Below are 223,678 nucleotides of genomic sequence, written 5' to 3'. Positions count from 1 at the left end.
GCCACTCCGTTCCGCCTCGCGAGTCACCCTTGCGCGCCATCCGCCGGCTCGACACCGTGACGCCCCCTGCCCGGCCCCGACACGGTGAATGCCGACGCCGCGATGCCGCCGGGCCCGTGACGCCACCGGCCCCGCGCCGGGGCAGCTCCGGCATGGCCGACCGGCCGTAGCGTTCGGGGCACCCCGTAACCAGCAGCGACACCGGCGCGGTCGTGGTCACGTCCGCTCGGCGGCGCTGCCACCGTCCTCTTCGTACGACCAGTTTCCCCTGTCCAGGTCCCGTTCAGCCACCCCTGACGGCGCACCGAACCGCAACGCCCCACCGGCGAGCCGGGGACGGGACGACCGCCTGGCGTCCTGCCATTGCCGGATCGGGCCCGTAGGCTGGATCGGTGCCCGCCGAGAGCTGGATCAGGCCGCCTTCCGCACCGGCCACCACCGGCGCACGCGAGCCGGCGCGGACGGGTCCCGGCGCGCCGGCACCGGGTCGGAGTGGGCGATGAGCGGCGCGGGGCGCGGCACCCGGGCCGCCCACGAGGGACTGCCGCCGGCGATGCGGGAGTCGGTGGACGACTTCGCCGACCATCTGGCTCGGGTGCGCAACCGCTCCGCGCACACCGTGCGGGCGTACGTCACCGATCTGGTCTCGCTGCTCGACCATGCCGTCCGGATGGGCTGCGTCGACCTGGCCGAGCTCGACCTGACGGTGCTGCGCAGCTGGTTGGCGAAGCAGCGGACGATGGGGGCCGCCCGTACGTCGCTGGCCCGGCGCGCCGCGTCGGCACGTACCTTCAGCGCCTGGGCCCACCGGTCGGGACTGCTGCCCGCCGACGTGGCCGCCCCGCTGGCCAGCCCGAAGGCCCACCGCGAGCTGCCCACCGTGCTCCGCGCCGACCAGGCCGCCGCCCTGATGGCCGCCCCCTCCCGGGCCACCCCGCCACCGTGGGCCACCGACCGGGCCGCCGCACCGCCCGAAGCCACGGACCGGACCGCCGCACCACCCGAAGCCACGGACCGGACCGCCGCACCAGCCGAAGACGTCGACGGGGCCGCCGCGCCGCACAGGGGCGCCGACCGGGCAGGCGGCCAGTCCGTGGCCGGCGAGGACGAGCCGGTGCTGCTGCGGGACCGGGTGCTGCTGGAACTGCTCTACGGCACCGGGATCCGGATCAGCGAGGCATGCGGCCTGGACGTCGCCGACGTCGACCAGGGCCGCCGGGTGGTGCGGGTGCTGGGCAAGGGCGGCCGGGAACGCGCCGTGCCGTACGGGGTGCCGGCGCAGCGCGCGCTGGACGCGTGGCTGGGCCGGGGCAGACCCGCGCTGGCCGGCCCGGGCTCCGGAGGCGCTCTGCTGCTGGGGGCGCGGGGCGGGCGGCTGAACCCGACCACCGCGCGCCGGATCGTCGCCGGGTACGCCGAGCGGGCCGGCCTGCCCCGGACCAGCCCGCACGGGCTGCGGCACTCGGCGGCCACCCACCTGCTCGAGGGCGGCGCGGACCTGCGCGCGGTGCAGGAGCTGCTCGGCCACTCCTCGCTGGCCAGCACCCAGATCTACACGCACGTCTCGGTGGAACGGCTGCGGGCGGCGTACCGGCAGGCGCATCCGCGCGCCTGACCGACCCGGCGGACCGCGCCGTCGGTGGGCCGTCACCCGTGGGAGGGCGGCGATGGGCGAGCTGATGATCGACGGCGGGCTACGATCGGCGGATGACGGTCCCGCAGCCGCCCGAGCCGATCGCCGGGGCTCGACTGCTCTTCTCGCTCGACCCGTCGGTCAGCCACCTCAACCACGGCTCGTTCGGCGCCGTCCCGATCGGGGTGCAGCGGACCCAGCAGCGGCTGCGCGACGAGATGGAGGCGAACCCGCTGCGCTTCTTCACCCAGGGCCTGGTCGACCGGATCGCCCACACCCGCCGGCACCTGGCCGGCTTCCTGGGGGCCGACCCGGAGGGCACCGCGCTGGTGGGCAACGCGACCACCGGGGTGGCGGTGGTGCTCCAGTCGCTCGGCCTGCGCCCCGGCGACGAGGTGCTGACCACGGACCACGGGTACGGCGCGGTCGGCTTCTCCGTGCAGCGGGAGTGCCGGCGCACCGGGGCGACGCAGCGGACCTTGCACGTGCCGCTGACCGCCGGCGACGAGGAGGTCGTCGAGATCGTCCGGTCCGGGTTGCGCCCTGGACGGACCAAGCTGCTGGTGGTCGACCAACTCACCTCCGCCACCGCCCGGCTCTTCCCGGCCGCCGCCGTGGTCGGGGTGGCCCGTGAGCACGGCGTGCCCGTCCTGGTCGACGCGGCGCACGCCCCGGGCATGCTGCCGATCTCCGTGGCCTCCGTCGGCGCCGACTTCTGGGTCGGCAACCTGCACAAGTGGGCGTACGCGCCGCGCGGGACCGCCGCGCTGGTGGTCGCGGAGCCGTGGCGGGAGCGGATCGAGCCGCTGGTCGTCTCCTGGGAGCAGGAGGCCGGCTTCCCCGCCCGGGTCGAGTGGCAGGCGACGCTGGACTACACCCCCTGGCTGGCCGCCCCGGTGGGGCTGTTCGCCCTGCGCAGCCTGGGCCTGGACCGGGTACGCGCGCACAACGCCGCACTGGCCGCGTACGGGCAGCGGGTCGTCGGGGACGCCCTCGGGGTGGCGCCGACCGACCTGCCGGAGCCCGGCGGACCGACGGTGTCCATGCGGCTCATCCCGCTGCCGCGTGGCGTCGCCACCACGATGGACGCGGCGAAGGCGCTGCAGACCCGGATCGCGGAACGGCTCGCCGCCGAGGTGGCGGTGATGACCTGGAACGGCCGGGGCTGGCTGCGGCTGTGCGGCCAGGTCTACAACACCCGCGACGAGTACGACCGGCTGGCGGTCCGGCTCCCCACGCTGCTCGCCCAGCGCTGAGCCGTCGAGGGGCAGCAGCCGGACGGGTCCCCGGCCGAGCAGGGCCAGCGGGTCGAGGTATTCGTCGCCCCGGCGCAGCCCCCAGTGCAGGCACGCCGTGGCCGGGCAGCCGGCGTGGCCGGCGAGCAGGGCGCCGATCCGGGTACCGGCGGTCACCCGGGCGCCGGCGGCCAGGCCGGGGCGTACCGGCTCGTAGGTGGTCCGCAGCCCGTCGCCGTGCCCGACGGTGACCACCGGGCGCCCGGCCACCGTGCCGGCGAAGAGCACCACGCCCGCGCCGGCCGACCGGACCTCGGCGCCCGGGTCGGCGGCCAGGTCGACGCCCCGGTGACCGGAGAGCCAGGGCCGGGGCGGCGGATCGAACCGGCGCACCGGCCGGGGCGTGCCGTCGAGCGGCCACCGGAACCGCGCCCCGGGCCGGGGCGCCCCTTCCCCCGTCGCCAAGCCGGCCAGGGACGCACCCGCCCGGGACACATCCGGCGGGGAGACGACCAGCGGGGACCCGCTCGCCGGGGCGACGGCCACCGGGGCGGCGTGCGACGGGGCGACCACCGGGGCGGGCGGTGCCGGGAGGATCGGCGGGAGCATGAGGAGGGCCGCCGTGACGGGCCCGGACGCTGTTCGCACGGCCGGCAGCCTGCCCCCGACGGCGGTCCCCGCGCCACCGGCGGGCACCGCCGACTGTGGACGGCGACCCGGCTGTGGAGAACGCCCGGCGGCGGAGTCGATCTGCTATGCGAGCGCACCGGCCGGCAACCCGCACCGCCTATGCTGAGCCGGTGACGCGGGACTGGTACGCCTGGCACGACGACTACGACCAGCCGGGCTCGGCGCTGTTCCGACGCCTGACCGAGCTGCGGCTGCGCATCCGCGAGGCGCTGGACCAGGCCCCGCCCGGCCCGCTCCGGGTGGTCAGCCTCTGCGCCGGTCAGGGGCGGGACCTCATCCCGGTGCTCGCGACGCATCCCCGGCGGGACGACGTGACCGCCCGCCTGGTCGAACTGGACCCCCGCAACGCCGAGGTGGCCCGGGCGGCCGCGGCGCAGGCCGGCCTGTCGGCGGTGGAGGTGGTGGTCGGCGACGCGGCGCTGACCGACCACTACGCCGACCTCGCCCCGGCGGAGCTCGTGCTGGTCTGCGGGATCTTCGGCAACATCGTCGACGCCGACATCCGGGCCACGGCGGCGCACTGCGCCGCCCTCTGCGCCACCGGCGGCACGGTCTTCTGGACCCGGCACCGCCGCGCACCGGACCTGGTGCCCGCCATCTGCGACTGGTTCGCCGAGGAGGGCTTCACCCCGGTGGCGGTGAGCAGCCCGGCCGACGGGGTGGGGGTGGGCGTGCACCGCTTCACCGGCCGACCCCGGCCCCTGCCGGCCGGCGTCCGGATGTTCGAGTTCGTCGGCCACGACCGCCTCACCCACCCGTGACCGGGCGTCCGCCCGCCGACCGCCGGGAGCAGAGATGACCACTGTGGACGACGTCAGCCGGCCGTCCCGGATCGCCGGTCCGGACGAGGCGATCAGCGGGGAGGAGCTGCAGCTGGCCGCGCGCAACCACGGCATCCCCCTCGAGGCGCTGCGCTACGACGTCACCCCGGCCGGGCTGCACTACCTGCTCATCCACTACGACATCCCGGACGTCGACCCGGTGGCGCACACGCTGACCGTCGACGGCGCGGTGGACCGGCGGCTGAGCCTCGACCTGGCCGCGCTGCGGGACCGGCCCCGGGTCACCCACCGGGTGACCCTGGAGTGCGCCGGCAACGGTCGGGCGCTGCTGCAGCCGCGGCCGGTCAGCCAGCCGTGGCTGGTGGAGGCGGTCGGCAACGCCGAGTGGACCGGCACGCCGCTGGCGCCGCTGCTGCGCGAGGCCGGGCTCTCCCCGGACGCCGTTGACGTGGTCTTCACCGGCGCCGACCACGGCGTCGAGCGGGGCGTCGAGCAGGACTACCAGCGGGCGCTGCCGGTCGCGGACGCGCTGCGCGAGGAGGTGCTGCTGGCGTACGAGATGAACGGCGCTCCCCTGCTGCCGCAGCACGGCGCGCCGCTGCGGCTGATCGTGCCCGGCTGGTACGGCATGGCGCACGTGAAGTGGCTGCGCGACGTCCGGGTGCTGACCGAGCCGTTCGACGGCTACCAGAACGCGGTGGCGTACCGGCTGCGGAGCGACGCCGACGACCCGGGCGTGCCGGTGACCCGGATCGAGCCCCGCGCCCTGGTCCGCCCGCCGGGCTTCCCGGACTTCATGTCGCGTACCCGGGTGCTGCGCCCCGGTCCGTGCACGGTGGACGGTCGGGCCTGGTCGGGTCACGCGCCGGTCAGCGCGGTGGAGGTGACCACCGACGGTGGCGCGAGCTGGGCCCCGGCCCGGCTGGACGAGCCGAGCGGCGGGGAGTGGGCGTGGCGGCGGTGGCGGTTCGACTGGACCCCGGAGCCGGGGCGGTACGTGCTGGGCGCCCGGGCCACGGACGCCTCCGGACGCCGTCAGCCGGTCGAGCAGCCGTGGAACCGGGGCGGCTTCGCCAACAACCTGGTGCAGCGGGTCGAGGTGGTGGTGCTGGCGGGGTGAGCGGCGCGGTGGGCCGGGCCGTCAGCCGGGCGGATCAGCCGCGGCGAGCGGAGACCGTCAGCCGCCGAATCCGGAGTCTGCGGGAAGGGAGATGTCCGGCTTTTCGAGCTCTTCCACATTGACGTCCTTGAACGTCATTACCCGGACGTTCTTGACGAAACGGGCAGGGCGGTACATGTCCCACACCCAGGCGTCGTGCATCTCGACCTCGAAGTAGACCTCGCCGTCCGAGTTGCGTACGTGCAGGTCGACCTGGTTGGCCAGGTAGAAACGGCGCTCGGTCTCCACCACGTAGGAGAACTGGCGGACAATGTCGCGGTACTCCCGGTAGAGCTGCAGCTCCATCTCGGTCTCGTACTTCTCGAGATCTTCCGCGCTCATCGCACTCCGCCTTCCATGACCACATCTTCCCCCACCGGCGCCGGAGGTCGAGGCTGCTCGCCCAACGCCACGCCGACGGTACCCCCTGACGCGCCGGAGCGCTCCATCGGCTCGTCCGGGCCGTCCACGGCCGGACGCCGGAACCGCGGTGGGCGCCCGTCCCGGCCGGAGATCGTGGCCACGTTGACGTACGAGAACCGGTGCTCCCGGCACGGCCCGTGCTCCCGCAGGGCCGCCGTGTGCTCGGCCGTGATGTAGCCCTTGTGCTCGGCGAAGCCGTACCCCGGGTACCGGTCGTCCAGCTCCACCATGATCCGGTCCCGGGTGACCTTGGCCAGCACGCTCGCCGCCGCCACGCAGGCCGCCACCCGGTCGCCCTTCCAGACCGCCAGCCCCGGCACGTCCAGCCCGTCGACGCCGAAGCCGTCGGTCAGCACGTACTCCGGTCGGGTGATCAGCGACGCGAGGGCGCGCCGCATCGCGGCCACGTTGCACACGTGCAGCCCGCGCGCGTCGACCTCCTCGGCGGGGATCACCACCACCGCGTACGCGAGGGCGCGGGCGACCACCTCGTCGTAGATCCGCTCCCGGCTGGCCGGGGTGAGCAGCTTGGAGTCGGCCAGCCCGTCGATCTCGCCGCGCCGCCCCTCGGGCAGCACCGCCGCGGCGGCGACGAGGGGCCCGGCACAGGCGCCCCGGCCCGCCTCGTCCGCGCCGGCCACGTGGCGGAAGCCCCGCCGTTGCAGGGCGCGCTCCAGCGCGTACAGGCCACCGTCGCGGCGCACCACGGTGCGCGGGGGCGTCAGCACGGCGTACCCCGGTGGGCGGCCGGTCGGGCGGCGAGCGCCCGGGTCAGCACCGTCGGCAGGTCCTCCGGGTAGTAGCGCTCGTCGGTGCCGGCCAGCTCGCCCAGGGACCACCAGCGGTGGCCGGTGACGCTGGCCCGCTCGATCTCGTCGAAGCCCGCCGTGTCCACCTCCCAGGCCGGCACGCGGACCAGGAAGAACTCCTGCTCCTGCCGGTACCAGACCCCGTCGAACGGGAACTCGACCGTCTCGGCCCACACCGGCGGGCCCAGCTCGCTCGGGGTGAGCCGCAGCCCGGTCTCCTCGGCAAGCTCGCGGGCCGCGCCGTCGGCCGGACTCTCCCCGGGGTCGAGGCCGCCGCCGGGGGTGAACCAGTAGCTGTGGCCGGGCCGGGCCGGATCGGTGCCGGCGAAGAGCAGCACCCGGTCGGCCGCGTCGACGAGCAGCACCCGGGCCGCGCGTCGCGGGGTGTAGACGGTCACCGCCCAAGCCTGCCAGACGGCTCCGACGAACGCCCACGCCCTCCGGGGTCAGGGACTGGGGATCCCGTCGAACTGCTTCGGGACGGTGAGCCAGGTCGCCCGGTCGACCGGCCAGAAGACGGTGAACGCCCGCCCGACCACCTGGTCCTCGGGGATGGTGGCCTCGGTGATGTCCTGCCCGGACTGCTGCCAGTGCTCCAGCGAGTCGCCCGAGGCTTCCCGGTGGTCACCCATGACCCAGAGCCGCCCCTGCGGCACCGTGATGTCGAAATCCTGGTCGGCCGGCTTGTTCCCGGGATAGATGTACGGCTCGTCCAGCGACCGGCCGTTGATGACCAACCGGTCCTGGGCGTCGCAGCAGACCACGTGATCGCCGCCGACCCCGATCACCCGCTTGATGAAGTCCTCCCCCTCCGGGTTGCCGCTCCACTCGGTGGGCGCCTCGAAGACGATCACCTCGCCCCGGTGCGGCGACCGGAAGTCGTAGACCAGCTTGTTGACCAGCACCCGATCGTCGATCTTGAGAGTGTTCTCCATGGACGGGGAGGGGATGAAGAAGGTCTGCAGCACGAAGGCACGCACCAGCACTGCGACCAGGATCGCCACACCCAGGAGGATGGGCAGCTCCTTCCAGAAGGAACTGCGAGGCTTTTCGGTCTGCTCGTCAATCACGGGAGGAGCCTACGACGCCGGGCATGTGGGGGCCGCCCGGAACGCGCGAGAACGGAGAGGGCCGCCGTGACCGGCAGGATCAGCACCACACCGCCCACCGGGTCGGGGTCGACGGGGGCCGGCCCGGCCGGCGCGCCGTCCGCCCGGGGCAGGCTGGCGAAGCTGTCCGGCACCGGCAGCGAGGTCCACCGCTCGGAGGGCCAGACGATCATGAAGGCCCGGCCCACCACGTTGTCGATCGGCACCGGGCCCTGGCAGCGCGCGTCCTGGGAGACCAGCCGGTGGTCGCCCATCACGAAGATCTGCCCGGCCGGCACGACCACCTCGGTGAACTGCCGGGACCGGCACTCCTTCGGGTTCGGCGGCAGCTCGGGCGGCGAGTCCTCGGAGACGTACGCCCGCTCGTCCAGCGGTACGCCGTTGACGACGACCCGGCCCTTGTCGCAGCACCAGACCTTGTCGCCGGGGACCCCGATCACCCGCTTGATGAAGTCCTTCTCGCCGGGGCGGCTGACCCCGACCAGGTCGCCGAGCGTGCGGCCGACCTTCCCGGCGAAGCCGGCCGGCGGCGCCGGGGTCTCCTGGGCGACCCACTTGTCGGTGCCCCGGAAGACCACCACCTCGCCGCGCACCGGATCGCGGACGTCGTAGACGACCTTGTTGACCAGCACCCGGTCGCCGATGAGGAGGGTGTTCTCCATCGACCCGGAGGGGATGAAGAACGCCTGGAGCAGGAAGGTGCGGATCAGCACCGCGAGGCAGAACGCGACGACCAGGAGCAGCGGCAGCTCCTGCCAGAGGGGCATCTGTCGCCTGGAGCGCCGGGCCCGCCGGCGCCAGGGGTCGACGGTGCCGTCCTCGTCCAGCATCTGCACCATGCCACTCTCCGGTCCGCAGAAACGACACTACCGCCCGGGAGCCTCGTCGTGAGGCCCCACGGGCGGTAGTGGAACGCTGCGCCGCGCCGGACACGCCGCGGCGTCGCTGCCCTCCTACGCCCGTACGACCAGGGTAATGCGATCCGGTCGATACGACATCCGCGCAGCTCAGGCGGCGTGGCGAGCGAAAATTCAGCTCGTCGGCTGCTTCTCGCGCAGCTCCTTGATCTTGGCCTTCTTGCCGCGCAGCTCGCGCAGGTAGTAGAGCTTGGCCCGACGCACGTCACCGCGGGTCACGACCTCGATCCGGTCGATCACCGGGCTGTTGATCGGATACGTCCGCTCCACACCGACACCGAAGCTGACCTTGCGGACCGAGAAGGTCTCGCGCAGACCGTCACCCTGGCGGCGGATGACGACGCCCTGGAAGATCTGGACACGGGACCGGTTTCCCTCGACGACCCGCGCGTGCACCTTCACGGTGTCACCGGCACGGAAGTCGGGGAGGTCGACCCGCTTCGACTGGGCGTCAAGGGAGTCCAGGATGTTCATCGCTGTGTCCTCGTGAGGCTCACGGCGCACCGTCACTCGGTGCGCGGATGGGTGATTCTGATCCCCGGGTGGTGGACGGCGGGCCGACCCCGGTCGAGGATCCTCGCAGCCGTCCACGGGCGCGGACGGATGCGGCAACCCCTCTACTTTGCCACATCCCCCGGCGACGGCTGAAATCCACCCCGGTCCAGCGCGGCCCGGTCCCGCTTGTCCAGGCTCTCCGGGGGCAGCGCGGCAATCATGTCGGGGCGGCGCGCGGCCGTCCGGGTCAGCGCCTCGTCCCGCCGCCAGCGGGCGATCCGCCCGTGGTCACCGGAGCGGAGCACCTCCGGCACCTCGTGCCCGCGCCAGGTTGCCGGCTTGGTGTACATCGGGGCCTCGAGCAGCCCGTGGGCGTGCGACTCCTCGTCCAGCGACCCGGCGTTGCCGAGCACCCCGGGCAGCAGCCGGGTGACCGCCTCCAGGATCACCAGCACGGCGACCTCGCCGCCGAAGAGCACGTAGTCGCCGAGGGAGACCTCGGTCACCCGCATCCGGGTCGCCGCGTGGTCGAGCACCCGCTGGTCGATGCCCTCGTACCGGCCGCAGGCGAAGAGCAGGTGCGACTCGGCGGCCAGCTCGTGCGCCATGGCCTGGGTGAACCGGACGCCGGCCGGCGAGGGCACCAGCAGCCGGGGCAGCGTGTGGCCGTCCGGGCTGAGCTCGTCGGGGGCGAGGGCGTCCAGCGCCTCGCCCCACGGCTCCGGCCGCATCACCATGCCGGGGCCGCCGCCGTAGGGGGTGTCGTCGACCGTGCGGTGCACGTCGTGGGTCCAGGTCCGCAGATCGTGTACGGCCAGCCGGAGCGTGCCGGTCGCCCGGGCCCTGCCGATCAGCGACAGGTCCAGCGGGGCGAAGTACTCCGGGAAGATCGACACGATGTCGACGCGCATGGGGGGTGCTCCGGCGGTCTAGAGGTCGAGCAGACCGGCCGGCGGGTCGACGACGACGCGACCGCCGGCGAGGTCGACCTCGGGCACGATCGCCTTGACGAACGGGATCAGCGCGGTACGGCCCTCGGGACGGCGCAGCACCAGCAGGTCCGAGGAGGGCGCGTGGTCGATCCCGGCCACCTCGCCCAGCCGCTCGCCGGCCGGGTTGACCACGGCGAGGCCGACCAGCTGGTGGTCGTGGAACTCCTCCGGGTCCTCCGGCGGCGCGACGTCGCCGCTGTCCACCGTGAGCAGGGTGCCGCGCAGCGCCTCGGCGACGTCCCGCTCCAGCACGCCCTCGAAGGCCACCAGCAGCCGGCCCTGGTGCCAGCGCGCCGACTCGATGGTCAGCTCGGCGGGCACCCGGAACGGCACACCGGGACCGGGCGCCGGGCTGGCCGGGGGTGCCGCCCCCGGTTCGGTGCGCAGCACATCGCGGCTGCGCGACGAAACAGCCGGGGGCCTCGCCCCCGGCTCGGTGCGCAGCACCGAGCCGGGGGAGAACCGTGCTTCGGGCTCATCGGTCCGCACCTCCACGGTGACCTCACCGCGGAGCCCGTGCGGCTTGCCGATCCTGCCGACGACGAGAAGCATCAGTACGAGTCGACGATGTCGACGCGTACCCCACGCCCACCGATGGAGCCGATCACCTGGCGCAGCGCCTTGGCGGTCCGGCCGGACCGCCCGATCACCGTGCCGAGGTCCTCGGGGTGCACGCGGACCTCGAGCCGATTGCCCCGACGGGAATCGACCATCCGCACCCGGACGTCGTCCGGGTGGTCGACGATCCCCTTGACCAGGTGCTCCAGGGCGGGACGCAGTGCCATGTCAGGCCTGCTCGCCGGACTCGGCACCGGTCTGCTCCTCGGCCTTCGGCGCCTCGGCCTCGGCCGGGGCAGCCTCCGCCTTCGGAGCCTCCGCCTTCGGAGCCTCCGCCTTCGGAGCCTCCGCCTTGGCGGCCTTCTTGGCCGGCTTGGCCGGGGTCTCCGGAGCCAGGCCGGCAGCGGCCTTCGCCTCGGCCTCGTACGCCGCCTTGCGGTCGGCCCGCTCCGCGGCGACCTTCAGCGGCGGCGGGGCCGGCAGGCCCTTGAACTTCTGCCAGTCGCCGGTCAGCTCCAGCAGGCGCTGCACCGCCTCACTCGGCTGCGCGCCGACGGAGAGCCAGTACTGGACCCGCTCCGACTTGACCTCGATCACCGAAGGGTCCTCCTTCGGCTGGTACACGCCCACGAACTCGATCGCGCGACCGTCACGCTTGGTGCGCGAGTCGGCGACGACGATGCGGTACTGCGGGTTGCGGATCTTGCCCATCCGCAGGAGCCGGATCTTTACGGCCACAGTTGTTTCGCTCCTGTTGCGATTTCACCGGCCCGGTACGGGCGGTGCACGGGTGAGCGCCGACCGGCACAGTGGGGTTTGGGCCGGAGACTACTCGGTGGACTGGCGACGCGCCCGGGTTAGAGGGCGCCGGACGCGCGCCGGATACCAGCGACCCATTCTGCCAGATCCGGCGCCGATCTCTCACACCGGACCCGGACAGGTCACCCGAGCCGGCAGCCGGGTGACGCACGACACCGTCAGCGGACCGGCGGACGGTCCCAGCCGGGTGGCAGTTCGTCCGGTACGTCCCATTCGGCGGGCGGCGTGAAGTCGCACCAGGTGCCGTCGAACGGGAACGCGCCGGCCTCGGCGAGGGCGATGACCCGCTCCCCCTCGGCCCGGACCGCCTTCTCGTCGGCCACCCAGTAGTCGTCGGGGAAGGCGAGGCGCTCGAGGAACTCCTCCTCGTCCTTCCACTCCCAGCTCAGGTCCGGCCGGACCACCACGTCCAGGTCCTGGTCGACCATGTCCACGCCGGCCACCGAGCCGTCGTCCCAGCGGACGCCCGGTTCCTCCAGGTTGACGTACCAGTTGTTGAACCGGCCCCGGGCGTCCCGGAACCACCACACCGAGTGGGCCGCGCCGGTGGGCAGGAACTTCAGCACCGGCGGCCCGTTCCACCGACCCCGCGCCAGCCGGTAGGACGACGTGATCCACTCGGCGAACGGCATCGCCCGCATGCCCAGTCCCGCCGCGGTGACCTCGTGCGCCACCGGTGAGTCCCGGGCGACCCAGAGCAGCAGGCCCCGGTCGTCGTCGAGGACCACCCGGGCCGACCGGACCCAACCGATCCGGCCGTGCCGCACGTTCCGATGCATGATCAGCCGGCCCGGCGCGAACCGGGCGACGGGACCGCCGGGACGCACCTCAGTACGCGCGGGCGAGGATGGCGACCAGGTCCGACTCGTCCTCCGCGTCCGGCACCGAGCCGTCGGCGCGGAGCAGGCACCGGACCGTCACGCCCTGGCCGTTCGCCTCGGCCTCGCCCTGGACGCCGACCGCCGACCACGGCACCTTGGCCCAGCCGGTGGCCGCGGCCTCGATCGCCTCGGCCAGCGTCGACACCTCGACGGTGCGGGACTCGCGGTGGGCCAGGGCCTGGTCGTGCAGCGTCCGCTGGTCGGCCTCCAGCGCCGCCAGGACCGCGCCGACCACGTCGGCCACCGGCGTCGGGGACTTCGAGCCGTCCGTACGCCGGACCACGACCGCGTTGCCGGCGGCCAGGTCGCGGGGGCCGACCTCGACGCGTACCGGGTAGCCGCGCAGCTCGGCGTCGACGGCCCGGCGGCCGAACGGGGTGTCCGTGCGGTCGTCGAGCGCGACCCGGACCCCGGCGTCGCGCAGCGCGTCGCGGAGCTTGGCCGCCGCCTCGCCGACGCCCTCGCCGTCCTTGACCACCATCACGTACGCCTGGACCGGCGCCAGCTTCGGCGGCACCCGCAGGCCGTTGTCGTCGCCGTGACACATGATCAGGCCGCCGAGCATCCGGGTGGAGGTGCCCCAGGAGGTGGTCCAGGCGTGCTCCCGGCCGCCCTCGGCCGAGGAGTAGCTGATGTCGAACGCCTTGGCGAAGTTCTGCCCGAGCTCGTGGCTGGTGCCGAGCTGGAGGGCCTTGCCGTCGCCCATCATGCCTTCGCAGGTGTAGGTGGCGGTCGCGCCGGCGAACCGCTCGCGGGCGGTCTTCAGGCCGACCACCACCGGGATGCCGAGCACGTTGACCATCAGGTCCTCGTACGCCTCGTGCAGGATCCGCCGGGCGTAGGCGCGGGCGTCCTCGCGGGTGGCGTGCGCGGTGTGCCCCTCCTGCCAGAGGAACTCACTGGTCCGCAGGAAGATCCGCGGGCGCAGCTCCCAGCGGACCACGTTCGCCCACTGGTTGAGCAGCAGCGGCAGGTCCCGGTACGAGTCGATCCACTTGGCCATGAACTCGCCGATCACCGTCTCGCTGGTGGGGCGGACGACCACCGGCTCGGCGAGCTGCTTGCCACCACCGTGGGTGACCACCGCCAGCTCCGGCGAGAAGCCCTCGACGTGCTGGGCCTCGCGCTTGAGGTAGCTCTCGGGGATGAAGAGCGGGAAGTACGCGTTCTCCGCGCCGGCCGCCTTGATCCGGGCGTCCATCTCGGCCTGCATCCGCTCCCAGATGGCGTAGCCGGCCGGTCGGATCACCATGGTCCCCCGGACCGGGCCGTTGTCGGCCAGCTTCGCCTTGGCGATCAGGTCCTGGTACCAGCGGGGAAAGTCCTCCGCACGGGGAGTGAGCACGCGTGCCATGACCGCACATCCTATGCGCCGCCCGCCGGGCCGCCGCGGTCGGGCGCGCCCGGCGCGCGGGACGAGCGCCGGGGCGGGCCCGCACGGGGCAGCGGGAGACGCCCCACGCTGGCTACCATCTGCGGCCATGTCGCCGCTGCGCTCCCTGTTCGGCCGCGCCTCCGGGCCGGCCCCGCTGCCGTATCCGCCCACCTCGCCGGAGGGGCTGGCCGCCCGCTGGGTGCGCTGGGTGGCGGCGCACGGGCCGGCGAAGAACCCGGTCCGCGACACCACCGGCGAGAACGCCGAGCACCACCAGGCCGACGACGTCTGGTTCCTGGCCGGCACCTACGGCGGGTCGGTGACCCGGCACTGCGCGGTGCCCGCCGGCCGGCCGCTGTTCTTCCCGGCGTTCAACATGTGGCGGTTCCCGGCGGAGGTGGGCGAGGTGCCGGTGGTGTCCCGGGCGACCGGGCACGCCCAGCTCGACGGGGCGCCGCTGCCGCTGGCCGCGGTCGGCACGCCGACCCCGTTCGAGGTGCGCGGCGCGCTCGGCAACGGGGTGACCTCGACGCCCCGCCCGACGCCGGTGACCTGCTGGGGGCTCTGGGCCAGCCTCCCGCCGCCGGCCCCCGGCGCCCACGAGCTGACCTTCGGCGGCACCGACGGCGGCGGGTTCTGGGTGGAGGCGCAGTACCGCCTCGTCGTGAACTGAGCCGTCCCGCCGCCCGTAGACTTCCGGGCACCATGGACGAACCCCGGGACTCGGCCCGCCAACGCCTGCGGGACAGCATCGTCGACGCCGCCCGCGCGCAGACCGTCGCGACCGGCTGGGACGGCGTGCGGATGGGTGGGGTGGCGAGCGCCGCCGGGGTGAGCCGGCAGACCGTCTACAACGAGTTCGGCACCAAGGCCGGGCTGGCCGAGGCGCTGGCCCGGCGGGAGGTCGACCGGTTCGTCTCGGCGGTCCGCGCGGCCCTGCGGGAGCACGGCGCCGACGTCCGGGCCGGCGCGTACGCGGCCATCGCGCACACCCTCACCGAGGCGGCCGGCAACCCGCTGATCAAGGCGATCCTGACCAGCGCCCGGGGCGGCTCGGACGAGCTGCTGCCCTACCTGACCACCCGCTCGGAGCTGGTGCTGGCCGAGGCCTCCGGGGCGCTGCTGGAGTGGGCGAGCATCCACCTGCCGGCGGCGGACCCGGCCCGGCTGGCGTTCGCCGCCGACACGATCGTCCGCCTGGTGGTGAGCCACATCGTGCTCCCGCAGGCCCCGCCCGAGCAGACCGCCCGCGCCCTGGCCGACCTGGCCCTGCACCTCTTCCTCACCTCGTCCACCCCGACCGACCCGGGGCGTTGATCAAGAGGTTTGCGTCAGAATCGGGCTGCTTCCCGACGCAAACCTCTTGATCAACGAGCCCAGCGGGCGAGGGTCAGCGGATCACGCGGCCGCGGAGGACGATGCGGGACGGGGTGCGGACGACGCGGAGGTCGCGCCGCGGGTCCTCCGGGTAGACGACCAGGTCGGCGAGGCCGCCCTCGACCAGGCCGGGGAAGCCGAGCCAGGCGCGGGCGCCCCAGGAGGCGGCGGCGAGCACGTCCAGCGTGGACATGCCGGCCTGCTCGTGCAGCAGGAGCATCTCCTCGGCGGCCAGTCCGTGGTCGATCCCGCCGCCCGCGTCGGTGCCGACGTAGATCGGCACGCCCGCCTCGTGCGCGGCCCGGACCACCTCGGGGAAGCGGTCCCGCAGGGCGAGCATGTGGTCGGCGTACCCGGGGAACCTGGCGCGGGCCTGCTCGGCGATACCGCCGAAGGTCCGGATGTTGATCATCGTGGGGACCAGGGCGGTGCCCTGCCGGGCCATCAGGTCGATCAGGTCGAGGCTGAGCCCGGTGCCGTGCTCCACCGAGTCCACCCCGGCCCGCACCATGATCTCCACGGCCGACTCGGAGAAGGTGTGCACCGCGGCGCGTACCCCGGCGGCGTGCGCGGCCCGGACGGCCGCGGTCATGGTGTCGGCGTCCCAGGCCGGCGCCAGGTCGCCCACGCCGCGGTCGATCCAGTCCCCGACCAGCTTGACCCAGCCGTTGCCGGCGGCGGCCTGCGCGGCCACCGTCGCGGCCACCTCGGCCGCGCCGACCTCCACGCCGATGTCGCGCAGGTAGCGCTTCGGCGGGGCGACGTGCTGGCCCGCGCGGGCCAGTCGCGGCAGGTCCGGCTCGACGTCGAGCTCCGGGTACGGGTACGGGGAGCCGGCGTCCCGGATGGCCAGCACCCCGGCGTCCCGGTCGGTGCGGGCCAGCTCGCGGGCCTGCTCGAGGGAGGTGATCGGGGCGCCGCCCCGGGCGATGCCGATGTGGCAGTGCGCATCGGTCAGCCCCGGCAGCACGAAGCCGCCGTCGGCGATCGTCTCCGCCCCGGGCACCGGGTCGAAGGTGACCCGGTCGCCGTCCAACCAGATGTCCCGGACCTCGTCGTCCGGCAGGAGCACACCGCGCACATGCAGAGCCATGTGCACAGTCCTACCGGATCACTCCCCGCCGCGCGCGAGCAGCCCGGCCCGCCGCGCGGCCCTTGCCAGGTCCCCCGACGACGCCGGCCCCGCCACCGAGCGCGGTGGCGGGGCCGGCGACGTGCGGTCAGGTCAGCGGGGGCGGTTGTCGCCCTTGCCGAGCTTGTTGAAGTCGATCTTCGGGAGCTTGAAGCCCGGGGGCAGGCCCTGGCCGCCCGCCAGGTCGCCCGGGTCCAGCCCCGGCGGGAGCTGCGGCATGCCGCCCGGGAAGCCGCCCGGCAGCCCGGCGCCCGCCCCGGTACGCGGCCGCCCGCCGCCCTTGGTGCCCTTGCGCTTGTTCTTCGGCGACTTGGTCGCCTTGCGCCGGCCACCGCCGGGCAGGCCCATCATGCCGCCCATCTGCTTCATCATCTTCTGCGCATCGGTGAAGCGGTTGAGCAGCTGGTTGACGTCCATCACGGCGACCCCGGAGCCGCTGGCGATGCGGGCCCGGCGGGAGCCGTTGATGATCTTCGGGTTGGTCCGTTCGGCCGGGGTCATCGACCGGATGATCGCGGTGACCCGATCGAAGTGCTTGTCGTCCAGCTCGGCGAGCTGGTCCTTCATCTGCCCCATGCCGGGCATCATGGCCAGCACGTTGGCGATCGGGCCCATCCGGCGGACCGCGATGAGCTGGTCGAGGAAGTCCTCCAGGGTGAACTGCTCGCCGCCCATCAGCTTGGCGGTCATCTTCTCCTTCTGATCGGCGTCGAAGGCCTGCTCGGCCTGCTCGATCAGAGTGAGGACGTCGCCCATGCCGAGGATCCGGCTGGCCATCCGGTCGGGGTGGAAGACGTCGAAGTCCTCCAGCTTCTCGCCGGTGGAGGCGAAGAGGATCGGCTGCCCGGTGACCTCCCGGACCGACAGCGCGGCGCCACCGCGCGCGTCGCCGTCGAGCTTGGAGAGGACGACACCGGTGATGCCGACGCCGTCGCGGAAGGCCTCGGCGGTACGCACCGCGTCCTGACCGACCATCGCGTCGATGACGAAGATGACCTCGTCGGGCTGGACCACGTCGCGGATGTCGGCGGCCTGCTGCATCATCTCGGCGTCGATACCGAGGCGGCCGGCGGTGTCCACGATGACGATGTCCCGGGCGGCCCGCTTGGCGTGCTCGATCGAGGCGCGGGCCACCTCCACCGGGTTACCGACGCCGTTGCCGGGCTCCGGGGCGTACACCTCGACGCCGGCGCGGCCACCGAGCACCTGGAGCTGCCCGACGGCGTTGGGGCGCTGGAGGTCGGCGGCGACCAGCAGCGGCTGGTGGCCCTGGGCCTTGAGCCAGCGGGCCAGCTTGCCGGCGAGGGTGGTCTTACCGGAACCCTGGAGGCCGGCCAGCATGATCACCGTCGGCGGGTGCTTGGCGAACTGGAGCCGCCGCCCCTCGCCGCCGAGGATGTTGATCAGCTCCTCGTTGACGATCTTGATGATCATCTGCGCCGGGTTGAGCGCCTGGGAGACCTCGGCCCCCCGCGCCCGCTCCTTGACGTTCGCGATGAAGCCCTTGACCACCGGCAGGGCGACGTCGGCCTCCAGCAGCGCCATGCGGATCTCGCGCGCGGTGGCGTCGATGTCGGCGTCGGTGAGCCGACCCTTGCCGCGGAGCTTGGTGAAGATCCCGGACAGGCGGTCACTCAAGGTGTCAAACACACGAACATCCCGTTTGTCAGTGTTCCGGCGGGTACAGACTCGGCCGGCACGCACAAGGCCGGCCACCCGCAAGGGTAACCGCCCCACCTCGCCACTGCTTCCCGCCGGCCCGGCCCGGCCCGGCATCATCAAGATCGCCCTACGGAGACGGCCGCGTGCCGTTCCGCCAGAAGCTCACGAAACGACCAGCCCCGACTGGTACGCGAAGACCACCAGCTGGGCCCGGTCCCGGGCGCCCAGCTTCACCATCGCCCGGCTGACGTGGGTACGCGCGGTGGCCGGGCTCACCACCAGCCGCTCGGCGATCTCCGCGTTGCTCAGCCCCTCCCCGACCAGCGCCACCACCTCCCGCTCCCGGTCGGTGAGCGTGTCGAGCCGGGGGTGCGGTCGGGGCACCCGGGCCGGCCGGGTGGCGAACTCGCGGACCACCCGCCGGGTCACCGACGGCGACAGCAGCGCCTCCCCCTCGGCGACCAGCCGGATCGCCCGCAGCAGCTCCGCCGGCCGGGTGTCCTTGGTGAGGAAGCCGCTCGCCCCGTACCGGAGCGCGTCGAAGACGTACTCGTCCAGCTCGAAGGTGGTCAGCACGACCACCCGGGTGCCGGCCAGCCCGGGGTCGGCGACGATCCGCCGGGTCGCCTCGATGCCGTCCACGCCGGGCATCCGGACGTCCATCAGCACCACGTCGGGGCGTTCCCGCCGGGTCGTCTCGACCGCGGCCAGCCCGTCGGCGGCCTCCCCCACCACGGCGAGGTCGTCCTCGCTCTCCACGAGGGCGCGCAGCCCGATCCGGACCAGGTCCTGGTCGTCGGCGAGCACCACGGTGATCACTGAGCCTCCTCCACGGGCAGGGTCGCGGACACCCGGAACCCGCCGCACGGTGCGGGGCCGGCGGTGAACGTGCCGCCCAGCGCGGTCACCCGTTCCCGCATGCCGGCCAGTCCGTAGCCGACCCCCGGGCCGGGGGCCGGGCCCCGGCCGGTGTCGGTCACCTCGATCTCCACCCCGGTCGGGGTGTGGCGGAGCCGGACGGTGGCGGTGGCCGGACCGGCGTGCCGCAGCACGTTGGTCAACGACTCCTGCACGACCCGGTACGCGGCCAGGTCGACGGCGACCGGCAGGGCCCGGAGCTCCCCGGTGACCTCCACGGTGACCGGCACCCCCGCGCCGGCCAGCCGGTCGCGCAGCTGCGGCAGCTGGGCCAGCCCAGGGGCCGGGGCCCGGTCGTCGGCCGCCTCGTCCCGCCGGACCACGGTGAGCGTGACCCGCAGCTCGTCCAGGGCCTCCTTGCTGGTGCGGCTGATCGCGGTCAGCGCCACCTCGGCCTGCTCGGGCTTGCGGGCCAGCAGGTGCAGGGCGATCTCCGCCTGCATGTGGATCGCGGCCAGGCCGTGCCCGACCACGTCGTGCACCTCCCGGGCGACCCGCAGCCGCTCGGCGTCGGCCAGCCGGCGCGCCTCGTCGACCCGGCCCCGCGCGGCGTTCTCCCGGACCAGCCGGACCGTGGTGCCGATCGCGAACGGGACCACCACCCAGGCGGCGGCCGGCATGGCGCCGAGCAGCCCGGGCGGGCGCACCCCGACCACCACGTGCAGCAGCAGGGCCGCCAGCGCCACCCCGCCGGCCACCGCGGCGGTGCGCAGCGGCAGGTACGCGGCGACCGTGTAGACCGCGACGAGGAACGAGAACAGGATCGGCCCGTACGGATAGCCGAGCACCAGGTACGCCGTGGTGGCCGCGGTGACCACCGCCAGCGTCGCCAGCGGCCAGCGCCGGCGCACCGCCAGCGCCAGCGCGGCCACCGCCACCAGCGGGTAGGTCGCCCGGCCGGTGTCGATCCCCTCGTTGGCGCCGGCCGGTGCGGTGCCGACCAGCCCGATCCCGAGCAGCACCAGGGCGACGACGGCGTCGTAGATCTGGTCGCTCCACCCGATCCCGCGGTCCCGGTCCACCGCCCCTCCCCCGCCCGGCCTAGCCGATGTCCCGGCGCTGCAGCAGCAGCCCGCCCAGGGCCGCGAAGGCGACCAGGTAGGCCGCGACGACCAGCGCCGCCTGCCCACCACCGACGGCGGACGAGACGCCGGGGGTGTCCCCGGGCGCGCCGAGCGCCGCCGCCAGCGAACCCGCGTTCGGGCCGGGCAGTCCCTTCTGCACCTGGGCCACCCAGTCGAGCAGCGGCGCGGCGATCGCGGCGAGCAGGTTCTGCACCGCGAGCATCCACACCAGACCCAGCCCGACGGGCAGGGCGACCGAGCGCAGCGCGACGGCGAGCACGGCACCGAGCATGGCCCACATCGTCGCGATGAGCCACCCCGCCCCGATCCCGGTGAGCAGGTCGCCGGCCGCGGGCCAGTGCACCGGCTGCGACTCGGCGACGGCGATCGACCCGCCGGCCACCGCGCCGACGACGAAGACGGAGAGCACCACGACCAGCGCGGCGATCGCCAGGGCGAGCAGCTTGCCGGCGTACACCTCCAGCCGGGAGGGGCCCTGGGACAGGACGGTCTTCCAGGTGCCCCAGCCGTACTCGCCGCCGACGGTGAGGACGCCGAGGATCAGCACGATCGCGCCGAGGAAGACCGGCAGCCCGCCGAGCGAGTTCCCGACCAGGTGGTCCGGGAGCAGCATCGGCAGGGTCCGGTCGCTGTTCGGGCCGCCGGTCCCGCCGGCGATGCTCGCGTACGGGAAGACGTAGGTGAAGACCAGGGAGAGCACCAGCGTGATGGCCAGCAGCAGCCAGGACGCCGGCCGGCGGACGAGTTTGGCCAGTTCGGCCCGGACGCTACGCGACATCGGCCGTTCCCTTCTCGATGAGGTCGAAGAACACCTGCTCCAGGTCCCGCTCGCGGGGCCGCAGCTCGCGGACCGCCACCCCGGCGCCGACCAGCTCGGCGTTGAGCCAGGCCGCCCGCTCCGGGTCGACCGCCAGCTGCAACCCGCCGTCGACCACCCGTACCCGCTCCGGTCCGACCAGCTCCCCGGCCAGGGTGGCGGCCTTGTCCAGCGGGTCGGCGAGCACCCGCAGGCCGGCCGCGCCGCGCAGCTCCGCAACGCTGCCCTCGGCGATCAGCCGCCCCCGGGAGATCACCCCGACCCGGTCGCAGACCTGCTCGACCTCGCCGAGCAGGTGGCTGGAGACCAGCACCGTGCAGCCGGCGGCGCCCAGGCGCCGGATCAGCGTGCGCATGTCCGCCATGCCGGCCGGGTCGAGGCCGTTGGTCGGCTCGTCCAGAATCAGCAGGCGTGGGTCCTTGAGCAGGGCGGCGGCCACGCCGAGCCGCTGCTTCATGCCCAACGAGTAGCCGGCGTACCGGTCGCCGGCCCGGTCGGTGAGGTCGACCAGGTCCAGCACCAGGGCCACCCGGTCGGCCCCGACACCGGCGTAGCGGGCCAGCACCCGCAGGTTGTCCCGGCCGGAGAGGTAGGGGTAGAAGGCCGGCCCCTCGATCAGCGCGCCGACACCGCCGAGCCGGCCGGCGCCGGGCGCCCGGCCGAGCAGCCGTACGGTGCCGGCGGTCGGGCGGACCAGCCCGAGCAGCATCCGCAGCGTGGTGGTCTTGCCGGCGCCGTTCGGGCCGAGGACGCCGTACACCTCGCCGGCCCGGACGGTCAGGTCGAGGTCCCGCACGGCGGTCAGCCCGCCGTACCGCTTGGTGAGCCCCTGGGTCTGCACTGGCAGGTTCATGCCCCGAGAGTGCCGGCTCGCGGGCCGGCGCGCGTCACCCCGCGGGCGGCATCCCGACTACGCAGCCGGACGTAGGCCGGCGTTCAGACGGCGGCCAGCACGGCGGCCTCCAGCCGGGCCCGCTCGGCGTCATCGGGCCAGCCCCCGACCAGGTAGAACGCGTCCACCACGTCGGCGCCCAGGGTGGAGATGCGGGCCGCCCGGACCTGCGCGCCGGCCTCGTCGAGGGCGCAGGTGACCCGGTAGAGCAGTCCGGCCGCGTCGGCGGCGCGCAGTTCGAGCAGCACGGCGTCGGTGGCCGCCTCCCGGTGCCAGACCACCCGGGGGGCGGCGCCCTCGCCGCGCGCGGCGAGGGCCCGGCCGCGCAGCCGCTGGGTGACCGAGACGTCGCCGGTGACCGCCCGGCGCAGGTCGGCGCTGAGCGCGATCGGGTCGGGCGCGAGCCCGTAGCGGGGTTGCACCCGGCATTCGACCAGGGCCCGGCCGTCGACCGCGGAGGCGTCCGCGGAGAGCACCTCCAGCCGGTGCAGGGCCAGGCAGCCGGCGACCGTCGCGAGCAGGCCCCGCCGGTCCGCCGCGGCCACCGCCACCCGGTCCTCGGTGAGGTGTACGACCGGCAGCGGCCCCGCCACCAGCGCCGGGTCGGGGGCCGGGGGCGCGGGCAGGACGCCGGTGTCCAGCGCGGTACGGACCCGGGCGACCAGTTCGGCGACGAGTCGCCCCTTCCAGTCCGACCACGCGGCCGGCCCGGTGGCGGCGGCGTCGGCGCGGACCAGGCCGTGCAGCAGGTCCAGCGTGGTGGTGTCGCCGACCCGCTCGGCGACCCCGGCGATAGTCTTCGGGTCGGCGAGGTCGCGGCGGGTGGCCACGTCGGGCAGGAGCAGGTGCAGCCGGACCAACGCGCCGATCAGCGCCACCTCGTTCTCGGGCAGCCCGATCCGGGCGGCCACCGCCTCGGCCACCGGCGCGCCGACGGTGCTGTGGTCGCCGGGGAGTCCCTTGCCGATGTCGTGCAGGAACGCGCCGAGCAGCAGCAGGTCGGGGCGGTCCACCTCGCGGGTGTGCCGGCTCGCCTCGTACGCGGTCTGCACCAGGTGCCGGTCGAGGGTGAACCGGTGCACCGGGTTGTGCTGGGGCAGGCTGCGCAGCCGGGTCCACTCGGGCAGCCAGCCGTCGATCAGGCCGTACCGGTCGCAGGTCTCCCAGGCGGGCACCAGGCCGGGACCGGCGCCGAGCAGGGTGATCAGCGCGGCCCGGGCGGCCGGCGGCCACGGCGCGGGCAGCGGCGGGCAGTACGCGGCCAGCCACTCGCAGGTGGCCCGGGCGATCGGCAGCCGGGTGGTGGCCGCGGCGGCGGCGACCCGCAGCGACAGGCTGGGGTCGGGGCGGGCCCCGATGGCGGTGCGGGCGAGCACCAGCTCCCCGTCGTGTTCGACGACGTCCCGGGCCACCGGGCGGCGGATCGGGCGGCCGTCGGCGCCCCGGCGGCGGCCGGAGCGGAGCCGGTCGGCGGCGCGCCAGGCGTCGTCGAGGGCGTGGCTGACGGTGCGGGCGTCCCCGGCGACCCGCCGCAGCAGGGCGTCGCCGTCGTCAAGGCCGAGCAGCTTGGCTACGCCGTCGCGCTCCTGCGCGACGAGCCGGTCGACCCGGCGGCCGACCTGCTGGTGCAGGGCGTCGCGGGTGTCCAGCAGCCGCAGGTGGGCGGCGCGGACGGCCGGGCGGAGCGCGTCGGTGATCCCGGCGGTGGCGATGGCCCGCAGGATGCCGACGTCGCGCAGCCCGCCGGCGGCCTCCTTCAGGTCGCCCTCGAGCAGGAAGGCGAGTTCGCCGTGGGTGGCCCAGCGGGCGGTGGTGAGCTCCCGGAGGCCGGGGAGCTGGCGGACGGCGGTGCGCCGCCAGTGGTCGGTGGCGGTGCGGACGAGCTGGTCGGCGAGCGCCCGGTCGCCGGCGACGAAGCGGGCGTCGAGCAGCCCGAGGGCGACCTTGACGTCGTCCTGGGCCACCGAGAGCGCCTCGGCGACGGTCCGCACGGAGTGGTCGAGCCGCAGCCCGGCGTCCCAGATCGGGTACCAGAGTGAGGCGGCCAGTTCGTCCGTCCCGGGCACCCCGGCGTGCAGCAGCACCAGGTCGAGGTCCCCGTACGGCGCGCACTGCCGCCGCCCCAACCCGCCGACGGCGATCAACGCGATCCCGTCCCGCCGGGGCAGCAGCGACCCCAACCACGGGTCGAAGGCGTCCGCCCGCGCCTCCCGCGCCCCCTCCCCGATCCCGCCGGGAACGCCGACGACCTCGTTGATCAAGAGGTTTGCGTCGCCGTCGCCGGGGTGTCCTGACGCATTCTTCTTGATCAACGAGGTCATCGGTGCGGGTCTCCTACAGGGCGTCCAGGCCGCGTTCGCCGGTGCGGACGCGGACGACCTCCTCGACGCCGGTCACCCAGACCTTGCCGTCGCCGATCTTGCCCGTACGGGCGGCCGCCACGATGGCGTCGACGATCTTCTCGACGTCCATCTCGTCGGTGAGCACCTCGACCCGGATCTTGGGCAGGAACTCGACCGTGTACTCGGCACCCCGGTAGACCTCGGTGTGCCCCTTCTGCCGGCCGTATCCCTGGACCTCGCTGACGGTCAGCCCGGCCACGCCGAGGGCGTGCAGGGCCTCCTTCACCGCGTCCAGCTGGTACGGCTTGATGACCGCGGTCACCAGCTTCATGTCCAACCCCTCCATCCCAGGAACGTTAACCGGCGACCTTTTCGCTGACCGGCTCGGCCGGCTCGTCCGCCGGCCCGGCGGACTCCGGGGCCGGCTTGGTGGCGCCGATCCCGGCCATGGCGAACGCGCCGCCCGCGCTGCTGCCCGTGGTGGGCGAGAGGTCGTACGCGCTCTCCGCGTGCTCGGCGACGTCGATGCCGGCGACCTCGTCCTCGGCGTCGGACCGCAGACCGATCGTCTTCTTGATGACGAGGGCGATCAGCGCGGCCACCCCGAAGGAGTAGACCGAGACGATGCCGCTGGCCAGCGCCTGCCGACCGAGCTGGGTGACCCCGCCACCGTAGAACAGGCCCTCGCTGGCGCCCAGGCCCTCGATGGCCGAGTTGACCTGGAGGGTCGCGAAGAGGCCGATGGAGAGGGAGCCGATCCAGCCGGCGACGAAGTGCACGCCGACCACGTCGAGCGAGTCGTCGAAGCCGAGCCGGTACTTCAGGCCGACCGCGACCGCGCAGACCGCGCCGGCGACGAGGCCGAGCAGCACCGCCGGGAGCGGAGCGATGAAGCCGCAGGCGGGGGTGATGGCGACCAGGCCGGCGACGGCGCCGGAGGAGGCGCCGACCAGGGTCGGCTTGCCGTTGCGCAGCCACTCCACGATCGCCCAGCCGAGCAGGCCGGCGGCGGTGGCGACCTGGGTGTTGACGAAGGCCACCGCGGTGGTGCCGTCGACGGTCAGCTCGGAGCCGGCGTTGAAGCCGAACCAGCCGAACCAGAGCAGGCCGGCGCCGAGGGCGACCAGCGGCACGTTGTGCGGCTTGAAGCTCTCCTTCGGCCAGCCGATGCGCTTGCCGAGGATGAGCACCAGGCCGAGACCGGCGGCGCCGGCGTTGATGTGGACCGCGGTGCCACCGGCGAAGTCCAGCGCCTTGATCTTGGAGCCGATGAAGCCGCCGCCCCAGACCCAGTGCGCGACCGGCACGTAGACCAGCGTGAACCAGGCGAAGGCGAAGAGCAACCAGCCGGAGAACTTCAGCCGGTCGGAGACCGCGCCGGAGATCAGGGCCACGGTGATGACGGCGAACATCATCTGGAAGACCATGAAGACGTACGTGGGGATGCCGGTCCCCGCGCCGAGGAAGAGCCACTCCTCGCCGATGAAGTTCGTCTGCGTGCCGAAGTACTGGGTGAAGCTGCCGATCACGTTGTTGGCCCCGGCGCTGTCGTTGGTACCGAACGCCAAGGTGAAGCCGTAGATGACCCAAAGTACGGAGATGAGCCCGATCGCGGAGAAGCTCATCATCATCATGTTGAGTACGCCCTTGGACCGGTTGAGGCCGCCGTAGAACAGGGCCAGACCGGGCGTCATGAGCAGCACGAGCGCAGACGACAAGAGCAACCAGGCGGTGTTGCCGGTGTTGATCTCCACGCTGCCTCCTCTCGGTGTGGAAGTCCTCCCCCGGCTGAGACCTGGCAGCATCGCCCGTCAGCCGGTTGCGCGGAAGCTTTGTCGTCGGCTGTTTCACTCAACGACCCCGGCCGATTTCCGGTCCGTGACGGCTTGTTTCGTACGTGTGAAGAAACCCGCACAGCCGCCGGGATGGACGGCGGTGGATCGGCCGTACGGCGGGCGTCGATGGCCGGGCGACCGGCGCCGCCCGCGGGCCGGCCGATCAGCGCAGCGCGTACTCCAGGGCGTGCCGCTCGTAGTCGAGCAGCCGCAGGTCCCGCATCGGGCGGCGGAGGTGCCCCTTGTGCACGATCCGGACGAACGCCGGCTCCCCGGCCGCGGCCATCCGGCGGATCCCCTCGACGTGGTCCACGATCCGCTTGCGGATGGTCCGGATCAGCCGGTGCCGGTCCCGCGGGATCAGCCCGTACGCGTCGGCGAAGAGGCGCAGCCGGCGCGGCCGGTCCGGGCGCTTCCAGCCGAGGGTGATCGAGTCCCGGTCGGAGAAGATCGGCACCCAGGTCCACGCCGCGTACGCCACGTCGTAGATCCGCGCGCCGGGCGAGGCCAGGTCGAAGTCGATCAGGCCCAGGGTGCCGTCGGGCCGCCAGATCACGTTGTGCGGGGCGGCGTCGTGGTGGCAGATCACCTCGGTGTCCGGCGGGGGCGGGCCGAACGAGCGCCAGACCGCTCCCGGCGGCGGGGTGAAGCCGTACTGGGCGTCGTGGAACATCCGCAGCATGGTGGCCACGGTCACCAGCGCCTCGTCGGTGACCCAGTGCGGGGCGAGCGGGTACTCCCCGCACTCCCCCTCCAGGTACGACAGGACCTCCCGGTTGCGCTCGTCCATTCCGAAGGCGCGGGGCGCGCCGGTGAACCCGACGTACTCCAGGTGGCGTAGCAGCGCGTGCACGGAGGGTGTCCAGGGCCCGGCGTTGCGCCGGACCGTGTCGCCCACCCGGACCACGGTGCTCACGTTCCCGCCGTGCAGCGGGATCTCCTGCGAAGTCACGTACGGTCTCCCGAGGCGCGGCGACAGATTGCTGGGGTCGCGCCACCCCGCGTAGGCGCGATCGTCAGTCGTCACCCGAGGTTACGCGTCCCGGGCGAGCGGCTCGGTGCCGAGCAGCGCGTCGACGAACTGCGCCGGATCGAACGGGGCCAGGTCGTCCGGGCCCTCGCCGAGGCCGACGAGCTTGACCGGGATGCCGAGCTTGCGCTGCACGGCGATCACGATGCCGCCCTTGGCCGTCCCGTCGAGCTTGGTCAGCACCACCCCGGTCACGTTGACCACCTCGGTGAAGACTCGGGCCTGCTCCAGGCCGTTCTGGCCGGTGGTGGCGTCGAGGATCAGCAGGGTCTCGTCGATCGGGCCGTGCTTCTCCACCACCCGCTTGACCTTGCCCAGCTCGTCCATCAGGCCGATCTTGTTCTGCAGGCGGCCGGCGGTGTCGACCAGCACGGTGTCCACCCCGATGTCGATGCCGCGCTTGACCGCGTCGAAGGCGACGCTGGCCGGGTCGGCGGCCTCGGGCCCGCGGACGGTCTCCGCGCCGACCCGGCCGCCCCAGGTCTCCAGCTGGTCGGCGGCGGCGGCCCGGAAGGTGTCGGCGGCGCCGAGCAGCACGGTCCGTCCGTCGGCGATCAGCACCCGGGCGATCTTGCCGCAGGTGGTGGTCTTGCCGGCGCCGTTGACACCGACGACCAGCACCACGGCGGGCATGCCCTGCTTGGGGGCGGTCTTCAGCGACCGGTCGAGCGTCGGGTCGAGGGCGTTGACCAGCTCGGCGGCGAGCAGGGCGTGCAGCTCACCGGCGGACCGGGTGCCGAGCACCCGGGTCCGCTCCCGGAGCCGGTCGACGATCTCCCGGGTGGCGTCGATGCCGACGTCGGCGGTGATCAGGCTGTCCTCGATCTCCTCCCAGGCGTCCTCGTCCAGGTGCTCCCGGCTGAGCAGGCCGAGCAGGCCCTTGCCGAAGACGTTCTGCGAGCGGGACAGCCGGGAGCGCAGCCGGACCAGCCGGCCGGCGGTGGGCTCGGGGATCTCGATGGCGGGCGCGGGCGCCTCGATCACCGGTGGCGGTTCGACCAGGATGCCGGTGGAGAGGTCGGACTCCGCCGCTTCGACCGGCGGACCGGCCAGGTCCTCCTCGGCCCGGGTGTCGACCTCCGTCTCCGGCAGCGGCGGCTCGGGGCGCCGGCGCAGCCGGGGCACCACGAGGCTGAGGCCGCCGAGGATCAGCACGCCGAGCAGGGCGAGTGCGACGAGGAGGTATTCCTTCATGCCGAAATCCTGTCAGATGCCGACGACGGCGTCTCATCGACCGCACCCCGTTGCCGGTGCCGGCCGGCGGTAGGCTCGACGCCAGCCAGCTGTGGTGCGACCGCCGGCCGGGTAGTAAACATGAAGTCCGCTCACCTCGGAGGTCGACCATGCCCAGCGCGCGCCTGCTCATCGGTCCGTTGCTGCGGCGGGTCGTCGGCACGCGGGCGACCGTCTGGGTCGAGACCAGCGCGCCCGCCGCGGTCACCGTCCGTACGGCCGACGGCGCCTCCGGGACCGCGCCGACCTTCTCCGCGTACGACCACCACTACGCGATCGTCGTGGTGGCGGGGCTCACTCCGGAGAGCGCGACGACCTACGAGGTGCTGATCGACGACGAGGTCGCCTGGCCGGTGCCGGAGAGCGGCTTCCCGGCCAGCGTCATCCGGACCCGGGCCGCCGACGACCGGGACCAGCCGGTGCGCCTGCTCTTCGGCTCGTGCCGGGAGACCACCCAGCACGCCACGGCCCGCAAGCTGCCCCCGGACGCGCTCGACGCGTACGCCCGGCGGCTGATCGCCGACCCGGACCCGGCCGCCCTGCCGGACCTGCTGGTGCTCCTCGGCGACCAGGTCTACGCCGACGTCACCTCGCCTACCGTGCGGCGGCTGCTCAAGCGGCGCCGGCGGCGGCCGAAGGCCGCCCCGGCGACGCAGGTGGTCAGCTTCGACGAGTACACGAAGCTCTACCTGGAGTCCTGGCGCGATCCGGAGATCCGCTGGCTGCTCTCCACCGTGCCGAGCGTGATGATCTTCGACGACCACGAGGTCATCGACGACTGGAACACCTCGGCCGCCTGGCGGGCGGACATGCGCCAGCAGCCGTGGTGGGCCGAGCGGATCCGCAGCGGGCTCGCCTCGTACTGGGTCTACCAGCACCTGGGCAACCTCGCCCCGGAGGAGATCGCCGCCGATCCGCTCTTCGCCAAGGTGGCCGCCGCCGAGGACGCCACGGGTGTGCTGGACGAGTTCGGCGCGCGGGTCGACACCGAGGCCGACGTCGCCCACGACACCGAACGCTGGCGGGCCGTGCAGTACCAGTGGAGCTACGCGCTGGACCTGGGCCGCACCCGCCTGGTGATGCTGGACAACCGGTCCAGCCGGGTGCTCGACTCGGGCAACCGGGCGATGCTGCCGCCGGGCGAGTGGTCGTGGTTCGTCGACCGGGCGCACGGCGTCTACGACCACCTGGTGGTCGGTGCCTCGCTGCCCTGGCTGCTGCCGCCGAGCATCCACCACATCGAGGCCTGGAACGAGCGGCTGGCCGACTCCCGCCGCCCCTGGGTGGCCCGGATCTCCGAGCAGCTCCGCCGGGCCCTCGACCTGGAGCACTGGGCCTCGTTCCGGCGCTCCTTCGAGGCGCTCGGCGAGCTCTTCGCCCGGCTCGGCAGCGGCACCCCGGGACACCCGGGCGACCGGGTCGGCGCCGGCCCGGCGTACGCGCCACCAGCCTCGATCAGCGTGCTCTCCGGTGACGTGCACCACTCGTACGTGGCCCGGGTCAAGTTCCCCGACCCGGCCGTCCGCACCCCGGTGCACCAGCTCACCTGCTCCCCGATCCACAACCAGGTGCCGGGCGCGGTGCGCCCGCTGATGACGCTGGGCTGGTCGCCCGGCCCGGCGACGGCCACCCGCGCCCTGGCCCGCTCGGCCGGGGTCCGCCGCCCGAACGTGCGGTGGAAGAAGCTGGCCGGGCCGTACTTCGGCAACGCGGTGGCCACGCTGACCCACCGGGGTCGCTCGGCCGAGGTGGTGATCGAGGGCACCACCGCCGACGGTCAGCTCCGTACCGTGGCGCAACGCCGGCTCACCGACGCCGCCTGAGTACGCTCTTCGCCGTGAACGAGCACCTGCCGGAGACCGTGCGCGCGGTGGAGCACGAGTTGACCGCGTTGCTGCGCCGCGGGCGGGCGCTGTCCTGGGAGATCGCCCGGGAGGTGCATCCCAACCTGGAGCCGAACGCGTACGGGCTGCTGCTCTGGCTACGTCGCTGCGGCTCGATCCGGCTGACCGACCTGGCCATCCGGCTCGGCATCGGCAAGGGCACGCTCAGCCGGCAGATCCATGGCCTGGAGGGGCTCGGCCTGGTGCGTCGCGACCCGGATCCCGACGACCGGCGGGCCGCCCAGCTCAGCCTCACCGAGGAGGGCACCCGCCGGTTCGACGCGGCCCGGGCGGCCCGGCTCGGGCAGATCCGGCGCACGATGGAGAGCTGGCCGAGGCGGGACGTCGAGGAGTTCGCCCGGCTGCTGCACCGGTTCAACGACACCTTCTGAGCAGTTCCGGCGGGAATAAGACCTGCGCCACGTCAAGTTGTTGCTTGAGGCAACCAACCCTTACGGTTGCCTGAGGCAACTCTTTCCCCCCGAACCGCTGCGGAGGCACCCCACGATGACCCAGGCGACAGCGCCCAGCCGGGCGACCGCCGTCGAGATGACCCACCGGCAGATCCTGGAGGCCCTCTCCGGCCTGCTGCTGGGCATGTTCGTCGCGATCCTCTCCTCCACGGTCGTCTCGAACGCGCTGCCGCGGATCATCACCGAGCTGCACGGCGGTCAGTCCGCGTACACCTGGGTGGTCACCTCGACGCTGCTGGCGACCACCGCGACCACCCCGATCTGGGGCAAGCTCGCCGACCTGACCAGCAAGAAGATCCTGGTCCAGCTCGCCCTGACGGTCTTCGTGCTGGGCTCGGTGCTGGCCGGCCTCTCCCAGTCCACCGGGCAGCTCATCGCCTGCCGGGTGCTCCAGGGCGTCGGCGCCGGCGGTCTCACCGCGCTCGCCCAGGTGATCATGGCGACGATGATCGCGCCGCGGGAGCGGGGCCGCTACAGCGGCTACCTCGGCGCCGTGATGGCCGTCGGCACCATCGGCGGCCCGCTGATCGGCGGCGTCATCGTCGACACCGACTGGCTCGGCTGGCGCTGGTGCTTCTACGTCGGCGTGCCGTTCGCCGCCCTCGCCCTGATCGTCCTCCAGAAGACCCTGCACCTCCCGGTGGTCAGGCGCGAGGCGAAGATCGACTGGTGGGGCGCCACGCTGATCACCGCGGCCGTCTCGCTGCTGCTCATCTGGGTCACCCTCGCCGGCGACAAGTACGACTGGCTCTCCTGGCAGACCGCCGTCATGGTGGCCGGGGCGCTGCTGCTCGGCGTGCTCGCCGTCCGGGTGGAGAACCGGGCCAGCGAGCCGATGATCCCGCCGCGGCTGTTCCGCAACCGCACCATCACCCTCGCCGTGGTCGCCAGCATCGCCGTCGGCGTCGGCATGTTCGGCGCGTCGGTCTTCCTCGGCCAGTACTTCCAGATCAGCCGCGGCGAGAGCCCGACCATGTCCGGCCTGATGACCCTGCCGATGATCGGCGGCCTGCTGGTCTCCTCCACGGTCGTCGGCCGGATCATCACCAACACCGGACGCTGGAAGCGGTACCTGGTCGCCGGCTCGGCGCTGCTGACCGCCGGCTTCGCGCTGATGGGCACCCTCCGCTACGACACCCCGTACTGGCAGCTCAGCGTCTACATGGCGCTGATCGGCATCGGGCTCGGCATGACCATGCAGAACCTCGTCCTCGCCGTGCAGAACACCGTCGGCCCGCACGAGCTCGGCGCGGCCAGCTCGGTGGTCGCCTTCTTCCGCAGCCTCGGCGGCGCGATCGGCGTCAGCGCGCTCGGCGCGATCCTCGGCCACAAGGTCAAGGACTACATCGCCGACGGGCTGGCCGGCCTCGGCATCCCGGCCAGCGGCTCGGGCAGCGGCGGCACCCTGCCGAACGTGCACACCCTGCCCGCCCCGATCCGCGCGGTGGTCGAGTCCGCGTACGGGCACGGCGCCGGGGACATCTTCCTGGCCGCCGCCCCGTTCGGGCTGATCGCCCTGATCGCGGTCTGCTTCATCCGGGAGGTGCCGCTGCGCCGGCACAACGACGACCCGCTCACCGCCGAGGTCGAGCGCGAGTCCACCGTCGCCGCCGGCGGCGGGGCCGCCGTGGTACGGACCGGCATCCGGGGCTGACCCGATGAGCACCCCGGTCGATCGCGAGGAGTACGGCCCGGAGGCCCGTCCGCTGCCGTTCGAACGCGGCACGGACGGACCCCGGGTGGTCCTGGTCGGCGTCGACGGCACCCGGACCTCGCTGCGTGCCGCCGCGTACGCGGCGGGGCTGGCCCGCCGGCAGGGCGCCGGCCTGGTGGTGGTCTTCGTCAGCTCCCCCGCCGCCTACACCGGACTGATCTCCGGGGTGGTCGCGGGGGCGGTGCAGCAGACCCACGACGAGCTCGCCGCCGAGCTGCGGGAGCAGTTCCGGCGCGGGGCCGACGAGCTGGGCCTGCCGGTCACCTTTCTCTGCCGGCGCGGGGACGCGTACGCCGAACTCGGCAAGGCGGCCGACGAGTACCGCGCGGACCTGGTCGTGGTGGGGTCGTCCGAGCAGGCCGGGCACCGCCTGGTCGGCTCGGTCGCCACCCGGCTGGTCCGCACCGGCCGCTGGCCGGTGGTCGTGGTGCCCTGATATCGCGTCGCGGCTGTCGGACCCGCCCGCCAGGATGGCCGACATGACCTGGAGAGCACCGGAGATCACCCGGACCAACGAACCGTACGTCGCCGACGAGCGGGCCATGCTGGAAGGCTGGCTCGACTACCACCGGCAGACCCTGCTGATGAAGTGCGCCGGCCTGACCGCCGAACAGTTGAAGACCCCCAGCGTGGAGCCGTCGGGGCTGACCCTGCTCGGCCTGGTCCGGCACATGTCCGAGGTGGAACGCTGGTGGTTCCGCATCCGGGCCGGCGGCCAGCAGCTCGGCGACCTCTACAACACCGAGGCCAGCCCGGACGGTGACCTGGACGACATCGCCGACGCCGACGCGGAGGCCGACTTCGCCACCTTCGCCGCAGAGGTCGAGGCCGCCCGGGCCGCCGCCGCCGACCTGTCGCTGGACCGGACCTTCCTGCGCCGACACCGCGACGGTGGCGCCGACGAGATGAACGTCCGCTGGGTCTACGTGCACATGATCGAGGAGTACGCCCGGCACAACGGCCACGCCGACCTGATCCGCGAACGCATCGACGGCGTCACCGGCGACTGACGGCCTGATCCGCTCCGGATACGGCAGGTCGCGGTCTCCCGGGAAGGGGCACCGCGACCCGCCGCCTTCAGGCCTCAGTACGCCAGCGCCGCCCGCAGGTAGCGCAGGTCGGCGGGGCCGCTCCAGCGGTGCGCGGAGAGGCCGGCGACCCGGGCGCCCCGGACCGCCCAGTCCTCGTCGTCGACGAAGAGCACCCGCGACGGCGCGGTCTCCAGCGCCGCCCAGGCGGCCTGGAAGTACTCCTTGGCCGGCTTGTTCACGCCGATGACCGAGGAGTTGACCACCACGTCGAAGTCGTCGGTCAGACCGAGGGCGGCCAGGTCGGCGTCGAGCAGGTCGGTCGCGTTGGTGCCCAGCCCCACCCGGACGCCCGCCGCCCGGACCTCGCGGACGAAGGCCAGCACCTCCGGGTCCACCTCGCCCCGATAGCGCTGCCACTCCTCGACAGCGGCACGGGCCCGCTCCGGGCTCCCCACCGACGGGGTGAGCGCGTCGGCCACGCTGGACACCCACTCGGCGTGGCTAACCCGGCCCGTCAGCACCGGCTGGAGCCGCCCCCACTGCATGGCGATCTCGCCGAGGACACCCTCGGACAGGCCGTACTCCCGCTCGACGCCGGCGGCCACCGCCGGATCCCACCGGCGCAGCACGCCGTCGAAGTCCACCAGGAGCGCCGTCGCGCGTTCCCGAGCCACTAGTCGTTCTCCTCGCCGCGGCCAGGCCGCTCGTCGTCCTCGGCCCGGTTGAGCCGTTGGCTGATCACCTGGGTGACGCCGCTGCGCATGGTCACGCCGTAGAGCGCGTCGGCGATCTCCATCGTCCGCTTCTGGTGGGTGATCACGATCAGCTGGCTCTTCTCCCGCAACTGGGCCAGCAGCGTGATCAGGCGGCCCAGGTTCACGTCGTCGAGGGCCGCCTCCACCTCGTCCATGATGTAGAACGGGCTGGGCCGGGCGCGGAAGATCGCCACCAGCATCGCCACCGCGGTCAGCGAGCGCTCGCCGCCGGAGAGCAGCGACAGGCGCTTGATCTTCTTGCCCGGCGGCCGGGCCTCCACCTCCACCCCGGTGGTGAGCAGGTCCTCCGGGTCGGTGAGGATCAGCCGCCCCTCGCCGCCGGGGAAGAGCACGGTGAAGACCTGCTCGAACTCCCGGGCGGTGTCGGCGAACGCGCTGGCGAAGACCTCCAGGATCCGCTCGTCGACGTCCTTGACCACGGTGAGCAGGTCTCGCCGGGTGGCCTTGAGGTCCTCAAGCTGCTCGGAGAGGAACTTGTAGCGCTCCTCCAGCGCGGCGAACTCCTCCAGCGCGAGGGGGTTGACCTTGCCGAGCAGGGCCAGCTCCCGCTCCGCCTTGGCGGCCCGCTTCTCCTGCACCGGGCGCTCGTACCGGACCGGCTCGGGCACCGGCAGGCCGTCCCGTTCGGCCGCCGCGACGTCCACCTGGGTGGGCGGGACGAGCTGGGCGGGGCCGTACTCGGCGACCAGGGTCTCCACGTCGAGGCCGAAGTCCTCGGCGGCCTTCGCCTCCAACTGCTCAATGCGCAGCCGCTGCTCGGCGCGGGCCACCTCGTCCCGGTGCACCTGGCTGGTGAGCCGCTCCAGCTCCGCGCCGAGGCGCTTGGCCGCGCCGCGTACCTCCTGGAGCTCGGCCTCGCGGGCGGCGCGCTCCCGGGCGACCGCGTCGCGGTGCTCCTCGGCCCGGGCGATGGACTCGGTGAGCCGGGTCAGCGCCTCGCGGGCGCCGCCGACCACGGCCCGGGCGATCGCCGCGCCGCGGGTCCGGGCCGCCCGGCGGGCCGCCGCGCGTTCCCGCGCGGCCCGCTCGGCGGTCGCCTGCCGGGCCAGCGAGTCAGCCCGGCCGGCGATCGACGAGACCCGCTCCTCGGCGGTACGCACCGCGAGCCGGACCTCCATCTCGTTCTGCCGGGCCTGGGGCACCATCGCGGCGAGCTGGTCGCGCTCCTCGGTGGACGGTTCGGCGTCGAGCGGGGTGTCCTCGGCCAGCCGCAGCCGCTCCTCCAACTCGGCCAGGGCCAGCAGGTCCCGCTCCCGGGCCGCCTCGGCGCGGGCCCGGGACTCGCCCAGCCGGTCCGTCTCCGCCGTCGCGGAGCGCGCCGCGGCACCCAGCTCGGCGAGCCGGCGGGCGGCCGCGTTGCGGTGGCTCTCCGCCTCCCGCTTGGCGGCGGCGGCGTGCTGCACGGCCTCCTTCGCGGCGGCCACCTCGGCGCGCGCGTCGACGAGCTGCTCACGCAGCTCGGCGCTGGTCCGCTCGGCGGTGAGCCGGTTGACCCGGGCCTCCTCGACGGCGGCCTGCACCTCGATGTAGCTGGGCGCCTTGGCCGACCCGCCGGCCGCCGCGTACGCCCCGACCACGTCCCCGTCCGGGGTGACCGCGCGCAGCTCCGGGTTGCCGGCGACCAGCTCGGCCGCGGCGGCGAGGTCGTCGACCAGCACCACGTCGCGCAGCGCCCGGTGCACGGCCGGGCGGATCTCGGCGGCGCACTCCACCAGGTCGGGCGCCCAGCGGGCGCCCTCGGGCAGCCGGGGGCGCAGCGCGTCGGCCGGCCCGGCCATGCCGGGCCCGGCGGGGCTGCCGACCAGCAGGCCGGCCCGCCCGGCGTCGGAGATCTTCAGCAGCCGCATCGCCTCGACGGCCTCGTCCACCCCGCTGACCGCCACCGCGTCGGCGAGCCCGCCGAGCGCGGCGGCCAGCGCCGCCTCGTGGCCCGGGGTGACGGTGAGCAGCCCGGCCAGGCTGCCGAGCAGGCCGGGTACCTGGTCGGCGCGGGCCAGCAACGCGCCCGCGCCGTCCTTGCGGCGCAGGCCGAGGGCGAGGGCCTCCTCGCGGGCCTTCCAGGTGGCGGCGTCCTTCTCGGCGGCGCGTTCGGCGTCGGCGAGGGTCCGCACGGTCGCCTGGGCCCGCTCCTGGGCGGCCACCGCCTCGGCGTGCCGCGCGTCCAGGTCGGCGTTGTCCCGGTCCGCCTCGGTGGACACCTCCTCGACGGCGTCCAGCTCGGCCTGGGCCTTCTCGGCGCGGGCCAGGGCGTCGGCGTGGGCGGCGGCGAGCCGTTGGATCTCCTCGCCGGCGCTGGTGGTCCGCGCCCGGGCGGAGTTGACCTGACCGGTCAGCCGGGCCAGCCCCTCCCGCCGATCGGCGATCGCCTTGGCGGCGGCGACCAGCTCGCGTTCGGCGGCGGCGAGCTGCCGTTCCAGCTCCTGCCGGTGCTCGACCGCCTCGGCCAGCCGGATCTGGTCGTCGGTCAGCGCCGCCCGCAGCTCCTCCTCCTGCTCGCGGACCCGCTGCGACTCAGCCTCCAGCTGGTCCGGGTCGCGGCCGGGGCGCTCGTCGTCGCCGGAGGCGCTGAGGTGGCGCAGCCGCTCCCGGGCGAGCTGCTCGATGGAGCGGAACCGTTCCTGCAGGGCGGAGAGCTTGTACCAGGTGTCCTGGGCGGCGGCGAGCAGCGGCGCGTCCTCGGCGAGGGCGCCCTCCAGCTCGCCGAGCCGGGCCTGCACCTCGGTGTGTTCCGCCTCGATCTGCTCGCGCCGCTCGCGCAGCGCCGTCTCGTCGGCGATCTCCCGGTCCAGTGTGGTGCGCAGCGTGGCGAGGTCGTCGGCGAGCAGCCGCAGCCGGGCGTCGCGCAGGTTGGCCTGGATGGCGGCGGCGCGGCGGGCCACTTCGGCCTGCCGGCCCAGCGGCTTGAGCTGGCGGCGCAGCTCGGCGGTGAGGTCGGTGAGCCGGTTGAGGTTGGTCTGCATCGCGTCGAGCTTCCGCAGCGCCTTCTCCTTGCGCTTGCGGTGCTTGAGGACGCCGGCCGCCTCCTCGATGAACGCCCGCCGGTCCTCCGGCTTGGCGTGCAGCATGCCGTCGAGCCGCCCCTGGCCGACGATGATGTGCATCTCGCGGCCGATGCCGGAGTCCGACAGCAGCTCCTGGATGTCGAGCAGGCGGCAGGAGTCGCCGTTGATCTCGTACTCGCTCTCGCCGGAACGGAACATCCGGCGGGTGATGGAGACCTCGGTGTACTCGATCGGCAGCGCGCCGTCGGTGTTGTCGATGGTGAGGGTGACCTCGGCCCGGCCCAGCGGCGCCCGCCCGGCGGTGCCGGCGAAGATGACGTCCTCCATCTTGCCGCCGCGCAGCGCCTTGGCGCCCTGCTCGCCGAGCACCCAGGCGATGGCGTCGACGACGTTGGACTTGCCGGAGCCGTTCGGACCCACCACGCAGGTGATCCCGGGCTCCAGCTTCAGCGTCGTCGCGGAGGCGAAGGATTTGAAGCCCTTCACCGTCAGGCTCTTGAGATGCACCTTCTCGATCCTCGTCCGGTGGCCGCCGTACCGTCGCCGGCTGCGCGGACCTGGTGAACCCGCAGACTAACCCGGGGGCCGGGGCACCGCGGTACTCGACCCACCCCACGCCGGTCGCGCCCCGATCCGCCGGGAGTGTTCAGCAGTGGCGAGAATTACAAGATCCCTATTTCGCGTTCCGCGCCCCGTCGCGCATTCCCGGGCGATTCACAAGATCGAGAAAGCGGCTCGGAAATGGGTGCGGACAGAACTGCGCGCCGGCACTTGAGTGTCGGCGCGCGTTTTTGTGTGGTGCGATTCAGTTTTCCGACAACCGGAGATCAGGTCAGTGCGGGCTCGGCCAGTCGGAGGAGGTCGTCAGCCTCCGCCGCAGCCGCCGCAAGCCGATCGTTCTCGGCGCGCAGACGCGTGATCTCGAACTCCAGTGCCTGAACCCTGGCACGCAGTCGGGTGACCTCGTCGAGCAGACGCCGGTCGGGCGCTGCACCTACGTGGCCGTAGAGGGCCTTCGCCATGCTGACTCCTTGATATGCGCTGCCGGAAAGGCCGGCCAACGCGCGCCCATGGTGTTCGCGGCTGTCATCCCAGCGATATGCGGGCATGACCGGGCGCGACTGGCGACACCTACATATTGAGCCGAAAACCCCTCCTTCGTCAAGTTCTCGCAGGCCGTAGATCATCTCCACGTCGACCTGTCCACTTGTCGGGGGCTGCCACAAGGCGCGGACACGCTCTGTCCGGACGACTTAACTGTACGCCCGGGATTGTGTGAACGCCTCCGCCCGGCTGTCCGCTTCGCCTTAACTCTTTCTTAGCCACGTTGCCGCAGCTCGTGGCCCACCCGTACGGTCAGCCCGGCCCGCAACCGACCCCGTGGAGGCGACAGGCGTGTACCGCTGGACCGACCCGACCGACCCGGACGACGCTCACCGGCGTCCCGAGCCGCCGACCGACCACCCCCCGGCGTGGCTCACCGAGCGGCCGGAGCCGCGGTCGTCGTACCTCTTCGGGGACGAGCCGGAGGAACCCGTCGACGCCTGGCGGGAACACCCCACCGAGCGGTGGCAGGCCGACCGGACCGGTGAACTCCCCTTCCCGGTCACGCCGTTCGAGCGGCCGGAGCCCCTCCCCGCCGACCGCACGGGCGAGCTGCCGCGGGTCGCCCCGTTCGAGCCGGCCGGCCACCACCCGGGTGGCCACCCCTGGCTCGACGGGACGGCCCCGGCCGACCTGACCGCGTTCCGGGCCGCCCCCGGGGCGAGCCGCGGCGGTTCCGGCGAGGGGCGGCACCGGCAGGCCCCGCGCTTCCCCCGGCCGCTCCTGATCGGTGGGGCCGCCGCCGCGGCGACCCTGGTGGTGAGCCTGGGCGTGGGTGCCCTGATGCTGCCGGGCAGCGACCAGCGGACCGACCCGACGTCGGTCGACGACACCGTGGCCGCCGCCCCCGCCGTGCCGAGCACCGACGGCGCACCCGGTGACGCGCTCGCCCCGGCCTCCCCCACGGCCAAGCCGAGCACCGCCCGGCCGAGCCCCTCGGCCAGCCCCTCGGCCAGCCGGACGGCCACGCCGAAGCCCAGCCGCACCACCGCCCCGTCCCGGCAGCTCGACCGCTCCGCCGCACCGAGCCGCAGCACCGCCACCACCACCTCGACCGGCCGGATCAGCGCCGAGCTCCAGGAGGTGGTCGACCTGGTCAACCGCGAGCGGGCCAAGGCCGGCTGCAAGGCGCTCAGCATCGACGACAAGCTGATGCTGGCGGCCCAGCGGCACAGCCAGGACCAGGCCGACCACAAGACCATGTCGCACGACGGCAGCGACGGCAGCGACGTCGGGGAGCGGCTCGACCGGGTCGGCTACGCCTGGCGGGCGTACGGCGAGAACGTCGCCTGGAACCAGCAGACGCCGGCCGCCGTGATGGACGCCTGGATGAACAGCCCGGGGCACCGGGCCAACATCCTGAACTGCTCCTTCACCGAGATCGGCGTCGGGGTGGCACGGAGCAACGGGCCGTACTGGACGCAGGACTTCGGCACCCCGCGCTGAATGCGAGTCGTGACCGGGTCCGTGCTCGTTTGACCGGGTGAGGTACGCCGGGGCCAGCCCGGCGTACCGGCAGGGGCGGCGGGATGCCGCCCGCGACCCGGGAGCTGCCGATGCGGATCCGGCCGGCCCGGCCCGCACCGTGGGTCCGGCCAGCGCGCGCCCTCCGGCGCGGACTGCGCCGGACCCTGCCGGCGCTGGTGCCGCTGCTGCTGCTCGCCCCGGTGACCGGCTGCCGGGCCGAGCTGGTCCCGCCCGGGGCGCCCACTCCCTGGCCGGCCGAGTCGGCCCGCCGGTGGCAGTGGCAGTGGCAGCTCAGCGGCCCGGTCGACGTCACCGTCGACGCGGACGTCTTCCTGCTCGACGCGGTGCGGACCACCTCGACCGAGACCGCCGCGCTGCGCGCGCGGGACCGGCGGCTGATCTGCCAGGTCCGGGTCGGCACGTACGCGGACACGGACCCGGACGCCAGCCGCTTCCCGACGGCCGTCCGCGGCGCCGCCGTGGCGGGCCGCCCGGGCAGCCGGTGGCTGGACGTACGGCAGTGGGACACGCTGAGGCCGGTGCTGGCCGACCGGTTCCGACTCTGCCGGGGCAAGGGCTTCGGCGGGGTCGCGCTCGCCGACGCCGACGGCTACCTGCACCGGCCCGGCTTCCCGCTCGACTTCGACGACCAGTTGCTGTTCAACCGGCGGCTGGCCACCCTCGCCCGCTCCCTCGACCTCTCCCCCGGCCTGGTCAACGACGTGCCGCAGGTCGCCGCACTGGCGCCCGACTTCGACTTCGCGGTCAACGAGGAGTGCGTCCGGCGGCGGGAGTGCGCGAAGCTGCTGCCCTTCGCCGACGAGGACAAGCCGGTCTTCCACGTCGAGTACGCCGGCAGCCCGGCCGAGTACTGCGTGACCACCGTCGGGTACGGGTTCGCCTCCATCCGCAAGGACCGCGACCTGGACGCCTGGCGGGAGAGCTGCCCGCTCCCCTGACTGGCCGGGCGGTCGCGGCGTCGGTGACGGCTGGTGGTCAGCCGGCGGCGGCCCCGCGCGGGACCGGGACGTGACGAGGGGCCCCGGTGACCGGGGCCCCTCCGCGCGTCGCCCTCAGCGGGCGCCGACCAGCTCCGGCGCCGGGGTGGGCGGGTCGGCCGGCGGGGTCGCCGCCCGACCCCGCAGGAAGCGGGGCGCCCACCAGTTCGCGTCGCCGAGCAGGGTCATCAGGGACGGCAGCACCACCGCCCGGATGATCGTGGCGTCCAGCAGGATCGCCGCGGCCAGACCGATGCCGAGCTGCTTCATGTCGATCGTGCTGAGCGAGGCGAAGATCGCGAAGACGCCGACCATCACGACCGCCGCGCTGGTCACCACGCCCGCCGACGAGCTGATCCCGTACGCCACCGCGTCCCGGTTCGACATGCCGTTGCGGATCCCCTCCCGGATCCGACTGACCACGAAGACGTGGTAGTCCATCGAGAGGCCGAAGAGCACCACGAAGAGGAAGAGCGGCAGCCAGGAGACGATCGCCCCCATCGAGGTGAAACCGAGCAGCCCCTCCGCCCAGTCACCCTGGAAGACCAGGACCAGCAGCCCGTACGCGGCCCCGGCCGAGAGCAGGTTGAGGATGATGGCGGTGAGCGCGATCACCACCGACCGGAACGTCCAGGCCATCACCAGGAAGGTCAGCGCCAGCACGAAGCCCATCACCACGGGCAGCTTGTCCTTGACGTGCGCGGCGTAGTCCTCGCTGTCGGCGACGCCGCCGCCGATCGCGTACTCGACGCCCGGGACGCCGCGCAGCGCGGCGGGCGCCAGGTCGTCGCGGAGCTCGTGCAGCGAGCGGGCCGCCTCGTCGGTGCGGCTGGCGTACGGGGTGGCCACCTCCAGCACCGACACCCGCCGGTCCGCCGACACCTTGATCTCCGGGCCGTCCCCCTCGGCCGGCGCGAAGAGCGGGTCGGCGGCGGCCCGCCCGGCCAGGTCCGTCAGCGCCGCCCGGACCCGGTCGGCCTGCTCGGCCGGCGCCCGCACCGCCACGGTGTGGCTGGTGCCGGTGCTCGGGAAGGCGGCGGTGAGCCGGTCGTACGCTTGCATGGCCGGCGTGGTCCGGGGCAGGTCCTCCATGCCGGGGAACTTCAGCTTCATGCCCAGTGCCGGCGCGGCCAGGGCGAGCAGCAGCCCCACCGAGACGACCAGGGTGGCCAGCGGCGCCCGCAGCGCCGGCTTGAGCACCGCCGACCAGAACCGCGGCGTCGCCCGCTCCCCGTGCCGCCCGGTACGCGGCGCGGTGAGCCGCCAGAGCAGCGGCACCCGGGGCCGGTCGACCCAGCGGCCCAGCTTGGCCAGGAACGCCGGGAGCACGGTCAGCGAGCCGGTCACCGCGACCGCGACCACCAGGATCGAGCCGACGGCGAGCGAGGAGAAGACCGCGTCGTTGGCGAGCAGCAGCCCGGCCATCGAGATGATCACGGCGAAGCCGGAGACCACCACGGCGTGCCCGGAGGTCTCCGCCGCGATCTCCACCGCGTCCAGCCCGGAGCGGCCCCGGGCCCGCTCCTCGCGCTCCCGTCGGACGTAGAAGAGCGAGTAGTCGACGCCGACGGCCATGCCGATCAGCAGAATCACGCTGGCCGTGGTGTCGGTCGCCGGCACCAGGTGCGAGGCGAGGGTGGAGAGCCCCATCGCCGCCGCCACCGAGGAGAGCGCGAGCAGCACCGGCACGCTGGCGGCGATCAGCGCCCCGAACGCGATGATCAGGATGGCCAGGGTGACCGGCAGGCTGAGCAGTTCGGCCCGCTTGAAGTCCTTGCCCAGGGTGTCGTCCAGCGCCTTGTTGATCGACGGCCCGCCGACCTGCTCGATCCGTAGCTGGGGGTGCGCCTCCTGGACCTTCGCGGTCGCGTCCCGCAGCGGTTGCACCCGGTCCGACGCGGTCTCCGGGTCGCCGGACATGGTGATCGGCACCAGCAGCGCGCCGCCGTCGTGGGACGGCATCGGCGCGCCCACCGAGGCGACGCCGGTGACCTGGCGCAGCCGCGCCGCCGTGTCGTCGGCCGCGGCCTTCGCCGCGGTCTGGTCGAGCGCCCCGGCGCGGGGCGTGATCAGCACGTTCTCCACGGCGGGTTCGTCGAAGTTCCCGCCGTCGACGATCAGCTGGGCGCGTCCCGCCTCGCCGATCGCCATGTCCTCGTCGGTCGCCTCGGTCAGGCCGGCGGCGTTCCCGCCGACGAAGCACACCGCCACGAAGACCACCCAGAGCGCGATGGCCCGCCACGGATGCTCCGCACTCCACCGCGCCAACCGCACCGTCACCGGTCGCCTGCCCATCTCCGGTTCCCCCTCCACGCGCCGGTCCAGTACCGACCGTGCTGACGCTAGGCAGCGGAGGAGCCCCGGACATCGGGGAAGGGCCCCGGCTCGTCCCCGATCCGGCGAGCACCGGCCGGCCGGCCCGGAACGGGTCGGCCAACCGGACAGAAGGGGCTTTTCAGGGTACGACCCGGGGACGCGCCGGGAGCGGCCCGACGAGGCACACCGGCGCAACCCCGAACCGCCTCGGGGTCATCCCCGGAGGGCGCCCCGGGGCCGCGGCTGACAGCGCGGGCAGCTGTACGACGAGCGGTTCATGAACGCCTCGCGCCGGATCGGCGCCCCGCACCGCCGGCAGGGCTCGCCCTCCCGGCCGTACGCGTTCAGCGACCGGTCGAAGTAGCCGCTCTCGCCGTTGACGTTGACGTACAGCTCATCGAAGCTGGTGCCGCCCTGCTTGATCGCCTCACCGAGCACGTCCCGGACGTGTCCGAGCAGCCGCTGCACGGCCGGGCCGGTCAGCGCGTCGGTGGGGCGGGCGCCGTGCAGCTTCGCCCGCCAGAGCGCCTCGTCGGCGTAGATGTTGCCGACCCCGGAGATCAGGGTCTGGTCGAGCAGCGCCCGCTTCACCTCGGTACGCCGCCGGCGCAGCGCCGCCACGAACTCGGCGTCGGAGAACTCCGGGTCCATCGGGTCCCGGGCGATGTGCGCGATCTCGGCGGGCAGCTCCGCGCCGCTCTCCGACACGGACAGCCCGCCGAACGTGCGCTGGTCGACGAAGCGCAGCTCCGGGCCGTCGTCGGCGAACCGGAACCGGACCCGCAGGTGCAGCTCGTCGGCCGCGCCGACCGGCTGGAGCAGCAGCTGGCCGGACATGCCGAGATGGCCGATGAGCGCGTCGCCGCTGTCCAGCGGCAGCCAGAGGTACTTGCCCCGGCGCCGGACGTCGGTCACCGTCCGGCCGGCCAGCACGTCGGCGAAGTGCCCGCCGCCCGGGGTGTGCCGGCGCACCGCGCGGGGGTGGCGCACCTCCACCGAGGTGATCCGGCGGCCGATGACCCACTGGGCCAGTCCCTGCCGGACCGTCTCGACCTCGGGCAGCTCAGGCACGGCCGGCGCCCGCCTCGGCGGTCTCACTCCCGGCGTCGCCCGGCGCGCCGTCGCCGGCCGCCGCCGCGTCCGCCTCGGCCTGCTCGGTCAGCATCCGCCAGGCCGACTCGGCGGCCCGCTGCTCGGCCTCCTTCTTGCTCCGGCCCTCGGCGCCGCCGTACCGGTTGCCGGCCACCACCACCCAGGCCGTGAAGGTCTTCAGGTGGTCCGGGCCGGTGCCCTCGATCCGGTACTCCGGAACGCCCAGCCCCAGCGCGGCGGTCAGCTCCTGGAGGCTGGTCTTCCAGTCCAGGGCCGCGCCCCGGCCGGCCGACTCGGCCATCAGCGGGTCGAAGAGCCGGTGGATCACGATCGCCGCCGTGTCCAGGCCGTACTGGAGGTAGATCGCGCCGAGCAGCGCCTCCAGGGTGTCCGCGAGGATGCTCGCCTTGTCCCGGCCGCCGGTGCTCTCCTCGCCCTTGCCCAGCAGCAGGTACGCGCCGAGCCCGTCCGGCCCGAGGCCGCGGGCCACGTCGGCGAGGGCGCGCATGTTCACCACGCTGGCCCGCAGCTTGGCGAGCTGCCCCTCCGGCAGGTCCGGGTGGTTCTGGAAGAGCGCCGTGGTGATCACCACGCCGAGCACCGAGTCGCCCAGGAACTCCAACCGCTCGTTGGTGGGCAGCCCGCCGTTCTCGTACGCGTACGAACGGTGGGTCAGCGCGCGCTCCAGAAGTTCCGGGTCGAGCGAGACCCCGAAGGCCGCCTCCAGGTGACCGATGGGAGCACGCCGCCGCTTGTCGTTGGTCATTGCACTACCTCGTTGCTGTGTGCGGGATCCTGCGGAATGCCGTCGAGCAGGCCGGAGATCAGGTCGGTGGCCCCCCGCCGCCACAGGTGGGCGGCGAGGGCGATGCCGGAGGCGACGTCGTCGGGCCGGGCCGCGCCGTGGCACACGACCACCGTGCCGGCCACGCCGAGCAGGGCGGCCGCCCGGGGGGCGCCGCCGCCGGCGGGGGGACCGCCGGCCATCGCGTACGCGCCCTCGATCGCCTTGAGCAGCACGTTGCCGGTGAAGCCGTCGGTGACCACCACGTCGGCGCGGACGCCGAGGGAGACGTCGTACCCCTCGACCAGGCCGACGTAGCGGGCGCCGCAGGGCAGCGTCGTCGCGGCCAGCGCGGGGTCGGCGGCCCGGCGCAGCCGGTCGCCCTTGCCCGCCTCGGTGCCGACCGAGAGCAGGCCGACCCGGGGCTCGGCGACGCCGTGCGCCACGGCGGCGTAGGCCGCGCCGAGGACGGCGTGCCGGGCGAGGGTGGCCGGGCGGGGCTCCAGGGCGCCGCCCACGTCGAGGAGGACCACCGGGCCGGCGACCGCGGGCAGGGTGGCCACCAGGGCCGGCCGGCGGACGTCGGACCAGCGGCCGAAGCCGAGCGCGGCGGCGGTGACGGTGGCGCCGGTCGAACCGGCGGAGACGACCGCGTCCGCGAGCCCCTCGCGAACCGCGTGGACGGCGGCGCGGACGGTGCTGTGCTCGCGGGCGGCGGTGGGATGGTCGGCCATGCCGACCGCGGTCCGGACCGGCCGGACCGCGATCCGGGCGCGCTGCGCCGGATCGAGGGCGTCGATCAGCCCGCCGGCGACCTCGGTCGGACCGACGAGCAGCAGATGCAGGTCAGGATCGGCGCGCACGGCCCGCAGAGCGCCGTCAACCACGACGGCGGGGGCGTCGTCCCCGCCGAGGAGGTCAACGGCGATCCGCGCGGTGCCCGGCTCCACCGGAACGCCGGCCGCTGCACGGCCGGCGGCTGAGGGAGCCGGGGCACCGGGCGATTGCCAGAGTGCGCGCGCCGCCCGACCCGCGGTCGGGGGCGTCACTCGGCGTCCAGGTCAGACCTCGAGAACCTGGCGGCCGTTGTAGGTGCCGCAGACGGAGCAGGCGGCGTGCGGCAGCTTCGCCGACTTGCACTGCGGGCAGGCCACGGTCGCGACCACGGCCGCCTTCCAGTTCGCCCGGCGGGACCGGGTGTTGCTGCGCGACATCTTGCGCTTCGGGACGGCCACGGTTCTTACTCCTCTGTACGGGTCAGTTGCGACAGGCCCGCCCAACGCGGGTCGATCTGCTGGTGGCTGTGGTCGGCCGGCAGATCGTCCCAGTGCACCCCGCATTCGGGGCACAGCCCTGGGCAGTCCTCCCGGCAGAGCGGGTTCGTCGGCAGTGTGAGCACCACCGCGTCCCGCAGCGCCGGCTCCAGGTCGATCAGATCGTCCTGCATCCGGCCCACCTCGTCCTCGTCGGTCGTGGTGTCCGTGGTGCTGTTCTCGTACGCGTACAGCTCCTGGACGTTCACGACCACCGAGTCGTTGATCTCGCGCAGGCAACGGCCGCACTCGCCCTTGACGGGACCACTGATGGTCCCGGAGACGAGCACGCCCTCGGACACCGACTCCAACCTCAGGTCGAGGTCGAGATCCGCGCCCTCCGGCACGCCGATCAACTCCACGCCGAGGTCCACCGGTGCCGGCACGACCCGCTTGACCGTACGCAACGCACCAGGCCGACGCGGCAGGTCCCTCGTGTCGAGGACCAGCGGCGACCTGGGGTTGAGTGATGAAGGCGAGTGTTTGGGCATAGTCAGACTCCGGCCGGTGAGAGGCCGACAAAAAAGGTTACCTGGACGAGCACCCGACCGTCGAACCGGGGGCGGGGCGCACCCCGCCTGTCGGCTGCCGGGGTGCCGCTCAGAAGGGTAGCGGGCGCTCCGCCTCGTCGCCTGCGAAGGTGCCGATCTCCCGCAGCGCGTGCATCTTGTCCCGGCCGCGCTCTATCGAGGCGAGCGCCCGGGTGAGGAACTGCTCGAAGTTCGCGAGGGCGGTATCGACGTAGTCGTCCACCTCCTCGCGGAGGCGCTGGGCCTCGGCGCGGGCCTCGGCGATGATCCGGGCGCCCTCGTGCTCCGCGGAGACCGTGATTTCGTTCACGGAGACCAGGCGGGCGTGTTCCGCCTCACCCTCGCTGATGATCCGGTCGGCCTCCCGCTTGCCGGCCTCCATGATCTTGTCGCGCTCCTCCAGCAGCGCGGCGGCCCGGCGCAGGTCGGCGGGGAGTTCGGCGCGCAGCTCGTCGAGGGCGCCGATCATCTCGCCCCGGTCGACCATGCAGTTGTTGCGCGACATGGGGACGGAGCGGGCCTGCTCCACCATGGCGATCAGTTCGTCGATGCGATCGAGCGGGTCCACCGGTACCTCACTCCTGTCGTTCTTCGGCCGACCTACATGATGCGGGCTGCGGCCGGGTTCCCGCTCCACCAATGATGTCGTGCGCGGGCGACAGGTGGCCCATCCGCGCCGGCCCGGCGCGTCGCGCCGGGCCGCCCGGGCGGTCGGGTCAGCCGGGCTGCCCCGGGGTCAACCGGGCGCGCAGCTGCTCGCGGACCACGTCCGGCACGTGCGACGAGATGTCCCCGCCCCACTTGGCCACGTCCTTGACCAGGCTGGAGGAGAGGAACGAGTAGAGCGGGTTGGTCGGCATGAAGAGCGTCTCCACCCCGGCCAGGCCGATGTTCATCTGGGCCATCTGCAGCTCGTAGTCGAAGTCGCTGACCGCCCGCAGGCCCTTGATCAGCACGCTGGCCCGCTGGGCGCGACAGAAGTCGACCAGCAGCCCCCGGAACGACTCGACCCGCACGTTGTCGTACGAGGAGGTCACCTCGCGGAGCATCTCGATCCGCTCCTCGACGGTGAACAGGCCCTGCTTCGACTGGTTCACCAGCACGCCGACGATCACCTCGTCGAAGAGCCGGCTGGCCCGGCCGATGATGTCGAGGTGTCCGTTGGTGACCGGATCGAAGGAGCCGGGACAGACCGCACGTCTCATGATCGGCGACCGTACCAAAGGGTGGTCTCGCCGTAACGGCGGCTGCGCTCGGCCGTGACGCCTTCCACCCAGGTGACCGGTCCGGTGCGGCTGGACCGCTCCACGACCACCAGGCCGTCCGCGGCCAGCCACCCGCCGTCGGCCAGCGCGGCCAGCATCGCGGTGATCTCCTCGTCGGGTACGGCGTAGGGCGGGTCGGCGAAGACCACGTCGTACGGGTCGCCGTCGGGGCCGGCCGCGAGCACGGTGGCCACCTTGCCGGTGACCAGGCGGGCGGCCGGGGCGGCCCGCAGCGCGGCGACGTTCTCCCGGATCACCCGGGCGGCCCGGGGGTCGGACTCGACCAGCAGCACGTGCTCGGCGCCCCGGGACAGCGCCTCCAGCCCGACCGCGCCGGAGCCCGCGTAGAGGTCGGCGAAGCGGGCCCCGACCAGGTCCTTTTCCGCCTGCACCGCGCTGAACAGGGCCTCCCGGACCCGGTCGGAGGTGGGCCGGGTGCCGGCGCCGGGCGGCGCGGCGATGCGTCGGCCGCCGAGCGTCCCGGCCACGATCCGGGTCACCGTCTGCTCCTGCACATGGTGCTGACGCTACGCGACGGTCGAGCGGGGCGAACCACCGAACGATGACCGGCGGGGCGGAGCGGATGTCGTGATCTGCCCGACACGGAGAGTCCATCAATGATCTCAAATGGACAACATCATCGTTAAGTGGCCTCGCGGCCGTCCCGGGTTCACAACTCATCGATAAAGTCGCCCGGCGTGCCGCGCTCCGCAACCGGCACGCAGCGCCGGGAGGGCGCCGGAACAGGTCTTGCCGGACGGCAGGTGGTGATCGTTCCGCCTCCCGGGGCCATCCCCGAAATCCCTCGTCAGGAGAAGGCGTGAACCGTCTCAAATCCCCGTACCGCCATGTCATGGCGGTGACCGCAAGCGCGCTGATCGGCATCGCCGGCGCCCTGACTCTGGCCAGCCCGGCCAGCGCGCACCACAGCGAGGTCAAGGTCACCGCGCAGTGCGACACCGCCGCCGGCGAGTGGGTCACGACCTGGACCGTCAACAGCTACGCCCCCGAAGGCGTGAACAACTACCAGTTCACCAAGGCCGAGGCCACCAGCGTGGTGAACGGGACCGCCACCCCGTTCACCATCGACGGCATCGCGGTGAGCGAGGGCGACACCTACCCGCACAGCGTGTCGGAGCCCGTGGTCGGCAAGGCCCGCCTCTCGGGCGACGCCACCGAGGCCTCGCTGACCGTGAAGGCGCGGTGGGACAACGAGTACAACGAGAAGGACGACAGCAGCGCGTCCATCAAGTTCAGCGAGAGCTGCGACAAGGTGGTGACCGCCCCGCCGGCTGCCGCCAACCCGAAAGCCACCGTGACCGCGGACTGCGACGGCGACGTGGCGGTGCAGCTGGAGAACGGCGCCGAGGCCACCAAGGACGCCGCGTTCACCGTCACCGGCACCGACGGCTTCACGAAGACCGCGACCGTCGCGGCCGGCAAGGACACCACGATCACGGTGCCGGCCCGCAACGCCGCCAAGATCACCGTGACCGAGGCCGGGCAGAAGGCGCCCATCTTCGACGACAGGCCCGCCGAGGCCAAGGACTGCGTCGAGCCGGGTGAGCCGATCGGCAGCTACCAGTCCACCTGCGACGCGCTGATCTTCCAGATCGAGAACCCGAAGGACGGCAAGACCGTCACCGTCACGCTCACTCCGAACAAGGGCGACGCGCAGACGTTGGTCGTGAAGCCGGGCGAGACCAAGACCGCGACGTTCAAGGCCTTCGAGGGCCTGACCGTCGCCCCCAGGGCCGACGGTCTGGACGACGCCTCGCCGGTCGCCTGGAAGAAGCCGACGAAGTGCACCAGTTCCAGCCCCAGCGCGCCGCCCGCGGGCGGTGGCGCCGGTGGGCCGACGCTGCCGAAGACCGGTGCGCCGGCCGGCCTGATCGCCGGTGGCGCGGCGGCGCTGCTGGCGGCCGGTGCGGTGCTCTTCGTCGTGGCGCGACGTCGTCGGGTCCGCTTCACCGCCTGATCCACCGCAACTGACGAGGGCGCGTCGACCAGTCGGTCGGCGCGCCCTCGTGCTGTCCCCGTCCGTGCCGTCGCCCGCCACGGCCGCACCGCCGGGCGGGCCACCGCACTCGCCGAGCCGGCCGGTCAGCTCGTCGACCACGGCGGCGTTCCCGCACGCGGGTACGGTCCACGCTCGCTACGAACCTGATGTTGTAAATGAATCACCTGGACGGCGCGCGCCCTGAGTCGTTGACGTCATCAGCTCCACAGGAGCGCACCACCCACACCGGTCCGCTACCCACGCCGCGCAGCCCCCGCCGCCCCGCTCGGCCCCCTGCCTGGCCGCCCGCAGCCGTCACCCGCACCGCCGACGTACGAGTGTCCGGGATGGTGCTCCACTCCGGATCGCGGAGCTGGCGGTTTCCTCGCCGCCGCGACACCGCCACGTCGCGGAGGTGGGGTGAAGCTCGCGCCGAGTCCGCCCGTGACGGAAGGGGTGGGGCGGGCCGACGGGGGCGCTCAGCCCTTTTCCAGGTACTCCGCGCGTTCCTCGTCGACCAGGGCGGCGACCGAGGCGGCCAGCGCCGGATGCCGGGTCAGCTCCGGGTCCTCCTCGACCAGGGCGATCGCCTCGGCCCGGGCGTCCCGGATCAGGTCGGCGTCCCGCAGCAGCGACAGCAACCGCAGGTGGGAGCGGCGTCCGGACTGGGTCGCGCCCAGCACGTCGCCCTCCCGGCGCTGCTCCAGGTCCAGCTCGGCGAGCTTGAAGCCGTCCGTGGTGGAGGCGACGGCGTCCAGCCGCTCCCGGGCCGAGGAACCCTCCACCGCCTCGCTCACCAGCAGGCAGAGCCCGGCGGCGGAACCCCGGCCCACCCGGCCGCGCAGCTGGTGCAGCTGGGAGACGCCGAACCGGTCCGCGTCGAGCACGATCATCACGGTCGCGTTGGGCACGTCGACGCCGACCTCGACCACGGTGGTGGCCACCAGCACGTCGAGGTCACCGGCGGCGAACGAGCGCATCACCGCGTCCTTCTCGTCGGCGGGCAGCCGGCCGTGCAGCACCCCGATCCGCAGCCCGTGCAGCGGGCCCTCGGCGAGCAGCGGGGCGACCTCGGTCACGGCGAGGGGCGGTCGCCGCCCGCTGTCGTCCTCGCGCGGCGGCTCCTCCTCGGACGCGGGGCCCTCACCGATCCGCGGGCAGACCACGTACGCCTGGTGGCCGGCGGCGGCCTCCTCGCGCAGCCGGCGCCAGGCCCGGTCGAGGAAGGCGGGCTTCTCCGCGGCCGGCACCACGTGCGAGGCGATCGGCGAACGGCCCTGCGGAAGCTGGGAGAGGGTGGAGATCTCCAGGTCGCCGTAGACGGTCATGGCGACCGTGCGCGGGATCGGCGTGGCCGTCATCACCAGCACGTGCGGCGGCTGGTCGGCCTTGGCGCGCAGCGCGTCCCGCTGTTCCACGCCGAAGCGGTGCTGCTCGTCGACGACCACCAGGCCCAGGTCGGCGAAGTCGACCCCCTCGTAGAGCAGCGCGTGGGTGCCCAGCACGATGCCGGCCCGACCCTCGGCGACCTCGGCCAGCGCCCGCCGCCGGGCCGCCGCGCCGAGCGAACCGGTGACCAGCTCCACCCTGGTGGCGCCGTCGGCGGCGCCCAGCTCGCCGGCCCGGGCGAGCGGGCCGAGCAGGTCGAGCATGCCCCGGTGATGCTGGGCGGCGAGCACCTCGGTCGGGGCGAGCAGGGCCGCCTGACCACCGGCGTCGACCACCTGGAGCATGGCCCGCAGCGCGACCACCGTCTTGCCCGAGCCGACCTCGCCCTGCAGCAGCCGGTGCATCGGATGCGCGGTGGCCAGGTCGGCGGCGATCTCCCCGCCGACGGTCCGCTGGCCGGGCGTCAGCTCGTACGGCAGCCGGGCGTCGAACGCGTCGAGCAGCCCGCCGGCCCGCGCCGGCCGGGACTTCGCCGGCCAGTCGGCCGCCCGGTGCTTGCGTTGCACCAGGGTGAGCTGCACCGCGAACGCCTCGTCCCACTTCAACCGCCGGCGGGCCCGGTACAGCGCCTCCTTGCTGGAGGGCCGGTGGATCTCGCGCAGCGCGACGTCGATGCCGACCAGGCTGCGGGCGGCCCGGACGGTCGCCGGCAGCGGGTCCTCCGGCGGGGTGAAGGTGTCCAGCACCACCCGCACGCAGCGGGCGATCACCCAGGTGGGCACCGCGGCGGCGGCCGGGTAGACCGGGATGAGCGCGCCGGCGAACTCCTCGACCTCCTCGTTGGCCGCCGCCTCGCCGTCACCGCCCTCCCCGAGCAGGACGTACTCCGGGCCGTTGAGCTGCCGCTTGCCCCGGAACTCGGTGACCTTGCCGGCGAACAGCCCCCACCGGCCGGGGCGCAGCTCGCGCTCCCGCCAGGCCTGGTTGCCGAAGAAGGTGAGGGTGAGCACCCCGCCGGAGCCGTCGCCGACGGTCACCTCCAGCAGGTTGCCGCGCCGCTGCCGCATCGGCCGGACCGCGGTGCGCTGCACCTCGGCCAGCACGGTCACCTGCTCGCCCACGTCCAGCGAACGGATGTCGGTGTGCTCGCCGCGCTCGTCGTACCGGCGGGGGAAGTGGTAGATCAGGTCGCCGGCGGTGTGCAGGTCCAGATGGCTCGCCAGGGCCTTCGCGGTCTTCTCCCCGACCAGCTTCTTCAGCGGCGTGTCCACCGTGGACGGCTCGCTCGTCATTCCACCCCCACCAGCAGCGGATAGTGCGGCTGCCCGCCCTCGTACGCCTGCACCTCGACGAACGGCCAGGCCCGTTCCACGTGCTCGCGTACCCGGTCGGCCAGCCCGGCCGGGGCGTCCGCCCCGCAGAGCAGGGTGACCAGCTCGCCGCCGCCGCCGAGCATCCGGTCCACCACGGCGGTGCAGGTGTCGACCAGGTCCGCGCCGATCAGGTGCACCTCCCCCTCGACCAGCGCCAGCACGTCGCCCGGGCGGCACGGCCCGGCGACGGTGAGCGCCTCCCGGCTGGCGCGGCAGACCTCGGCGTACCGGCAGGCGCCGGCCGCCTCGGCCATGGCGATCACGTCGTCCTCGAACCGCCGGCCCGGATCCCGGACGGCGAGGGCGGCCAGCGCCTGCACCGGGGACCGGGTCGGCACCACGCTGACCTTGACGCCGAGCCGGTGGGCCTCCCTGGCGGCGGCGCTCGCCACCGACTGGGTGTTGGGGTCGTTGGGCAGCACCACCACCCGGGCGGCGCCGGTGGCCCGGATCGCGCCCAGCAGCTCGCCGGTGGACGGGTTGCCCGGCACCACGGTGGCGCCCTCGGCGCCGAACAGCTCGGCGATGCCGGCGCCGGCCGCCACCACCACAGCCGCCCGGCCGTCGGGCAGCAGCGCCGGCCGGGGCGGGGCCGGGGCCACCTGGTCGGCGAAGCGGGTCACCGAGATCCGGTGCGGCCGGCCGGCCACCACCCCCGCCTCGACCGCGGCGCCCACGTCGTTGACGTGCACGTGCACGTTCCAGGTGCCGCCGCCGGGACCGCCGTCGCCGACGATCACCAGCGAGTCGCCCAGCGCGTCCAGCTCGGCGCGCAGCCGTGCCACCGCCTCCGCCCCGGCGTCGAGCAGGAACTGCACCTCGTACGCGTATTCCGAGGAGCCGGTCTCCCGGACGGCCGTGGCCGGCGGACGGACCGCGGCCGGCGCGGGCGCCGGCTGCTGCGGGCTCTCCCCGGTGATCACCTCGACCAGCGCGTCCAGCAGCACGCAGAGCCCGCGCCCGCCGGCGTCCACCACGCCGGCCCGGGCCAACGCCGGCAGCTGCTCCGGCGTGCGGGCCAGCGCCCGCGCCGCCCCGCCGGCCGCCGCCCGGGCCACCACCCGCAGGTCGTCACTGTCCGCCTGCTCGGCGGCGCGCGCGGCGGCGGCGACCACGCTGAGCAGGGTGCCCTCGACCGGCCGGGCGACCGCCCCGTAGGCGGCGGTGGCCGCGTCCGCGAGCGCGGCGGCGAGCTGGCGGCCACGGACCGCCGGCGCGGCGGCCAGCGCGTCGGCGAAGCCGCGCAGGATCTGCGACAGGATCACCCCGGAGTTGCCGCGGGCCCCGAGCAGCGCGCCCCGGGCCATCAGCCGCAGCGCGTGCCCGTGCGGGGTGTGGCCGTCGTCGGGGAGGGTGCCCAGATCCATCGCCAGGGCCTGCTGGGCGGAGGTGAGGGTGAGCACCAGGTTGGTGCCGGTGTCGCCGTCCGGGACCGGGTAGACGTTGAGATCGTCGATCTCACCCTGGTGCCGGCGCAGGGCGGCCAGCCCGCTCGCGCACCAGCGGCGCACCGCGGCGGCGTCGAGGGTGTCCAGCACGGCGAGAAGCCTACTGGCGCGCACCGACACGCCGGGGTCGGCCGGCCCCCACCGGCGTGTCCACCGGCCCGGCCCGCCGGCCGGCCCACCCCGGGCACCGGTACGCTGGGCTGGCCCGAGCCGCCGCCGACCGGGCCGGTTGGGCGTACCGGCGGGTCATCGGGTAACCTGACCAGGTTGCCCGGGCAGCGCCTGGCGGCGACCTCATGAACGTTTCAATCCCAGGAGTATCCCGTGGCTAGCGTGTGCGACGTCTGTGGCAAGGGACCGGGCTTCGGCCACAACGTGTCCCACTCGCACCGGCGGACCAACCGCCGCTGGAACCCGAACATCCAGTCGGTGCGTACCCCGGCCGGTGGCGGCACCACCAAGAAGTTGCAGGTCTGCACCTCGTGCATCAAGGCCGGCAAGGTCACCCGCGCCTGACGCGGTGAGCCTCCAGCTTCCAGAACCACCCAGCACCGGCGGGCCCTGACGGCCCGCCGGTGCTGTCGTGTCCGGGCACGGTGACGCCGGCCGGGTGCGCGCCGACCGAGGCGCGACGCACCCGCCGGACCAGGGTCAGAGGGTGCGGCCGAAGGAGAGGCAGCCGGGGGCGTCCTGGTAGAAGCCGAAGTTCGGGATCCGCTCGTACCCGGCCGAGGTGTACATGGCGATCGCCTCGGGCTGCTTGTCGCCGCACTCCAGGATGATCCGCTTCCGGCCCTGCTCCCGGGCCGAGCGCTCGACCGCGGCCAGCACCGCCCGGGCCACGCCCCGCCCCCGGGCCGCCGGCGCGGTGTACATCCGCTTCAGCTCCGCCGCCTCCCCGTCGTCGCCGTGGCTGCGCCAGCCGCCGCAGCCCACCGGCTTCCCGCCGAGGTAGGCCACCAGGAAGGCGCCGGCCGGCGGCTCGAACTCCGCCGCGTCCACCGGGGTGTCGTCGCCGCTGCCGCCGTACCGCTCGCCGAGGTCGGCCAGGGCCGCCCGGATCAACGCCTGCGACTCGGGCGCGTCGAAGCGCTGCGCCCGGATCTCGATCTCACTCACGCCTGAAGGGTACGACCGCCGCCGCCGCGCCCCGGGCCCGTCCGCCCGGTTCGGTCGCAGATCACTCCGACCGGCGAAAATGGTCCCAGCCGGCCGGCCCGGCGTACGCCACGCCGTCCACGGTCACCCCCGCGCCCTCGGCCACCCGCCCGATCGGCCGCCACCGCTCCGGCAGCGCCACCGCCGGCGGGAAGGTCGCGGCCAGGGCGTGGTCGTCGCCCCCGGCGAGGATCCAGGAGTACGGGTCGACGCCGAGCGCCTGCGCCGCGTCCCGCATCTGCCGGGGCACCTCGAAGGCGTCCCGCCGCAGGTCGACGCCGACGCCGCTGGCCTTCGCCACGTGGCCCAGGTCGGCCAGCAGCCCGTCCGACACGTCGATCATGGCGGTGGCGCCGAGCGCGGCGGCCTCCGGGCCGGCCGGATAGGGCACCTCGGGCCGCCGGAACGCCTCCACCAGCAGCCGGGGCGTCCGGAAGCCGCGGGACAGCACGGTGTAGCCGGCCGCCGCCCAGCCGGTCCGCCCGGCCAGGGCCACCACGTCGCCGGGCCGCGCCCCGGAGCGGACCACCGGCGGCCGGTCCGCCAGGTCGCCGAGGGCGGTGACCGCGATGGTCAGCGTCGGACTGGCGGACATGTCCCCACCGACCACGCTCGCGCCGACCAGGGCCGCCTCCGCACCCAGGCCGTCGGCCAGCTCCTCCGCCCAGCTCGTGTCCAGATCCGTTGGCATGCAGAGGGCGACCAGCAGCGCGGTGGGGGTGGCGCCCATCGCCGCGATGTCGGCCAGGTTCGCCGCCGCCGCCCGGTGCCCCACGTCCCGCGCGGTCGACCAGTCCCGGCGGAAGTGCCGCCCCTCGACCAGCACGTCCGTGGAGGCCACCACCCGCCGGTCCGGCGCCGCCACCACCGCCGCGTCGTCACCGGGGCCGAGCAGGCAGCTCTCCCCGTACGTGAACCGGGCGGTGACCCGGTCGATCAGCCCGAACTCCCCGACACCCGCGACCGTCATCGCCGTCCCCTCGTCGCTCCACTCGTCCCGCACCCGGGCCACCCGCAGTCTGCTCCGGCGGTGCGTGCCCTCGCTCACCGCGTCCACCCGGCCACCGATAGGGATCAGGCCTGCTCCGTAAGGTAGTTTCACCCTTCGGGCCGCCCCAGGCGGCGACGGACGGAGGTCGAGTCGTGGTACAGGCGTACATCCTCATCCAGACCGAGGTCGGTCGGGCGCGTGACGTGGCCGATCTGATCGCGGACCTTGCCGGCGTGGTACGGGTCGACGCCGTCACCGGGCCGTACGACGTGGTCGTCCTCACCGAGGCGAACACCGTCGACGAGCTCGGCAAACTCATCGTCAGCAAGGTGCAGATGGTGCCCGGCATCACCCGCACCCTCACGTGTTCGGTGGTGCGCCTGTAAGTGGACGAGATCACTGTCTCCCCCGCTCCCGAGGAGTCCCGCCCGGCCGACGAGGCGCCGCGCCCGGACCGGGCGACCCGCCGCGCCGCGCTGATGGCCACGTTGATCGCGCTGCCGGTGACCGTGGCGGTGGCCGGCTTCACCTTCGCGAAGCTCGCCCCGGACGAGCCGGCCGCCGCGCCGCGCCCCTCGGCGACCGCCGCCCGGCCGCAGTCCACCACCCCGGTCGAGCTGCCCGCCCCGACGCTGGCCGAGCGGCCCGCGACGGTCTGCCGCGCCCTGGTGTCGCAGCTCCCGGAGCGGATACGCGACCTGGCCCAGCGGCCGGTCACCGCCGGCCCCGAGCAGAACGCCGCGTACGGCGACCCGGCGCTGACCGTCGCCTGCGGTGGTACGCCGCCGATCGTCCAGCCCACCGACGAGGTGTGGTCGGTCAACAAGGTCTGCTGGCACGCGGTGCAGGAGGCCGACGCCACCGTGCTGACCACCGTCGACCGGGAGACCCCGGTCCGGGTCCGGGTGCCCCGGCAGTACGAGCAGCCGCTGCAGTGGGTCAGCCCGATATCCGACACCATCGTCGCCGCGGTCCCCTCGGCGAAGTCCGCCCCCGCCGGCTGCACCGCCTGACCTGCGCTCCGCGGGCTCCCCGCGGCAGCCGCCCAGCTTTGCGGACGGCGCCACCTTCCCGGCTCAGGGAGGCGCGGCGCCGTCGCTGCTGTGGCGACCCCTGGACCGGGCCGGTCAGCGGCCGGCGTTGCGGTGCAGGGCGGTACGGATCAGGCGGTTGACCAGCTTCGGGTACTCCAGGCCGCTGGCCGCCCACATCCGCGGGAACATCGACGTCGGGGTGAAGCCGGGCATCGTGTTGATCTCGTTGAGGTAGACGTCCAGCTCCGGGGTGACGAAGAAGTCGACCCGGGCCAGGCCGGAGCAGTCCAGCGCGGTGAAGGCCCGGGTGGCGTACTCCTGGACCTGGCGGGTGACCCGCTCGGGCAGGTTGGCCGGGACGTCGTACTCGCAGACCTCGTCGGCGTAGATGTACTTCGCCTCGAAGTCGTACCAGCCGTGGTCGCCCACCATCCGCACCTCGGCAAGCACGGACGCCTCGGGCGCGCCGCCGGCCTCGCCCTCCAGCACGCCGCACTCGATCTCCCGGCCGACGACCGCGGCCTCGACCAGCACCTTGGTGTCGATCTCGCGGGCCGTGGCGACCGCCGCATCGAGCTGCGCCCAGTCGTCGACCTTGGTGATGCCGAAGGACGAGCCGGCGCGGGACGGCTTGACGAAGACCGGCAGTCCCAACCGCTCCTTGTCCGCCTCGCTCAGCGTCATCCCGTTGCGCAGCACCACGTACGGGCCGACCGGGATGCCCTCGGCGACGCAGAGCTTCTTGGTGAACTCCTTGTCCATCGCGGCGGCGGAGGCGAAGACGTTCGCCCCGACGTACGGGATGTCGGCCATCTCCAGCATCCCCTGGATGGTGCCGTCCTCGCCGTACGCCCCGTGCAGCACCGGGAAGACCACGTCCACGTCGGCCAGCGCGCGCGGGCCCTCGGCCGGGTCGAGCACCATGAGGCCGCCCGCGGTCGGCTCGGCGCGCAGCACCAGAGCGGTGCCGGCGGCGGCGGTGATCTCCGGCAGCTTGCGCGCCTGGATCGACAGCTGGCTCGGGTCGCCGCTGGTCAGCACCCACTGGCCCTGCCGGGTGATGCCGACCGGCACCACCTCGAACTCGTCCGGGTCGAGGGCGCCCAGCACGCTGCCGGCGCTGACGCAGGAGATGCCGTGCTCGGGGCTGCGGCCGCCGAACACGATCGCCACACGGGTCTTGCCTGGGGTGGTCACTCGAGGTCACCTCTTCGCTCGCGACTGCGGCTGGCCGTGCTCGCCGGTGGCGCTCACCCGATTGACCTTACTGTGCGTGGCGAGAACCCGAAGCCGATACCCGGTGAGCCCAGCCGGGCGGCGCAACCGGTCAACCCGTCGTATACGGGGGGTAACCGCCGCTCGGGGCATCAGTCGGTCGCGCCCGCCACCAAGGTGATGGCCCGGACGAGCGCGCCGGGCGGCCGGTGGCGGGCCGGGCCGGAGGGTGAGCGGGGCGGGCTGGCGGCGCACTACGCTCCTCGTCCTATGAGCGCCGATCCCCTCATCGACAGCCTGCTGGCCGCCCTCGACGCCCGCCCGGACGACCTGCCCCTGCGCCTGCACCTGGCCGGGCTGCTGCTGGACTCCGGCCGGAGCGCGGAGGCGATCGCGCAGATCGGGCAGGCGCTCGCCCGGGACCCGGGCAACGACCAGGCGCAGGCCCTGATGCAGCGGGCGCTGGGCGGGCCCGCGCCGGCGGCGGCGCCGGCCGCGCCGCGCCCCGCCCCCGCCGAGCCGCCGGCGCCCGGGGACGACCCGCTGGCCGCGTACGAACAGGAGCTGGCCGACGTCGTGCCGCCGCGCTTCGCGCGGGCCGGCGACGAGCCGGAACCGGTCGTGGGCGAGGCCGACCGGGTGTACGACGTGGAGGCCTCCACGGTCCGGCTCGCCGACGTGGGCGGCATGACGGCCGTGAAGGAACGCCTGGAGCTGGCCTTCCTCGGCCCGCTGCGCAACCCGGAGCTGCGCCGAATGTATGGCAAGAGCCTGCGCGGCGGGCTGATGCTGTACGGCCCGCCCGGCTGCGGCAAGACCTTCCTCGCCCGGGCGGTGGCCGGCGAGATGGGCGCGAAGTTCCTCTCGTTGTCCATCGTCGACGTGCTCGACATGTGGATCGGCAACTCGGAGCGCAACCTGCACGAGCTGTTCGAGGCGGCCCGGCGCAACGCGCCCTGCGTGCTCTTCCTCGACGAGGTCGACGCCCTGGGCCACAAGCGCTCGCAGGTCTCGTCGAGCTCGATGCGGACGCTGGGCAACCAGCTGCTGGCCGAGCTGGACGGCATGGAGGGCAACAACGAGGGGGTCTTCGTGCTGGCCGCGACGAACACCCCGTGGGACGTGGACCCGGCGCTGCGCCGGCCGGGGCGGCTCGACCGGGTGGTGCTGGTGCTGCCGCCCGACGCCGAGGCCCGCGCGGCGATCCTGGAGTACCACCTGCGGCAGCGGCCGATCGCCAACATCGACCTGCGCAAGGTGGTCGCGGCGAGCGAGGACTTCTCCGGCGCCGACCTGGCCCACCTCTGCGAGACCGCCGCCGAGTTCGCGATGGCCGACTCGGTACGCAGCGGCGAGGTCCGGATGATCGAGCAGCGGGACCTGGAGCGGGCGCTGAAGGAGGTCCGCCCCTCGACCCGGCCCTGGCTCTCGACCGCCCGCAACGTCGCCATGTTCGCCAACGAGGGTGGCGTCTACGACGACCTGGTGGCGTACCTGAAGCGGCGCAAGCTGCTCTGACGGCTCAGCCGACGCTCTCCGGAACGGGCGGGCGTCGGCCGTGGCGTGGGCGTTCAGCTCGGTCGCGGTGGTCAGCCGGCGACCACCGGGCCGGCTGCCGGTGCCCCCGCGCGCAGGGTCTCCAGCGCCGCGATGGCCACCCCGCGCGCCCCGGCCATGTCCCGGTCGGGCACCAGCGCGAAGGTGGCGACGGCGGCCTGCTCGGCGCGGAGCACGGTGTGCTGCGCGACCGTGGCGAGGAACCAGTCGCGGAACTCGGGCGCCGCCTCCACCACCCCACCCCCGACGAAGTACGCGTGCGGGTCGGTGAAGTTGGCCGCGATGGTGAAGAGCCGGCCCAACGCCGTCGCCTGCTGGGCGAAGACCTCCCGGGCCAGCGCGTCGCCGCGCTCGCCGTACCCGCGGACGAGCTTCGCCGCCCGGCCCGGCTCCTCGGCCGCGAGTGGATGCCCGGGATACCGGCCCAGCCAGTACGGCAGCAGGTTCCGCTCGATCGCGGTCAGCGAGGCGACGCTCTCCGCGTCCCCGCTGAAGCCGCAGGCGCAGGTGGGCACCGACTGACGGGGCGCGAGCAGGCCGTCCAGCGGGATGTGCACGTGCCCGAACTCCCCCGCCATGCCGGCGGCCCCGGCGACCACCCGACCGCTCTCCACCACCCCACCGCCGAGCCCGGTGCCGACGATGGCGGCGACCGAGGAGCGGCGCAGCGCGTCCGCGCCGAAGTGCACGTGGTGTGCGTAGAGGGCGGCCGCGTTGCCGTCGTTGTGGTAGATCACCGGGAGGCCGAGCCGGCGCTCCAGCGCGCCGCGCACGTCGTAACCCCGCCATTCCGGCTGGGAGAAGTTGGTCGAGCCGCGCGACGAGATCACCCCGGTGGCGCTCGCCGGCCCCGGGGTGTCCAGGCCGACCGCGCGGACCAGCTCGTGGGGCACGCCGGTCAGCGCCAGCACCCCGTCCAGCGCCCGGGCCAGCGCCTCGATCGCCGCTTCGGGGCCGGCCTGCACCTCACTCGGTATCTCCACCAGCCCGTCCACCAGGAACCGGCCGTCGACGGTCAGGACGGTCGCGTTGTTGCTGTTCCCGCCGTTGTCGAGACCCACCACCACCGGCACACCCGCGCTGCCCACCCCGCCACCGCCCTCCGCCGAGCCCGTCCCGACCTGAGGCTAGTTCCACGTTCACCGTCCCGCCATTCCCCGGTCACCCGACACCGCCGGCCCACCACGCCACGAGCCACACCGGACGGACAACGAGCGGACCGCGACCGACGGATCCCCCTGGCGACCGACGGGTCAGCGGATCGGCGGCGGGCCTGGCGGGTCAGGCGGGTTCGTCGTGCCACCAGCGAGCGCGACCCGGCACCATGGCCGCTCAGCCGGGTCGGCGGGCGGTGACGGCGGTGCCGTCGAGGTCCTCGTCGCGGACCACCGTCGGTGCCAGGCCGAGGGTGGCGAACGCCGCGCAGAGCGCGTCGACCTGCCCCTCGCTGATCTCCACCACCAGGTGCCCACCCGGGGCGAGCCACTCGGCCGCGCCGGCAGCCACCCGGCGCAGCACGGCCAGCCCGTCCACGCCGCCGTCGAGCGCCACCGGGGCCTCGTGCAGCCGCGCCTCGGACGGCATCAGCGCCACCGCCCCGCTCGGCACGTAGGGGGCGTTCGCCAGCACCAGGTCGAGCCGGCCGCGCCACTCGGGCGGGATCGGCGCGAACAGGTCGCCCTGGAACACCGGCACGCCCAGCGGGGCGAGGTTGCGTCGGGCACAGGCCACCGCTGCCGGGTCGACGTCGGCGGCGGCCAGCCAGCGGGGCGCGAGCCGGGCGTGCAGCACCAGGGCGGCGGCGCCGGAGCCGCAGCAGAGGTCCAGCACGGCCGGCGCGGGACCGGCCAGCGCCGTGGCGGCGGCGACCAGCAGGGCGGTCCGCCCCCGGGGCACGAAGACGCCGGGATCGACGGCCACCCGCAGGCCGCAGAACTCGGCCCAGCCGAGCAGGTGCTCCAGCGGCAGGCCGGCGACCCGGCGGTCGACCAGGTCGGCCAGCGCCTCGGCCGAGTCGGCGGCGTCGATCAGCAGCTCCGCCTCGTCCTTGGCGTAGACGCAGCCGGCGGCGCGCAGCCGGCGGACGAGGGCGGTGCGGTCGGGAAGGAACGGGGATGGTGCCATGGGAACCTCCGGGAACGCTCGTCGGCGCTCCCGGCGTCGCCTACTTCCGGGGCGACGCGGACGCGGAGGGGAGCGCCGGTCCTGTCTGGTGGATCGGTCTCACCTCCTCCGGTCGGGGCCCGCTCGGGCCGGGACGGCTCAGGGCCGGGGTCACGATAGCTCAGCCGGTGACCGCCGCGCCGCCCGGCGCGGCCCGGCCGTCCCCGGCGCTCGCGTCCAGCGCGGCCGCGACGTCGGCCACCAGGTCGGCGGTGTCCTCCACCCCGCAGGAGAGCCGGACGAAGCCGGGCGCGGTGTCGTCGCCCCACTGGGCCCGCCGGTCGGCGGTGGTGTGCACGCCGCCGAACGAGGTCGCGGCGGCGACCAGCCGGGCCGCGTCGAGGAAGCGGGCCACCCGGTCGGCGTCCCCGAGGTCGAACGAGAGCACCCCGGGCATCCTGCGCATCTGGACCGAGGCCACCGGGTACGCCGGGTCGCCGGGCAGCCCGGGCCAGCGCAGGCCGGTCACGTCGGCGCGGTCGGCGAGCAGCCGGGCGAGCGCCTCGGCGTTGGCGGACTGCCGGGCCAGCCGCAGGTCCATCGTCGCCAGGGACCGGTGGGCCAGCCAGGCGTCGAAGGCCCCCGGCACGGCGCCGGTGGTGGTCCGCCAGGCGGTCACCGGCTCCAGCAGCTCGGCCGAGCGGGTGACCACGTAGCCGAGCAGCAGGTCGGAGTGCCCGGTCAGCGCCTTGGTGCCGGAGGCGACCACGACGTCGGCGCCGAGCTCCAGCGGTCGCTGCCCGAGCGGGGTGGCGGTGGTGTTGTCAACCGCGACCAGAGCGCCGGCGGCGTGCGCCCGGGCGGCGAGCGCCGGCACGTCGGCCACGTCCAGGCCCGGGTTCGCCGGGGTCTCCAGCAGCACCAGCCGGACGCCCTCGAACGACGGGTACGGCCCGGCGGTCGGCACGAAGCCGACCCGGACGCCGATGCCCTCCAGGGTGCTCGTGGCGAAGGCCCGGACCGGGAAGTAGCCGTCGGCGGGGAGGAGCACGGTGTCGCCGGGGCGGAGCAGGGCCAGCAGCAGCCCGGTGATGGCCGCCTGGCCGCTGGCGAAGACCCGGCAGTCGCCGCCCTCCAGTTCGCCGATCGCCGCCTCCAGCAGCCGGCGGGTCGGGTTGTCGGGCCGCCCGTACCCGTTCGGCGTCGCCGCCGGCCCCTGCCACGGGTCCAGGTGGTAGGGCGCGGCGAAGACCGGTCCCGGCAGGAACGGCTCCCCCGGCGTCGGCGCGGGCAGTCCGGCGTGCACGCAGCGGGTGCCGTCGCGGAACTCGGTCATCGCCGCCTCACTCGTACGACTCGGGCTTGGCGGTCCGGCTCATCAGGGCGTCCACGGCCAGCCGCGGGTCCATCCCCTCGTGGCAGATCCGCTCGATCTGCTCGGTGATCGGCATTTCCACCCCGTGCGCCCGGGCCAGGTCACGGATGGCCAGGCAGCTCTTCACGCCCTCGGCGGTCTGCCGGGTCGCGGCCTGCGCCTGCTCCAGCGTCTCGCCCCGGCCGAGGTGCTCGCCGAAGGTGCGGTTGCGGGCCAGCGGCGACGAGCAGGAGGCGACCAGGTCGCCCATGCCGGCCAGGCCGGCGAAGGTGATCGGGTCGGCGCCGAGCGCCACGCCCAGCCGGGCGGTCTCGGCCAGCCCCCGGGTCATCAGCATCGCCCGGGTGTTGTCGCCGAAGCCCATCGCGGTGGCGATGCCGTACGCCAGGGCGATCACATTCTTGACCGCCCCGCCCAGCTCGCAGCCGATCACGTCGTCGTTGGTGTACGGCCGGAAGTACGGCGTCCGGATCGACGACTGGACCAGGGCGGTCCGCCGGGAATCGGTGCCGGCGACCACGGTCGCGGCCGGCTGCTCGGCGGCGATCTCGGGGGCCAGGTTGGGCCCGGAGACCACCACCACCCGGTCGGCGGGCACCCCGGCGGTCTCCGTGATCACCTGACTCATCCGCTTGGTGGTGCCCAGCTCGATCCCTTTCATCAGGGAGACCAGCGTGGCGTCGGGGTCGAGGTGGCCGGTCCACTGGGCCAGGTTGCCGCGCAGGGTCTGCGACGGGACGGAGAGCACCACGATCTCGGCCCCGGCGATGGCCTCCTCGGCGTCGCCGGTCGCGGTGACCCGGTCAGGCAGCCGCACGTCCGGCAGGTAGTCCGGATTGTGCCGCTGGGACCGGATCGCGTCGGCGACCGCCCGCCGCCGGGCCAGGATCGTCACGTCCCGGCCGGCATCGGCGAGGATCTTGGCGAACGCGGTGCCCCACGACCCCGCGCCGAGCACCGCCACGTGGCCGGTCATGCCGTCGCCTCCCCACTCTCGACGCCGCCGAGCGGCACCACGACACAGCCGGGCGGCACCACGGCGCTGAGCGGGTTCATTCGGTCCCCTCGGGAGTACGCGAACGGGCGGGACGTTCCCACAGCGGCGGGGGTGTGCCGCCGCGGATCTCCGCGACCATGTCGCGCAGCCGCAGCATGATCGTGTCGGTCATCTCCTCCAGCACCGCCCGGGTCGGCGTGGCGCCCGCCCAGCGGCTCAGGTCGACCGGCGGCCCGGCGACCACGGTCACCGGACTCCGGGGCCGCAGGCCGAACCGGGTGGTCCGCGGGTCGAACAGCCGCTCCGGCCCCCACATCGCCAGCGGGATCACCGGCGCGCCGGTGGCCAGCGCCAGCCGGGCCGCCCCGGTCTTGCCCTTCATCGGCCACAGCTCGGGCTCCCGGGTGGTCGTCCCCTCCGGGTAGATCACCACCGCGCCGCCCTCGGCCACGGCGGCGACCAGCTTGTCCAGCGACTTCACCGCGTCCACGGTGCCGCGCTCCACCGGAATCTGCCGGCACCGGTGCAGGATCCACCCGATCACCGGGACCCGGAACACGCTCGCCTTGCCCAGGAACTGCGGCCAGCGCCCGGCGTCGTGGATGAAGTGCGCGGCCACCAACGGGTCGGCGTGCGAGATGTGGTTGGGCACGATGATGATGCCGCCGGGGCGGCTCAGCTCCTCCACGCCCCGCCAGGTGCGCCGGGTCCAGACGGTCATCACCGGCTTGACCAGCAGCACGGCGAACCATTGCCAGAATCCCAGCCTTCGCCGTCCCACCGTGCCTCCTCGTCGTGCCCCGACCCGCGCGCCCACGTCCCGCGACGAAATCATGCCTGCTCGCCCCGGGTCCGGCCAGTGAGGGTACCGCCGTCCGACTGGCAGGATTGTCACGTGGCTGAGCCGACCTGGACCGTGGTGGTGCCGGTGAAGCGTCTCCCGGCGGCGAAGAGCCGCCTGCGGGGCGCGCTGCCGGCCGTACCCCATGAGGAGCTGGCGCTGGCCCTGGCGGCCGACACGGTCCGCGCGGTGCTGGCCTCCCCGGCGGTGGTCGAGCTGCTGGTGGTGACCGACGACACCCGCGCGGCGGCGGAGCTGGCCGCGGCGGGCGCCCGGATCGTGCCGGACCCGCCGGACGCCGGGCTGAACGCCGCCTTCCGGCACGGCGCCGCGGCCGCCGGCCGGCACGCCCGGGTGGCCGGCCTCACCGCCGACCTGCCGGCGCTGCGCCCGGCCGAGCTGACGGCGGCGCTCGCCGCGATCCCGGCCGGCCCGCCGGGGGTACGCCGGTTCGTGGCCGACGCCCCGGGCGGCGGCACGGTGCTGCTCGCGGCCCCGGCGGGCGTGCCGCTGGAGCCCCGGTTCGGAGTGGCCTCGGCGGCCGCGCACGCGGCGAGCGGCGCGCTGCCGCTGGCCGGCGACTGGCCCAGCCTGCGCCGGGACGTGGACACCGCGGACGACCTGGCGGCCGCCGCCCGGCTCGGCCTCGGCCCGCGCACCGCGGCGCTCCTCGGGGCCGACGCCGCCGCGGCCCCGGCCTGACCGGCCGGGTGTACGGTGCTGGCATGCAGGGCACGGTGGCCACCTTCGACGCGTCGACCCGCAGCGGCGTGCTGCTCCTTGACGACGGCACCGAGCTGTCCTTCCCGGCCCGCGCCTTCGACGCCTCCGGCCTGCGCCTGCTCCGCCTCGGCCAGCGGGTGCGCATCGACGTCGATGCGACGGGCACGGTGGTCCGGGTGACGTTGCCGACCATGGCCTGATCACCCTGGCCAAGTTCATTTTGCGTTCACCGGAATCGGGTGATTATGAGCGGGTGAGCACCCCTCGCAAGCACCCCGACCGCCCGCCGCACGCCACCGACCCGGCCGAGCCCCGCAACGGCGCCCGCACCCGCGACGCCGACGGCCGCTTCCGCACGGTCCGCGCCCCCGAGGAGACCCCGCTCCGGGACCCCGGCACCGACGCCGCGGCCGCCTCGGCCGGGCTGGACGAGGTGCTCGACCCGGTCACCGGGCCGGAGCACCGCCCGCCGGCCGGCGGCGAGCCGCCCACGGCGCCGCCGCTGCCCGAGGACCGCTTCCTCAACCGGGAGCTCTCCTGGCTCGACTTCAACGCCCGGGTACTGGCGCTGGCCGAGGACCCGCGCACCCCGCTGCTGGAACGGGCCAAGTTCCTGGCCATCTTCGCCAGCAACCTGGACGAGTTCTACATGGTGCGGGTCGCCGGACTGAAGCGCCGCCTCTCCGCCGGCCTGCCGGTGCGGGGCGGAGACCGGCTGCCGCTGCGCGCCCAGCTGGAGCTGATCGCGGAGAAGACGGCCGACCTGGTCTCCCGGCACGCCGCCTGCTTCGTCGACGACGTGCTGCCGAAGCTGGCCGCCGAGGACATCCGGGTGCTGCGCTGGAGCGAGCTGGACGACGCCGAGCGGGAACGGCTGCGCACGTACTTCCGGGAGCACATCTTCCCGGTGCTCACCCCGCTCGCCGTCGACCCGGCACACCCGTTCCCGTACATCTCGGGGCGGTCGCTCAACCTGGCCGTCGCGGTCCGCGACCCGGACGGCGGCTCGGAGCTCTTCGCCCGGGTGAAGGTGCCCAACAACGTGCCGCGGTTCGTCCGGGTGGCCCGGGGCCAGCCGGGCGTGCGGTTCCTGCCGGTGGAGGACCTCATCTCGGTCCACCTCGGGCAGCTCTTCTCCGGCATGCAGGTGGTGGAGTGCCACCTCTTCCGGGTCACCCGCAACGCCGAGGTGGAGGTCGACGAGGACCGCGACGAGGACCTGCTCCAGGCACTCGAGCGGGAGCTGGCCCGGCGCCGGTTCGGCCCGCCGGTACGCCTGGAGGTCGCCGCCTCGATCTCCGACCACATGCTGGAGCTGCTCGTCCGCGAGCTGGACATGGACGGCCACGACGTGCTGCGGGTCCGCGGCCTGCTCGACCTCTCCGCGCTGTGGCAGGTGTACGGCGAGGCCGACCGGCCCGACCTGAAGGACCCGCCGTTCGTGCCGGCCACCCATCCCCGGCTCGCCGAGGGCGAGGTGCCCCGCAGCGTCTTCGCCACCCTGCGGGACGGGGACGTGCTGGTGCACCACCCGTACCACTCGTTCGCAACCAGCGTGCAGCGCTTCATCGAGCAGGCCGCCGCCGACCCGGACGTGCTCGCCATCAAGCAGACGCTCTACCGCACCAGCGGCGACTCCCCGATCGTGGACGCGCTGGTCGACGCGGCCGCCGCCGGCAAGCAGGTGGTGGTGCTGGTCGAGTTGAAGGCCCGGTTCGACGAGGTGGCCAACATCGGCTGGGCCCGGACCCTGGAACGTGCCGGCTGCCACGTCGTCTACGGCCTGGTCGGGCTGAAGACGCACTGCAAGACCGCCCTGGTGGTCCGCCAGGAGGGCAACCAGATCCGCCGCTACTGCCACATCGGCACCGGCAACTACCACCCGAAGACCGCCCGGCTCTACGAGGACTTCGGCATGCTCACCGCCGACCCGGAGATCGGCGCCGACCTGACCGACCTGTTCAACGTGCTGACCGGGTACAGCCGGCAGACCGCGTTCCGGCGGCTGCTGGTGGCCCCGCAGGGCATCCGCAGCGGCCTGATCGAGCGGATCGAGCGGGAGATCGCGCACGTCCGGCTCGGCATGCCGGGCCTGGTGCAGTTCAAGGTGAACGCGCTGGTCGACGAGGAGATCACCGACGCGCTCTACCGGGCGTCGCGGGCCGGGGTGCACGTGGACCTGCTGATCCGGGGCATGTGCACGCTGCGACCCGGGGTGCCGGGGCTGTCGGAGAACATCCGGGTCCGCTCGATCCTGGGCCGCTTCCTGGAGCACTCGCGGGTCTTCCGGTTCGGCAACAACGGCGACGCCGAGTTCTGGATGGGCTCGGCCGACCTGATGCACCGCAACCTGGACCGCCGGGTGGAGGCGCTGGTGCAGGTGAGCGACCCGGTCGCCCGGGCCGAGCTGGACCACGTGCTGACCGCCGCGATGAGCCCCGAGGTGGACGCGTTCGAGCTGGCCGGCGACGGGAGCTGGACCCGGCGTACCAGCACCGACGAGGCGCCGCTGACGCATCTGCAGGAGTTGTTGCTGCGGCGGGTCGGCGGGACCGCCGGCTGAGCGGCCCACGGTGCGCACCGGCCGGGCTTACGGTGGGCGGATGACGGAGGAGGAGCCGGCGGGCATCCGGGCGGCGGGCGGGGTCGCCTGGCGGCCGGGCGCCCCGGGCGTCGAGGTCTGCCTCGTGCACCGGCCCCGGTACGGCGACTGGTCGCTGCCCAAGGGCAAGCTGGAGCCGGACGAGCACCCGCTGCGGGCGGCGGTCCGCGAGGTGGCCGAGGAGACGGACGTCCGGGCGGTGCCGCAGGTCCGGCTGCCCACCGTCCGCTACCGCAGTGAGGGCCGCCCGAAGCGGGTGGACTACTGGTCGATGCGGGCCGTGGCCGAGGGCGGTTTCCAGCCGGAGACCGAGGTGGACGAGGTGTGCTGGCTCCCCGTCGACGAGGCGGTACGGCTGGTGAGCTACCCGCACGACGCCGAGGTGCTCGCCGCGTTCGCGGCGCTGCCGCCGGTGACCGGCACGGTGCTGCTGGTCCGGCACGGGCACGCCGGCAAGCGGGGCACCTGGTCCGGGCCGGACACCGGCCGGCCGCTGGACGCCACCGGGTGGGCCCAGGCCCAGGCGCTGGCCGAGCTGGTGGCCCTGGTCCGCCCGGCACGCCTGCTGTCCGCCTCGGCCCGCCGCTGCGTGCAGACCCTGGACCCGGCCGCCGCCCTGCTGGACCTGCCGATCGAGGTGGTCGGCGACTTCGACGAGCCGAAGCCCGGCCAGCAGCCGGACGAGTGCGCGCTGGCCGCCGCCGCGCAGCTCGCCGCGTTGGCCGCCGCCGGGGAGCGGGTGGCGGTGTGCAGTCAGGGCAAGGTGCTGCCGGGCGCCCTGGAACGGCTGGCCGGGCGGGCCGACGACTTCACCACCCCGAAGGGCGGTGGCTGGCTGCTCGCCTTCACCGGCGACCGCCTGCTCGCCGCCGACCGGCTCTGAGCCGCCCGTCAGGGGTCAGGGCAGGGTCAGGGTGACCGCGACCGGCGCGTCGCCCCACACCGGAGCGGCTGCCGGCGCGAAGACGTACGGCATGCGCAGCTGCCGGGCCAGCAGCGCGAGGGTGTCGTGGCGCCGTTGAGCAGCCAGCCGCGGTCCACCTCGCTGAGCACCACCACGTCCGGCCGGCTTCCGGTGACCGCCCGGGCCAGGCCGTCCAGGTCGAGCCGCCCGTCCAGCCCGAAGCCCATCCGGATGTTGTACGCCACCACCCGTACGCCCACCCGCCGCCGCGGCCCCTCCCTCGGCCGGCGGCAGCGGACGGTGGATCCCGGCGGCCACTCCGGTCAGCAGCATGAGCCCGTTGACCGTCCACGCCAGCGCAGTTGGCTTGAGGACGGACGCGGCGGCGGGTGGCCCGGCGACCGCGACCACCGCGACGAGCGCTGCCAGCGCCACGGGCACCCAGCCGTTCGGGTTGTGCGTGCGGCCCGGGTCGCCGGTCAACGGCGCCGGCACCGCGGTCGTACGCGAAAGGGCGCCCACCACGACGGTGGGCGCCCTTTCGGTCGAGCCGGTCAGCGGCGGGCCGCCGCCTTCTTGGCCGGAGCCTTCTTCGCCGGCGCCTTCTTGGCCGCCGTGGTCTTCGCGGCCGTGGTCTTCTTGGCCGCCGTGGTCTTCTTCGCCGCCGTGGTCTTCTTCGCCGCCGTGGTCTTCTTCGCCGCCGTGGTCTTCTTGGCCGCGGCGGTCTTGGTCGGCGGTGCGGCCTTCTTCGCCGGGGCGGCCTTCTTGGTGGCCGCGGTGGTCTTGGCGGCCTTCGCCGCGGCGGTCTTCTTGGCGGCGGACGTGGTGGTCTTCTTCGCGGCGGCCGCCTTGGCCCCGGCCGCCTTCGCGCCGGTGGTCTTGGCGGCGGCCGCGGCGATCTTCTTGGCGGCGGCCGTGGCCTTCGGCACCTTGCCGCTGGCCACCATCTCCTTGAATCCGGCGCCCGCACGGAAGGTCGGGACGGAGGTCTTCTTGACCTTCACCGCCTCGCCGGTCCGCGGGTTGCGCGCTGTTCGGGCGCCCCGGACACGCTTTTCGAACGCTCCGAATCCGGTGATCGCCACCTTCTCGCCCTTGGTGACCGCTCCCTGGACCTCAGCGAGGACCGCGTCGAGCGCGGCCGTCGCCGTCTTCCGGTCCCCCAGGCGAACGGCGAGCGCCTCAATGAGCTCGGCCTTGTTCACGACTTCCTCCCAATTGTGCAACTGACTCGACGCGAGCCATTCTGCGCGCACGGTATGCCCTGTGCTGGCGCTACACAAACATTCGGTGGAAAAAAGCCCTTGTGTCGTAACGGATTCGCCCCCACCGGCGGGGCCGGTGGGGGCGAAAACCGATGTGCGGTCGGGCGTACGGCTATGCCACCGAGGGCAGGAACGACGGCCGGGACGCCTCGAAGGCGCTGATCTCGGCGGAGTGCCGGAGGGTGAGTCCAATGTCATCCAAGCCCTCCATCAGCCGCCAGCGGCTGTGGTCGTCCAGCGGGAACGCCCAGGTGGCGTCCCCGGCCCGGACCTGACGGGCGGTGAGGTCGACGGTGATCGGGGTGGTCGGGTCGGATTCCACCAGATCCCACAGTTCCTCGACGGCTTTCAATTCCAGCTCCACCGGGAGGAGGCCTTCCTTGAGCGCGTTGCCGCGGAAGATGTCGCCGAAGCGGGGAGAGACCACGGCGCGGAAGCCCCAGTCCCGCAGCGCCCAGACGGCGTGCTCCCGGGAGGAGCCGGTACCGAACTCGGGGCCGGCGATGAGAATCGACGCACCGGAATGGACGGGATCGTTGAGCACGAATGCCGGGTCCTCCCGCCACGCGTTGAAGAGCCCGTCCGCGAAACCGGTCCGGGTCACCCGCTTGAGGTACACGGCGGGGATGATCTGGTCGGTGTCCACGTTGGAGCGGCGCAGCGGCACGGCGGTGCCGGTGTGGGTGGTGAACTTGTCCATCGCGAGCAGCTGCCCTTCTACAGGTCGGCGGGGGCGGCCAGCCGGCCGGCCACGGCGGTGGCGGCGGCGACCGGCGGGGAGACCAGGTGGGTACGCCCGCCGCGGCCCTGGCGGCCCTCGAAGTTGCGGTTGGAGGTGGAGGCCGAGCGCTGGCCCGGCGACAGGGTGTCGGGGTTCATGCCGAGGCACATGGAGCAGCCCGCGAAGCGCCATTCGGCGCCGGCGTCGGTGAAGACCTTGTCCAGCCCCTCCGCCTCGGCCGCCTCCCGCACCGCGGCCGAGCCGGGGACCACCAGCATCCGTACGCCGTCGGCGACCCGGTGTCCGCGCAGCACCTCGGCGGTGGCGCGCAGGTCCTCCAGCCGGCCGTTGGTGCAGGAGCCGACGAAGACCACGTCGACGGCCAGGTCGCGCAGCGGCGTGCCCGGGGCGAGGTCCATGTACTCCAGCGCCCGCCGGGCGGCGGCCCGCTCGGACTCGGAGACGAACTCCTCCGGGTCCGGCACGGCCGAGCCGAGCGGCGCGCCCTGGCCGGGGTTGGTGCCCCAGGTGACGAACGGGGTGATCCGGCTGGCGTCCAGGGTCACCTCGGCGTCGAAGGTCGCGCCCTCGTCGGTGGGCAGCGTCCGCCAGTAGTCGACCGCCTCGTCCCAGGCGGCGCCCTGCGGCGCGTTGAGCCGCCCCTTCAGGTACGCGAAGGTGGTCTCGTCCGGCGCGATCATGCCGGCCTTGGCGCCCCACTCGATGGACATGTTGGCGATCGTCATCCGCCCCTCCATGGAGAGGTTCCGGATCGCCTCACCCCGGTACTCGACGATGTGGCCGCGCCCGCCGCCGGTGCCGACCTGGGCGATCAGCGCGAGCACCAGGTCCTTGGCGGTGACCCCCGGGGCGAGCTGGCCGGTGACGTTCACCGCCATCGTCTTCGGCCGGCTCTGCGGCAGCGTCTGGGTGGCCAGCACGTGCTCCACCTCGCTGGTGCCGATGCCGAAGGCGAGCGCGCCGAACGCGCCGTGGGTGGCGGTGTGCGAGTCGCCGCAGACGATCGTCATGCCGGGCTGGGTGAGGCCGAGCTGCGGGCCGATGACGTGCACGATGCCCTGGTTCTCGTCGCCCAGCGGGTGCAGCCGTACGCCGAACTCGGCGCAGTTGCGGCGCAGCGTCTCGATCTGGGTGCGGGAGGTGGGGTCCGCGATGGTGAGCAGGTCGCCGCGCCGCTCGCGGAACGCCGGGTCGACGTACCCGGTCGGGGTGTTGTGGTCCTCGGTCGCGATCGTCAGGTCGGTACGGCGGACCCGGCGGCCGGCCAGCCGCAGCCCGTCGAAGGCCTGCGGACTGGTGACCTCGTGCAGCAGATGCAGGTCGATGAAGAGCAGGTCCGGCTCGCCCTCGACGGATCGCACCAGGTGCGCGTCCCAGACCTTCTCGGCCAGGGTCCTCGGTTGAGTGACTCCCACCATCTGGACATCCTAAATTCTGGGAGGTAAGTTTCGGTTTGTGGGACACAGTATGAGCGGTGTCGGCGTTCTCGACAAGGCGGTGGTCATCCTGGCCGCCTGTGTCGACGGCGCCAGCCTGGCCGAACTCGTTGAACGCACCAAGCTGCCCCGGGCCACCGCGCACCGGCTGGCACAGGCGCTGGAGATCCACCGGATGCTGGTCCGGGACACCCAGGGGCGCTGGCGCCCGGGTCCCCGGCTCGGCGAGCTCGCCAACGCCGCCCCGGACGTGCTGCTGACCGCGGCGGAGCCGCTGCTCGCCGCGCTGCGCGACGCCACCGGCGAGAGCGCGCAGCTCTACCTGCGCCGCGCCGACGAGCGGATCTGCGTGGCCGCCGCCGAGCGGGCCAGCGGCCTGCGGGACACCGTGCCGGTGGGCTCGGTGCTGCCGATGACGGCGGGCTCGGCGGCGCAGATCCTGCTCGCCTGGGAGCCACCGGAGGCGGTGATGCCGCTGCTGCCCCGCTCGAAGTTCACCGGCCGCACCCTGGCCGAGGTACGCCGCCGCGGCTGGGCGCAGAGCGTCGCCGAGCGCGAGGCCGGTGTGGCGAGCGTCTCGGCCCCGATCCGCGACCGCACCGGGCGGGTCATCGCGGCGATCAGCATCTCCGGCCCCATCGAGCGCCTCGGCCGCCGCCCCGGCGAACGCCACGCCATGGCCGTGGTGAGAGCCGGCCAACGCCTCTCCGGCCTCTGACCCCCTCCCGCTCCTCCTCGGCGAACTGAGGCGGGGCGGCGGGGGTGGGAAAGGCGAACGGCCCGCCTCGGGTGTGAGGCGGGCCGTTCGATCTGTAGCCCCGACCGGATTCGAACCGGCGCTACCGCCTTGAGAGGGCGGCGTCCTGGGCCACTAGACGACGGGGCCAGGCACTTTTCCTGCTTCACCGCCCTGACGAGCGGTGCGGCAAGTAGTCTAGCGGCACCGGCTGCCCGCGCCGAAGACGGGGTGGGCGCCACCGACCACGGGAAGACCGGTGGCCCGGACACGAAGAAGCCCGCCCCACCGAAGTGGGACGGGCTGTCAGCGCTGTAGCCCCGACCGGATTCGAACCGGCGCTACCGCCTTGAGAGGGCGGCGTCCTGGGCCACTAGACGACGGGGCCAGAACTTCCTGCTTCCTCACTCTGGTGGTGAGGAAGCTGCACTCTATCAGAGCTCACCCAGCCGTCCCTCGCGAGGAGGGACGGAGCGGAACTCCGCCAGAATCCAGCGACCGGGATTCTCGCGAACCCGCGGCTGCGCTGGGGTACCAGGACTCGAACCTAGACTAACTGAACCAGAATCAGTCGGGCTGCCAATTACCCCATACCCCATTGGCCCCTTGCGGCGCCGGGAATGAACTTTACCCTCCCGGTGCCGACAGGCCAAATCCAATCCCCCGAACCGCCTGTGACCTGCGGAAACGAGGCGTCGGACGCATCAGGCGACCGGTACCACCGGGTTGGTGAGTTCGCCGATCCCCTCGATCCGCACGGTGACCGTATCCCCCTCGGTGAGCGGGCTAACCCCCGCCGGAGTGCCGGTCAGCACCACGTCGCCGGGGAGCAGCGTCATCACGTGCGAGATGTACGACACCAGGGCCGGCACGTCGAAGACCATGTCCTTGGTCCGGCCGAGCTGGCGTACCTCCATCTCCTCGGGGTTGCGGCCCACCTCACACCGGATCTCCAGGTCGGAGACGTCCAGCCCGGTGGTGATCCACGGACCGATCGGGCAGAACGAGTCGAAGCCCTTGGCCCGCGTCCACTGCCCGTCCGAGCGCTGCAGGTCCCGGGCGGTGACGTCGTTGGCGCAGGTGTAGCCGAAGATGGCCCGCTCGGCGGCGGCCCGGTCGGCCCGGCGCGCGCCCGGGGCGCCGATCACCACGGCCAGCTCGGCCTCGTGCTCGACCTGCTTGGAGAAGATCGGCAGCCGGATCGCGTCGCGCGGCCCGATCACCGAGGTGGACGGCTTCAGGAAGAGCAGCGGCTCCTTGGGCACCTCGCTGCCGTGCTCGGCGGCGTGCTCGGCATAGTTGCGGCCCACGCAGACCACCTTGCTGGGCAGGATCGGCGAGAGCAGCCGGACGTCGGAGAGCGCCCACCGGGCGCCGGAGAACTTGACCTGGCCGAACGGGTGGCCCTCGATCTCGGCGATGGTCAGGCCCTGCGACCCGGCCCCCGGCTCGCCCTCGACGACCCCGAACGACATTCCCTTGGCATGAGCAAAACGAGCGATACGCACCCGGCCAATCTATCCCCGACCACGGCCGTGTCATGCCGCGTGCGACCAGCGGCACGTCGGCGGGTCGGACCGGGCGGCCGGCGGCAGGGTACGCGGTCGACCGGCCGGCGGGGCGGGATTGCCGACTTCGTACCCGCCCGGCGGTCCCGGCCCCATAGCTTCGGGTCCGGAGGTTCGTTCGTATGCCTGCATCGAGACGACACCACAGAGCCCTCGCAGTGATCGTGAACTGCCTCGGCGTCCTCGCCGCCGTGCCGGCGCTGCCCGCCACGGCACCCCGGGCGGCGGCCGCACCCGCACCCGGCGCACCGGCGCCGGCAGCGGCAGCGGCGACACCGGCCGCGCCGACCGCCACCGGGGTGCCCGCGGCGCCACCCGCGGTGCCGCCGACCTCGGCGGCGGCGGTCCCGCGGCCCACCCCACCCGTCACCGTGCAGGTGGCGCCGGCCGGCACACCGATGCCGGCGTACCGGATCGACGTGCGCAACGCCGGGAACAGCATGGTCGAGACGACGGTGCGGCAGGAGCTGCCGGCCGGGACGTCCGCGACCACCGTCACCTCCGGTGGCCGGGCCAGCCCGCAGACCGGGGCGTCGGCCGCCGGGGAGGTGACCTGGCGGCTCCGGCTGCCGGCGCAAAGCACCACCACCCTGAACACCGCGCTCAGAATGACCGCGCCGGGCCGCCCGGTGACGGCGCCGGCCTGCGCGTACGGCACCGACGGCACCCGGCCGTACGACTGCGCCACCGCCACCTGGAACGCGGCCCCGGCACCGGCGGCGAAGGTGACCGCGGCGCCCGTCTGGCGCCGCCCGCCGGTGCTGCTCGCGGCGCTGGCCGCGTTCCTGGTCGTCACCGGCGGCGCGCTCTGGTGGTGGTGGCAGCGCAGCCGCCGGCGGACCGGCGCGGCGCCGACCATGGCCGGGCCCTCCCCGGTCGGCCGGACCGGCGGTCCGGCGGGCGGCGGCACGCTCTACCCGCGTGCGGCGCTGCCCGCGCCGACCGGGGCGCGGCGCCGCCGACCCCCGATCTGGCTGGCGGTGGGGGTGGCGGCGGCGGTGCTGGCCGGCGTGGTCGGCGCGGCGGCTTGGACGGCCACCCAGCGGGTCGCCGCGATCGACACGGCCAAGCAGCCGACCAGCGGGGCGTGGATGGGCCAGAGCGTCACCGGCCCGGTGGGCATGCCGCTGCGCGAGACGGCGTTCGAGTTCACCGTCTACCGGGTCGCCTGCGCGACCGCCGGCCAGCCCGTCGCCGTCGGCGGCCGGCAGTGCCAGGCCACCGTCGGGGTGCGCAACCTCACCCCGGAGCAGCAGACCTGGCACGGGCAGTTGCAGCGGGCGTACCTGCCGGGGGGCAACTGGGTCAGCACCGACGAGACCGCGACCCGGGTCGCCAACCTCGGGCGGGACGTCTTCGCCCAGCCGGTCGCCGCGGGCAGCCGGGTGGTGCTGCCGCTGGTCTTCACGGTGAACGGCAGCCAGCCGCCGAAGCAGTTGGAGCTGCGCAGCGGGGTCTTCTCCGCCGGGGTCCGGGTGGACGTGCCCTGACCGGCGGTCGGGCGGCGGTCGTACCCTGGGGTCCGTGACCGCCGCCCTCGCCCCCGCCGCCGCGCTCGACGTGGCCGACTGGCAGGCCCGCCGGCGGGCGCACGAGCAGCGGATGGACGCCTGGCTGACGCCGCACCTGGCCCGCCGGCGCAGCGGGGTGAAGCACCCGGTGGAGGACTTCCTCTTCACGTACTACTCGCACCGCCCCGCTCAGCTGCGCCGCTGGCACCCGGGCGCCGGGGTGGTGCTGCGCGGCGCGGACCAGACCGAGTTCGGCCGGGACTACCGGGCCACCGCCGCCGGCCTCACCCTCGACACCGACCGGGTACGCGCGCGACGCGTCGAGTCGGTCGACTGGATCCGGACGCTGCTCGCGGCGACCGCCGGCCGCCCGGCGCACCTCGGCTGCTTCGGCATGCACGAGTGGGCGATGGTCTACCGGCAGACCCAGGACGAGGTACGCCACAACGCCTGGCCGCTGCGGCTCAGCCCGGCCGCGACCGCCGCCGTCGTCGAGGAGCGGGGCGTGCGGTGCAGCCACTTCGACGCGTACCGGTTCTTCACCGCGCCGGCCCGGCCGCTGAACCTGCTCACCCCGACCCGGGAGAGCCAGCACGCGTTGGAGCAGCCGGGCTGTCTGCACGCCAACATGGACCTCTATAAGCACTCCTACAAGCTCTCGCCCCTGGTCCCCTCGGAACTCGTAGCCGACTGCTTCGAGCTGGCGAGAGAGATCCGGACCCTGGACATGCGGGCCTCGCCGTACGACCTCACAGAACTGGGCTACTCGCCGGTAAGAGTCGAAACCATAGAGGGCAGGCACGAGTACGTGCAGGCGCAGCGGTCGTTCGCGGAGCGGGCTGCTCCGCTGCGCACGCGTCTGATGGTGGAGTGCGACCGGCTCCTCGCCGCCTCGGACGGCTGACCAACACCACCACGCTCTCAGTCACTGCAACCATCGGTTGCGCAGGCGAGGTCAGCAGCCTTGGCGGCTTGTTCGACCTTCGCGCAGTAGGCTTCGCGGGCAGCGGCGTCGATCGCTTCCTCGTACGCGGCCGTCGTCCCGGTCCTGCCGTCCAACTGTTCGCGCAGGATGTCGGCGTGTCCGGCATGCCGGGTGGTGTCGTTGAGAATGTGGACCATGACGTTGAACAGCTTCACGTCTGGCCTTGGCCACCACGGTACGTGTCCAGGCGCGTCGATGGGCAGGGCGTTGATCGTCGCATCCGAGTGTTCGCAGACGGACCGGTAGAGACCCAGGATGTCCGCGCGCGTCTCGTGCTCAGTGGCCCAGTGTTCGTTCTCCCAGGCGCCCGCGTCGTTCCACCGCGGTATCGGTCCGGGGAACGGCCGGCCGAAGACCTCGCCGAAGTACCTGGCTTCCGAGTACCCCTTGTGCTTTACCAGCCCGAGGAGGTTGGTGCCCGTCGCCGTCAGGGGGCGGCGGATGTCGTATTCGGAGAGCCCGTCAAGCTTCCAGACCAGCGCCTCGCGTACTTTGCGCAGTTCATGGTGCAGGTAATCCTTGGCGAACTCATCGATCATGGAGTGCGAGTCTGCCAGAAGACGGCACGAGCAGCTGACCGGGCGACGACCGCGAGCGATGACGAGATGCACGCGATCGAAGTGAACAGCGTCTTTACAAGTGGGCGTACAAGCTCTCCCCGCTGGTGCCGAGCGAGCTGGTCGCCGAGTGCTTCGCGCTGGCCCGGGAGATCCGCACGCTGGACATGCGGGCCAGCCCCTACGACCTCGCCGGCCTGGGGTACCCGCCGGTGCGGGTGGAGACCCCGGAGGGCCGGGCGGAGTACGCCGCCGCGCAGCGCGGTTTCGCCGAGCGGGCCGGCGCGCTGCGGGCCCGGCTGCTGGCCGCGATCGACTGAGCGACCGTCCGTTCAGCGCGCCCCGAGCCCGCGCAGCAGCACGTCGATCACCGCGGTGAAGTCGTCGTCGAGGGCCGGGTCGGCCCACTCCGCGACGTGCGCCGGGTGGTGGAACCGGGCGGTGGCCTGGAGCAGCGTCCGGCCGGCCCGGTCCGCGTCGTCGGCGACGAGGTCACCGGCGGCGACCCCGTCGGCGACGATCAGGGCGAGCTGCCCGGCCAGGACGTCCAGGTGGCCGGTGACCACCCCCCGGGCGTCGGTGGCGATCCGGTGGAACGTGTCGAACAGCTCGGGGTCCTCCCGGGCCATCCGCCGCTTGGTGCCGCTCAGCTCGCGCAGCCAGCGCCGCAGCCGGGCCGGCGCGGGCTCCGCGGACCCGGCGATCTCGCCGAGCGGGGTGGAGACCCGGGCCAGCCAGCGTTCGGCCACCGCGTCCCGCAGCGCCACCTTGCTGGGGTAGTACCGGTAGACGCTGCCATGGCTGACGCCAAGGGCCCGGGCCACGTCGACCACGGTGGCCTTGGTCGGCCCGTACCGCCGGATGGTCTCCTCGGCGACGTCGAGGATCCGCTCCGGGCTGAGCCCACTGGTGTCGGTCATCCGCCCAGTCTCTCCCACCGGCGCGGGCACCTCCGGCGGGGTCATCGCCGGCCCGCACCCCGCTCGCTGTCCAGCAGCGACATCTGGAAGGCGTCGTAGCGGGTGCCGGCGACCGCGTCGGCGGGCACCGCCGCCTCGATCGCGGCCAGGTCCTCGGCGGTGAGCCGCAGGTCCAGCGCGCCGAGGGACTCGGCGAGCCGGTCCCGGCGGCGGGCGCCCACCAGCGGCACGATGTCGGCGCCGCGCGACAGCACCCACGCGATGGCGACCTGGGCGACGGTGGCGCCCCGCTGCTCGGCGATCCGCCGCAGCGAGTCAACCAGCGCCAGGTTGCGGTCGAGGTTGTCGCCGGTGAAGCGGGGCAGGTGGGCCCGGAAGTCGGTGGCGGCCCGGTCGGCGGACCAGTGGCCGCTGATCAGGCCGCGGGAGAGCACGCCGTACGCGGTGATGCCGACGCCCAGCTCCCGCGCGGCGGGCAGGATCTCGTCCTCGATCCCCCGGGCCACCAGCGAGTACTCGATCTGGAGGTCGGCGACGGGGTGCACGGCGACGGCGCGGCGCAGGGTCTCCGCGCCCACCTCGGAGAGGCCGATGTGCCGGACGTGCCCGGCCTGGACCAGCTCGGCCAGGGTGCCGACCACGTCCTCGATCGGGATCTCGGGGGTGATCCGGGCGGGGCGGTAGATGTCGACGTGGTCGGTGCCGAGCCGGCGCAATGTGTAGGCGAGGAAGTTCTTGATCGCGGCGGGGCGCAGGTCGACCCCGTTCCAGCCGCCGTCGACGTCGCGCAGGGCGCCGAACTTGACGCTGATCAGCGCCTCGCCGCGGTCACGGGCCCGCAGCGCGTCGCGGAGCAGCAGCTCGTTGTGGCCCATGCCGTAGAAGTCGCCGGTGTCGAGCAGGGTCACGCCGGCGTCGAGCGCGGCGTGGATGGTGGCGATGCTCTCCGCCTCGTCGGCGGGGCCGTAGAGGTCGGACATGCCCATCAGGCCGAGGCCGAGGGCGGAGACGGTCGGCCCGGTGGAGCCGAGGGTACGGGTCTGCATGGTGGGTCCTCTCGTGTCAGGTCTCCACCAGCTTACAACAAACAGATGACAGATTCCAGATTCTGTCAGCGCGCCTACTGTCCCGTGCGCGCCGGCTGTCGACTACAACGACGGCCCTCCGCGGTGGATCTGGAATGTCGGTGGCGCCGGTTACGGTTCATCAGCCGCAATGATCATGAGAGGGCAGCCGTGGGTGCATCCAGTTGGAGCTACTTCGTCCCTTACCAGCCTGATCTCAACGCCGCACTGGAAGCCCTATGCGAGAAGGTGTTCACCAGTGGTGACTACTGGTGGGCGCGCGGCGAGATCGGCAGGTCGGCCGGCAGCTATGACAACCGCCCCGCCACCATGGCGGATTTGTTCGCCGACGAGTGGGTCCAGGAGAGTGGCACGCATTCCATCCTGGACATGCACCATGTCCTGGCCGACGGCGAAGAACCGGACTACGGCACGGTCCAACCGGTGACGCGGGCCGAGACGCTGCACTACGCCGGCACCGAGGTGTTGACCCGCGATCACGTCAGCGCGATCGACGACCTGGCCCGACAGCGCTGGTTCGGCCGCTGCGCGATCCTGCACGGCGCTGATGGCAGTCCCGAGGAGATCTACTTCTGGGGCTATTCCGGCGACTGAGGTCGCCCGCGTCTGCTCGGAGGCCCGGGAGTGACAAGTCCCCGGACCTCCACACCTCGTCGGCCCTGAACCAGGCGGCAGCTCTGGCAACCGGACCACCGGAGTCGGCTTGTCAGCGGCTGCGGCGCAGGCCGAGCCATTGAAGGGCGGCGAAGCCCCCGACCGCGGCTGCTTGGCCGACCACCAGAGTCACCCCGAGCGCGGTGGGCTCGATCCAGCCGCCGAGCAACAGCACCATGCTGTCCACCGCCCACAACAGGTTGACGACCACAGTCGTCCAGGCGAGTCGACGGTTGATCGTCGGGCGGGCGGCGACCAGCCACAGCGCGGCGGCATACCCGATCAGGAAAGTGCCGGCCGGCAGCAGCAACCCCGTCGGAAGTCCCAGCAGATCGTCCAGTGCGGCGGCGCCGGCGACATAGGCGACGCCGTTGCCGCCCGACGCGACGGAGTCGAGTTTGAGCGCCAGCCGAAGCAGTTTCTGGCTCTGCCGCGACGTCGCCTCAGCGGGTGCGGCCAGGTGAGCGGTCATGGTGGCTCCTTTCTCGGTTGGAGTCCCGAGAATCGGCCGGAAGTCGCTGCCAGGGCGATACCGCACGCTGCCATCTGCTGCCAGTTGGCGGAAGATGATCCGACCAACCGGACAAATCCCTAGAGGCGACTGCGCAGGTCGGTCGCGACGAGCCTCGCCGCGGCGTTCTGCCAGTTGTGCATGGTCCGCTCCGGGACATGTCGGGTGAACCAGGCCAGCGCTTGCCGGCCCACCGGATCCAGTCCCTCGACCCCGGTCCGGCGACGATACGGCCGGATGCCGACCACGTACGAGAAGTAGAGGGCGTTGTAATAACGCCATTCGTCGGTGGTACCGAATTCGCCGTCGCGGGGCTTGAGCCGCAGAATGCTCCCCAACAGCAGTTCCTTCAGCTCGGCGGCGCGTTCCAGCGGCTGATCCTCGGCGCCCCGTGCGGCCAGCCGCTTGTCAATCACCGGAAGCTTCGTCAAGGGACTGCTGACCAGCCGGCCCAGATCGCCGTAGTGGCTGAGCGCCCTGCGGGTGAGCCGTACGAACTCCGCCTCCTCCACGACCGCAAGCTCGGAGGTGTCGTCGCGCCGCGGCAGCGCGTCTGCCGCCGACCGAAGTTCCGCCCGCGCCTGCGACAGTCGCGGCGTGCCGGTGAAGGCCAACCGGTCGAACGTGGTCTGCAGGGGATTGGCCAGTACCTGCACCGCCACGGCGGCACCGACCGTGCCGAACAGCAGCCCCACCAGCGCCGGGCTCGGCCTCGCGCCGAGCAGCATCGTGATCGCCACCTGGCCGCCGAACAGGGCGCCGACCGCGGCGGCGGCGAGGACCGACCGAACCATGTCGCCGCGAAGCGTCTCCCCCTCGTCGAACGCGTCGAAAGCAGCCACCGCGAGACCCAGCAGCGCGAGGTCCACCCCCACCGCGCCAATCACGGCCTCTCGGGCAATCACCCCCTCGGTCGGCAGCAGCAGGGTCAGCCCGAGGGCGAAGAGCAGGGTCGCCACGGCCACGAGGCCGGCCAGTCCGGCCGGGCGCAGCGCCCGACGGTGCCACAGCACCATCGCCAGGGCACCGAGCAGCGGCAGGACCACGACCGCGCCGAGCAACAGGCGGATCCCGGACCGGTCCTCGGGGAGCAGGCCGGCCGCGCCGAGGGGCACGAGGACAGCCGCGAACGCCGGTGCCGCCACCCGCCACACCCGGTCCAGCCGACCGCGCCACCCCGCACCCTCCGGCAGCATGAGCAGGAGCGCACCGGTCCACGCCAGGGCGGGCAGGAATCCGAGCCCGACCGACAGCTCGTGCAGGCGCCGCTCGGCCTCGCCGCGGACCGCCAGCGCGAGTCCCTCGGCGGCCAACACCAGTGCGTACCCGACGAGTCCCCCGCCGGCCCGGCGCAGGATCGGTTTGCGCGGGTCCCGAGCGACCAGGTACAGACCGAGCCACCACGCCAGGCCGAATGCGGTCACCAAGATTGTGGTCATGCTGGGGCCACGGTGTCCTGACGCACGACGCCATCGTGCCGTACGACCGGGCGCGTCAGCTGCGCCAGGGGGCCGTGCCGACGCTCATGGCACGAGAGGTTCATGGCACCGCAGTGGCGCACCACCGACAGCCTTCAGATTCTGTCGGCTGCCCCCCGCGGTAAGCCCTGCGGGTGGCCGCGGTGCGCCGCCCACTCCGAGGCCAGCGCGGCCTGGAAGGCGGCGACGTCGTCGACGACGAACGGCCGCAGCAGCACACGTTCGCCGGTGAGGGTGGGCTTGACGGAGAAGTCGACGGGCACGCGGCGCATTGTCGGCGGTGACGCGGACCGCCCGCACGCCGTTTTCCGGTCAGTCGCCGTCGACGCGGCGTTCCCGTTTGCGCTGGGACTGGCGCTTCTTCTCGGCCAGCCGCCGTTCCTTGGCGCCCCGGGACGGGCGGGTGGGGCGGCGCGGCTTCGGCGGCGGGGCGGTCGCCTCGCGCAGCAGGGCGGCCAACCGCTCCCGGGCGGCCTCCCGGTTGGCCAGCTGTGCCCGGTGCTCGCTGGCGGCGACGGTCAGCACCCCGTCGACCAGCCGGCCGGCCAGCCGCTCCAGCGCCCGGGTGCGCAACGCCTCGGGCACGCTGGGCGAGGCGGCCAGGTCGAAGCTGAGCTCGACCCGTGAGTCCGTGGTGTTGACGCCCTGCCCGCCCGGCCCGGAGGAGCGGGAGAAGCGTTCCCGCAGCTCCCCGTTGGGAACCACCAGCCGGTCGTTCACCCGCAGTCCGTCGTCCACTCCCCGAGGCTAGCGCCCGACGCGGTGGGTCGGGGTCGGGGTCACCGTCGGGGTGGGTGCCGGATCGGCCCGCTCGTGATCCGAGCCGGCCGCCGCGTACGCGGCCGCGCCGACCAGCAGCAGCGCGATCACCCCGACCTTGGTGAAGACCGCACGGATCGCCAGCCAGGCGGTCCGTCGGGCGCCGGGAACCGTGTTCTTGGCGGCCTTGTAGTCCGTCCACCCGCGCTTCGCGCGGGCGTACGCCGCGCCGACTCCGCATCCGATCAACAGGCCCACCAGCAGGAGGGCCGCGATGACAGCTTGCTCCACCCACGCCAGTATCCATACTCAGTGTAATATTTCCATGGCCCGATGGTTCCACGCCGGATATCCGACACTTCTCCCGAGCCGGGCGCGCGCTCCCGCCGGCCAGGGCCGCGGGGGCGGTCAGCCACCCCGGCCGATGATGGTGTCGGCGGTCTGCTGGACCTGGTCGATCGGGATGGCGAACCCGATGCCGATCGAGCCGTTGCCGTCGATGGTGGCGATGGCCGTGTTCACCCCGACCACCTCGCCGCGGGCGTTGACCAGCGGGCCACCGGAGTTGCCGGGGTTGATCGAGGCGTCGGTCTGCACCGCCGTGTGCCGGCCCGAGCCGATCCGCACCTGGCGGTTCAGCGCGCTCACGATGCCGGCGGTCACCGTGCCGGACAGCCCCAGCGGGGAACCCACCGCGAGCACCGGCTCGCCGACCCGGACGGAGTTCGGCTTCGCCAGCGGCAGCGGCGCCAGCCGCGCCGACGCGGGCACCTTCAGCACGGCCAGGTCGCTGCGCGGCTCCCGCCCGACGACCTCGGCGCTGAACCGTCGGCCGTCCGGCAGCTCCACCGTCACCGGTCCCCCGCCGCCCCGGGCCAGGATGTGGTCGTTGGTGACGATGTGCTGCTGGTCGTCGATGGCGAAGCCGGAGCCGGTGGCCGACGACCCCGGGGTCCCGCCGGCCATCACCGAGACCACCCCCGGCACCGTCTTCTGGGCGGCGGTGACCAGCTCCGCCGGGACCGGCGCCGCCGAGGCCGCGGCGGGGCCGGGCGCGTCCCGGCCGGCGACCCACCCGCCCGCCGCGGCGCCGGAGACGGTGGAGAGGGCGACCACCGCCAGCGCGGTCAGCCACCGGCCGGGCCGGCGCCGCCCCGGATCCCGGTCCGATCCCGGTACGCCCCAGCGTCCGCGCCCGTCCGGATCGAGGTCCGGCGAGATGAACCAGGGACCACGTGGCTCCCCCAGTCCGGTCTGCACTGCCATCCGTGCGCTCCTCACGTGTCGTGCGGCTCAGGTGCGGTCAGCGCCGCTCCGTGCCGTGGTCAGGGCAGGCGCGAGAACCACCGCAGCGACCCGGCCGCGGCGCCCATGGCGAAGATCAGTCCCAGGCCGATGAAGCGGGCGGAGATGTCCTGCTGCTGCTTGCGGTAGCCGACCGAGGTGCCGATGTCCTCGTAGACGGCCCGCAGCTCGGCGGTGCTGGACGCCTCGTGGAACCGGCCGCCCGTCTCCTCGGCGACGGCCTTGAGGGTCTGCCCGTCGACCGGCACCTGGATCGCCCGGCCGCCCCGGTCGACGGAGCCGGACGGGGTGCCGAACGAGATGGTGTGCACCGGCACCTTGACCGCGACCGCCTGCGCGGCCGCCTCCATCGGGTCCATGCCGGAGGTGTTCGCCCCGTCGGAGAGCAGGATGATCCGGGCCGGCGGGGGATCCTTGGCCGCGTTGCTGTCCAGGCTCTTCACCGCCCCGAGCGAGGTGCTGATCGCCTCCCCGATCGCGGTGCCCTGGACCCCGGTGATGCCCTCGTTCAGCCGCTCGATCCCCTCGTGCAGCGCCTCCCGGTCGGTGCTCGGCGGCACCAGCACCGCCGCGCTGCCGGCGAAGGCGACCAGCCCCACGTTGAACTCGTCGGGCAGGCCGTCGACGAAGCGCCGGGCGGCCTCCTTCGCCGCGCTCAGCCGGTCCGGGTCGACGTCGTTGGCGAGCATCGAGGTGGAGACGTCCACCGCGACCACCACCGTGGCCCGCTCCCGGGGCACCCGCACCTCGGCGCTGGGCCGGGCGAAGCCGACCACCAGCAGCGCCAGCATGGCGAGGAACAGCCCCGCCGGGACGTGCCGGCGCCAGGCCGGCCGCTGCGGCGCGACCCGGTCCAGCAGCCGCAGGTTGGTGAAGCGGACGGCGTACCGGCTGCGGCGGCGCTGCATCACCAGGTAGCCCACCACCAGGGCGAGCACGCCGAGCAGCAGCCAGAGCCGGGCGGGCGACTGCCAGGTCACGCGGTACCTCCCCGGGCCGCGGCCGGCGCGGCGACCAGGCGACGCTGGGCGTGCACGTGCCGGACGATGTCGGCACTCCAGTCCCGGTCCGTCCGCAGCGCCAGGTGGGTCGCCCCGGACCGGCGCAGCGCGTGGCGTACCTGGTCGCGCTGGGCGGCGGCGGCCTCGGCGTACCGCTCCCGCAGGGCCCGGTCACCGGTCCACACCTCGCGCCGCCGGCCGGTCTCCGGGTCGACCAGGGTGATCAGGCCGACGTCCGGCAGCTCCAGCTCGCGCGGGTCGGTCACCTCGACGGCGAGCACCTGGTGCCGGACGGCCAGCCGGCGCAGGCCCGCCTCCCACGGCGGGGCGCCGGCCGGGTCGTCGGGCAGCCCGTCGAGGAAGTCGGAGACCACCACGACCAGCCCGCGCCGGTTCGCCACCCGCCCCACGCCGTCGAGCCCGTCGCTGAGCGTCGGCGGCACGAGCGGAGCGGTCTCCTCGTCGTACCCGCCGGCACGTGGGGCGGCCAGCAGCGCGCGGAGCAGCGCGAGCAGGTGGGTACGTCCGCTGCGGGCCGGGAACCGGCGCAGGCCGTCCGGGCCGAGCACCTGCGCGCCGAGGCGGTTGCCGACGCCGGCGGTGAGGAAGCCGACCGCGGCGACCGCCGCCACCGCCAGCTCCCGCTTGTCCAGCTCGGCGGTGCCGTACTCCATGCTGGGGCTGGCGTCCACCAGCACCCAAATGGTCAGCTCCCGGTCGGCGTCGACCTCACGGACGTGCGGGACGGTCGTCCGGGCGGTGACCGCCCAGTCCATCCGGCGTACCTCGTCCTCGCCGGGGCGGTACTCGCGGCTGCCCGCGATCTCGCTGCCCGGCCCGGGCAGCAGGCCACGGTGCTGCCCGTGCAGCAGCCCGTCGAGCCGGCGGGTCACGGTCAGTTCCAGCCGGCGCAGCCGCTGGTCGCCGGCGAGGTCGGCCAGGCCGGGATCGGCGGGGCGGGACGGGACGGGGCGCCGCCTCATGCCGCTGCCAGGTCGGGCGCCACCTCGGGGTGGCCGGTGGCGACCCGGGGCGGTGGCACCGCCTCGATGAGTCGGCGGACCACCGACTCGGCGGCGACCCCGTCGGCGACCGCGTCGAAGGAGAGCACCAGCCGGTGGGCGAGCACGTCCACCGCCAGTTCCCGGACGTCCTCCGGCAGCACGTACTCCCGGCCATGGAGCAGGGCCTGGGCCCGGGCGGCGGCGACCAGCCCGAGGGTGGCCCGGGGACTCGCCCCGTACGCGAGCAGCGGCGCGAGCTCGGGCAGCCCGAACCGGCCGGGGTCCCGGGTGGCGAGGACGAGCCGGACGACGTACTCGGCCAGCGCGTGGTGCACGAAGACGTGGCCGGCGCGCCGCTGCAGCTCGCGCAGCCGGGCCGGGTCGAGCACCTGCCGGGGCGTCGGCCGGTCGGTGCTCATCCGGTAGAGGATGGCCAGCTCGTCGGCGTCGCTCGGGTAGTCGACGACGATCTTCATCAGGAACCGGTCGCGCTGCGCCTCAGGGAGCTGGTAGACGCCCTCCGACTCGATCGGGTTCTGGGTGGCCAGCACCAGGAACGGGTCGGGGACCGGCCAGCTCCGCCCGCCGATCGAGACCTGCCGCTCGGCCATCGCCTCCAGCAGCGCCGACTGCACCTTGGCCGGGGCCCGGTTGATCTCGTCGGCGAGCACCATGTTGGCCATGATCGGGCCCAGCTCGACGTCGAAGGTCTCGGTGGAGGCGCGGTAGATGCGGGTGCCGACGATGTCCGAGGGGACCAGGTCGGGGGTGAACTGGATCCGGGAGAAGCTGCCCCCGACGACCCGGGCGAGGGTGTGGGCGGCGAGCGTCTTCGCGACGCCGGGCACTCCCTCCAGGAGGCAGTGCCCCTCAGCGATCAGGGCCGTGAGCAGGCGTTCGACGAGTCGATCCTGCCCGACGATCACGCGTTTGACCTCGAAGAGGGTCTGTTCCAGCTCGACGCCGCTCGCGTCGGCATCGACCGGGCTGGGCACGCTGGCCAGGGTGTCCGAGATGTCCGTCACGGTGCTTGCTTCCCGTGCCGGCGGTGCGGCAAACGTCGGATTATCAGCCCCTCGGCGGCCCTTTGTCGCCCGGACCGGGGCAACTCCCCCCGACCGGCACGCAACGGCGCGGGCGGTACGCCCCGACCCAGGTCCACCCAGACGGCGCTGGCCCCCGCCGGGGCGGGGGCCAGCACGTGCGGTGCGTCGCTCAGTTGACGACGACAATGTGGAACGTTTCGGGCACCGCCGTGACGCGTCGGCCGGTACGGTGGGCGCGATGACCACGGGGACGTTGGAGCGGCGGGCCGAACGGCGGAGCCGCCGGGCGGCGGCGGCGACGGCGGCGTGCTGGCTCGGTGCCGGGCCCGCGGCGGCCTGGGCGGTGCTCCGGCTCGCCGGGCTGGAACGGGGACCGCTGGTGCAGGCGGTCGCCTTCACGCCGTACGTCGCGGTCGGGACGCTGGTCCCGCTCGTGCTGGCGCTCGCCCTGCGGCGCCGCTGGCCCGCGGTCGTCGCGGCCGTCGCGGCGCTGGCCCTGATCGGCGTGGTGGCGCCCCGCGCGTTCGCCTCCGGGCAGCCGGCGGCCGGCGGGCCCACCCTGCGGCTGCTCACCGCCAACCTGCTCATGGGCAGCGCCGACCCGGCCACCCTGGTCGGCCTGGTCCGCGCGCACCGGGTGGACGTGCTGACCGTGCAGGAGTTCACCCCGGGGATCGCCGCCGAACTGGACCGGTTGGGGCTGGCCGAGCTGCTGCCCTACCGGCAGCTCAACCCCGTGGTCGGCACCACCGGCTCGGGGCTCTACGCCCGGTTCCCGATCACCGAGGTGGGGGTGCGCCGCAACCAGGGCTTCTTCTTCACCCAGGCCTACGGGACCCTCGCCGTGCCGGGCGCCCCGCCGCTACGGGTCGAGTCGGCGCACCCGGCCGCCCCGTACGCCGTCGAGGTGGTCCCGGACTGGTGGACCGACCTGCGGGCGCAGCCGCCGGCCACCCCGGACGGGAGGCTGAGCATCCTGGCCGGGGACTTCAACGCCACCCTCGACCACGCCCCGCTCCGCGCCCTGATCCGCACCGGGTATGTCGACGCCGCCGATCAGGCCGGCGCCGGCCTGGCCGGCACCTGGGGCCCCTACGACGGCGATCTGATCCCGCCGGTCACCATCGACCACGTCCTGGCCGACCGCCGCATCGCCGTCCGGTCGGTCGCCGTCCACGCCCTTCCCGGCAGCGACCACCGGGCCGTCCTCGCCGAACTCCAACTGCCCGCCGCCTGACCGGCGTCACACCCGGGCGCGGTCGAGGCCGTAGGTGAGGGCGTCGACCAGGGCGTGCCAGGACGCCTCGACCACGTTGGGGTGCACGCCCACCGTGGTCCAGTCGCGGCCGGCGCCGGCCGTCTCCACCAGCACCCGGGTCACCGCGCCGGTGCCGTGGCTGCCCTCCAGGATGCGGACCTTGTAGTCGGCCAGCTCGAAGTCGCGCAGCTCCGGGTAGTGCCGGGCCAGCCCGACCCGCAGCGCCTCGTCCAGGGCGTTGACGGGGCCGTTCCCCTCGGCGGTGGCGACCACCCGCTCGCCGCGTACCCGGATCTTGACCGTGGCCTCGGAGACCACCGCGCCGTCCTCCCGATGCTCGACGATCACCCGGTAGGACTCCAGGGCGAACGGCCGGGGCGCCGCCCGGTCCGGTAGCTCGGAGCGGACCAGCAGCTCGAACGAGGCGTCGGCCGCCTCGAACGACCAGCCGCCCGCCTCCAGCTCCTTGACCCGCTTGGTCACCGTCGACAGCGCGTCCGGATGGCCGGCCAGGTCCAGGCCCAGCTCGCGGCTCTTGAGCTCGACGCTGGCCCGGCCGGCCATCTCGGTCACCAGGATCCGCATGTCGTTGCCCACCACCGACGGGTCCACGTGGTTGTAGAGCAACGGGTCGACCTTGATCGCGCTCGCGTGCAGCCCCGCCTTGTGGGCGAAGGCGGCGGCCCCGGCGTACGCCTGGTGGGTGTCGGGGGCGATGTTGGCGATCTCGGCGATGGCGTGCGAGACCCGCACCATCTGTTCCAGGCAGCCGTCCGGGAGGACGGGCAGCCCGAGCTTGAGCTGGAGGTTCGCGACGACCGCGAAGATGTCGGCGTTGCCGGGGCGCTCGCCGTACCCGTTGGCGGTGCCCTGGAAGTGCCGCACCCCGGCCTCGACGGCGGCGATGGTGTTGGCCACCGCGCAGGCGGTGTCGTTCTGGCAGTGGATGCCGAGCAGCTCCGGGGCGACCCCGGTGCGCGCGGTGACGTCGACGATGGCCGTGGTGATCTGGGACGGCAGCATCCCGCCGTTGGTGTCGCAGAGCACGAACCGCTCCGCCCCGGCGGCCAGCGCCGCCTCCACCACCGCGGCGGTGTACGCCGGGTCGTGTCGGTACCCGTCGAAGAAGTGCTCGCCGTCGACGAAGACCCGGCGCCCCTCGGCGACCAGGTACGCCACCGTGTCGTGGATCATCGCGAGGTTCTCCGCGCCGCTGGTGCGCAGCGCCCGCTCCACGTGCCGGATGTCGGCCTTGGCGACCAGGGCGATCGCGGGGGTCTGCGCGTCCAGCAGGCCGCGCACCTGCGGGTCGGCGTCGACGGCGACGCCGGCCTTGCGGGTGGCGCCGAAGGCGACCAGGATCGCGTGCCGCAGCTCCAGTTCGGTGCGCGCCCGACGGAAGAACTCGGTGTCCTTCGGCACGGCGCCCGGCCAGCCGCCCTCGATGAAGCCGACGCCGAACTCGTCGAGCAGCCGGGCCACGGCGAGCTTGTCGACGACCGAGTAGCTGAGCCCCTCGCGCTGGGCGCCGTCGCGCAGCGTCGTGTCGTACACCTGGAAGGTCATGGAAGTCCTCTTCTCGAACCACGGCGGGAGCAACAAAAAGACCCCCCGCGGATGCGGGAGGTCTGCGCGCTCGGCGAGAGGGAAAGCCGGCGCGCTAGCTGCCAATAATCAGGACGGAGCTGGTCACGTTCGGTACTTTGCCACCTCGACCCTGGTTTTGGGAGGCAGAATCCACATATCGGGACGGTGACGGAGGGTGGCGGCACCTGATCGACGGCCGGGATCGGGGCAGAACCCGCCTGTCGTGATCAACTTCACAAGTCACCCGGCCGCCACCAGGCGGAAACATCGCTGCGGAAGTATCTGGAACCGATCCAGTTACCGGCCTCGCGCCGCTGACAAGCCCCTGTCAAGGAGGACCCGTGCTCACCGTCGGTGACCGCTTCCCTGAGTACGAACTCACCGCCTGCGTGTCGCTCGACGCCGACAAGGCGTTCGAGACGATCAACCACAAGTCCCACGAGGGCCAGTGGCGGGTGGTCTTCTTCTGGCCGAAGGACTTCACCTTCATCTGCCCGACGGAGATCGCCGAGTTCGGTCGCCTCAACGGCGAGTTCGCCGACCGCGACGCCCAGGTGCTCGGCGTCTCGGTGGACAACGAGTTCGTCCACTACGCCTGGCGCAAGGACCACCCGGACCTGCGCGAGCTGCCCTTCCCGATGCTCAGCGACATCAAGCGCGAGCTGACCGCCGCCTGCGGCGTGCTCGGCGAGGACGGCGTCGCCCAGCGGGCCACCTTCATCGTCGACCCGGACAACGAGATCCAGTTCGCCATGGTGACCGCCGGCTCCGTCGGCCGGAACGTCTCCGAGGTGCTGCGGGTGCTCGACGCGCTGCAGACCGACGAGCTCTGCCCGTGCAACTGGAACAAGGGCGGCGCGACGCTCGACGCCAACGCGCTGCTCGCCGGCGCCGGGGCCTGACATGGGTCTGGACGCGGTCAAGGCGGCCCTGCCCGAGTACGCCAAGGACATCAAGCTCAACCTCGGCTCGACCATCAGCACCTCCACGCTGACGCCGTTGCAGGCCTGGGGCACCGCCCTGGCCTGCGCGGTGGCGGCCCGCAACCCGATGGTGCTGCGGGAGATCGCCGCCGAGGCGGCCACCCAGCTCAAGCCGGAGGCGATCGAGGCGGCCAAGGGCGCCGCCACGATCATGGCGATGAACAACGTCTACTACCGGGCCAAGCACCTGATCGGCGACGAGCAGTACGCCTCGATGCCGGCCCGGCTGCGGATGCAGATCATCGCCCGGCCCGGTGTGGAGAAGGCCGACTTCGAGCTCTGGTGCCTCGCCGTCTCGGCGATCACCGGCTGCGGCGTCTGCCTGGAGTCGCACGAGAAGACCCTGCGCGGCACCGGGTTCACCCGGGAGCAGGTGCACGAGGGGCTGCGGATCGCCGCCGTCGTGCACGCCGCCGCGGTGGCCCTCGACGCGGAGGCCGCGCTCGGCTGAGCCGTACGAACCGGAGGGCCGGTGCCGCGACCGCGGTGCCGGCCCTTCGCCGTCTGGTGGTTGGAAACCCGACAGGTGGGTAGAAGTTCCTGTGACAGCGGAAAACGCACTCTCCACGACGACTACGACAGTCGGGACAGGAGTTCCCTCATGGACAGGCTTGATCCGCACACTACGCACGGCACCACCGACCCGATGATCGACGGCGGTCAGGGCACCGTCGCCGGCGGCGCGCCGGCCGGCGCGTTCGACCCGTGGCGCTACCGGGACGAGGCGGGCGTCGCCAGCGCCGACCTGGTGGGTTACAAGGTCGAGGCCACCGACGGCAGCATCGGCAAGATCGACAGCGCCAGTCACGAGGTCAACGACAGCTACCTGGTGGTCGACACCGGCCCGTGGATCTTCGGTAAGAAGGTCATGCTGCCGGCCGGCACCGTGAGCCACGTCGACCACGACGAGCGCAAGGTCTACGTCGACCGGGAGAAGGACCAGATCAAGGCCGCCCCGGAGTACGACGAGTCGAGCCACGCCGACCCGGCCTACCGGGACAAGCTCGGCGGCTACTACGGCGAGAACTACTCGGCGCTGCCGCCGGACGGCCCGGCGCGGGTCTGACGACTCGGCAGCCCGGTCCGGCGATCGGGCAGAACGGCCGGTGGGGCGTCGCCCCACCGGCCGTTACCGTGTCAAGGGTGGACGCCACCGAGACCAGCCCGTTCCCCGCCCTCTTCAACTTCCGCGACGTCGGCGGACACGCCGGCCACGACGGGCGTACCGTCCGCCGGGGTCGGCTCTACCGCTCCGACTCGCTGCACCGGATCGACGAGACCGACCGGGAGGCGTTCACCGCCCTCGGCATCCGGACCGTCATCGACCTGCGCCGTCCCACCGAGGTGGAGCGGGACGGCCGGGTGCCCGCGTACGACGGGCTCACCTATCAGCACATCCACCCCGAGCACCGGGACTGGTCCGAGATCCGGTACGACCCGGCGCAGAGCCTCGCCCGCTACCTCGCCGACCGGTACGCCGACCTGGCCGAGACCGGCACCGCCGGGCTGGCCGAGGCGGTCGGCCTGATCGCCGACAGCGCCAACGCGCCGGTGGTGGTGCACTGCGTCGCCGGCAAGGACCGGACCGGCATCGTCTGCGCCCTCACGCTCGCCGTGCTCGGGGTCGCCGACGCCGACATCGCCACCGACTACGCGCTGAGCACCGAGGCGTCCGCGCGGTTCAGCGCCTGGGCCGCCGCCACCACCCCGGCCGCCGAGGAGCTGCCCCCGCCGTTCCTCGCCTCCCCCGCCGAGGCGATGACGCTCTTCCTCACGGAGCTGCGCGTGGGGTACGGCTCGGTGGAGGGCTACCTGCGCCACGCCGGGGTCACCGACGCGCAGCTCGCCGCCCTCCGCGACCACCTGCTCGACTGAATCCCGCCGCGCGGGCGGCCGCGGCCCGAGCGGCGGCGGGTGGTCTCCGCACTCCCTGTGAAGCTGATGACGCAGACGATTCAGGGCCTGGGCGGGCCGGCGCCCGCGGGCGGCCGGTGGTGATGGGCGGCGGCAGCGGCCGGGCCGCGAATCGTTCACGTCATCAGCTTCACAGGGACACCCCGGCAACCCCGCGGCTTCCCATCACCGGCGACACGTCGCGGGCCGACGCGCCCGCGGGCCGGGGGCACGCGAACGGCCGGCACCGTCGTGGACGGCGCCGGCCGTTGTGGAATTCGCGCGGGTGGCCGAGGGCCGGGTCAGAGCACCTGCCTCACCCAGCCGTACGGGTCCTCGACCCGGCCGCGCTGGATGTCCACCAGCTGCTGCCGCAGCGCCATCGTGGAGCGACCCGGCTCGCCGCCGCCGACCAGGAACTCGCCGTCGGGGAAGCGCACCTGACCGATCGGGGTGATCACCGCGGCGGTGCCGCAGGCGAAGACCTCGCGCAGCCGCCCGCTGGCCGCGTCCGCCTGCCAGTCGGCGAAGCTGATCGGCCGCTCCTCGATCCGGTGCCCGGCCGCGGCGGCCAGGGTGAGGATCGCGTCGCGGGTGATGCCCGGCAGGATGGTGCCGGTCAGCGGCGGGGTGACCAAAGTGTTGTCGTCGTAGACGAAGAAGACGTTCATGCCGCCCAGCTCGTCGATGAACCGGCGCTCCACCGCGTCCAGGAAGACCACCTGGTCGCAGCCCGCCTCGATGGCCTCCGCCTGCGCGACCAGCGAGGCGGCGTAGTTGCCGCCGCACTTCGCGGCGCCGGTGCCGCCCGGGGCGGCCCGGGTGTAGTCCGGGGAGACCCAGACCGTGATCGGCTTGACCCCGCCGGAGAAGTACGCCCCGGCCGGGGAGGCGATGACCACGTAGAGGTACTCGTTGGCCGGCCGGACGCCGAGGAAGACCTCGCTGGCGAACATGAACGGCCGCAGGTAGAGGCTGGCGTCCTCGTGGTCGGGGATCCACTCCCGGTCGATCTCCACCAGCCGGCGCAGCGACTCGACGAACGTCTCCTGCGGCAGCTCGGGCATCGCCAGCCGCTGGGCGGAGGCGGCGAAGCGGGCGGCGTTGGCCTCCGGGCGGAACATCGTCACCGCGCCCTCGGCGGTCCGGTACGCCTTGAGCCCCTCGAAGATCTCCTGCGCGTAGTGCAGCACCGCGCTCGCCGGATCCATCGGGATCGGTCCACGCGCCTCGACCCGGGCGTCGTACCAGCCCTTCCCGTCGGCGTACCGGATCGTCACCATGTGGTCGGTGAAGACCCGGCCGAAACCGGGGTTGGCCAGCAGGGCGGCCCGATCGGCGGCGGATACCGGCGCGGGATTCGGACGGATCTCGAAATCGAGCTTGTCACCACCGCTCATCGCGCTGACCTCCCTGCGGGTTGACGACATGCGGGACCGCACGCCGGATCTGGTGCCAGAAACTTACCCCGAACGGTCGTTCAGCGGATAGCTCCGCCCCGGCAGATCGAGCGCGCCGAATGGCGGGCACGATCGCGGTCACGCCGTCACGGAGGACGTCGAGGGGTGGGCCCGGAGCGGGTCTGGCGGCCCGGATCGGGCCGGTCGGACGGCCCGGATCAGGCTACGGCGTACCCGGCGAGCCGGTCGCCGACCTCGGCGGTGCGCAGCGGCACGCCCGGGGTCCGGCCGGCCAGCTCGGCGGCGACCGCGGCGGTGACCCGGGCCGCGGCGTCGGCGTGGCCGAGCTGGTCGAGCAGGAGCGCGGCGGAGAGCACCGCGGCCACCGGGTCGGCGACGCCCTTGCCGGCGATGTCCGGCGCCGAGCCGTGCACCGGCTCGAACATCGACGGGTACGTCCCGGCGGGGTTGATGCAGCCGCTGGCGGCCAGGCCGATGCCGCCGGTGACCGCGGCGGCGATGTCGGTGAGGATGTCGCCGAAGAGGTTGTCGGTGACCACCACGTCGTACCGCTGGGGCTGGGTGACCAGGAACATCGCGGCCGCGTCGACGTGCTGGTACTCGGTGGTCACGTCGGGGTGCTCGGCGGCGACCGCCGCGAAGGCGCGGTTCCAGAGCGACCCGGCGTGGGTGAGCACGTTGGTCTTGTGCACCAGGGTGACCTTGCGCCGCTCGCGGCGGCGGGCCCGGGCGAAGGCGTCCCGGATCACCCGCTCGACGCCGTGCCGGGTGTTCAGGCTCTCCTCGGTGGCGACCTCGGCCGGGGTGTCCCGGTGCAGCGAGCCACCGGCGCCGGCGTAGAGGCCCTCGGTGCCCTCGCGGACCACCACCAGGTCGACCTCGCCGGGCTTCACGGTGGCGAGCGGCCCGGAGACCCCCGGCCAGAGCCGGGACGGGCGGAGGTTCACGTACTGGTCGAAGGCGAACCGGAGTTTGAGCAGCAGCCCCCGCTCCAGCACCCCGGGCGGGACGGTCGGGTCGCCGACCGCGCCGAGCAGGATGGCGTCGTGCCCGGCCAGCTCGGCCAGCACGGAGTCGGGCAGCACCTCGCCGGTGCGGTGATAGCGTGCGGCGCCGAGGTCGTACTCGGTGGCCTCGACGCCGGGGAGCACCGCGTCGATGACCTTGCGGGCCTGCGCGACCACCTCGGGTCCGATCCCGTCCCCGGCCACCACCGCGATCCGTGCCACCTGGCGCTCCTCACCTCGTCGTTCCCCGTGAACCGTACGTCGACGTCCCGCCTCCCGGTACGCGTCTTCCAGCATGCGGGAAGTCCGAATGCTCAGCAGGCTCCCAGGTGGCATTCATGGTGCGGTCATCTCCACTGCCTAGGGTCGGTGGGGAACGGGTCACGGGGGCCCGTGACCGGCTTCGCCGCGGCGCTGCGGCGTCGTCAGCGAGGGAGCAGGTGTGATGCGGATCGACGAGCAGCCACGGGCCGGACGGCTCGACGAGCAGCCCCGGACCCGGTGGATCGACCAGGGCGCGTTCCGCAGCCGCCGCCCCGACCTGCGGCTCGGCACCCGCAGTCACCGGCTGGACCGGTCCGCCGGGCCGGCCGGCGACCGGATCACCGCCCAGCACACCGTCCGCACCTCCACCGCCGAGTACTCGCTGCTGCTCAACGCGCCCGAGTGGGTCGGCCGCCGGCTCGTCGGGGAGGCGCTCCGGGACGCCGTGGCCGAGCTGCGCGCCATCGACCTCACCTACGGGCCGGTCCGGCCGGACAGTCTGGTCTCCAAGCTGCGGCGCGGCGAGATCACCCCCGAGTCGTACCCGCCGCTGGCCGACCTGGTGGACCGCTGTGCCGCGATGCGCGCGGCCACCGACGGCTGGTTCGACGCCTGGGCGGTGCCTGGCGGCTTCGACCCGGGCGGCCTGCTCGGCGGCTGGGCGGTGGAGCGGGCCGCGGCCCGGCTGCGCGCCGCCGGCATCCACGACTACGCCGTGCTCAGCGGCGCCGACCTGGTGGTACGCGGCCACGCCGCGCACGGCGGTCCGTGGCGCGTGGCGGTGCACCATCCGACCGACGCCCGCCGGGCCCCGCTGGTGCTGGAGATGACCGCCGGGGCGGTGGGCACGTCCGGGGTCACCGGTCGCCGGGGGCACGTGGTGGATCCGCACACCGGCGAGCCCGCCGACCACCTGGTCGCCGCCACCGTCGTCGGCCCGGACCTCGCCGTGGCCGACGCCTACGCCACCGCGCTCTACGCCGCCGGCCCGGCCGGGCTGGCCTGGTTCCGCACCGGCTCGGACTACCGGGCGCTCTTCGCCCACCGCCGCCGCTGACCCGTCCGCGCCGCGCTTCCCGCCCCGATCGGCCGTTATCGCATCACGGCCGCGCGCGGTCTGGAGGTGGCGGGTGGCTGGGCGCGGGGTCGCGCGCTGTTCCGCGATCGGCCCCCACGGTCTCGGCAACGACCGTGGGGGCCGGTCAGCGACGAGTGCGCGTGGCTCGCGCAATCGAGGGGTGCGGACCGGTGGGTCGGACGTCCGACCACGCCACCCGAAGACGGGCTGGCGCCGCGACTCCGCCAGCGACCGCACCGGTACGCTAGCGAATCGACGCAACTCGACGCAAGAGTCTCCACAGCGGACCGTCGCGGTCCCCGAATCGACCGGTCCGCCACTGGCCTGCGGCGGGGCAGGGGTGACGGCGCGGACCCGGGATGGCACGCTGTCCGCCGTGAGTTTCGATCTGAGCGTGTGGGCCCTGCCGGACGGGGCCACGCCCGCCGAGGTGCGGGCAGCGGTGCAGCGGTGCCGCGAGGGGCGGCACGGCGACCGTCACCCCGATCCCAGGGTGGTCGGCTTCTACCGGGCGATCACCGCCGCCTATCCCGACCGTCAGGCCGGTCCGGACAGCCCGTGGGAGGTCACCCCGCTGCACGCGGCCGCCGACCACGTGGAGCTGAACCTCTTCCCGACCTGCGAGGACCAGGTTCTGCTCGACATCGAGCGGCTGGCCGGTGCGCACGGCCTGATGCTCTTCGACGCCCAGGACGGCTCGGTCTACCCACCGCCGGCCCGCGTCACCCCCTGACCCCTGGTCCCGGTACGACGAGGGGCCCGGCCGTGTCGGCCGGGCCCCCGATGTGTCGCGCGTGGACTACTCGTCGCGCAGGTCGGCCGCGCTGGCCGCGACCGCGCCGATCGAGTCGGCCGCCGAGCTGAGCAGGTCCGCGCCGAGCGCCTGGTCGACGGTGAGCGTCATCAGCGTCTCGCCGCCGGCCTCCCGGCGGGCCACCTGCATCGCGGCGATGTTGACCCCGGCCTCGCCGAGCAGCGTGCCGACGGTGCCGACCACGCCCGGCCGGTCGACGTAGCGCAGGAAGACCAGGATGCCCTCCGCGCCGATCTCCACGTCGAAACCGTCCACCTCGGTCAGCTTGATGACGTCCCGGATGCCGGTCTGGGTCACCGTGCCGGAGACGCTGACCGTACGGCCGTCCGGCAGCGCGCCACGGATCGTCACCAGGTTGGGGTGGTCGACCGTCTCGGCCTGCGTGGTGAGGGTGACCTCGACGCCGCGCTCGGCGGCCAGGTGCGGCGCGTTGACGTAGGTGACCTGCTCCTCGACCACCGAGCTGAACAGCCCCTTGGTGGCGGCGAGCTTGAGCACCGAGACGTCGTGGTTGACGATCTCGCCGCGTACCTCGACGGTGACGCTGGCGGCCACCCCGCCGGCCACCGCGGTGAAGGCCCGGCCGAGCTTCTCGGCCAGCGGCAGCAGCGGGCGGACGTCCTCGGCGACCACGCCGCCGGCCTGCACGTTCACCGCGTCCGGCACGAACTCGCCCTGAAGCGCCAGCTTGACGCTCTTGGCCACGGCCAGGCCGGCCTTGTCCTGCGCCTCGTGGGTGGAGGCGCCCAGGTGCGGGGTGGCCACCACGTTGTCGAAGGCGAACAGCGGCGAGGAGGTGCACGGCTCCTTGGCGTAGACGTCGACGCCGGCGCCGGCGACCCGGCCCTCGGCGATCGCGTCGGCCAGGGCCTGCTCGTCGACCAGGCCGCCGCGGGCGGCGTTGACGATCCGGACGCCCGGCTTGACGATCGCCAGCTCCTTCTCGCCGATCAGGCCCACGGTCTCCGGGGTCTTGGGCAGGTGGATGGAGATGAAGTCGGCCTCCCGCAGCAGCTCCTCCAGCCCGACCAGGCGGACCCCGAGCTGCGCGGCGCGGGCCGGCTGGATGTAGGGGTCGTACGCGATCAACCGGGTGCCGAACGCGGCGATCCGCTGCGCGAAGAGCACGCCGATGCGGCCGAGGCCGACCACGCCGACGGTCTTGCCCTGCAGCTCGACGCCGGTGTACTTCGACCGCTTCCACTCCCCCGCCTTCAGCGCGGCGCTGGCCGCGGCGGTGTTCCGCGCGACGGCGAGCAGCAGCGCGACGGCCTGCTCGGCGGCGGAGACGATGTTGGAGGTGGGGGCGTTGACGACCATGACGCCCCGCGCGGTGGCGGCCGGCACCTCGACGTTGTCCAGGCCGACGCCGGCCCGGGCGACCACCTTCAGACGCGGCGCGGCGGCGATCGCCTCGGCGTCGATCTGGGTGGCGCTGCGCACGATCACCGCGTCGGCCTCGGCGAGCGCGGAGAGCAGGGCCGGGCGGTCGGTGCCGTCGACGTGGCGTACGTCGAAGTCGTGCGCGAGCACCTCGATGGCGGCGGGAGCGAGTTCTTCGGCGATCAGTACGACAGGATTCATCGGTCCTCGTAGATGTCGTCAGAGCGGTCGGCTGCGGCGTGGGACGCCGCGCTGCGCCCTGCGGTGAGCCGTGCCATGGCCGTCAGGTGCCGGCTACGCACCTACCTGGGATCGTAGGGCGCGGGCCGGTCGGAGTGTCCGGGACGGCGGGGTGAGCGCCCTCACAAACCCGACATGTCCCGGGCCTGAACAGGGGCGGAACGCAGGCGGTGGCGGGCCCGGCGCCGGGGAGAGCGCCGGACCCGCCACTGTGCGGGTCAGGCGGTCTCGGTGATCGGCCGATCGACCCAGCTCATCATGGCGCGCAGCTTCTGACCGGTCTCCTCGATCGGGTGCGCCGCGCCCTCGGCCCGCCACTTGGCGAAGTTCGGCCGGCCGGCCTCGTCCTCGGCCACCCACTCGCGGGCGAACTCACCGGACTGGATCTCGCCGAGGATCTTGCGCATCTCCTCCTTGACGCGGGAGTCGATGACCCGCGGGCCGCGGGAGAGGTCGCCGTACTCGGCGGTGTCGGAGACGCTGTAGCGCATCCGGGCGATGCCGCCCTCGTACATCAGGTCGACGATCAGCTTCAGCTCGTGCAGGCACTCGAAGTAGGCCACCTCGGGGGCGTAGCCGGCCTCGGTGAGCACCTCGAAACCGGTCTGCACCAGCGCCGCCGCGCCGCCGCAGAGCACCGCCTGCTCGCCGAAGAGGTCGGTCTCGGTCTCCTCGGTGAAGGTGGTCCGGATGGCGCCGGCCCGGGTGCCGCCGATGCCCTTGGCGTACGACAGGGCGAGCGGGAACGCGGTGCCGCTGGCGTCCTGCTCGACGGCGACCAGGCAGGGCACACCCTTGCCGTCGACGTACTGGCGGCGGACCAGGTGACCCGGGCCCTTCGGGGCGACCATCGCCACGTCCACGTCGGCCGGCGGGGTGATCAGGCCGTACCGGATGTTGAAGCCGTGGCCGAAGAAGAGGGCCTTGCCGGGGGCCAGGTTCGGGGCGATCGCATCGGCGTAGAGGGCCCGCTGCGCGGTGTCCGGCGCCAGGATCATGATCACGTCGGCCTCGGCCGCCGCCTCGGCCGGGGTGAGCACCCGCAGGCCCTGCTCCTCGGCCTTCGGCCGGCTCTTCGAACCGGCGGGCAGGCCGATCACCACGTCGACGCCGGAGTCGCGCAGCGACAGCGCGTGGGCGTGACCCTGGCTGCCGTACCCGATCACGGCGACCTTGCGGCCCTGGATCAGGCCCAGGTCGGCGTCGTCGTCGTAGTACACCTCAACGCTCATTGACTTCCCTTTCGTACGGCGGTCCGCAGCGGCCCGTCGTGGACTTGTGTGGTGGTCAGGCGGCGCGCAGCGCGGGCGCGGCGGTGATGGAGCGCGAGCCGCGCCCGATCGCCACCGTGCCGGACTGGACCATCTCCTTGATGCCGAACGGTTCGAGATCGCGCAGCAGCGCGTCGAGCTTGTCGGGGGTGCCGGTGGCCTCGATGGTCAGCGTGTCCGGCGCGACGTCGACCACCCGGGCGCGAAACAGGTTGACCGTCTCCAGCACCTGCGCCCGGGCGTTGCGGTCCGCGCGGACCTTGACCAGCAGCAACTCCCGGGCAACCGAGACCTGCGGGTCCAGCTCGACGATCTTGAGCACGTTCACCAGCTTGTTGAGCTGCTTGGTGACCTGCTCCAGCGGGGACGACTCGGCGTTGACCACGATGGTGATCCGGGAGACGTCCGGGTTCTCGGTCTCGCCCACCGCGAGGCTGTCGATGTTGAAGCCGCGCCGGGAGAACAGGCCGGAGACCCGGGCCAGGACACCCGGCTTGTTCTCCACCAGCACGGAGAGGGTGTGCATCGTCATCAGAGTTCGTCCTCGTCGAAGGCGGGGCGGACGCCCCGGGCGAACATGATCTCGTCGTTGCTGGTGCCGGCGGCGACCATCGGCCAGACCATGGCGTCCTTGCCGACCACGAAGTCGATCACCACGGGGGCGTCGTTGATCGCCATGGCCGCCTCGATGGTCTTGTCCACGTCGGCGGCGTTCTCGCAGCGCAACCCGACGCAGCCGAGCGCCTCGGCGAGCTTCACGAAATCCGGAATGCGGTGCTTGTGGGTGCCCAGCTCGGTGTTGGAGTAGCGCTCGCCGTAGAAGAGGGTCTGCCACTGCCGGACCATGCCCAGGTTGCCGTTGTTGATCACGGCGATCTTGACCGGGATGCCCTCCAGCGCGCAGGTGGCCAGCTCCTGGTTGGTCATCTGGAAGCAGCCGTCACCGTCCACCGCCCAGACCACCGTGTCCGGCTTGCCGACCTTGGCGCCCATCGCCGCCGGCACCGCGTACCCCATGGTGCCGAGGCCCCCGGAGTTGAGCCAGGTGTAGGGCTTCTCGTACGAGATGAACTGGCTGGCCCACATCTGGTGCTGCCCGACGCCCGCCACGAAGATCGTGTCCGGGCCGGCGATCTCGCCCAGCCGCTTGATCACGTACTGCGGGGAGAGCGTGCCGTCGGCCGGCTCCTCGTAACCGAGCGGGTAGCGGTTGCGCAGGTCGTCGAGCTGGGTCCACCAGTCGCCGAGCTCGGTGGCCGGCCGGGCCGCCTGCTCGCTGGTGACCGCGGTGATCAGCTCGTCGATCACGTGCCGGGCGTCGCCGACGATCGGCACGTCCGCGTGCCGGTTCTTACCGATCTCGGCCGGGTCGATGTCGGCGTGCACCACGGTGGCGTCCGGCGCGAACGAGTCCAGCCTGCCGGTGACCCGGTCGTCGAAGCGGGCCCCGAGCGCCACGATCAGGTCGGCCTTCTGCAGGCCGTAGACCGCGGCGACGGTGCCGTGCATGCCCGGCATGCCGAGGTGCTGCCGGTGCGAGTCGGGGAACGCGCCGAGCGCCATCAGCGTGGTGACCACCGGAATGCCGGTCAGCTCCGCCAGCCGGCGCAGCCCGTCGGTGGCGCCGGCCTTGAGCACGCCGCCACCCACGTAGAGCACCGGGCGGCGGGCGCCGGTCATCAGCCGGGCCGCCTCCCGGATCTGCTTGCCGTGCGGGTGCAGGGTCGGCCGGTACCCGGGCAGGTCCAGGGTGGGCGGCCAGGCGAAGGTGGTCGGCGCCTGGAGGACGTCCTTGGGGATGTCCACCAGCACCGGGCCGGGCCGGCCGGTCGAGGCCAGGTGGAACGCCTCGGCCAGGACCTGCGGGATCTCCTCGGGGGTCTGCACCAGGAAGTTGTGCTTGGTGATCGGCAGGGTGATGCCCTGGATGTCCGCCTCCTGGAAGGCGTCCGTGCCGATCGAGGGACGCGCGACCTGGCCGGTGATCGCCACCATCGGCACCGAGTCCATGTACGCGTCGGCGATCGGGGTGACCAGGTTGGTCGCGCCCGGGCCGGAGGTGGCGATGCAGACGCCGACCTTCCCGGTCGCCTGCGCGTAGCCGGTGGCGGCGTGGCCGGCGCCCTGCTCGTGCCGGACCAGGATGTGCCGGACGGTGGAGTCGTAGAGCGGGTCGTACGCCGGCAGGATCGCACCGCCCGGAATGCCGAAGACGACGTCGACGCCGAGCGCCTCGAGCGAGCGCACCAGCGATCCGGCGCCGGAGACCTGCGCCGGAGCGGCCTGCCGTACCGCCGGGGCGGCCGGGGCGGCCCCGTTGCGGGGGGTGGGGGCGTGGTCGGCGTCGCTCGCCGGCTCGGAGGCCGAGCGGGCTCGCCGGACGGAGTGGGCGAGGGTCTCTGGCGTGGGTCTCGTCATGGCGGTTCAGGCCTTCGGCTGGAGTGGGTGAGGCTCTTTCACGCAGTGCGACGCGGGCGGGGCCCGCCCCGATGGGGTCCGACGGCAATAAAAACGGCCCACGTGCAGATGCACGGGGCCAGCGCACTCTCGATGAGGGAGAGTGCGCTCAGGTAAGTACTCGCAGCGACCGGTTCGACGACATGCGGCTAAGCCTGACGCATCTCACGCGATGAGTCAACTGATCCCACATTTTGGTTCACGGACGTGGGCGTGTCGTACCCGGACGTGGCACCGGAGACCCCTCCCACCTGCGGGAAGTCCTCCTCTGGAGCGCGCGGCGCGGGCACCGGCGGCGTCGCCGCGGGCGGGTTCGACCGCAGCCGCGGCAGCAGCGGCGACGGCGCGGGACGGGGCGGGGCGGCTCGTGGGCCGGGGGGCAGCGGCGCGGGGCGCGCGCCCGGCGAGGTCGCCGCCTCCAGCATCGCCTCCAGGTGCTCGGCCGGCACCCCCCAGCCGAAGAGCGCGCCCTGCCCGAACCGGCAGCCCGCCGCGACCACCGCGGCCAGCTCGGTCGGGTTGGTGACGCCCTCGGCGATCACCTCCAGCCCGAGCTGGTGACCGAGGCGCATGACGATGTCGACCATCGGCGCGAACGCCGGCCCGTCCCGACCGACGGGACGCACCGGCTCGTGCTCGGCGACCAGACTGTGGTCGATCTTGAGAATGTCGATCGGCAGCCGGCGCAGCTGCCCCAGCGAGGAGTAGCCGGCGCCGAAGTCGTCCAGCGCGATCCGGACCCCGGTGAGCCGCAGCGCGGTCAGCCGCCGGATCAGCTCGTCGAGGTCGGTGGCGACGGCGTGCTCGGTGACCTCCAGCACCAGCCGCTGCGGCGGCACGTGGTGCGCGCGCAGCGCGTCGGCGACCTGGACGACGTACTCCGGGGCGTGCAGCTCGCGCGGGGAGACGTTCACCGAGACCCACACGTCGTGACCGTCCGCCAGCCAGCGGGAGAGCTGGTAGCAGGCCTGGTGCAGCACCCAGGCGCCCAGCTTGGCGATCATCCCGCACTCCTCGGCGAGCGGGATGAACTCGTCCGGGCGGACGTTGCCCAGCTCCGGGTGGTGCCAGCGGAGCAGCGCCTCGGCGCCGACCGGACGCACCGACGGCAGCGACGCCACCGGCTGGAACGCCAGCCGCAACTCGTCGCGCTCGATCGCCCCGCGCATCTCGTGCTCGAGCATGGTGCGCCGGCGCAGCAGCTGGTCGTACGCGACGTCGTACCGCTCGATCCGGTTCTTGCCCCGCTGCTTGGCGTAGCGCAGGGCCAGGTCGGCGTTGCGCAGCAGCAGCTCCACGTCGGGCTCGCCGCAGTTCCCGGCCACCCCGATGCTGACCGAGAGGAAGACCGGCCCCTCCGGCTGGTCGTACGGGCGGCCCAGCACCCCGAGCAGCCGCCCGGCGACCCGGTCGGCGTCGGTCGAGCCGTGCATCAGCACCGCGAACTCGTCGCCGCCGAGCCGGGCCGCCAGGTCGCCCGGGCGCAGGTTGCCGCGCAGCCGGCGACCCACCTCGGCGAGCACCACGTCGCCCACGTCGTGGCCGCGCATGTCGTTGACGTTCTTGAAGCCGTCCAGGTCGAGGCCGAGCAGCACACAGGGCACGTCGGCCTCGACGCAGCGCTGCAGCGCCCGCAGCAGCCCGCGCCGGTTGGCCAGGCCGGTCAGCGGGTCGGTGTGCGCCAGCTCACGGAAGTGCGCCTCCCGCGCGGCCAGCCGGTCGGCGTAGCCCCGCACGTCGTTGAGGGCGAGGTACTGCCGGGCCACCAGCGCGAAGCCCTCGACGCTGCCGGCGACGATGCCGAACGCGTCGAACCGGCCGCCCTGGACGAGGTGGAACATCGCCGAGGCGGCCATCGCGAACATCGGCACGAAGGCGTACTCGCCGTCCCGGCGGATCAGGTCGACGTCCACCTGACCGGGCGGGTCGACCCGGTGCACCGCCGGGACGACGGCCAGCAGTCCCGCCGCCTGCACCGCCGCGCCGGCCAGCGCCATTCCCGGGCCGGCCTGGCAGAGCCCGGCGGCCAGGCCGAGCCCGCCGCAGGTCACCGCGGTGACACCGGCGCCGAGCAGGGCGAGCCGGCGCCGGGGCGGGGCGGCCCGCAGCACCATGATCATGGTCAGCCCGGCGGTGAGCGCGGCGGTCACCGTGGCCAGCGCGATCGGTGTGCAGGCCACCGGGGTGGCCGCGCCGAGCAGCCGGGTCGGTTCGGAGAAGACCACCCAGCCGACGAACCAGAGCGCGCTGGCCATGATCAGGCCGTCGAGGAGCAGCCGGGCGGTGGCGGGCCCGGCCGCGGCCGTCCCGGGGAGCCGGAGCAGGGCGGCGCCGAGGGCGAGCCCGCAGAGCGCCGTACCGACCGAGACCAGGGTCGCGAAGCCGGTGCGCTGCCCCTGCTGATGGGCCCAGTGCTCGCTGCCGGCGAGCGTGGCGGTGACCCCGACGAGGAGGGTGAGCAGCGCGATCCCGGCCGCGGCGGCGAGCAGCACGTGGGCCTGGCGGTGCGGCCCGACCCGGCGACGGGCCGACGCGGTCAGCAACGCGGTGGCGACGGCGGCGACGAGCCCGCTCAGCACCGCGACGGCCACCATGCCCGGGGGGAAGTGCACGGCCTCAACTGTGCCGGATCGGCGCACTCCGTGGGGCACCGGGTGTGCAACTGTTGGGACACGGCGCGCGTGCCGGGGGGTCGCCGCGAGACCGGTGTCAGACTGGTACGCATGCCTGAGCTGCGGTCGAGGACCTCCACCCACGGTCGGACGATGGCCGGCGCCCGGGCCCTGTGGCGGGCCACCGGGATGACCGACGACGACTTCGGCAAGCCGATCGTCGCCATCGCCAACAGTTTCACCCAGTTCGTGCCCGGTCACGTACACCTCAAGGACCTCGGCGGCCTGGTCGCCGACGCGGTGGCCGAGGCCGGCGGCGTGGGCCGGGAGTTCAACACGATCGCGGTGGACGACGGCATCGCGATGGGTCACGGCGGCATGCTCTACTCGCTGCCCAGCCGGGAGCTGATCGCCGACGCGGTGGAGTACATGGTCAACGCGCACTGCGCGGACGCCCTGGTCTGCATCTCCAACTGCGACAAGATCACCCCCGGGATGCTGCTGGCCGCGCTGCGGCTGAACATCCCGACCGTCTTCGTCTCCGGCGGCCCGATGGAGGCCGGCAAGACGATGGCGATCGAGGGGATCGTGCACTCCAAGATCGACCTGATCGACGCGATGATCGCGTCCTCGAACGAGGCGGTCACCGACGACCAGCTCGGCGAGATCGAGCGCTCGGCCTGTCCGACCTGCGGATCCTGCTCCGGCATGTTCACCGCCAACTCGATGAACTGCCTGACCGAGGCGATCGGCCTGGCGCTGCCGGGCAACGGCTCGACGCTGGCCACCCACGCCGCCCGCCGGTCGCTCTTCGTCGAGGCCGGCCGGACCGCCGTGGAGATCGCCAAGCGCTGGTACGACGGGGACGACGCCTCGGTGCTGCCGCGCGCCGTCGCCAACCGGAGCGCCTTCGAGAACGCGGTCGCCCTGGACGTGGCCATGGGCGGATCGACCAACACGATCCTGCACCTGCTCGCCGCCGCCCGGGAGGCCGAGCTCGACTTCGACGTGGCCGACATCGACGCCATCTCCCGCCGGGTGCCCTGCCTGGCCAAGGTCGCGCCGAACTCCCCGCAGTTCCACATGGAGGACGTGCACCGGGCCGGCGGCATCCCGGCCATCCTCGGCGAGCTGGACCGCGCGGGCCTGCTCAACCGGGACGTGCACGCGGTCCACTCCCCCTCGCTCACCCGGTGGCTCGCCGACTGGGACGTGCGCGGCGGCTCGGCCACCCCGGGGGCGATCGAGCTGTTCCACGCCGCGCCGGGCGGGGTGCGCACCACCGAGCCGTTCTCCACCACCAACCGCTGGTCGTCGCTGGACACCGACGCGGCCGGCGGCTGCGTGCGGGACCGGGAGCACGCGTACTCGGCCGACGGCGGGCTGGCCATCCTGCACGGCAACCTGGCCCCGGAGGGCTGCGTGGTGAAGACCGCCGGGGTGCCCGAGGAGTGCCTGACCTTCCGCGGCCCGGCGAAGGTCTACGAGTCCCAGGACGACGCGGTGTCAGCGATCCTGGCCAAGCAGGTGGTCGCCGGCGACGTGGTGGTGATCCGGTACGAGGGCCCGAAGGGCGGCCCGGGCATGCAGGAGATGCTCTACCCCACCTCGTTCCTGAAGGGTCGAGGGCTGGGCCGATCCTGCGCGCTGCTCACCGACGGCCGGTTCTCCGGCGGCACCTCCGGGCTGTCGATCGGGCACGTCTCCCCCGAGGCGGCCTCCGGCGGGCTGATCGCGCTGGTCCGCGAGGGCGACGAGATCGTCATCGACATCCCGGGGCGCTCCATCGAGCTGAACGTCCCCGAGGACGTGCTCCAGGCCCGCCGGGTCGCCGAGGAGAAGCGCGACCGTCCTTACACCCCGACCGACCGGCAGCGGCCCGTGTCGGCGGCGCTGCGCGCGTACGCCTCGATGGCCACCTCGGCCAGCGACGGCGCCTACCGCCGCGTCCCGGAGTAGGTGGCCCCCCACGTCGCGCCCCGACGCCGGTATGGTCCGGCGTCGGGGAGGCGATCATGAGCTACGCACGACTGATCCGACCGGTCATCGACCGGGTGTACGTGGGTGCCCGCTGGGCGGCGCGGCCGCGGATGGAGGCGTTCTACGCCGAGCGGGGCGCGAGCCTCGGCTTCGAGAACAGCCTCTTCTCCGGGGTGCTGGCCCGGCCGATGCCGGCGGAGGCGCTGGCCGACGCCCTGGTCTACACCGACGGGGACATGACCGCCGAGCTGGCCCAGGGCGTGACCGTGGTGGACGCCGACGGCACGTGGCACCTCACCGAGCTGGGCCGGGAGCTGGCGCTCTTCGCGCAGCGGGCGACCGCCGAGGCCGCCGCCGAGCTGTGGTCCGCCGGGCCCAGCCTGCTTCCCGGGCTGGCGTCGGCGCCCCGGCTGGCCGACCTGGTCGGCCGGGTGCTGGCGGCCGGCCTCGCCACCGGCGGGCCGGCGTTCCGGGCGATGGCCCCGGCGTACGAGCCGGACGACGCCTCGCCGGCCATGTTGTTGACCACCCGGCTCGGCGCGCTGCGCCACCACCGCGCCGACGCGCACCGGGCGGCGTGGCGGGCCGCCGGGCTGACCGTCGAGGAGATCCGGGCCCTGCCCGGCGGGCCCGAGCGGCAGGCGATCGAGGCCGAGACCGACCGCCGCGACGAGCCGGCCTACGCGGCGCTGTCCGCCGACGAGCGGTGGGAGCTCCTCGCCGGCCTCGGGGCCCTGCCGAGCTGACGACCCGCTGCCGTCCGGATTCCGGCGGGACACCAGCCGGCCGACGGCGTTACCGAACGGGAGGGACCGGCCGGGATCAGGCGGTGGCGGCTGCCGCGGGAGCGTCGGCGCCGGCCAGCACGACGGTCCGGGCGTGGCGGATCGCGGCCGGGGTGTCCGGGAAGACCAGCCCCTCGCGGCGCAGCTCGTCGGCGACCCCGAGGGTGCTGAGCACCTGGTCGTGGCCCGGGGTGATGCCGGAGAGCAGCACGGTGATGCCGCGTCCCCGCAGCCGGCGGATCGCGTCGCCGAGGACGTGCGCCCCGGTGGCGTCCATCGTCGTCACCCGGGACATCCGCAGGATGACCACCCGGACGTCGGCGACGTCGGAGAGCTCCAGCAGGAAGCTGTGCGCGGCGGCGAAGAAGAGCGGCCCGTCGAGCCGGTACGCCACGATGTGCTCGGCCAGCAGCGCGTGCTCCTCGGCGCGGTGCTCGCCGGGGTCGAGGGGGACCTGTTCCAGCCGGGCGCTGCGGGCGACCGCGCGCAGCGCGAGGACGACGGCGACGGCCAGGCCGACGGCCACCGCGGTCACCAGGTCCCAGATCACGGTGACGGCGAAGGTGAGCACCAGCACGAGCGCGTCGCCCCGGGTGGCCCGGGCGAGCGCCCAGAGCGAGCCGGCCTCGACCATCCGCACGGTGGTGGCCAGCAGCACGCCGGCCAGCGCGGCGAGGGGGATCCGGCCGACCAGCGGCGCGGCGGCCAGCACGATCGCCGCGAGGGCGACGGCGTGGGTGAGGGCGGCCAGTTTGGAGCCCGCCCCGGCCCGGACGTTCACCGCCGTGCGGGCGATGGCGGCGGTCGCCGGGATGCCGCCGAAGAGCGGGGAGGCGAGGTTGGCCAGGCCCTGGCCGAAGAGTTCCCGGTCCGGGTCGTGCCGCTGGCCGACGGTCATCCCGTCGGCGACGGTGGCCGACAGCAGGCTCTCCAGCGCGGCGAGGGCCGCGACCGCGAGCGCGCTGGGCAGCAGCACACCGACCGCGCCGGGGTCGAGGAAGCCCAGCGACGGCGCGGGCAGCCCCTGCGGCAGCGCGCCGATGCGGACCAGATCGACCGGGGCGAGCTCCGCGAGGACCGTCGCGGCGGCCACCCCGAGCAGCGAGAACGGCAGCCCGGGGCGCCACCGGGCGCCGAGCAGCATCAGCGCCGCGACGGCGAGGGCCACCGCGAGGGCGGCAGGTTTCGGATGTACGACGAACCGGGCGACCGCGTCCGCGGCCACCGCCCAGACCCTGTCGCCGTGGGCGTCGGTCACGCCCAGCGCGGCGGGCACCTGTTGCAGGGCGATCACCACCGCGATGCCGGCGGTGAAGCCCTCGATCACCGGGGTGGGCAGGTAGCGGACGTACCGACCGAGGCGGGCCAGGGCGAGGGCGATCAGCACCAGCCCGGCCATCGCCCCGACCATGAGGACGCCGGTGGGGCCGAAGCGCTGCACCACCGGCACCAGCACCACGGTCATCGCCCCGGTCGGGCCGGAGACCTGGAGGTTGGAGCCGCCGAAGACTGCGGCCACGGCGCCGGCGACCACGGCGGTGACCAGCCCGGCCTGGGCGCCCAGCCCGGAGGTGACGCCGAACGCCAGGGCCAGCGGCAGGGCCACCACCGCCACGGTCAGCCCGGCCAGCAGGTCCCGCCGGGGTGAGCGGCGGGCCGCCGCCCAGTCGGCCCGGCCGGGCAGCAGCCCGAACACCCGGCTCCGGAGCAGGCCGCCGACGCGCCGCAGCCGGCGCCCGTCGCCCTGCCGGCGACCCCGTCCCCTACCGGCGCCGCCGGTGGCCGGACCTGCGACGTGACCCAACGCCGCTCCGGTCACCGGTCCCCTCCCGAGGCACGTAGCTCGTCGAGGAGGCCGTCCCGGTCGGTGAGGACCGCGCCGAGGATCCGCCGCCCGGCGGCCAGCAGGTCGGCCACGTCGGGGGTACTGAGCGCGTACATGACCAGCGGGCCGTCGCGGTGGGAGGTGACCATCCCGGCGCGGCGCAGCACGGCGAGCTGCTGGGAGAGGTTGGACGCCTCGACGTCGATGGCCGCGAGCAGGTCCCGGACCGGCTGCGGGCCGTCCTGGAGCAGTTCCAGGACCCGGATCCGCACCGGGTGCCCGAGCGTGCGGAACAGCTCGGCCTTGGCCTGGTACAGCGGCACCGACATGAACACCCTCCCCCTCGCCCTGAAGACTTTAGCACTTGAAGAATTCTTCAAGTGATGGGAGCGGGTGGCGTCGCGACGGAGGGCGCGGCCCTGCCGGGGAGGGCGCCACGAGACGTGATCAGCCCGCCTGCGAGACGCGGACGGCGGCGCGGAGCCCGGGCCGAGGCGCTGAACGAACGGGCTCAGCGGGACGCCGAAGGGAACTCCTCGAACCACGCCTCCACCCGCTCCGCGGTGGCCGGCCGCGCCAGCGCGAAACCCTGGCCGTACCGGCAGCCGGCCCGACGCGCCCCCGCGACCTGGGCGTCGGACTCCAGCCCCTCGACCACCACCGCCACCCCCAGCCGGTCGCCGAGGCTGACCACCACGTCGATCAGCGCGCGCTGCGCGTCACCGGCCGCCCCGACCAGGTGCGGGCCGACCTTCAGCAGGTCGATCGGGAGCCGGCGGAGCTGGGCCAGCGAGGCGTGCTCGGCCCGGAAGTCGTCCAGCGCCGTCCGCACGCCCAGCGACCGGAGCCCGGCCAGCCGGGCCACCACGGTGGGCAGCTCGGCGGCGACCGCCGGCTCCGCCACCTCGACCACCAGCCGCTCCGCCGGCACGCCGTACGCGGCCAGCGCGGTGGCGGTCCGCGGCACGAAGTCCGGCGCGGCCAGCTCCCGGGGCCCGACGTTCACCGACATCCACAGTTCCCGACCGCCGTCGGACCACTCGGCGAGCTGCCGGCAGGCGCGGTCGAGCACCCAGCGGCCCACCTCGCCGACGAGGTCCAGGTCCTCCGCGACCGGCAGCAGCTCGGCGGGGAGCACCGTGCCCAGCACCGGGCTGCGCCAGCGCAGCAACGCCTCGGTGCCCACCGGCAGCCGGTCCGCGAGGTCCAGCACCGGCTGGTAGACCAGGTCCAGCTCGCCCCGGGCGACCGCCCCGGGCAGCTCGCGTTCCAGGTCCAGCCGGCGGACCAGCTGCTCCTCCAGGTAGGCGTCGTACCACTCGACCCGGTCCCGGCCGAGCTGCACCGCCCGGCGGCGGGCCAGGTCCGCCTGGCGCAGCACGTCCTCCGGCTCGCCGCCGGGCGTCTCCGCCAGCCCGACGCTGGCCTGCAGGCGCGCCACCCCGCCGGGCAGCGGGTACGGCTCGGTCAGGGCGGCGAGCAACCGGGTGGCCAGCGCGTACGCCAGCACCGGCCCGACGTCGGTGAGCACCGCGAAGACGTCACCGGTCAGCCGGGCCACCAGGTCCCCGGGCCCGCAGCCGGCCCGGAGCCGGCCGGCGACCTCGACCAGCACCTCGTCGCCCGCCGCGTGCCCCGATCCGGCGTTGACCGCGCCCAGTCCGTGCAGGTCGACGACGAGCAGCGCCCCGGGCGGCGACCCCGCCCCACGGTCGGCCAGCTCGCGCAGCAGCTCCCGGCGGTTGGCCAGCCCGGTGAGCTGGTCGGTGGCGGTGAGCCGGCGCACCGTCCGGGCCAGCCGGTCCCGCTCGTCGAGGCCCCCGACGAACTCCCGCAGCCGGGCCTCCAGGGCGGTGAGCCGCTCGGCGCGCCGGCGGTGGTCCACAGCGGTGAGCAGCTCCTGGAGCACCATCGGCGGGATCACCGCCAGCCCGAGCGCGATCGCCGGGGCGGTGAACTCCCCCACGGCCCAGAGGTGGAGACCGGCGGCGAGCGCGGCGATGCCGGCCGGGGCGGTCACCCGGGGCCAGGGCGCGGGCGGCCCGTCGGGGCGATGGGTCACCCCGGCCGAGGCGCGTCGGGCCCCGGTGGCGGTGAGCAGCGCGCCCGCCAGCAGCGGCGGCACCACGGTGAGGACGGCACGCTCCGGCGCCGGGTAGACCAGCAGCACCACGAGACCGGCCAGCCCGGAGAGGGTGGCCGCCGCGCCGGACAGGCAGAGCGCCGCGCCCGGGCGGCGGCGCCGGTCGGCCAGCGCGGCGACGACCAGCACCGCCAGCCCGACCGCGCCGGCGACGCTCGCGGTCCGGGCCAGCGGCGGCACCTGGCCCGCCGGCAGCAGCATCCAGCCGGCGAAGACCAGGCTGACGCCGAGGCCGACCACGTCCACGGTCCGGCGGAGCCGTTGCGGGCCGGAGAGCCGGGAGCGCCCGGGCAGCCGGAGCAGGCCCACGGCCTGGAGCGCGGCGACGACGGCGAGCCCGACCAGCACGACCGGCGGCCGGTGCGCCGCCTCGGTCAGCGGCAGCACGGCGACGGTGAGCCCGGCCGCGAGCACCGCCGCGTCGAGGATCGCGACCACCCGGCGGGACACCGCGACCGGGCGGGCGCGCCGGCCGAGCGGCGGGCTCGGGTCGGTCGCCGTCGGCACGCGGGTGTCGACGCGGACCGGCGGGTGGGCGGGGCCGACGGGCGGTGCGCCGCCCCCCGGGGGCGATCCCGGGTCGCTCGACGGGGGCGGACCGGCGCCGGGCCGGGCGGGCGGCACCGCGACGGCGGACGGGGCCGGCGCGGGCGGGGTGGCCCGGGCACCGGCGAGCCCGGAGAGCCGGACGCAGGCCAGGGCGGAGCCGGCCGCGACGGCGAGCGCCAGGGCCGCCGGCGGCGGGACGAGGCCGGCGGCGCCGGCCAGGACGAGCAGCGTGCCGACCGCCAGCACGACGAGATCGGGCGGCGACGGTCGGCGACGGTGCTCGCCGGAGAGGTACGCGACGGACACGGCGGACGCCTTCGTGAGGGGGCACGGGGCGGTGCGTTGCGCAACGACGTGCGGTTGTCCCGGCGGTACGGGGTGGACGGTGGGTGCGACGGAGCGGCGGCGGGGGACCTGGCGCGACCACGCGAACAAACGATTCCCACGAAAGGCGGTTACGGGTAAGCGCCGGTGACGCCGGTCACATGAGCCCCGCCGCCCGGCGCATCCCTGCCCGGCCGGAGCCGGGCCGGGCCGAGGTGCGATCATCGGGGGGTGAGTCGCGCCGACACCGTCCGCTTCCGGCCCAACCAGGCGATCGTGGTCGCCGCGATCGTCGCGTTCATCGGCGCCCTGCCGCTGGCCACCGCCCGCTGGTGGCTGCTCTGGGTGCTGCTGATCCCGCTGGCCGTCGCGGTCTGGGCGTGGCGCTCCGGCACCGAGGCCGACCCGCGGGAGCTGCGGCTGCGGGCGCTCGCCGGGCAGCGCCGGATCGCCTGGGACCGGGTCGCGGAGCTGGCCGCCGACGAACGCGGCCGGGCGGTCGTCCGGCTCGACGACGGCGAGCGCCTGGTGCTGCCCGCCGTCCGGGCCGCCGACCTGCCCCGGCTGATCGCCGCCACCGGTCAGGAGCTCCCCGACAGCACCCGCTGAGCCGGCCCGGTCAGTAGCCCTCCACCACCCGGTTGACCAGCGGCTCGCCGGCCGCGAACCGGCGCAGCTGCTGCCCCACCAGCCGGTACGCCCGCGGCAGGAGGCCGCGCACCGAACCGGCGACGTGCGGGGTGAGCAGCACGTTCGGCAGCCCCCACAGGGGATGGTCGGCGGGGAGCGGCTCGGGATCGGTGACGTCCAGCGCGGCCCGGAGCCGACCGGTGGTCAGCTCGGCGACCAGCGCCGACGTCCGGGCCACCGGGCCGCGGGCCGCGTTGACCAGCAGCGCGCCGTCGGGCATCGCGGCGAGGAACTTCTCGTCGACCAGCCCCCGGGTCTGCTCGGTCAGCGGCACCAGCAGCACCACCACGTCCGCCTCCGGCAGCAGGCCGGGCAGCTCGTCCACCCCGTGCACCCCCTCGGCGGGCCGGGCGGTGCGGGCGACCAGGGTGAAGGTGACCTCGAACGGGGCCAGTCGGGCCCGGACCGCCGCGCCGATCGAGCCGGCGCCGACGATCAGCACCCGCTTGCCGGCCAGCTCGTCGGTGGGGGCCACCTCGTCGTACGCCCACTCGCGGCGCCCCTGGGCCCGGGCCAGCGGACCGAAGCCGCGCAGCTGGGACAGGACGGCGGCGACCACCCACTCGGCGGTGGCCGAGTCGTGCACCCCGCGGGCGTCGCAGAGGGTGACCCCCGCGGGCATCCGGCCCACCCAGGCGTCCGCCCCGGCGGAGAGCAGCTGCACCACCTCGACGTCGGGCAGCTCGGCCAGCAGGGCGCCGGCGGCGGGACCGGCGAGGAACGGCGGCACCCAGAACCGCACATCGTCCGGGGCTGACGGGAGCCGGGCCGGGTCCTCCATGACATCCACGGTGACGCCCGGGGGCAGCTCACCGAGGAGGGCCTGACCGGCGCGGTGCGGGATCCATACCTTCACGACCGCCGACGATAACCGTCGCGCCCGTGGGCGGGCGCGCGGTGTCCGAATATGCCCGGTCATACCTGGTGATTCGCCCCGGTACGCGGGCAACGTGACCTTGACGACTGTGGTGCGGCCGAGATGCCGGACCGCGCCGCCGGGTATAACCGATGACGGAGCGTCGGCCGGCGCTCCCCCGCCCGCAGACAGGTGGCCGATGACCGAGGAAACCGCCGAACGTTCGGCTGCGCCCATCCCGGCGCTCACCGACCCGGAGCGGCTGCGGGCACTCACCGAGACCCGGCTGGACGCCGCGCCCGACGAGGCCTTCGACCGGTTCGCCCGGCTGGTCACCGACCTGCTCGACGTACCGGTCGCGCTGGTCTCGCTGGTCTCGCCGGAGCGGCAGTTCTTCCCCGGCGCGATCGGCCTCCCCGAGCCGTGGGCCGGCCGGCGGCAGACCCCGCTGAGCCACTCGTTCTGCCAGCACGTCGTCGACATCGAGGTGCCGATGGTGCTGCCGGACGCCCGGCTCTACCCGCGGGTCCGCCGGAACCCGGCCATCGAGAACCTGGGCGTGGTCGCGTACGCCGGCATCCCGCTGACCGACCTGAACGGCCGGGTCCTCGGCTCACTCTGCGCGATCGACAGCAAGCCCCGGGCCTGGACCGCCGAGCAGCTGCGCACCCTCGCCGACCTGGCCGCCGCCTGCTCCTCAGAGCTGCGGCTGCGGATCGCGCTGGAGGGCGCCGAGGTGGCCCGCCGGCGCGCCGAGGAGGCGCACGACCGGCTCGCCATGCTCGCCGGCATGAGCGAGACCCTCGCCGGCACGCTGGACATCAACACGGCGGTGAGCCGGCTGAGTCACGCGATGGTGCCGCTGCTGGCGGACTGGTCTCTGATCACCCTGGTCGATCCGGCGGGCGCGCCGCGCACCGTCTCGGCCGTGCACCGGGACCCGGACCGGGCCGCCGACGTGGCGCGCTTCGCCGAGCTGATGGCCACCGGCCTCGGCCCGGAGTCGATCATCCGGTCGGTGCTGCGTACCGGTCGGCCGGTCCTCGGCAGCGCGGCCGGCGTGGGCGACGTCGAGCGCGGCACCACCGATCCCGAGCTGCCGTCGCTGGCCACCCGCCTCGGCATCGCCTCCCAGCTCAGCGTGCCGGTCACCGCGCCCGGGCGGGGCGGCACGATCGGCTGCATCACCCTGGTCAGCGGGGCGCAACGGCGGGCGTTCGACGACGGTGACCTGCAGACCGCGCTGGACATCGGCCGGCGCGCCGGCCAGGCGGTCGGCAACAGCTGGATGTACGGCGAGCAGCGGCACGTCGCCGAGGTGCTGCAGCACAGCATGCTCCCCCACCTGCCCGTGGTGCCCGACATCGAGCTCGCGGCGCGCTACCTGGCCGCCGCGGACCGGGCGGAGGTGGGCGGCGACTGGTACGACGCCTTCGTCCAGCCCGACGGCGACCTGATCGCCGCCATCGGCGACGTCGCCGGCCACGACATCGAGGCGGCGGCGACCATGGGTCAGCTCCGCAACCTGGTCCGCGGCAACGCGTACGGCCGCACCGACGCGGTGGCCGACCTGATGTCCCACCTGGATGGGGCGATCCGCGGGCTGCGCATCCCCACGGTGGCCACCGCCACCCTGGCCCGGGTACGCCCGACCGGGGCCCACGGGCTCGCGGTGAGCTGGTGCAACGCGGGGCACCCGGCGCCGCTGCTGATCCGCGCGGACGGCTCGGTCGAGGTGCTCGACGAGGCGCGGGAGCCGCTGCTCGGCCTGGCCCGCCCGAGCCGCCGGACCAGCCGGGAGCTGGCGCTCGCGCCGGGCGACACGCTGCTGCTCTACACCGACGGCCTGATCGAGCGGCGGGACCGCTCGATCGACGAGGGGCTGGCCGAGCTGGTCGACCGGCTCGCCGGCGCGGCGAAGCTGCCGCTGGGTGACCTCTGCGACCAACTGCTCGCCACGGCGCACCGCGCGGAGGACGACGTCGCCCTGCTCGCCCTCCGGGCCCGTTGACGCGCGAGTTGGCGCGCCCGGATCGTCGGCCGGCCGGGATAGGCTGGGCCGGGTGAGCGCCCGTCCCCCGTACCCCCGCATCGGCCGCCTCCGGGCGGCGCTCGCGGCGTCCTGCGCGGCGCTGCTGCTGGGCACCGCCGGCTGCGCCTTCGGCGAGCCCGGGCCCGACCCGGCCGGCGAGCCGCCGAACCTCCCCACACCGTCGGCGACGGCCAGCGCGGGCGGCGCCGGCCAGCAGGTGGTGGCCACGGTGCTGGCGAAGGGGCTGCGGGTGCCGTGGGCCGTCGCCTTCCTCCCCGACGGCGCCGCGCTGGTCACCGAGCGGGACAGTGGACGGATCCTCCAGGTCGGGCCCGGCTCGGGGCCGGAGGGGCTGACCGTCACCGTCGTGCAGACCGTGCCGGACGTGGCGGCCGGCGGCGAGGGCGGGCTGCTGGGCATCGCCGTCTCCCCGTCCTACGCCAGGGACCGCACGGTCTTCGTCTACTACACGACCGCGCGGGACAACCGGATCGCCCGGGTGCCGCTGGGCGGGCGGCCCACGCCGATCCTCACCGGCATCCCGGCCGCCGGGAACCACAACGGCGGCGGGCTCGCCTTCGGCCCGGACGGCAACCTGTACGCCAGCACCGGCGACGCCGGCCGGCAGGCGAACGCCCAGGACCGCAGGAGCCTCGGCGGCAAGATCCTCCGGATCACCCCGGACGGCAAGCCGGCGGCCGGCAACCCCTTCCCCGGCTCGCCGGTCTGGTCGCTGGGGCACCGCAACGTCCAGGGCTTCGCCTGGGACGCGGCGAAGCGGATGTACGCCGTCGAGTTCGGCCAGAACACCTGGGACGAGATCAACCAGGTCACCCGGGGCGGCAACTACGGCTGGCCGCAGGTCGAGGGGCGGGCCGGCGACAAGCGGTACGCCGACCCGATCGTGCAGTGGCGCACCGCCGAGGCCTCCTGCTCCGGACTCGCCGCGACCGAGCGGCTGCTGGTCACCGGGTGCCTGCGCGGCGAGCGGCTCTGGCTGGTCGAGCTGACCGACAAGGGCACCGTGCTCGGCCAGCCCCGCGAGCTGCTGACCGGGAAGTACGGTCGGCTCCGGGCCGTGGCCGCCGCCCCGGACGGGTCACTCTGGGTCACCACCTCCAACCGGGACGGGCGGGGCCAGCCGGCGCCGGAGGACGACCGCATCCTGCGGCTGGTCTTCGCCGGCGGCGGGGCCGGGCGCAGCTGACCGACCCGCCGTAGCGGGCCGGCTCCACCCGGGGGCGGGGCCGACACGCGGGCCGGGCAGGTGAGGACGCGCCGGCTTCTATCGGGTTTGCCAAGATCCCTCGACGGGCAGGTCAGAATTTCAGCATGGACGGCCAGGAGAACGAGCAGCGCGACACCGGGGGCGATGGCACCCCGGCGACCGGACGTGCCCGGCGCTGGGTGAGCTGGCCGCAGCGTGCCGCCCGGTCGGGTCGGAACGGCTGGCTGCGGCGGCTCGGCGTGGCGCTGGCCGTCCTGGCGGTCGCCCTGGGCGGGGTGGTCGCCGGCACGTACGCCGGTGGGCACGTCGGCACCGACATCGGGCCGTTCCGGGCGGAGCTCGACCTGAGCCCGTCGCTGGAGGGCGGCACCACCGTCGACGTCCCGCCGCTGGGCGCGCTGCTGCTGAACAGCCACGACGGGCCGACCTACCTCACCGTGCGGCTGGGCGCGCTGGACCAGCGGCGGACCCAGGCGCTGATCGACGACCCGGCGAGCATCAGCCGGGCCAGCCAGTCCGCCGTCGCCGACGTCCGGGCCGGGGTGCTGCGCCTGGGTTTGAAGACGCTGGGCGCGGCGGTGCTGGCCACCCTGCTGCTGGCGGGGCTGGTCTTCCGCGACACCCGGCGGACGGCCTGGGCCGGTGGGCTGGCCCTGGTGATCACGGCCGGCAGCCTCGGGCTGGCCGCGGCGACCATGCGCCCACAGGCGATCGAGGAGCCCCGGTACGAGGGACTGCTGGTCAACGCCCCGGCGATCGTCGGTGACGCGCGCCGGATCGCCAACGACTACACGAAATACGCCGAGCAGCTTCAGCGGCTGGTGGGCAACGTCAGCCAGCTCTACACCACCGTCTCGGCGCTGCCCGTCTACGAGCCGGCGCCCGGCACCACGCGGGTGCTGCACGTCTCGGACATGCACCTCAATCCGACCGGGTGGCAGCTGATCCGGACGGTGGTGGAGCAGTTCGGCATCGACGTGGTGATCGACACGGGCGACATCACCGACTGGGGCAGCGAGCCGGAGGCGTCCTTCGTCGGCTCGATCGGTCTGCTCAAGAAGCCGTACGTCTACATCCGGGGCAACCACGACTCGGCGAGGACGGCCGCGGCGGTGGCCCAGCAGCCGAATGCGATCGTGTTGAACAACTCGACGACCACGGTGGCCGGGCTGACCGTCGCCGGGATCGGCGACCCCCGGTTCACGCCGGACAAGAACACCTCACCGGCGGGCAGCGGCCTGACGAAGCAGGTGGCCGACCAGGTGATCGGCGCCGGCGAGCAGCTCGCCACCACCGTCACCGCCTCGCCGCGCCCGGTGAACATCGCGCTGGTGCACGACCCCGCCTCGGCCGGGCCGCTCTCCGGCACCTGCCCGCTGGTGCTGGCCGGGCACACCCACGCCCGGCAGGTGTCCAAGCTGCCGCAGGTGCCGGGGAAGCAGCCGACGCAACTGTTCGTGGAGGGCTCCACCGGTGGCGCCGGGCTGCGCGGCCTGGAGGGCGAGAAGCCCACCCCGCTGTCGATGTCGGTGCTCTACTTCGACCAGCAGAAGATGCTTCAGGCGTACGACGACATCACGGTGGGCGGCACCGGCCAGGCGCAGGTCAACCTGGAACGGCACGTGATCAAGGATCCGGCGCAGGGCGCGGAGGTGCCGGTCACCCCGACCCCGACGCGCGGCGGGCCCGAGTCGGCCAGCCCGAGCCCGACCCGCTGACCCCGCGGTCGCCGGGCGCCGACTGGCCGGACGGGGGCTTTCCCAGCTCAGCAGGGGTGTTGCGTGGGGTGCAGCAGAGCAAAGGGCGGGGTGGGACACCTCGGTCGCCGTCAGCCAATCACCGTCGGTGGGGGCGACGACTCGGGCATGAACTGCGTGGACCGCAGCGACTGGGCGTGACCTCGCGGGCGCCACCTGCTCCAGCTCGACGTCGACGAGGTTCACCGATGCCGCCGGGTCAGTCGGTAGCTACTTTCCGGCCTCCTGATCGTCCGCCAAGGCGGTGTAGGTCCAATTCAACCAAACTTGCACATAGTCCTCCGGCAATAGCAGGCTAATTCCGGCGGGACTTCAGATAGTGGTTTTGTTGAATATGCTCCCGAGAGCTTTTGTCCATAATGCACAGACGGGAGTGTCGATGAGACACAGAGGACGATGGCGGTCAGGACTTGCCGCTGTGGTTGCGGCACTGGTCGCCGCACAGGTGGCGCTCGTCGCCGCCCCGGCGTCCGCAGGGGAGACACCTCTCTGGCAGGTGGAGGTAGCGAAGATCCCCACCGCGAAGTACACCCGGGACGCGAAGGTTTACGTCACCGAGGCTACCCAGGCGTTGCGCCCGTACGTCGGTGATGGGCTGGGTGACAGCCGGATCGACCCGGTGTTGGCGGATGTCGACACCCGGTACTTCGACGGTGCACGGCTCAACAGCGCGGCCAACGGCGAGATCGCGTTCGACAACCTCCAGCACCTGGAGTCGTTCCTCAAGAGCCGCATGACCGGCGCCAGCCCGCCAAACGGTGAGGCCGAGCAGGCCCACGTGGCCGCCCTGGTGGAGACCCTCACCGGAGTGCGGCTGCTGGCGGACGCGGCGATCCAGGACGCCGAGGCGACGATCGGGCCGTTCCGGGCCAGCCCACCACCCGCGCCCGCCCCCGCGGGGCTGACCGAGGCGTTCGCGGATCTCGAGGCGGCCAAGGTGAACCTGGCCAAGGCCGACGAGATGCTGGTCAAGGCCAACCCCGAGCCGGCGACCATCCAGGCCGAGAGCGCCTGGGCAAACGGCTTCAACGTACTGGCTCGGCTGGGCATCACCTACACCGGCGACCACGACAACGACGGGGTCGTCGACGGGGTGGAGCTACGCTTCGGTGCAAGCCCGCTGCTCGTGGACTCCGACGGCGACGGGCTGACCGACAAGTTCGAGATCACCGAGCTGGCGGGCTGGACGATGCCGGGAGTGGTCGACACCGACCGCGACTCGGTCGCCGACGGCGCCGAGGACGTCGACGTCGACGGCCTCACCAACCTCCAGGAACAGGACCTCGGCACCTCACCCACCAACCCGGACACCGACGGCGACGGCGCCACCGACGGTGCCGAGGTGGCCCAGGGCAGCAACCCGCTCGTCGCCGACCAGCCGCGCGCCCCGCCGGCGCCGGGCGACGTACCGCCAATCGAGCCCGTACCCACTGACATCGACACCGACGGCGACGGGGTGCCGGACGCCACCGAGGAGGACAACGGCTCCGACCCGGCGAAACCCGACACCGACGGCGACGGCCTCTCCGACAGCGTCGAACTCGACTACCTGATCAGCGCGCTGTTCCAGGACACCGACAACGACGGCCTGCGCGACGACTACGAGATCGCCAACGCCGAGGCGCAGGGCCTGCACCCGAGCCAGTTCGACGAGCAGATCAGCAAGTGGACGTACGTCACCGACTTCCTGCTGGGGATGTTCGCCGGCGACTTCGCCGAGAAGGACTCGATGGCCTGGCTGGCCGGCAACCTCTGCGGCGGCGGACTGAGCGTAATCCCGGTGGTCGGATGGATCCTCGGCGGGCTCGCCGACATCCGCGACACCATCGCCGCGCTCATCCACGCCGACTGGGTCAGCGCGGGACTGAGCATCCTCGGCGTCATCCCGTACGTCGGCGACGCGGTCTCCATCCCGGCCAAGGTCGCCAAGTTCGTCAACAAGTACGCGCACCGGCTCATGGCGGCGGCGCGCTACGTCGCCAAGTACGACAAGATCCCAGACACCGTCAAGGAGCTCACCTACGAGCTCATCATGCCCGAGGTCTGGGCGTACCTCGTCGCCGAGCAGGTCGAGGAGCCGGCCGGGATCGTCGCGGCGGCGGCCAGCAGCCGGGTCTCCAAGGCGAACTTCGACCGGCTGCTCAACGGCAAGCGAACCGACCTCAAGCGGCTGCACGAGATGATGACCGACCCGCTCGCGCGGCACGAGAACGGCCCGAAGGTCGACTGGGCATACGGCTGGGAGAGCGGCGAGATCAACTTTGCCGACATGATGCGGGGCATCGGCCGGCCCGGCGAGCGGGATTTCGGCATCAAGAAGCCGGACAGCCCTGCCTTCGATGGCGGCCGCAGAGTCGACTACGCCGAAGAAACCGACGAGGGCTGGATCTTCCACGAGGTCAAGTCCGGCTTCGCCTACGCCAGTGATCGGGTCCAGGAGCAGGTCGACCAGTGCGAGAAAGACGCCTGGTACCAGGATCCCGCCAACCAGGACACGATCAAGGAAGCCAATCTGGAGAAGATGAAAGGCAAGGGCGTCAAGAAGATCCACTGGCACTTCGTGGCGAGCGGCAGCGGTCAGCCCAACGTGGACGACCTCGGCATGTCCGAGGAGCTGTACAACTGCCTGAAGGCGAACAACATCCCCTACACTATCCACTTCCCGACGGACTGATCGCAGCGTTGCGGGCCGGGCCACGTGCCCGGCCCGCACCTCCGGACCCCATATGTGAGGACGCAGGAATGACCTCTTCGCCTTTCGCGGTGCCGGGCATCGAGCCGAGGACCGGCTCCGCGAACCAGGGCAGTGTCGGTTACCGCGGCGACCAGCTCGCCGGTCTTCCCGTGGTCGCGGCCGTCCTCGATCGGCTCCCGGCGGAGCTGATCGCGCTGGCCGGTCCGGACGAGACCCGGGAGGAGTACCCGATCGCACGCCAGGCACTGACCAAGCAGGTCTACGTGTCGACCGGCAGCGGCCTGCACTGGGGGCTCGGGTTCGCCGACGAGGTGGGCCACCTCGTCCAGCCGAGCCTGGGCCGCATCCCTGAGGACCTGATCGAGAAGGCGCTCGCCGAGCAGCCGGGCGTCGCGTCCGTACGCCATTACGACCGGGAGTCCTTCGAGGCGGAGACCTCAGAGCTGCTGCGCGCGGACGAGATGATGGCCCGCTGGCTGGCGGCCATTCTCGCCGCACACCGCGCGTACGCCCGGCACCTCGGGCGTGAGCTGCCCTACTGACATCAGGCCAGCTCAGCAATCTGATCAGCTCAGCGGCCGTGCAGGCCCTCGATACTGTCAGGGCCGCGGATCCGACCGGCGCGAGTTCCCCGGCGCGACGCACCTTGTGGTTGGTCACCGACATGGCCGTCACTGACAAGTACGCCGCCATCTTGCGCGAGGCCGCTCGCCGGATGACCGAACGCGCCAAGGCTGCCAACGCCGAGGAGGCCCGGCGCCCGTACGGCGATCAAGCCTTGCAGCCGGTTCCCGCCGCCGAGTGGGGCAAGCTGGTCGACAACTACCTCGGCGGGGTGATGGGGACCCACTGTGCCTCGTGGCACCCGGTCGCCGCCATCGCGGTAGCGGACTGGCTGGAGGACGAGGCCGTTCAGATCGACGACACGCCCTACCGCGTGGACGACGACTGGGTTGAGCGGAACTACCGCGCACCGCTGGCGGCCGCGCGCGCCTACCTCGGCCCGAATACCGTGACGGTGCAGCCGTGACGGTGCAGCCGCTTGGCCAGACGCCGGGTGCGTGGCACCCGACGACGGCGGCAGCGGCGGCGGCGGCGGCTCAGCGCAGCGACAGGGCGGCCAGGGCGGCGTTGACGATGCTGCCGGGCAGCAGGTCGTGCAGCTCGTACAGCTCCTGCACGCTGCCGGACTGGCCGAACTCGTCCACCCCGAGCGGCACCGCCGGGGCGCCGAGCGCCGAACCGAGCCAGGCCATCGCGTGCGAGGCGGCGTCGTGCACGGTCACCACCGGCACCCGGTCCGCGAAGGCCGACCGGAGCGCGCCCGGCACGCTCGGCACGGTCGCCGTCCGGACGCCCTGCCGCAGGGTCCGCTGCCAGGCCCGGTAGAGCCGGTCCAGCGAGGTGACGTCCACGACGTGCGCGGCCACCCCCTCCTCCGCCAGCTCCGCGGCGGCCGCCAGGACCTCCGGCAGCACCGCGCCGGAAGCGGCGAGCTGCACCACCGGGGCGTCCGCAAGCTGCGGGTACGCCTGGTGCGCGTCCACCAGCCGGTACGCCCCGGCGACCACCTGCCGGCGCAGCACCGCGTCGCCGATCCGGGCCCGCGCCGCCTCGAACGGCGCCTGGTCGATCGGGCGGGTGCTGAGCCGGAAGTAGTAGGCCCCGTCCTCCGCCGGCGCGGCGGTGGCGGCCGGCCCCGCTCCCCCGGCGATCTGGCCCAGCGCGTCGCAGAGCAGCCAGTCCAGGCTGCCCGCGTACGCGGGCTCGAGGAAGGTCACCCCGGGCAGCTCCAGGCCGACCGAGGCGGTGATGGTGGACTGGTGGGCGCCGCCCTCCGGGGCCAGGGTGATGCCGGACGGGGTGCCCGCCACCACGAACCGGGAGCCGGAGTAGGTGCCGTAGAGGAACGCGTCCAGGCCGCGCAGCACGAACGGGTCGTAGACCGTGCCGACCGGCAGCAGCGGCTGCCCCGACAGGTCCCAGGAGAGACCGAGCTGGCCCAGCAGCAGGAACAGGTTCATCTCCGAGATGCCCAGCTCGATGTGCTGGCCCGACGGGCTCTCCGTCCAGCGCAGCATCCGGTCCTCGGTCCAGGAGCGCTGCTCGGTGGGGGCGAAGACGCCGGTCTTGTTGATGAACCCGGCGAGGTTGGTGGAGGTGGCCACGTCCGGCGCCGTGGTCACCAGGTAGGGCGCCACGGCGGGATCGCGGGCCAGGTCGACCAGCACCCGGCCGAAGACCTCCTGGGTGGAGACCGGCTTGTTCGCGCGTACCTTCGTGGTCTCCGGGACGGTGACCCCCAGCGCCCGCTCGCGGGGCGCGCGGGACAGCGCCTCCCGGCGCTCGCCGGCCCGGATGCCGGCCGGGGACGCCGGGTCGAGGCGGTCCCACTCGGTCTCCGGCGTGAGGCCCTGCGCGGCGCGCAGCGCGTCGACCTGCTCGGTGGTGAGCAGCGCCGAGTGGTTGCGCGGGTTGCCGGCGATCGGCAGCCCCCAGCCCTTGACCGTGTACGCGAAGACCACGCTGGGCCGGTCGGTGACCGCGTCGCACTGCGCGTACGCGTCGAGCATCGCCTGCAGGTCGTGTCCGCCCAGGTCGGTGACGAGCGGACCCAGCTCGTCGTCCGGGATGTCCGCGACGAAGGCGGACACCTCGGCCGGCGCGCCGTCGAGGAACTGCTTGCGCAGCGCCGGCCCGGCCAGCCCGAACAGCGACTGGTACTGCTCGTTCGGCATCCGGTCGATCCACTCGCGCAGCACCGCCCCGCCCGGCCGGGCGTACGCCTCGGCGAGCTTGCGGCCGTACTTGACCTCGACCACGTGCCAGCCGGCGGCCTCGAACTGGCCGCGCCACTGGTCGATCCGGATGCCCGGCACGACCCGGTCCAGGGACTGGCGGTTGAAGTCCACCAGCCACATCACGTTGCCCAGGCCGGTGGTGGCCGGGTCGGCCACGGCCTCCCAGATGTTCCCCTCGTCCAGCTCCGCGTCGCCGATCAGCGCGACGAACCGGGAGTGCGGCCGGGCGCCGAAGTGCGCGTCGACGTAGCGGCGGGTGACCGCGGCGAAGAGCGGCGCGGCCGCGCCGAGGCCGACCGAGCCGGTGGAGAAGTCCACCTCGTCCGGGTCCTTGGTTCGCGACGGGTACGACTGGAGTCCGCCGCGCGCCCGCAGCTTCGGCAGGTACGACCGGTCCAGGTTGCCCAGCAGGTACTGGATGGCGTGGAAGACCGGGGAGGCGTGCGGCTTGACGGCCACCCGGTCCTCGGCGTCCAGATGGGCGAACCAGAGCGCGGTCATCGCGGTGACCAGCGAGGCGCTGGACGCCTGGTGCCCGCCGACCTTCACCCCGTCGCCGGTGTTCCGGTCGTGGTTGGCGGCGTCCACGATCCGGGTGGCGAGCCAGAGCACCCGGCGCTGGATCTCGTCGAGGACGTCGAGGTCGTGCTGGTTCACGGTGACTCCATCCGGGCGTCGCCGATGACGCCCTCGCGAGGGGATGCGGGGTGGCCGCGTACTCGAAAAAAGCGGGAAGGCCGCCGCCGGGTTGCGACGGCGGCCTTCTGCGGGTGAAACTCAGCCCTGGACGCCGAGGCGCTCCAGGATCAGCTCGCGGACGGTCTTGGCGTCGGCCTGGCCGCGGGTGGTCTTCATGACCGCGCCGACCAGCGCGCCGGCCGCGGCGACCTTGCCGCTGCGGATCTTGTCCGCGACGGTCGGGTTGGCGGCGATCGCCTCGTCGACGGCGGCGGTGAGCGCGCCGGTGTCGGAGACGACCTCCAGGTTGCGGTTGGTCATGATCTCGGTCGGCGAGCCCTCGCCGGCCACCACGCCCTCCAGCACCGTCCGGGCCAGCTTGTCGTTGAGCTTGCCGGCGTCGACCAGGCCCTGGAGCTCGGCGACCTGCGCCGGGGTGGCCCCGACGTCGGCCAGCTCGATGCCGGCCTCGTTGGCCCGCCGGGACAGCTCACCCAGCCACCACTTGCGGGCGGCGGCCGGGGTGGCGCCGGCGGCCACGGTCTGCTCGATCAGCTCGACCGCGCCGGCGTTGAGCACCGACTGCATGTCCAGGTCGGAGAGGCCCCACTGCTCCTGGAGCCGGCGGCGGTGCAGCCGGGGCAGCTCCGGCAGGGCGGCCTTCAGCTCGGCCACCCAGGCGGTGTCGGGCGCGAGCGGCACCAGGTCCGGCTCCGGGAAGTACCGGTAGTCGGTGGCGGTCTCCTTGGACCGGCCCGGCGTGGTGTCGCCGGTGTCCTCGTGGAAGTGCCGGGTCTCCTGGGTGATCTTGCCACCAGCATCGAGCACCGAGGCCTGCCGCAGCATCTCCGAGCGGACCGCCCGCTCGACCGAACGCAGCGAGTTGACGTTCTTGGTCTCGGTGCGGGTGCCCCACTCCTCGCCCGGCAGGTTGAGGGAGGTGTTGACGTCGCAGCGCAGCGAGCCCTCCTCCATCCGGACGTCGGAGACGCCCAGCGTGCGGATCACGTCGCGCAGCTCGGTGACGTACGCCCGGGCCACCTCCGGCGCCAGCGCGCCGGTGCCGGGGACCGGCTTGGTGACGATCTCCACCAGCGGGATGCCGGCCCGGTTGTAGTCGACCAGCGACTCGGTCGCGCCGTGGATGCGGCCGGTGGCGCCACCGACGTGCAGCGTCTTGCCGGTGTCCTCCTCCAGGTGCACCCGCTCGATGCCGATCCGGACCAGCTCGCCGTCGACCTCGACGTCCAGGTAGCCGTCGAAGCAGAGCGGCTCGTCGTACTGGCTGATCTGGAAGTCCTTCGGCATGTCCGGATAGAAGTAGTTCTTCCGGGCGAACCGGCACCACTCGGCGATCGAGCAGTTCAGCGCCAGGCCGATCCGGATCGTCGCCTCGATGGCCGCCTTGTTGGCCACCGGCAGCGAACCGGGCAGGCCCAAACAGACCGGGCAGACCCGGGTGTTCGGCTCGCCACCGAAGTCGGTCGGGCAGCCGCAGAACATCTTGGTGTTCGTGCCCAGCTCGACGTGGGTCTCCAGGCCGATCACCGGTTCGTAGCGCGCGACGACCTCGTCGTACGCGGGCAGTGTCGTCGTCATCTGAGCTCCTGCCTCACAGTGCCGGTGGGGTGAACGTGCCGACCACGGACTCCAGCGCGGCGGCGACCCGGTACATCCGGTCGTCCGCCATCGTCGGGGCCATCACCTGCAGGCCGACCGGCAGGCCGTCGGAGAGGCCGCAGGGCACCGAGATGCCCGGTCCGCCGTACAGGTTGGTCGGAATGGTGAACAGGTCGGCCAGGTACATCTGGTACGGGTCGGCGGTGCGCGCCCCGATCGGGAAGGCCACGAACGGGGTGGTCGGCGAGATCAGCGCGTCCACCTGCTCGAACGCCGCGGTGAAGTCGCGGGTGATCAGCGTGCGGACCTTCTGCGCCTGACCGTAGTAGGCGTCGTAGTAGCCCGAGGAGAGCGCGTACGTGCCGAGCATGATCCGCCGCTTGACCTCGGGGCCGAAGCCGGCCTCCCGGGTCAGCGACATGACCTCCTCCAGCGACCGGTTGCCGTCGTCGCCGACCCGCAGGCCGAACCGCACCCCGTCGAAGCGGGCCAGGTTGGAGGAGCACTCGCTCGGCGCGATCAGGTAGTACGCCGGCAGCGCGTACTTGAAGTGCGGGCAGGAGACCTCGATGATCTCGGCGCCCAGCTTCGCCAGGGTGTCGACCGACTCGCGGAACGCGGCCATCACGCCCGGCTCCGCGCCCTCGCCGGTGAGTTCCCTGACGATGCCGAGCTTCACCCCGGTCAGGTCGCCGGTCGCGCCGAGCTTCGCCGCGCCCACGACGTCCGGCACCGGCTGCGGAATGGAGGTCGAGTCGCGCGGGTCGTGGCCGCCGATGACCTGGTGCAGCAGCGCGGCGTCGAGCACCGTACGGGCGCACGGGCCGGGGGTGTCCAGCGACGAGGAGAACGCCACCAGGCCGTACCGGGAGGTGCCGCCGTAGGTGGGCTTCGCGCCGACGGTGCCGGTGACCGCGCCGGGCTGGCGGATCGAGCCGCCGGTGTCCGAGCCGATCGACAGCGGCGCCTCGTACGCGGCGAGCGCGGCGGCGCTGCCACCGCCGGAGCCGCCCGGGATCCGGCCCAGGTCCCACGGGTTGTGGGTCGGGCCGTACGCGGAGTATTCGGTGGAGGAGCCCATCGCGAACTCGTCCATGTTGGTCTTGCCGAGCATCACCGTGCCGGCGTCGCGCAGCCGCTGCACGATCGTCGAGTCGTACGGCGGGCGCCAGCCCTCCAGGATCTTCGACCCGACGGTGGTCGGCACGCCCTTGGTGGTGAGCACGTCCTTGACCGCGACCGGCACGCCGGCCAGCGGGCCCAGCTCCGCACCGGCGGCCCGGCGCTCGTCCACCCGGCGGGCGGCGGCCAGCGCGCCGTCGGTGTCGACGTGCAGGAACGCGTGCACCCGGTCGTCGACGGCGGCGATCCGGTCGAGGTGGGCCTGCGCCACCTCGACGGCGGAGGTCTCCCCGCTCGCGACGAGCCCCGCGATCTCGGTAGCGGTGAGCTTGATCAGGTCGCTCATGAAGCCACATCCTCGTCCAGGATCCGCGGGACGCGGAACCGCTGCGCCTCGGCGTCGGGGGCACCCGACAGCGCCTCCTGCGGAGTCAGGCACGGCGTCACCACGTCCTCGCGGAGAACGTTGGTCAGCGGCACCGAGTGGGAGGTCGGCGGGATGTCCGCCGCGGCGACCTCGCCGACCTGGGCGACCGACTGGAGGATCACGTCGAGCTGACCGGCGAAGATGTCCAGCTCCTCCTCGGTGACGGCGAGCCGCGACAGTCGCGCCAGGTGCGCGACCTCCTCGCGGGAGATGGCGGCCATCGGTGCCCCCTTCGTGGCTGTCCTGCTGCGTCTGCGTGTGCCGGCCGCGCGGTCGAGGTGGAGATGACGCGCGGTGACCGGAGCGAGTCTATTGTCCCGCGCTCGCGCCGACGCCTCCGACTCCCCCTCCACCCGCCCTCCGGGACGGTCAGCGGGTCGGCCGGCGGGGCACCTCCGCGTCCGCCGTCACCGCCGGGCGCACCGGCCGGTACCGGGCCAGCCAGGCGGCCAGCTCCTCGGCCGGCATGGGCCGGGCGTGGAACCAGCCCTGCGCCACGTCGCAGCCGGCCGCGTGGAGCAGCCGCCAGGTCCGCTCGTCCTCCACGCCCTCGGCCACCACCCGCAGCCCCAGCGCCCCGGCCAGCTCGATCATCGAGCGGACGATCGCCGCGTCGTCGGGGTCGTCGGCCATCCCGAGCACGAACGACCGGTCCACCTTCACCTCCGACAGCGGCAGCCGGCGCAGGTGCTGCAGCGACGAGTAGCCGGTGCCGAAGTCGTCCAGCGCGATGCCCACCCCGATCCGGTGCAGCTGGGAGATGCTGGCCAGCACCCGCCGGGGGTCGGCCATCAGCGCCCCCTCGGTGATCTCCACCTGCAACCGGTCCGGCCGTACGCCGTAGCGGGCGAGCCGGTCGGCGATCTGGTCGGCGATCTCCCCGGTGTGCAGGTCGCGGACGCTGACGTTCAGCGCGGCGCGCAGCGTGATCCCGGCCGCCGACCATTTGGCCAACTGCTCGACCACGTCGTCCACCACGCGCCGGGTGAGCAGCCGCATCACCGCGCTCTGCTCGGCGACCTGGATCAGCTCTCCCGGATCGACCATGCCGCGGCGCGGGTGGCGCCAGCGCAGCAGCGCCTCGACCCCGACCACCTCACCGGTGGCGATGGCGATCTGCGGCTGGTAGTACATGGTGATCTCGCCCGGGTCGTCGGCCGGATCCTCGTCCCGCCCGGGCACCGCGCGGACCCGGACGGGAGCCGCGGCCTCCGTCGGCGCGGCCGACTCCGGACCGCTCGGCGCGGCCGACTCCGGACCGCTCGGCGCGGCCGACGCCCGACCGGCGGGCGGCGCGTCGGCCGGCGGTCCCTGGACGGCCGCCTCCGCCACGGCCGAGCGGGCCGCCCGGCGACGGATCGGATCGGCGCGGGTGACGATCTCGTTGATCAGCTTGTCGTCGTGCCGGACCTCCGGCCGCTCCCGCCGCCGCCGGAACCGCCACCGCCCCGGCCCGCCGCCGCGCGGCTCACCGTTCGTGCGCCCGCCGACCGCCGTCGGCAGCGCCGCGCCGGCCGGCAGCGCGGCGCCGTCGCCGCCGCGCGCCCCGACCGGGTCGGGCACCGCCGGCCCCGATTCGAGTACGCGGCGCAGGTCGGCCAGGAGGCTCAGCCGCTCGGCCGAGTTGTGGTCGGACTCGGCGGCGTAGACGGCGACGGTGTCGTTGCGGTGCTTGGCGTCGTACATCGCCACGTCGGCGTGGCGCATCAGGGTGGCGAAGTCCTCGCCGTGCTCGGGGAAGACGGCGATGCCGATCGAGCCGCCGACGTCCAGCGGCAGGCCGTCCAGGGAGACCGGCTCGGCGAGCGCGACGACCACCCGGTCGGCCAGCGCCCGGGCCTCGTCGGTGCCGGTCAGCCCCGGAACCACGATGGCGAACTCGTCACCGCCGAGCCGGGCGACCAGGTCCCCGTCGCGCACCACGTCGGTGAGCCGGGCGCTCACCTCGACCAGCAGCCGGTCCCCCACCGCGTGCCCGAGCGCGTCGTTGACGTGCTTGAACCGGTCCAGGTCGATGAGCAGCAGGGCGAGATGCGCGTCCGGCGCCCCCCGGGCGGCCCGCTCGGCGTGCAGGTGCACCTGCTCGGCCACCTCCGCCAGCAGCGCCTTGCGGTTGGGCAGCCCGGTGAGCGGGTCGAGCGCGGCGAGCTGCTCCTGCTCGGTGGAGAGCCGGGCCATCCGGTAGACGGCGAAGAGCGGCACCAGCACCAGCGGGATCAGCGCCGCGCTGGCCCGGGCCGCGGCGACCAGCACCGGGGCGAGCAGCAGCAGCGAACCGGTGGAGAGCAGCTCGTACGCCAGGCCGAGCCGGACGCTGGGCCACCAGCGGTCCCCGAAGCGCAGCCGGATCGCGCTGCTGACCAGGCCGTAGTTGACCGCGAACCAGGCGGCGGTGGCGCCGCCGACGGCCGCGACGTCGGTCCAGTGCAGCCGGCCGCCGTCGAAGATGGCGCCCGGGCCGAGCCGGGTGACCCCGTACGCGGCGCCGAGGGCGCAGGCGTACTGGGCGGCGTTGAAGCCGGTACGCCACACGGCGTGCCCCATCCGCCAGCCGGAGACGACCACCGCCACCGCCTGCACGGCGACCGCCGGGCCCAGCCCCCAGCCGAGCAGGATGGCGAAGGTGAAACAGGTCGACGGGAAGACCGCCGAGGACTCCCGGCGGCCGGGCGGCACGAAGGGACGGGCGTCGCAGACGACGGCGAGCACCGCCATGGTCCAGAACGCCGCCGGCAGGTCGGGCAGCCGGTCGCGCAGTCCGGCCACCGGCCCGGCCGAGATCAGCACGGCCAGCGCTAAGACCGCGGCGACGAAGCCGAAGAAGGGCGCCAACCGACCGGGCGGGACGGAGTTTCGCGGATCGGCGGCCTCCATCGCACCTCCCGGGATCGGCCGTGGCGTGCTCCGCTCACACGCCGTGCACCAATGAAACGCCCTCGGTCCCGGTTTCCCCGCCACGACAGTCACGAATCGGTCGTAGTCGTAACTAAGTTGGTATACGCCGCCAGGCCGCGCAAGGTCGACCGGCGGCCGTCGTCACTCCTCGGTGCGGGCGACCTCCCGGGCCGCGTCCGGGCCGGCCTCCAGCAGCACCCGGAAGCCCTCCTCGTCGAGGACGGGCAGCTTGAAGCTGGCCGCCTTCTCCGCCTTGGAGCCCGGGTTGTCCCCGACCACCACGAAGCTGGTCTTCTTGGAGACCGAGCCGGTCACCTTGCCGCCCCGGCTCTGGATCGCCTCGGACGCCTGGTCGCGGCTGAACCCGGCGAGGGTGCCGGTCACCACCACCGTCAGGCCCTCCAGCGGGCGCGGTCCCTCGTCCACCGCCTCCTCCGCCATCCGTACGCCCGCCTCGGCCCACTTGCGCACCACCTCGCGGTGCCAGTCGACGGCGAACCACTCCTTGATGCTGGCGGCGATGGTCGGGCCGACACCGTCCACCGAGGACAGCTCCTCCTCGCTGGCCGCCTCGATGCCGTCCATCGAGCGGAAGTGCCGGGCGAGGGCCTGCGCCGCGGTGGGGCCGACGTGCCGGATGGAGAGCGCGACCAGCACCCGCCACAGGTCGCGCTCCTTTGCCACGGCGAGGTTGTCCAGCAGCTTGGTGGCGTTGCTGCCCAGGCTGCCGTCCTTGTTGACGAAGAACGGCGAGCGGGCGAGCTGGTCGGCGTCGAGGGAGAACAGGTCACCCTCGTCGGCGATGATCTGGGCGTCGAGCAGCGCCGCGGCGCCCTTGTAGCCGAGCACCTCGATGTCGAAGGCGCCCCGGCCGGCCAGGTGGAACACCCGCTCGCGCAGCTGCGCCGGGCAGCTGCGGGTGTTGGGGCAGCGGATGTCGACGTCGCCCTCCTTCGCCGGCGCGAGCGGAGTGCCGCAGGCCGGGCAGGTGGTGGGCATCACGAACGGTCGGGCGTCGGCGGGGCGCAGGTCGACCACCGGGCCGAGCACCTCGGGGATCACGTCGCCGGCCTTGCGCAGCACCACCGTGTCGCCGATCAGCACCCCCTTGCGCTCGACCTCGCGGGCGTTGTGCAGGGTGGCGAGGGCGACCGTGGAGCCGGCCACCCGGACCGGTTCGAGCACGGCGAACGGGGTGACCCGGCCGGTGCGCCCGACGTTGACGTCGATGTCGAGCAGCTTGGTGGTCACCTCCTCCGGCGGGTACTTGAAGGCGATCGCCCAGCGCGGCGCGCGGCTGGTCGAGCCGAGCCGCCCCTGGATGGAGACCGGGTCGACCTTGACCACCACGCCGTCGATCTCGTGCTCGACGTCGTGCCGGTGCTCGGCGTAGTAGGCGATGTACTCCGCGACGCCGGCCAGGTCGGGCACCACCCGGACCCGGTCGCTGGTCGGCAGCCCCCACGCCCGCAGCGCCGCGTACGACTCGGACTGCGCCGCCGGCTGGAAGCCTCTGCGGGCGCCGATGCCGTGCACCACCAGGCGCAGCGGCCGGGACGCGGTGATCCGCGGGTCCTTCTGCCGCAGGCTGCCGGCGGCGGCGTTGCGCGGGTTGGCGAACGGCGGCTTGCCCTGCTCCACCAGGCCGGCGTTGAGGTCGGCGAAGGCGGCGATCGGGAAGTAGATCTCGCCCCGGACCTCCAGCAGCTCCGGCACGTCGGGGAAGTCGTCGGAGGGGGTCAGCTTCGCCGGCACGTCCCGGATGCTGCGGACGTTGGCGGTGACGTCCTCGCCGGTGCGCCCGTCGCCGCGGGTGGCGGCCCGGACCAGCCGCCCGCGCTCGTAGGTGAGGTTGATCGCCAGGCCGTCGACCTTCAGCTCGCAGAGGTACGGCACCGGGCCGCCGGCGTCCCGCTCGACCCGCTCGGCCCAGGCGGCCAGCTCCTCGTCGGCGAAGGCGTTGTCCAGCGAGAGCATCCGCTCGGCGTGGGTGACCGGGGTGAACTCGGTGGAGAAGGTGCCGCCGACCCGCTGGGTCGGCGAGTCGGGGGTGCGCAGCGCCGGGAACTCCGCCTCCAGCGCCTCCAGCTCGCGCAGCTGCTTGTCGAACTCGGCGTCGGAGATGGTCGGCGCGTCGAGGACGTAGTAGCGGTACTGGTGCTCGGTGAGCTCCTGGCTCAGCGTGGCGTGCCGCTCCCGCGCCTCCGGGGTCGGCTCGGCGCCCGCCGCCGCCTCCTGCGCGGGGCTGACCTGCTGGGGAACCGCTTCTTCGGACACCCTGCCGCCTTCGGACACCGCTGTCGACCTCCCGTGATCGTGCTTCCCCCGCACGGTAGCGGTCGGGTCGGACAACCGTCCCGCCACCCGCCCTGACCAGCGTTGCCAGCCCCGGTCGCGCCCCCGCCGCGCCGCCGGGCGGAGTGGCCGGGGGCGTGCGAGGATCGCCGGACGGCGGCGCGGTGCGCAAGCCGGAGGGCGAGAGGCAGGGGTACGGATGCCGGAGTGGGTGCTGTGGGCGGCGGCGATCGTGCTGGCCGTCGCGGCCGGCTGGCTGTGGAGCGAGTGGCGCCGCCGGGCCGCCGGCGGCGCCGAGCCGTCCCGGGGTGGGACCACCGCCCCGCCCCGGCCGCGCGGGGCGGACCGGCGGCCGGCCACCGCGCCGCGACCCGGCGAGATCTGGTGGGCCGACGTGCCGTACGCGGACGGCACCGGCTCGAAGGTGCGCCCCTGCCTGGTGCTGCGCGCCGACGACCGGGGCGCCGACGTCCTCAAGATCACCAGCCAGGACAAGTCGGACCGCGACGACCACGTCCGCATTCCGACCCGGAGCTGGGACGCCGACGCCGACCACGACAGCTTCCTCGACGTCAGCGAGCCCATCCGCATCCCCGCCACCGCCTTCGAGGACCGCGCCGGCACCTGCGACCAGACGCTCTGGCGCCAGATCCGCCGCCTCCCCCACCTCACCCCCTGACCCACCCCGGTCCGCCCGGGTGATCACGAAGTTGCCGCCACCGGCACCGGCGTGTCGGGGCAGCAACTTCATGATCGACGGCCCGACCGGGCGAGGGGGTCGGCGGGGTCAGTCGTGGGGGGTGGCGAGGGTGGTGAGCTGGTCGGCGTACTCGATGCGGGTGGACCAGTCGGCGGGCCAGGCGGCCATGCCGTGGGCCGTGCCGACGAAGGCGCCGGCGAGGGCGGCGATCGAGTCGGAGTCGCCGGCGGTGGTGGCGCCGCGGGCCAGCGCGCCGACCGGGTCGTCGGCGTGTCGGATGGCGCAGAGCAGCGCGGTGGCGAGCGCCTCCTCGGCGATCCAGCCCTCCCCGGTCAGCCGGCACGGGTCACCGCCGTCGTCGGGGCCGGCCAGCGCGGCGTCGAGGCGGGCCAGGGCGCGCAGGCACTCGTCCCAGCCCCGGGCGATGAACTCCGCCGGCGTCCCGACCCCCGGACGCTGCCACAGGTCGCCGAGCCAGTCGGCCCGGTAGACCAGACGCTGCTCGCGGGCCCGCTCGGCGAGCAGGCCGGGCAGCTCGGCCAGCGCGGCGCCGTCACGCAGCAGCCGGACCGCGTACGCGGTCAGCTCGCTGGCCGCCAGGCCGGTCGGGTGACCGTGGGTCAGGCCGGCCTGAAGCTGGGCCAGCCCGGCGAAAGTGTCCAGGTCGACGTCGAGGATGCCGACCGGGGTGACCCGCATGTTGGCGCCGCAGCCCTTCGAGTCGGCCACCGTCGCCTCCTGCCAGCGGGTGCCCCGGGACAGCTCGGCGCAGGCCCGTAGGCAGGTCATGCCGGGCGCGCGGTTGTTGTCGGGGCTGGCCGCCCAGTCGAGGAAGCGCTGCCGCAGCAGCGGCTCCACCACCTCCGGCGTGAACGCGGGCGCGTCGTGCAGCGCCCAGGCGACGGCGAGCGCCATCTGGGTGTCGTCGGTGACCAGCGCCGGGGCGCCGACCAGCTCCCGGGGGCCGGCCGGGCCGTACCGGCGGACGATCTCGGCGACGGTGAGGAACTCGGTGGGCTTGCCCAGGGCGTCACCGTAGGCCAGACCGAAGAGCGAGCCGGAGGCCCGGCGGAGCGAGGTGTCGATCACGGTGGCGATCATGCACCGTGCCGGCAACGCCCGCCACCGCAGGCCGTGCGGCCCGTGCCGGTCAGTCCCAGCAGAGGCAGAACGGGTGCTCGGCCGGGTCGGCGTAGACCCGGAAGCCCTCCCCCTCGCCCGGCAGCCGCCGGGCGCCCAGGGCCAGCGCCGCCTTTTCGGCGGTCTCGATGTCGTCGACGGTGACGTCGAGGTGGAACTGCTGGGGCCGCTCCGGGTCGGGCCAGGCCGGCGCGCGCAGGCCGGGTGCCCGCTGGAAGGCGAGCCGCGGCAGGTGGCCGGGCGGACCGCCGAGCACCACCCAGTCGTCACCGTCGGAGTTGTCCTCGATCAGCGGCAGGCCGAGCAGCTCGGCGTAGAAGCCGGCCAGGGCCCGCGGATCGGGGCAGTCGATCACCACGGAACGCAGCTGTCCAATCATGCCGGTCATCCTGCCCCGGAGGTACGACGGAAAACCCTCACTCCTCGTACAGCCGGCGGCCGGCGTCCCGGCAGGCGGTGAGGACCGCCCGGGCGTACCCCGGGGTGGCCCCGGCGAGGCCGCAGGCCGGGGTGACCACCACCTGCTCGGCGAGCTGGCGGCGGGGGAAGCCGAGGCGGTCCCAGAGCTGGCGTACCCGGTCGGCGACCTGGGCCGAGGTCGGCGCGCGACCGGCGGGCGGCGGCGACGTGGGCGCGGCGCCGGCCAGCAGCCCGAGCCCCGCGTCGAGCGCCTCGCCGAGCGGGTCCAGGTCGGTGACCAGGCCCAGGTCCAGCGCCACCCCGACCGCCCCGGCGGTGCGGATCAGCTCCAGCGGCACGTCCGGGGCGCAGCAGTGCACCACCAGCGGCACCCCGGCCGCATCGGCGATCGTGCGCAGCAGCGTGCGGGCGACCTCGGAATCCACGGGCCGGTGGGCGCCGAAGCCACTCTCGGTGGGCACCCGGCCGGCCAGCACCGCCGGCAGGGACGGCTCGTCGAGCTGAAGCACCACCGACGCGCGGGGCAGCCGCCGGCGTACCGCCTCGAGGTGCCCGCGCAGCCCCTCGGCGAGCGAGCCGGTCAGGTCGCGCACCGCGCCCGGATCGCGCAGCAGCTTGCCACCGATCGGCAGCTCCAGCGCGGCGGCCAGGGTGAACGGGCCGGCGGCCTGCACCTTGACCGGTCCGGCGTACTCCTCGGCCTGCTCGGCGAGCTGGTCCAGGTCGCGTTCGATCAGGTCCCGGGCGCGGCGCAGGTCCCGTCCCGGGCGTAGGGCGATCCGCCAGCGGGCCGCGTACAGCTCGACCGGCAGCTCGACCAGCAGGCCACCGGTTCGGCCGATCAGGTCGGCGCCCGGCCCCCGGGCGGGCAGCTCGGGCAGGTGCGGGAAGGCGGGCAGCTCACCGAGCACGATCCGCTGCGCCTCGGCGATGTCGGTGCCGGGCAGCGAGCCGATGCCGGTCGCCGCCCCGGCGGGCCAGGGCCATGCGTGATCAGTCACGCGCGAAGACTATCCGCTGCGCCGGCCACCGCCCGGCGGGACGGCGCTCCCCGCCGGGTGAAGGCCCCGGTCGGGCGACGATCCCCGGTGACCACGCGGCCGCCGCCCGTTTTCCGAAGCGGCGTCGGACGGCTCACGACCGCGGGTGGGCACCTGCCGTCGATGCCGACGGCCGGCAGTATCGCCACGCCACGCTACGAGGCTGATGACGTGAATGGATCGGCCGTCCTCGACCATTCGGCGCAGAGCCTGTCGCCGCGGGCCGCCCCCCGGAGTCCGATTCATCTACGACATCAGCTTCGTAGGGTGGTGCGGGGATGTCCCCCGCCGGGCGGCCAGCGCCCGTCCGCGGGCCGCCACTCGGTCTGGTGCAGGCCGTCGTCCGACCACTGCCGGACCGGGGGCGGTCAGCCGGTGATGGTGGCCGAGCCCAGCACCACGTCCCCGGCCGGGTCCGGCCGGTACGCCACGATGGCCTGGCCGGCGGCGACCCCGCGGACCGGGCGGCGCAGCTCGGCGGCGAGCCCGTCGGCGGAGAGCTCGACGGTGGCGGGCACCACGTCGCCGTGCGCCCGCAGCTGCACCTCGCACTCGACCGGCGCGGTCGGCCGCTCGCCACCCGTCCAGACCGGCCGGGCCGCCCGGACCTGGGAGACCTCCAGCGCCTCGGCCGGGCCCACGGTCACCGTGTTGGTCTTCGGCGTGATGGAGAGCACGTAGCGGGGCCGGCCGTCCGGGGCCGGCCGGTCCAGGTGCAGCCCGCGCCGCTGGCCGACGGTGTAGGCGTACGCGCCGGTGTGGCTGCCGACCACCGCGCCGCTGACCGCGTCGACCACGTCGCCGGGGGCCTCGCCGAGCCGCTGGGCGAGGAAGCCGCGGGTGTCGCCGTCGGCGATGAAGCAGATGTCGTGCGAGTCGGGCTTGTCGGCGACCGCGAGGCCGCGCCGGGCGGCCTCCGCGCGGACCTCGACCTTGGTGGAGTCTCCGAGCGGGAAGACCGACCGGTCCAGCTGCGCGCGGGTCAGCACCGCGAGGACGTACGACTGGTCCTTGGCCACGTCGACGCTGCGCCGCAGCAGGCCGTCGGCGCCGAGCCGGGCGTGGTGGCCGGTGACCACCGCGTCGAAGCCCAGGGCCACGGCCCGGTCCAGCACCGCGGCAAACTTGATCTTCTCGTTGCAGCGCAGGCAGGGATTCGGGGTACGACCGGCCGCGTACTCGGCGACGAAGTCGTCCACCACGTCCTCGTGGAAGCGGTCCGCCATGTCCCAGACGTAGAACGGGATGCCGATGACGTCGGCGGCCCGGCGGGCGTCCCGGGAGTCCTCCAGGGTGCAGCAGCCGCGGGCGCCGGTGCGGTAGGTCTGCGGGTTGCGGGCCAGCGCCAGGTGCACGCCGGTCACGTCGTGCCCGGCCTCCACCGCGCGCGCCGCCGCCACCGCGGAGTCCACCCCGCCCGACATCGCCGCCAGAACCCTCACCAGCCCACTCCCCTCATCCCACCGAGCGTAGCCGGGTCAGCGGGGGGTGCGGAGGGCGGCGGCGCGGCGGGCCCGGTCCACCGCCGCCGGGAGGGCGGCGATGAGGGCGTCGACGTCGGCGCGGGTGCTGGTGTGGCCGAGGGTGAAGCGCAGCGAGGAGCGGGCCCGGTCGTCGTCGGCGCCCATCGCCAGCAGCACGTGCGAGGGCTGGGCCACCCCGGCCGAGCAGGCCGAACCGGTCGAGCAGGCGATGCCCTGGGCGTCGAGGAGCAGCAGCAGCGCGTCCCCCTCGCAGCCGGGGAAGGAGAAGTGCGCGTTGCCGGGGAGGCGGTCGACCGGGTCGCCGTTGAAGATCACCTCGGGCACCGCCCGCCGGACCCGCTCGACCAGTTCGTCGCGGAGCGCGGCAACCCGGGCGGCGTACTCCTGCTGGCCCTTCACCGCGGCCTCCACGGCCACCGCGAAGGCCACGATGCCGGCGGTGTCGAGGGTGCCGGAGCGCACGTCCCGCTCCTGGCCGCCGCCGTGCAGCAGCGGGGTGGCCGCGACGTCCCGGGCGAGCAGCAGCGCACCGACCCCGGCCGGGCCGCCGAGCTTGTGCCCGGTCACGGTCAGCGCGGCCGCGCCGCTCGCGGCGAAGTCGACCGGCACCTGGCCGACGGCCTGGATGGCGTCGGTGTGGAACGGCACGCCGTGCTCGGCGGCGACCGCCGCCAGCTCGGCGACCGGCTGCACGGTGCCCACCTCGTTGTTGGCCCACATGGCGGTGACCAGGGCCACCCGGTCACCGTGCGCGGCCAGCTCCGCGCGGAGCCGCTCCGGGTCGAGCCGGCCGGCGGCGTCGACCGGCAGCCAGCCCACCTCGGCGCCCTCGTGCCCGGCCAGCCAGTCCACCGCGTCCAGCACCGCGTGGTGTTCGACCGCGCTGGAGACCACCCGGGTCCACTCGGGGCGGGCCGCGCGACGGGCCCAGAAGATGCCCTTCACCGCGAGGTTGTCGCTCTCCGTCCCACCCCCGGTGAAGATCACCTCGGAGGGGCGGGCGCCGAGCACGGCGGCCACCCGCTCGCGGGACTCCTCCACCCGCCGCCGGGCGCGCCGGCCCGCCGCGTGCAGCGAAGACGCGTTGCCGACCTCGCGGCCGGTGGCGACGTACGCCTCGAGTGCCTCGTCGAGCATCGGGGTCGTCGCCGCGTGATCCAGGTAAGCCATCACCGTTCAGCCTAACGGCCGAGACCCGGCCCGCCGGATGCCGGAGTGCCGCTCGGCGTACGGGGGCGGCCGCCGCCGCGGTCGGAGTGCTCGGCAACCAACTCCACCTGCACGTCGCGAATCTCCCGAGGGTTCCGGGGTACTACGAGGTCTGGCTGATCGATCCCAACACGATGCAGATGTTCTCGATCGGTACGCTGAGCACAACAAGCCCGCCCACTCCGGTGACAGTTCGCTGAGGGGCACCCTGACGGGCTGATCGGCGGGCCGGCTCAGCTCCCCGGCCCGCCGATCAGCTCCCTTCCACCGCACGGAAGGGCCGCAACACGGAAAGAGCCGCCGCCCGGAACCCCGGGCGGCGGCTCTTTCGTGACCGAGGTCACTTGCGCTTGCGGATCTCCTCGGCGGCCTGCGGGACGACCTTGAACAGGTCGCCGACCACGCCGAAGTCGGCGAGCTCGAAGATCGGGGCCTCGCCGTCCTTGTTCACGGCGACGATGGTCTTCGAGGTCTGCATGCCGGCCCGGTGCTGGATCGCGCCGGAGATGCCCAGCGCGACGTAGAGCTGCGGGGAGACGGTCTTGCCGGTCTGGCCGACCTGGAACTGGTGCGGGTAGTAGCCGGAGTCGACCGCCGCGCGGGACGCGCCGACGGCGCCGCCGAGCAGGTCGGCCAGCTCCTCGACCAGCTTGAAGTTGTCGGCGTTGCCGACACCGCGACCGCCGGAGACGACGACCGACGCCTCAGTCAGCTCGGGGCGGGAGCCCTTCTGCTCGGCGACCCGGTTGACGACCTTGGCCAGCTTGTCGGCGTCGGTGACGGCGACGGTGAGCTGCTCCACCGCCGGGGTGGCGGCGGCCGGGGTCGGGTTGACCGAGTTCGGCCGGACGGTGACCAGCGGCAGGCCCTTGGTGACCTTCGACTTGACGATGGTGGAGCCGGCGAAGGCGACCTGGGTCGCGGTGCCGTCGGCGTCGAGACCGACCACGTCGGTCAGGATGCCGTTGTCCAGCTTGACGGCGAGCCGGGCGGCGATCTCCTTGCCCTCCTGGGCGGAGGCGAGCAGCACGGCGGCCGGCTGTACCCGCTTGACCAGCTCGGCCAGCACGGTGGCCTTCGGGGCCACCAGGTAGCCGTCGATCTCCTCACCCTCGGCGGCGTAGATCTTCTCCGCGCCGTACTCGCCCAGCTTGGCGCTCAGCGCCTCGGCGGCGCCGGCGCCACCGAGCACCACCGCGCTGGGGGTGCCCAGCTCGCGGGCGAGGGTGAGCATCTCCAGGGTGACCTTCTTGACGCCGAATTCCTTGGTGGCTTCGACGACGACGAGAACCTCAGCCATGTCCAGACCTCTCACACGAACTTCTCGGTGGCGAGGAACTCGACCAGCTTGACGCCGCCCTCGCCCTCGTCGGTGATCTTGGCGCCGCCGGAGCGCGGCGGGCGCTTGGTGTGCTCCAGCACGGCGCTGGTCGCGCCGTCGAAGCCCACCTCGGTCGGGGCGACGCCGAGGTCACCCAGGGAGAGCGTCTGCACCGGCTTCTTCTTGGCGGCCATGATGCCCTTGAAGGACGGGTAGCGCGGCTCGTTGATGGTGTCCCAGACGGAGACCACGGCCGGGGTCGAGGCGGTGACCACCTCGTAGCCCTCCTCGGTCTGCCGCTCGACGGTCAGCGTGGCGCCGTCGACGGTGAGCTTGCGCGCGCCGGTGAGGGCGGCGACGCCCAGCCGCTCGGCGATCATGTGCGGGATGACCTGGACCCGGCCGTCGGTGGACTCGGCGCCGCAGATCACCAGGTCGGCGTTGAGCTGCCCGAGCGCGGCGGCGAGCACCTTGGAGGTGGCCACGGCGCAGGACCCGTGCAGGGCGTCGTCCACGACGTGCACGGCCTTGTCCGGGCCCATGGAGAGCGCCTTGCGGATCGACTCCGTCGCCCGGTCCGGACCCATGGTCAGGATGGTGACCTCGCCGCCGTGCGCCTCCTTGATCTTCAACGCCTCTTCGATGGCGTACTCGTCCATCTCGTTGATGACGTTGTTCGCCGAGCCGCGGTCGACGGTGTTGTCGTCAGAACGCAGGTTGCGGTCCGCGCCCGAATCGGGCACCTGCTTGACGAGTACGACGATGTTCATCGCGCTTCGACGACCCTCCTGGTTGGTGTTGCGATCACTCGCCCGGTCTCGGGCGCAGCCTCCCGCGTGACTTAACGATCGGTCAACCGCGGGCTGCTGTGCAGTTGCCCACGGCGCAATGTTACCCGCAAGTAGCATCGCTCTCCCGGGGCCTCAGAGTGACACAACTCACCGAGGGCCGCAGCGCCGGGTAAGCTCCCGAATCGGGAGGTGACGTATATGTCGGAAGTTAGCGTTTCGGCGGCGACCCGGCGTGCGCCGGACGGCGCGGAGGAGGCCCGGCGACCCTGCCGCCGGATGCTCCCCGACACCTACCGTTGCACCTGCGGACGGGTCCGGGACCGCTGCGTCCGAAGCGCCGTCCGCGCGCTCTGGTCCGTCACCGCGGTCAGGCCGGCTCGGCCAGCGCGGCCCTGATCCGGTCGATCACCGCCGCCTCCGCCGGCGCCACCCCGCGGTGCGCGCCGGCCACCTGGTCGGCCGCGGCCAGCACCACCGAGCGGTACGCCTCGACGTCCCCCGGCGACTTCTCCCGCAGGATCGCCACCGCCCTGCTCAGCGCGGGCAGCACCATCGACTCGACCTCCAGCGCGGAGTCCCGGGGCAGCTGCGGCAGCGGGCCGACGGTGAGCGCCTCCTTCACCACGCCGCTGGCGTCGGCCAGCGCCCCGGACGCGGCGACGCTCTCCCGGATCATCGCGAACATCCCGGGCTCGGCGTTCGACACCAGGAAGACGGCGCCGAACGCCCCGGTCTTCAGGGTGAGCCGCTCCTCCGCCGTCAACAGCTCCATGATCACGGAGTGTAGACGTACGGGGTCGTCGTGGTGACCGCTACCAGCCCGAGCCGCTCCAGGATCGGCCGGCTGTCCTCCGAACAGTCCACCTGGACCAGCGTCCGGCCGCGCTGCTCGGCCAGCCGCGCCCGGTACGCCACCAGCGCCCGGTAGATGCCCTTCCGGCGCCACTCGGGCAGGGTCGAGCCGCCCCAGAGGGTGCCGAAGCCGTTGTTGGCCGGGTAGCGGATCCAGCCGGCGCTGACCACGGTCTCCCCCGCCTCGGCCACCACGATCGTGATCGACTGCGGGTCGGCCTCGATCTCCTTCGCCAGCCCGGTCACCAGGTGGCTCCGGTCGTCGTGCCAGACCTCCTCCTCCATGGCGGCGATCCGCTCCAGGTCCTCGCGGGCGGTCACCTCGCGAAGGCGTACCCCCTCGGGCAGGACCGGGACGGCGCCGGCCAGCGCCGCGACCGGGCCGACCACGACGGTCTCCTGGTCCTCCGGGACGAAGCCGGCGGCGCGCAGCCGGTCGCCCAGGTCGGCCGGCTCGTCGTGGCCGTTGAGCTTCCACTCCACGCCCTCGCCCCGGGCCCTGAAGAACTCGACCTGCCGGGCGATCAGCGCGTCCAGCTCCGCGCCGGCCAGCCCGTCCAGCGTGCGGTAGGTGAGGAAGCCGCGCTTGTCCAGGCCGAGGATCCGGACCAGCGGGCCGTCCCGTTCGACGGTCACCCCGGCGGGCAGCGGATCCGGGATCTCCGGACGGAGCTGGGTGTCATAGGCGTCGCGCAGGGTCCGCGCGTCAAGATCGGTCATCCCCCCAGGCTATTCACCGGGCAAAGCGGATAATCGGCGACGTGTGGGAGGCGATCAGGCGGTGGTTCGACCCGCGCGAGATGCGGTCGGTCGGCAGCAGGCCCGACTACCGCTTCTCGCTGGCCAACGAGCGCACCTTCCTGGCCTGGCTGCGCACCGGGCTGGCGCTGATCGCCGGCGGGCTGGCCGCCGCCCAGTTCCTGCCACCGCTGCCCGTCGCCCACCTGCGCGAGGTGATCGCCATCGCGCTGCTGCTGCTCGGCGCGACGGTCGCCGTTCGGGCGGTGGACCACTGGGCGCGTACCGAGCGGGCGATCCGGCTCGGCGAGGAGCTGCCGGCGTCCCGCTTCCCGGCCGCGCTGGCCCTCGCCGTCGCCGTCGGCGCGCTGCTGCTGGTGATCGCGGTGCTGGTCCGGGCGCTCGGGTGACCGGCGACCCCGGGCTCCAGCCGGAGCGGACCCGGCTGGCCTGGCGCCGTACCCTGCTGGCGTTCACCGCGGTCGCCGTGCTGCTGGTCCGGCTCGCCCTCACCGGCGACCTGGCCGGCGCGCTGCTGGCCGGCGTGGCGGTGGTGGGTTGGCTCGGCACGCTCGCCCTGACCTGGCGGCGGGCCACCGGCGCCGGGCCGCGCCGAGCGCAACGCTGGTCCTTCCCGCTGACCGCGCTGGCCGCCGCCGGGTTCGCCGTGCTCGGCGTGCTGCTGGTGGTACGCGGGCTGCGCTGAACGGCATCGGTGGTCCATGATGTCCGACATGATTCGCCTGTACGGGCTTCTCTTCCTGGCCGAGGTCGTGCTCGGCATCTGCGCACTCATCAGCTGCCTCTCCGCGGAGGAGGGTGAGATCCGGGCCCTGCCCCGCATCGCCTGGGTGCTGATCATCCTGTTCTTCCCGCTGGTCGGGTCGATCGCCTGGTTCGTCGCCGGTCGGGAGGCGGGCGCGAGCCGCCCCCGGACCGCCTGGCCGATGGGGAACGGCTTCTCCGAGCGGGACCGTGGTCACCGGCAGGTGGCGCCGGACGACGACCCGGCGTTCCTGTCGTCCATCGGGGAGCGGCCCCGGCAGCAGGACCAGGAGCTCTTCCGCCGCTGGGAGGACGACCTGCGCCGCCGCGAGGAGGAGCTGCGCCGCCGGGAGACCGAGCAGGACCGGCCGGAGGTCTGAGCACCACGGGCTGGGCCACCGGCTGGAGACGTCGGCGGAGGCGGCCCGGGTCACACTCGACGCTTGAGCGCCCGCACGGCGAGCGGGGCGAACACGGCGGCGAGGGCGGCGGCCCAGATCAGCGACTGGACGACCGGCCCGGCCACCGGGCCGCCGACCAGCAGGCCACGCAGCGCGTCGGCCAGGATGGTCACCGGGTTGACCTCCACCCAGCGTTGGAGCCAGGACGGCATGGTCTCGGTCGGCACGAAGGCGTTGCTGGTGAAGGTCAGCGGAAAGATCACCATGAAGCCGAAGATCTGCACCTTCTCCGGCTCGCTGACCAGCACCCCGACCAGCACCGAGATCCACGAGGCGGCCAGCGAGAAGGCGAGCAGCAGGGCGAACGCCCCGAGCAGGCCGAGCGCGCCGTTGCCCAGCCGGAAGCCGAGGACCGCACCAACCCCGACCAACAGCGACACCGACCACGCCTGCTTGACCGTGTCGGCGAGGATCCGCCCGGCCAGCGGCGACCAGCGGGCGATGGGCAGTGCGCGCAGCCGGTCGAACACCCCCTTGGTCAGGTCGTTGTTCAGCCCGAAGCCGGTGGTCATGGTGGCGAAGAAGGCGTTCTGCACGACGATCCCCGGCAACGCGAACTTCAGGTAGTCGCCGGGGGTGCCCGAGATCGCCCCGCCGAAGACGTACGTGAAGAGCAGCACGAACATCACCGGCTGGATGCTCAGGTCGAGCAGTTCCATCGGGTTGTGCTTGATCTGCACCAGGCTGCGCCAGGCGAGGGTGAGCGTGTGCCGCAGCCCGGCGGCGAGGCCCGGCCGGCGGGCCGGGGCCAGCGGGGCCGCGGTGAGGGTGGCGGCGGTCATGCCGGAATCCTTTCCAGTTCAACGTCGGAGCGGCCGTCCTGCTCGGCCCGGTGGCCGGTCAGGGAGAGGAAGACCTCGTCCAGGCTGGAGCCGCGCAGGGCCAGCTCGGCGATCGTGATCTCGGCCTGGTCGAGCCGGCGCACCACGGCGGGCAACACGCTGGGGTCGTTCACCGGCACGGTGACGGTGGTCTGGGCGACCTCGGGGGTCCCCCCGGCGACCTCCGCGGCGATGGACACCACGGTCGGCAGGTCGCTGGCGTCCGCCGGCCGCACCGTCAGGATCTGCCCGCCAGTCTTCGCCTTCAGCTCCTCCGGGCTGCCCTGGGCGATGACCCGGCCGTGGTCGACCACGGCGATCTCGCCGGCGAGCTGGTCGGCCTCCTCCAGGTACTGGGTGGTCAGCAGCACGGTCACCCCGTCGGCGACCAGGCCCCGGACGATGTCCCACAGCTCGTTGCGGCTGCGCGGGTCGAGCCCGGTGGTCGGCTCGTCGAGGAAGAGCACCTGCGGCCGGCCGACCAGGCTGGCGGCCAGGTCCAGGCGGCGGCGCATGCCGCCCGAGTACGTCTTGGCCGCCCGGTCGGCGGCGTCGCTGAGCTGGAAGTCGGCGAGCAGCTGCCGAGCACGGGCCCGGGCGTCGGCCCGGCCCAGGCCGAGCAGCCGGCCGATCAGCAGCAGGTTCTCGGTGCCGGTCAGCGTCTCGTCGACCGAGGCGTACTGGCCGGTCAGGCCGATCAGCTGGCGGACCCGGTGCGCGTCGCGGCGGACGTCGTACCCGCCCACCGTCGCGTGCCCCTCGTCGGCGGCGAGCAGGGTGGCGAGCACCCGTACCGCGGTGGTCTTGCCCGCCCCGTTCGGCCCGAGCAGACCGAAGACCGTCCCGGTGGGGACGGCGAGGTCGACTCCGGCGAGGGCGGTGGTCGCGCCGAAGCGGCGGACCAGCCCCTCCGCCTGGATCGCGTATGTCATCGGAACTCCCGTCGTATCGCTGGCCACCCCACGATGAGCGACGGCGCTGACGTTACGACGACAGCCGCTGACATTCCGCTGATTTTGCTGCGAACAGAAAAACGCGACCGCCGCCGCCGGTCACCCGGCGACGGCGGTCGAGCGGTCGTGGTCAGGCCAGGTTCGACGAGCGGGGGTACGCGTCCGCGGGATCGGTCAGCACGTTGACCAGGTACGGCACGCCGGAGTCGAACGCGCGGGTCAGGGCCGGGCCGAGGTCGGCGGCCTTCTCCACCGTCTCGCCCGCGCCGCCGAGCGCCTCGACGACCTTGTCGTAGCGCAGCCCCGGCTGGAGGTCGGCGGCGACGTCGTAGCCGTACATGGCCCGCATCGGGTGCTTCTCCAGGCCCCAGATGCCGTTGTTGCCGACCACGATGACCACCGGGAGCTGCTGGCGGGCCAGGGACTCGACGTCCATCAGCGAGAAGCCCGCCGCGCCGTCGCCCATCAGCACACAGATCTGCCGGTCGGGGTGGCTGACCCGGGCCCCCATCGCGTAGCCCATGCCGGTGCCGAGGCAGCCGTACGGGCCGGGGTCGAGCCAGGTGCCGGGCTGCGCCGGCTCCAGGTAGCGGCCGGCGTACGAGACGAAGTCGCCGCCGTCGCCGATGGTGATGGCGTCGGGGGCGAGGACCTTGCGCAGCTCGCCGTAGACCCGGGCCGGGCGGATCGGGTCGGTCTCGGCGGCCATCTCCTCGGCGTCGCGCGCCCTGGCGGCGTCCTCGGCGACCCGGAGCTGGGCGATCCAGTCGGCGTGGTCGGCCCGGCCGCCGGGGTGCTCGGCGAGGGCGGTGAGGATGAGCCGCAGGTCGCCGGCGGGGGCGGCGGCGGGCTGCACGTGCCCGGCGCGCTGGCTGGGCGCGTCGACGACGTGCACGACCTTGGCGTCGCCGAAGTCGCCGAAGCCGAGCCGGAAGTCCAGCGGGGTGCCGATCACCACGACCACGTCGGCTTCCTTGAGCGCGACCCGGCGGGCCTTGGCGAAGGCGAGCGGGTGGGTGGGCGGCAGCGCGCCGCGCCCCATGCCGTTGGTGAAGACCGGCACCTGCAACGCCTCGGCGGCCGCCCGCAGGGCGTCGATCGCGTCACCGGCGTACACGTCGGAGCCGGCGATGATGACCGGCCGGCTCGCCCCGGCGATCAGGCCGGCGGCCTTCGCCACCTCGTCCGGGTCTGCCTCGATCGGCGCGATCGGCGACACCGCCGGCAGGTCGGCGTCGCCGACCGAGAAGACCGCCTCGAGAGGGAAGTCGAGGAAGGCCGGGCCGCGGTGCGGGGTCAGCGCCGCGGTGAGGGCGGCGGTGACCGCGCGCGGGATGTCGTCGGCGCTGAACACCGTCTCGGCGTGCTTGGTGACCGGGGCGACCAGCGGCAGGTGGTCCATCTCCTGGAGGCTGCCGGAGCCCCAGCGGAACTGCGGGGCCCGGCCCCCGAGCACCAGCACCGGGGAGGCGTTGAAGTAGGCGCTGGTCAGGCCGGAGGCGCCGTTGGTGACGCCGGGTCCGGCGGTGAGCACGGCCAGGCCGGGGCGGCGCTGGAGCTTGGCCACCGCCTCGGCGGCGAAGACGGCCGACTGCTCGTGCCGGACGTCGTAGATCGGAAAGCCGGTCTTGTACGCGGCGTCGTAGAGCGGGAAGACGTGCCCGCCGGAGAGGGTGAACATCTCCCGTACGCCGTGCGCGCGCAGCGCCGCCAGCGCCAGCTCCCCGCCGTGACCCTCGACCCGTTCCGTCATCGCCGCTCCCCTTCGTCACATGATCGGAGTCACACGCTACTGGCCGGTAGGAAGAATGTGAACCGCTCTCGGGTCGGCGGCGGGTCTCCGCCGCCGACCCGGACCGGCTCAGCGGCCGGTGAAGCCCGGCTTGCGCTTCTCGACGAACGCGGCCATGCCCTCACGCCGGTCGTCGGTGGCGAAGAGCGCCGCGAAGAGCTGGCTCTCCCAGGCCAGGCCGGAGTTGAGGTCCATGTCGAGGCCGCCGTCGACGGCCAGCTTGGCCGCCCGCAGCGCCTGCACCGGGCCGGTCAGGAACGGCTTCACCAGGGCGACCGCGGCCTCGTAGACCTCGGCGGCCGGGACCACCCGGTCGGCCAGGCCGATCCGCAGCGCCTCCGCGGCGTCGACCATCCGGCCGGACATGATCAGGTCCTTGGCGCGGGCCGGGCCGACCAGTCGGGCCAGCCGCTGGGTGCCGCCGGCGCCGGGGATGATGCCGAGCTTGATCTCCGGCTGGCCGAGCTTGGCGTCCTCGGCCACCACCCGCCAGTCGCAGGCCAGGGCCAGCTCGCAGCCGCCGCCGAGGGCGTACCCGGTGATGGCGGCGACCACCGGCTTGGGGATCCGGGCGATCGCGCCGAGCGCGCTGGAGAGGTCGGCGGCCCGCTCCGACATGTCCACGTAGGACATGTCGGCCATCTCCTTGATGTCCGCGCCGGCGGCGAAGACCTTCTCCCCGCCGTACACGATGACCGCGCGGACCTCCGGGTCGGCGGTGGCGGCGGCCGCCGCGGCGCGCAACTCCTCCTGCACCTGGGTGTTCAGCGCGTTCATCGGCGGCCGCTCCAGCCGGATGGTGCCGATGCCGTCCTTGGTTTCCAGCCGAACGAACTCGCCCACGCTGCCCTCACTTCCTCGTCGAAGTCGCGTGCCAACCTTACGACCCGGCTCGTTGGGGTAAGTAGTCTGGTGTCAGCCCCGCCACCGGGAGTCAGGCCATGATCACGTACTACGACGACAGGTCGGTGCAGGTCACCTCCACCGCCGTCCGGGTGGACGGCCGGACCTTCCCGCTCGCGGAGCTCACCATGGTGTGGCACCGGCGCGGCAGCCGCTCCTGGCGGGTGCTCGCCGGCCGGGGCGCGATCGGCGCCGCGCTGGCCGGGCCGCTGGTGGCCGCCCTGCTCGGTGTCGGGCTGGCGCTCTGGCTGCACCGCTCCCCCACCGTGACGGTCGCCATCGTCGGGGCGTCGGTGCTGGTCGGGCTCGGGGTCGGGCCGCTCGCCGACTTCCTCTTCGAACACCTGGACCGCTCGTACGCCCGGGGCGCCCGGCAGCTCGAGATGTGGGCCCGCTGGCGCGGCCAGCCGGTCCGGCTGCTGCGCACCGGCGACGCGCTGCGCTTCGGCCAGATCTACCGGGCGGTGCAGCGGGCGATGGAGTCCGCGCCGACCGCCGGCCGTCAGAACGTGATCGGCTCGTCCGGCAGCAGCCCGAGGCCGCGCAGCAGGCCGTAGGTGTCCTGCTCGCCCCAGAACTGCACGATCCGTCCGCCGGCCAGCCGGTACATCTTGCAGGCGCTCTGCACCGTGGTCGCCCCGGTCGCGTCCCGCCGGTACGTCTGCGCGAACGAGACGACCACCCGGTCGTCGACCGCGAGCAGCTCGACGATCCGCTGGTCGAGCACGGTCAGCCCGGGCGAGGAGACGGCCCCCTCGACGTAGTGCCGTCCCTGCACCGCCGTGCCGGAGCCGTAGATCTCCACGTCCTCGGCGACCACCTCGGCCAGCTCGGCGAGGTCCTTGGTGACGAAGGTCCGCAGGTACCGGCGGACCACCTCGACGTTGCGCTCCCGCTCATCGGCCCCCATGCGCCCCGACCGTACGCCGGCCGACGCCTCCGCGCCGGCCCGCCGGCAGCGACGGATGCGCACCGCCCACCCTCCGTTCGCCGACTACGAAGCTGATGACGTCAGTGAATCACCCGTGGGGCCGGCCCCGGGTGTACCACCACCCGGCCGCGATTCATCCACGACATCAGCTTCGTAGCGTCGTGGCAGGACATCCGGCGGCCGACCGATCGAGGGGCGACGAGCGGTACAGGTCACCTCCGAATCCATCCGCGCGGGCGGGCACGTCATCGCGCGCGCCGACGTGGCGTACGTCTGGCACGCCCGGGGCGCGACCACCCTGGCGGTCCGGGGTCGCGTCCTGGGACGCGGGGTCCTGGTCGTGCTCCTCTCCCTGCCGCCGCTGGTCGCGCTGGTCTGCGTGGTCTCGCTGGCCTGGGCCGCGCAGGACCGGGGCAACTGGAAGCTGGCGCTGGTCATCCTCGCCGCCTTCGTGGTCGGCGGACTGGCCCTCACCCCCTTCCTGGAGCTGCCGCTGGGCTGGCTGGACCGCTCCTACGAGCGCGGCAACCGGGTGCACGAGCTGTGGGTGGAGCACCGCGGGCGGGAGGTGATGCTGCTGCGCACCCCGGACGCGCTACGGTTCGGGCAGATCTACCGGGCCGTGCAGCGCGCGTCGAGCAGCAGGGGGACCATCGATGACCACCCGTCGCGCCGAGGCCGCCGCGCTGGCCGGGCTGCTCGCCGCCGCCGGCGTCACCCACCTGCTCCGGCCCGGCTTCTACGACCCGATCGTGCCGCGCGCGCTGCCCGGGCCGGCCCGGTTCTGGACGTACGCCAGCGGGGTCGCGGAGCTGACGGTGGCGGCGGCGGTGGCGCACCCGGCGACCCGCCGGACCGGAGGCATGGCCGCGGCCGCGCTCTTCGCCGCGGTCCTGCCGGCGAACGCGCAGATGGCGTACGACTGGCGGCACAGGAGCCTCGCCCGACGGGCCGTCGCCTACGGGCGGCTGCCGGTGCAGGCCCCGCTGATCTGGTGGGCGGTCCGGGTCGCGCGCGGCCGGTCATAACTCCGCCCCCCGGTCGGCCGGGCGCGGGACGTGACGCGGACCGCGCCGTCGCCGCCGCGCGCCGCTGGCGGACCCGACGCACACTGGGGGACATGGCGATTCCCCTCCCCCGGCCCGGCGCCGTCGTCGGCCTCACCCGCTCCGCCCTGGACCAGGCGTTCGGCTCGGCCGCGTCGTTCGCCACCGTACCGGCCCGCGCCGTCGCGGTGCTCGACGGGGTGGAGGCGCTGCTGCACCGGATCAACGGGGTGGTGGACCGGATCGAGGGCACCCTGGACCGCACCGACCGGGTGCTCGACGACGCCGAGGCGGCGGTCCGCGAGGTCGCGGTGATCAGCGCCGCCGCCACCACCGCCATCGAGACCGCCACCGAGGTCGCCGCGGCGGCCGCCGTGGTGGTGGGCGAGGCCGAGCGGGTCTCCGCCGCCGCGGCCGTGGTGGTGGGCGAGGCCGAGCGGGTGGCCCGGGCCGCCGGCACGGTGGTCGCCGAGGCGGACGCGGTGGCCGGGCGGGCCGCCGGCACGGTCATCGCCGCCGAGGAGGCCGCCGGCACCGCCGCCGAGCTGCTGGCCGCGTACGAGCCGGCGCTGCGCCGGGCCGCGCCGATGGCGACCCGCTTCGTCGAGCAGCTCAGCCACGACGAGGTGACCGCGGCGATCCGGCTCGTCGACGAGCTGCCGAAGCTCAAGGAGCACCTGACCGCGGACATCCTGCCGATCCTGGCCACCCTGGACCGGGTCGGCCCGGACCTGCACGACCTGCTCGACGTCACCCGCGATCTCAAGCTGGCCGTCGCCGGCATCCCCGGGCTGGGCATGCTGCGCCGCCGGGGTGAGCGGCTGACCGACGAACCGGCCGACTGACCGGCCCGGAACCGGAACGGCGGGCCGGGTCAGGCGGGCGGGACGTACAGCTCGTCGATCTCGACCCGGCGGGGCAGCGCCACCGAGGCGCCGAGCCGCCGTACGCAGGCCGCCCCGGCCGCCGCCGCCCAGTGCACCGCGTCGACCAGCTCCCGTCCCTCGCCCCAGGCGACGGCGAGGGCGGCGGTGAACGCGTCACCGGCCGCGGTGGAGTCCACCGCCTCGACCTTGACCGGCGGGACGTGCACCGACCGGCCGTCCCGGTCGCCGTACCAGGCGCCCTGCGCGCCGAGGGTGAGCACCGCCCGGGGCACCAGGTCGAGCAGCGCCGCCGGCTCGTCCCGGCCCCGACCGGTGAGCGCCTGCGCCTCGGTCTCGTTGACCACCAGCAGGTCCACCGCGGCGAGCAGGTCCGCCGGCACCTGCCGGGCCGGCGCCGCGTTGAGGATCACCCGGGTGCCGGCGTCCCGGGCCGCGACCGCCGCCTCGGTCACCGTCTCGACCGGCACCTCCAGCTGGGCGATCAGCACGTCCGCCTCGCGTACGGCGTGCAGCTCGCCCTCGGTCAGCCCGACGAACGCCCCGTTGGCGCCGGGCGTCACCAGGATCGCGTTCTCCCCCTCGGCGCCCACCATGACCAGCGCCACCCCGGAGGCCCCGTACACCACCCGGAGCTGGCTGGTGTCCACTCCGGCGGCGGTGATCCGGGCCTTGAGGGTGACCCCGAAGGCGTCCGAGCCGATCGCGCCGAGGAAGACGCAGGACGCCCCGGCGCGGACCGCGGCGATCGCCTGGTTGGCGCCCTTGCCCCCGGGGAGCATGACGAAGTCGCTGCCGAGCAGGGTCTCCCCCGGCCGGGGCAGCGCGGGCGCGGTGCCGACCAGGTCCATGTTGGCGCTGCCCACCACGGCCACCCGGGTCTGCTGCACGGTGTTCCTTTCCGCCTCAGGCGGCGCGGGCGGTCCAGCGGTCGCCGGAGCGCTCGACGACCAGGGGCAGGCCGAAGGTCTTCGAGAGGTTGTCGGCGGTGAGGGTGTCGGCGAGCAGGCCCTGCGCCACCACGCCGCCCTCGCGCAGCAGCAGCGCGTGCGTGAAGCCCGGCGGGATCTCCTCCACGTGGTGGGTCACCAGCACCAGCGCCGGGGCGTCGGGGTCGTACGCCAGCTCGGCCAGCCGGGCCACCAGGTCCTCGCGACCGCCCAGGTCGAGCCCGGCGGCCGGCTCGTCGAGGAGCAGCAGCTCGGGGTCGGTCATCAGCGCGCGGGCGATCTGCACCCGCTTGCGCTCCCCCTCCGAGAGCGTGCCGTACGCGCGGTCGGCCAGGTGCCCGATGCCGAGCTGCCCGAGCAGGGCCCGGGCGCGGGCCTCGTCGGTGCGGTCGTAGCTCTCCCGCCAGCGGCCCACCACCGACCAGGCGGCGGTGACCACGACGTCGCTGACCCGCTCGTCGGCGGGGACCCGCTCGGCCAGCGCGGCGGTGGAGAGGCCGATCCGCATCCGCAGCTCGTTGACGTCGGTGCGGCCGATCCGCTCGCCGAGCACGTGCGCGACGCCGGTGGTCGGGTGCAGCCGCCCGGCGGCCAGGTTGAGCAGGGTCGTCTTGCCGGCCCCGTTCGGCCCGAGCACCACCCAGCGCTCGTCCAGCTCGACCCGCCAGTCGACGTCGTGCAGCAACGCGGTGCCGGAGCGCTTGACGCCGACCCCGTCGAGGCTGACCACCAGATCCGCGTCCACGGTCGAGGGGGCGGCGGGGGCGCCGGCGGCGGCGGGGATCAGGTCACCAGTCACCGGTCCATCCAATCACGCACCGCGCGAGCTGCCCCCCACGGGCGGCGCCACCGCCATAGGGTGAGGCGCCGTGTCGTTGGTCACCTACCCGGAGGACGGTCCATGCCCTGTCAGGAGCCGCGCGGATGAGCGCGGTCATCGAGATCGACGGTCTCCGTAAGACCTTCCACACGCTCCGCCACGGGCGTCGGGTCGCCGTCGACGGTTTCGATCTGCTGGTGGAGGCCGGCCAGGTGCACGGCTTCCTCGGGCCCAACGGTTCGGGCAAGACCACCACGCTGCGCGCCCTGCTGGGGCTGGTCCGGGCCGACGGCGGCCGGATGAGCGTGCTCGGGGCGCGCTCGCCGGAGCGGCTGCCCGAGGTCGCCGGCAAAGTCGGCGCGATCGTGGAGAGCCCGCAGTTCTTCGGCAACTTCACCGCGCACCGGACGCTGCGGCTGCTCGCCGTGGCCGGGGGCGTGCCGACCAGCCGGGTGGACGAGGTGCTGGAGCAGGTCGGCCTGCGCGATCGGGGCGACGAGCGGGTCAAGGGCTACTCGCTGGGCATGAAGCAGCGGCTGGCGGTGGCGTCGGCGTTGCTGAAGAGCCCGGAGCTGCTGATCCTGGACGAGCCGGCGAACGGGCTGGACCCGGCCGGGATCCGGGAGATGCGGGACTTGATGCGGTCGCTTTCGGCGTCGGGCGTGACGGTGCTGCTCTCCAGCCACATCCTCGCCGAGATCCAGCTGATCTGCGACCACGTGACGATCATCAGCCGGGGCCGCCGGGTGGCGGCCGGGCCGGTGGGCGAGGTGCTCGCCGGTTTCGACCAGCACGAGTGGCAGGTCCGGGTGGCCGAGCCGGAGCGCGCGGCGGAGCTTTTGCGGACGCTCGGGCTCGCGGTCACCGCGCACCCCGACCACCTGGTGGTCGCCGGGGTGGACGAGCCGGAGCTGATCAGCCGCACGCTGGGCGAGCAGGGCCTCTGGGTACGCGAGCTGGTCCCGCTCCGGCCGGACCTGGAGAGCGTCTTCCTGGAGCTGACCGGGACCATGCCGCACCCGACGGTGCCCCGTCAGGTGGACGGTTCGGTCCGCCCGGACGACGGGCCGCACGACGCGGTGATCGAACTCGACGCGCGCGAGAACCGGGAGGTGGGGGCGTGAACCTGGTCCGTGCCGAGTTGGAGCGGCTCTCCGCGCGCCGCTTCGTGCAGTTGATGGTGGTGCTGCTGCTGGCCGCGTTCGCGGTCACCGCGGCAACCACGCTCGCCGGGTCGCACCGGCCGAGCCCGGACGAGATGAGCCGGGCCCAGGCCCAGGCCGCCGAGCAGCGCAGCAGCATGGAGGCGGCGCACGACCGGTGCCTGCGGATCAAGGCGGGGACGGTCGCGCCGGACGAGAGCGACTACGTCCCCGCGGACTGCAGCGAGATCGACCCGGTCCGGATGGAGAAGGTGCCGGTTGCGGCGGACTTCCTCAGCGGCGTCTTCGTCTTCGCCAACCAGGCCCGCCCGCTGCTCTACTTCCTCGTCGCCTTCCTGATGCTCTTCGGCTTCCTGGTCGGGGCGTCGTACATCGGGGCCGACCTGAACTCCGGCGGGGTGGTGAACCTGCTGCTCTGGCGGCCCCGCCGGTGGGCGGTGCTCGGCGCGAAGCTCGGCACCCTGCTGGGCGCGCTGCTGGTGCTCTCGGCGGCGGCGTCGGCGGCGTACCTGGCCGTGTTCTGGATGATCGGGCAGACCGCCGGGCTGCCGGGGCGGCTGGACGGCGAGTTCTGGCAGTCGTTGAGCGCGACGTACGGGCGGGGACTGGTGCTGGTGCTGCTGGCCGCGGCGTCGGGCTTCGCGATCGCCACGCTGGGCCGGCACACGTCGGCGGCGCTGGGGACCGTGGCCGCGTACCTGGTGGTGTGGGAGCTGGGTGCCCGGCTGGTGCTGCAGATCGTCGGGGCGGCCCGCCCGGACCGGTGGATGCTCTCCAGCTACGTGGCCGCCTGGCTCACCGGGAGGGCCGAGTTCTGGGACAGCCACGCGTGTCAGGGGGACACGAGCGGCTTCTGCGACAACGTCTACCCCCTGAGCTGGGCGTCGGGGCTGGTGGTACTGCTCGGTCTGACCGCGGCGCTGGTGGTGGCCGCCTTCACCGCGTTCCGCCGCCGCGACCTGATCTGATCGCACGGAACGGCCTCCGCCGCGGCGGGGGCCGTTCCGTGCGCGGCAACTCCTTGCAGAGACAACCCAGCTCGTGAAGAATTCCTTCACATGGCGGCGCCACCGACGACGGCACCGGCCGGCGGGGGCGCCGGCCGGTCAGCCGACCGTCGAGCCGAACACCTCGTCGCGGACCGCGTCCAGCGCGGTGCGCAGCGCGCCCCGCAGGATCGGCTCCTCGGTGAGCCCGGTGGGCACCACCCGGGGTCGGACCAGCGTGATCGCCGCGACCTCGTGCTGCACCCGCTCGGCCAGCGCCGCCCCGCCGGCCTGGCCCACCTCACCGGCGAGCACCACCAGCGGCGGATCCAGCACCACGCAGGTGCTGGCCACCCCGAGAGCCAGCCGGCGGGCCAGCTCGTCGAGGACCGGCCCGCCCGCCGCGCCGGCGGCGATGGCGGCGCGCACCGCGTCGGCCGCGGTGTCCGCGGCGAAGCCGTGCTCGGCGGCGACCGCACTGACCGCGTCGGCGCCGGCGAGCTGCTGGAACGCCGGCTTGGCCCGCTTGGAGACGTCCCGCGGGATCGACGCCCCGGGGACCGGCAAATAGCCGATCTCGCCGGCCGCGCCGCTGCTGCCGTGGTGCAGTCGGCCGCCGAGCACGATCGCCAGACCGACGCCCGCCCCCACCCAGACCAGCACGAAGTCCGACACTCCCTGCGCGGCGCCGGACTGCGCCTCGGCGACGGCGGCGAGGTTGACGTCGTTCTCGAAGACCACCGCGGTGTGCAGGTCCTCGCGGAGCGCGGCGAGCAGACCGCTGTGCCAGCGCGGCAGGTTGAACGCGAAGGTGATGTCCCCGGTGCCCGGGTCGACCAGGCCGGGAGTGCCGAGCACGATCCGCCGCACGCTGGACAGCTCCGCGCCCGCGCTGCTCGCCGCCCGCACCACCGCGTTGTGCACCACGCCCACCGGGTCGTCGGTGTCCTTCGTGGACTGCTCGACCCGGCCGATCACCGCGCCGGTGATGTCGGCGCAGGCCGCCACCACCCGCTCCGCGCCGACGTCCACGCCGACCACGTGGGCGCTGCCCGGCCGGACCGCGTAGAGCTGGGCGTTCGGGCCCCGCCCGCCGGCCTGCTCGCCGACCCGGGTGACCAGGCCCCGCTCCTCCAGCCGCTCCACCAGCTGGGAGGCGGTGACCTTGGACAGCCCGGTCAGCTCGCCCAGCCGGGCCCGGGTGAGGGGGCCTTGCTCGAGGAGGAGTTCCAGCGCCGCGCGGTCGTTGAGCGCCCGCAACAGGCGGGGGGTGCCGGGCAGCCGGGTCGCACTCATGCCACGTCCTCTATTTTCAGTAAACTTTGCTAACCACAAAAACCTGCAGACGGGTGCCCGCTAGCGTATCGGCCACCCGGAACCGGAGTCTTCGGACGACCCGGCAGCGACGCCGTCCGGGACGGCCGCTCCGGTGCGACACTCGTGCCGTCCGGCACCGAAAGGGGCAACACGTGGGGTTGGATCCAGGACTTCGCCGGCTCGCGCTGGGCACCCTGCTCGCCGCGTACCCGGGGCCGGTCCCGCCCGACTGGGCGGTGGACCTGCTGGCCGAGGGGCTCGCCGGGCACACCCTGTTCGGCACCAACGTCCACGACCCGGCCCAGGTGGCGGCGGCCACCGCCGCGCTGCGGGCCGGCCGGCCGGACGTCATCATCGCGATCGACGAGGAGGGCGGTGACGTCACCCGACTGGCCCACGCCACCGGCAGCCCGTACCCGGGCAACGCCGCGCTCGGCGCGATCGACGACGTGGTGCTGACCCGCCAGGTCTACGCGGCGATCGGCGCGGAGCTGGCCGCCCTCGGCATCACCGTCGACCTGGCCCCCACCGTCGACGTCAACACCGCGGACGAGAACCCGGTCATCGGCACCCGCTCGTTCGGCGCCGACCCGGCCCGGGTGGCCGCCCACTCGGCCGCGGCGGTGGCCGGCCTCCAGTCGGCCGGGGTGGCCGCCTGCGCGAAGCACTTCCCGGGCCACGGCGCGACCGTCGCCGACTCCCACCACGAGCTGCCGACCGTCGACGTGCCGCCGGCCGTGCTGCGCCAGCGTGACCTGCCGCCCTTCGCGGCCGTCGTCGACGCCGGCGTCCGCGCGGTGATGACCGCGCACATCCGGGTGCCGGCGCTGACCGGCGACGGCCCGGCCACCTTCAGCCGGGCGGTCCTGGTCGACCTGCTGCGCGGGGAGTACGGCTTCACCGGCACCGTGATCACCGACGCGCTGGAGATGAAGGGCGCCGCGCTGGCCGCGGGCGGCGTCGGTCCGGCCGCCGTCCGGGCCCTGGCCGCCGGGGCCGACCTGCTCTGCATCGGCGCGAAGGTCGACGTCGAGCTGGTCGAGCGGGTGGCGGCGGAGATCGTCGAGGCGCTCGCCGACGGCCGGCTGGACCGGGGCCGGGTCGAGGAGGCCGCCGGGCGCGCCACCGACCTGGCCACCTGGACCAGCGCCCCCGGCACGCCGACGCCCGGCGTCGACGGCCTCGGGTACGCCGCCGCGCTCCGGGCGGTGCGCGTCGAGGGCGACGTCGCCGAGCTGGCCAAGCCGCTCGTGGTGCAGCTGCACGCGGACTCCACCATCGCCGAGGGCCGGGTGCCGTGGGGGCTGGGCGCGCACCTCGCCGACGCCGAGGAGGTCCGCGCGGTTGCCGGCGAGACCGATCCGGAGGCGCTGCGCCGGCTCGCCGGGGACCGGCCGATCGTGCTGGTGGGCCGGCACCTGCACCGGCTCCCGGGCGGCCCGGAGCTGGTCGACGCGCTCGCCGCCAGGCACCCGGTCATCGTGGTGGAGATGGGCTGGCCTGGTCGCTGGCGGCCGACCGGCGCCCGCGCGTTCGTCACCACGTACGGCGCCAGCCACGCCAACGGCCGGGCGGCGGCGCAGGTGCTCGGCCTCTCCGGCTGAACTGGTCTGACCACGCCCGATCCCGGGTAAACCGCGGGAATGACCACCACCGAGCCCTGGCTCCGCGCGCTGGCCGACCTGCTCTTCCGGTCGCACCGACTGCCGCCGGACCAGCTCACGACCGTGGTGGACGCGGCGCTGGACGGGCTCGGCGTCACGGTGACGACCTACCTGGTCGACGCCGAGCAGGAGTCGCTGCACCCACTGCCCGGCCCGGGCCGGCCGGCGCCGCTGCCGATCGACACCAGCCTGCCCGGCCGTGCCTACACCGAGGTGCGGGTGCGCGCCGGGCAGGACGGCCGGCTCTGGGTGCCGGTGGTGGACGGCACCGACCGGCTGGGGCTGCTGGAGATGCTCCTCCCGCCCGGTCTCGACCCGACCGACGAGGCCGTACGCGACGGTGCCCGGCTGATCGCCGGGCTGATCGGTCACCTGGTGGCCAGCAAGGCGGCGTACGCCGACGTCATGCACCGGACCCGCCGCACCCGCCCGATGACCGTCTCGGCCGAGCTGCTCTGGCAACTGCTGCCGCCGCTCACCTTCGCCACCGACACGGTGGTGGTCAGCGCCATCCTGGAACCCTGCTACGAGGTGGGCGGGGACGCCTTCGACTACTCGCTGAACGGTCCACGGACCGCGCTGGCGATCATGGACGGGGTGGGGCACGGGCTGCCCGCGGTGCTCACCACCTCGGTCGCGCTGTCCGCGCTCCGGGCGGCCCGGCGGGCCGGAGCGGACCTGCCCGACCAGGCGACGGCGGTCGACGCGGCGATCCGCGCGCAGTGGACCGACGGACGCTTCGTGACCGGGGTGCTCGCCGACCTCGACACCGCCACCGGCACCCTCCGGTACGTCAACGCCGGGCATCCCGCCCCGGTGGTGCTGCGTCACGGCCGGGCGGTCCGGGCGCTGACCGGTGGCCGCCGGACCCCGCTCGGCGTGTCGGCGGGTCCGAGGACGGTGGCGGAGGTGCGGCTGGAGCCGGGCGACCGGCTGCTGCTACACACCGACGGGGTGACCGAGGCCCGCAACGCGGCCGGGGAGATGTTCGGGCTGCCCCGTCTGGCGGACCTGGCCGAACGGCACATCCGCTCCGGCCTGCCCGCCCCTGAGACGCTTCGCCGGTTGAACCGGGCGGTAGCCGGGCACCGGGGCGGCGCGTCCCGGGACGACGAGACGATCGTGCTGGTGGAGTGGTCGGGCGAGGCCACGGCCCGGGCCGAGCCGTGACACCGGCCCCGGTCAGCTGAGCCTGCGCCAGCCCGGCCCGGCGGTGGAGCGGCCGTCGCCGTCGGTCAAGCCGAGCAGGACGTCCACCGCGGTGATCCGCAGGACCCGCGCCACCACCGGCCGCGGGTTGGCCACCCGCAGGGTCGCGCCGCGCCCCACCGCCTCGGCCGCGCCGCGCAGCAGGGCGGCCACCCCGGTCGAGTCGAGGAACGGGACGTCGGCCAGATCGATCAGGATCTCCACCACCCCGGGCCGGTCGAGGAGAGCGTCCAGCACCTGATCGAACGCCGGGACGCTGGCCATGTCGATCTCGCCGACCGGGGTGAGGACCACGCGGCCGGGCCCCGCCTCGCGCGTTCCGACCTGCATGACCCGCCCCAGTGAGAGAACCGATTCCGCGACCGCCGATCGGCGCCGAGGCGACGATACCGGGCGGGGCCGGGTCCGGTCACGGACGACCGCGTCGGACCGTCTTGAACATGTTCAAAATCTGTCCTACGCTGAGCCGGACCTCAATTTGAACGTGTTCAAGAAGGGCGGCACGATGGACGTCAAGGTCTGGATGTACCTGATCTACCTGGCGGTCAGCATCGGCCTGACCGTGTGGGTGGCCCGGGCGCTCTCCCGCAACGGGCTGGTCTTCCTGGAGGAGGTCTTCGCCGACCGGCGGCTGGCCGACGCGGTCAACAGCCTCCTCGTCGTCGGCTTCTACCTGCTCAACCTCGGCTACGTGACGGTGGCGATGAAGCACGCCGACCCGGTGGTCACCGCCAGCCAGGCCCTGGAGGAGCTCTCCATGAAGGTCGGCCTGGTGCTGCTGGTCCTCGGCCTGCTGCACTTCTTCAACGTCTTCGCGCTCGGCCGGTACCGCCGCAACCGGCTCCGGCAGCTCGCCCCGCGCCCGCCGATCGCGCCGGTGGGTCACCTGCCGGTGCAGCCCGGCTCCCGGCCGGTCGGCCCGGCGATGGCCGGCCCCGGGACGCCCGGGCCCGGTGGCCCCGCGCCGGCCGGCCCGACGCCGCCGCCACCCGCGCGATGAGCGCCCCGCCGGACGGCGGCGGAGCGGGCCCGACCCCCGCGGACCCCACCGGGCACGGGGCCGGCGGGGTCCGCGGGTTCACCGTCCTCTACGACGCGCACTGCCCGCTGTGCCGGGCGGCCCGGCGGTGGCTGGCGTCGCGGCCACAGCTCGTACCCCTGGAGTTCGTGCCGGCCGGCTCGGCCGAGGCCCGGCGGCGCTTCCCCGGCCTCGACCACGACGCGACCCTGCGGGACCTGACCGTCGTCGCCGACACCGGCGCGGTGTACGCCGGGGACGGCGCCTGGTTCGCCTGCCTCTGGGCGCTGGCCGACCACCGGTCCACCGCCGAACGGCTGGCCCGCCCCCACCTGCTGCCGCTGGCCCGGCGGGTGGTGGCGACGGCCTCCTCGGTACGCGAGCTGGTCCGGGAATCACGGCCGGACCCGGGATACGGTGACGACGATGACCGAGCAGACTGCCCCGACGACCGGTGCGGGTGGCCCGACCACCGGCGAACCGGCGACCGCCCGGGGTGAGCAGACCCGGCAGCTCATCCTGGACACGGCGATGCGGCTGTTCCGGGAGCGCGGCTACGCCCGGACGACGATGCGCGCGATCGCCCAGGAGGCGGGCGTGGCGGTGGGCAACGCCTACTACTACTTCGGCTCCAAGGACCACCTGATCCAGGAGTTCTACGCGGACACCCAGACCGAGCACCGGGCGGCGGCCGCCCCGGTGCTCGACCGGGAACGCGAGTTCGCCGCGCGGCTGGCCGGGGTGCTGCACGCCGGCGTGGACGTGCTCACCCCGTACCACTCGTTCGCCGCGAGCTTCTTCAAGACGGCGGCCGAGCCCACCTCACCGATGAGCCCGTTCTCCGCCGAGTCCTCCGCGCCCCGGGAGGCATCCATCGCGCTGTTCCGGGAGGTGCTCGAGGGGTCCACCGCCCGGGTCGACGCGGAGCTGCGCCCGGCGCTGCCCGAGCTGCTCTGGCTCGCGTACATGGGAGTGGTCCTCTACTGGGTGCACGACCGGTCCCCGGAGCAGGTCCGCACCCGCAAGCTGATCGACGGCGCGGTGCCGCTGGTCGACCGGCTGGTCGGGCTCTCCCGACTGCGGGTGCTGCGCCCGGTCACCCGCCAGGTGCTCGACCTGATCCGCACGCTGCGTCACTGACGCCGAGGGCGCACCGAGCCCGAGAACACGCAGGTCAAGTCCGCTAACGGACAATGGGAACCCACCGGGCACACCTTGTCCACCCCTCGCCGACACGTAGCGTCACCACCATCGGGGCCTGGGGAATGGCTGCGGACCGTGGATCCGGCCCGGGAATCCACGGTCCGCGCGCCGGTGGCTCAGCTCGGCCCGGCAAACGGAGGGCGGTCAGCTCGGGAAGACCCCGTACGACGTCCAGCCCCGGTCCGGGAAGCCGGCCGCCTCGGCCACCCGGGCCGACGCGGCGTTGCCGAAATCGTGCAGGTAGGTGGGGACGGCGCCCTCGTCGAGCACCCGCCGGGCCGCCTGCGCGACGAGCCGCCGGGCCAGCCCCCGCCCCCGGGCGGCCGCTGCCGTGCCGACGGCCAGCTCGTGCCCGTGGGCGTCGTGCCGTTTGATCCCCGCGCCGGCGAGGTATCCCCCGTCGGCGTCCCGCACCACCAGCACCTCCCGGTCGAAGAGGCGCAGCCAGGGCGGCAGCCCCGGCCCGGTCGGCGCGGACCACTCGCCGACGTCGGGCAGCGGCGCCGGGGCCAGGCTCCACCGGAAGGCGCCGCCGTGGGTGGGCCAGTCCGGCAGCCCGACCGCCGTCGGCAGCGCGGGCACCAGGCCCGCCAGCGGGCGTCCGCGGGCCACGGCCCGGACCGCCTCGACCCGGTCCGGCGGCACGGAAAGGACGGCGCAGCCGGGGGCGGCGACCGCGATGGCGGGGCGCAGCCGGCCGTCCCAGGCCGGGCGCGCGCGGCGGTGCGAGCGGACCACGTGCAGCCCCGGACCGGCCGGCCACTGCCCCAGCCAGGTCGCCAGGTGCAGGAACAACCGCCGGTCGAGCACCGGGGCCACCTCCTCACCCGCCGGACCGTCCGCCACGCCGACGATCACGGTACGCCGGGCGGCCCGCCCGGATGTCCGGATCCCGGCCGCCCCGGACGTTAGCCGGGCCCCCCGCCCACGGCGGCCACCCTGCCGTCGCACCGGCCCGCGGTCGGGTGAGCCGGCGGTCGGGCAGGGCTGCGCGGCCTACCGGCGGACCAGTTCGACGAACCAGCGGCGGTCGAGCGGCAACACGGCGGCGACCCGGAAGCCGGCGGCGGACGCCAACGGCTCGGCCAGCTCCACCCCCACCCGGGCCCAGCGGAACGCCGGCCCGCGCTCGTCGTCGCCGGCACGTCCGCCCGAGCTGACGTGCGCGCGCCCCCGCCACAGGCCCGCACCCGGCGGCGCCAGCTCGACCAGCGCCGTGCCGCCGGGACGCAGCAGGCCGGCGCAGCGGCGCAGCAGGCGTACCGGGTCGCCGCCGATGCCGATGTTGCCGTCGACCAGCAGGGCGTGCGCCCAACGTCCCTCGCCGGGCAGCGGCGCGAGGACGTCCCGGCGGAGGGCCGCCGCGCCCCGGCCCCGGGCCAGCCGGACGGCGACCGCCGAGACGTCCACGCCGAGGGCGACCAGCCCCCGCTCGGCCAGCGCGGCGGTGAGCCGGCCCGGCCCGCAGCCCAGGTCGACGGTCGGCCCGGTGCACCGCCGCACCACCTCGGTCAGGGCCGGCTCGGGAGGCCCGTGCCACCGGCGCACCGGCAGCGGCACCCGCACCCCGTCGCCGAGCACCAGCCAGTGCGCGTCCTCGCCGCAGCGGTCGTCGGGTTCGGCCAGCGCGGCCTCGAACCCCCCGGCGAGCAGCGCGGGCCCGGTCACCGGGCGGCCCCGCCCACGCGCGCCGCGACCGGCCCCGGTCCGGCCGGTCGGCCCGCGATCTCCCGCCGCGTTCCGGCGAGGCGGCCGGTCAGCCCACGGTCGATCTCCCGTACCGCCGCGGCGAAGCGACCGGCCGGCGCGGCGGCGGCGACGGCGACGGCGGTCGGCCACTCGTCCACGTCGGCGAGCTCCGGCAGGGCGCCGACCCGCAGGCCCCGGCCGGCCAGCGCGGCCCGGGTCGACCGCCCGGTCACCGGGGTGGACATCGGCACCGCCCGCAGCACCGCCGCCACCGCCGGGTCGCGCAGCCCCAGCGCCCACCAACCGCCGTCCGCGGCCGGGCCGAGCACCGCGTCCGTGCCGGCCAGCGCCGCCACGGCCGCGCCGAGCAGGTCCGCGTCGACCTGCGGGGTGTCCATGCCGAGCTGCAGCACCGGTCGGCCGGGGAACGCCGCGTCCGCGTCCACGTGCGCGGCGGCCAGCCGGTCGCCGAGGTTGCGGCCGCGCTGGGGCAGCAGGGTCCAGCCGGCCAGCGCGGCCCGGATCTCCGCACCCCGTACCGCGCGGTCGAGAGGGCCGGCGTGGGCCAGCACCGGCGCCACGCCGGGCACCGCCCGGACCGCGTCGAGGGTGTCCAGCAGCGCGGCGGCGGCGACCGCCGCGGCCCGGTCGGGATCGAGCGGCGGGCAGAGCCGGGTCTTCACCCGGCCCGGCACGGGCGCCTTCGCCATCACCAGCAGCACCGTCACGAGGGCCGACCTTCGTTCGCGACTGCGGGGCTCCGCTCCGCTGCACTCCTCACGCTCACCGGAGCCGACTTTCGTTCGCGACTGCGGGGCTCCGCTCCGCTGCACTCCTCACGCTCACCGGAGCGACCCCCGCCCGCAGCACCGCCGTCATGTCGCGCACCGCGCGGGCGGTGCCCCGGACCGAGCCGGAGACCTTCGACCGGGTGCCGGCCGCCCGGGGCGCGTACGGCACGTCCAGCTCGACGATCCGCCACCCGGCGGCGGCCGCGCGGAGCAGCAGCTCCAGCGGGTAGCCGAAGGCGCGGTCCGCGACGCCGAGGTCCAGCAGCGCCGCGCGGCGGGCCACCCGGATCGGGCTCAGGTCGTGCACCGGTACGCCCCGGCGGCGCAGCCCGGCGGCGAGCAGCGCGTTGCCGGCGCGGGCGTGCCACGGCCAGGCGGCGCGGGTGACCGGCCGGCGCCGCCCGGCGACCAGGTCGGCCCGGCCCGCCAGCACCGGCCCGGCCAGCCTGGGCAGCTCCCCCGGGTCGAACGAGCCGTCCGCGTCCAGCACGCAGACCAGCTCGGTACGGGCGGCGAGCAGTCCGGTGTGGACGGCTGCGCCGTAGCCGCGTCGGGGTTCGTGCACCACCCGGGCGCCGCGTGCGGCGGCCACCTCGGGCGAGCCGTCGATGGAGCCGTTGTCCACCACGACGGCGCGGTACCCGGGCGGCAGCCCGGCGAGCACACCGGGCAGGGCGGCCGCCTCGTCCAGGCACGGCAGCACCACGTCGACCTCTGTCTCCATGCCGGCGACGCTAGGCCGCCCCGGCCCTGGTCCGGGCCCTCGTCGCGGTTACGGAACCCTTACGCCGCAACGGTTTCTTACGAGTCGCTGACGTACCCCTCGGAGCGCTTCCGGCGGGCAGCCGGCGGCCGTAGCCTCGGCGGTCACCATGACCCGCCACCCGACCGCCGGCCGCCGGCGCGACCTGACCGTCCTCGCCGTCGAGGCGGCGCTGCTGGCCGCGGCGGTGGCGGTCGGCGCCGTGCTCAACCACCGCGACGCCGGGCTGCACGCCGACGCCGCGCCGCTCTACGCCACCTGGCGGCCGCACGCCGGCTGGGGCACCCTCCCGGCGATGCTGCTCGCAACCGGCGTGGTGGCGCGCGGTCCCCGCCTCGCCCGGCATCTCTCCTGGCCCCGGCTGCTGGCCGCCGGCTGGCTCGCCACGGTCGCCTGGACCCTGTCGCTGGCCCTGGTGGACGGTTGGCGGGCGGGGCTCACCGAGCGGCTCACCGTGCAGGCCGAGTACCTGCACGAGGTACCGCGGGTGCGGGACGTGCCCGCCATGCTGGCCGGCTTCACCGAGCGGATCCTCGACTTCCGGCCCGACTCCTGGTCCACCCACACCGCCGGGCACCCGCCGGGCGCGCTGCTGGTCTTCGTCGGGCTGGACCGGATCGGCCTCGGCGGCGGTGCCGCGGCGGCGCTGGCCTGCGTCCTGGTCGGGGCGACGGTCAGCGTCTCGGTGCCGGTGACGCTGCGGGCGCTCGGTGCCGAGCCGGCCGCCCGCGCCGTGCTGCCGTTCCTGGTGCTGCTGCCCGGCGCGGTCTGGGTGGGCGCCTCCGCCGACGGGATCTTCGCCGCCGTGGTGGCCGCCGGGCTCGCCCTGCTGGCCCGTCCGGGACGCTGGGCGCCCGGGGTGGGCGGGCTGCTGCTCGGCGTCGCCCTGCACCTGTCGTACGGGCTGGTGCTGGCCGGGCTGCTGGCGCTGACCGTGCTGGCGCTGCGGGCCGCCGACCGGGTCCGCGCGCTGCTCACCGCCGGGCTGGGCGTGGCCGTGGTGACCGCCGGGTTCGTCGGCTACGGCTTCTGGTGGCTGGACGGGTACCACCTGGTCGTGCGGCGCTACTACCAGGGCTGGGCGGCGGACCGCCCGTACGCCTACTGGGTCTGGGCGGACCTGGCCGCGCTGCTGCTCAGCGCCGGCCCGGTGGCCGGCCCCGCTCTGGCCCGCACCCTCCGCCCGGCGCTGGCCGGCGCCCGCGCCCGGCTCGCCGCGCTGACCCGCGGCCCCGCCCGGACCACCGCGCTGGGCCCGCTCGGCACGGCGGGACCGGCCGTCTGGCTGCCGCTGGCCGCCGCGCTGACCGTGGCCGCCGCCGACCTCTCCGGGCTCTCCAAGGCCGAGGTGGAGCGGATCTGGCTGCCCTTCGCGGTCTGGCTGCTGGTCGCCGTCGCCCGGCTCCCGGCCGGCGACCGGCGCTGGTGGCTGGCCGGGCAGGCGGTCACCGCGCTGGCGGTCAACCACCTGCTCCGGACCGTGTCCTGACCGGGTGCGGGAGCCTCGGGCGGCCCGTAAGAACCTCGCAATGGTTGCGCCGGCCCACCCGTCGATACGCTGGGCGACACCAGGGGGAGGTACGCGGTGGCGCAGCGGGTGCTGGTGGTCGACGACGACCGGACGGTCAGCGACGTGGTCTGCCGGTACCTGGAGCACGCCGGCTACCAGGTCGACCACGTCGGCGACGGGGCCGCCGCGCTGGCCGCCGTGGCGCGGCACCCACCGCACCTGGTGGTGCTCGACCTGATGCTGCCGGTGCTGGACGGGTTGGAGGTCTGCCGCCGGCTGCGGGAGCGGCCGGACGGCGTACCCATCGTCATGCTGACCGCGCGCGGCGACGAGGCCGACCGGATCCTCGGCCTCCAGCTGGGCGCGGACGACTACCTGAGCAAGCCCTTCTCCCCCCGGGAGCTGGTGCTGCGGGTGCGTTCGGTGCTGCGCCGGGCCGGCGGCGAGCCGGTCGCGCCGCCGGAGGTGCTCGCCGACGACGGCCTGGAGGTCCAGACGGGCCCCCGGGTGGCCCGGCTGCACGGCCGGGAGCTGACCCTCACCCTGCGGGAGTTCGACCTGCTGGCCCACCTGATGCGGCATCCGGCGCGGGCGTTCCGCCGGGCGGAGCTGCTGGACCGGGTCTGGGGCTGGAGCTTCGGCGACCAGTCCACCGTCACCGTCCACGTCCGCCGGCTGCGGGAGAAGATCGAGGCCGACCCGGCCAACCCCCGCCGGATCGTCACCGTCTGGGGCGTCGGCTACCGGTACGAGCCGGCCGATGCGTGATCTGGCGCTGATCTTCGGGGCGGCGCTCGCCGCGGCGCTCTGCGTCGGGCTGCTCGGGGCGGTCGCCCTGCGGCTGCTGCGCGGCCGCTCGATCCTGGTGCACGTCGTCGTGCTGCTCGCCATGACCGTCTCCGCGGTGGTGGCCGGGGTGGCGGTGATCGCCGAGGCGATGTTCCTCTCCCCGCACGACCTGGAGGTGGTGCTGATCACCGTCTCCGCCGCCGCCGTGGTGAGCCTCGCGGTCGGCTGGCTCTTCGGCCGGCGGCTGGCCGCGGCGGCGGTCTGGGCGGACCAGGCCCGCGAGCGGGAGCGGCGGATCGAGAAGGGGCGCCGGGACCTGGTCGCCTGGGTCTCGCACGACCTGCGCACGCCGCTCGCCGGGCTGCGCGCCATGGCCGAGGCGCTCGAGGACCGGGTGGTCCGCGACCCGGTGACCGTCGACGAGTACCACCGCCGGATCCGGGTGGAGACCGACCGGATGACCCGGCTGGTCGACGACCTGTTCGAGCTGTCCCGGATCAACGCGGGCGCGCTGCGGCTGTCGCTGTCCGCGGTGCCGCTGGCCGACGTGGTCTCCGACGCCCTCGCGAGCACCGCCCCGCTGGCCGCGGCCCGGCGGATCCGGCTGGTCGCCGCCGAGTCGGGCTGGCCGACGGTGACCGCCAACGAGCCGGAGCTGGCCCGGGTGGTCGGCAACCTGCTGCTGAACGCGGTCCGCTACACGCCGGAGGACGGCACGGTCCGGGTGGACGCCGGCCGGGACGCGGAGACCGCCTGGCTGGCGGTGGCGGACACCTGCGGCGGAATCCCCGAGTCCGACCTGCCCCGCCTCTTCGACGTGGCGTTCCGGGGGGAGCCGGCGCGGACCCCGCGCCCCGGCAACGGCGGCGGGGAGGGCTCGGGCGGGCTGGGGCTGGCGATCGTGCGCGGGCTGATTGAGGCGCACGGCGGGCGGGTAGACGTACAGAACATCACCGATGGCTGCCGGTTCGTGGTCAGGTTGCCGGTCGCGGGAACCTGACGCATCGATCGAGCGTCATAGCTATTTCCATACATGTACAACTTTCTCTGGGACGGTAATGGTCATGCCGAATCAGCCGAATGACCGGTACCAGCAGGACACCGAGCGGAGCTGGCGGGCGGCCGGGGCCGCCGGGCGGTTCCCGGCGCAACCGCCGTACCGGGAGGCCCGGAGCGGCGTCCCGCTCTCCTGGGCCGAGCTGAACGCACTGCCACCCGCCGCCACCCGGCGCGGCCTCAACGCCCACTGACCCGACTGCGACCGGATCGCGGCGCTCACCGGCCAGCCCGCCGAATGGGTCGTGCCCCGCGGCGGTCTGTGACGAGGCCCGCGAAGGAAAGCGGCGACACACCCGGGCGCTCCAGCCGGGCCTTTCGCACACCTGTCGGGTAGCGTCTCCTGGTCCGAAAACTCGGCCTACGACAGGAGAAGCTCCGCGCATGGGCAAGAAGACGATCCACGTCTCCGACTTCAGTGGCACGGTTCTGCAGCGGGACGACGAGGTGGTCCGCGTCGTCGTGCTGGAGCACCCTGACCTGGTCGCCGGCCCCGTGCAACTGGATGCCACCCCGGTCGAGGTGGAGAGCATCGACGACGCCGCGCTGGACGTGGCGGTGGTGGAGATCCACGACCGGCACGGCGGCGGCGAGCCGCGCCGGGTGGTGCTGACCGCCAGCGAGTTCGACGCGATGGCCACCGACGTGCCGATGGCCCAGCTGCTGCGGACGGCCGAGCGGGTGAGGCCGCCGAAGGCCCGCAAGAGTGCGGAGAAGGTCGACTACGGCACCATCGAGCACGCCGGCAAGCCGCACCGCGGCCGGGTGACCGAGGAGGAGGCCCGGCTGGTGCGGGAGCGGCTCGACGAGGTGAACAAGCGCCTCGCCGACGCCGGCATCCGCCAGGTCGACCCGGCAGACCCGGAGCACGCCGCCCGCTACGGCTTCCCCACCGCCGACTGAGCCACGCCACCCCATCGGGTGCGCGCGCCGCGCACCCGAACGGGCGGGACGTCAGGGCTGGGGCCGCCGCGCGGCCTCGGCGAGGGCGCCGGTGACGGCCACCTCCATCTCCGACTTGTTCAGGCCGAGTCCGGTGAGGACGCCCTCCCCCGCCTCCTCCTCCAGCAGGGCGAGCAGGATGTGCTCGGTGCCGACGTAGTTGTGGCCGAGTCGCAGCGCCTCCCGGAAGGTCAGCTCGAGCACCTTCTTGGCGCGGGCGTCGTAGGGGATCAGCTCAGGGACCTGGTCGGCCGGCGCCGGGAAGGTCGCGGTGACGACCTCCCGCAGCCGCTCCAGCGGTACGCCCCGCGCCACGATCAGCCGGGCGGCGAGCCCGTCCGGCTCGGCGAGCAGCCCGAGGGCGACGTGTTCGGGGCGGATCTCCGGGCTGCCGGCGGCCCGCGCCTCGTTCTGGGAGGAGACCACCACGTTGCGGGCCCGGTCGGTGAAGCGGCCGAAGCCGGCGTTCGGGTCGAGTGCGGCGGCAGTCTCCGCCTTGGCGGCGGAGCGCTTCTGGGCGGCCTGCTTGGTGACGCCCATGCTGCGCCCGATCTCGGTCCATGAGGCGCCGGAGCGGCGGGCCTGGTCGACGAAGTGGCCGATCAGGTGGTCGGCGACGTCGCCGAGGTGGTCGGCCGCCAGCACGGCGTCGCTGAGCTGGTCCAGCGCGTCGGTGTGCACCTTCTTGATGGCCTCGATCAGCTCGTCGAGGCGTACCGGGTTGCTGATCTGCACGGGATTCGTCATGCGTCAACCATAGGTTGACGGTCCGACTCCGTCAACCAGCGGTTGACGTTGCGGCTCGCGGCCCGCCGCGCCCCGCCGGACCTCAGCGGTGAACTGGCCCGGTCCGGTGCCCCGGCGACGGCCCCCAGCTCCGTGACGAGCAGGTCCACCGCCGGGCGCGGCCGGCGACGGCGGGCGGTGACCACGCCGATGTGCCGAGTGGGCCGGGGCGGCTCGAGGGGGATGACGGCGAGCTCCGGCGCCGACGGGAGCAGCGCGATCTCCGGGATGAGCGACACGCCCACGCCCGCACCGACCAGCAGTTGGGCGAAGAAGTAGTCGCTCGTGCTGCCCGCGAACCGGGCCTCGAAGCCGGCGAGCGCGGCGAACCGCCGCAGGTACGCCTCCGTCCGGCGGCAACCCAGCACCCACCGCTCGTCGGCCAGGTCGACCAGGTCGACCGACTCCTTGCCGGCCAACCGGTGGTTCCGCGGGGTCACCACGGACAGCGGGTCGGCGAGCAGCGGCGTCCACTCCAGGCCGGACCGGTCCCCGGCCCGTCCAGGTAGCGGACCGTCGAACTGGTACGCGACGGCGAGGTCTGCGCCTGGGCCTGGCGCAACGCGGCCGAGATCGCCGCTGCCGCGTCGACCAGCAGCCGGCCCGCCTCGGTGAGCGTCACCCTGCGGGTGCTGCGGGCCACCACCGCGGTGCCGATGCTGGCTCCAGCGCGGCGATCTGCTGCGAGACGGCGGACGGGGTGAGCCGCAGGGTCGCCGCCGCCCGGCTGAAGCTGTCGTGCAGCGCCACCGCCTCCAGGATCCGCAACCGGTGCGGGTCGATCGTCAGATCTCCTAATACTCCAACGTCACTTGATCTTGACGCGGCAGTCTCAAAAATCATCCGGCGGCGGTCCGACGAGGGGTTCGCCAATGTCCGGCAGTCTACGGCTGCGTGGACGAAGGTCACTTCCCAGCGTGCGCACCGCAGTCGAAGACACCGCGGCCAGTTCGGGCTGCGCAGGCAGAAATACCGTGGGGACACCCAGCGACTGGTTCATCGCGGCGAGCTGGTACTCGGTCCGAAGGTCGGTGGTGTTACGCACGCCGCGGACGATCACTCCTACTTCATGGCGACGGCAGTAGGTGGAGGTCAACCCGCTCCAGGCCGCAACGGTGACGGAGGTCCACTCGACCGGCAGAATGGCCCGAACAGCGGCCGCTCGCTCCTCTTCGTCGGTGCCCGGATGCTTGATGCTGTTGACCGCGACGAGCACGACCACTTCGTCGAAGAGGTCGCGTGCCCGGTTCACCACATTCAAATGCCCGGGAGTGAAGGGATCAAAGCTGCCGGGGTAGACGGCTCGCACGCGTACGCGACCGGGGGTGCGTGCTATCGAACGTGGCCCTGCCGATGGTTCGGGTGTCACGGCCGCAAGACCCGCTGCGCATCGCGGATGACCTGCTCAGAGGCCAGTGGGGCCCAAGAGGCGAACAGTTCCCGGAAGTAGGTACCGTGCCGGTCCGCCACCGCAGGATCGTGCTCGATGACGTCCAGTTCGTTGACGATGCTCAGGTCCATGAGCAACCGAAGTTGAGCCGCATTCGGCGTTCTCACCTGACGTACGAAGCGGTCGAACACCTGGCCGGTCTTTGCCAGCTCCCGCCAGCTGCGTCTACGGTCGCAGGCGCCATACAGATAGACAAGCTCCTCGGCGTCGGCACCAACGAGATCCCGTAGCACACCACGATCGGCCCGATCAAGCAGGGCGAGGTCGAACCCGTCGGTGCCGTAGAGGGCGTGGGTAAGGCCCGCGGCTTGCACTTCACTGCTGCAGCCAAGCACGGCGAGTCGTTCGCTGACTCGACATAGGTGGGCGTACAGGTTGCCCCCGGGATGCGCGATCTGCTCAGCTCCATGCCGGCGGAGCCAGACCCGCACGCCTTTGTCGGTGCTCATGGCCCGACTGTAGGTATCGGCTGTCGGATTCGCTGGCCCCTGGGTGTGGGCAATATGTCACAGCGCCGTGGATACGTCTGGCACTCGCCTGGCTGAGGGTCGGCAAACCCCAGCACCTCAACGCCACTGAACCGCCCCGGGTTTGGTAGCGGCTAGATGGGTTGGGTTTCTGGCTGGGTCAGCCGTGGTTGGTTGGGATGGTAGAGGGCTTCGAAGGCGGCTGGTGGTAGGTCCGCGGCGCCGCTGTGGGGGCGGCGGTGGTTGTACCAGTCGACGTACTCCAGGGTCGCGATCTCGACGTGGTCGCAGGTGCGCCACGGCCCTCGCGGTTTGATCAGCTCGGTCTTGAACAGGCCGATGGTGGATTCGGCCAGGGCGTTGTCGTAGGCGTCGCCGACGGATCCGACGGGGAAGGGCGTGACATGACTCGATCCTCCACAAGAGGTCGCGCCGCTACCAAACCCGGGGCGGTTCAATCATTCCAGCAGCGAAGCGCTTGCCCCTCACGCGGCGTCATGCCACATAGTCGGTGGCGTGGAGGAGCACCTGACCGTGGGGCGTGTGGCGGAGTTGGCCGGCGTAAGCGTCCGCACACTTCATCACTATGACGAGATCGGCCTCCTGGAGCCGTCCACGCGGACCGCGGCTGGGCACCGGGCCTACTCCGGGGACGACGTGGAGCGACTCCGGGAGGTGCTCGCCTACCGGCGGCTCGGCTTCGGATTGCGGGAGATCGCGGATCTGGTTGACGATCCGGCTACCGACGCAGTCGCGCACCTGTGCCGGCTGCGCGGCCTGTTGATGGACCAGCGCGACCGCGCTGCTGTCATGGTGACGGCCATAGACAGGGAACTGGAGGCACGAGCAATGGGAATCAGGACGACGCCAGAGGAGCAACTGAAAGTGTTCGGCGCGCGGTTGTACGATGCCATCGGATCCGCTTACCCAGCGACGCGGCGCACTGAGCCACGGATCGCCGCGCGCATCTGGGATGCGCTGGGGGATGCACAAACGGTACTGAACGTCGGGGCCGGCACCGGCTCCTACGAACCCCCCGACCGCGACGTCACGGCGGTGGAACCTTCGGCGGTCATGCGGGCGCAGCGTCCCCCGGGCGCGGCGCCCTGCGTGGCCGCCGCTGCGGAGAGTCTGCCGTTCGAGGACCAGTCCTTCGACGCCGCGATGGCGGTCAGCACCGTTCATCACTGGCCGGACCCGGTCGCCGGGCTGCGTGAGCTGCGGCGTGTGGCCCGCCGCGTGGTGGTGTTCACGTACGACGCCGATGACACCGGCTGGCGTCAGCGCTTCTGGCTCACCCGCGACTACTTGCCTGAGTTCGCAGACCTCCTCGTCGGCTGGCCGTCCCTGGCCGACCTGACCCGCGCGATCGGAGGACGCGCGGAGCCGGTGCTCGTCCCGTGGGACTGCGCTGACGGCTTCTTCGAGGCATACTGGCGCCGGCCTGAGGCGTACCTGGACGAACATGTACGCCGCGCGGTTTCGGTATGGACCAGAGTCGGACCGCAGGCCGAGCAACGGGCAGTCAGCACACTCCGCGAAGACCTTTCCTCAGGCCGGTGGGCCGAGCGCAACCGCGACCTCGTCGCCCTCGACACGGCAGAGCTCGGCCTCCGCCTGCTCGTAGCCTGAATTACCGTGCGCGAGAACGCCGCCAGAGAGCTGCACCGCGCAGCCATGGCCGCTGAGCATGTGCGATTGCTTTCCCAGGTCACGACGTAGCGAGCCGAGGCGGTTCGGGCATCGCCACATTCGGAATCATGTTTCCCAGTTCACGTGCTACAGGTGGACCGGATGTGGCAGAACCCGAACCGCTTTCACGCTGTTCAGGGCCGGTCGTGACGCTGCCAGCCGTTCGCCGACACACCCCCTGACCCGCTCAGCTCGCGTCACCCCCCGCAGCGCCGCCTGACTGATCCGATCCGCGAACAGCACCGGCGCTGCGGCCCTGGCCACCACCTGGCCACCCGACCACCACTGTGAATCATCACGGCAAGCGCGGTGACAGCCTGCTGCCGAACCTCGGCCGACATGGGCGCCGTCCTCGGTTCCCGCACCACCACGAAGGACGTACGACGCCTAACCTCCCGACACGCTCAGAGCAACGAGGCCCCCGGCCGTCTGGAGACGAGGCCGTTCAGTCAGTCCCCCTCGGAAGCTCCTACGCGCGAGGGTGCACTGACATGCCGATGAGCGGAAGTTGTCAGATGGTTTTGAACCGCTCGCCGCGATCGATACGGGCCCGCACCACGGAAGGTAGGACAGGGCCCTAGCATTGCCTCCGTGATCGAGGACTTCGCGGATCGGCTCCTGCGCAACGTAGCCGGTCTCGACCCCTGCACAGCGATCGTCGAGGCCGGCGAGCATGATGTCGACGGGCTGACCGACTACAGCCCGGAGGGCCACCAGGCCCGCGCCGACCTCGCGGTCCGCGCCCTCCGCGAGCTCGAGATCTTGGGTGATGCACTGCCGGCCGCGACCCCGCTGCACGCCCACCTCGCCGAACGGCTGCATGCGCGTATCGCCTTCCATGACGCCGGGGAGGACCTGCGCGAACTGCACGCGGCGGCCACCGGTCCGCTCCAGCTGATCCGCCAGGCCGTCGAGGCCGCAGTACCCGGCCGCGGCGCCGAGGGCGCGGCCTACGAGGAGAGCTGGGCTCGTGTCGGCGCGCGCCTGGCCGCGATCCCCACGGCCCTGGACGGGTACGCCCGCAGCCTCCTACTCGCCGCCGAGCGCGGCCATTTGCCGGCGCGACGCCAGGTCGAGCTCGTGACGCAGCGCTGCCGCAACTGGATCGACGACGATGTCGCTCTCGTGGATCGCTACGGCGAAGGGCGCCAGCGGGCGTCGTTGCAGGCGGCGGCGCAGGGCGCGCGGGAGGCGTACCAGAGGCTGGCCGGGATGCTGACTGCGGACCTGGCACCGCGGGCGCGCAGCGAGGAGGCTTTCGGGCCGCAGCGGTACGCACTCTGGGTGCGTACCTTCCTCGCGACCGAGCCCGACCTGCGCGAGCTCTACGACTGGGGCTGGGACGAGTTCCGAGCGATCGAGGCGGAACTGATCGCGGAAGCGAAGGCCCTGGGCGGGAGCGTGCCCGAGGTGCTCGCCTGGCTCGCCAGCCCCGACGCGCCCGGCACGCTGCGCAGCAGGGAGGCGTTCGGCGCGTGGCTGCAGGAGCTGTTGGAGGCCGCCACCGAGCGACTGGACGGCGTGCACTTCGACATCCCCGCGCCGCTGCGGCGCATCGAGTCGCGGTTGACCACGTCGTCCGGCATTGCCTACACCGGGCCGTCGCGGGACCTGACGCGGCCGGGCCGGGTCTGGTGGTCCCTCCCCGAGGACGCAGCGAGTTTCCCCACCTGGTACGCCTACAGCACCGCCTATCACGAGGGCGTTCCCGGCCACCACCTCCACCTCGGCTACGAGGTCTGCCGGGGAGGCCTCGGGCAGCGGCTGAACCTGCTCGGCGGGCTCTCCGGTAGCCAGGAGGGCTGGGCCTTGTACGCCGAGCGGTTCATGGACGAGCTCGGGCTCTATGAACAGCCGGGTGCGCGACTGGGGCATCTATTCATGCAGCTGCTGCGGGCGGCACGGGTCGTGCTCGACATTGGCCTGCACCTACGGCTGCCGATGCCATCTGGCGACGGAGCATTATGGACGCCGGACGCGGCGCTGAAGCTATTGCGGGACCGCTGTCATCAGGGGCCCTACGCGTCCGCCGAGCTCGCGCGTTACTTGGGCCGGCCAGGGCAGGCGCTGGCCTACAAGGTGGGTGAGCGCGTGTGGCTGGCAGGCCGCTCGTCCTTCCCCGGCGACCGGCGCGCATTCCACCGTCGGGCGCTGGAGCTGGGTTCGCTGGGGTTGGATCAGTTGACGGCCGCCCTCACGGGTGACCGCGCGCCACTCGTGCACCGCGATGAAACAAGCCGGGCACCGCACTTGTAGCTGTGCCTGACGTCCTTTGACATCCGACCAGTCTGAACCAGGGCCGGACCTATTAGCGTGGAAGACCGTGATACATCAACCCGCTCGTGGTCTATTCCTACGTCCGGATCTGCCGCATATCATTCGCTACGCTGCGTGACGGCGACGATCCGTCGTCCCGTTCGGTACTGGCACCCCTCTGTGTCAAGAGGCGGCGGGGAGTGGTGTTCTAGGCTGGATATCGGCGGGTCCGGGAAGTGACTGTTCCGAAGTGTTGACCATGGGGATCGGGTCAGCCGCGCTGGATTGCAGAGTCGCCCCCACGTGTCCTCCCGGGCCCGTCCTCGCCTGCTTCGCATCGGTGATCATCTGCTTGTAGACGATGTCGGACAGACGGCGTTTCAGGCAGCGCATGGCTTCCATCGGGGTCTTGCCCGCGGCGAGTTTGCGCCGGTAGTAGGCGCGTCCTTCGGTGTCGTGGCGCAGTTGGACGACGGCCATGATGTGCAGGGCCCGGTTGATGCGCCGGTTCCCGGCCCGGGACAGGCGGTGGCGTTGCTGGTCGCCGGAGGACGCATCCAGGGGTGCGGTGCCGTTCCAGGAGGCGAAGTGCCCGCGGCTGGCGAACCGGCTGATGTCACCGATGTCGCCGATCAGGCGGGCGGCGCCGGAGGGGCCGATGCCGTTGAGGTCCTGCAGGCTGCTGCCGGTGGTCTCGACGAGCTCGGTCAGTTCCTTGTTTGCGGCCTTGATCTTCTTGTCGACCTGGACCAGTTCGGTGATCAGTTCCGACGCCAGCCGCCGGCGGGTGGCCCCGACAAGATCGCGCGGCCGAACCGTGTTGAGCAGGGTCCGGGCCTGCGGGGCGGACAGGGACTTCTTGGCTCCGCCGGGCAGCAGTTCCAGCAGGAGTTTGTGGATGCGGTTGAGCAGATCAGTGCGGGCGTGGCCAAGACCGTCGCGGCGGTCGACGAGCAGCCGCAGTGCAACGGTGGCGTCGTCGACGGCTACCTGCCGCAAGCCTTTGGCGCGTAGGGCTGCGACGGCGACGCTGTGGGCGTCGACCGGGTCGGTCTTGCGGCCCTGGCCGGTGTCGAACACGCGGGCCCGGGCGGACAGTTTCGCCGGCACGTCCACCACGGTCTCGCCGTCGGCGACGAGGCGTTGAGCGATGTGCCGGCCGATGCCGTTGCAGCCCTCCACCGCCCAGATCCGGTCCTTGTGCTGCCGGCCGAGCTTGAGCATCGTCTGGTAGCCGTCGCGGTCGGTGGTGAACCGGCCCTGGGCAAGGATCTTCTCGCGGTCGTTGATGATCTCGATGGTCGCGGACCGCTTGTGCGGATCCATACCGATGATGACCTGTCCCACGCTCGTCCTCCTCGATCAGACACGGGTGATGTCAGCGAGGAGGGCAGCGCTACTTCGAGCTGGGCAGACCCCTCTTGAGCCTCTCCCCGCCACGGTGACCGGCAGGACGCACGCCAGATGAGAGCCACACCAAACCGCGGTGGGCAGCCGATGAGAGAGCGACCCCGCCGGTCACCTCGACCAAGCCTGGCCGGGCTGCGGTCGTAGCGCCAGTAAACAAGTAGCCGATGAGCGCTACTACTCGGACGGGGTCTCCCTCAACGTCTTCGTGGAACGTGCAGTCGCCGCGCAACATGTAACTTGCGAACGGACGAGATGAGGAGGAGACAGGTGACTGCTGGTGGCTTCTCGTCGAAACGGCTGGCTCGGGTGCGAGGGCTGCTTGAGCGTCACGTCGAGTCCGGCTTCGTCCCGGGTGTGGTGGCTGTCCTCGCCCGCCACGGCGAGGTGCACATCGAAGCAACGGGCAATCTCGCGTTCGAGGGCGCTGGGTCGAGGACGCCGATGGCGGGCGACACGATCTGTCGTATGGGCTCGATGACGAAGCCGGTCGTCGCCGCGTGTGCGATGACGCTCGTCGAGGACTGCACCCTCCGCCTCGATGACCCGGTCGACGACCTCCTCCCGGAGCTGGCGGACATGACCGTGCTCGCCGATCCCCACGGGCCACTGGACGACACCGTCCCGGCGAAACGCCCGATAACGCTACGGGATCTGCTGACCTACACCCTTGGCACCGGCATGGTCCCTGCCGAGCCGGGAACGGTCCCGATCGCCGACGCGCTGAACGCACTCGGACAGCCGCCGCCGGACGAGTGGATCCGCCGGCTCGGCACCCTTCCACTCGTCCACCAGCCAGGTGAGCGCTGGATGTACGACACCGCCGCCAACGTGACCGGTGTGCTCATCGCCCGGGCCACCGGCATGTCCTTCGGGGATGCCTTGCGCGAGCGGATCTGCGATCCGCTCGGAATGACCGACACCGCCTTCAGCGTGGGTAGCGAGAGCATCGGCCGGTTCGCGACGGCGTACGAGCGCGACAACGCCGCCACCGGTCAGCCGGTCGTCGAAGACGCCCCCGACGGGCAGTGGAGCCGGCCGCCGACGTTCGAATCAGGTGGCGGCGGGCTCGTCTCGACCGCCGACGACTACCTCGCCTTCGCCACGGCTCTGCTCGCGGGCGGCACCCACCACGGCGAGCGGGTGCTCTCACGGCCATCGGTGACCCTGATGACCAGCGACCACCTGACCCCGGCGCAGAAGACGGTCTCCGGGTTCTGGCCCGGATACTTCGACACCATGGGCTGGGGTTTCGGAATGTCGGTCCGCACCCGCCGCACGCACCTCGGCCCCTCGGTCGGCAGCTACGGATGGCCCGGCTTCTACGGCACCGCCTGGTACAACGATCCCGCCGAGGACATGACGACGATCTTCATCATGCAGCGGGCGCACGCGGGCGACCAGAGGCTGCCGATGTGGCACGACTTCTGGACCGCCGTCTACCAAGCGATCGACGACTGACCGCGGGGGCCGGAGACCGCCAAGTCAGGCGGCGGTGTCCGCACGCGCCGCCCGGAGACCGGACCAGTGACCTACTCATTCGAAGGCGTTCTCCCGGCTGGGGGGCGGGACCTGCCCGCGATGACGACAAGGCCGCACTCTCATGGCACGCGATCCGCGCGGCGAATCGCCAACCGGAGTTGCCGGATAGCGTGTGCGACTACTCGCTGATCAGATTCGCGAGACCGCGGGCCGCGAACTTCCGCACCCCCTCGTCAGGGTCGGGAAGCAGCATCCGCAATGTTGGTTCGGCTGCCGGCCGCCCAGTCGGCCGAGGCGCCAGCCGACCATCATCCGCACGTCCGGGACCGGATCTGCGGCGAGCGGCAACAGTATGGCGACGGCGCCGGGTCGTGCGCGAAAGGCGACCTTGCCGGCCGCCTTCGAGCGGACCACCAGGGACGACGCGGCGCCGTACCCGACGGTGCCGCGCCACCGTCCCCGCGCGGACTACGCCGTCCCAGCCGCGCGGCCGGCGACGATGTCTACCGCCTCGACCAGGCTCTCCGCGCCGGCCAGGCCCCGGTCGCGAAGCTCATCGGGGTCGATCCCCCGTGCCCGCACCGCGTCGGCGAAGTGCGCGATGTCCTTGCGCATCAGGCCCTGTAGGTGCCCGGCGATGTCCGGGGTGATCTCGGTGGCCAGCGCGCTCAGCACGAAGCTGGCGCCGCTGCTCACCGAGATCGCCCGGACCAGCGCCTTGATGTCCAGCTTCAGGGCGCTGGCGATGCGTAACCTGTCGGCCGCGTTCTTCAGATTGCTCATGGTCATCGCGTTGTTCAGCAGCTTCGTCAGCTGCCCGGTGCCCACCGGCCCGAGGTGCACGACCGTGCGGGAGAACGTCTCGAAAACCGGCCGGCACCGCTGGAACGCCTCGGGGTCGCCGCCGACGAACGTGGTCAGCGTCCGCGCCCGAGCGCCGGGCCCGCCGCCGCTGACCGGGGCGTCCAGGTAGGCCACCCCGTGCGCGGCGAACCGCTCGCCGAGTGCGACGTTGGCGCCCGGGTCGCCGGTGCCAAGGCCGGTCCGCTCGGCGACTACCTGCGCGCCCGGCGCGAAGTGGTCGGTCCGGACGACGTGGGGCTGCCCCCGCACGGGCGGCGCCGGGTGCCTGGGCTGCGCCGGGAGGAGGTGGCGCTGCTCGCCCAGATCAGCGCCGACTACTATCTGCGGCTGGAGCAGGGCCGGGACCGGCACCCTTCGGCCCAGGTGCTCGATGCGCTGGCCCGGGCGCTGCGGCTGGACGGCGACGCCACCGCCCACCTGCACCGGCTGGCTCGCTCCGCGCCGCCCCGCCCGCCCCGGCAGCCCGAGCGGGTGCCGGTGGGCATCCGGCAGCTCGTCGACTCCTGGCCCGACACGCCCGCGTTCGTGCAGGGCCGCTACGCCGACGTGCTGTACGCCAACTCGGCGGCCACCGCGCTGTCCCCACTGTTCGCCGCGGGGGTGAACGTGCTGCGGGCGATCTTCCTCGACCCGGCGTCCCTGCGGGACTATCCGGTCACCGAGAACATCGTGGCGAATGCCGTGGCCAGCCTGCGAGCCCTGGTGGCGGTGGACGCGGACGACCCGCGGCTGACCGAGTTGGTCGCGGAGCTGTCGTCCGGTAGCGAACGTTTCCGCCGGTTGTGGGACCGCTACGACGTCGGGGTCCGGTCGGGCGGCGGCGTCCGGACCCTGCGCCATCCCCGCGTCGGCGAGCTGCGACTCCGGTACGAGAAGCTGCAGATAAGCGGCACCAGCCAGACCCTGGTGGTCTACCACGCCGATCCCGGCAGCCCCTCCGAACAGGCCCTGCGCAGGCTCACCCGCGGCCCGGGGTCCTAGGCTCAACCGGGACTGCGGGACTTCGCGTCCGGCGACTGGCCTTCCACCTCAGTGTTCAGCCTGACCAGATGGCACGCGCGACTCACACGCACTCTGAATCGGCGCATAGGGCATCCGGATCTGCCGCGATCCGCGCGGGCGGCGTTCGGCGGCCAGGCCGCGACCAGCAGGCCAGGCAGAAACGAAACTGATTGGCGCGGGCGGACGCGGCTGGCATGATCATGCGACCCGGACGACGACCGGTCCGGACGCCGCGGTTACCGAAGGTGATCCAGTGCGACTCTTCAAACGGCGACCGTTGACTCCCGTCGAACGGCTCATGGCCGCCGCCGGGCTGCCCACTGCGGGTGGCGAGATCCCGGTGCGGGACGTCGTCATGGACGTGGTGCAGCGTAGGAGCAGGCGGGTCAAGGCAACCCTTGCCGTCGTCGAGGAGTTGCTGGTTGAGGAGGGCGACGCATCGCGCATCGCGCTGGACTTTCTCGAGGATCTTCAGAACGCGGCGTCACACGGGACGGAGCGACTGTTCACCACGGAGGAGCTGCTGCCGTTGCGCGGACCTCGGACGGTGGAGGGCTGGGAGACGGTGGACCGGTTCTGGGCCGCTGTCGTCGCCTGGTGCGACGAGAGCGGGGTGGAGCTGGAGTCGAGTGAGTCGCTCCGCGTCGTCGAGCATCCGGCACTGCGGTCGATCATGTGGCCGTCGTGCCGGAGCCTCGCTGACGGGCCGACGGGTAGGTCTCAGCAATGTGGTGCTGTACGAGAAGGCGGTTGGCGTGCCGATGGCCGGCTTCGGTCACCACCCGACGGCATGACCGGACAGGCAGCGGCGCGACCAGCACGCCGCCCCGCCGGAACCCGAATCATCATCTCCTGGAGCAGGACCTCGACGGCGACAGCCGGAAACAGTCCTGTACAGCTACGTGGCCTCCGACGCCCCGGATCTGCACGCCGAGGTTTCGGCGATCCTACGGCCATAGCAATCCACTGCATCACTCTGAAGGCCTCGCCTCGCAAGTCGCTGGCTTATCGGGCACGTGGAACATCACCTCCAAGCCCCAAAGGCAACGAGACGTGCCCCCGACACACATGCCGACGCAACACGCTCTTCTGCCGCGAACAGCGCGCTCTTGACTGCCGCTGAAAGCAGCGCCGTACCGAAAACTGCTTTGGTGGTGCCCGGTTGGGCAAGGGGCTGTGCAGGCCGTGGCATCAGGGACTGTGTCGCCGGGTGCCCCTTGCGCACCACTCCCGAGGTCAGTTCGGCTGCCGGCGGGCCTGCTTCACCTCGCGGTCGATGGCCCAGGCGTCGGCGACCGGCCCGATGTGGCCGATCTTGTCGGGATTGATCACCACCTGGAGGGTCTGGATCTGCCCGTCGAGCACATCGAGGGCCAGGACATGAAGCACCTTGCCGTCCCGGTCGCGGAAGACTGCGCCGGGCTGGCCGTTGACCTCGTGCGGCTCGAACGACACGTCGATCCGGATCAGCCAGGGGAAGACCGTGCCCAGCACCCGGGCCACGCTCTCCGCGCCCATGACGGCCTTGGCCAGCTGCGGGGCCTTGCCGCCGCCGTCCCCGACCAGCTGCACATCGGCGGCCAGCAGATCCTGCAGCCTGCCCACATCGCCGTCCTTCAGCGCGTCGAAGAACCGCGTCGCCAGCTTCTGCCGCTCCTGGCGGTTCGCTTCGAACCGCGGCCGCCCGGCCTCCATATGCCGCCGCGCCCGCACCAGCAGCTGCCGGCATGCCGACTCCGAACGCCCCACCGCCACGGCGATCTCGTCGAACCCGAAGGCGAACACGTCCCGCAGCACAAACACCGCCCGCTCCAGTGGGCTGAGCCGCTCCAGCAGCAGCAGTGCCGCCATCGACACCGAGTCGGCCAGCTCCACCGACCGCGCCGGATCCTGATACGGATCGCTCAGCAGCGGCTCGGGAAACCACGGGCCCACGTACTCCTCCCGCCGCATGCGTGCGGAACGCAGTACATCGATCGAGACCCGCGTCACCGCAGCCGACAGAAAAGCCTTGGTCGACGTGGGCCGGGTCGCCGAGCCGTCAAAGCGCAGCCATGTCTCCTGCACCGCGTCCTCGGCCTCGCCCACGCTGCCCAGAATCCGATAGGCGATCGAAAACAGCAGCGGCCGCAGGTCCTCGAACTCCTCGACCTTGCTCACGCCGAATTCCCCCTTGAAGCCTTCCCACCCACCCGGCGGGTACTCGCCAGCCCAGGCATCCCCTGGTGGTCACCCGCGCCATGGGCAGGCCAGAGTAACGCCCCGAGCCCGAGGGCCCGGAGTCCGCAGCCGGACCCCGAGCCACTTGCTGATGCCGTTCAGTGGAACTGCCCAGGCTCGTAGTTGCCAGCCGGCTGACGGGTGATGATGTTCAGACGGTTCACCGCGTTCATGAAGGAGACCAGGATCACCAGGGCGGTGAGCTGCTCCTCGTCGTAGTGCTTGGCGGCGTGCGCCCACACCTCGTCGCTGACCCCACCGGCCGCGTCCGCGACCCGGGTCCCCTCCTCCGCCAGCTCCAGCGCGGCACGCTCGGCCTCGGTGAAGACCGTGGCCTCCCTCCATGCCGTAACCAGGTTCAGCCGCACCGAGGTCTCGCCGGCGGCGGTGGCCTCTTTGGTGTGCATGTCGATGCAGACGGCGCAGCCGTTGATCTGACTTACGCGAAGCGCCACCAGCTCCTGCGTGGCGGTCGGCAGCGGCGAGTCCTTGAGCGCCTTGCCCGCCGACATGAAGTACTTGAGGGCCTTGCCGGCGGTCGGGTCGGCGAAGTAGTTCAGTCGTGCGTCCATGGTGTGCTCCTCTGTGGTCGTTAGTGGCTACACCCCCTGAGACGGGATAGCCCGCCCCCCAGTGACACGGACGAACGTGACCTGCGTCTCCCGGCCGTCGGCGCATTGCAATGCACGTGTCGACCACTGGCGGCACGGTCACCAGGATTAGGTGCGCGGATCTGCCGCCGAGCGGGCGCGCTGGGAGGCAGGAACTCCCGTCACCATCCGTAGGCATCCACCAAAGGCATCGATTCGCCCCCAGCGCACGCACGTGCCGATGTGAGCGTGATTGGGAGTACTCCCATGATCGGTATCAAAGGTGAGGTGCGAGCCGCCTCCGGTGGAGTACTTAGGGCTTCAGCGGCCTACTGCTGATGTAGCCCGGATGCCAGGTGAGGGGCCACTTCAGGGATCGTCCCGGATGCCAACACGGGGTTGAGATCCATAGCCTGATGAACGATGAGGTCGGAACGACACCGGCAAACGACGTTAGTGAGAGGCCCCGGATGACGCCCGGCATTTTGATCCTGATGATCACCGTTGGTGCCGTTGTGGCCCTTATCCTCGCTGGCCGCGCCAGGTGGGTGTTGTATGCCGGTGGCCTCTTGCTCGCTGCGTATCTCATCGCGCGAGCAATCGCAGAACCTTTCGTCATCGACATGTCCGATGGAGCCACCTACAGAAATGATTGGGGCGGTCCTCACCTGGCCGGGGTGCTCGCTGTCCATTGCGGCCCGGGTCTTTTAGCAGCATTGCTGATCGGATGGTTGGTGAGCCGCCGGGTCATGTCCGGAAGGACCGGAGGGGGTCAAGCAAAACCGCTGTGAACCAATTGAGCGATGTGCCGGCCGATGCCGTTGCAGCCCTCCACCGCCCAGAGCCGGTCCTTGTGCTGCCGGCCGAGCTTGAGCATCGTCTGGTAGCCGTCGCGGTCGGTGGTGAACCGGCCCTGGGCAAGGATCTTCTCGCGGTCGTTGATGATCTCGATGGTCGCGGACCGCTTGTGCGGATCCATGCCGATGATGACACCTCTCACGCTCGTCCTCCTCGATCAGACACAGGTGATGTCAGCGAGGAGGGCAGCGCTACTTCGAGCTGGGCAGACCCCTCTTGAGCCTCTCCCGGCCACGGTGACCGGCAGGACGCACGCCAGATGAGAGCCACACCAAACCGCGGTGGGCAGCCGATGAGAGAGCGACCCCGCCGGTCACCTCGACCAAGCCTGGCCGGGCTGCGGTCGTAGCGCCAGTTAACAAGTAGCCGATGAGGGTGCGTTGACTGTCCTGCATGTCGATGCGCTGGCCTTAATGGAACCGATGTCACTTGACCTGGTGGCGCGTCGGCCCGAGGCATGTCGTCGAGGCTGGACGTCGACACGCCACGCGAACGGTCGGCGACCCCCGGGCCGCCAATGAGCGTAGGTGTCCCGGATGGCGGCCCTGTGCGGGAATGTTCACCGGACGGGTCATGCGGGACACCCCGCCGCGCTCAGGCCATCTGAGCTGTGGCGTCCCGTATGAGGTTCCTTGTTCGAGATGGCGCAGACCGGGCACCGCTAATGGACTGGACCTCAATTGCGGTTGAGGTTTTAGGGTGTGGGTCATGCCAACTGCTGAGACGGGAACGCGTCTATCCATGGGTCGCGATACTTTCGGCCGTCAGGGATTCGGCGCGATGAGGTTGCGCGATGGAACCGCCGACGGCACCGACCGCGACCCGGTGGCGGTGGTCCACGCCGCCCTTGATGCGGGCGTCACGATGGTGGACACCGCAGATGCCTACCGGAATGAAGAGCTGGTCGGCCGGGCAATCCGAGGGCGCCGTGATGAGGTGCTGCTGGCCAGCAAGTTCGGGTTGGTATGGCGAGATGAGCTCGCCGGCGGCTTCGATGTACGGGCTGACCGGTCGTACGTGCGGCAGGCGAGCGAGGCGAGCCTGCGACGGCTCGGTGTCGACGTGATCGACCTCTACTACCTGCACCATCGCAGTGAAAAGGTCCCGATCGAGGAAACCGTCGAAGCCATGGCCGAACTGGTCAACCAGGGGAAGGTGCGCGCCCTTGGCCTGTCCAACGTGACGGCGGACGACCTACGCCGCGCACACGCCGTTCACCCGATCGCGGCGCTACAGGAGCAGTGGTCACTGGTGCAGCGCGACATCGAGCAGGAGCTGCTGCCTACCGTGGCCGACCTCGGAGTGGTCGTCGTGGCCCACTCCCCAAACGGTCATGGACTCCTCCACCAGCCTCCGAGCACAGCCGACGAGCAAGTAGCGAGCGGCCTACGCGCCGCACTGGGCGAGATCGCCGGTAGACACGGCACCACGAGCGGGCAGGTCGCACTGGCCTGGGTGCACCACCGGCAGCAGGCACACGGCGTGCCGGTCATCCCGATCCCCGGGACCACCAGCGTCCGCCACCTGCGTTCCAACGTCGCCGCGGCCGACCTAAGCCTGTCCGACGACGACCTGCGCCGGCTCGATACCCTCCGAGCTGCGTCGTGACCCGCACACCGTGTCCGGTAGCGGATCGTCTTACGGGACGGGTTGGACGGGCTTCATGGGTCAACATCGCCAGGCTGCCAACTCCCCGGTGACCGAGCCGCGCTATCGCCCACGCTGCCCCGGACTGAATGAGGATGCAGTCCAAGGTCGGCATTGAACATCATGCCGCTGGTCGGGCGTTGACAGCTCGCCGAGCGGGGACACGTCCGACTCTGCCGATCTGAGCGCGTTCGTCGCTGGTTGCCGCGACCAACGCCGTGGCGGGTACTACGGGCCGGGTCTGCCGACCATTTCGAGGGGTCGGCTCCTAACTTGTCGCGGTCGCCGGCATGGCGGAGCCGCCGCTGCGCCTGGCCGTCGGGGCCGACGCGATCGACGGCATCCGGGCCGCACTCGAATCCCGGCCGGCCGCGCTGGAGAAGTCAGCCCAGCGCGGCCGCCTTGCGCAGCAGCACTGAGCGTTCGCGCTGGTTGGCGCACAGCCGGGCCGCCAGCTCCAGCTCGGCGCGCGCCTCCGGTCGCCGACCGAGACGGGCCAGCAGCTCCCCGCGTACGGTCGGAACCAAATGCGAACCGGGGAGCCGGTCCAAGGCGATCAGCTCGTCCACCATGGCCAGGGCTTGCGCCGGACCCGAGGCCATGGCCACGGCGACGGCCCGGTTGAGCTCGACCACCGGCGAGGGCGCGACCCGGCCGAGCGCCTCGTAGAGCACCACGATCCGGTCCCAGTCGGTCGCCTCCACCGACGGCGCCGACGCGTGGGCGGCGGCGATCGCAGCCTGCAGGCCATAGGGGCCGAGCCCGCGAACCGATGCCTTGGCCAGCGCGGCCAGCCCACGGCGGACCGCCGAGAAGTCCCACCGCCGCCGGTCCTGGTCCGCCAGCAGGATCGGCGAACCATCCGGGCCGGTCCGGGCCGGGAAGCGCGCGGCCGTCAGCTCGCACAGCGCGAGCAAACCGTGCACCTCCGGCTCGTCCGGCTGCAGCGCGGCCAGCGTGCGGGCCAGCCGGATCGCCTCGTACGCGACGCCGGGGCGTAGCAGTCGGTCGCCCGACGTGGCCGTCGACCCCTCGGTGAAGATCACGTAGACGACGCTGAGCACGCCGCCCAGCCGTTCCCGGCGCTCACCGGCCGGCGGCAGCTCGAACGGCACCCCGGCCGCCGCGATCGTCTTCTTCGCCCGGGTGATGCGGGCCTGCACGGTCGGCACGGGTACCAGGAACGCGCGGGCGATCTGTTCGGTGGACAGGCCGCCGACCACGCGCAGGGTCAGCGCCACCCGGGCCTCGGGGGAGAGCACCGGGTGGCAGCTGACGAACATCAGCGCCAGGATGTCGTCGTCGATCCGGTCGGGGTCGATGTCCTCGTCGACCACCGGGTCAGCCGCCAGCAGGGCGTATCGGTCCTGCAGGGCGGTCCGGCGGCGGATCGCGTCGATCGCCCGCCGCCGGGCCGTGGCCATCAGCCAGCCGGCCGGATTGGCCGGAGAGGTGAGCGGCCACGACACCAGCGCCTCGGCCACCGCCTCCTGGGCGGCATCCTCGGCCAGCCCGAAATCGCCGGTGAACCGGGTCAGCGCGGCGACGATCCGCGCCGACTCGATCCGCCAGACGGCCTCGACGTCGACCGTACCCATCAGATCCGGCCGGTGCTCTCGCTCCCGGCCCGTTCCTCGACGGCCCCCTCGTTGTCCTGCGGCATCTCGTCGTCCCCGGCCACCCGCCGGATCTCGATCTTGGACCCGGTGACCGACGGGACCCGCTTGGCCCACTCGACCGCCTCCTGCTTCGAAGCGACATCGAGCAGGAAGTAGCCCCCGAACAGTTCCTTGGTCTCTCCGTACGGCCCGTCCGTGACCACCGGGGCCTCGCCGCTGAAGTCGACCACGACGCCCTGGCCCGCATCGTCCAGCCCTTCGGCCGCGACGAACACGCCGGCCTTGACCAGCTCCTCGATGTAGTGGTACGTCGTGGCCGCCAACTCTTCGAACCCGGCCATCAGGGCCGCGTTCGACTCATCGGTGCCCCGCATGATCAGCATGTACTTCGGCATCGCGTTCTCCTCGTCCGGCGGGGCCGCCTCTCGGCCCTCGCACTCGCACCCACACGTCGAACGAGCGGCCCGCGGATCGACATGGCCCCGGAGAAATCTCTCGCCGCGACGCAGCCGAATCCGTCCGAACCGCGTTGCGCCCGTCAGACCTGGCCCTGAGCGATGGCTGACGCGGACGCCATGCTGATCAGAAAGCTTATCGTCGCAGCTTTGGAAGGCGGCGACGCTCACACGGATCTGCGGAAACCATTCGGTACGCGCTCAGTGATTTCTTTCCGCTACCTGGCTGAAGAGAGGGCGACGGGAATCTTTAGCGGCGTTTCGCCCGCGGCGCACTCTCTTGCCGCTGACAACGCGCCGCCCCGGCGATGCGGCTGGCCGGACACGGTCGGGCGGACCACTGTGATTGTCTCGGCGGTCCGGCGACGGACCATGTGACTCAGGTTGGCGCGCGGCGCGGCTCCGAAGGGGCTGTGCCGCGCACTCGGGCAAGCCCCGACCACAACGCGACCACTGCAGCATTCGTCCCTCACTCACATAGGTTTAGTGGTACCTGCGACGCTGTCTCGGTCCATGTAGAGCTCGATGGTCACGTCAGCCTTGCGCGGCACGATCAGGCGGCGGTCCAGGGCCGGAGCTTCCCCGGGTTGCGTACCGCCCAGATCTGGTTGATGCGGTCACCGACGATGTCGAACGCGATCACCATCACGGTGACGCCGTCCCGCTGGGCCACCAGGCCGGGCCGGCCGTTGACCGTGCGCTCCAGCATCGTCATCCCGGGCGCACGGCCGGTGATGTCGACGGTGTAGCGCGCGATCTGCTCACTGCCCTCAACTGGGCGGAGCAGCGCGTTGACGAGGCCGCCGCCGTCGGCGATCGCCGTCGCGGCGGGGTCGAGGAGGTCGATGAGGGCCTCGATGTCCTTGGCCTCCCACGCCTGTTTGAAGGCTCTGACAATGTCGGCCTGCCGGCTCGCCGGGGTGGTGGGAGCCTGCGCGGCCTGGACGCGGCGACGGGCCGAGGAGGCCAGCTGGCGGCAGGCCGCCGGCGTACGCCCCACGATCTCGGCCACCTCCCCGAACGGGTAGCGGAAGACGTCGTGCAGGATGAACGTGACGCGCTCTGCCGGGGTCATCGACTCGAGCATCACCAGGAACGCCATGTTGATCGACTCATCGAGGGTGACGCGGTCGGCCGGGTCGACCGGCCGTCCGGTCAGCCACTCCGCGGGTTCGGGCAGCGGCTCCGGGATCCACTCGCCCACATAGCGCTCCCGCCGGGCCCGCGCCGAGCCGAGCACGTCCAGACAGATACGGCTGGTGACCGTGGTCAGCCAGCCGCCGGGCGACGCGATGGCCTCCTGTTGCTCGCGCGACATTGCATACCAGCGGGCGTAGGTCTCCTGCACGGCGTCCTCGGCGTCGGCCAGGGATCCGAGGAGCCGGTACGCGAGGTTGATCAGCTGACCCCGCTCGCTCATGATCGCACTCAGCGTCGGGCCGAGCTCTGGCGCGGATGGGGTGCTCATGGGCCCTCACATTTCGGGGTGCTGCGTCGTCGGACTCCATGCGACATCATCCCGTACGCACCTCAAGGAGTTCCCCTCATGCGTAAGGCTTTCGCCGCACTGGCGTACCTGCTCGTGTTCATCGTCGTAGCCCAGTTCGTCTTCGCCGCGACGGGCGCGTTCAGTACAGCGCCCCACGAAGAGTCCTTCGGGCCGCACCACGCGCTTGGTTATGTGATCTTCATCGTGCCCTTGGTGATGGTGATCCCCGCCGCGCTGGCCCGGGTGCCGGGACGGATCTACGGGTTGGCGGCCCTGGTCGCCGGGCTGACCGGTCTCCAGGTGGTGATCGCGGAGCTCGCCAAGTCGTACAGCGGCAGCACGGCCGGCGAGATCGTCTCCGGCCTGCACGCAGTCAGCGGCCTGGCCATCCTGGCGGTGGCCGGGATGATCGCCCGGCAGGCGCGAAGAATCACCCGCGCTTCGTGATCCCGCTTTAAGACCGCACCGCTGCGGATCTGCGCGGCGGAGGCCGTCCCGCGATCGAGGTCGCGGGTGCCGAGCAGGACCGTGTGGCCACCAGCGAGCCAACGGCAGCGGCGACGCATCCGCACCACATCAACATAGGTAAGGATACCGAAGCCGTGTGCATGTTGCTGGTCGGTGAGCGATTGGCACCCGAGCACTGGCGCGCGGGCCGAGGCCGGGACGACGCCGACGAGACGCTGCGCCGGCTCACGCAGCGGCTCGAGGCGGCGGCCGAGGCGTACCGGCTCGTCGCCGAGGCGCTCGCCGCGCGGGACCGGGAGCTCACCCGGCCCGACTCGCCATCACCGAGACCATCGCCGAGGCCCGGCGGGTCGGTCTCGTCGTCACCCCGGAGGGCACGGTCACGGCGGCGGGCGGCGCCCCCATGGCCGTACGGGCGCTGGCCCGCCGGCTCTCCGCCGTCGTCGCCGAGGCCATGGCGGAGGCGGCGGCGCGGGCGCGAGTGGCCGACCTGCTCGACGCCCTGCTCCCGCCGCGCTGACCTGCCCGGCGTCGGTCAGGGCTCCGACCAGGCGGTCTGGACGACCCGCGCGTCGTCGCGCCGGCGGACCAGGGTCCCCCGGCCGGCCGGCAGCGGCTGCGGCCGCAACCCGCCCAGGATCGCCCCCTCCTCCCGGTTGCCGGACATCAGCAGGCCCGGCGAGTCCAACTCGCGCAGGTGTTGCAGCACCGGCTCGTAGAGCGCCCGGGCGGCGCCGCCAACCCGCCGGGCGATGATCAGGTGCAGGCCGATGTCCCGGGCCTGCGGCAGCAGGTCGTAGAGCACGCTGAGCGGGTTGCTGCCGCCGCTGGCCACGAGGTCGTAGTCGTCCACCAGGAGATAGAGGTCGGGCCCGTGCCACCAGCTCCGGTCGCGCAGCTGCTGCGGAGTGACCTCGGGGCCGGGCAGCCGGTTCGTCATCGCCTCGCGGATCGCGCCGAGCCCCTCGGCGAGGACCTGCCGGGAGGGGGCGTACTCCAGCAGGTGGTCGCCCTCGACCGCGCCGAGCAGGCCACGACGGTAATCGGCGATGACCAGCCGGGCCTGGGCGGGCGTACGGCGGGCCACGATCTGCCGGGCGATGAGCCGGATCAGGTTCGTCTTGCCGCACTCCGCGTCGCCGAAGACGATGAGGTGCGGTTCCCGGTCCAGGTCGAGGTGGACCGGGGCGAGCGACGACTCGTCCAACCCGATCGGCAGCCCGGTCCCCGACGGGTCGCTCAGCTCGTTCAGCTCGGCCACCAGCAGCTGACGCGGCAGCAGCCGCACCGGCGGGGCCGGCCGCCCCGGCCACGCCCCCGCGACCCGGTCCGCCAGCTCGACCGTCGCCTCGGCCAGGTCCTCGACGCCGTTCCGGCCGTCGATCCGGGGCAGGGCGCTCAGGAAGTGCAGCCGGCCCGGGGCCAGCCCACGCCCCGGCGACCGGGGCACGTTCGCCGCCGCACGCCGGTCGATCTCGGACTCGCTCGGGTCGCCGAGCCGCAGCTCCAACCGGCTGCCCAGCAGGTCCCGCAGGGTGGGTCGGACCTCCAGCCAACGGGCCGCGGTGAGCACCACGTGGATCCCGAAGCCCAGGCCCCGCCGGGCGATGCCGGTGACGACCTCCTCCAGCTCCTCGTACTCCTGCCGCAACGCGTTCCACCCGTCCACCACGAGGAACACGTCACCGAACGGGTCGTCGGCGAACTCCCCGGCCGCCCGGCGCGCCCGGTACGACGCCATGGACTCCACGCCGCCGGCGGCGAAGCGGGCCTCCCGGGCGTCGAGGACCGCGCTCACGTCGGCGACCGTACGCCGCACCGCCTCGGCGTCCCGGCGGGTGGCGACGCCGGAGACGTGCGGCAACCGCTCCAGCGCCCGCAGCGCCCCGCCGCCCAGGTCCAGGCAGAAGAACTGCACCTCCCGCGGGGTGTGGGTCAGCGCCAGCGAGGCCACGATCGAGCGGAGCATGATGCTCTTGCCGGAGAGCGGCGCGCCCACCACGCCGACGTTGCCGCCGCCCCCGCCCAGCTCCAGGCGCAGCGGCTCGCGGCGCTGTTCCTTGGGCATGTCGACCAGGCCGACGGTCGCGGTCAGCAGCCGCCGGTCCCGGGCGACCGTGAGGCCCCGGACCGGGTCGCGCGTCAGCGGCGGGAGAAGTTCGTCCAGGGTGGGCGGTTCGGCCAGCGGCGGCACCCAGATCTGGTGGGCCCGGCTCCCCCGGCCGCGCAGCCGCTCCACCACGATGTCGAGCGGGCTGCGCCCGACCACCTCCGGCGGGACGGCGGCACCGGCCGCCACCGGCGGCCCCGAGACGTACGCGGCGCGGAAGCGGGTCATCGTCGTGCCCGCCTTCAGGTAGCCGTGGCCGGGCGCCCTCGGCAACTCGTACGCCTCCGGCACGCCGAGCACGACCCGGCTCTCCATCGCGGAGAAGGTCCGCAGGCCGATCCGGTACGACAGGTGGCTCTCCAGGCCCCGCAGCCGCCCCTCCTCGAGCCGCTGGCTGGCCAGCAGCAGGTGCACCCCGAGGGACCGGCCGACCCGGGCCATCTGGACGAAGACGTCGATGAACTCGGGTCGCGCCGTGAGCAGCTCGGAGAACTCGTCGCAGATCACCAGCGTCGTGGGCAGCGGGGGCAGCTGGGCGCCGGCCGCCCGGGCCCGCTCGTAGTCCCAGCGGCTGGCGTGGTTGCCGGCGGCGCGGAGCACCTCCTGCCGGCGGAGCAGCTCGCTGGTCAGCGCGTCCGCCAGCCGGTCGATCAGCGCCAGGTCGTCGGCGAGGTTGGTGATCAGCGCACTCACGTGGGGCAGCTCGGCCAGCGGGCCGAACGTCGCGCCGCCCTTGAAGTCGATCAGCACGAGGTTGAGCTCGTCGGGGGAATGGGCCGCCGCGAGCGCCAGCACGACCGTCCGCAGCAGTTCGCTCTTGCCGGACCCGGTCGCCCCCACCAGCAGGCCGTGCGGGCCCATCCCGTCCTGGGCCGACTCCTTCAGGTCGAGCAGCAGCGGGCGCCCCCAGTTGTCGAGACCGACGGGCACCCGCAGGTAGTCCGGCCCGAGCGGCGTGTGCCGTCCCTCGAATTGCCACAGCGCCGCCCGGTCCGGCACACCGAGGACGAGCAGGGTCTCGTCCGGCTGCTCCACGTCCCGGGTGGGACCGGTGGTGGGCGTCGTCCCCGCCGACGCCGTCCCCCAGGCCTCGGCGATCACCGACACCATCACCCCGCCGCTGTCCGGCACGCCGGCCTCGACCTCCGCCTCACCCTCGGCGTCACCGGCCGACAGGTCCGGCAGCGCGATGCGGAAGGTACGCCGACCGTGGATGGCCCAGCCGGGCAGGTTGAGCGGCAGGCGGGCCGCCTGGTCCGGGTTGATCAGCGACTCGTGCGGCTGCGACAGGCGGGTCTCGATCCGGGTCTGCGGCAGCTCCCGCAGCTCCTCCGGGATGACCCGCCAGCTGCGCTCCGCGATGACGACGTGGACCCCGTACCCGAGGCCCTTGTTGGCCAGGTCGACCACGCGCGGGGTGAAGTCGGGACGCAGGTTGGCGAAGTCCTGCCAGCGGTCGACGACCAGGAAGACGTCCGGGCAGGGCCCGGCGTCGAGGTCGGCCCGCCGGGCCCGCAGGCTCGCCGGCGACTCCAGCTCGTGGTGGCGGAAGAGCTGCTTGCGGTCGAGGACGTCCTGCTCCAGCCGGTCGAGAAGCTTGCTGACCTCGGCCACCTCGTCGTCGCCGCGCACCTCCCGCACGTGCGGCAGCCGCCGCATCGGCCCGAGCCAGTTCCCGCCGGACTCCAGGCAGTTGAACGCCACCTCGTCGGCGGAGTGGGTGAGCGCCAGCCCGCCGATGATGGTGCGCAGCAGGGTGGTCTTGCCGGTGCCGGCGCGGCCGACGACCAGCAGGTGCCCCTCGGAGGAGGCCAGGTCCAGCCAGACCGGCTCCCCGGCAGGCTGGTCGATCCGCTGCGCCTGACCGACCGGCACCTTGAGCAGGCCGCGCCGCCGCCAGGCGGTGGCGCAGAGCTTCACCTCACCGGCCGGCTCCAGCGGCCCGAGCAGGTCGCCGAGGCGGGGATCCCGCTGGTCCCGGTGGCGCCCCTGGCGGTGGTGCCCGTCCCGGGAGAGGGCGATGTGGATCTCGTCGCTCGCGTTGCCGAACTGGCACGGCGTCTGCGCCGACCGCTTGGGCAGCTCCAGGTGCACGTACCGCCAGAGGTCGTCCGGAGTGATCCGGCCCTGGCCGCTGATGTCCGCGGCGCCGGTGCTCAGCCCCTGGATGATCGTCTCGGTGAAGGCCGACCGCAGCCGGGGCTCGGTGTCGGAGGCCGGGCGTCCGTCGTCGGCCCGCTCCACCGAGTTGGTCGCGGTGATGACGTACCGGCCGTAGCCGGTCTTCAGCTCGCCGTCGATGGCGAGGTCGTCGGTGGTCTTCAGGCCGTGCCCCTCGAACGCCCCGCTGTAGCAGCAGTCGAGCAGGATGACCGAGCTGGCCGCGTCCGACTCGTCGAGCAGCTCCCGGACGAAGGAGGCGGAGATCGCGGTCGACGAGAGGTGATCCACCTCGGTGTTGGCCACCGCCAGGTGCAGCCGGCCCCGCTTGCTGGTGCGGACACCGTGCCCCGAGAAGTAGAGCAGGACGAGGTCTTCCGGGCCGGCCGCCCGGAGCATCGACTCGATCGCCCGCTCGATGGAGCTCTTCGACTCGTTCTCCAGCAGCACGGTCTGGTCGAAGGCGCCGACGTCCGCGTCGGCCAGCAGGCTCAGCAGGTCCCGCGCCTCCTCCCGGGGCGCGTAGAGGTCCGCCAGCGAGTCGTCGATGTACCGGTCGTTGGCGATCAGCAGTGCCCGTCGCTGTCCCACGGCTCAGCTCCCGGTGGGGGCGCCCCCGCCGTTCCCGTGCGCCGCGGGCAGCGCGGCGCCCGCCGAGGGTTCGGTCGTCGCGGGTACGCCCAGCAGCCGGGCCAGCTGCTCGACGAGCTGCGGGTCCACCCGGGTCGACCCGGTGACGACCAGCTCGTTGTCGCCGCTGCGGAGCCGGATCGAGCGCGCCCGGACCCGGTCCGCGTACGCGACCGCGATCCGGGCGATCGCCTGCATCGTGGTGGCGGAGAAGAGCCCGCCGACGGCGAGCATTCCCAGCTCCCAGGCCTGCGGCGACTTGCCGTGCGAGGTGGCCGGCGACTGCGCGTACCCGACCTGCAACCCCCGGACCGTGCGCAGGTCCTCGGCGAGCCCGGTCGCGAGCGCGTCGACCCGCTCGGCGGGCAGCGGCGCGGACGGCTCGATCAGCAGGGAGAGTTCGGGCACAGCACACCTCCGGCAGCACGACTGTCTACATTCAACACCACCAACGTGAGTGCCCCGGCCCCAGACGGACCGGGGCGCTCGGAGAATGGGCGTTACGCGACGAACCGGGTCCGGCGCCGGCGGGCCACCAGGTAGCCGACACCGCCGAGCAGCAGCAGCGCCGCGCCGGTGCCCGCCACGGTGGCGGTCTTCGAGCCGGTCACCGGCAGGCCCCCGCCGTCGCCGCCGCCCGCGCCCGGAGCGGCCGGGCTGGCGCTGGGCACGCCGGTCGTCGAGCTCGCGGTCGCCGTCGGGCTCGCGGTCGCCGTCGGGCTCGCCGAGGCCGTCGGGCTGGCGGTCGGGGGCGCGACCAGGCTGGCGTACACGAAGTTGATCGGTCGAGGCATGCTCGGCAGCGGCAGGTCCCGGGGCGCCAGCGTCAGCGTCGACCCGCTGCCACGCACCGGCGTCGTGCCCTGACCGGCATCGCCCTCCGGCCTCCAGGATGGAGGGTGGCCCGGAACCGAATATGCCGCTGGCCGGCACCCCGTGTCTTGGGGTGCCGGCCAGCGGCGTATTGCTTCACGGGTCAGCTGTTCCAGTGCTGGGCGACCAGGTCGGCGGCCTGCTTCTCCCACTGGGCGTAGGCGTCCGGGTAGGCCGACACCTGCACCGTCTGCGCGGCCTCGGTCAGCGGCATGTCCCGCCACCCGTCGACCTGCTTCAGACCCTTCTCGAACGCCAGGGTCGCGTACTCCGGGTCGGTGATCTGCTCCGGCGTACCCCAACCACTCGACGGGCGCTGCTGGAACAGGCCCAGCGAGTCATGGTCGTTGGCGTCACCCAGGTGACCCAGGTTCTCCAGCTTCGACTCCTGCAGGCTGGTCGCGATCGAGATGACCGCGGCCCGCTCCGGCAGACCCGCCTTCTTCGTCGCGGCGATGATCGCCTTCGCGTTGCCGGTCTGCTCATCGTTCAGGGTGATCTTCGACTGGGCGCCCTGCACACCGTGCGGGATCAGCTTCTTCTTGTCGACACCCGGCTTGTCAGCCTGCACCGCGACCGCGACGGGCTTGCCAGCCACCGGGGTGGTGTCGGCGTGAGCGGCGATCGGACCGGCGAACACACCACCGGCAAACGCCAGACCAGCAACACCCAGCACGCTCTTACGAATGATCGAAGTCATGATGAAGCTCCTTGGGGGGTTGGCGCACACCCGGTGGGGGCCGGGAGATGCGCAAGCACCGTCAGGCGCTCACAAGCACAAGGGGGGAAGTCTCTGCCCGGTCCGACCGCGGGGCGGGTGCCTCTTCGCGGCACCGGGACCATGTGTAACGACCGGCAGGCCGCCATCATTCCGGGGCCCAACCATCGGCCCGGTCGAGCGGGCCAGGTACTCGGTCGTACGCCAGATGTAACGACCCCCGGCCGGCCACGATTCCGCCGCCAGGATGCCGCCGGTCACACCCGGAAACGGGACATCCGACCCAGACCACCCGCCATCCCTCCGGGCGGACCGGACATCCGGCACCACATCCCCGATATGGCGGTATCCGCCCCCGGGCATCGCCACATCGGCGACATGCAGCCGATCACGCACATCAAGCACCGAACACAGGCGAGACCGCCCGAGCCGGACACGACGGGCCGCCCGCCCCACCGTGGAACGGTGTGGGGGTCGGCTGGGACGCGCGACATCTGGCCCGATATCCGGCGGGAGCGCTGGAGGCCACTCCAGCCGAACGGCAGCGGTGGCGAGAGTGGCGCCGGCAACGGTGAGTGGCGGCGTCTGCCGCGCCGACGGCCGGACGGGCTGTCGCGGAGAGAGGTCCCGACGCTGGTCACGGTCTGCTCCTCCGAAGACCGCGTCCGGTTACTTATCGAGTGTCGGGTTTACTGACCGTGACGGTCACAGCATCGGCTCAAGGACCGGCGTGATCTAGGTACGGCTCGTCAAATCAGGTAGCGTCGCCTGTCACACCGTCTTTGCACCAACCCTGGCTGCCCGTCATAGGGGGCCGAATCGGAGGGACACAGCCGTGAGGTTCGATAGCGCAGTCCGCAAGGCTGGCCTCGTCGTGGCGATCGCCGCCCTCGCGGTGAGCGCGGGATGCGCCAAGAAGGACGAGAGCGAGGTCCAGGCGAACGGCGTCAAGCTCATCGAGAAGGGCAAGCTGACCGTCTGCACCCACCTGCCGTACGCGCCCTTCCAGTCGAAGGATGCCAGCGGCAAGGTGATCGGGTTCGACGTCGACGTGATGGACCTGGTCGCCAAGGAACTGGGCGTCGAGCAGACGATCGTCGACACGCCGTTCGAGGGCATCAAGTCCGGCCAGGACCTGAACACGGGCAAGTGCGACGCGGCCGCCGCCGGCATGACGATCACCGAGGAACGGCAGAAGGTGATGAACTTCTCCGATCCTTACTTCGACGCGACCCAGGCGATGTTGGTCAAGACCGGCAAGCCGTACAAGTCGCTCGACGACCTCAAGGGCAAGAAGCTCGGCGTCCAGGCCGCGACCACGGGCCGTGACTACGCCCGGAAGTTCGAGAAGGAGAAGGGCCTGCAGCTCGTCGAGTTCGAGGATCTCGCCGCCCTGCAGCAGGCCCTCGCCAACGGCCAGATCGAGGCCGCCGTCAACGACCTGCCGGTCTGGACCGAGTACATCAAGGAGCACCCGGGCGGGTTCGAGGTGACCGCCGAGTTCGACACCGGCGAGCAGTACGGGTTCTCGGTGAAGAAGGACAGCAACCCGGAACTGCTCAAGAAGATCAACGAGGTGCTGGCCAAGGCCAAGCAGGACGGCACCTACGACAAGATCTACGAGAAGTGGATCGGCAAGCAGCCGAACTCCTGATTGAAGCTCGTGGCGGGAGGGCGCGCGCCGAGCGCGCCCTCCGCGTACGCAACCTCCCCGTAGGCAAGGAGCGTCTCGAACCGTGAAGCTGCGACGCCGCCAGCGAGAGCGGCTGTCCCTCTGGCTCCAGTACCTGGCCTTCCTCGCCATCATCGCCGTGGTGATCTTCGCCGCGGACTGGGGCAGGCTGAGGGACGCGTTCTTCCGCGTCGACATCATCGAGTCGATGTTCCCGACGATCATCACCGTCGCGCTGCGCAACACGATCCTCTACACACTGGGTGCGTTCGCCTTCGGCCTCGTGTTCGGCACCATCCTCGCGCTGATGCGGCTGTCCCGGGTGGCTCCGTACCGCTGGTTGGCGACGGCGTACATCGAGCTGTTCCGGGGTCTGCCCGCGCTGCTGGTGCTCTTCCTCGTCGGGTACGGCATTCCCATCGCCTTCCCGGAGCGGGAGATCCCGGGCGGCGTGTTCGGTTCGATCGCGATCGGTCTCGGGTTGACCGCCGCGGCGTACATGGCCGAGACCATCCGGGCCGGCATCCAGGCCGTGCCGAAGGGACAGATGGAGGCGGCGCGCACCCTCGGCATGTCGCACTTCACCGCGATGCGCACCATCGTCATCCCGCAGGCGTTCCGGATCGTGATCCCGCCGCTGACGAACGAACTCATCCTGCTCACCAAGGACTCGTCGCTCGCCTACGTGCTCGGCGTGACGGCACAGACCATCGAGGTCACCAAGTTCGGTCGGGACACGCTGAACGACCGGGTGAACGCCACCCCGCTGCTGGTGGCCGGCCTCACCTACCTGGCGATCACCCTGCCCCTCTCCCAGGTGGTACGACGCCTCGAACTCCGCTACGCCAAGGCTCGGTGACCCACATGACGACAACGCAACCCCGGCCCGCCGTCGAGATCCGCGACCTGCACAAGTCCTTCGGGCCGCTCGAAGTGCTCAAGGGCATCGACTTCGAGGTCGGCCACGGCGAGGTGGTCTGCGTCATCGGGCCGTCCGGGTCCGGCAAGTCGACGCTGCTGCGGTGCGTCAACCTGCTGGAGGAGCCGACGGCCGGCAAGATCTGGGTGAACGGGGTCGAGATGACCGACCCGGATGTCGAGATCGACTCGGTACGCCGCGGCATCGGCATGGTCTTCCAGTCGTTCAACCTCTTCCCGCATCTGACCGTGCTGAACAACCTCACCATCGCCCAGCGCCGGGTACTCCGGCGCGGCCGCGCCGAGGCCGAGCGGATCGCGCGGGACAACCTGGAGCGGGTCGGCCTGACCGACAAGGCCGACGCGTTCCCGACGCAGCTCTCCGGCGGGCAGCAGCAGCGGGCGGCGATCGCCCGCTCGCTGTCGATGGAGCCCAAGCTGATGCTCTTCGACGAGCCGACCTCCGCGCTCGATCCGGAACTGGTCGGCGACGTGCTCACCGTCATGCGCAAGCTGGCCGAGGACGGCATGACGATGATGGTGGTCACCCACGAGATGGCGTTCGCCCGGGACGTCGCCGACCGGGTCGTGTTCATGGACGGCGGCGTGGTGGTCGAGCAGGGGCCGCCGCAGGAGGTGCTCGGCGCGCCGCGGCACGAACGGACCCGCTCGTTCCTCTCCCGGGTCCTCGACCCGACCCATGTCGCGCAGCTTGGTCAGCCCGACCAGTCCCCCGAGCCACCGGAGCTGCCTGGCCTGCCGGCCGACGACCGCCACAACCTGTGACAGCCGTTCATCGCGACTTTGTGCACGCCGGTCGAAGCGCGTGGCCGGGTCGACGTCGATGAGGTGCCGCAGGGCCGCACGTCGCACCGCTGAAGCACGAGCGGCTGCCGGTGATCACGGATGATCGCCAGCTGACCCACCGCGAGTAGCAACATCACTCTTGCTCGGCCGGCACAAGAGCTGGAAGTTGACGGCGCCCAAGGCACCGTGGTTGCCGAGGCCGCATCGCCGCGGCCCGGATGCCCATGAGGAGCCAATGGCTACCCGCGCTGCGAGGGCTTGACCAGGCTCAGCCAGCGCGCGGCCTCGTCGGCTCGCAGCGGGCCGTGCACGGTCACCGTCGGACGCATCAGCGGGTACGGACGACCGGCATTCCAGGTCCGTTGGTACGGCGGCGGGTCGACGACGACCACCCGCATCCCTTCCAGCTTCGGGATGTCGGCGGGTCTTCCCTCGTTCCAGATCCACTCGCCGGCGGCGTCGACCAGGTTGAAGTTTCCCCGGATGCCTCCCGGGGGCGTCAGATCCTCGCAGTCGGAGGCTGCCGCGATCTCCGCAGCGCTCGGCCGCTGTCCCGGCAGCATGCCCCGTGACTCGTCGCCTATCAGCGCGGCCGCGAGCAGCGTGTGGAGTTGGAAGTTGTCGCCGATGCCGCTGATCGTCACCCGGAAGCCACGTCCGGTCGCCCGATGCAGCACGATCAGTGGCTCCTCGTCCAGGACCAGCAGCAACCCGTACAGCCAGTGCGCCGTGCCGATCTGCTCACGCGTCGCGTCGATCGCGGCGGTGAGCCGGGGCCGCTCGGGCAGCATGGCCCGCACATCCTTGCGCTGCGATAGATACAGCACCGGCTGCACCCACTGGCCGCCACAGAACCACGCCTCTACCAGCCCCGCAGCGTCCTGCTCGGTCATTCCGCGCTCGGCGGCGCTACTGACGAACCGCTCGAGCGTTGACTCGATCTGCGCTGGGTCCTCGGCATCCGGTACGGCCCCGAACGCCGCCCGGTGCAGTTGCTCGAAGCGCGCCGCCTGCTCCATTGCGCCGGTCGCCCGGTTGACGAGTGTTGGCACCACAACGGCCGGATCCGTGCCATAGTCCGCCATGCTGCCGGCAAGCTGGGCGAGGTCGCCGCCCATCCCGAACGGGATCTGCTCGAGGACCGGCACCAGCCTGCCCAAAGCCGCTTGCACCTCGTCGCGGCGAGCCTTGGGCGTGGCGCGGGCCACTCCCTGAAGCGCCGCGAAGAATCGCTCGTCGTCGCGGTTTTCCACCGCTCCGACGAGGTCGTTGACCCGCTTGCCAAGACTCGCACCGAACACGCCGGCGATCCTAGTGTCAACACCGCTGGGCCGGGTGCCCGCGTGCCGGGCCTCCATCCAGAGGGGCCGACCCGCGTCGGGCGTCGGCCGTCACCTGCCCACCGACGAGGAGGTGACCGCACAACCGGCCCAGACATCGGAAGTCAAGCCTGTCAATCAACGCGGTCGAGCTGGCGAGCCCGATTGGCGTCAACGCCTCGGCACAGTCGCTGCGCTCGTCATTGTCGAGTTGCTCGTCCGGAACAGCCAACGTGAGAGCAGAAATGCTGAACGGAGAGGTGGCCCCCTACGTCCATGCGATCAGGGGAAGGCTTGCCCGGCCCGCCATTCTCCCGGCCGGCGGGCCGTGACCTACCGCTACCGATGCTTGGGTGCCGCGGCCTCGAGATCGTCGATGCTCCCGGACATGATCGTGCGGATGTGCTCGGTGATGTGCTGACGTGGCCAGTCCCACCAGGCCAGCGCCAGCAGGCGGGTGATGTCCTCCTCGCTGTAGCGGCGGCGGATGAGCCTGGCCGGGTTGCCACCGACGATGCCGTAATCGGGAACGTCGACGACGACGACGGAACCGGAAGCGATGATCGCTCCGTTGCCGATACGGACGCCGGGCATCACCATGGCGCGGTAGCCGAACCAGACGTCGTTGCCCACCACCGTGTCACCCCGTCCAGGCAGGCCGGTGATGAGATCGAAGTGCTCGACCCAGGAACCACCCATGATCGGGAAAGGGAAAGTCGAAGGGCCGTCCATGCGGTGATTGGCGCCGTTCATGATGAACCGCACGCCCTCGCCAAGCGCGCAGAACTTCCCGATGACCAGCTTTTCTGGCCCGTAGTGATACAGCACGTTGCGGGTCTCGAAGGCGGTCGGATCATCCGGGTCGTCGTAGTAGGTGAACTCCCCGACCTCGATCAGCGGAGAGGTGACCAGCGGCTTCAGCAGCACCACACGCGGCTGCTCGGGCATCGGATGCAGCACGCTCGGATCGGCGGGAACATCTGGCATCACGAGTCGCCTCCTCTCGGGCACGGAGTGACGTAACCATGATCGCAAGCCCCCACCGCGAGCTGTCACCAAACGGGCAGCCGGCCTGGACCGACTCCCGTTTGACGCATTTACCTCACGGCTCCACCTGATGGGTGACAGGTCACGCCTTGTCTCGCTCCGCGACCTCGTCGGCGGAGAGGCGGCTCAGTACCAGGCCGGCGTCGGTGCGAACGAGTGTCAGGGCACCGATCCAGCTGAGGTCGTCGGGGTACTCCCAGTTGGCTGAGTCTGCCAGCACTTGCGGGAGTTGTGGTCGGGGGACGACCTCGCCGGGGGTGAGTCCTTCGAGCCCTTCCTCCGAGATCCATCGCTCGTACTTGCGGACTTCGATCCATCCGCGATCGACCAGCGACAGCAGGATCCTGGCGAGTTCGTCGAATGGCAGCCGTCGCGCAGCTTCGTCGAGGTCGCCGCGGACGCCCGGCAGGATGTCCATCTCCATTGCATTGATGAAGAAGCACTGTTCGACGTGGCTCAGGTTGTCCCAGTCTTGTTGGCTCACGATGTGATCGTGGCAGGCCGCGAGCGCACGGCCCACCCGCGGCTCGGGCTCCCCTGGAAAGCGAGGTCGTCTACGGGCGGGGTTCCTTCGTCACAGTGGCAGGAGACGGGGCTTGTTTTCACGACCGCCACTGGTCGCCACGTTGAACCACGCAACCTGAACACCGCCTTCGGCCGGTTGATCGCGCGAGCTGATGTGCGGCCGATCCGGTTCCATGACCTACGGCACAGCTGCGCCATCCTGCTCCTTGCCGCTGGCGTGTCGCCTCGGGTGGCAATGGACATCCTCGGTCGCTCGCAGATCGGCGTGACCATGAACATCTACGGGCACGTCGTGCCGGCGATGCAGCAGGAGGCGGTGGGCGACATGAACGCGGCCCGCACCGAGCCGGAAGAGGAGCGGGGTGATGACGCTCACGACTGAGTCGGTTGCTGTCAGGCCCTCCGGCAACGACATCTGGGCACCCACCCCGAAGGGTGGATGCCCAGATGATTGCTGGTGCGCCGCCAGGGACTCGAACCCCGAACCCGCGGATTAATAGGACACCCGCAGGCAGATGGTCGGAAGGATTGACCTGCTGTCGACATGCCTGCCGAACTAGCTTCCCGTGCTGCTCTTGCGGTCGGTTGGGGTCGAGCAGGGGTCCTACTCGTCCACGGCGTCGGCTACGGTGCCTCCATGTTCGTGGAGATCATCGGCGATCATCCACTCCCTGACCTACTCGACCGGGACGATGTCGAGGACGTCCTGGAGGAAACTCTCGGCTCCGACGGCGCAGTCACCGGCGCCGGCACCGGGGGTGGACGGTGGCACCTCGACGTGGAGATTGAGACTCCGCCCTCTGCGGCAATGCGCAGCGTCCGGCGCATGGCAGCAGCGCTAACGGACATGGGCCTTGGCTGGATCCGCATCCGTGTCGAAGGTGAGGACCGCGGAGCCCCGGCTTCGGAACTCCTCCGCTGAAGGGGCCTCCTCGGTGTGAACGCAGGATCCTTCGATGTCATCCGATACCGTCCTGCGCTGCGGAGCATGGCCCGCTCTTCTGCCTTGTGTCGTCTCCTACCGGCCGCTGCTGGTTGTCTCGCTGCCTCTTCGCTGCCCCTTTCGCTTGACCGCCCCTCACCGGTCAGGTCGGATGGCAGCGGTACGACGCTGACTCCACGCAAGAAGCCACTCGGCCTAGTCGAGAATGAGGAGTTTGGCGGCGACCCAAACATCCCGGCGCGGCGAGGTCAGGCCCCGACCTCGATGAGGCGGCGCCTGTCTTTCTCGCCAATCCGGGCTCCTGCCGTGGGCGGGCCGTGTCAGCTCGTGTGCCCGGACGCCATCACAGTCGACGGCCGTTGTTTGGCGCGGTTGCTGCCGCCGTTGCTGTCGCCTGATCCCGGGCATCAGGCCACTGGCGGTGCTTCAGCGTTCCGCCGGTACTGAAACCGGGGCGGCGCCAGCGAGCCAGGTGCTGCGGCCTCGTCGAACTACTGGCTGTCCCCCGTGGGTGGCGACGGCTGCACGGACGTCTTCGCGGCCAGTCGCGCAGCCAGCCGCTCGTCGAGGTACGCGGCCAACTGCGCGTCCTGAGCCGAAGTGAGGGTCGTACGGCACAGGTACCGCGGCTCGTGCCGGTCGACACAGTCCACGCGGTACGCCTCCCGGGAACGACTAACATGCTTGATCGCCGTCCATGGCAGCCGCAGCGAGGTGTAGACGGTGTGCCACTCGATGGCATCGGCGGTGAATACGTACCGCAGGGGCGCCAGCATTTCGGGGTTGCGTCGCAGGTGCAGCGGGCCGTTGATCACCCCGGCGAGGCACCAGACCACCCCGAACGGGATGCCAAATAGCCCGGCGAGAAACCACGCACCATCGGCCGCGAACGTACCGATGCTCGTGATTGACAGTAGCAAACCTACGATGGCAAACATTCGATTGAGACGGCGCAAATCTCGCCGCAGCAACCGCGCGAACCGGGCATCGGGGGTGACAACCAAGTCAAACCCGTTCTGCAGGCCTACGCTGTTGAGCTTCTCGTCGCCCACCTGCACCCTCTGTTCCCCTCGCTCTCTCCAACACGAGCCCGTCGACGAAATCTAGATCTTGCTGCCCTGGCGAGCCAGATCGCTGAACGCGACGACGTGGGCTTGCCGTGGCAGATCGAGGTCCCCAAGTACCTGGACGAGTAGCTTCAACCGAACAACGTGCCGCCGGTGGCCCTTGTTGACCGCTACATCGGACACGTGACGGGCACGGGCGTCGAGCTATGCGGCGGCTTCCCAACCGTCGTAATCGGCGTGATGGCGCGCAGCCAAGGCCTCGAAGAGGTCGACGCTTTCGCGAACGAACTCTGGCGTCAACACCACGTGGGTATCGCACACCACAGCCCAGCTAGCCGGATTCTCCGGGAGAGGCTCACGCACCTCAGCCTCGAACCCATGGGCACGGGCCTCAGCGGCGATGAGCTGACCGAGGTCTTCCGAAGGGGCGTAGAGGTAGAAGATGACGTGTCGCGGCTGCGACAGGTCAGCCGCCCTCTTGGCTATCTCGTTCATGAGCAGCAGATCCCCGTACTTGATGCCAAGTCTCGGTGAGCGCTCATTCAGATCGACAGGCTCGTCGTCGCGGCTGCGCTTGAACTTGCTGAACAGGCCCATCGGCTACTCCACCTACATGGATCTCCCTACGGCCCGCACGACCGTACACGTACATGCGCCACCAGGCTGCCCCCCTGATCGCCCACCAGTTCACCAACTACAGGTAACGCGCTAGGGCCGGGGCTGGTCCCCGCACGGGTGACACTGCGTGACCTGGCAAGTGTCGTCGTCGTTGGCCGTCGTTGGTCGCGGCTGTCCAGCGCCCGACGGCCTGGGCCCCAGGCAGGGACCTTACCTCTGGGTTGCTCCCCGCATGTGGCGACCCATTCCCCACCGGGGATATCATCGCGCCATGGCGATTGATTGCACTCCGGGGCTCGCTCCTGCGGTTGCCTTGTTCCGGTCTCTCGGTGACCCGACCCGGCTAGCCATCCTGCGCCGGCTCGCATCCGGCGAGGCGCGGGTCGTGGACCTGACCGGCGAGTTGGGCTTGGCGCAGTCGACGGTGTCGAAGCACCTGGCGTGCCTTCGGGACTGCGGCCTGATCGACTACCGGGTGGAGGGTCGCCAGTCCTTCTACGCGCTGACGCGCCCGGAGCTGCTGGACCTGCTGCGCTCGGCGGAACAAGTTCTGGCCGCCACGGGCGAAGCGGTCGCCCTGTGCCCGGTCTACGGGACCCCGGCCAACTCCCCGCCGGGGGTGACCGCGTGAGCACCTCCGTGCTGAGCCCCGAGCGTCGGGCGATGCTGTCCCGGCGCAGCCTGTGGCTGGCCTACGCCACCGCCGGCTACAACCTCTTGGAGGGCCTGGTGGCCATCGCCGCTGGCGCGGCGGCCTCCTCCACGGCACTGATCGGCTTCGGCATGGACTCGTTCGTCGAGGTGTCCAGCGCCGCCGTGCTGATCTGGCAGTTCCGCTCCCGCGTACCCGAGGATCGGGAACGGCTGGCGCTGCGGCTGATCGGCGCGTCATTCTTCGCTCTAGCTGCCTGGGTAACCTTCGATGCCGTCCGCTCGCTGCTGGCCGGCGGCGACGCTGACGCCAGCCCAGTCGGAATCGGCCTTGCCGTCGCGTCGCTGGTCGTGATGCCGCTGCTCGTGGCGGCCAAGCGTCGCACCGGCCGGGAACTCGGCTCGGCAACCGTCATGGCCGACTCGACACAGACCATGCTGTGCACGTACCTGTCCGCGGTGCTGCTCGTCGGCCTGGTCCTCAACGCCGTCTGGGGCTGGTCATGGGCCGACCCGATCGCCGCACTCGTCATCGCCGGGGTCGCGGGCAAGGAAGGCGTGGAAGCCTGGCGCGGCGAGCACTGCGACGACTGCGCACCCCTTCCTGCCGCCGACACCGCCACTGACCAAGCCTCAGGCTGCGCCGATGGCTGCTGCACCGACCGGAAGGCGTGATCATGGCCTGGCTCGCGCTGCTGCTCTGCCTGCTGGGCCTGCTGCTCGCCTTCGGCTGGCGCACCCTGACCCAATGGCGCCGCACCGGCGACACCGGCCTACGCCTCGACGCCGGCCAGCCCGGCACCCTGCGCTGGTGGGCCAAACTGCTGTTCATCGCCGCGCTCATGCTTGGCTCCGCCGGGCCGATCGCTGCCCTCGCCGGCCTGCCGTCACTGCCCGGCCTCAACCACCGAGCCCTACACGTCGTCGGCCTCTTCCTCACCGTCGCCAGCGTCGCCGCTACACTCGCCGCCCAGCTCGCCATGGGTACCTCCTGGCGCGTCGGCGTCGACCCAACCGAACGCACCCACCTCGTGACCGGCGGCCCGTTCGCGCTCGCCCGCAACCCCATCTTCACCGCCATGGCGGCCACCACCCTCGGCCTGGCCCTCCTGGTGCCCAACGCTGTCTCGCTCGCCGCCTGGCTCGTCCTGGTCCTCGCGCTACAACTACAAGTCCGCGTCGTCGAGGAGCCCTGCCTGATCGCCACCCACGGCGACGCCTACCGTCGCTATGCGGCCAGCGTCGGACGCTTCCTCCCTGGCGTCGGACGGCTTCGCCAGGCATGACTAGCGCCAGCACTGCCGCACGGCAGGCCCGGCCGCAGCGGCGGACTGCAAATCCGTCGCGAAAGCTACAGAGGTTCGAATCCTCTACCCGCCACCAGGTGCAGAGGTGGCCCCGTGAGCTGCGGAAACGCGCTCCGGGGTCTTTCTCGTGGAGTCCACGGGAGTCCAGCCCGATCCGGCGCTGCATGGCCCTCTAAGGGAACATGGCGGGAACGGGGATCTTGCGAGCGTTGCCCGTCCGCTGGCCTCGGACCGGCTCCTGCCGCCAGCTCGTGATTGGTGCCGTTGACCCTCGGCCTGACGGCGCTGCACGACCCGGAAGCCGGGCTCGCCGGTCAGGTCCGCGTCGAGCCGCCATCCCAGCTGCAGCTGCGGCTCCTGCCAGCCGATGTCGTCCGCGATGTACGTCGCGTCGCCCGCAGGCCGTGGCTGGGCAACAGGCCGACGGCCAGTTCCGCCTCAGTGCGGCCTGGTGACGACCGCCACCGTGAACGGCGCACTCTCCACGACAGAAGTCGGTAAGCCGGTCCGGGCCGGACCCAAGCGCGAAATCGCGTTCCGGTCCGCCGGTCGCCGGGCCGGTGCGAGACTGGGCGCGTGCCAGCCCCGCCGGCGTCCCGGCGCCGGTCGACCCGACCCGGCAGGTGGAGAACATGTCCGACGACAACGAAATCCGCCCCTTCCGGGTCGACACGCCGGAAGAAGCGATCGCCGACATGCGTCGCCGGATCGCGGCCACGCGCTGGCCCACCCGAGAGCTGGTCACCGATCGCTCCCAGGGCGTGCAGCTGGCGACGGTCCAGGAGCTGGCCCGCTACTGGACGACCGATCACGACTGGCGCGCGTTCGAGGCGAAGCTGAACGCCCTGCCGCAGTACACGACCAACATCGACGGCGTCGAGATCCACTTCATCCACGTGCGGTCGCAGCACGAGAACGCCCTGCCGCTGATCATGACGCACGGCTGGCCAGGCTCGGTCGCCGAGCTGCTCGGGGTCGTCGGCCCGCTCACCGACCCGACCGCGCACGGCGGACGGGCCGAGGACGCCTTCCACCTGGTGCTGCCGTCCTTGCCCGGCTACGGCTTCTCAGGCGAGCCGACCGAGCTCGGCTGGGAGTCCGGCCGCATCGCACGCGCGTGGGCGGAGCTGATGGACCGCCTCGACTACACGCGCTACGTCGCCCAGGGGGGCGACGTGGGCGCCGCCGTCACGGACGCAATGGGCCGCCAAGGACCCGAGGGGTTGCTCGGCATCCACGTCAACTTGCTCGCCGGGGCGATCGGTCTCAAGGACCAACTGCCGGCGGTGTCCGAGCAGGAACGCGCGGCGCACGACGCGCTCAACACATTCACGATGGACGGCTTCGGCTACTTCCTGGAGCAGTCCACCCGGCCGCAGACGATCGGCTACTCCCTGCTGGATTCACCCGTCGGGCTGGCGGCCTGGATGCTCGACCACGACACGGACAGCTACTACAAGATCTCCCGCGCGTTCGTCGACGGCCAGCCCGCGGGCAATCTCACCCGGGACAACATCGTCGACAACATCACCCTGTACTGGCTGACGGGCACCGGCGCCTCGGCCGCCCGGTGGTACTGGGAGGCCGGACGGGCCCGGGCCCGTGCGGCCGGCCAGGCTCCTCCAGCGGTCTCGGTTCCGGTCGGCTTCACGACGTTCCCCGGCGAGATCTTCGCTGCCCCGCGCAGCTGGGTCGAGACGGTCTACCCCAACCTCACGTACTTCAACGAGGTCGACAAGGGTGGCCACTTCGCCGCCTGGGAGGAGCCGGAGCTCTTCTCCACCGAGGTGCGGGCCGCGTTCCGGCCGCTGCAGAAATCCTGAGCCCGCTCCGGTTCGCGCGTGACCCTCCTGGTCAGTGAGCCGCCGCACGCGTACGGGATCTGCCACCGTCACAGCCTGACCGCAACAACGCCGTAGGCCAGGCAAGGTTTACGGCGTGTCAGCAACATCGAGGGGTTCGAGCAGCGGGCTCTCGTCTTCGCCGGCGCCTATTCGGCGGCCCGGATAAGCCGCCTGCTGCTCCTCCTGGTCGTCCGCCGTCAAACGGTCACTCCCCCGGCGCTGAGCCGGAAGCGGAGGCGGGTGATGACGCTGACGAGTGACACCGTTGCTGTCGTCGTTGCTGTCACTCACCCGGAAACGACATCTGGGCACTCACCCCGAAGAGTGAATGCCCAGATGATTGCTGGTGCGCCGCCAGGGACTCGAACCCCGAACCCGCGGATTAAGAGGTCCTAACAAAGTCGTACGACGTGTCGGTGCGTGATGATGCAGGTCGCGAAGCTGAGGAAGGCTTCGTGGATGTCGTCGCGGCGTTCCCACCGGATGCGGAGCCGTTTCATGCCGTGGTACCAGGCGATCGTTCGCTCGATCACCCACCGGTGGACGCCCAGCCCGGAGCCGTGTGGTGTGCTGCGGCGGGCGATCCGCGGGCGGATGCCCTTGGCCCGTACGGCTTTGCGGTACTTGTCGTGGTCGTAGGCCCGGTCGGCGAACAGTTCGTCGGGGCGCCGGCGGGACCGGCCTCGCCGCCCGCGGACCGGTGGGACCTTGTCGATCAGCGGCAGCAGTTGGGTGACGTCGTTGCGGTTGCCGCCGGTCAGCGACGCGCACAGGGGGATGCCGGCGCCCTCGGTCAGGACGTGGTGCTTCGAGCCCGCTCGGGCGCGGTCGACCGGGCTCGGTCCGCTTTTGGGCCGCGTCTGGCGGCACGGACGTGGGAGGAGTCGATGACCGCCCGGGACCAGTCCAGCTTTCCCGCGGCCTGCAGCTCGGCGAGCAGTAGTTCGTGCAGCTGCTGCCACACCCCGGCCCGGTTCCACTCCTCGAGCCGCCGCCAGCAGGTCATCCCGGACCCGAACCCGAGCTCCTGGGGCAGGAACTCCCACTGGATGCCGGTGTGCAGCACGAACAGGATCCCGGACAACACCTGCCGATCCGGGATCCGTTTCCGTCCCGGACGCCGGGGATCGCGGAGCACAGGCTTGGGCAGCAACGGCTCGATGCGCTGCCACAACCCGTCCGGCACGATCCATGGCGGCTGCTCACCACGCCTCACGGCCAGACATCGTAGATCACCGTCCGTAAAGGACGGAAAAGGCATAAATCACTTCTGTTAGGAACTCTAAGTGCGCTTCCACCGAGAAACCGCGGTGCCAGTTAGCTACCCGATCGAAAAGAGGGTTGCGTGGCTGCGCGGGCATTGCCAGCAGGCAACATCGTCGACGAGAGCCGCGGTAGGAGGATGGGTGTGGCCGGCCAGACATCCGGGCCAGGTGGTGTCGCCCTCGTCGAACTCCTTTTCCTGCAGCAGGTCGGCCAACTCGACGACGGCATGCTCCAGGTCGCGGGTCGGACGCAGGCTTCCCAGAATGCCCTCCCGCGCTCGCCCCCGCCTACCGAAGCGCACGTGTAGGGCGTCGAGGGCGTCCAGGTCCACGCCCAACGGCTGCACGACGGCGCCGCGCCGGGCGAAGTCTTGCGCCACCCGACGCACCGCGCGCTCATAGCATTCCAGCGCGCCGAGCACAGCTCGTCGTAGTCGTCGGCATCCGGCATCCGGCATCCGGCATCCGGCATCCGGCATCCGGCCAGGCTACTGCTGGGCGCGCCTCCGCTCGGCCCGCAGGCGTCACTATCGCCTGGTCGCTGAGTGCGTGACGGTGAGCGGTCTTGATTGTCATGACCGACGCATTATGAGATCAAGTTTGCGGAGCGGGCGACCTGGGCGGATGGGGGTCTAGCAGCGGAGATGCCTCTCGACATTCCACACCGCTCCCCCGCCGTCCGTGGACCTCTTGCGGACTGGATGCGGACCGCTCGCCTGCCTAGTACTCCAGCCGTAGATCGTGATCTTGCTGGCGGGGGCTGGTGGGGAAACGGGTGCGGCCACCGCTGATCATCGGTGGGTGAAGACTGAAGATCATGCGGTGGCCGCAGGTGACAGCGTAGACCCTGGCCGTTGTCGGGCGGCCTCCTGCGCATTCCGCTCCACCATGTCTCGATGGGCGGCCCATGTCGCCGCATCCGACGGCGGCATATTGGTCGACGTGCTGAGAAGGCCGACCGCGCCATCGATTAGCTCTCGGACGATGTCGGCATGACCAGCATGGCGTTGCGTCTCAGCAGTCATATGGACCAAGATCTGATGCAGCGTCACCTCGCCGCCATCGCCCCACCACGGCACCCGGCCGACCGCGTCCAGCGGCAGCGCCTCGATCGTCGCGTCCGCATGCGCCCACGCCTGGCGGTACAGACCGATGATGGACTCGCGCGACTCTGTCGGCAGTGCCCACGTCTCCCAAGCCTGCTCGCCCTCCGGCCATCGCGCGACGGCGTCACTTGGACGCCCGAAGGTTTCGCCGAAGTACCCGAACTCGCCACGTGCCAAATGCTTGACCAGCCCCAGCAGGTTGGTCCCGGTGGGCGTCAGCGGGCGGCGGGCGTCGTACTCGGTCAGCCCGTCGAGCTTCCACAACATCGCACCGCGAGCCCCTTGCAGGTAGTCGAGCAGGTCTGCCTTGGGGTCGGAGATCGTCATGGCGGACATCGTGCCAGCATCCAGCAAACCGCACCAGGCGTCCCGAACCCACGGCCTCGGAGCCGAACTGCACCGAAAGTAGACCCGACCCGATACCAGGCCACAGTCACGATCGCCTCGCTCTTGCAATGGCTATGACCCGCTGACGACCCCACCAACGTTGTCGTCCAGAGCCCCGGCCGCCACGACGGCGCCGGAGTCGCGATCACCGCGCCGCCGGGCACGGACGGCACATGCCACGACTAGAACGGTGGCCGTCGCGGCGGCGCCCCAGACGGTCAGCATGGCCAACTCCGCCACAGGGCTCTCCGCCGGCGGTGGCAGCACCACCATGTTGAGTGCCGCACCGACGGGAGCGACGAGGGCCGCGAGAACCCCGACTGGTCCCCGACGCCGAATGGTGGCCCCCACCGCCCCGAGAGGCAATCCCAATACCAGGCTTGCGACCAACCAGAATGGCATCTGCCCCCACCCGAAGCCTTGATGGAACGGGAACAGCATGGGCACGGCGTCGTAGACGATCGTGGCGTCGATGAGAGCGACGCATCCTGCCAGCGCCCCTACGAGCGCCCCCACCACCGGTCGGAGGCCCCTGCTCACCAGCCAACCCACGGCCACGGCCATCGCGGCCCACGCCCAACCGGAGTCGAGGATCAGACTGGCGAACTCCGCGGTCTGCGACCAGGCGCTCCGGTCTGCACGGGCTCTGCCCCCCTCGCCGAGCAGGAGCGGCACACTGTTGACGACAGACGCGGCGGCGCCCAACGCCGCACCGACGGCCAGAGTGGCCGCCATCCCCCGAATCAATCGCACCCGATCACTCTAGGGATGCCGTCAGAGGCCATGCCGCCGGACCGCCTCGCCACAGGGGCCAGCCTTTGAAGACAATGCCTAGCGTCGTGGGCGGGGATCTCCTCGTCCGGCAGTCGGAGACCGTCCAGCCTCCCCGGACGGGGACAAGGTGGAGCGCCTCACCAGCCGAACGACCTTGGCCCCGTCCGGGGAGGCTGGTAGCCCTTGTGGTGCCCGGCGAGGTGATCCGCGGCTGATCTCTGAGGAGGGCCGGGGTTCGGGGCGGAGCCCCGAAGTCTTCGTGGTCCTGGTCGTCAGTCAGCGTGGCCGGCCGGCCCGGCCGATGCCGGCCGGAGGTCGCCAGCAGGCCGGGGCCGGGCCGGCGCGGCCCGCTTGCGGGCCGCCTTGATCTGATAGAGCGGAATTCGGCAACTTCATCCGGCGAGCTGTCGAGATGCAGATGTCCTCCGTCGACTGATGCGCGACAGTTGTCCGTCAACTGGTCTGCGACAGCCGAGCGCGGATCGCGGCATAAAGAGACGTTCTGCGTGTCGATGCAGGACGTAGGAACGTCCCCCTGATGCGCTTGTCGGGCTTGGTGCCCCATCGCAGGAGGAGGACGTTCATGGGTGACGGTAGCGGCGTGTCCCGGGGTGACCGCAACCGCAACGCGCGGCTTGCTCGGTTGCGGGTGCTGGTCCCGGCCACGAACGCGATCGTCGGCATTGACCTGGCAGATAAGAAGCAGATGGTCGTGGTCACCGATCATGACTCGAAGGTGTTGGCGCGCAAGACGTTCAGGTGCCGGGCGTGGGATCTGGGTGCGGCGTTGGACTGGGCCGCCGAGCGGGCCGCGGCGAGGGGGTGGGCGGGGGTGACGGTGGCGTGCGAGCCGACCGAGCACCGGTGGCGGGTGCTCGGGCAGTTGGCCGCGGACCGGGCGATGCCGTTCGTGTGCGTGCAGCCGATGCTGACGTCGTGGGCGCGGCGCAGTGAGGACCTGACCTCGGACAAAACCGACGAGAAGGATGCGGTGCTGATCGCCCGGCTGACCGCGCAGCTGCGCTGCTACGTACCCGAGCCGGTCGATGAGACCTGGGGCCGGCTGCGGCATCTGGGCGCCCGCCGCGAGCAGCTCATCATCGAGATGGTCAGCCAAATCCAGCAGATCCGCGCGCTGCTCGAGTGCGTCCGGCCAGCCGCTCTCGATACCGCCAAGCAGCCGTTCCGCTCCCGCACCTGGGCGGCGGCGATGACAGCAATCTGCCAGCGCGACGGCGGCGACCTCGCCCGCACCCGACGCCTCGGCGCGGCCCGGTTCGAGCAGGCCGTGCGCCGTGAGATCACCCGCCGCGGCGGGTGCGAACCCTCGCTGCGCATCCTGCGGCACCTGTTCACCGCGTTGACCGACCCCACCGGGGTGACCGCCCACCGGCCGGTGCGCTGGAGCGGGTCGCGTTCCTGCTGCAGGACTGGCAGGCCGCCGCCGACAAGCTCACCGACACCGAGACCCGGATGACCCGCGTCCTCGACGAGCTCAAGCTGACCGATCTGGTCACCTCCATCCCCGGCCTATCCGCCGTCGGCGCGGCGGCGATCCTCGCCGAGACCGGTGACCCGAACCGGTTCGCTTCCGCCCGCGCCCTGGTCAAGCACGCCAACCTCGCACCGCGGGAGAAACTGTCCGGGACGTTTGTTGGTCGCACCAAACTCACCGGCCAGGGCCGACCCGCGCTGCGTCTGGCCGCCTGGCGGCCGGTCTGGGGCGCCCAGCGAGGCAACGCCGTTTACGCGGCCCGCTACCACCATCTGACGACGCGGGAGACCAACAAACTCACCGCAACCCAAGCCCAGACCGTGATCGCCGCGGCGATCCTGCGCCAGTTGCACGCCGTGATCACCACCGGCCAAGCCTGGGCCTGAATGGCACGCTAATGGCACGCCTCACTTGAGGTCGTCCGGCGTGAGCGAGAAGAGGACCAGGTCGACGCGGCCGGCGTGGATGAAGCCGGCATTGCGCATGATGCCTTCGCGTTGCAGGCCGGCCTTGAGAGCGGTCCTCTGGGAGGCCAGGTTCCCGGTGGCGGCCTTGAGTTCCATGCGCTGGAAGCCGTGGTCAACCAGTAGCCAGTGACCGATGGTCCGCGTGGCTTCGGCCGCGATGCCTCGGCCGCGAGCCCAGGGGGCGACCGAGTAGCCGATCTCGCTGACCAGGCCGCGCCAGTCGGTCTTCTTCAGGCCGACGGTGCCGAGGAGGCGGTCTGTGTTCGCGTCGACGATCGCGAAGTGGATCCCGTCTCCGGTCTCCCGCAGGGAATGGGAGATCTTGGTGCACCAGTCAGCGGAGTCCTGGCGGGTGTAGGGCTGGGGCAGGGGGAGCCACTGCTGGATGAGCGAGTCCGCGCAAGCGATCTGATTTTCCTCGATGTCGATTGCGGAGAAGGGCCGCAGCAAGAGATCGCCCGCCAGCAGGCGGGTCTCGGGGAACGTGGGGGTCATTCCTGCTGGCCTCCGACTGATCATCTATGTGCGGCTGACGCTAGCAGGGCCTGCTTGACCAGGTGATTCGCAGAAGATCGCGGATGGCTGGTCAGGTAGCTGCTTCCCTGGTCAGCCCGTCTGCCATTGTCGGGTGGCGTCGGCGTCAGCGGGTGGTCTTGGCTGTATGGCTGGCTGTACAGCCACACGGTTTAGGAAGTGTGGACATGGCCGGGAGTCGCGCGGCGGCGACCTGGCTTGGCCTGCGTCGCCGTGCCGGCAGCCACGTCCAGGAGCTGACCGCCATTGACCCTCGGCTCCCGTCCCATCGGGCACGCGACGGGCACGCCCGCACTCCCCTGCCTTGCAAAGATCAAGACTTATGTCGGCCGACGTCGACTACTGCGGCTGACCTGCTCGACCTGTCGGCTGCCGCCGTCCGTCGTCCCGGCTTGTCGGTCAGCTTGGCTGTACGGATGGCTGTACAGGCGGACCGGCCTATCCGCCCAGGAGATCACGGACGTCGGTCGCCAGTCTGGTCATCTCCTCGCCGGCCTCGACCACCAAGACCGTCCGGGCCGACCAGGCGTCGTCGGCATACGCCTGCCGGGCACGTCTCAACCTCACACCGATGGCTACATGGCCTCGCCCGTCGTGGCGCGCGTCGATCTCGAGCTCACCTTCGAGGGAGCCCCACTCCCGAACGCCTTCCCATCCTCGCCAATCGTCTGCCAGAGACTGAAAGAACCATCCAAGACTCTCGTTCTCGGGCGCCCAGCGACCCGCCAGCATGGCGCTCGTCGCCGCCGACATCCCTTCGTCAGAGATCTCTGACCGGACAGCCCAGATGTAGCCGTCGCCGTACGGGTCGGTTGGAGGGTGCACTACCCAGCGGCAGCTCGTCCCGAGCGGTTGCAGCACGAAGGGCTCTTCCATGGTCAACATGATGGCCGAGAGCTGGACGGTGTCGAGCGCAATACCGAACGTCAGATTGGAAGGACGAGGATCACCGCCGACAAGGACCTGGTGGGCCAGGTCAACGCAGGAGAGCGCCTGACCGTTCGTGCCTCCTGGTGACCGCGCGGGGCATGGGCTACTGGCACGTGGATGGCACGGCGACCGACGCATTGCGAGATCAAGTTGCCCACCCCGGCGACCCGGCGCATCGGCTTCTAACAGCGGAAACGGCTATCGACATCTCACCGCTCCCCCGCCGTCCGCCGACCGATCGCGTACGGCTGAAAGCAGCGACCTGGTCCCGCACGCTCGTGCTGGCGCTGGAGATCCACGGACCCTATGCTTCGGGCGTGACACAGCCGGGGTCCCGTTTTGTCGCGGCGCGGTTGCTCGTGGTCGGGCAGCTGTCGATGGTGTCGCTCTATCTGGCGGGCGCGGTCGTCCCCTACCTTCTGAAGTTCACCTTCCAAAGGGCCGATCACTGCTCGCTGACGACGGGATGCCAGGCGCCCGGCGACGTGTTCGGCGGGCCGATGTTGGTGCTGCTGATTCCAGCCATGATCATCACGATTGTGGGGCCGATGACCGCGGTCCTCTTCCTGCTGATGTCGTTCACCTCGCTGGCCAGACGGCGTCGGGAGATGTCCGATGCGCTGCGGCGCTGGGTGTTCGGGGCGGCCGGCCTCACGCTGGCCTTCCTCGTCTTCACGCTGCTGCCGCCGGGCCAGCTGCTGCTGAACTGGGTGCTGGACTGATGACGAACGGACTGTGGCGGACGCAGCTCGCCCTGGTGTGGGCTTACGGGCTCGCGGCCTTCTTCTTCCTCTTCGGGCTCCTAGGCGGGCCGCACGGCGGGAACAGCAACAGCCTGTACGACATGGTTTACGCGCCATTGCCTGAAGGACAGTCGGTACGCGGCTCGCTGGCTCAACCGTTGGCCTGGTTCACCATGCTCGCCATGGCGGTGGCCTGGCTGGCCCCACTGTTCGCGGCGTTTCTTGCCTGGCGGGGCCGGCGCGCGCTGAAGGGCGAGGGGGAGCAGGCACTGCGGGATCGGATCCGGGCCGGAACCGTCGCAGCATTCGTCATCGTGGTGTCCTACCTGACGCCGGTCGGCTGGACGCTGGTCTACGGGCTAACACGCTGGACGATGATGAACATCTGGGGCGAGGGCCCGGACGCGGCACAGTTGGACTAGGCCACGCCCGAGAGCACGGCCCAGCCCGCCGATGACGGGTCGAATCGGTCAGATGAACAGCAGCTGGGTGCCGTCGGTCAAAATTAGGTCCGGGAAGCTGCTAGCGGATCTCCTCGTCGGGCAGTTGCAGACCTTCCAGCTTCCCCAGACGGGGACAACGTGGAGCGCCCTACCGGACGTCTCAATGGCGATTGTCAAGCGTCGGCGTCGGCGTCGGCGGCCCCGCCCGGCCTGGGGATTAGAAGAAGATCACGGACGGCTGGTGGCCTGCCGGCGCACCTGGTCAGTCCGTCCGTGGTTGTCTGGCTGTGTCAGCGCTTACCGGCAGTCTGGGCTGTACGAGTGGCTGTACAGTCCCGGGCCGTGAGCAGAGACGTGGATTTGCTTGTCGGTACGGCCGGGCTGGACGGTGCACCCTCACTGAAGCTGTTTGCGCGGGAGATTGCGGGGGTGCTCGGCCTCGAAAACTTGAGGGTCGGCGACCCGGAGTGCGTCATCGGTGACGGGGAGGATTTCCGGGCTTGGCTCAGGTTCGCGCCGGAAGACGAGGAGCCGAGCCTCAGTCACCCCTTCCGCTTAGAAGTCGCGGCCGAGATGGGCGCGGAGTACGAAGTAGGCAGGAGGGTGTTCCAGAAGCTGGCAGACACCCGCGCGCTTCCGTGTGGTGCTGCTGCTGGACCATGACTGCGTGCGGTCGACGCACTTCCCTTGCGAGGACTGGTGACGAGGCGAAGCCGTCTAACGGGGTCCGACCGTCGACCTACGCATTACGAGATCAAAATGGGCGACCCGACAGGCTGCGCGAATTGGCTTCTAGCAGCGGAAACGCCTCTCGACATCTCTCACCACTCCCCTGCCGTCCATGGCCTCTTGCGGACCAGACGCGGACTGCCCACCGGTCGGGGCGCTAGGCCGTGTCTTCAAAGGTTCACAACCATTGCAGTAGTGCGGCGATGGTGACCGTGGCCTGGTACGAGGTCGCGGTCTTGTCGTAGCGGGTCGCCACGCTGCGGCATTGCTTGAGTCGGTTGAAGCAGCGCTCGACGACGTTGCGGTGCTTGTAGAGCTGCTTGTCGAACACCGGTGGCCGGCCGCCGCGGCTGCCGCGTCGGCGGCGGTTGGCCTGCTGGTCGGCGCGCTCAGGGATGGTGTGCCCGATGCCGCGTCGACGCAGGTCGGCCCGGATCGCCTTCGAGCTGTAGCCCTTGTCGGCGATGACGTGGTCCGGGCGGACCCGGGGACGGCCAGGTCCTGACGTGGTTGAAGCGGGTGCAGTCGTTGACGTTGCCGCCGGAGAGAACGAAGGCGAGAGTCCGGCCCAGGCCGTCGCAGGCGAGGTGGATCTTGGTGGTCAGTCCACCTCGAGATCGACCGAGGGCGTGATCTTGTGGTTCGTCCGATTCTCGGTGCCCCCTTTAGCGCCAGCGGCGTGCTGATGTGCCCGCACGATCGTCGAGTCCACCGACACCAGCCAGTCGATGTCCCCGGCCGCGTCCGCGTCGGCCTGCACCCCGGCCAACATCCGCGCGAACGTGCCATCCAAAGCCCACCTGCGGAAACGCGTGTAGATCGACTGCCAGGACCCGTAGCGGGCGGGCACGTCGCGCCATGCCGCGCCCGCCCGGATCTTCCACACGATTCCGTTGAGCACCCGCCGGTCATCCGACCGAGGCCGACCGCCGGTCACGGCCGACGGCAGATACCGCGACAACGACTCCCACTCGACATCCGACAACTCGTAGCGACGACCCACGCGCTACATCATCCGACACCAAGATCCTTTGAAGACACCGCCTAGCGTCAGCCGACGGGATGCTTACGTAGTCGCCCGGGATGCCGGTGGGGCGGAAGGGCTGGCGGGCTCACTCTGCGCGGATACCGGCGACGGCGTGCCGTTCACGCAGCTCTCGATGAACAACCCCTCGCCTTTTTTCAGCAACTCGACTTTTTCGTCGTAGTTCCCGACGTGGGGCGCATCGTGGTCCTGAAGTCCTCCGTAGATGTTTTCGTAGGCCGCATAGCACTCTTCCCGGTCGCCGCCGCCCTCCTTCAAGGCATGCAGTTCGGCCCCACGCTGAGTCATCTTGCGCCGGTACTCCATCTGCTCGTCATGCGACGCACTGCTGGTGCAGGCGGTGAGAAGTGCCGCGAGGGACAGGGACAGAGCCGCTGCTGCGTAGCGCTTCTCCATGGGCGAGGACTGTATCAACCGCCCTTGATGTCCGAAGGGAAGTACCTGTGCGCCCTGCAGGATTCGAACCTACGGCCTTTGCTCTTCGCCATGGCTTTCGGTTTGCTCGTCCTGTACGGCGTGATACGGCTGGCCGTTCGTCATGGGATCCAGGACGCAGACCGGCGCCGCAATGGCCGCCTAAAAGGCAAGGTCTAATCGGACTCGCAGCTTGGGAAGTGCCGATGCCTGCCTGTCTATCGGCTCGGCGGCCTGGTCTCGGCGGTCTCCCGTGGCCTTGGCTGGCCCCTGCTGTCCTTTCGCAATGGCACGCTAATGGCACACAGGCGTACTCCACTCGACCGCCGGTCAGGGCATGTCGCCGATCGCTGCCTTGCAAACACGAACCTGCTGCTCATCGCTAGAGTGCCGCGTATGGATCTCCGCAATCTCCGGCTCGGGTTTCGCGATGATGTCCAACGGAGCCGGGCACAGCGCGTGATCCACGATCGGCTCGCCGATGACCGGTTGCAGGACGAGTGCCGCTACCTGATGAAGTTCTGGTGGCAGCTATCGATGTCGTATCAAGAGGTGACGATCGGCGAGCTACGGGAGCACGTGGGTGCTGACAAGCTCCGAGCCGTCGAGGCTCTGATCGAGGCAATCGATCAATCCCCCGAGGACATCGACGAGTGGATCACGTGGGCCGTGGAGGTCTTCCCGGTGATCCACGACCGGGGCAGTCCGCAGGATTGAGACAGCCGTACCGTCAGTTTGGAAGAGCGTGCTCGACCGGTCGTGATGCCCGAAACGCCTGCGGCGGACGGCCGGCCCGGCTGAAGCTCGTGCCCCCTCGTGACCGCTGCGCACCCCGGTTACTGGCCCGTGGATGGCCCGATGATGGCCGATGCCTGCTCTCTTGCGCTTGCCTGCGAGGCTCTGTCCGGGGAGAGCGCCCCCCATGAGACGCCCTTCCGAGCTGGCGTCGTATGACACGGGAGCTAGACGGATGTGCGCGGTGGATGCTGCGGCCAAGGAAGCCGCTGTCGCCCGGTTCCTTCAGGAGTATCCGCAAGCACGCCAGGTCGACCGCGAGCATCCCGCACTGCGGGGCTGCGCCGAGCTCGCCTGGACCGACATTCCAGGCGCGGGTCGGTGAAGGTCTTGGTCCATCCGGAGAAGGATTCGTTGGAGGCGATCGCGACGCTGTTGCGTTCTTCGCGCTCGGTCAGGACCTGGAAGAGGCCAAATCAAGCCGGGGAGGCTGGCTTGTCGGTGCTCGGACCTAGTATGCGGAGCATGACGCGGTATGTCGACGAGGATCTGCACGGTGCGGAGTTCCGCGAGTGCGATCTGACCGGGGCACGCCTGATCGGCGTCGTCATGCAGGATGCCGTGATCGACGGGCTCATCACCAATCTCGTGGTGAACGGTGTCGAGGTCACCGAGTACGTCGAGGCAGAGCTCGACCGGCGTCATCCGGTGCGGGTGCTGATCCGCTCCGAGGACCCTGCCGATCTGCGCGAGGCATCGCGTCAGCTCCATGCCGGCTGGGCCGCCACGATCGAGCGAATCCGCCGTACGCCCGGCATCGAGCGCCGCAGCGTGAACGACGAGTGGTCGGCGGTGCAGACGATGCGCCACCTGGTCTTCGTCCACGACTCGTGGTTCCGCCGCTGCTGCCTGGGCTCGACGGAGCTGTTCACGCCGATGGGCATCGGGACGACCGTCGAGCCCTACCGTGGAGCGCACGGGCTTGACCTCTCGCTCGATCCGGCCCTCGACGAGATCGTGAGCGTGCGTGACGCACAGGCCGCCGAGCTCGAGGCCTGGCTCGACGAGGTCACCGCTGTGCAGCTCGCAGCGCGAGCGCCGGTGCCCGACGACGATGTCTGGCCGCCGTACGCCCGGGGCCGCTTGGTGCGGCAGTGCCTCGGCACGGTGCTCAACGAGACCTTCGAGCACCACGGCTTCTGCGTCCGCGACCTCGACCTGATCGAGGCACAGGACGCTGAGTAGGGCCGGCTACGGACTCAGCATCTTGCGGATGCGGGCATCGCTGACCGTCTGCGCGGTGCCGAGCTGCTGGGCCCAGAGCTGGACGCGGTACTTC

At 72.9% G+C, this 223,678-nt stretch carries 216 protein-coding genes, 4 tRNA genes and 9 pseudogenes (1 of these 229 cut by a window edge); 89 read left to right on the top strand and 140 right to left on the bottom strand.

The genetic code is table 11. The annotated features are described in order from the left end of the window. The first annotated feature begins 499 nt into the window (after window positions 1-499). On the top strand, window positions 500-1,615 hold the full coding sequence (locus ACTWO6_RS08070; RefSeq protein ID WP_446219032.1) for a tyrosine recombinase XerC: 1,116 nt from the start codon (window positions 500-502) through the stop codon (window positions 1,613-1,615). 92 nt (window positions 1,616-1,707) lie between these two features. Next, window positions 1,708-2,889: an aminotransferase class V-fold PLP-dependent enzyme gene (locus ACTWO6_RS08065; protein ID WP_446219031.1), complete on the top strand. Its 1,182-nt coding sequence runs from the start codon at window positions 1,708-1,710 to the stop codon at window positions 2,887-2,889. Here the strand turns inward: ACTWO6_RS08065 and ACTWO6_RS08060 are convergent. Next, window positions 2,890-3,477, bottom strand: a pseudogene (locus ACTWO6_RS08060) (murein hydrolase activator EnvC family protein); the annotation flags it as partial. Window positions 3,478-3,668: 191 nt separating this feature from the next. On the opposite strand from ACTWO6_RS08060, the gene ACTWO6_RS08055 reads away from it, so the two are divergent. After that, window positions 3,669-4,319: a class I SAM-dependent methyltransferase family protein gene (locus ACTWO6_RS08055; RefSeq protein WP_446219030.1), complete on the top strand. Its 651-nt coding sequence runs from the start codon at window positions 3,669-3,671 to the stop codon at window positions 4,317-4,319. A 34-nt stretch (window positions 4,320-4,353) separates the two neighbouring features. Next, window positions 4,354-5,460, top strand: a complete 1,107-nt coding sequence (locus ACTWO6_RS08050; RefSeq protein ID WP_446219029.1) for a sulfite oxidase — start codon at window positions 4,354-4,356, stop codon at window positions 5,458-5,460. 57 nt (window positions 5,461-5,517) lie between these two features. Here ACTWO6_RS08050 and ACTWO6_RS08045 read toward each other — a convergent pair whose 3' ends face one another. The 12 genes and pseudogenes from ACTWO6_RS08045 to proS form a co-directional block, all read right to left on the bottom strand. After that, complete coding sequence (locus ACTWO6_RS08045) at window positions 5,518-5,841, bottom strand: DUF2469 domain-containing protein (RefSeq protein WP_007075222.1); 324 nt, start codon at window positions 5,839-5,841, stop codon at window positions 5,518-5,520. Then, window positions 5,838-6,650 (bottom strand): ribonuclease HII, encoded by an 813-nt coding sequence (locus tag ACTWO6_RS08040; RefSeq protein WP_446219028.1) that lies wholly within the window; start codon window positions 6,648-6,650, stop codon window positions 5,838-5,840. The genes ACTWO6_RS08045 and ACTWO6_RS08040 overlap by 4 nt, the downstream gene beginning before the upstream one ends. Next, window positions 6,644-7,129, bottom strand: coding sequence for an NUDIX hydrolase (locus ACTWO6_RS08035; RefSeq protein WP_446219027.1), 486 nt, complete (start codon window positions 7,127-7,129; stop codon window positions 6,644-6,646). The genes ACTWO6_RS08040 and ACTWO6_RS08035 overlap by 7 nt, the downstream gene beginning before the upstream one ends. 48 nt (window positions 7,130-7,177) lie before the next feature. Continuing rightward, window positions 7,178-7,801: a signal peptidase I gene (gene lepB, locus ACTWO6_RS08030; protein WP_446219026.1), complete on the bottom strand. Its 624-nt coding sequence runs from the start codon at window positions 7,799-7,801 to the stop codon at window positions 7,178-7,180. Window positions 7,802-7,810: 9 nt separating this feature from the next. Further along, window positions 7,811-8,679, bottom strand: a pseudogene (gene lepB, locus ACTWO6_RS08025) (signal peptidase I). A 192-nt stretch (window positions 8,680-8,871) separates the two neighbouring features. Continuing rightward, window positions 8,872-9,231: a 50S ribosomal protein L19 gene (gene rplS / locus ACTWO6_RS08020; protein ID WP_446219025.1), complete on the bottom strand. Its 360-nt coding sequence runs from the start codon at window positions 9,229-9,231 to the stop codon at window positions 8,872-8,874. Window positions 9,232-9,374: 143 nt separating this feature from the next. Then, entirely contained in the window at window positions 9,375-10,163 is a 789-nt protein-coding gene (gene trmD / locus ACTWO6_RS08015) for a tRNA (guanosine(37)-N1)-methyltransferase TrmD (RefSeq protein ID WP_446219024.1), read from the bottom strand. Between the two features lie 18 nt (window positions 10,164-10,181). Continuing rightward, a complete protein-coding gene (gene rimM / locus ACTWO6_RS08010; RefSeq protein WP_446219023.1) occupies window positions 10,182-10,796 on the bottom strand; it encodes a ribosome maturation factor RimM in 615 nt (204 codons plus the stop codon). Beyond that, complete coding sequence (locus ACTWO6_RS08005; protein ID WP_446219022.1) at window positions 10,796-11,056, bottom strand: RNA-binding protein; 261 nt, start codon at window positions 11,054-11,056, stop codon at window positions 10,796-10,798. Before ACTWO6_RS08005 ends, rimM begins: the two co-directional genes overlap by 1 nt. Further along, window positions 11,031-11,540: a 30S ribosomal protein S16 gene (gene rpsP, locus ACTWO6_RS08000; protein ID WP_446219021.1), complete on the bottom strand. Its 510-nt coding sequence runs from the start codon at window positions 11,538-11,540 to the stop codon at window positions 11,031-11,033. Before rpsP ends, ACTWO6_RS08005 begins: the two co-directional genes overlap by 26 nt. A 239-nt stretch (window positions 11,541-11,779) precedes the next feature. After that, complete coding sequence (locus ACTWO6_RS07995) at window positions 11,780-12,400, bottom strand: DUF402 domain-containing protein (RefSeq protein WP_446219020.1); 621 nt, start codon at window positions 12,398-12,400, stop codon at window positions 11,780-11,782. 49 nt (window positions 12,401-12,449) lie between these two features. Next, on the bottom strand, window positions 12,450-13,856 hold the full coding sequence (gene proS / locus ACTWO6_RS07990; RefSeq protein WP_446219019.1) for a proline--tRNA ligase: 1,407 nt from the start codon (window positions 13,854-13,856) through the stop codon (window positions 12,450-12,452). Between the two features lie 127 nt (window positions 13,857-13,983). Between proS and ACTWO6_RS07985 the strand changes: the two genes are divergently transcribed. Together ACTWO6_RS07985 and ACTWO6_RS07980 are read left to right on the top strand one after the other, a co-directional pair. Then, on the top strand, window positions 13,984-14,550 hold the full coding sequence (locus tag ACTWO6_RS07985) for a hypothetical protein (protein WP_446219017.1): 567 nt from the start codon (window positions 13,984-13,986) through the stop codon (window positions 14,548-14,550). A gap of 32 nt (window positions 14,551-14,582) precedes the next feature. Continuing rightward, a complete protein-coding gene (locus tag ACTWO6_RS07980) occupies window positions 14,583-15,194 on the top strand; it encodes a TetR family transcriptional regulator (RefSeq protein ID WP_446219016.1) in 612 nt (203 codons plus the stop codon). A gap of 73 nt (window positions 15,195-15,267) precedes the next feature. Here the strand turns inward: ACTWO6_RS07980 and ACTWO6_RS07975 are convergent, their stop codons facing one another. From ACTWO6_RS07975 to ftsY, 11 genes are all read right to left on the bottom strand, one after another. Beyond that, a complete protein-coding gene (locus ACTWO6_RS07975; protein ID WP_446219015.1) occupies window positions 15,268-16,347 on the bottom strand; it encodes an amidohydrolase family protein in 1,080 nt (359 codons plus the stop codon). 132 nt (window positions 16,348-16,479) lie between these two features. Beyond that, complete coding sequence (gene ffh, locus ACTWO6_RS07970) at window positions 16,480-18,036, bottom strand: signal recognition particle protein (RefSeq protein ID WP_446219014.1); 1,557 nt, start codon at window positions 18,034-18,036, stop codon at window positions 16,480-16,482. 174 nt (window positions 18,037-18,210) lie between these two features. After that, window positions 18,211-18,867: a response regulator transcription factor gene (locus tag ACTWO6_RS07965; protein WP_446219013.1), complete on the bottom strand. Its 657-nt coding sequence runs from the start codon at window positions 18,865-18,867 to the stop codon at window positions 18,211-18,213. Beyond that, window positions 18,864-19,988 (bottom strand): sensor histidine kinase, encoded by a 1,125-nt coding sequence (locus ACTWO6_RS07960; protein ID WP_446219012.1) that lies wholly within the window; start codon window positions 19,986-19,988, stop codon window positions 18,864-18,866. Before ACTWO6_RS07960 ends, ACTWO6_RS07965 begins: the two co-directional genes overlap by 4 nt. A 19-nt stretch (window positions 19,989-20,007) precedes the next feature. Then, on the bottom strand, window positions 20,008-20,829 hold the full coding sequence (locus ACTWO6_RS07955) for an ABC transporter permease subunit (RefSeq protein ID WP_446219011.1): 822 nt from the start codon (window positions 20,827-20,829) through the stop codon (window positions 20,008-20,010). Further along, window positions 20,819-21,721 (bottom strand): ABC transporter ATP-binding protein, encoded by a 903-nt coding sequence (locus tag ACTWO6_RS07950; RefSeq protein ID WP_446219010.1) that lies wholly within the window; start codon window positions 21,719-21,721, stop codon window positions 20,819-20,821. Before ACTWO6_RS07950 ends, ACTWO6_RS07955 begins: the two co-directional genes overlap by 11 nt. An 83-nt stretch (window positions 21,722-21,804) precedes the next feature. Beyond that, complete coding sequence (locus tag ACTWO6_RS07945) at window positions 21,805-24,081, bottom strand: [protein-PII] uridylyltransferase (RefSeq protein WP_446219009.1); 2,277 nt, start codon at window positions 24,079-24,081, stop codon at window positions 21,805-21,807. Window positions 24,082-24,094: 13 nt separating this feature from the next. Beyond that, a complete protein-coding gene (locus tag ACTWO6_RS07940; RefSeq protein WP_170839442.1) occupies window positions 24,095-24,433 on the bottom strand; it encodes a P-II family nitrogen regulator in 339 nt (112 codons plus the stop codon). Window positions 24,434-24,458: 25 nt separating this feature from the next. Next, on the bottom strand, window positions 24,459-25,907 hold the full coding sequence (locus ACTWO6_RS07935; RefSeq protein WP_446219008.1) for an ammonium transporter: 1,449 nt from the start codon (window positions 25,905-25,907) through the stop codon (window positions 24,459-24,461). 193 nt (window positions 25,908-26,100) lie between these two features. Then, a complete protein-coding gene (locus tag ACTWO6_RS07930; RefSeq protein ID WP_446219007.1) occupies window positions 26,101-26,964 on the bottom strand; it encodes an aminoglycoside phosphotransferase family protein in 864 nt (287 codons plus the stop codon). A gap of 6 nt (window positions 26,965-26,970) precedes the next feature. Further along, window positions 26,971-28,161, bottom strand: a complete 1,191-nt coding sequence (gene ftsY, locus ACTWO6_RS07925) for a signal recognition particle-docking protein FtsY (protein WP_446219006.1) — start codon at window positions 28,159-28,161, stop codon at window positions 26,971-26,973. Window positions 28,162-28,310: 149 nt separating this feature from the next. On the opposite strand from ftsY, the gene ACTWO6_RS07920 reads away from it, so the two are divergent. The 5 genes from ACTWO6_RS07920 to ACTWO6_RS07900 all read left to right on the top strand — a co-directional run bounded on the left by ACTWO6_RS07920 (window position 28,311) and on the right by ACTWO6_RS07900 (window position 33,280). Then, a complete protein-coding gene (locus tag ACTWO6_RS07920; RefSeq protein WP_446219005.1) occupies window positions 28,311-30,023 on the top strand; it encodes an alkaline phosphatase D family protein in 1,713 nt (570 codons plus the stop codon). A 14-nt stretch (window positions 30,024-30,037) separates the two neighbouring features. Next, the gene (locus tag ACTWO6_RS07915) at window positions 30,038-30,475 is read left to right on the top strand and encodes a MarR family winged helix-turn-helix transcriptional regulator (RefSeq protein ID WP_446219004.1); all 438 of its coding nucleotides are present in this window, start codon (window positions 30,038-30,040) and stop codon (window positions 30,473-30,475) included. A gap of 115 nt (window positions 30,476-30,590) precedes the next feature. Then, entirely contained in the window at window positions 30,591-32,210 is a 1,620-nt protein-coding gene (locus ACTWO6_RS07910; RefSeq protein WP_446219003.1) for an MDR family MFS transporter, read from the top strand. Between the two features lie 4 nt (window positions 32,211-32,214). Beyond that, on the top strand, window positions 32,215-32,706 hold the full coding sequence (locus tag ACTWO6_RS07905; RefSeq protein WP_446219002.1) for a universal stress protein: 492 nt from the start codon (window positions 32,215-32,217) through the stop codon (window positions 32,704-32,706). A 43-nt stretch (window positions 32,707-32,749) separates the two neighbouring features. Beyond that, on the top strand, window positions 32,750-33,280 hold the full coding sequence (locus ACTWO6_RS07900; RefSeq protein WP_446219001.1) for a DinB family protein: 531 nt from the start codon (window positions 32,750-32,752) through the stop codon (window positions 33,278-33,280). 74 nt (window positions 33,281-33,354) lie between these two features. Here the strand turns inward: ACTWO6_RS07900 and ACTWO6_RS07895 are convergent, their stop codons facing one another. The 3 genes from ACTWO6_RS07895 to ACTWO6_RS07885 all read right to left on the bottom strand — a co-directional run bounded on the left by ACTWO6_RS07895 (window position 33,355) and on the right by ACTWO6_RS07885 (window position 38,101). Further along, a complete protein-coding gene (locus tag ACTWO6_RS07895; RefSeq protein WP_446219000.1) occupies window positions 33,355-33,975 on the bottom strand; it encodes an HAD-IA family hydrolase in 621 nt (206 codons plus the stop codon). Next, window positions 33,975-37,586, bottom strand: a complete 3,612-nt coding sequence (smc, locus tag ACTWO6_RS07890; RefSeq protein ID WP_446218999.1) for a chromosome segregation protein SMC — start codon at window positions 37,584-37,586, stop codon at window positions 33,975-33,977. The genes ACTWO6_RS07895 and smc overlap by 1 nt, the downstream gene beginning before the upstream one ends. A 320-nt stretch (window positions 37,587-37,906) precedes the next feature. Continuing rightward, window positions 37,907-38,101 carry a hypothetical protein gene (locus ACTWO6_RS07885; RefSeq protein WP_089010688.1) on the bottom strand — a complete coding sequence of 65 codons (195 nt, stop codon included), beginning with the start codon at window positions 38,099-38,101 and terminating at the stop codon, window positions 37,907-37,909. A 373-nt stretch (window positions 38,102-38,474) separates the two neighbouring features. Between ACTWO6_RS07885 and ACTWO6_RS07880 the strand changes: the two genes are divergently transcribed. Next, window positions 38,475-39,629 (top strand): CAP domain-containing protein, encoded by a 1,155-nt coding sequence (locus ACTWO6_RS07880; RefSeq protein ID WP_446218998.1) that lies wholly within the window; start codon window positions 38,475-38,477, stop codon window positions 39,627-39,629. An 83-nt stretch (window positions 39,630-39,712) separates the two neighbouring features. Next, window positions 39,713-40,609 (top strand): endo alpha-1,4 polygalactosaminidase, encoded by an 897-nt coding sequence (locus tag ACTWO6_RS07875; protein ID WP_446218997.1) that lies wholly within the window; start codon window positions 39,713-39,715, stop codon window positions 40,607-40,609. A gap of 114 nt (window positions 40,610-40,723) precedes the next feature. Here ACTWO6_RS07875 and ACTWO6_RS07870 read toward each other — a convergent pair whose 3' ends face one another. The 4 genes from ACTWO6_RS07870 to ACTWO6_RS07855 all read right to left on the bottom strand — a co-directional run bounded on the left by ACTWO6_RS07870 (window position 40,724) and on the right by ACTWO6_RS07855 (window position 45,727). Next, entirely contained in the window at window positions 40,724-42,943 is a 2,220-nt protein-coding gene (locus ACTWO6_RS07870) for an MMPL family transporter (protein WP_446218996.1), read from the bottom strand. A gap of 234 nt (window positions 42,944-43,177) precedes the next feature. Next, window positions 43,178-44,035, bottom strand: coding sequence for a bifunctional DNA-formamidopyrimidine glycosylase/DNA-(apurinic or apyrimidinic site) lyase (gene mutM, locus ACTWO6_RS07865; RefSeq protein ID WP_446218994.1), 858 nt, complete (start codon window positions 44,033-44,035; stop codon window positions 43,178-43,180). Beyond that, complete coding sequence (gene rnc / locus ACTWO6_RS07860; RefSeq protein ID WP_446218993.1) at window positions 44,028-44,822, bottom strand: ribonuclease III; 795 nt, start codon at window positions 44,820-44,822, stop codon at window positions 44,028-44,030. Before rnc ends, mutM begins: the two co-directional genes overlap by 8 nt. After that, complete coding sequence (locus ACTWO6_RS07855) at window positions 44,819-45,727, bottom strand: phosphate acyltransferase PlsX (RefSeq protein WP_446220585.1); 909 nt, start codon at window positions 45,725-45,727, stop codon at window positions 44,819-44,821. Before ACTWO6_RS07855 ends, rnc begins: the two co-directional genes overlap by 4 nt. Here ACTWO6_RS07855 and ACTWO6_RS07850 point away from each other — a divergent pair. Continuing rightward, window positions 45,680-45,823, top strand: a complete 144-nt coding sequence (locus ACTWO6_RS07850; RefSeq protein ID WP_446220874.1) for a hypothetical protein — start codon at window positions 45,680-45,682, stop codon at window positions 45,821-45,823. The genes ACTWO6_RS07855 and ACTWO6_RS07850 overlap by 48 nt on opposite strands. A 78-nt stretch (window positions 45,824-45,901) precedes the next feature. On the opposite strand, the gene rpmF is transcribed toward ACTWO6_RS07850, so the two are convergent. From rpmF to rsmD, 5 genes are all read right to left on the bottom strand, one after another. Further along, complete coding sequence (gene rpmF, locus ACTWO6_RS07845; RefSeq protein ID WP_088963525.1) at window positions 45,902-46,075, bottom strand: 50S ribosomal protein L32; 174 nt, start codon at window positions 46,073-46,075, stop codon at window positions 45,902-45,904. A 5-nt stretch (window positions 46,076-46,080) separates the two neighbouring features. Continuing rightward, window positions 46,081-46,644, bottom strand: coding sequence for a YceD family protein (locus tag ACTWO6_RS07840; RefSeq protein ID WP_446218992.1), 564 nt, complete (start codon window positions 46,642-46,644; stop codon window positions 46,081-46,083). A 109-nt stretch (window positions 46,645-46,753) separates the two neighbouring features. Continuing rightward, entirely contained in the window at window positions 46,754-47,251 is a 498-nt protein-coding gene (locus ACTWO6_RS07835; RefSeq protein WP_446218991.1) for a hypothetical protein, read from the bottom strand. Between the two features lie 148 nt (window positions 47,252-47,399). Next, on the bottom strand, window positions 47,400-47,888 hold the full coding sequence (coaD, locus tag ACTWO6_RS07830) for a pantetheine-phosphate adenylyltransferase (protein ID WP_446218990.1): 489 nt from the start codon (window positions 47,886-47,888) through the stop codon (window positions 47,400-47,402). Continuing rightward, window positions 47,885-48,448 (bottom strand): 16S rRNA (guanine(966)-N(2))-methyltransferase RsmD, encoded by a 564-nt coding sequence (gene rsmD, locus ACTWO6_RS07825; RefSeq protein WP_446218989.1) that lies wholly within the window; start codon window positions 48,446-48,448, stop codon window positions 47,885-47,887. The genes coaD (ACTWO6_RS07830) and rsmD overlap by 4 nt, the downstream gene beginning before the upstream one ends. Window positions 48,449-48,801: 353 nt before the next feature. On the opposite strand from rsmD, the gene ACTWO6_RS07820 reads away from it, so the two are divergent. Then, window positions 48,802-49,926 carry an LPXTG cell wall anchor domain-containing protein gene (locus ACTWO6_RS07820; RefSeq protein WP_446218988.1) on the top strand — a complete coding sequence of 375 codons (1,125 nt, stop codon included), beginning with the start codon at window positions 48,802-48,804 and terminating at the stop codon, window positions 49,924-49,926. 500 nt (window positions 49,927-50,426) lie between these two features. On the opposite strand, the gene recG is transcribed toward ACTWO6_RS07820, so the two are convergent. Together recG and ACTWO6_RS07810 are read right to left on the bottom strand one after the other, a co-directional pair. Further along, entirely contained in the window at window positions 50,427-52,628 is a 2,202-nt protein-coding gene (gene recG, locus ACTWO6_RS07815) for an ATP-dependent DNA helicase RecG (RefSeq protein WP_446218987.1), read from the bottom strand. Beyond that, window positions 52,625-54,247, bottom strand: a complete 1,623-nt coding sequence (locus ACTWO6_RS07810) for a DAK2 domain-containing protein (RefSeq protein ID WP_446218986.1) — start codon at window positions 54,245-54,247, stop codon at window positions 52,625-52,627. Before ACTWO6_RS07810 ends, recG begins: the two co-directional genes overlap by 4 nt. A 234-nt stretch (window positions 54,248-54,481) precedes the next feature. Between ACTWO6_RS07810 and rpmB the strand changes: the two genes are divergently transcribed. Next, a complete protein-coding gene (gene rpmB, locus ACTWO6_RS07805) occupies window positions 54,482-54,673 on the top strand; it encodes a 50S ribosomal protein L28 (protein ID WP_013284551.1) in 192 nt (63 codons plus the stop codon). Between the two features lie 135 nt (window positions 54,674-54,808). Here the strand turns inward: rpmB and ACTWO6_RS07800 are convergent, their stop codons facing one another. Further along, window positions 54,809-55,276, bottom strand: a complete 468-nt coding sequence (locus tag ACTWO6_RS07800) for a GNAT family N-acetyltransferase (RefSeq protein ID WP_446218985.1) — start codon at window positions 55,274-55,276, stop codon at window positions 54,809-54,811. A gap of 61 nt (window positions 55,277-55,337) precedes the next feature. Further along, complete coding sequence (locus ACTWO6_RS07795; protein WP_446220584.1) at window positions 55,338-56,285, bottom strand: thiamine-phosphate kinase; 948 nt, start codon at window positions 56,283-56,285, stop codon at window positions 55,338-55,340. A gap of 173 nt (window positions 56,286-56,458) precedes the next feature. Between ACTWO6_RS07795 and ACTWO6_RS07790 the strand changes: the two genes are divergently transcribed. Continuing rightward, on the top strand, window positions 56,459-56,692 hold the full coding sequence (locus tag ACTWO6_RS07790) for an Lrp/AsnC ligand binding domain-containing protein (protein ID WP_446218984.1): 234 nt from the start codon (window positions 56,459-56,461) through the stop codon (window positions 56,690-56,692). A 93-nt stretch (window positions 56,693-56,785) separates the two neighbouring features. Then, the gene (locus ACTWO6_RS07785) at window positions 56,786-57,319 is read left to right on the top strand and encodes a DUF3515 family protein (RefSeq protein WP_446220583.1); all 534 of its coding nucleotides are present in this window, start codon (window positions 56,786-56,788) and stop codon (window positions 57,317-57,319) included. Between the two features lie 114 nt (window positions 57,320-57,433). On the opposite strand, the gene ACTWO6_RS07780 is transcribed toward ACTWO6_RS07785, so the two are convergent. Continuing rightward, entirely contained in the window at window positions 57,434-58,537 is a 1,104-nt protein-coding gene (locus ACTWO6_RS07780) for a D-alanine--D-alanine ligase family protein (protein ID WP_446218983.1), read from the bottom strand. A gap of 288 nt (window positions 58,538-58,825) precedes the next feature. Between ACTWO6_RS07780 and ACTWO6_RS07775 the strand changes: the two genes are divergently transcribed. Next, on the top strand, window positions 58,826-60,073 hold the full coding sequence (locus tag ACTWO6_RS07775) for an ATP-binding protein (RefSeq protein ID WP_446218982.1): 1,248 nt from the start codon (window positions 58,826-58,828) through the stop codon (window positions 60,071-60,073). Between the two features lie 71 nt (window positions 60,074-60,144). Here ACTWO6_RS07775 and ACTWO6_RS07770 read toward each other — a convergent pair whose 3' ends face one another. From ACTWO6_RS07770 to ACTWO6_RS07750, 5 genes are all read right to left on the bottom strand, one after another. After that, entirely contained in the window at window positions 60,145-61,200 is a 1,056-nt protein-coding gene (locus tag ACTWO6_RS07770) for an ROK family protein (protein WP_446218981.1), read from the bottom strand. Between the two features lie 244 nt (window positions 61,201-61,444). Continuing rightward, complete coding sequence (locus tag ACTWO6_RS07765; RefSeq protein ID WP_446218980.1) at window positions 61,445-62,236, bottom strand: putative protein N(5)-glutamine methyltransferase; 792 nt, start codon at window positions 62,234-62,236, stop codon at window positions 61,445-61,447. A 160-nt stretch (window positions 62,237-62,396) separates the two neighbouring features. Next, on the bottom strand, window positions 62,397-63,551 hold the full coding sequence (locus ACTWO6_RS07760; protein WP_446218979.1) for a cystathionine gamma-lyase: 1,155 nt from the start codon (window positions 63,549-63,551) through the stop codon (window positions 62,397-62,399). A 7-nt stretch (window positions 63,552-63,558) separates the two neighbouring features. Next, complete coding sequence (locus tag ACTWO6_RS07755; RefSeq protein ID WP_446218978.1) at window positions 63,559-64,566, bottom strand: NAD(P)H-dependent glycerol-3-phosphate dehydrogenase; 1,008 nt, start codon at window positions 64,564-64,566, stop codon at window positions 63,559-63,561. Window positions 64,567-64,642: 76 nt separating this feature from the next. Further along, the gene (locus ACTWO6_RS07750) at window positions 64,643-65,368 is read right to left on the bottom strand and encodes a lysophospholipid acyltransferase family protein (protein ID WP_446218977.1); all 726 of its coding nucleotides are present in this window, start codon (window positions 65,366-65,368) and stop codon (window positions 64,643-64,645) included. Window positions 65,369-65,482: 114 nt separating this feature from the next. On the opposite strand from ACTWO6_RS07750, the gene cofC reads away from it, so the two are divergent. Genes cofC through ACTWO6_RS07730 form a run of 4 tightly spaced genes read left to right on the top strand, consistent with a single transcriptional unit; the run spans window position 65,483 to window position 69,636 of the window. Beyond that, the gene (gene cofC, locus ACTWO6_RS07745) at window positions 65,483-66,130 is read left to right on the top strand and encodes a 2-phospho-L-lactate guanylyltransferase (RefSeq protein ID WP_446218976.1); all 648 of its coding nucleotides are present in this window, start codon (window positions 65,483-65,485) and stop codon (window positions 66,128-66,130) included. A 23-nt stretch (window positions 66,131-66,153) separates the two neighbouring features. Beyond that, window positions 66,154-66,351 carry a cold-shock protein gene (locus ACTWO6_RS07740; protein WP_446218975.1) on the top strand — a complete coding sequence of 66 codons (198 nt, stop codon included), beginning with the start codon at window positions 66,154-66,156 and terminating at the stop codon, window positions 66,349-66,351. Between the two features lie 53 nt (window positions 66,352-66,404). Beyond that, entirely contained in the window at window positions 66,405-68,714 is a 2,310-nt protein-coding gene (locus tag ACTWO6_RS07735; RefSeq protein ID WP_446218974.1) for an RNA degradosome polyphosphate kinase, read from the top strand. 40 nt (window positions 68,715-68,754) lie between these two features. After that, window positions 68,755-69,636 carry an NUDIX hydrolase gene (locus ACTWO6_RS07730; RefSeq protein ID WP_446218973.1) on the top strand — a complete coding sequence of 294 codons (882 nt, stop codon included), beginning with the start codon at window positions 68,755-68,757 and terminating at the stop codon, window positions 69,634-69,636. Window positions 69,637-69,662: 26 nt separating this feature from the next. Here ACTWO6_RS07730 and ACTWO6_RS07725 read toward each other — a convergent pair whose 3' ends face one another. The 4 genes from ACTWO6_RS07725 to leuC form a co-directional block, all read right to left on the bottom strand. Next, complete coding sequence (locus ACTWO6_RS07725) at window positions 69,663-69,917, bottom strand: endonuclease/exonuclease/phosphatase family protein (RefSeq protein ID WP_446218972.1); 255 nt, start codon at window positions 69,915-69,917, stop codon at window positions 69,663-69,665. A gap of 294 nt (window positions 69,918-70,211) precedes the next feature. Further along, complete coding sequence (locus ACTWO6_RS07720; protein WP_446218971.1) at window positions 70,212-70,862, bottom strand: HU family DNA-binding protein; 651 nt, start codon at window positions 70,860-70,862, stop codon at window positions 70,212-70,214. Between the two features lie 172 nt (window positions 70,863-71,034). After that, a complete protein-coding gene (leuD, locus tag ACTWO6_RS07715; RefSeq protein ID WP_446218969.1) occupies window positions 71,035-71,622 on the bottom strand; it encodes a 3-isopropylmalate dehydratase small subunit in 588 nt (195 codons plus the stop codon). A 17-nt stretch (window positions 71,623-71,639) separates the two neighbouring features. Further along, window positions 71,640-73,082: a 3-isopropylmalate dehydratase large subunit gene (gene leuC, locus ACTWO6_RS07710; RefSeq protein WP_446218968.1), complete on the bottom strand. Its 1,443-nt coding sequence runs from the start codon at window positions 73,080-73,082 to the stop codon at window positions 71,640-71,642. A gap of 49 nt (window positions 73,083-73,131) precedes the next feature. Here leuC and ACTWO6_RS07705 point away from each other — a divergent pair, with 49 nt between their 5' ends. Beyond that, a complete protein-coding gene (locus ACTWO6_RS07705; protein WP_013284529.1) occupies window positions 73,132-73,818 on the top strand; it encodes an IclR family transcriptional regulator in 687 nt (228 codons plus the stop codon). A gap of 95 nt (window positions 73,819-73,913) precedes the next feature. On the opposite strand, the gene ACTWO6_RS07700 is transcribed toward ACTWO6_RS07705, so the two are convergent. The 4 genes from ACTWO6_RS07700 to ACTWO6_RS07685 all read right to left on the bottom strand — a co-directional run bounded on the left by ACTWO6_RS07700 (window position 73,914) and on the right by ACTWO6_RS07685 (window position 75,344). Then, window positions 73,914-73,986, bottom strand: a tRNA-Glu gene (locus ACTWO6_RS07700). 165 nt (window positions 73,987-74,151) lie between these two features. After that, window positions 74,152-74,224, bottom strand: a tRNA-Glu gene (locus ACTWO6_RS07695). A gap of 138 nt (window positions 74,225-74,362) precedes the next feature. Beyond that, window positions 74,363-74,434: transfer RNA gene (locus ACTWO6_RS07690), tRNA-Gln, on the bottom strand. Between the two features lie 106 nt (window positions 74,435-74,540). Beyond that, entirely contained in the window at window positions 74,541-75,344 is an 804-nt protein-coding gene (locus ACTWO6_RS07685; protein WP_446218967.1) for a fumarylacetoacetate hydrolase family protein, read from the bottom strand. Window positions 75,345-75,526: 182 nt separating this feature from the next. On the opposite strand from ACTWO6_RS07685, the gene ACTWO6_RS07680 reads away from it, so the two are divergent. Both ACTWO6_RS07680 and ACTWO6_RS07675 read left to right on the top strand, forming a co-directional pair. Further along, window positions 75,527-76,894: a hypothetical protein gene (locus ACTWO6_RS07680; RefSeq protein WP_446218966.1), complete on the top strand. Its 1,368-nt coding sequence runs from the start codon at window positions 75,527-75,529 to the stop codon at window positions 76,892-76,894. A 34-nt stretch (window positions 76,895-76,928) separates the two neighbouring features. After that, window positions 76,929-77,819 (top strand): 3-methyladenine DNA glycosylase, encoded by an 891-nt coding sequence (locus ACTWO6_RS07675; RefSeq protein ID WP_446218965.1) that lies wholly within the window; start codon window positions 76,929-76,931, stop codon window positions 77,817-77,819. A gap of 17 nt (window positions 77,820-77,836) precedes the next feature. Here the strand turns inward: ACTWO6_RS07675 and ACTWO6_RS07670 are convergent, their stop codons facing one another. Further along, window positions 77,837-78,439, bottom strand: a complete 603-nt coding sequence (locus ACTWO6_RS07670; RefSeq protein WP_446218964.1) for a DinB family protein — start codon at window positions 78,437-78,439, stop codon at window positions 77,837-77,839. A 92-nt stretch (window positions 78,440-78,531) separates the two neighbouring features. Between ACTWO6_RS07670 and ACTWO6_RS07665 the strand changes: the two are divergent. Then, window positions 78,532-78,777 (top strand): annotated as a pseudogene (locus tag ACTWO6_RS07665) (3-methyladenine DNA glycosylase); the annotation flags it as partial. Between the two features lie 12 nt (window positions 78,778-78,789). Here ACTWO6_RS07665 and ACTWO6_RS07660 read toward each other — a convergent pair. After that, on the bottom strand, window positions 78,790-79,377 hold the full coding sequence (locus ACTWO6_RS07660; protein ID WP_446218963.1) for a TetR family transcriptional regulator: 588 nt from the start codon (window positions 79,375-79,377) through the stop codon (window positions 78,790-78,792). 41 nt (window positions 79,378-79,418) lie between these two features. Beyond that, complete coding sequence (locus tag ACTWO6_RS07655; RefSeq protein ID WP_446218962.1) at window positions 79,419-80,423, bottom strand: aldo/keto reductase; 1,005 nt, start codon at window positions 80,421-80,423, stop codon at window positions 79,419-79,421. Between the two features lie 189 nt (window positions 80,424-80,612). Here ACTWO6_RS07655 and ACTWO6_RS07650 point away from each other — a divergent pair, with 189 nt between their 5' ends. Then, window positions 80,613-81,056 carry a hypothetical protein gene (locus ACTWO6_RS07650; RefSeq protein ID WP_446218961.1) on the top strand — a complete coding sequence of 148 codons (444 nt, stop codon included), beginning with the start codon at window positions 80,613-80,615 and terminating at the stop codon, window positions 81,054-81,056. Window positions 81,057-81,168: 112 nt separating this feature from the next. On the opposite strand, the gene ACTWO6_RS07645 is transcribed toward ACTWO6_RS07650, so the two are convergent. From ACTWO6_RS07645 to ACTWO6_RS07605, 9 genes are all read right to left on the bottom strand, one after another. Continuing rightward, window positions 81,169-81,588 carry a hypothetical protein gene (locus ACTWO6_RS07645; protein WP_446218960.1) on the bottom strand — a complete coding sequence of 140 codons (420 nt, stop codon included), beginning with the start codon at window positions 81,586-81,588 and terminating at the stop codon, window positions 81,169-81,171. A gap of 119 nt (window positions 81,589-81,707) precedes the next feature. Beyond that, complete coding sequence (locus ACTWO6_RS07640; RefSeq protein ID WP_446218959.1) at window positions 81,708-83,066, bottom strand: hypothetical protein; 1,359 nt, start codon at window positions 83,064-83,066, stop codon at window positions 81,708-81,710. Window positions 83,067-83,200: 134 nt separating this feature from the next. After that, window positions 83,201-83,368: a hypothetical protein gene (locus ACTWO6_RS07635; protein ID WP_446218958.1), complete on the bottom strand. Its 168-nt coding sequence runs from the start codon at window positions 83,366-83,368 to the stop codon at window positions 83,201-83,203. A 49-nt stretch (window positions 83,369-83,417) separates the two neighbouring features. After that, window positions 83,418-83,843, bottom strand: coding sequence for an alternative ribosome rescue aminoacyl-tRNA hydrolase ArfB (arfB, locus tag ACTWO6_RS07630; RefSeq protein WP_446218957.1), 426 nt, complete (start codon window positions 83,841-83,843; stop codon window positions 83,418-83,420). A 9-nt stretch (window positions 83,844-83,852) separates the two neighbouring features. Further along, the gene (locus ACTWO6_RS07625; protein ID WP_446218956.1) at window positions 83,853-84,155 is read right to left on the bottom strand and encodes a hypothetical protein; all 303 of its coding nucleotides are present in this window, start codon (window positions 84,153-84,155) and stop codon (window positions 83,853-83,855) included. Window positions 84,156-84,272: 117 nt separating this feature from the next. Next, window positions 84,273-85,130 carry a S1C family serine protease gene (locus ACTWO6_RS07620; protein WP_446218955.1) on the bottom strand — a complete coding sequence of 286 codons (858 nt, stop codon included), beginning with the start codon at window positions 85,128-85,130 and terminating at the stop codon, window positions 84,273-84,275. Between the two features lie 59 nt (window positions 85,131-85,189). Beyond that, the gene (locus tag ACTWO6_RS07615; protein WP_446218954.1) at window positions 85,190-86,149 is read right to left on the bottom strand and encodes a VWA domain-containing protein; all 960 of its coding nucleotides are present in this window, start codon (window positions 86,147-86,149) and stop codon (window positions 85,190-85,192) included. Next, window positions 86,146-87,153 carry a DUF58 domain-containing protein gene (locus tag ACTWO6_RS07610; RefSeq protein WP_446218953.1) on the bottom strand — a complete coding sequence of 336 codons (1,008 nt, stop codon included), beginning with the start codon at window positions 87,151-87,153 and terminating at the stop codon, window positions 86,146-86,148. Before ACTWO6_RS07610 ends, ACTWO6_RS07615 begins: the two co-directional genes overlap by 4 nt. Next, window positions 87,150-88,199: an AAA family ATPase gene (locus ACTWO6_RS07605; protein WP_446218952.1), complete on the bottom strand. Its 1,050-nt coding sequence runs from the start codon at window positions 88,197-88,199 to the stop codon at window positions 87,150-87,152. Before ACTWO6_RS07605 ends, ACTWO6_RS07610 begins: the two co-directional genes overlap by 4 nt. Window positions 88,200-88,458: 259 nt before the next feature. On the opposite strand from ACTWO6_RS07605, the gene ACTWO6_RS07600 reads away from it, so the two are divergent. Beyond that, the gene (locus ACTWO6_RS07600) at window positions 88,459-89,457 is read left to right on the top strand and encodes an endonuclease/exonuclease/phosphatase family protein (RefSeq protein ID WP_446218951.1); all 999 of its coding nucleotides are present in this window, start codon (window positions 88,459-88,461) and stop codon (window positions 89,455-89,457) included. A 6-nt stretch (window positions 89,458-89,463) separates the two neighbouring features. On the opposite strand, the gene cimA is transcribed toward ACTWO6_RS07600, so the two are convergent. Continuing rightward, entirely contained in the window at window positions 89,464-91,044 is a 1,581-nt protein-coding gene (gene cimA / locus ACTWO6_RS07595) for a citramalate synthase (protein WP_446218950.1), read from the bottom strand. 362 nt (window positions 91,045-91,406) lie between these two features. On the opposite strand from cimA, the gene ACTWO6_RS07590 reads away from it, so the two are divergent. The 4 genes from ACTWO6_RS07590 (at window position 91,407) to ACTWO6_RS07575 (ending at window position 93,923) form a co-directional block, all read left to right on the top strand. Next, entirely contained in the window at window positions 91,407-91,967 is a 561-nt protein-coding gene (locus tag ACTWO6_RS07590; protein WP_446218949.1) for a peroxiredoxin, read from the top strand. 1 nt (window position 91,968) lies between these two features. Continuing rightward, window positions 91,969-92,499 (top strand): carboxymuconolactone decarboxylase family protein, encoded by a 531-nt coding sequence (locus ACTWO6_RS07585; protein WP_446218948.1) that lies wholly within the window; start codon window positions 91,969-91,971, stop codon window positions 92,497-92,499. Window positions 92,500-92,649: 150 nt separating this feature from the next. Continuing rightward, entirely contained in the window at window positions 92,650-93,114 is a 465-nt protein-coding gene (locus tag ACTWO6_RS07580; RefSeq protein ID WP_446218947.1) for a PRC-barrel domain-containing protein, read from the top strand. A 77-nt stretch (window positions 93,115-93,191) separates the two neighbouring features. Then, on the top strand, window positions 93,192-93,923 hold the full coding sequence (locus tag ACTWO6_RS07575) for a tyrosine-protein phosphatase (RefSeq protein ID WP_446218946.1): 732 nt from the start codon (window positions 93,192-93,194) through the stop codon (window positions 93,921-93,923). A 320-nt stretch (window positions 93,924-94,243) separates the two neighbouring features. Here the strand turns inward: ACTWO6_RS07575 and ACTWO6_RS07570 are convergent, their stop codons facing one another. Together ACTWO6_RS07570 and ACTWO6_RS07565 are read right to left on the bottom strand one after the other, a co-directional pair. Then, entirely contained in the window at window positions 94,244-95,341 is a 1,098-nt protein-coding gene (locus ACTWO6_RS07570) for a branched-chain amino acid aminotransferase (protein WP_446218945.1), read from the bottom strand. A gap of 218 nt (window positions 95,342-95,559) precedes the next feature. Further along, window positions 95,560-96,591: a 3-isopropylmalate dehydrogenase gene (locus tag ACTWO6_RS07565; RefSeq protein ID WP_446218944.1), complete on the bottom strand. Its 1,032-nt coding sequence runs from the start codon at window positions 96,589-96,591 to the stop codon at window positions 95,560-95,562. Window positions 96,592-96,814: 223 nt separating this feature from the next. Here ACTWO6_RS07565 and ACTWO6_RS07560 point away from each other — a divergent pair, with 223 nt between their 5' ends. After that, the gene (locus tag ACTWO6_RS07560; RefSeq protein WP_446218943.1) at window positions 96,815-97,690 is read left to right on the top strand and encodes an FAD:protein FMN transferase; all 876 of its coding nucleotides are present in this window, start codon (window positions 96,815-96,817) and stop codon (window positions 97,688-97,690) included. Window positions 97,691-98,087: 397 nt separating this feature from the next. Then, complete coding sequence (locus tag ACTWO6_RS07555; protein ID WP_446218942.1) at window positions 98,088-98,444, top strand: hypothetical protein; 357 nt, start codon at window positions 98,088-98,090, stop codon at window positions 98,442-98,444. Window positions 98,445-98,510: 66 nt separating this feature from the next. Here the strand turns inward: ACTWO6_RS07555 and serA are convergent, their stop codons facing one another. The 5 genes from serA to ACTWO6_RS07530 form a co-directional block, all read right to left on the bottom strand. Next, entirely contained in the window at window positions 98,511-100,109 is a 1,599-nt protein-coding gene (gene serA, locus ACTWO6_RS07550) for a phosphoglycerate dehydrogenase (protein ID WP_446218941.1), read from the bottom strand. Between the two features lie 257 nt (window positions 100,110-100,366). Beyond that, the gene (gene ilvC / locus ACTWO6_RS07545) at window positions 100,367-101,380 is read right to left on the bottom strand and encodes a ketol-acid reductoisomerase (protein WP_446218940.1); all 1,014 of its coding nucleotides are present in this window, start codon (window positions 101,378-101,380) and stop codon (window positions 100,367-100,369) included. A 55-nt stretch (window positions 101,381-101,435) separates the two neighbouring features. After that, window positions 101,436-101,951: an acetolactate synthase small subunit gene (gene ilvN / locus ACTWO6_RS07540; RefSeq protein WP_446218939.1), complete on the bottom strand. Its 516-nt coding sequence runs from the start codon at window positions 101,949-101,951 to the stop codon at window positions 101,436-101,438. Next, window positions 101,951-103,837, bottom strand: a complete 1,887-nt coding sequence (locus ACTWO6_RS07535; protein ID WP_446218938.1) for an acetolactate synthase large subunit — start codon at window positions 103,835-103,837, stop codon at window positions 101,951-101,953. Before ACTWO6_RS07535 ends, ilvN begins: the two co-directional genes overlap by 1 nt. Before the next feature lie 188 nt (window positions 103,838-104,025). Next, entirely contained in the window at window positions 104,026-106,470 is a 2,445-nt protein-coding gene (locus ACTWO6_RS07530) for a putative bifunctional diguanylate cyclase/phosphodiesterase (protein WP_446220582.1), read from the bottom strand. A gap of 129 nt (window positions 106,471-106,599) precedes the next feature. Here ACTWO6_RS07530 and ilvD point away from each other — a divergent pair, with 129 nt between their 5' ends. Together ilvD and ACTWO6_RS07520 are read left to right on the top strand one after the other, a co-directional pair. Next, window positions 106,600-108,447: a dihydroxy-acid dehydratase gene (gene ilvD / locus ACTWO6_RS07525; RefSeq protein ID WP_446218937.1), complete on the top strand. Its 1,848-nt coding sequence runs from the start codon at window positions 106,600-106,602 to the stop codon at window positions 108,445-108,447. Window positions 108,448-108,503: 56 nt separating this feature from the next. After that, window positions 108,504-109,214, top strand: a complete 711-nt coding sequence (locus ACTWO6_RS07520; protein WP_446218936.1) for a hypothetical protein — start codon at window positions 108,504-108,506, stop codon at window positions 109,212-109,214. A 76-nt stretch (window positions 109,215-109,290) separates the two neighbouring features. On the opposite strand, the gene ACTWO6_RS07515 is transcribed toward ACTWO6_RS07520, so the two are convergent. From ACTWO6_RS07515 to ACTWO6_RS07505, 3 genes are all read right to left on the bottom strand, one after another. Beyond that, the gene (locus ACTWO6_RS07515; protein WP_446220581.1) at window positions 109,291-110,982 is read right to left on the bottom strand and encodes a SulP family inorganic anion transporter; all 1,692 of its coding nucleotides are present in this window, start codon (window positions 110,980-110,982) and stop codon (window positions 109,291-109,293) included. Window positions 110,983-111,068: 86 nt separating this feature from the next. Then, on the bottom strand, window positions 111,069-111,407 hold the full coding sequence (locus ACTWO6_RS07510; RefSeq protein WP_446218935.1) for an ArsR/SmtB family transcription factor: 339 nt from the start codon (window positions 111,405-111,407) through the stop codon (window positions 111,069-111,071). A 182-nt stretch (window positions 111,408-111,589) separates the two neighbouring features. Beyond that, complete coding sequence (locus tag ACTWO6_RS07505) at window positions 111,590-114,076, bottom strand: putative bifunctional diguanylate cyclase/phosphodiesterase (RefSeq protein ID WP_446218934.1); 2,487 nt, start codon at window positions 114,074-114,076, stop codon at window positions 111,590-111,592. Between the two features lie 249 nt (window positions 114,077-114,325). Between ACTWO6_RS07505 and ACTWO6_RS07500 the strand changes: the two genes are divergently transcribed. Next, a complete protein-coding gene (locus ACTWO6_RS07500; protein WP_446218933.1) occupies window positions 114,326-114,703 on the top strand; it encodes a PH domain-containing protein in 378 nt (125 codons plus the stop codon). Between the two features lie 10 nt (window positions 114,704-114,713). On the opposite strand, the gene ACTWO6_RS07495 is transcribed toward ACTWO6_RS07500, so the two are convergent. Beyond that, a complete protein-coding gene (locus tag ACTWO6_RS07495; protein ID WP_446218932.1) occupies window positions 114,714-115,640 on the bottom strand; it encodes a 2-hydroxyacid dehydrogenase in 927 nt (308 codons plus the stop codon). A 199-nt stretch (window positions 115,641-115,839) separates the two neighbouring features. Here ACTWO6_RS07495 and ACTWO6_RS07490 point away from each other — a divergent pair, with 199 nt between their 5' ends. The 6 genes from ACTWO6_RS07490 (at window position 115,840) to ACTWO6_RS07465 (ending at window position 124,382) form a co-directional block, all read left to right on the top strand. Continuing rightward, on the top strand, window positions 115,840-117,651 hold the full coding sequence (locus tag ACTWO6_RS07490; RefSeq protein WP_446218931.1) for a SpoIIE family protein phosphatase: 1,812 nt from the start codon (window positions 115,840-115,842) through the stop codon (window positions 117,649-117,651). A gap of 52 nt (window positions 117,652-117,703) precedes the next feature. Further along, complete coding sequence (locus ACTWO6_RS07485; protein WP_446218930.1) at window positions 117,704-118,879, top strand: PQQ-dependent sugar dehydrogenase; 1,176 nt, start codon at window positions 117,704-117,706, stop codon at window positions 118,877-118,879. Window positions 118,880-119,004: 125 nt separating this feature from the next. Then, window positions 119,005-120,618, top strand: coding sequence for a metallophosphoesterase (locus ACTWO6_RS07480; protein ID WP_446218929.1), 1,614 nt, complete (start codon window positions 119,005-119,007; stop codon window positions 120,616-120,618). Window positions 120,619-121,075: 457 nt separating this feature from the next. After that, window positions 121,076-123,331 carry a hypothetical protein gene (locus ACTWO6_RS07475; RefSeq protein WP_446218928.1) on the top strand — a complete coding sequence of 752 codons (2,256 nt, stop codon included), beginning with the start codon at window positions 121,076-121,078 and terminating at the stop codon, window positions 123,329-123,331. Between the two features lie 68 nt (window positions 123,332-123,399). Beyond that, window positions 123,400-123,894, top strand: coding sequence for a hypothetical protein (locus tag ACTWO6_RS07470; RefSeq protein ID WP_446218927.1), 495 nt, complete (start codon window positions 123,400-123,402; stop codon window positions 123,892-123,894). Between the two features lie 122 nt (window positions 123,895-124,016). After that, window positions 124,017-124,382 carry a hypothetical protein gene (locus tag ACTWO6_RS07465; RefSeq protein ID WP_446218926.1) on the top strand — a complete coding sequence of 122 codons (366 nt, stop codon included), beginning with the start codon at window positions 124,017-124,019 and terminating at the stop codon, window positions 124,380-124,382. Window positions 124,383-124,452: 70 nt separating this feature from the next. Here the strand turns inward: ACTWO6_RS07465 and ACTWO6_RS07460 are convergent, their stop codons facing one another. The 6 genes from ACTWO6_RS07460 to ligA all read right to left on the bottom strand — a co-directional run bounded on the left by ACTWO6_RS07460 (window position 124,453) and on the right by ligA (window position 135,172). Beyond that, the gene (locus tag ACTWO6_RS07460) at window positions 124,453-126,810 is read right to left on the bottom strand and encodes a transketolase-like TK C-terminal-containing protein (RefSeq protein ID WP_446218925.1); all 2,358 of its coding nucleotides are present in this window, start codon (window positions 126,808-126,810) and stop codon (window positions 124,453-124,455) included. Between the two features lie 120 nt (window positions 126,811-126,930). Continuing rightward, complete coding sequence (gene gatB / locus ACTWO6_RS07455) at window positions 126,931-128,430, bottom strand: Asp-tRNA(Asn)/Glu-tRNA(Gln) amidotransferase subunit GatB (protein WP_446218924.1); 1,500 nt, start codon at window positions 128,428-128,430, stop codon at window positions 126,931-126,933. 13 nt (window positions 128,431-128,443) lie between these two features. Continuing rightward, on the bottom strand, window positions 128,444-129,919 hold the full coding sequence (gene gatA / locus ACTWO6_RS07450; RefSeq protein ID WP_446218923.1) for an Asp-tRNA(Asn)/Glu-tRNA(Gln) amidotransferase subunit GatA: 1,476 nt from the start codon (window positions 129,917-129,919) through the stop codon (window positions 128,444-128,446). Further along, window positions 129,916-130,221, bottom strand: a complete 306-nt coding sequence (gene gatC / locus ACTWO6_RS07445) for an Asp-tRNA(Asn)/Glu-tRNA(Gln) amidotransferase subunit GatC (RefSeq protein ID WP_446218922.1) — start codon at window positions 130,219-130,221, stop codon at window positions 129,916-129,918. Before gatC ends, gatA begins: the two co-directional genes overlap by 4 nt. A gap of 148 nt (window positions 130,222-130,369) precedes the next feature. After that, the gene (locus ACTWO6_RS07440) at window positions 130,370-132,874 is read right to left on the bottom strand and encodes a putative bifunctional diguanylate cyclase/phosphodiesterase (RefSeq protein WP_446218921.1); all 2,505 of its coding nucleotides are present in this window, start codon (window positions 132,872-132,874) and stop codon (window positions 130,370-130,372) included. A 162-nt stretch (window positions 132,875-133,036) separates the two neighbouring features. Beyond that, a complete protein-coding gene (gene ligA, locus ACTWO6_RS07435) occupies window positions 133,037-135,172 on the bottom strand; it encodes an NAD-dependent DNA ligase LigA (protein WP_446218920.1) in 2,136 nt (711 codons plus the stop codon). Between the two features lie 217 nt (window positions 135,173-135,389). Here ligA and ACTWO6_RS07430 point away from each other — a divergent pair, with 217 nt between their 5' ends. Further along, entirely contained in the window at window positions 135,390-135,869 is a 480-nt protein-coding gene (locus ACTWO6_RS07430; protein WP_446218919.1) for a type II toxin-antitoxin system PemK/MazF family toxin, read from the top strand. A gap of 108 nt (window positions 135,870-135,977) precedes the next feature. On the opposite strand, the gene ACTWO6_RS07425 is transcribed toward ACTWO6_RS07430, so the two are convergent. From ACTWO6_RS07425 to ACTWO6_RS07385, 9 genes are all read right to left on the bottom strand, one after another. After that, a complete protein-coding gene (locus ACTWO6_RS07425; RefSeq protein WP_446218917.1) occupies window positions 135,978-136,991 on the bottom strand; it encodes an ADP-ribosylglycohydrolase family protein in 1,014 nt (337 codons plus the stop codon). 49 nt (window positions 136,992-137,040) lie between these two features. After that, window positions 137,041-137,409, bottom strand: coding sequence for a VOC family protein (locus ACTWO6_RS07420; protein WP_446218916.1), 369 nt, complete (start codon window positions 137,407-137,409; stop codon window positions 137,041-137,043). Between the two features lie 37 nt (window positions 137,410-137,446). Continuing rightward, complete coding sequence (locus ACTWO6_RS07415; protein WP_446218915.1) at window positions 137,447-138,451, bottom strand: methionine synthase; 1,005 nt, start codon at window positions 138,449-138,451, stop codon at window positions 137,447-137,449. Window positions 138,452-138,858: 407 nt separating this feature from the next. Further along, window positions 138,859-139,932: a tRNA 2-thiouridine(34) synthase MnmA gene (gene mnmA / locus ACTWO6_RS07410; protein ID WP_446218914.1), complete on the bottom strand. Its 1,074-nt coding sequence runs from the start codon at window positions 139,930-139,932 to the stop codon at window positions 138,859-138,861. A 36-nt stretch (window positions 139,933-139,968) separates the two neighbouring features. Then, the gene (locus tag ACTWO6_RS07405; protein ID WP_446218913.1) at window positions 139,969-141,144 is read right to left on the bottom strand and encodes a cysteine desulfurase family protein; all 1,176 of its coding nucleotides are present in this window, start codon (window positions 141,142-141,144) and stop codon (window positions 139,969-139,971) included. A 379-nt stretch (window positions 141,145-141,523) separates the two neighbouring features. Then, complete coding sequence (locus ACTWO6_RS07400; protein WP_446218912.1) at window positions 141,524-142,483, bottom strand: electron transfer flavoprotein subunit alpha/FixB family protein; 960 nt, start codon at window positions 142,481-142,483, stop codon at window positions 141,524-141,526. A gap of 11 nt (window positions 142,484-142,494) precedes the next feature. Continuing rightward, window positions 142,495-143,274, bottom strand: a complete 780-nt coding sequence (locus ACTWO6_RS07395) for an electron transfer flavoprotein subunit beta/FixA family protein (protein ID WP_130332699.1) — start codon at window positions 143,272-143,274, stop codon at window positions 142,495-142,497. A gap of 388 nt (window positions 143,275-143,662) precedes the next feature. Then, window positions 143,663-144,073 carry a hypothetical protein gene (locus tag ACTWO6_RS07390; protein WP_446218911.1) on the bottom strand — a complete coding sequence of 137 codons (411 nt, stop codon included), beginning with the start codon at window positions 144,071-144,073 and terminating at the stop codon, window positions 143,663-143,665. After that, window positions 144,070-144,867, bottom strand: a complete 798-nt coding sequence (locus tag ACTWO6_RS07385) for a GNAT family N-acetyltransferase (RefSeq protein ID WP_446218910.1) — start codon at window positions 144,865-144,867, stop codon at window positions 144,070-144,072. The genes ACTWO6_RS07390 and ACTWO6_RS07385 overlap by 4 nt, the downstream gene beginning before the upstream one ends. Before the next feature lie 41 nt (window positions 144,868-144,908). Here ACTWO6_RS07385 and ACTWO6_RS07380 point away from each other — a divergent pair, with 41 nt between their 5' ends. Genes ACTWO6_RS07380 through ACTWO6_RS07370 form a run of 3 tightly spaced genes read left to right on the top strand, consistent with a single transcriptional unit; the run spans window position 144,909 to window position 146,030 of the window. Next, the gene (locus ACTWO6_RS07380; RefSeq protein ID WP_446218909.1) at window positions 144,909-145,295 is read left to right on the top strand and encodes a YidH family protein; all 387 of its coding nucleotides are present in this window, start codon (window positions 144,909-144,911) and stop codon (window positions 145,293-145,295) included. Further along, window positions 145,292-145,591, top strand: a complete 300-nt coding sequence (locus ACTWO6_RS07375; protein WP_130332691.1) for a DUF202 domain-containing protein — start codon at window positions 145,292-145,294, stop codon at window positions 145,589-145,591. Before ACTWO6_RS07380 ends, ACTWO6_RS07375 begins: the two co-directional genes overlap by 4 nt. Window positions 145,592-145,619: 28 nt before the next feature. Further along, window positions 145,620-146,030, top strand: coding sequence for a PLDc N-terminal domain-containing protein (locus ACTWO6_RS07370; RefSeq protein ID WP_446218908.1), 411 nt, complete (start codon window positions 145,620-145,622; stop codon window positions 146,028-146,030). A gap of 50 nt (window positions 146,031-146,080) precedes the next feature. On the opposite strand, the gene ACTWO6_RS07365 is transcribed toward ACTWO6_RS07370, so the two are convergent. The 4 genes from ACTWO6_RS07365 to ACTWO6_RS07350 form a co-directional block, all read right to left on the bottom strand. After that, window positions 146,081-146,893: an ABC transporter permease gene (locus tag ACTWO6_RS07365; RefSeq protein ID WP_446218907.1), complete on the bottom strand. Its 813-nt coding sequence runs from the start codon at window positions 146,891-146,893 to the stop codon at window positions 146,081-146,083. After that, window positions 146,890-147,864 (bottom strand): ATP-binding cassette domain-containing protein, encoded by a 975-nt coding sequence (locus ACTWO6_RS07360; RefSeq protein ID WP_446218906.1) that lies wholly within the window; start codon window positions 147,862-147,864, stop codon window positions 146,890-146,892. Before ACTWO6_RS07360 ends, ACTWO6_RS07365 begins: the two co-directional genes overlap by 4 nt. Window positions 147,865-148,015: 151 nt before the next feature. After that, entirely contained in the window at window positions 148,016-149,638 is a 1,623-nt protein-coding gene (locus tag ACTWO6_RS07355; RefSeq protein WP_446218905.1) for an acetolactate synthase, read from the bottom strand. 108 nt (window positions 149,639-149,746) lie between these two features. Continuing rightward, entirely contained in the window at window positions 149,747-150,520 is a 774-nt protein-coding gene (locus tag ACTWO6_RS07350) for an enoyl-CoA hydratase-related protein (RefSeq protein WP_446218904.1), read from the bottom strand. A gap of 98 nt (window positions 150,521-150,618) precedes the next feature. Here ACTWO6_RS07350 and ACTWO6_RS07345 point away from each other — a divergent pair, with 98 nt between their 5' ends. Then, window positions 150,619-151,137, top strand: coding sequence for a DUF6232 family protein (locus ACTWO6_RS07345; protein WP_446218903.1), 519 nt, complete (start codon window positions 150,619-150,621; stop codon window positions 151,135-151,137). Here ACTWO6_RS07345 and ACTWO6_RS07340 read toward each other — a convergent pair. Next, window positions 151,083-151,490 (bottom strand): nuclear transport factor 2 family protein, encoded by a 408-nt coding sequence (locus ACTWO6_RS07340; RefSeq protein WP_446218902.1) that lies wholly within the window; start codon window positions 151,488-151,490, stop codon window positions 151,083-151,085. The two genes, ACTWO6_RS07345 and ACTWO6_RS07340, sit on opposite strands and share 55 nt — an antisense overlap. Before the next feature lie 208 nt (window positions 151,491-151,698). Between ACTWO6_RS07340 and ACTWO6_RS07335 the strand changes: the two are divergent. From ACTWO6_RS07335 to ACTWO6_RS07325, 3 genes and pseudogenes are all read left to right on the top strand, one after another. After that, window positions 151,699-152,171 (top strand): annotated as a pseudogene (locus ACTWO6_RS07335) (DUF6232 family protein). Beyond that, a complete protein-coding gene (locus ACTWO6_RS07330) occupies window positions 152,168-152,539 on the top strand; it encodes a DoxX family protein (protein WP_446218901.1) in 372 nt (123 codons plus the stop codon). The pseudogene ACTWO6_RS07335 and the gene ACTWO6_RS07330 overlap by 4 nt, the downstream one beginning before the upstream one ends. Before the next feature lie 92 nt (window positions 152,540-152,631). Further along, window positions 152,632-153,402 carry a hypothetical protein gene (locus ACTWO6_RS07325; protein ID WP_446218900.1) on the top strand — a complete coding sequence of 257 codons (771 nt, stop codon included), beginning with the start codon at window positions 152,632-152,634 and terminating at the stop codon, window positions 153,400-153,402. 29 nt (window positions 153,403-153,431) lie between these two features. On the opposite strand, the gene ACTWO6_RS07320 is transcribed toward ACTWO6_RS07325, so the two are convergent. Both ACTWO6_RS07320 and ACTWO6_RS07315 read right to left on the bottom strand, forming a co-directional pair. After that, a complete protein-coding gene (locus tag ACTWO6_RS07320) occupies window positions 153,432-154,331 on the bottom strand; it encodes a ribokinase (protein ID WP_446218899.1) in 900 nt (299 codons plus the stop codon). Between the two features lie 16 nt (window positions 154,332-154,347). Then, window positions 154,348-155,190 carry an ABC transporter ATP-binding protein gene (locus ACTWO6_RS07315; RefSeq protein ID WP_446218898.1) on the bottom strand — a complete coding sequence of 281 codons (843 nt, stop codon included), beginning with the start codon at window positions 155,188-155,190 and terminating at the stop codon, window positions 154,348-154,350. A 125-nt stretch (window positions 155,191-155,315) separates the two neighbouring features. On the opposite strand from ACTWO6_RS07315, the gene ACTWO6_RS07310 reads away from it, so the two are divergent. Together ACTWO6_RS07310 and ACTWO6_RS07305 are read left to right on the top strand one after the other, a co-directional pair. Next, the gene (locus ACTWO6_RS07310) at window positions 155,316-156,335 is read left to right on the top strand and encodes an ABC transporter ATP-binding protein (RefSeq protein ID WP_446218897.1); all 1,020 of its coding nucleotides are present in this window, start codon (window positions 155,316-155,318) and stop codon (window positions 156,333-156,335) included. Continuing rightward, the gene (locus ACTWO6_RS07305) at window positions 156,332-157,342 is read left to right on the top strand and encodes an ABC transporter permease subunit (RefSeq protein WP_446218896.1); all 1,011 of its coding nucleotides are present in this window, start codon (window positions 156,332-156,334) and stop codon (window positions 157,340-157,342) included. The genes ACTWO6_RS07310 and ACTWO6_RS07305 overlap by 4 nt, the downstream gene beginning before the upstream one ends. Window positions 157,343-157,480: 138 nt before the next feature. Here ACTWO6_RS07305 and ACTWO6_RS07300 read toward each other — a convergent pair whose 3' ends face one another. After that, the gene (locus tag ACTWO6_RS07300) at window positions 157,481-158,656 is read right to left on the bottom strand and encodes an ROK family transcriptional regulator (protein ID WP_446218895.1); all 1,176 of its coding nucleotides are present in this window, start codon (window positions 158,654-158,656) and stop codon (window positions 157,481-157,483) included. A gap of 173 nt (window positions 158,657-158,829) precedes the next feature. Here ACTWO6_RS07300 and ACTWO6_RS07295 point away from each other — a divergent pair, with 173 nt between their 5' ends. Together ACTWO6_RS07295 and ACTWO6_RS07290 are read left to right on the top strand one after the other, a co-directional pair. Next, entirely contained in the window at window positions 158,830-160,281 is a 1,452-nt protein-coding gene (locus tag ACTWO6_RS07295) for a glycoside hydrolase family 3 protein (RefSeq protein WP_446218894.1), read from the top strand. A gap of 39 nt (window positions 160,282-160,320) precedes the next feature. Beyond that, on the top strand, window positions 160,321-161,511 hold the full coding sequence (locus tag ACTWO6_RS07290) for a PP2C family protein-serine/threonine phosphatase (RefSeq protein ID WP_446218893.1): 1,191 nt from the start codon (window positions 160,321-160,323) through the stop codon (window positions 161,509-161,511). Between the two features lie 12 nt (window positions 161,512-161,523). Here ACTWO6_RS07290 and ACTWO6_RS07285 read toward each other — a convergent pair whose 3' ends face one another. Next, on the bottom strand, window positions 161,524-161,880 hold the full coding sequence (locus ACTWO6_RS07285) for an STAS domain-containing protein (RefSeq protein ID WP_446218892.1): 357 nt from the start codon (window positions 161,878-161,880) through the stop codon (window positions 161,524-161,526). 154 nt (window positions 161,881-162,034) lie between these two features. Here ACTWO6_RS07285 and ACTWO6_RS07280 point away from each other — a divergent pair, with 154 nt between their 5' ends. The 3 genes from ACTWO6_RS07280 to ACTWO6_RS07270 are packed head-to-tail and all read left to right on the top strand — an operon-like array spanning window position 162,035 to window position 163,708. Beyond that, window positions 162,035-162,550 (top strand): hypothetical protein, encoded by a 516-nt coding sequence (locus ACTWO6_RS07280; protein ID WP_446218891.1) that lies wholly within the window; start codon window positions 162,035-162,037, stop codon window positions 162,548-162,550. Beyond that, window positions 162,547-163,068 (top strand): thiol-disulfide oxidoreductase DCC family protein, encoded by a 522-nt coding sequence (locus ACTWO6_RS07275; RefSeq protein WP_446218890.1) that lies wholly within the window; start codon window positions 162,547-162,549, stop codon window positions 163,066-163,068. The genes ACTWO6_RS07280 and ACTWO6_RS07275 overlap by 4 nt, the downstream gene beginning before the upstream one ends. Beyond that, complete coding sequence (locus ACTWO6_RS07270; protein ID WP_446218889.1) at window positions 162,995-163,708, top strand: TetR family transcriptional regulator; 714 nt, start codon at window positions 162,995-162,997, stop codon at window positions 163,706-163,708. Before ACTWO6_RS07275 ends, ACTWO6_RS07270 begins: the two co-directional genes overlap by 74 nt. Window positions 163,709-163,915: 207 nt before the next feature. Here the strand turns inward: ACTWO6_RS07270 and ACTWO6_RS07265 are convergent, their stop codons facing one another. The 4 genes and pseudogenes from ACTWO6_RS07265 to ACTWO6_RS07250 form a co-directional block, all read right to left on the bottom strand. Beyond that, window positions 163,916-164,581: a GNAT family N-acetyltransferase gene (locus ACTWO6_RS07265; RefSeq protein WP_446220580.1), complete on the bottom strand. Its 666-nt coding sequence runs from the start codon at window positions 164,579-164,581 to the stop codon at window positions 163,916-163,918. A gap of 186 nt (window positions 164,582-164,767) precedes the next feature. Further along, on the bottom strand, window positions 164,768-165,439 hold the full coding sequence (locus ACTWO6_RS07260) for a class I SAM-dependent methyltransferase (protein ID WP_446218888.1): 672 nt from the start codon (window positions 165,437-165,439) through the stop codon (window positions 164,768-164,770). Further along, window positions 165,436-166,188, bottom strand: coding sequence for a TIGR04282 family arsenosugar biosynthesis glycosyltransferase (locus tag ACTWO6_RS07255; protein ID WP_446218887.1), 753 nt, complete (start codon window positions 166,186-166,188; stop codon window positions 165,436-165,438). The genes ACTWO6_RS07260 and ACTWO6_RS07255 overlap by 4 nt, the downstream gene beginning before the upstream one ends. Window positions 166,189-166,318: 130 nt before the next feature. Further along, window positions 166,319-166,975, bottom strand: a pseudogene (locus tag ACTWO6_RS07250) (glycosyltransferase family 2 protein); the annotation flags it as partial. A 148-nt stretch (window positions 166,976-167,123) separates the two neighbouring features. Between ACTWO6_RS07250 and ACTWO6_RS07245 the strand changes: the two are divergent. The 5 genes from ACTWO6_RS07245 (at window position 167,124) to ACTWO6_RS07225 (ending at window position 171,272) form a co-directional block, all read left to right on the top strand. After that, window positions 167,124-168,503 carry a hypothetical protein gene (locus ACTWO6_RS07245; protein WP_446218886.1) on the top strand — a complete coding sequence of 460 codons (1,380 nt, stop codon included), beginning with the start codon at window positions 167,124-167,126 and terminating at the stop codon, window positions 168,501-168,503. A 96-nt stretch (window positions 168,504-168,599) separates the two neighbouring features. After that, window positions 168,600-169,292 (top strand): response regulator transcription factor, encoded by a 693-nt coding sequence (locus ACTWO6_RS07240; RefSeq protein WP_446218885.1) that lies wholly within the window; start codon window positions 168,600-168,602, stop codon window positions 169,290-169,292. After that, window positions 169,285-170,313, top strand: coding sequence for a sensor histidine kinase (locus ACTWO6_RS07235; RefSeq protein WP_446218884.1), 1,029 nt, complete (start codon window positions 169,285-169,287; stop codon window positions 170,311-170,313). Before ACTWO6_RS07240 ends, ACTWO6_RS07235 begins: the two co-directional genes overlap by 8 nt. Window positions 170,314-170,377: 64 nt before the next feature. Then, entirely contained in the window at window positions 170,378-170,563 is a 186-nt protein-coding gene (locus ACTWO6_RS07230; RefSeq protein WP_446218883.1) for a DNA repair protein, read from the top strand. A 190-nt stretch (window positions 170,564-170,753) separates the two neighbouring features. Continuing rightward, complete coding sequence (locus ACTWO6_RS07225; RefSeq protein WP_446218882.1) at window positions 170,754-171,272, top strand: hypothetical protein; 519 nt, start codon at window positions 170,754-170,756, stop codon at window positions 171,270-171,272. A gap of 51 nt (window positions 171,273-171,323) precedes the next feature. Here the strand turns inward: ACTWO6_RS07225 and ACTWO6_RS07220 are convergent, their stop codons facing one another. From ACTWO6_RS07220 to ACTWO6_RS07190, 7 genes and pseudogenes are all read right to left on the bottom strand, one after another. Then, window positions 171,324-172,058 (bottom strand): Clp protease N-terminal domain-containing protein, encoded by a 735-nt coding sequence (locus ACTWO6_RS07220; protein WP_446218881.1) that lies wholly within the window; start codon window positions 172,056-172,058, stop codon window positions 171,324-171,326. Next, window positions 172,055-172,579, bottom strand: a pseudogene (locus tag ACTWO6_RS07215) (LysR substrate-binding domain-containing protein); the annotation flags it as partial. The pseudogene ACTWO6_RS07215 and the gene ACTWO6_RS07220, both read right to left, overlap by 4 nt. Further along, window positions 172,534-172,719 (bottom strand): hypothetical protein, encoded by a 186-nt coding sequence (locus ACTWO6_RS07210; RefSeq protein WP_446218880.1) that lies wholly within the window; start codon window positions 172,717-172,719, stop codon window positions 172,534-172,536. The gene ACTWO6_RS07210 and the pseudogene ACTWO6_RS07215, both read right to left, overlap by 46 nt. Continuing rightward, window positions 172,716-172,865 (bottom strand): helix-turn-helix domain-containing protein, encoded by a 150-nt coding sequence (locus tag ACTWO6_RS07205; protein ID WP_446218879.1) that lies wholly within the window; start codon window positions 172,863-172,865, stop codon window positions 172,716-172,718. Before ACTWO6_RS07205 ends, ACTWO6_RS07210 begins: the two co-directional genes overlap by 4 nt. A 64-nt stretch (window positions 172,866-172,929) precedes the next feature. Next, complete coding sequence (coaD, locus tag ACTWO6_RS07200) at window positions 172,930-173,406, bottom strand: pantetheine-phosphate adenylyltransferase (protein WP_446218878.1); 477 nt, start codon at window positions 173,404-173,406, stop codon at window positions 172,930-172,932. A 56-nt stretch (window positions 173,407-173,462) separates the two neighbouring features. After that, complete coding sequence (locus ACTWO6_RS07195; RefSeq protein ID WP_446218877.1) at window positions 173,463-173,996, bottom strand: DUF6817 domain-containing protein; 534 nt, start codon at window positions 173,994-173,996, stop codon at window positions 173,463-173,465. A 152-nt stretch (window positions 173,997-174,148) separates the two neighbouring features. Next, a pseudogene (locus ACTWO6_RS07190) lies at window positions 174,149-174,403 on the bottom strand (integrase core domain-containing protein); the annotation flags it as partial. A 127-nt stretch (window positions 174,404-174,530) separates the two neighbouring features. On the opposite strand from ACTWO6_RS07190, the gene ACTWO6_RS07185 reads away from it, so the two are divergent. Next, the gene (locus tag ACTWO6_RS07185; protein WP_446218876.1) at window positions 174,531-175,646 is read left to right on the top strand and encodes a MerR family transcriptional regulator; all 1,116 of its coding nucleotides are present in this window, start codon (window positions 174,531-174,533) and stop codon (window positions 175,644-175,646) included. Window positions 175,647-176,297: 651 nt separating this feature from the next. Then, a complete protein-coding gene (locus ACTWO6_RS07180) occupies window positions 176,298-177,962 on the top strand; it encodes a DUF885 domain-containing protein (RefSeq protein WP_446218874.1) in 1,665 nt (554 codons plus the stop codon). 183 nt (window positions 177,963-178,145) lie between these two features. On the opposite strand, the gene ACTWO6_RS07175 is transcribed toward ACTWO6_RS07180, so the two are convergent. Further along, window positions 178,146-179,309 carry an IS110 family transposase gene (locus tag ACTWO6_RS07175; RefSeq protein ID WP_446218873.1) on the bottom strand — a complete coding sequence of 388 codons (1,164 nt, stop codon included), beginning with the start codon at window positions 179,307-179,309 and terminating at the stop codon, window positions 178,146-178,148. A 330-nt stretch (window positions 179,310-179,639) separates the two neighbouring features. On the opposite strand from ACTWO6_RS07175, the gene ACTWO6_RS07170 reads away from it, so the two are divergent. Then, a complete protein-coding gene (locus tag ACTWO6_RS07170) occupies window positions 179,640-180,830 on the top strand; it encodes a serine hydrolase domain-containing protein (protein ID WP_446218872.1) in 1,191 nt (396 codons plus the stop codon). 489 nt (window positions 180,831-181,319) lie between these two features. On the opposite strand, the gene ACTWO6_RS07165 is transcribed toward ACTWO6_RS07170, so the two are convergent. After that, window positions 181,320-181,964: an NAD(P)-dependent oxidoreductase gene (locus ACTWO6_RS07165; RefSeq protein WP_446218871.1), complete on the bottom strand. Its 645-nt coding sequence runs from the start codon at window positions 181,962-181,964 to the stop codon at window positions 181,320-181,322. Here ACTWO6_RS07165 and ACTWO6_RS07160 point away from each other — a divergent pair. Both ACTWO6_RS07160 and ACTWO6_RS07155 read left to right on the top strand, forming a co-directional pair. Further along, a complete protein-coding gene (locus ACTWO6_RS07160; RefSeq protein WP_446218870.1) occupies window positions 181,929-182,696 on the top strand; it encodes a helix-turn-helix transcriptional regulator in 768 nt (255 codons plus the stop codon). The genes ACTWO6_RS07165 and ACTWO6_RS07160 overlap by 36 nt on opposite strands. 274 nt (window positions 182,697-182,970) lie before the next feature. Continuing rightward, complete coding sequence (locus ACTWO6_RS07155; protein ID WP_446218869.1) at window positions 182,971-183,840, top strand: hypothetical protein; 870 nt, start codon at window positions 182,971-182,973, stop codon at window positions 183,838-183,840. Between the two features lie 113 nt (window positions 183,841-183,953). Here ACTWO6_RS07155 and ACTWO6_RS07150 read toward each other — a convergent pair whose 3' ends face one another. Together ACTWO6_RS07150 and ACTWO6_RS07145 are read right to left on the bottom strand one after the other, a co-directional pair. Then, window positions 183,954-184,877: an RNA polymerase sigma-70 factor gene (locus tag ACTWO6_RS07150; RefSeq protein ID WP_446218868.1), complete on the bottom strand. Its 924-nt coding sequence runs from the start codon at window positions 184,875-184,877 to the stop codon at window positions 183,954-183,956. 158 nt (window positions 184,878-185,035) lie between these two features. Beyond that, window positions 185,036-185,509, bottom strand: coding sequence for a carboxymuconolactone decarboxylase family protein (locus ACTWO6_RS07145; RefSeq protein WP_446218867.1), 474 nt, complete (start codon window positions 185,507-185,509; stop codon window positions 185,036-185,038). Between the two features lie 434 nt (window positions 185,510-185,943). Here ACTWO6_RS07145 and ACTWO6_RS07140 point away from each other — a divergent pair, with 434 nt between their 5' ends. Then, a complete protein-coding gene (locus ACTWO6_RS07140; RefSeq protein ID WP_446218866.1) occupies window positions 185,944-186,318 on the top strand; it encodes a hypothetical protein in 375 nt (124 codons plus the stop codon). Here ACTWO6_RS07140 and ACTWO6_RS07135 read toward each other — a convergent pair. Next, complete coding sequence (locus tag ACTWO6_RS07135) at window positions 186,300-186,527, bottom strand: IS110 family transposase (RefSeq protein WP_446218864.1); 228 nt, start codon at window positions 186,525-186,527, stop codon at window positions 186,300-186,302. The two genes, ACTWO6_RS07140 and ACTWO6_RS07135, sit on opposite strands and share 19 nt — an antisense overlap. A gap of 638 nt (window positions 186,528-187,165) precedes the next feature. Between ACTWO6_RS07135 and ACTWO6_RS07130 the strand changes: the two genes are divergently transcribed. Next, window positions 187,166-187,993 (top strand): aldo/keto reductase, encoded by an 828-nt coding sequence (locus ACTWO6_RS07130; protein WP_446218863.1) that lies wholly within the window; start codon window positions 187,166-187,168, stop codon window positions 187,991-187,993. 422 nt (window positions 187,994-188,415) lie between these two features. On the opposite strand, the gene ACTWO6_RS07125 is transcribed toward ACTWO6_RS07130, so the two are convergent. The 3 genes from ACTWO6_RS07125 to sigJ all read right to left on the bottom strand — a co-directional run bounded on the left by ACTWO6_RS07125 (window position 188,416) and on the right by sigJ (window position 191,574). Next, on the bottom strand, window positions 188,416-189,630 hold the full coding sequence (locus tag ACTWO6_RS07125; protein WP_446218862.1) for an RNA polymerase sigma factor: 1,215 nt from the start codon (window positions 189,628-189,630) through the stop codon (window positions 188,416-188,418). Further along, on the bottom strand, window positions 189,630-190,046 hold the full coding sequence (locus ACTWO6_RS07120) for a YciI family protein (RefSeq protein ID WP_446218861.1): 417 nt from the start codon (window positions 190,044-190,046) through the stop codon (window positions 189,630-189,632). Before ACTWO6_RS07120 ends, ACTWO6_RS07125 begins: the two co-directional genes overlap by 1 nt. A 613-nt stretch (window positions 190,047-190,659) precedes the next feature. After that, window positions 190,660-191,574 carry an RNA polymerase sigma factor SigJ gene (gene sigJ / locus ACTWO6_RS07115; RefSeq protein ID WP_446218860.1) on the bottom strand — a complete coding sequence of 305 codons (915 nt, stop codon included), beginning with the start codon at window positions 191,572-191,574 and terminating at the stop codon, window positions 190,660-190,662. Window positions 191,575-191,652: 78 nt separating this feature from the next. Here sigJ and ACTWO6_RS07110 point away from each other — a divergent pair, with 78 nt between their 5' ends. Further along, entirely contained in the window at window positions 191,653-192,042 is a 390-nt protein-coding gene (locus ACTWO6_RS07110) for a DUF6220 domain-containing protein (RefSeq protein ID WP_446218859.1), read from the top strand. Window positions 192,043-192,598: 556 nt separating this feature from the next. Here ACTWO6_RS07110 and eccCb read toward each other — a convergent pair. The 4 genes from eccCb to ACTWO6_RS07090 all read right to left on the bottom strand — a co-directional run bounded on the left by eccCb (window position 192,599) and on the right by ACTWO6_RS07090 (window position 198,536). Next, on the bottom strand, window positions 192,599-196,924 hold the full coding sequence (gene eccCb / locus ACTWO6_RS07105; RefSeq protein WP_446218858.1) for a type VII secretion protein EccCb: 4,326 nt from the start codon (window positions 196,922-196,924) through the stop codon (window positions 192,599-192,601). A 3-nt stretch (window positions 196,925-196,927) separates the two neighbouring features. Next, on the bottom strand, window positions 196,928-197,371 hold the full coding sequence (locus tag ACTWO6_RS07100) for a hypothetical protein (RefSeq protein WP_446218857.1): 444 nt from the start codon (window positions 197,369-197,371) through the stop codon (window positions 196,928-196,930). A 92-nt stretch (window positions 197,372-197,463) separates the two neighbouring features. Further along, a complete protein-coding gene (locus ACTWO6_RS07095) occupies window positions 197,464-197,814 on the bottom strand; it encodes an LPXTG cell wall anchor domain-containing protein (protein WP_446218856.1) in 351 nt (116 codons plus the stop codon). Window positions 197,815-197,939: 125 nt separating this feature from the next. Further along, window positions 197,940-198,536 carry a hypothetical protein gene (locus ACTWO6_RS07090; protein ID WP_446218855.1) on the bottom strand — a complete coding sequence of 199 codons (597 nt, stop codon included), beginning with the start codon at window positions 198,534-198,536 and terminating at the stop codon, window positions 197,940-197,942. 853 nt (window positions 198,537-199,389) lie between these two features. On the opposite strand from ACTWO6_RS07090, the gene ACTWO6_RS07085 reads away from it, so the two are divergent. From ACTWO6_RS07085 to ACTWO6_RS07075, 3 genes are all read left to right on the top strand, one after another. Beyond that, entirely contained in the window at window positions 199,390-200,208 is an 819-nt protein-coding gene (locus tag ACTWO6_RS07085) for a basic amino acid ABC transporter substrate-binding protein (RefSeq protein WP_446218854.1), read from the top strand. Between the two features lie 82 nt (window positions 200,209-200,290). Further along, window positions 200,291-201,085, top strand: coding sequence for an amino acid ABC transporter permease (locus ACTWO6_RS07080; RefSeq protein WP_446218853.1), 795 nt, complete (start codon window positions 200,291-200,293; stop codon window positions 201,083-201,085). A gap of 5 nt (window positions 201,086-201,090) precedes the next feature. Beyond that, complete coding sequence (locus ACTWO6_RS07075; protein ID WP_446218852.1) at window positions 201,091-201,930, top strand: amino acid ABC transporter ATP-binding protein; 840 nt, start codon at window positions 201,091-201,093, stop codon at window positions 201,928-201,930. Window positions 201,931-202,190: 260 nt separating this feature from the next. On the opposite strand, the gene ACTWO6_RS07070 is transcribed toward ACTWO6_RS07075, so the two are convergent. The 3 genes from ACTWO6_RS07070 to ACTWO6_RS07060 all read right to left on the bottom strand — a co-directional run bounded on the left by ACTWO6_RS07070 (window position 202,191) and on the right by ACTWO6_RS07060 (window position 204,801). Next, window positions 202,191-203,252 (bottom strand): hypothetical protein, encoded by a 1,062-nt coding sequence (locus ACTWO6_RS07070; RefSeq protein WP_446218851.1) that lies wholly within the window; start codon window positions 203,250-203,252, stop codon window positions 202,191-202,193. Between the two features lie 357 nt (window positions 203,253-203,609). Then, window positions 203,610-204,257 carry a CatB-related O-acetyltransferase gene (locus ACTWO6_RS07065; RefSeq protein WP_446218850.1) on the bottom strand — a complete coding sequence of 216 codons (648 nt, stop codon included), beginning with the start codon at window positions 204,255-204,257 and terminating at the stop codon, window positions 203,610-203,612. A 142-nt stretch (window positions 204,258-204,399) separates the two neighbouring features. Next, on the bottom strand, window positions 204,400-204,801 hold the full coding sequence (locus ACTWO6_RS07060) for a hypothetical protein (RefSeq protein WP_446218849.1): 402 nt from the start codon (window positions 204,799-204,801) through the stop codon (window positions 204,400-204,402). Window positions 204,802-204,810: 9 nt separating this feature from the next. Here ACTWO6_RS07060 and ACTWO6_RS07055 point away from each other — a divergent pair, with 9 nt between their 5' ends. Together ACTWO6_RS07055 and ACTWO6_RS07050 are read left to right on the top strand one after the other, a co-directional pair. Further along, window positions 204,811-205,224 (top strand): tyrosine-type recombinase/integrase, encoded by a 414-nt coding sequence (locus ACTWO6_RS07055; RefSeq protein ID WP_446218848.1) that lies wholly within the window; start codon window positions 204,811-204,813, stop codon window positions 205,222-205,224. A 255-nt stretch (window positions 205,225-205,479) separates the two neighbouring features. Further along, a complete protein-coding gene (locus ACTWO6_RS07050; protein ID WP_446218847.1) occupies window positions 205,480-205,764 on the top strand; it encodes a hypothetical protein in 285 nt (94 codons plus the stop codon). Between the two features lie 512 nt (window positions 205,765-206,276). On the opposite strand, the gene ACTWO6_RS07045 is transcribed toward ACTWO6_RS07050, so the two are convergent. Together ACTWO6_RS07045 and ACTWO6_RS07040 are read right to left on the bottom strand one after the other, a co-directional pair. Beyond that, the gene (locus ACTWO6_RS07045) at window positions 206,277-206,837 is read right to left on the bottom strand and encodes a hypothetical protein (RefSeq protein ID WP_446218846.1); all 561 of its coding nucleotides are present in this window, start codon (window positions 206,835-206,837) and stop codon (window positions 206,277-206,279) included. Window positions 206,838-207,056: 219 nt separating this feature from the next. Then, on the bottom strand, window positions 207,057-207,449 hold the full coding sequence (locus ACTWO6_RS07040) for a ribonuclease E inhibitor RraB (RefSeq protein ID WP_446218845.1): 393 nt from the start codon (window positions 207,447-207,449) through the stop codon (window positions 207,057-207,059). 292 nt (window positions 207,450-207,741) lie between these two features. On the opposite strand from ACTWO6_RS07040, the gene ACTWO6_RS07035 reads away from it, so the two are divergent. The 5 genes from ACTWO6_RS07035 to ACTWO6_RS07015 all read left to right on the top strand — a co-directional run bounded on the left by ACTWO6_RS07035 (window position 207,742) and on the right by ACTWO6_RS07015 (window position 211,251). After that, entirely contained in the window at window positions 207,742-208,101 is a 360-nt protein-coding gene (locus ACTWO6_RS07035) for an ArsR/SmtB family transcription factor (protein WP_446218844.1), read from the top strand. Continuing rightward, a complete protein-coding gene (locus ACTWO6_RS07030) occupies window positions 208,098-208,796 on the top strand; it encodes a cation diffusion facilitator family transporter (RefSeq protein WP_446218843.1) in 699 nt (232 codons plus the stop codon). Before ACTWO6_RS07035 ends, ACTWO6_RS07030 begins: the two co-directional genes overlap by 4 nt. Window positions 208,797-208,798: 2 nt before the next feature. Further along, entirely contained in the window at window positions 208,799-209,407 is a 609-nt protein-coding gene (locus ACTWO6_RS07025; RefSeq protein ID WP_446218842.1) for a methyltransferase family protein, read from the top strand. A gap of 21 nt (window positions 209,408-209,428) precedes the next feature. Continuing rightward, window positions 209,429-209,504 (top strand) — tRNA-Cys (locus tag ACTWO6_RS07020). Window positions 209,505-210,060: 556 nt separating this feature from the next. Then, a complete protein-coding gene (locus ACTWO6_RS07015; RefSeq protein ID WP_446218841.1) occupies window positions 210,061-211,251 on the top strand; it encodes an epoxide hydrolase family protein in 1,191 nt (396 codons plus the stop codon). Between the two features lie 413 nt (window positions 211,252-211,664). On the opposite strand, the gene ACTWO6_RS07010 is transcribed toward ACTWO6_RS07015, so the two are convergent. From ACTWO6_RS07010 to ACTWO6_RS06995, 4 genes are all read right to left on the bottom strand, one after another. Then, window positions 211,665-212,461 (bottom strand): IS5 family transposase gene (locus tag ACTWO6_RS07010; protein WP_446220579.1). Its coding sequence is split into 2 segments (ribosomal slippage): window positions 211,665-212,122 and window positions 212,122-212,461, totalling 798 coding nucleotides; the frame shifts between segments, so codons are not numbered across the junction. A gap of 132 nt (window positions 212,462-212,593) precedes the next feature. After that, complete coding sequence (locus ACTWO6_RS07005; RefSeq protein WP_446218840.1) at window positions 212,594-213,016, bottom strand: hypothetical protein; 423 nt, start codon at window positions 213,014-213,016, stop codon at window positions 212,594-212,596. Window positions 213,017-213,352: 336 nt separating this feature from the next. Continuing rightward, window positions 213,353-213,970 carry a DinB family protein gene (locus ACTWO6_RS07000; RefSeq protein WP_446218839.1) on the bottom strand — a complete coding sequence of 206 codons (618 nt, stop codon included), beginning with the start codon at window positions 213,968-213,970 and terminating at the stop codon, window positions 213,353-213,355. 132 nt (window positions 213,971-214,102) lie between these two features. Further along, complete coding sequence (locus ACTWO6_RS06995; protein ID WP_446218838.1) at window positions 214,103-214,783, bottom strand: hypothetical protein; 681 nt, start codon at window positions 214,781-214,783, stop codon at window positions 214,103-214,105. A 604-nt stretch (window positions 214,784-215,387) separates the two neighbouring features. Between ACTWO6_RS06995 and ACTWO6_RS06990 the strand changes: the two genes are divergently transcribed. Together ACTWO6_RS06990 and ACTWO6_RS06985 are read left to right on the top strand one after the other, a co-directional pair. Continuing rightward, window positions 215,388-216,281, top strand: a complete 894-nt coding sequence (locus ACTWO6_RS06990) for an IS110 family transposase (protein WP_446218837.1) — start codon at window positions 215,388-215,390, stop codon at window positions 216,279-216,281. Then, window positions 216,278-216,685 (top strand): transposase, encoded by a 408-nt coding sequence (locus ACTWO6_RS06985; protein ID WP_446218836.1) that lies wholly within the window; start codon window positions 216,278-216,280, stop codon window positions 216,683-216,685. Before ACTWO6_RS06990 ends, ACTWO6_RS06985 begins: the two co-directional genes overlap by 4 nt. A 21-nt stretch (window positions 216,686-216,706) precedes the next feature. On the opposite strand, the gene ACTWO6_RS06980 is transcribed toward ACTWO6_RS06985, so the two are convergent. Further along, the gene (locus ACTWO6_RS06980; protein ID WP_446218835.1) at window positions 216,707-217,261 is read right to left on the bottom strand and encodes a GNAT family N-acetyltransferase; all 555 of its coding nucleotides are present in this window, start codon (window positions 217,259-217,261) and stop codon (window positions 216,707-216,709) included. 477 nt (window positions 217,262-217,738) lie between these two features. Continuing rightward, window positions 217,739-218,176 carry a DUF6228 family protein gene (locus tag ACTWO6_RS06975; protein WP_446218834.1) on the bottom strand — a complete coding sequence of 146 codons (438 nt, stop codon included), beginning with the start codon at window positions 218,174-218,176 and terminating at the stop codon, window positions 217,739-217,741. Between the two features lie 152 nt (window positions 218,177-218,328). On the opposite strand from ACTWO6_RS06975, the gene ACTWO6_RS06970 reads away from it, so the two are divergent. From ACTWO6_RS06970 to ACTWO6_RS06960, 3 genes are all read left to right on the top strand, one after another. Then, window positions 218,329-218,952, top strand: coding sequence for a hypothetical protein (locus tag ACTWO6_RS06970; RefSeq protein ID WP_446218833.1), 624 nt, complete (start codon window positions 218,329-218,331; stop codon window positions 218,950-218,952). Further along, window positions 218,952-219,395, top strand: a complete 444-nt coding sequence (locus ACTWO6_RS06965; RefSeq protein ID WP_446218832.1) for a hypothetical protein — start codon at window positions 218,952-218,954, stop codon at window positions 219,393-219,395. Before ACTWO6_RS06970 ends, ACTWO6_RS06965 begins: the two co-directional genes overlap by 1 nt. Before the next feature lie 363 nt (window positions 219,396-219,758). Continuing rightward, complete coding sequence (locus tag ACTWO6_RS06960) at window positions 219,759-220,079, top strand: hypothetical protein (protein WP_446218831.1); 321 nt, start codon at window positions 219,759-219,761, stop codon at window positions 220,077-220,079. Between the two features lie 244 nt (window positions 220,080-220,323). Here ACTWO6_RS06960 and ACTWO6_RS06955 read toward each other — a convergent pair. After that, a pseudogene (locus tag ACTWO6_RS06955) lies at window positions 220,324-221,148 on the bottom strand (IS5 family transposase). Between the two features lie 63 nt (window positions 221,149-221,211). After that, on the bottom strand, window positions 221,212-221,586 hold the full coding sequence (locus ACTWO6_RS06950; protein WP_446218830.1) for a hypothetical protein: 375 nt from the start codon (window positions 221,584-221,586) through the stop codon (window positions 221,212-221,214). A 414-nt stretch (window positions 221,587-222,000) separates the two neighbouring features. On the opposite strand from ACTWO6_RS06950, the gene ACTWO6_RS06945 reads away from it, so the two are divergent. Further along, window positions 222,001-222,321 (top strand): hypothetical protein, encoded by a 321-nt coding sequence (locus ACTWO6_RS06945; RefSeq protein ID WP_446218829.1) that lies wholly within the window; start codon window positions 222,001-222,003, stop codon window positions 222,319-222,321. 386 nt (window positions 222,322-222,707) lie between these two features. On the opposite strand, the pseudogene ACTWO6_RS06940 reads toward ACTWO6_RS06945, so the two are convergent. Then, a pseudogene (locus tag ACTWO6_RS06940) lies at window positions 222,708-222,809 on the bottom strand (ATP-binding protein); the annotation flags it as partial. Between the two features lie 55 nt (window positions 222,810-222,864). Here ACTWO6_RS06940 and ACTWO6_RS06935 point away from each other — a divergent pair. Beyond that, a complete protein-coding gene (locus ACTWO6_RS06935; RefSeq protein WP_425753751.1) occupies window positions 222,865-223,584 on the top strand; it encodes a DinB family protein in 720 nt (239 codons plus the stop codon). Window positions 223,585-223,590: 6 nt separating this feature from the next. Here the strand turns inward: ACTWO6_RS06935 and ACTWO6_RS06930 are convergent, their stop codons facing one another. Next, window positions 223,591-223,678 carry the 3' portion of a DUF3418 domain-containing protein gene (locus ACTWO6_RS06930; protein ID WP_250794102.1) on the bottom strand. Its footprint extends 8 nt past the window's final position, so the window shows 88 of its 96 coding nt (coding positions 9-96); the start codon falls outside the window, past its right edge; it ends in the stop codon at window positions 223,591-223,593.

The organism is Micromonospora sp. IBHARD004 (assembly GCF_052814115.1).
The sequence above is the reverse complement of the archived record's forward strand: the minus strand, read 5'-3'. Positions and strand labels throughout refer to the sequence as shown.

What these genes read in the sequence shown, in the direction of transcription:
- ACTWO6_RS08070 (WP_446219032.1), top strand. Translation starts at nt 500, where the DNA reads ATGAGCGGCGCGGGGCGCGGCACCCGGGCCGCCCACGAGGGACTGCCG.
- ACTWO6_RS08065 (WP_446219031.1), top strand. Translation starts at nt 1,708, where the DNA reads ATGACGGTCCCGCAGCCGCCCGAGCCGATCGCCGGGGCTCGACTGCTC.
- ACTWO6_RS08050 (WP_446219029.1), top strand. Translation starts at nt 4,354, where the DNA reads ATGACCACTGTGGACGACGTCAGCCGGCCGTCCCGGATCGCCGGTCCG.
- ACTWO6_RS08045 (WP_007075222.1), bottom strand. Translation starts at nt 5,841, where the DNA reads ATGAGCGCGGAAGATCTCGAGAAGTACGAGACCGAGATGGAGCTGCAG.
- rplS (WP_446219025.1), bottom strand. Translation starts at nt 9,231, where the DNA reads ATGAACATCCTGGACTCCCTTGACGCCCAGTCGAAGCGGGTCGACCTC.
- trmD (WP_446219024.1), bottom strand. Translation starts at nt 10,163, where the DNA reads ATGCGCGTCGACATCGTGTCGATCTTCCCGGAGTACTTCGCCCCGCTG.
- rimM (WP_446219023.1), bottom strand. Translation starts at nt 10,796, where the DNA reads ATGCTTCTCGTCGTCGGCAGGATCGGCAAGCCGCACGGGCTCCGCGGT.
- ACTWO6_RS07995 (WP_446219020.1), bottom strand. Translation starts at nt 12,400, where the DNA reads ATGCATCGGAACGTGCGGCACGGCCGGATCGGTTGGGTCCGGTCGGCC.
- proS (WP_446219019.1), bottom strand. Translation starts at nt 13,856, where the DNA reads ATGGCACGCGTGCTCACTCCCCGTGCGGAGGACTTTCCCCGCTGGTAC.
- ACTWO6_RS07985 (WP_446219017.1), top strand. Translation starts at nt 13,984, where the DNA reads ATGTCGCCGCTGCGCTCCCTGTTCGGCCGCGCCTCCGGGCCGGCCCCG.
- ACTWO6_RS07980 (WP_446219016.1), top strand. Translation starts at nt 14,583, where the DNA reads ATGGACGAACCCCGGGACTCGGCCCGCCAACGCCTGCGGGACAGCATC.
- ACTWO6_RS07975 (WP_446219015.1), bottom strand. Translation starts at nt 16,347, where the DNA reads ATGGCTCTGCATGTGCGCGGTGTGCTCCTGCCGGACGACGAGGTCCGG.
- ACTWO6_RS07955 (WP_446219011.1), bottom strand. Translation starts at nt 20,829, where the DNA reads ATGTCGCGTAGCGTCCGGGCCGAACTGGCCAAACTCGTCCGCCGGCCG.
- ACTWO6_RS07950 (WP_446219010.1), bottom strand. Translation starts at nt 21,721, where the DNA reads ATGAACCTGCCAGTGCAGACCCAGGGGCTCACCAAGCGGTACGGCGGG.
- ACTWO6_RS07945 (WP_446219009.1), bottom strand. Translation starts at nt 24,081, where the DNA reads ATGACCTCGTTGATCAAGAAGAATGCGTCAGGACACCCCGGCGACGGC.
- ACTWO6_RS07940 (WP_170839442.1), bottom strand. Translation starts at nt 24,433, where the DNA reads ATGAAGCTGGTGACCGCGGTCATCAAGCCGTACCAGCTGGACGCGGTG.
- ACTWO6_RS07935 (WP_446219008.1), bottom strand. Translation starts at nt 25,907, where the DNA reads ATGCTGCCAGGTCTCAGCCGGGGGAGGACTTCCACACCGAGAGGAGGC.
- ftsY (WP_446219006.1), bottom strand. Translation starts at nt 28,161, where the DNA reads ATGAAGGAATACCTCCTCGTCGCACTCGCCCTGCTCGGCGTGCTGATC.
- ACTWO6_RS07920 (WP_446219005.1), top strand. Translation starts at nt 28,311, where the DNA reads ATGCCCAGCGCGCGCCTGCTCATCGGTCCGTTGCTGCGGCGGGTCGTC.
- ACTWO6_RS07910 (WP_446219003.1), top strand. Translation starts at nt 30,591, where the DNA reads ATGACCCAGGCGACAGCGCCCAGCCGGGCGACCGCCGTCGAGATGACC.
- ACTWO6_RS07905 (WP_446219002.1), top strand. Translation starts at nt 32,215, where the DNA reads ATGAGCACCCCGGTCGATCGCGAGGAGTACGGCCCGGAGGCCCGTCCG.
- ACTWO6_RS07900 (WP_446219001.1), top strand. Translation starts at nt 32,750, where the DNA reads ATGACCTGGAGAGCACCGGAGATCACCCGGACCAACGAACCGTACGTC.
- ACTWO6_RS07885 (WP_089010688.1), bottom strand. Translation starts at nt 38,101, where the DNA reads ATGGCGAAGGCCCTCTACGGCCACGTAGGTGCAGCGCCCGACCGGCGT.
- ACTWO6_RS07875 (WP_446218997.1), top strand. Translation starts at nt 39,713, where the DNA reads ATGCCGCCCGCGACCCGGGAGCTGCCGATGCGGATCCGGCCGGCCCGG.
- ACTWO6_RS07870 (WP_446218996.1), bottom strand. Translation starts at nt 42,943, where the DNA reads ATGGGCAGGCGACCGGTGACGGTGCGGTTGGCGCGGTGGAGTGCGGAG.
- rnc (WP_446218993.1), bottom strand. Translation starts at nt 44,822, where the DNA reads ATGACCAACGACAAGCGGCGGCGTGCTCCCATCGGTCACCTGGAGGCG.
- ACTWO6_RS07850 (WP_446220874.1), top strand. Translation starts at nt 45,680, where the DNA reads ATGCAGGTCAGGATCGGCGCGCACGGCCCGCAGAGCGCCGTCAACCAC.
- ACTWO6_RS07840 (WP_446218992.1), bottom strand. Translation starts at nt 46,644, where the DNA reads ATGCCCAAACACTCGCCTTCATCACTCAACCCCAGGTCGCCGCTGGTC.
- coaD (WP_446218990.1), bottom strand. Translation starts at nt 47,888, where the DNA reads ATGAGACGTGCGGTCTGTCCCGGCTCCTTCGATCCGGTCACCAACGGA.
- ACTWO6_RS07820 (WP_446218988.1), top strand. Translation starts at nt 48,802, where the DNA reads ATGGCGGTGACCGCAAGCGCGCTGATCGGCATCGCCGGCGCCCTGACT.
- recG (WP_446218987.1), bottom strand. Translation starts at nt 52,628, where the DNA reads ATGACGAGCGAGCCGTCCACGGTGGACACGCCGCTGAAGAAGCTGGTC.
- ACTWO6_RS07795 (WP_446220584.1), bottom strand. Translation starts at nt 56,285, where the DNA reads ATGACGGTCGCGGGTGTCGGGGAGTTCGGGCTGATCGACCGGGTCACC.
- ACTWO6_RS07785 (WP_446220583.1), top strand. Translation starts at nt 56,786, where the DNA reads ATGGCCACGTTGATCGCGCTGCCGGTGACCGTGGCGGTGGCCGGCTTC.
- ACTWO6_RS07775 (WP_446218982.1), top strand. Translation starts at nt 58,826, where the DNA reads ATGAGCGCCGATCCCCTCATCGACAGCCTGCTGGCCGCCCTCGACGCC.
- ACTWO6_RS07765 (WP_446218980.1), bottom strand. Translation starts at nt 62,236, where the DNA reads ATGGCACCATCCCCGTTCCTTCCCGACCGCACCGCCCTCGTCCGCCGG.
- ACTWO6_RS07760 (WP_446218979.1), bottom strand. Translation starts at nt 63,551, where the DNA reads ATGACCGAGTTCCGCGACGGCACCCGCTGCGTGCACGCCGGACTGCCC.
- ACTWO6_RS07755 (WP_446218978.1), bottom strand. Translation starts at nt 64,566, where the DNA reads ATGACCGGCCACGTGGCGGTGCTCGGCGCGGGGTCGTGGGGCACCGCG.
- ACTWO6_RS07740 (WP_446218975.1), top strand. Translation starts at nt 66,154, where the DNA reads ATGCAGGGCACGGTGGCCACCTTCGACGCGTCGACCCGCAGCGGCGTG.
- ACTWO6_RS07730 (WP_446218973.1), top strand. Translation starts at nt 68,755, where the DNA reads ATGACGGAGGAGGAGCCGGCGGGCATCCGGGCGGCGGGCGGGGTCGCC.
- leuD (WP_446218969.1), bottom strand. Translation starts at nt 71,622, where the DNA reads ATGGACAAGTTCACCACCCACACCGGCACCGCCGTGCCGCTGCGCCGC.
- leuC (WP_446218968.1), bottom strand. Translation starts at nt 73,082, where the DNA reads ATGGTGGGAGTCACTCAACCGAGGACCCTGGCCGAGAAGGTCTGGGAC.
- ACTWO6_RS07705 (WP_013284529.1), top strand. Translation starts at nt 73,132, where the DNA reads ATGAGCGGTGTCGGCGTTCTCGACAAGGCGGTGGTCATCCTGGCCGCC.
- ACTWO6_RS07680 (WP_446218966.1), top strand. Translation starts at nt 75,527, where the DNA reads ATGCCTGCATCGAGACGACACCACAGAGCCCTCGCAGTGATCGTGAAC.
- ACTWO6_RS07670 (WP_446218964.1), bottom strand. Translation starts at nt 78,439, where the DNA reads ATGATCGATGAGTTCGCCAAGGATTACCTGCACCATGAACTGCGCAAA.
- ACTWO6_RS07660 (WP_446218963.1), bottom strand. Translation starts at nt 79,377, where the DNA reads ATGACCGACACCAGTGGGCTCAGCCCGGAGCGGATCCTCGACGTCGCC.
- ACTWO6_RS07655 (WP_446218962.1), bottom strand. Translation starts at nt 80,423, where the DNA reads ATGCAGACCCGTACCCTCGGCTCCACCGGGCCGACCGTCTCCGCCCTC.
- ACTWO6_RS07645 (WP_446218960.1), bottom strand. Translation starts at nt 81,588, where the DNA reads ATGACCGCTCACCTGGCCGCACCCGCTGAGGCGACGTCGCGGCAGAGC.
- ACTWO6_RS07640 (WP_446218959.1), bottom strand. Translation starts at nt 83,066, where the DNA reads ATGACCACAATCTTGGTGACCGCATTCGGCCTGGCGTGGTGGCTCGGT.
- ACTWO6_RS07620 (WP_446218955.1), bottom strand. Translation starts at nt 85,130, where the DNA reads ATGGCAGTGCAGACCGGACTGGGGGAGCCACGTGGTCCCTGGTTCATC.
- ACTWO6_RS07610 (WP_446218953.1), bottom strand. Translation starts at nt 87,153, where the DNA reads ATGAGGCGGCGCCCCGTCCCGTCCCGCCCCGCCGATCCCGGCCTGGCC.
- ACTWO6_RS07600 (WP_446218951.1), top strand. Translation starts at nt 88,459, where the DNA reads ATGACCACGGGGACGTTGGAGCGGCGGGCCGAACGGCGGAGCCGCCGG.
- cimA (WP_446218950.1), bottom strand. Translation starts at nt 91,044, where the DNA reads ATGACCTTCCAGGTGTACGACACGACGCTGCGCGACGGCGCCCAGCGC.
- ACTWO6_RS07585 (WP_446218948.1), top strand. Translation starts at nt 91,969, where the DNA reads ATGGGTCTGGACGCGGTCAAGGCGGCCCTGCCCGAGTACGCCAAGGAC.
- ACTWO6_RS07580 (WP_446218947.1), top strand. Translation starts at nt 92,650, where the DNA reads ATGGACAGGCTTGATCCGCACACTACGCACGGCACCACCGACCCGATG.
- ACTWO6_RS07570 (WP_446218945.1), bottom strand. Translation starts at nt 95,341, where the DNA reads ATGAGCGGTGGTGACAAGCTCGATTTCGAGATCCGTCCGAATCCCGCG.
- ACTWO6_RS07560 (WP_446218943.1), top strand. Translation starts at nt 96,815, where the DNA reads ATGCGGATCGACGAGCAGCCACGGGCCGGACGGCTCGACGAGCAGCCC.
- serA (WP_446218941.1), bottom strand. Translation starts at nt 100,109, where the DNA reads ATGAATCCTGTCGTACTGATCGCCGAAGAACTCGCTCCCGCCGCCATC.
- ilvC (WP_446218940.1), bottom strand. Translation starts at nt 101,380, where the DNA reads ATGAGCGTTGAGGTGTACTACGACGACGACGCCGACCTGGGCCTGATC.
- ilvN (WP_446218939.1), bottom strand. Translation starts at nt 101,951, where the DNA reads ATGACGATGCACACCCTCTCCGTGCTGGTGGAGAACAAGCCGGGTGTC.
- ACTWO6_RS07535 (WP_446218938.1), bottom strand. Translation starts at nt 103,837, where the DNA reads ATGACGAGACCCACGCCAGAGACCCTCGCCCACTCCGTCCGGCGAGCC.
- ACTWO6_RS07530 (WP_446220582.1), bottom strand. Translation starts at nt 106,470, where the DNA reads ATGGTGGCCGTCGCGGTGCTGAGCGGGCTCGTCGCCGCCGTCGCCACC.
- ilvD (WP_446218937.1), top strand. Translation starts at nt 106,600, where the DNA reads ATGCCTGAGCTGCGGTCGAGGACCTCCACCCACGGTCGGACGATGGCC.
- ACTWO6_RS07520 (WP_446218936.1), top strand. Translation starts at nt 108,504, where the DNA reads ATGAGCTACGCACGACTGATCCGACCGGTCATCGACCGGGTGTACGTG.
- ACTWO6_RS07510 (WP_446218935.1), bottom strand. Translation starts at nt 111,407, where the DNA reads ATGTCGGTGCCGCTGTACCAGGCCAAGGCCGAGCTGTTCCGCACGCTC.
- ACTWO6_RS07490 (WP_446218931.1), top strand. Translation starts at nt 115,840, where the DNA reads ATGACCGAGGAAACCGCCGAACGTTCGGCTGCGCCCATCCCGGCGCTC.
- ACTWO6_RS07480 (WP_446218929.1), top strand. Translation starts at nt 119,005, where the DNA reads ATGGACGGCCAGGAGAACGAGCAGCGCGACACCGGGGGCGATGGCACC.
- ACTWO6_RS07470 (WP_446218927.1), top strand. Translation starts at nt 123,400, where the DNA reads ATGACCTCTTCGCCTTTCGCGGTGCCGGGCATCGAGCCGAGGACCGGC.
- ACTWO6_RS07465 (WP_446218926.1), top strand. Translation starts at nt 124,017, where the DNA reads ATGGCCGTCACTGACAAGTACGCCGCCATCTTGCGCGAGGCCGCTCGC.
- gatB (WP_446218924.1), bottom strand. Translation starts at nt 128,430, where the DNA reads ATGACGACGACACTGCCCGCGTACGACGAGGTCGTCGCGCGCTACGAA.
- gatA (WP_446218923.1), bottom strand. Translation starts at nt 129,919, where the DNA reads ATGAGCGACCTGATCAAGCTCACCGCTACCGAGATCGCGGGGCTCGTC.
- gatC (WP_446218922.1), bottom strand. Translation starts at nt 130,221, where the DNA reads ATGGCCGCCATCTCCCGCGAGGAGGTCGCGCACCTGGCGCGACTGTCG.
- ACTWO6_RS07440 (WP_446218921.1), bottom strand. Translation starts at nt 132,874, where the DNA reads ATGGAGGCCGCCGATCCGCGAAACTCCGTCCCGCCCGGTCGGTTGGCG.
- ACTWO6_RS07430 (WP_446218919.1), top strand. Translation starts at nt 135,390, where the DNA reads ATGCCGGAGTGGGTGCTGTGGGCGGCGGCGATCGTGCTGGCCGTCGCG.
- ACTWO6_RS07425 (WP_446218917.1), bottom strand. Translation starts at nt 136,991, where the DNA reads ATGATCGCCACCGTGATCGACACCTCGCTCCGCCGGGCCTCCGGCTCG.
- ACTWO6_RS07420 (WP_446218916.1), bottom strand. Translation starts at nt 137,409, where the DNA reads ATGATTGGACAGCTGCGTTCCGTGGTGATCGACTGCCCCGATCCGCGG.
- ACTWO6_RS07405 (WP_446218913.1), bottom strand. Translation starts at nt 141,144, where the DNA reads ATGGCTTACCTGGATCACGCGGCGACGACCCCGATGCTCGACGAGGCA.
- ACTWO6_RS07400 (WP_446218912.1), bottom strand. Translation starts at nt 142,483, where the DNA reads ATGGCTGAGGTTCTCGTCGTCGTCGAAGCCACCAAGGAATTCGGCGTC.
- ACTWO6_RS07395 (WP_130332699.1), bottom strand. Translation starts at nt 143,274, where the DNA reads ATGAACATCGTCGTACTCGTCAAGCAGGTGCCCGATTCGGGCGCGGAC.
- ACTWO6_RS07385 (WP_446218910.1), bottom strand. Translation starts at nt 144,867, where the DNA reads ATGACCGATCTTGACGCGCGGACCCTGCGCGACGCCTATGACACCCAG.
- ACTWO6_RS07370 (WP_446218908.1), top strand. Translation starts at nt 145,620, where the DNA reads ATGATTCGCCTGTACGGGCTTCTCTTCCTGGCCGAGGTCGTGCTCGGC.
- ACTWO6_RS07365 (WP_446218907.1), bottom strand. Translation starts at nt 146,893, where the DNA reads ATGACCGCCGCCACCCTCACCGCGGCCCCGCTGGCCCCGGCCCGCCGG.
- ACTWO6_RS07360 (WP_446218906.1), bottom strand. Translation starts at nt 147,864, where the DNA reads ATGACATACGCGATCCAGGCGGAGGGGCTGGTCCGCCGCTTCGGCGCG.
- ACTWO6_RS07355 (WP_446218905.1), bottom strand. Translation starts at nt 149,638, where the DNA reads ATGACGGAACGGGTCGAGGGTCACGGCGGGGAGCTGGCGCTGGCGGCG.
- ACTWO6_RS07345 (WP_446218903.1), top strand. Translation starts at nt 150,619, where the DNA reads ATGATCACGTACTACGACGACAGGTCGGTGCAGGTCACCTCCACCGCC.
- ACTWO6_RS07340 (WP_446218902.1), bottom strand. Translation starts at nt 151,490, where the DNA reads ATGGGGGCCGATGAGCGGGAGCGCAACGTCGAGGTGGTCCGCCGGTAC.
- ACTWO6_RS07330 (WP_446218901.1), top strand. Translation starts at nt 152,168, where the DNA reads ATGACCACCCGTCGCGCCGAGGCCGCCGCGCTGGCCGGGCTGCTCGCC.
- ACTWO6_RS07325 (WP_446218900.1), top strand. Translation starts at nt 152,632, where the DNA reads ATGGCGATTCCCCTCCCCCGGCCCGGCGCCGTCGTCGGCCTCACCCGC.
- ACTWO6_RS07310 (WP_446218897.1), top strand. Translation starts at nt 155,316, where the DNA reads ATGAGCGCGGTCATCGAGATCGACGGTCTCCGTAAGACCTTCCACACG.
- ACTWO6_RS07300 (WP_446218895.1), bottom strand. Translation starts at nt 158,656, where the DNA reads ATGAGTGCGACCCGGCTGCCCGGCACCCCCCGCCTGTTGCGGGCGCTC.
- ACTWO6_RS07290 (WP_446218893.1), top strand. Translation starts at nt 160,321, where the DNA reads ATGACCACCACCGAGCCCTGGCTCCGCGCGCTGGCCGACCTGCTCTTC.
- ACTWO6_RS07285 (WP_446218892.1), bottom strand. Translation starts at nt 161,880, where the DNA reads ATGCAGGTCGGAACGCGCGAGGCGGGGCCCGGCCGCGTGGTCCTCACC.
- ACTWO6_RS07275 (WP_446218890.1), top strand. Translation starts at nt 162,547, where the DNA reads ATGAGCGCCCCGCCGGACGGCGGCGGAGCGGGCCCGACCCCCGCGGAC.
- ACTWO6_RS07270 (WP_446218889.1), top strand. Translation starts at nt 162,995, where the DNA reads ATGACCGAGCAGACTGCCCCGACGACCGGTGCGGGTGGCCCGACCACC.
- ACTWO6_RS07245 (WP_446218886.1), top strand. Translation starts at nt 167,124, where the DNA reads ATGACCCGCCACCCGACCGCCGGCCGCCGGCGCGACCTGACCGTCCTC.
- ACTWO6_RS07235 (WP_446218884.1), top strand. Translation starts at nt 169,285, where the DNA reads ATGCGTGATCTGGCGCTGATCTTCGGGGCGGCGCTCGCCGCGGCGCTC.
- ACTWO6_RS07230 (WP_446218883.1), top strand. Translation starts at nt 170,378, where the DNA reads ATGCCGAATCAGCCGAATGACCGGTACCAGCAGGACACCGAGCGGAGC.
- ACTWO6_RS07225 (WP_446218882.1), top strand. Translation starts at nt 170,754, where the DNA reads ATGGGCAAGAAGACGATCCACGTCTCCGACTTCAGTGGCACGGTTCTG.
- ACTWO6_RS07220 (WP_446218881.1), bottom strand. Translation starts at nt 172,058, where the DNA reads ATGACGAATCCCGTGCAGATCAGCAACCCGGTACGCCTCGACGAGCTG.
- ACTWO6_RS07195 (WP_446218877.1), bottom strand. Translation starts at nt 173,996, where the DNA reads ATGAGCACCGACAAAGGCGTGCGGGTCTGGCTCCGCCGGCATGGAGCT.
- ACTWO6_RS07145 (WP_446218867.1), bottom strand. Translation starts at nt 185,509, where the DNA reads ATGGACGCACGACTGAACTACTTCGCCGACCCGACCGCCGGCAAGGCC.
- ACTWO6_RS07140 (WP_446218866.1), top strand. Translation starts at nt 185,944, where the DNA reads ATGAACGATGAGGTCGGAACGACACCGGCAAACGACGTTAGTGAGAGG.
- ACTWO6_RS07130 (WP_446218863.1), top strand. Translation starts at nt 187,166, where the DNA reads ATGAGGTTGCGCGATGGAACCGCCGACGGCACCGACCGCGACCCGGTG.
- ACTWO6_RS07125 (WP_446218862.1), bottom strand. Translation starts at nt 189,630, where the DNA reads ATGGGTACGGTCGACGTCGAGGCCGTCTGGCGGATCGAGTCGGCGCGG.
- ACTWO6_RS07120 (WP_446218861.1), bottom strand. Translation starts at nt 190,046, where the DNA reads ATGCCGAAGTACATGCTGATCATGCGGGGCACCGATGAGTCGAACGCG.
- sigJ (WP_446218860.1), bottom strand. Translation starts at nt 191,574, where the DNA reads ATGAGCACCCCATCCGCGCCAGAGCTCGGCCCGACGCTGAGTGCGATC.
- ACTWO6_RS07110 (WP_446218859.1), top strand. Translation starts at nt 191,653, where the DNA reads ATGCGTAAGGCTTTCGCCGCACTGGCGTACCTGCTCGTGTTCATCGTC.
- ACTWO6_RS07090 (WP_446218855.1), bottom strand. Translation starts at nt 198,536, where the DNA reads ATGACTTCGATCATTCGTAAGAGCGTGCTGGGTGTTGCTGGTCTGGCG.
- ACTWO6_RS07075 (WP_446218852.1), top strand. Translation starts at nt 201,091, where the DNA reads ATGACGACAACGCAACCCCGGCCCGCCGTCGAGATCCGCGACCTGCAC.
- ACTWO6_RS07065 (WP_446218850.1), bottom strand. Translation starts at nt 204,257, where the DNA reads ATGCCAGATGTTCCCGCCGATCCGAGCGTGCTGCATCCGATGCCCGAG.
- ACTWO6_RS07050 (WP_446218847.1), top strand. Translation starts at nt 205,480, where the DNA reads ATGTTCGTGGAGATCATCGGCGATCATCCACTCCCTGACCTACTCGAC.
- ACTWO6_RS07040 (WP_446218845.1), bottom strand. Translation starts at nt 207,449, where the DNA reads ATGGGCCTGTTCAGCAAGTTCAAGCGCAGCCGCGACGACGAGCCTGTC.
- ACTWO6_RS07035 (WP_446218844.1), top strand. Translation starts at nt 207,742, where the DNA reads ATGGCGATTGATTGCACTCCGGGGCTCGCTCCTGCGGTTGCCTTGTTC.
- ACTWO6_RS07025 (WP_446218842.1), top strand. Translation starts at nt 208,799, where the DNA reads ATGGCCTGGCTCGCGCTGCTGCTCTGCCTGCTGGGCCTGCTGCTCGCC.
- ACTWO6_RS07015 (WP_446218841.1), top strand. Translation starts at nt 210,061, where the DNA reads ATGTCCGACGACAACGAAATCCGCCCCTTCCGGGTCGACACGCCGGAA.
- ACTWO6_RS07005 (WP_446218840.1), bottom strand. Translation starts at nt 213,016, where the DNA reads ATGCCGGATGCCGGATGCCGGATGCCGGATGCCGGATGCCGACGACTA.
- ACTWO6_RS07000 (WP_446218839.1), bottom strand. Translation starts at nt 213,970, where the DNA reads ATGACGATCTCCGACCCCAAGGCAGACCTGCTCGACTACCTGCAAGGG.
- ACTWO6_RS06990 (WP_446218837.1), top strand. Translation starts at nt 215,388, where the DNA reads ATGGGTGACGGTAGCGGCGTGTCCCGGGGTGACCGCAACCGCAACGCG.
- ACTWO6_RS06985 (WP_446218836.1), top strand. Translation starts at nt 216,278, where the DNA reads ATGACCCGCGTCCTCGACGAGCTCAAGCTGACCGATCTGGTCACCTCC.
- ACTWO6_RS06980 (WP_446218835.1), bottom strand. Translation starts at nt 217,261, where the DNA reads ATGACCCCCACGTTCCCCGAGACCCGCCTGCTGGCGGGCGATCTCTTG.
- ACTWO6_RS06975 (WP_446218834.1), bottom strand. Translation starts at nt 218,176, where the DNA reads ATGGAAGAGCCCTTCGTGCTGCAACCGCTCGGGACGAGCTGCCGCTGG.
- ACTWO6_RS06970 (WP_446218833.1), top strand. Translation starts at nt 218,329, where the DNA reads ATGGGCTACTGGCACGTGGATGGCACGGCGACCGACGCATTGCGAGAT.
- ACTWO6_RS06965 (WP_446218832.1), top strand. Translation starts at nt 218,952, where the DNA reads ATGACGAACGGACTGTGGCGGACGCAGCTCGCCCTGGTGTGGGCTTAC.
- ACTWO6_RS06950 (WP_446218830.1), bottom strand. Translation starts at nt 221,586, where the DNA reads ATGGAGAAGCGCTACGCAGCAGCGGCTCTGTCCCTGTCCCTCGCGGCA.
- ACTWO6_RS06945 (WP_446218829.1), top strand. Translation starts at nt 222,001, where the DNA reads ATGGATCTCCGCAATCTCCGGCTCGGGTTTCGCGATGATGTCCAACGG.
- ACTWO6_RS06935 (WP_425753751.1), top strand. Translation starts at nt 222,865, where the DNA reads ATGACGCGGTATGTCGACGAGGATCTGCACGGTGCGGAGTTCCGCGAG.